Here is a 223283-nt window from a genome sequence, read left to right on the forward strand (position 1 = left end):
TCGACAATCTCCACGGGTGCCGTTTCGTTCCCGTGAATGCCGGCAGAAAGCAGCAGCGAAAGGTCATACTCCCCTGTCGGCGTCAGCTCAAGCACGCCCGGCCCCAGCCACCGCCAGTGGAACGAGGGGCCTTCCCCCTCTTGCAGCTCCGGCGTCTCTGCTGCCAGGGTCAGCGCCAGTAAATTCTCCATACCCTCTCCTTAGCGCTGGAACGGATAAACCGAACCCAGCTGCAGGATAGTCGATAATGCATCCAGCGCCTCGCGGCCTTCACGCAGCAGTTGCGGATCGACCAGATCGGCCTGAACCAGACGATCGCGATAGTAGCGGTCCACCCAGTCGTTGAGGGTGTTGAACAGCGCGTCGTTCATCATCACCCCCGGATTCACCGCCTGCAATTCGTCCGGCGTTAACACCACGCGCAGGCGCAGACAGGCCGGTCCCCCGCCGTTGGCCATACTTTCCCGCAGATCGAACACGCGGAGTTCATCAACAGGATTATCCGCCTGCACCAGCTCGCTGAGATAGCGCCAGACGCCCTGATGATTGCGGGACTCCTGGGGCAACACCAGCATCATGCTGCCGTCATCCCGGCTCAGCAGCTGGCTGTTGAAAAGGTAGGTTTCAACGGCATCCTGCACGCTAACCGCCCGCGTGGGTACCTGAATAGGCATAAATCCCGGCACGCGCTCGCGCAGCGTAGCCAGCAGCTTTTCCTGATGGACGAACGCCTGCTCGTGGCAGAACAGCACCTGACGGTTGGAAACGGCAATCACGTCGTTATGGAACACGCCCTGGTCGATCGTCTGCGGATTTTGCTGAGCAAAAATGACCTGGGACGGATTAACCTGGTTCAGCCGGGCAACCGCCTGGCTTGCGGCCAGGGTTTGCCTCGCCGGATAGCGAACCGGCGCGAGATGGCCGCCCTCCTCACGTCCGTAGATAAACAGCTGCAGCCCCGGATCGCCATAATCGCCGCCCAGACGGTTGTGGTTAGCCGCCCCTTCGTCGCCAAACATCGCGACCTGCGGCAGCGCCTGATGCACTTCAAAATGGGCGTCATGATTAAAGATGGCGCGCAGCACGCGCCAGGTGGTGTCCGCTTCGCTGGCGCGGTGAAATTTGTTGTTCAGGTTAGCGACGGTGAGATGCACTTTGCCGTCCAGCGTATCCGCCGACGGTGCGACGGTGGCGGCATTCGCCACCCACATCGAGGAGGCAGAGCTGGCCGCGGAAAGCAGGTGTGGCGTCTGTGTGCCCGCTTTTTCCACCACCTGCTCATCCGTGCCGCTAAAACCCAGCTGGCGCAGCACCGCCACGTTCGGGCGCTCCTGCGGCGGGATCACCGCCTGCGGGAAACCGGCATCGGACAGCGCCTTCATTTTCAGCAGCCCCTGCTTCGCCGCCAGCTTCGGGTTCGAAACCTGGAACCGGTGCCTGGTCGAGGCTTCATTCCCGAAGGAGAGCCCGGCATAGTGGTGCGTCAGCCCCACCAGCCCGTCGAAGTTAACCTCACGCGCTTTCATGGGCGTCTCCCTGGGTGAAATCCAGCCCCGGATTGAGCGTCTCCGGCAGCGTCAGCGACGGGGTTTCGAGGCTTGCCATCGGCCACGCGCAGTAATCAGCGGCATACCACGCGCTGGCGCGATGGTTGCCCGAGGCGCCTACGCCGCCAAACGGCGCGGTGCTCGCCGCCCCGGTCAGCGGTTTGTTCCAGTTCACGATCCCGGCGCGCGCTTCGAGCAGCAGCTGTTCGAACTTCTCGCGGTGCGGCGATATCAGGCCGCTCGACAGGCCGTATCGGGTATTGTTGGCCATCCCGATTGCCGCATCAAAATCGTCATAGCGCCAGACGCACAGCAGCGGGCCAAAGACCTCCTCGTCCGGCACGCCGTCGGCGCCGCTCATCTCAATAATCCCCGGCGTCAGTAACGACGTGCCGGGGGCTACCTGTTTCGGCTCCAGCAGGGTTTTCGCCCCGCGGTTGACGCGATCCTGCCAGGCCTTCAGCACGTTCTGCGCGGCCTGTTCGGAGATCAGCCCGCCAATAAACGGCTGCGGCTCGGCATCCCACCGGGCGGGCACCAGACGCGCGCTCACCTCAACCAGACGCTTCAGGAATGCATCCCCCTGCGCGCCGCGCCTGACCAGCAGACGACGCGCGCAGGTGCAGCGCTGCCCGGCGGTAATAAAGGCCGACTGGATAGTCAGGTGCACGGCGGCATCAATATCGTCCGGATCCTCGACGATCAGCGGGTTATTGCCGCCCATCTCAAGCGCCAGAATTTTTTCCGGCTGCCCCGCCAGCTGGCGATGGAGCTGATAGCCCGTTCCGGCACTGCCGGTGAACAGCAGGCCGTCAACGTCGCTCAGCGCGCTCAGCGCCTGACCGGTTTCACGCCCGCCCTGCACCAGATTCAGCACGCCCGGCGGCAGCCCGGCCTGCTCCCAGAGTTTCACCACCGCTTCGCCGGTTAACGGCGTTAACTCACTCGGCTTGAAGATGACGGTATTGCCCGCCAGCAGCGCGGGGACGATATGCCCGTTCGGCAGATGCCCGGGGAAGTTATACGGGCCAAACACCGCCAGCACCCCGTGCGGACGGTGGCGCAGCGTGGCGGCGCCGTCCGGCATCTCGGTATGCTGCTCGCCGGTGCGGGCGTGGTACGCCTTCACCGAAATTGCGATTTTGTTGATCATCGCCGTGACTTCGGTTGTCGCCTCCCAGCGCGGCTTGCTGGTTTCGGACGCGATAATGCGGGTCAGCCCGGCTTTATTGGCCTCCAGCAGCGCCGCAAATTTCTCAACCAGCGCCTGGCGCTCGGTGAAAGGCCGTTTCGCCCATGCCGGAAACGCGCGGCGTGCGGCGCGGCAGGCCTGCTCAACCTGTCCGGCGCTGGCGTCGTTTCCCTTCCAGAGCACCTCCCGACCCACCGGATTGGTTTTAATCCGCGCCTCGCCTTCGCCCGTTATCCAGTCGCCGTTAATCCATAATGTCATGCTGTTTTCTCCTCAGGGCAGAGTCGCACCAGGCGAACCGCGTCGCCGGCGTTACATTTCAGGGCATCCAGCTGCGCGGCGGTCAGTACCAGCCGCTCGCAGGTCGGGTTGGTTCGCACCAGCATGGCGCGGAAGTTGGCGTAATTCTCGTTCGATACCAGGCAGGCGGGCCACTCGCCCGGCGCGGGCTGGCCTTCAGAGACCTCAACCAGACGGCTCTTGCGGATGGCGCGCACGCGGTCGATGTCGCATTCCAGCGTGGGGCCGCCGTCGAAGATGTCGACGTAGTTACGGTAGCGAAACCCCTCTTTCTCCAGCACCGCTCGGGCCGGAGCGGTTTGCGGATGGACCTCGCCAATCACCGCCTGCGCCTCCGGCGTTAAGAAATGGGTATAAATAGGATGCTTCGGCATCAGCTCGGCGATAAACGCCTTCTGGCCGGTGCCGCACAGGTAGTCCGCACGGCTGAACTCCATGGAGAAGAAGCGTTCCCCCAGGCTCTCCCAGAACGGCGAGTAGCCTGTCTCGTCGATCACGCCGCGCATCTCGGCAACCACCTTTTCGTTGAAGCGGTCGCGAAAGGCGGCCATGAACATAAAGCGTGATTTGGAAAGCAGATAGCCGTTGCCCTCCTTGCGCCAGTCCGGATCGAGGAAAAGCGTGCAGAGCTCGCTGGCGCCGGTATGGTCATTGCAGAGAAAGAGCGTCGGCAGCGCGTTGTAGACGTTCAGCTCTTTCGAGGCGTGAACCATCGTGCCGACGCGGTAGTTGTACCAGGGATCGTTAAGCCCGACGGCCACCTCGATGGCGCAGATCCCCGCCACGGTTCCCGTGTCGGTATCTTCCAGTACGAACACATAGCCCTGTTCGCTCTTTGGCAACGTCCCCTGCCAGGTTTGCAGGGCGCGCTCAATGCGCGCCGACAGCGTTTTTTCATCGGCAGGCAGCGAGGTCAGCCCGCCGCCTGTCTTACCGGCAAGCTGCATAAGCCCGGCAAGATCGCCGTGCGCAACGGGACGGATAACCATCATGATGACACCCCGGCCTTCACCGCTTCGCAGGCCAGCGCAAAACGGTCCAGCCCGGTTCTTACCTCTTCCTCGCTGACGATCAGCGCAGGAGCAAAGCGCACCACGCTGGCACCGGCAATCAGCACCATCACGCCCTGTTTTGCCGCCTCCTGCGAAATCAGCTTCGCCTTGCCGGCAAACTCGGGGGCGAGTTCGCAGCCAATCAGCAGCCCCAGGCCGCGGATCTCTTTAAACAGGCCGGTCTTACTGTTTATGGCATTCAGACGCTCCACAAACCAGTCGTGACGCTGTTTAACACCCTTCAGCACTTCCGGGGTATTGATGATATCCAGAACCTGTCCGGCCACGGCCGTTGCCAGCGGGTTGCCGCCGTAGGTGGTGCCGTGCGTGCCCACGGTCATCACGCTGGCGAATTTTTCCGTGGTCAGCATCGCGCCGATCGGGAAGCCGCCGCCCAGCGCTTTGGCCGTCGACAGCACATCCGGGGTTACGCCATAGTGCATGTAGGCGTACAGCTCGCCGGTACGGCCCACGCCCGTCTGCACTTCGTCAAAAATCAGTACCGCGTTATGACGGTCGCACAGCTCGCGCAGCCCCTGAAGGAACGCCTGCTGCGCGGGCATGACGCCGCCCTCGCCCTGCATGGGCTCCACGATCACCGCGCAGGTGGCGTCGTCAATCAGCTCGTTGGCGGACTGCAAATCGTTGTACGCCGCGTGACGGATATCGGGCGGCAGCGGTGCAAAATCCTGCGAATACGAGGGCTGACCGCCCGCGCTGACGGTAAACAGCGTGCGGCCATGGAACGCGTTCCTGAACGCGACGATCCCGCTCTTGTGCGCGCCAAATTTATCGTGGGCATACTTACGCGCCAGCTTCAGCGCCGCTTCGTTAGCTTCCGCCCCGGAGTTACAGAAAAAGACTTTTTCTGCAAACGTGGCGTCGATCAGCTTCTTCGCCAGACGCAGCGCGGGCTCGTTGGTATACCCGTTGCCGGTGTGCCAGAACTTCGCCGCCTGATCGTTCAGCGCCTGACGCAGCGCCGGGTTCGCATGGCCCAGCGCATTTACCGCAATGCCACCCGCAAAGTCGATGTACTCCTTGCCCTGCTGATCCCACAGGCGCGAGCCTTCCCCACGTACCGGAATAAAAGCCGCCGGAGCGTATACCGGCATCATCCATTCATCGAAATTTTCACGCGTAATTGACAGAGACATAGCGACCTCATCCGGTAAATAAAAGGTTGTTTAAATGTTAAATAATTGAGTGTTTGCACTGTGAATGTAGATTGCAGCGTTCGTGCCAGCCAGCGATAAAAATGCATAAAAGGGAGGAGGTAACAGAATATCAACGGGTTAGAATATGGAGTTATTCACTGTTAATGCATAATAAGTGAATATTTTTACGGTAAGCGGCGCTTTGCGGCATGAAAACAAGAAAGAGTATGCAGAAGCCAAATATAATTCTGGAATTGTGATCGCTCGCGAAATTTATTGGTTATTTACGCCCTGTCAGAGAGCAACGCGCGTTGAAATGGTGCAAATATTGCACCACCGGCATTATCTGTCGCAGTAATTGGGCGAAGCGGATAACAGACGACGCAAATTCTGCTACCATCCTTCCACTATTCACCTTGCATTGGCAGCGACTATGAAATTTGTCTCTTTTAATATCAACGGCCTGCGTGCCCGCCCTCATCAGCTTCAAGCGATTGTTGAGCAACATCAGCCAGATGTGATCGGCCTGCAGGAGACAAAAGTTCACGACGATATGTTCCCTCTCGAAGAGGTAACAAAGCTGGGCTATAACGTCTTTTACCACGGACAGAAAGGCCACTACGGCGTTGCGCTACTGACTAAAGACACGCCGGTTTCGGTGCGTCGTGGCTTCCCGGGCGACGGGGAAGAGGCGCAGCGCCGCATCATCATGGCGGAAATTCCTTCCGCACTGGGCAACATTACCGTTATCAACGGCTATTTCCCGCAGGGTGAAAGCCGCGATCATGAAACCAAATTCCCGGCCAAGGCCAAGTTTTACCAGGACCTGCAAAACTACCTGGCAACCGAGCTTAAAAAAGAGAATCCGGTGCTGATCATGGGCGACATGAACATCAGCCCGACGGATCTGGATATCGGCATTGGCGAAGAGAACCGCAAGCGCTGGCTGCGCACCGGTAAATGCTCCTTCCTGCCGGAAGAGCGCGAGTGGATGGAGCGCCTGCTCGGCTGGGGTCTGGTGGATACCTTCCGTAATGCCAACCCGGAAACGCAGGACCGCTTCTCGTGGTTTGACTACCGCTCGAAAGGCTTCGATGACAACCGCGGCCTGCGCATCGATCTGCTTCTTGCCAGTTCGCCGCTGGCCGAGCGCTGCATCGAAACCGGAATCGACTATGACATCCGCAGCATGGAAAAGCCGTCCGACCATGCGCCCGTATGGGCAACGTTCAAGCTGTAACTTCCGGTGAACGTAAAAAAATCCATTCTCCTGTGCGCCCTTACGGGCGCATTTGTTTCGATCGTTGTTTTGCTTCCTCCGGGCACCCTCACCCTCGACGCGTTAAAAATGCACCAGCAAACGTTGCTCGATCGGGTGGAGCAGGCGCCCGTTCAGAGTGCGCTGTTCTATTTTGCGGTTTACGTCGCGGTCTCCGCGCTGTCGATACCCGGCGCGGCCCTTCTGACGCTGCTCGGCGGGGCGCTGTTCAGCCTGTGGGAGGCGGTGCTGCTGGTTTCATTTGCCTCAACGCTCGGCGCGACGCTTGCCATGCTCGCCAGCCGCTACCTGCTGCGCAACGGGGTTCAGCGGCGCTTTGCCGCCCAGATGCAAACGATCGATGCGGGAATGGCGCGCGACGGCGCGCGCTACCTTTTTGCCCTGCGCCTGATGCCGCTGTTCCCCTTTTTTCTGGTCAACCTGCTGATGGGGCTGACCAGGATTACGGTGCGTCGCTACTGGTGGGTAAGCCAGCTTGCCATGCTGCCCGCCACCGTCATCTATCTGAACGCGGGACGCGAGCTGGGGAAACTCGCCTCGCTGCGCGATATTCTGTCGCCGGGATTGCTGTTCGCCTTTACACTATTAGGGCTATTACCGCTGGTCACTCGCTGGCTGTTTTCCCGTTACAACCCTTCGAATAAAAAGTGAGGCATTATGCGCCGGGTGCGTTTTTGCGCGTTTCTGACTGGCCTGCTGCTGGCAACGTCTTCCGCTGCCGCAGAGGGCTGGCAGACCATTCAACAGCAGGCTAAAGGGCAGACCGTCTGGTTTAACGCCTGGGGCGGCGATGGGGCCGTTAACCGCTATCTCGACTGGGTAAGCGGCGAAATGAAAACGCACTACGCCATTAACCTTAAGATCGTTCATCTGGCCGATGCCGCCGACGCGGTCAAACGGATCCAGACGGAACGGGCCGCGGGACGCGGCAGCAACGGGTCGGTGGATCTGCTCTGGGTGAACGGCGAAAATTTCCGCACGCTGAAAGAGGCAAACCTGCTGCTCAGCGGCTGGGCGCAGACCCTGCCCAACTGGCGCTACGTCGATACCCGTAAGCCGGTGACGGAAGATTTTGCCGTCCCGACCGACGGGGCGGAATCACCGTGGGGCGGCGCGCAGCTGACCTTTATCGCCCGGAAAGCGAGCATGCCGACACCTTTGGCAGATCCGCAGGCGCTGCTGGCCTACGCGCAGCAGCACCCTGGCAAGGTGAGCTATCCGCGCCCGCCGGATTTTACCGGCACCGCGTTTCTTGAGCAGCTGCTTTTAACGCTGACCGCCCGCCCGGACGCGTTAAAAAAAGCGCCTGACGGCACCTTTGCCCAGGTCACCGCTATGCTGTGGGCCTACCTTGATACCCTGCATCCCCTGCTCTGGCGCGAAGGGAACGATTTTCCCGCCTCGCCCGCGCGCATGGATACCCTTCTCGCCAGCGGCAGCCTTAACCTGTCGCTAACCTTCAACCCCGCTCACGCGCGGCAAAAGGTGGCGAACGGTGAACTGCCTGCCGACAGCTACAGCTTCGGCTTTCGTCAGGGCATGCTCGGCAACGTCCATTTTGTCGCTATCCCGGCAAATGCCGGCGCGAGCGCGGGCGCAAAAGTCGTGGCGAACTTTCTGCTTTCACCGCAGGCGCAGATCCGCAAAGCCGATCCTGCCGTCTGGGGTGACCCGAGCGTGCTGGATGCCGACAGGCTGCCTGCGGATGAGGCAAAACGGCTTCGTCTATTTACGCCCGCTGGCACCCCTGACGTGCTTCCCGAACCGCACGCCGCCTGGGTTAACGCCCTGGATCAGGAATGGCTTCGCCGCTACGGTACCCGCTAGCCGGGCTGGCGTGGGCTGCTATGGCAGCCATCTATCTGCCGCTGCTTCCCGCCAGCGGAATGCTGCTCGCACCGGCGTTTTCCCCCGCCGGCTGGGCGGCGCTGTTTGCCGACCCGCAGCTGCCGCAGGCGCTGGCTGCCACGCTGGTTTCATCGCTTATCGCGACGCTGGGCTCTCTGTTTATCGCCCTGAGCCTGCTTGCGCTTCTCTGGCCGGGTGAAGGCTGGCAGCGCCTGACCGCCCGCCTGCCGTGGCTGTTAGCCGTACCGCACGTCGCCTTCGCCACCAGCGCACTGCTGCTGTTCGCCGAAGGGGGCGCGTTTTACCGGATGTGCACGCTCTGCTCGCCGCAGCTTGACCGCTACGGTATCGGGCTTGGGCTTACGCTCGCGGTCAAAGAGAGCGCGTTCGTCCTGTGGGCGCTGTACGCCGCGCTGCCTGAGAAGCGTCTCGCTCAGCAGAAGATTGTGCTGCATACCCTGGGCTACGGACGGATGCAGGCGCTCTGCTGGCTGATAATCCCGGCAATCGCCCCCGCGCTGGGCGCCGTGATGCTGGCGGTGCTCGCCTGGTCGCTTTCCGTGGTGGATGTGGCGATCGTGCTCGGGCCGGGCAATCCGCCCACGCTGGCGGTGCTGGCCTGGCAGTGGCTTACCCAGGGCGATGCGCAGCAGCAGATAAAGGGAACGTTGCTGTGCCTGGCGCTGCTCCTGCTGCTGGCCGCGCTGGCCGCGGCGGGATACGGCCTCAGGGCCGCATGGCGGCGCTCGCAGCCTGACGTCTCGGGGCGTCGTCGTGCTTCGCACAGCGCGTTGCCCGCGCGGACCCTTGGCGGATTACTGCCGCTGTGCGGCGCGCTTTGTGCCATTGTCCTGCTGATGCTGGCGGGTCGGGACGAGGTCGGCCCGGTCAGCGACAGCCTGTCGCTGGGGCTGCTGTCCAGCCTGCTTGCGCTGGCGCTCCTCTTTCTCTGGCTTGAGTGGGGACCGCCGCGCGGCGCGCGGTGGATCTGGCTGCCGCTTGCGCTTCCCGCACTGCCGCTTGTGTCCGGGCAGTATGCCGTTGCGCTGCGGCTGGGCATCGACGGTCAGTACGCCGCCGTGCTCTGGAGCCATTTGCTCTGGGTTATCCCGTGGATGCTTCTGGTGCTGCAGCCGGCCTGGCGCAGGCTCGATCCCCGCCTGATCCTGACCGCCAGAACGCTGGGATGGGAACAGGCGAAAATTTTCTGGTTAGTGAAATGCCCCCTGATGGTTCGTCCGGCCCTGCTGGCCTTTGCCACCGGATTTTCCGTGAGCATGGCGCAGTACATGCCCACCCTCTGGCTGGGGGCTGGACGCTTCGCCACGCTGACGACGGAGGCGGTTGCCCTCAGCAGCGGCGGCAGCGTTCCCGTTCTGGCGTCCCGGGCGCTGGGCCTGCTGCTGTTGACCAGCAGCGTATTCGCCCTTGCCGCGCTGATCTCGCGGCTCGCAGGCCGCTACCGACAAGGATTACGTTAATGCTGAACGTGAAAAATCTCACCATCTCCCCCCTGTTTCATGATGTGAACTTCAGCGTCCCGGCGGGTGAGATCGTGACGCTGATGGGGCCATCCGGCAGCGGCAAATCGACCCTTTTTTCCTGGATGGTGGGGGCATTGTCCGCTGATTTTAAGGCGCACGGCGAGCTGTGGCTGAACGATCGTCGCTGCGATACCCTCGCCGTGGAAGCGCGCGGGATCGGCATCCTGTTTCAGGATGCCCTGCTGTTTGACGCCTTCAGCGTTGGGCAAAACCTGATGCTGGCGCTGCCGGCGCGCGTCGCCGGGCGCGCACGTCGCCAGGCGGTAGAGCAGGCCCTGGCGTCAGCCGGGCTGGCAAACCACTACGCCAGCGATCCGGCCACCCTGTCGGGCGGCGAGCGCGCCCGGGTCAGCCTGCTGCGCGCCCTGCTCGCCGAGCCGCAGGCGCTGCTGCTCGACGAGCCGTTCAGCCGCCTTGATAAAGCGCTGCGCGCGTCATTTCGCGCCTGGGTATTTGAGGTGGCTCGCCAGCGCGCTATTCCGGTAGTGCTGGTCACGCACGATGAGGACGATATTCCCCCCGGCGGGCAGGTGATTGAAATTTCTCGCTGGCAATAATGTGCTAACGCAATGTTTTTGGCGGCAGGAGAGACGACAATGCCATCCCCTTTTGATGACGTCAGGTTTTTCGATGAAACGTGTTTCTCAACTGACCGCGCTGGCCCTGCTCTGCGGCCTCGCCTCACTCTCCTCCACGGCGGCTGATATGCCCCACGCCCTCACGCTGGCCCAGCTACAGGCACAGAACGGCGCGGTAATCGATACGCGTATCAGCGCGTTCTATAACGGCTGGCCGCAAACCCTGAGCGGAACGTCCGGACATGAGCCCGCCGCGCTTAATCTCTCCGCCAGCTGGCTTGGGACGATGAGCGATGACCAGCTCAGCGGCTGGACAACGCGGCATCGTCTTTCGCCGGACGCGCCAATTGCGCTCTATGGCAGCGATGAAGACAACCGGGCCGTCAAAGCGCGGCTGGAAAAAGCGGGCTTTAGCCGCATCACCACCCTGAGCGATGCCCTACAGCAGGCCGATCGCCTGCAGCGGCTGGCGCACTTCGAGCAGCTGATCTATCCGCAGTGGATCCACCGGCTACAGCAGGGCAAGCCGGTTACGGCAGCACCGGCAGGCGACTGGAAGGTGATTGAGGCCGGATGGGGCGCGCCAAAGCTGTATCTGCTGAGCCATATTCCCGGCGCGGGCTACATCGACACCAACGAAGTGGAAAGCGAGCCGCTGTGGAATAAAGTCTCTGACGAGGCGCTGAAAGTGATGCTGGCGAAGCACGGGATCCGTCACGATACCACCGTCATTCTGTACGGTCGTGACGTCTATGCCGCCGCGCGCGTGGCGCAGATTATGCTCTACGCGGGCGTGAAGGATGTGCGCATTCTGGACGGCGGCTGGAGGGCGTGGTCCGACGCAAACCTGCCCGTTGAACGCGGTACGCCTGCAAGCGTGAAGCCAGCCCCTGATTTTGGCGCGCCGATCCCGGGCCAGCCCCAGCTGATGGTGGATATGGATCGGGCCCGCGGGATGCTGCACCGTCAGGATGCGTCGCTGGTGAGTATTCGCTCCTGGCCGGAATTCACCGGCGAAACCAGCGGCTACAGCTATATCAAGCCGAAAGGTGAAATTGCCGGCGCGCGCTGGGGCCACGCGGGCAGCGACGCGACCCACATGGAAGACTTCCACAACCCGGACGGCACCATGCGCAGCGCCGACGATATCGCCGCCATGTGGAAAACGTGGAATATCCTGCCGGAACAGCACGTTGCGTTTTACTGTGGTACCGGCTGGCGCGCCTCTGAAGCCTTTATGTACGCCCGCGCCATGGGCTGGCAGAACGTCGCGGTCTATGACGGAGGCTGGTACGAATGGAGTAGCCATCCGCAAAACCCGGTCTCCCGCGGCGAGCGCGGCCCCGAGAGTTCACGCTAGCGGTTGAGCGATCTCAGCGTCGCGTAACCGCTCCAGACGCGCGTTGTGGTGGTCAGCCAGCACAGCGCGCCAAACGCCCAGGCAAACAGCGTGAAGTGCGCCGGAAACAGGCAGCACAGCACAAACAGCGCGATGGTCTCCGTCCCTTCCGTCAAACCTCCGATGTAATAAAACGACTTGTGCGCATAGCCTGGATTATCAATATCGTGTTTCGCGGCCAGCGCGGCGAAGGCGAGGAAGCTGCTGCCCGTGCCGATAAACGCGAACAGCAGCCAGGCGGCGGCCAGCGCATTTTCAGCCGGTGCAGCCAGCGCAAAGCCAAACGGCACCAGGGCGTAAAACAGGAAGTCGAGGGCGATATCAAGAAATCCTCCCGCGTCCGTCAGGCCGCGTCGACGCGCCAGCGCGCCGTCCAGCCCATCCAGCAGCCGGTTCAGCACAATGGCGACCAGCGCCGCCGGGTACCAGCCGAGCGCCAGAAAGGGCAACGCCAGCGCGCCTGCGGCAAACCCGACGAGCGTTAGCCCGTCGGGCGTGATAAACGGCTTATCCAGCGCGGCAGCCAGCTGGTTCAGCCAGGGCTTCAGCCGGGGATGCAGATGTTTATCCAGCATGCGGTTTTCCTTTAAACGTGGCGCACAGCCCCTGAGCCGGAATATCGAGTGCCGCATTGAAGCGGGCGGACAGGTTCTGAAACGCAATCAGGGCCGTCATTTCGGTGATAGCGTCCTGCGTAAAGTGGCGCTTTAGCTGGCTTTTGATGCTGTCATCGACACGAGGCGGCGTGGCGGTGACCGCTTCCGCAAAGGCCAGCGCGGCGCGCTCCTCCTCGCTGAACAGGGTAGACGTTTGCCAGTCGCTAACGGCCTGCACTTTATCCAGCGCCCCGCTCCGCTCGGCCAGACGCAGGCTGTTGGCATCGATACAAAATGCGCAGTGGCAAATCTGCGAGACGCGGGTCATCAGCAGCGATCGCAGCGCCGGGGACAAACGCGCCTGGCGCCGCTCCAGATAGCCGACAAACAGCGCCACCAGCCAGAAAAGACGCGGCATGCGCCCCCACCAGCGGGTGGGATTAAGCACCGCGCCAAAATGTTTTTTCTGCATGGCGGCAATGGGCTTGAGGCTGACGGGAAGGGATTCGATGGGGGCAACCCAGGCGGATGTCTCTTTCACCTGATTCTCCTGATGACTGGACTCTTTGAAAGGGGACGATAATATGTCGTTTTCCGCTATTAATTATTGACGAACATGCTGAAAACACTCGATGTTGTTGCGGCCATCCTCGAAAAAGAGGGCAAAATTTTACTGGCGCAGCGTCCAGCCCATGCCGATCAGCCCGGGATGTGGGAGTTTGCAGGGGGCAAGGTTGAAGCCGGAGAGACCCAGCCACAGGCGCTGATCCGCGAACTGCGTGAAGAACTCGGCATTGAGGCCGTACCCGCGCGGTACGTGGCAAGCCACCAGCGGGAGGTGTCGCAGCGTCTGATCCATCTCCACGCCTGGCACGTGCCCGACTTTAGCGGCGAGCTCAGGGCGCATTACCACTCGGCGCTGGTGTGGTGCACGCCGGAAGAGGCTTTCGCCTATGATTTAGCCCCGGCGGATATTCCGCTGCTTGAGGCGTTTATTCTTTTACGCGACGCCAGACCAGCGGGTTCGTACTGATGGTGCGCTCATCGCGCTGGCACTGCAGCAGCACGCCATCCGCCCTGACCACCGCGCCTTCTGAGTAGTTTTGATCCTGATAGATACAGCACTGATTGCACGGCTGGGCACGCTGGCCGCCGCTGCTAAAGACCTCCGGCGGCACGTTAACCTCGACATCCGGTCGAAAGCGGTCAGCCTGCGCGCCTGCGGATAACGTCAAACATATCGCGGTCATTGCGTAACGGTTCATAGACTTTATTTCCTTTGCATCGTTTATATCTATAACGGTAGATCGGGACGGGATCTTTAATTTATCGCATCATCGCTTTTGGTTATGACGCGCGCCTCGTCATTAATTTCCCTTTCGGGCTGCATTTCTGCTTGCCTCTCAAAGCGGTGCGGGTGGTATAGTCAAAAAAACGACACAAAACATCTACGCCACGCGCATAAAATATTATAAGAGGTTCTTATATCTATGGATCAGACACGCTCTCTGGAAAGCTTCCTTGCCCACGTTCAGCAGCGCGACCCGCACCAAAGCGAGTTTGCCCAGGCCGTTCGTGAAGTGATGACCACCCTGTGGCCCTTCCTTGAAGAAAATCCGCGTTACCGCCAGATGGCGCTGCTCGAACGCCTGGTGGAGCCCGAGCGCGTGATCCAGTTCCGCGTGGCATGGGTGGACGACCGCAATCAGGTGCAGGTGAACCGCGCGTGGCGCGTGCAGTTTAACTCCGCCATTGGGCCGTTTAAGGGCGGAATGCGCTTCCACCCTTCGGTGAACCTGTCGATCCTTAAATTCCTCGGCTTCGAGCAGACCTTCAAAAACGCGCTCACTACCCTGCCGATGGGCGGCGGAAAAGGCGGCAGTGATTTCGATCCGAAAGGTAAAAGCGAAGGTGAATTGATGCGCTTCTGCCAGGCGCTGGTTACCGAACTCTATCGCCACCTTGGCCCGGACACCGACGTACCTGCCGGAGATATCGGCGTGGGCGGGCGTGAAGTGGGCTTTATGGCCGGGATGATGAAAAAGCTTTCCAACAACAGCGCCTGCGTCTTTACCGGCAAAGGCCTGTCGTTTGGCGGCAGCCTGATTCGCCCTGAAGCGACGGGCTACGGCCTGGTCTATTTCACCGAAGCGATGCTCAAGCGTCACGGGCTGAGCTTTGAGGGGATGCGCGTGGCGGTCTCCGGCTCCGGCAACGTGGCTCAGTACGCTATCGAGAAAGCGATGGCGTTCGGCGCGCGCGTGGTTACCGCCTCCGACTCCAGCGGTACCGTGGTGGATGAAGCCGGCTTTACGGCAGAAAAACTGGCGCGCCTGTGCGACATTAAAGCCAGCCGCGACGGCCGCGTGGCAGATTATGCCCGCGAGTTTGGCCTGACCTATCTGGAAGGTAAACAGCCGTGGGGCGTGCCGGTGGATATCGCCCTGCCGTGCGCGACGCAAAACGAGCTGGACGTGGAGGCCGCCCGTACGTTGATTAGCAATGGCGTAAAAGCGGTAGCGGAAGGGGCGAACATGCCTACCACCATCGAAGCGACAGACCTGTTCCTCGACGCGGGCGTGCTGTTTGCGCCGGGCAAGGCGGCGAACGCGGGCGGCGTGGCAACGTCCGGCCTGGAAATGGCGCAGAACGCCGCAAGAATGGGCTGGAAGGCAGAGAAAGTGGATGCCCGCCTGCATCACATCATGCTTGATATTCACCATGCCTGCGTGGAGTACGGCGGCGAGGCCTCGCAGACCAACTACGTGCGCGGGGCGAACATTGCCGGGTTCGTGAAGGTGGCGGATGCAATGATTGGGCAGGGTGTGATTTAAGTTTTATCGTGCGGCCGGGGCCCCTCACCCCGGCCCTCTCCCACGGGGAGAGGGAAAAAACGGGCGTATCAGGCCGCGCTCTTTTTCTTTTTAAACGGTTTCTTCGCACCGCCGCCCGGCGCCACCATTCCCCTGAACCGCTTCACCGGCGTGCTGCGCGCCTGGTCAATCAGCTGGTAAAGCGTCCCGACCAGCGGCTGCATAAAGTCCTGGTAACGGCACTGCTTTTCGCTGATTTGCGTCAGCACCGACTCCCAGTGCGCCGTCATGTCCGGCCTTGCCGCAAGCTCAGGAAGGGAATGTATGAGCGCCCGGCCCGGTTCCGTTGAGTGGATGTAACGTCCCTTTTTCTCCAGGAAACCGCGCTTGAACAGCAGTTCGATGATCCCTGCTCGCGTCGCTTCCGTACCCAGCCCGTCGGTCGCGCGAAGGATCTTCTTCAGATCTTTGTCCTGCACAAAGCGGGCGATCCCGGTCATGGCGGACAGCAGCGTCGCGTCGGTGAAGTGACGCGGCGGCTGGGTCTGACGCTCTATCACTTCGCCCTTCTCACACAACAGCTCATCGTCTTTAGCCACCACCGGCAGCGGCGTGCCGTCGTTCTCCTCGTCACGCTCTTTGTTGCCAAGCAGGGTGCGCCAGCCCGCTTCCGCCAGAAAACGCGCTTTGGCAATAAATTTGCCTTTGGCGATGTCCAGCTCAATGACGCACTTGCGAAACACCGCGTCCGGGCAGAACTGCATCATGTACTGACGGGCAATCAGGTTATAGACCTTCGCTTCGTTGTCGGTCAGGTTGACGCTGCTGGCGCGCGCCGTCGGGATAATCGCGTGGTGGGCATCGACTTTTTTATCGTCCCAGCAGCGGTTATGGGTGTCCGGGTTAACGACCGGCTGAGGAAGCAGATCCGGCGCGTGCACGCCGATGGCGTTCATCACCGCGTGACGTCCGGCAAAATGTTCTTCCGGGAGATAGCGGCTGTCCGAACGCGGATAGGTGATAAGCTTATGGGTTTCGTAGAGCTTCTGGCAGATATCGAGCACGTTCTGCGCGCTGAGGCCAAATTTTTTGGCGGCCTCAATCTGTAACGCCGACAGGGAGAACGGCAGCGGCGCGGGTTCTGGTTCCCGTTTATCGTTATAGCTGGTGACGATAGCGGGCTGGCCGGTAATGCGGTTGACCACGTGCTCCGCCAACGGGCGATGCAGCAGGCGACCCTCTTCATCCTGATACGATTCACAGGCATCGCTCGGCTGCCAGACGGCGGTAAAGCGTTCGTCTTTCGGCGTGACGATATGCGCTTTAACCTCAAAGAAGTCTTTCGCGACGAAATTCTCGATCTCTTCGTCACGACGCACCACCAGGCCCAGCACCGGGGTCTGCACGCGGCCCACGGAGAGCACGCCCTGATAGCCCGCATTGCGCCCCAGGATCGTGTAGGCGCGGGTCATGTTGATCCCGTACAGCCAGTCGGCGCGCGCCCGCGCCAGCGCGGAGACGCACAGCGGAATAAACTCGCTGTTGGCGCGCAGGCGCGAAATCGCGCGCTCAACCGCCTGCGGGTTGAGGTCGTTGATCAGGCAGCGCTGCACCTGCTGGCGTTTTTCGGGTGCCAGCTCAAGATAGTCCAGCACCTCGTCCACCAGCAGCTGCCCTTCCCTGTCCGGGTCACCCGCGTGGACAACCTCCGTCGCCTCATGCAGAAAGCGCTTGATGACGTTGAGCTGTTTGGTGACGGAAGGTCGGGGTTGCAGGCGCCACTTTTCCGGGACAATCGGCAGATCGCTGAGGTTCCAGCGGGCATAGCGGCTGTCGTAGACATCCGGCTGCGCCTGCTCAAGCAGGTGGCCGATGCACCAGGTGACAACCTGCCCGTTACCGCATTCGATAAAGCCGTCGCCTTTGCGATGCGGCTTAGGCAGCACGTCGGCGATGGCGCGCGCCAGGCTCGGCTTTTCGGCAATAAACAACCGCATCGAATTAACGGATCTCAATCATCGGGCGGCCGCCGCGGGCGGTTACCAGCTCGCCGATCGCCGTCAGGGTAATGCCAAACTCGGCGGCCGTCGCCTGCACGTCAGCTTCCGCTTCCGGGGTGACCGCCAGCAGCAGGCCGCCGGAGGTTTGCGGATCGCACAGCAGGTTGCGCCATTCTTCAGGCATCTCGCCCATCAGGTGGCCGTAGCTGGCGAAGTTGCGCTGCGTACCGCCCGGCACCGCGCCCTGGGCAATGTACTCCTCCACGCCCGGCAGCTTCGGCACGTCCTGATACCAGATCTGCGCCTGCACGCCCGCCCCCTGGCACACTTCGGACAGGTGCCCGAGCAGACCAAAACCGGTCACGTCGGTCATTGCCTTCACGCCGTCGATACTCGCAAACGCCGCACCCGCGAGGTTCATCTGGCACATGACTTCTGTAGCCAGACCTTTGTGCTCGGGCTTCAGCAGGGATTTTTTCTCGGCGGTGGTCAGTACGCCAATGCCCAGCGGCTTGGTCAGGTACAGCTTACAGCCCGCCTGCGCGGTGCTGTTACGCTTCACGCGCTCGGTCGGCACTACGCCGGTGACGGCCAGGCCGAAGATCGGCTCAGGTGCATCGATAGAGTGACCACCTGCCAGGGCGATCCCCGCCTGCTGACAGGCAAAGCGTCCGCCTTCAATCACGTCGCGGGCGATTTCCGGCGGGATGGTGTTGATCGGCCAGCCCAGAATAGCGATCGCCATGATGGGCTTACCGCCCATCGCGAAGATATCGCTGATGGCGTTGGTGGCCGCAATGCGGCCGAAGTCGAACGGGTTGTCGACGATCGGCATAAAGAAATCGGTGGTGCTGATAATGCTGGTGCCGTTACCTAAGTCATAAACCGCTGCATCGTCACGCGTTTCGTTACCGACAAGCAGGTTCGGGTCGACAAACTTCGCCTGTTCACTGTGCAGGATGGTTTCCAGCACTTTTGGGGAAATTTTACAACCGCAACCGGCTCCGTGGCTGTATTGCGTTAAACGAATGGTTTGCTCGCTCATGGACATCTCCTGTCATTGCAATCGCGCTATGGTAGCGCTCATTCCATAAAGAGGTAAGTATGACTGTCTGAATTCTGCGGCGGATGCTCAGAATCCAGACAGTTTAGCGCGTGGGATTAAAAACGGCTGACGAAAGGCGTGGTGTCCGGCACGCTAATGGTGCTGGACGCTTTAAGCTGCGGGGTACCGAGATAGAGGAAACCGACAATTTTATCGTGCTCACCGCAGGAGAACCCTTCCCGCACGGCGGCGCTTTCGGTCAGCGGACCGGTACGCCAGATGCCGTTAAAGCCCTGCGCGACGGCGGCCATCTGCATCGCCATCACGGCGCAGCCGGCGGACATTTCCTGCTCCCAGACCGGCACCTTATGATCGGCCCTGCACTTCGCGACCACGGCAACGATCATCGGCGCGCGGAACGGCGCGTTGCGGGCTTTATCAATACCCTTTTCATCCTGACCGGCGGCTACAGCGCCCTGCTCCAGCAGCTGGCTGAAGCGATCGCGTCCTTCGCCTTCAATGATAAAGAAGTGCCACGGCTGTAAGGTGCCATGGTCCGGCGCACGCATTCCGGCAAGCAGAATGTTTTCCAGCTGCTCGCCGACCGGTGCCGGTTCAGCCAGGCGGGAAGCGCTACGACGGTTAACAAGCAGTTCTAGTGCGTCCATTGGTTAACTCCTTTCTTGAAATTTACTCACAAAATTAACACGACAGCAGAATTTGTTACAGCGTGGCAGGCGATTCCTGCTGACAAGTGGCGGTTGGGTCATTACGATAACCGCACATTACCGTCCCGTGGCGACGGAAACAGTCATTTTCTGGTTAGGGAGAATACATGCGAACCCTTTGGCGAATCTTTGCCGGTTTCTTTAAATGGACGTGGCGACTGCTCAACTTCGTCCGCAACCTGGTGATGAATATCTTCTTCATCTTCCTGGTACTGGTCTGCGCAGGTATCTGGATGCATCTCAGCAGCGCCAGCCAGTCGCAGAACTCGACGCGCGGCGCGCTGCTCCTCGATATCACCGGGGTAATTGTCGATAAGCCCTCCACCAGCAACCGTCTGGGCGTGATTGGCCGCCAGCTGTTCGGCGCAACGTCTGACCGCCTGCAGGAAAACTCCCTGTTTGATATCGTCGACACGATCCGTCAGGCCAAAGACGATCGCAACATTACCGGTATCGTGCTGGATCTGAAAGATTTTGCCGGTGCCGATCAGCCTTCGATGCAGTACATCGGTAAAGCGCTGCGCGAATTCCGCGACAGCGGTAAACCGGTGATTGCCGTCGGCGACAGCTACACCCAGGGGCAATATTATCTGGCGAGCTTTGCTAACAAAATCTGGCTCTCTCCGCAGGGCACGGTCGACCTGCATGGCTTTGCCACGAACGGTCTGTACTACAAATCGCTGCTCGACAAGCTGAAGGTCACCACCCACGTCTTCCGCGTCGGGACCTATAAGTCTGCCGTAGAGCCGTTTATCCGCGATGATATGTCCCCGGCGGCCCGTGAAGCGGACAGCCGCTGGATCGGCGAGCTGTGGCAGAACTACCTCGGCACCATTGCCGCTAACCGTCAGATGACCCCTGAACAGATCTTCCCGGGCGCGCGCGGCGTGCTGGACGGTCTGCGTAAGGTGGATGGCGATACGGCGAAATACGCGCTCGATAACAAGCTGGTCGATCGTCTGGGCTCCAGCGCCGAGATTGAAAAAGCGCTCACCAAACAGTTCGGCTGGAGCAAAGAAGACAAAAACTACAGCGCCATCAGCATGTATGACTACGCCGCGAAAAAACCGGACGACAGCGGCGACAGCGTTGCAGTGGTGTTTGCTAACGGTGCCATCATGGACGGTCAGGAAACGCCGGGGAACGTGGGCGGAGATACCACTGCCTCGCAGATCCGCGATGCCCGCCTCGATCCGAAAGTGAAGGCGATTGTCCTGCGCGTAAACAGTCCTGGCGGCAGCGTCAGCGCCTCAGAGGTGATCCGTGCGGAGCTGGCCGCCGCCCGCGCCGCGGGTAAACCGGTTGTTGTTTCCATGGGCGGCATGGCGGCGTCCGGGGGATACTGGATCTCAACGCCTGCTAACTACATCGTCGCTAACCCGAGCACCCTGACCGGCTCGATTGGCATCTTCGGGGTTATCAACACCGTTGAAAACAGCCTTGATTATCTTGGCGTTCATACCGATGGCGTTTCCACCTCACCGCTGGCCGACGTGTCCGTGACGAAATCGCTGCCGCCTGAGGTGTCAGAGATGATGCAGCTCAGCATTGAGAGCGGCTATAAGCGCTTTATCACGCTGGTTGCTGATTCCCGTAAAAAGACGCCAGATCAGATCGACCAGATTGCTCAGGGCCACGTCTGGACAGGCCAGGATGCAAAAAGCAACGGTCTGGTAGACAGCCTGGGCGACTTTGATGATGCGGTGAAGAAAGCGGCAGAGCTGGCCAAACTGAAGCAGTGGCACGTGGACTACTATCAGGACGAACCTACGTTCTTCGATATGATCGTGGACAGCATGTCCGGCTCCGTTCGCGCCATGCTGCCGGAAGCGCTTCAGGCTTACCTGCCAGCACCGGTCGCCACCGCAGCCAGCGCGATGAAAGCTGAGAGCGACAGGCTCGCGGCCTTCAACGATCCACAGAGTCGTTACGCGTTTTGCCTGACCTGCGCGAACGTCCGTTAAAACCCGTCCCCTCTTCCCGCGAAGAGGGGATTTTTTCTTTTGAAGAACAAGAACTCACTATCATGCAGAAGAAATCAATTTATGTCGCCTATACCGGCGGTACCATCGGTATGCAGCGCTCTGAAAACGGCTATATCCCGGTTTCCGGCCACCTGCAGCGCCAGCTGGCGCTGATGCCCGAATTCCATCGCCCGGAAATGCCGGACTTCACCATCCACGAATACGAGCCGCTGATGGACTCCTCCGACATGACGCCGGAAGACTGGCAGCATATTGCGGATGACATTAAAGCCCATTATGACCAGTACGACGGCTTCGTGATCCTGCACGGCACCGACACCATGGCGTTTACCGCCTCGGCGCTCTCCTTCATGCTGGAGAACCTGAGCAAGCCGGTCATCGTGACGGGCTCGCAGATCCCGCTGGCGGAACTGCGTTCAGACGGGCAGATCAACCTGCTTAACTCCCTGTACGTTGCGGCCAACTACCCGATCAACGAAGTGTCGCTGTTCTTCAACAACCGCCTTTACCGCGGCAACCGCACCACCAAAGCGCACGCCGACGGCTTTGACGCGTTTGCCTCACCGAACCTGCAGCCGCTGCTGGAAGCGGGTATCCATATCCGTCGTCTGGGCACGCCGCCTGCGCCAAACACCGCGGGCGAGCTGATTGTTCACCCGATCACCCCGCAGCCGATTGGCGTGGTGACGATTTATCCGGGCATCTCCGCCGACGTGGTGCGCAACTTCCTGCGCCAGCCGGTGAAGGCGCTGATCCTGCGTTCCTATGGCGTGGGTAACGCGCCGCAAAACGGTGAGTTCCTGAAGGAGCTACAGGAGGCAAGCGATCGCGGAATTGTGGTGGTCAACCTCACCCAGTGTATGTCCGGTAAGGTCAACATGGGCGGCTATGCCACCGGTAATGCCCTGGCGCACGCGGGCGTTATCAGCGGTTTCGATATGACCGTTGAGGCAACCCTGACTAAACTTCACTATTTACTGAGTCAGGATCTGGATATAGATTCCATTCGCCGCGCGATGATGCAAAACCTGCGCGGTGAGCTGACGCCGGACGAATAAGGAGTTCCCATGAAGCAACGCGCCCTGTTACTGGTCGATTTGCAAAATGATTTCTGTGCGGGCGGCGCGCTGGCCGTCGCCGAAGGTGACAGCACCGTGGACGTGGCAAACACGCTGATTGACTGGTGCAAAGCCCGCGGCGAAGCGGTGGTCGCAAGCCAGGACTGGCATCCGGCAAACCACGGCAGTTTTGCCAGCCAGCATAGCGTGGAGCCTTTCACTCAGGGCGAACTCGACGGGCTGGCGCAAACCTTCTGGCCGGATCACTGCGTTCAGCAAACGGAAGGTGCAGAGCTGCATCCGCTGCTGAACCAGAAGGCCATCGACGCGGTGTTCCATAAAGGCGAAGATCCGCTTATCGACAGCTACAGCGCGTTTTTTGATAACGGACATCGTCAGAAAACGGCGCTCGACGCCTGGCTGCGCCATCACGAAATCACCGAGCTGATCGTGCTGGGGCTGGCGACGGACTACTGCGTGAAGTTCACCGTGCTCGACGCGCTCCAGCTTGGCTACACGGTTAACGTCATTACCGACGGCTGTCGCGGGGTGAACCTTCAGCCGCAGGACAGCGCCCAGGCTTTTATGGACATGGCTGCCGAAGGCGCAACGCTTTATACGCTGGCCGACTGGCTGGAAACGCAGGCCTGATGCTTTTGCCGGGTGGCGCTTGCGCTTACCCGGCACTCCCCTTTCTATCTCCCATAAAGTGAACTCCCTCGCATCACCAGCGAAACGGTAATGGTATTCTTTTCAGGCTGTTTTTTCGCCACGCCTTTTCTGTGGCGTGGTTATTTTTGTTTAGTCAAAGAGGAACACCTATGAAACGTTTGCCCTTGCTGGCAGCTCTACCCCTGCTTTGCGCGTCGGTTGCTACTGCCGCACCTCTGATGTCCGTGGGCTACTTCAACGGCGGCGGTGACGTCACCGCAGGACCAGGCGGCGATATTAATAAACTCGATGTCCACCAGATAACCCACCTGAACTACTCGTTTGGTCTGGTCTATAACAGCGAGAAAGACGAAACCAACGCCGCGCTGAAAGATCCGACAAAGCTGCATCAAATCTGGTTATCCCCGAAGGTGGCGTCCGACCTGGCGCTGATCCCTCAGCTTCGTAAACAAAACCCTGACATTAAGATTCTGCTTTCCGTTGGCGGCTGGGGCGCGCGCGGCTTTTCTGGCGCGGCGGCGACGAAAGAGACCCGCGCGGTGTTTATTCGTTCCGCGCAGGAGATCGTCGATAAGTACGGCCTGGACGGTATCGATCTCGACTGGGAATTTCCGGTCAACGGCGCGTGGGGCCTGGTGGAAAGCTCACCTGCCGACCGGGATAACTTCACCGCGCTGCTAAAAGAGATGCGTGACGCGTTCGGCAAGAAAAAGCTGGTCACCATTGCGGTGGGCGCGAATGCGGAAAGTCCGAAAAGCTGGATTGACGTTAAGGCCATTGCGCCGCTGCTCGACTACATCAACCTGATGACCTACGACATGGCGTACGGCACGCAGTATTTTAACGCGAACCTGTATGACTCCAGCGACTGGCCGACCGTGGCGGCAGCAGATAAATACAGCGTCGATTTTGTGGTGAACAATTATCTGGCCGCTGGCCTGAAGCCGCAGCAGATGAACCTCGGGATTGGCTTCTACGGGCGCGTGCCAAAACGGTCCGTTGAGCCGGGCATTGACTGGAGCAAGCCCGATGCGCAAAAAAACCCGGTGACGCAGCCTTACTTCGGCCCTCGGGAGATCGCTTTGTTCCGCTCACTCGGTTATGACCTGACCAAAGACACCTACGTGAAATACAACGATATCGTTAAGAAGCTGCTGAACGACCCGCAAAAGCGCTTTACCGAACGCTGGGACGACCAGGCGAAGGTGCCGTGGCTTTCCGTGAAGGGTGCAGACGGGAAGGATCTGTTTGCCATCTCTTATGAGAATCCGCGTTCCGTTGCCATCAAAGCGGACTACATCAAAGAGAAAGGTCTGGCAGGCGCAATGTTCTGGGAGTACGGGGCCGACGACGAAAACCGGCTCGCGAAGCAGCTGGCAGCGTCATTGGGGATTAAGCACTAGCTGGATTGTGCCGGGTGGCGCGAGGGCTCACCCGGCCTGTTCAGGGGCGTTATTTGAACGTCGCAATCGGCCTGGGCGTGATGCCAAACTCTTCTTTCAGCTCGCGCTTGCTCTTCATCACCATCTGCCCTTTAGTGTCAATGGTCATATGCTGCGCGTCCGTATTGTTCCGCGCCTGCCACAGCATCACCAGCTGGAGGCTGTTCTCTTTTTGCTCCGGCGTAAGCGCTACCCCGTCCGGCCATTTTCCCAGCTCAACGGCCGTTACCAGACGCTGATAAACCTCCGGGGTCATTCCCGCAATCATGTCATCAATATTCACGATTTCTCCCTTACAAAGGAATAATTTGCTGAATCGTTTTTTCAACCTTTGGTCTGGTCGCCGTTTTCGTCATCGGTGAAGCTCATGGAGGCCGAATTTACGCAGAAACGTTCGCCCGTAGGCTGGGGACCATCCGGGAAGACGTGGCCCAGATGCGCATCACAGTTCCCGCAGCGAATTTCAGTGCGCACCATCCCGTGGGAAGAGTCCGTCAGGTAGCAGATCGCCTCGTCGCTGACGGGCTCGTAGAAGCTTGGCCAGCCGCAGCCAGAGTCATACTTGGTCTGGGAGTTAAACAGCGGTGCATCACACACCAGGCAGTGGTAGACGCCTTCCCGCTTATTGTGCAGTAAACGCCCGGTAAACGGCGGCTCTGTGCCGTGATTCTGCGTCACGTAAAACTGCATTTCCGTGAGGTTTTTTTTCAAATCGTCGGGGTTACGTTGGTTCGACATATGCTTACATCTCGCTGTTGAAACAGACATCTTTTAACCCAGATTCTAACAAAACATTAACACCCGCGCGTGCACTTTTGTTCTAAACTTATGTGTCGCGAAAAGGCGGTCAGGCAATTGTGATCTGTTTCACATTTTAATCCTGCGAGGCCTTTAAAATTCCGGGCGCAGCCCCCATGTGGTTGCTAGCTCAAAGGGAAAGTGAGGCGAGTCAGTCGCACAAACGTTAGTCACAGGATTGATTTGTCGCAATGATTGACACGATTCCGCTTGACGCTGCGTAAGGTTTTTGTAATTTTACAGGCAACCTTTTATTCACTAACAAATAGCTGGTGGAATATATGACTATCAAAGTAGGTATCAACGGTTTTGGCCGTATCGGCCGTATTGTTTTCCGTGCTGCTCAGAAACGTTCTGACATCGAAATCGTTGGTATCAACGATCTCCTGGACGCTGAATACATGGCGTACATGCTGAAGTACGACTCAACTCACGGTCGTTTCGACGGCACCGTTGAAGTGAAAGACGGCCACCTGGTTGTTAACGGCAAAACCATCCGCGTTACTGCTGAGAAAGACCCAGCTAACCTGAAATGGAACGAAATCGGTGTTGATGTTGTAGCTGAAGCTACCGGTATCTTCCTGACCGACGAAACTGCACGTAAACACATCACTGCGGGTGCGAAGAAAGTTGTTCTGACTGGTCCTTCCAAAGACAACACCCCAATGTTCGTTCGTGGTGCTAACTTCGAAACTTACGCTGGCCAGGACATCGTTTCCAACGCATCCTGCACCACCAACTGCCTGGCACCGCTGGCTAAAGTTATCAACGACAACTTCGGCATCATCGAAGGTCTGATGACTACCGTTCACGCTACCACCGCTACTCAGAAAACCGTTGATGGCCCGTCTCACAAAGACTGGCGCGGCGGCCGTGGCGCGGCTCAGAACATCATCCCATCCTCTACCGGTGCTGCTAAAGCAGTAGGTAAAGTACTGCCAGAACTGAATGGCAAACTGACTGGTATGGCGTTCCGCGTTCCAACTCCTAACGTATCCGTTGTTGACCTGACCGTTCGTCTGGAAAAAGCTGCTTCTTATGAAGAAATTAAGAAAGCAATCAAAGCTGCTTCCGAAGGCCCAATGAAAGGCGTTCTGGGTTACACCGAAGACGACGTTGTATCTACCGATTTCAACGGCGAAGTGTGCACTTCCGTGTTCGATGCTAAAGCAGGTATCGCACTGAATGACAACTTCGTGAAACTGGTTTCCTGGTACGACAACGAAACTGGCTACTCTAACAAAGTACTGGACCTGATCGCTCACATCTCCAAATAAGTTGAGATGAGTTCTTGATCCTAAAAGGCGACTTCGGTCGCCTTTTTTATTGTTTTTAGACAGAGGATTGCGTAATGATTAATAAAATATTTGCACTTCCGGTAGTCGAACAACTTACCCCTGTGCTCTCCCGCCGTCAGATTGACGGTGCCGACGTTATTGTCGTCGACCATCCGCGCGTGAAAACCTCCGTGGCGCTCAATGGCGCCCACCTGCTCTCCTGGAAACCAGAAGGCGAAGAAGAAGGTCTTTGGCTGAGCGAGGCCACCTCGTTTAAGAAAGGCGCGGCGATCCGCGGCGGCGTACCGATCTGCTGGCCATGGTTTGGCCCGTCCGCGCAGCAGGGTTTACCCTCTCACGGTTTCGCCCGTAACCAGCAGTGGACGCTGAAGGCGCACAACGACGATGACAACGGTGCGGTGCTGACCTTTGAACTACAGGCGAATGAGGAAACGCGCGCCCTGTGGCCGCACGAGTTCACCCTGTATGCCCGCTTCAAGCTGGGTAAAACCTGTGAGATTGAGCTGGAGGCGCACGGCGAGTTCGAAACCACCTCCGCGCTGCACACCTATTTCAACGTCGGTGATATCCAGGCGGTTAAGGTTAGCGGCCTTGGCGATACCTTTATCGACAAAGTGGATAACGCGAAAGAAGGCAAACTGGACGACGGCGTGCAGACCTTCCCGGACCGTACCGACCGCGTTTACTTGCACCCTGAAGCCTGCAGCATGATCCACGACAGCGCCCTGAACCGCGGAATCGAAGTGGTTCATCACCATCACAGCAACGTTGTGGGCTGGAACCCGGGCCCGGACCTTTCCGTCAGCATGGCGGATATTCCGGACGACGGTTACGAGACCTTTGTCTGCGTGGAAACGGCGTGCGTGACTGCCCCGCAGAAAACCAGCGAAGAAAAACCGTCCCGCTTAGGCCAGACGATTAAGATTGTGAAGCGTTGATTTTTCTGAAGCTTGAAAAAACAAACGGGGCGCAAGCGCCCCGTTTTAATGCATAGCATTCCGATCAGAACTTGTAGGTTACACCCACAGAGAAGATGCCCGCCCAGGACTTATCGACCATCGGGCTGTCTTTCACTTCATCGCTCAGACGGATATAACGACCGGTACCGTATACGTTCCAGTCACCTAGGAAGTTATAGGACGCGGTGAGTTCCAGGTACGGATCCCAGCCATCATCCGCGCTGTAGCTCTTCAGGCCACTGCGGCGAGACTCATCTTTAGAGACGCCATAGTAGTAGTCGTTGTAATTCTCGCTACTGTACTGCACGCCGATACCCGGCGTCAGGGTCACCGCGCCGTTGGTGTAGCGATAAAGCCATGCCAGATCCCAGATGAAGCCGTTGCTGTTATCCAGCGTATCGCCCGCCAGCGCAGTGCGCAGGAAGCCATACTCGGTGTTATGCACGTAAGAAAGCCCCGCCATCAGTGAGCTTCTGCGCTTGTCCAGCTGGCGAAGCGCATTGCTGTCGCTGTCGCCCGGCTTAAAGTGCGTTGGATCGTAGTACGCCATGATGGAGAGCTTATCTGCCGTGTCGTTCCACAGATAGTAACCGCCGCCCAGTCCACGGAACCAGAAGTTATCGCCTTCATAGGTGACAACGGGGACAGGATATACGTCGCGGTCATACTGTTTGTACGGGCTGTTAATCACGCCAGCACCCGCGCCAACCGTCCACTGGCCTTCAGCCTGTACGGTGCTCGCTGCGGTAGCGGCAAGGATGCCCAATGCCAGAAGTTTGAGTTTGGTCACAATCCATTCTTTCCTGTAGTCAAATAATCAGCGGAAGAAGTGTAACCGCCAATCCCGCACATCCCAAAATTTTTTGCGCGCTAATCAGTTTGATTAACCCGTTATTTTTCATTTTTCAGATGACAACCCGCTTTCATTTATGTGACCGATAAATGAAAAACCCACTTTCGCCTTATACGCGCAGTGGAAATTTTCGGATGAGTTATTGATATGTCATTGAAAGTAGATTTTATGCGTATGCAAGTTTTGCAATTGCCATCTACGCTTTAATTTAAGAAGAGGTTTTGCTGAACACCCTGCGGTTCTTAGCCTTCGACCTGGCACACAGGTTGCTGCTCTGGCAGTGAGGTGCGAGAAATTCTCTTCCGGGAGCCTCCACTACTCATACGAACGGCTCTTATCCTGTGCTAAAAAACGAAAGGACGGCATGCCATGAATATATTCGATCACTATCGCCAGCGCTACGAAGCTGCCAAGGACGAAGAGTTCACACTGCAGGAGTTTCTTACCATTTGTCGGCAAGATCGCAGTGCCTATGCCAATGCGGCAGAACGGCTATTGATGGCTATTGGTGAGCCAAACATGGTTGATACTGCCCTGGAGCCACGGCTTTCCCGTCTATTTTCGAATCGGGTAGTCGCCCGATATCCGGCGTTCGAAGAGTTCTATGGTATGGAAGATGCCATAGAGCAGATCGTCTCCTACCTGAAGCATGCCGCTCAGGGGCTGGAAGAGAAGAAACAGATCCTCTATCTGCTGGGCCCGGTTGGTGGCGGTAAATCCTCGCTGGCCGAACGGCTGAAGGCGCTGATGCAGCGCGTGCCGATCTATGTGCTGAGCGCCAACGGCGAGCGCAGCCCGGTAAATGACCATCCGCTGTGCCTGTTTAACCCGCAGGAAGATGCGCAGATTCTGGATAAAGAGTTTGGCATTCCGCATCGCTATCTCGGCACGATCATGTCGCCGTGGGCGGCGAAACGTCTGCACGAGTTTGGCGGGGATATCACCAAATTCCGCGTCGTCAAAGTCTGGCCGTCAATCCTTGAGCAGATCGCCATCGCCAAAACCGAACCCGGCGACGAGAACAACCAGGATATCTCGGCGCTGGTGGGTAAAGTCGATATCCGTAAGCTGGAGCATCACGCGCAAAACGACCCGGACGCCTACGGTTATTCCGGCGCGCTGTGCCGCGCCAACCAGGGGATAATGGAATTTGTCGAGATGTTCAAAGCGCCGATCAAGGTGTTGCATCCGCTGTTGACCGCTACCCAGGAAGGGAACTACAACGGGACGGAAGGTATCTCCGCCCTGCCGTTTAACGGCATCATTCTGGCGCACTCTAACGAATCAGAATGGGTCACCTTCCGCAATAACAAAAACAATGAGGCGTTCCTTGACCGCGTGTACATCGTCAAAGTGCCTTATTGCCTGCGGATCTCGGAAGAGATCAAGATTTACGAGAAACTGCTTAACCACAGCGAGCTGATGCATGCCCCCTGCGCGCCGGGAACGCTGGAAACGCTGTCGCGCTTCTCTATCCTGTCGCGTCTGAAAGAGCCGGAAAACTCCAGCATCTACTCCAAAATGCGCGTATATGACGGTGAAAGCCTGAAGGATACCGACCCGAAAGCGAAATCGTACCAGGAGTACCGCGATTACGCCGGGGTCGATGAAGGGATGAACGGCCTGTCGACGCGTTTTGCGTTTAAGATCCTCTCCCGCGTCTTCAACTTCGACCATGCGGAGGTAGCCGCTAACCCGGTTCATCTGTTCTACGTGCTGGAACAGCAAATCGAGCGCGAGCAGTTCCCGCAGGAGCAGGCTGAACGCTACCTTGAGTTCCTGAAAGGCTACCTGATCCCGAAATATGCCGAGTTCATCGGTAAAGAGATCCAGACCGCCTATCTGGAATCCTATTCAGAATACGGTCAGAACATCTTCGACCGCTACGTCACCTATGCTGACTTCTGGATCCAGGATCAGGAGTATCGCGACCCGGACACCGGCCAGCTGTTTGACCGTGAATCCCTGAACGCCGAGCTGGAAAAAATCGAGAAGCCGGCCGGGATCAGCAACCCGAAAGACTTCCGAAACGAGATTGTGAACTTTGTCCTGCGCGCCAGAGCGCATAACAACGGACGCAACCCGAACTGGACCAGCTACGAAAAACTGCGCACGGTCATTGAGAAGAAAATGTTCTCCAATACCGAAGAGCTGTTGCCGGTAATTTCGTTTAACGCCAAAACCTCAACCGACGAGCAGAAAAAGCACGACGATTTTGTCGACCGTATGATGGAGAAAGGTTACACCCGCAAGCAGGTACGCCTGCTCTGCGAATGGTATCTGCGCGTGCGTAAATCGTCTTAAAACAAGTGCCCGGTAGCGCTCGCGCATACCGGGCCGACAAATGCTAGTTGGCAAATGCAGTACGGGGGGTATATGACCTGGTTTATTGACCGGCGTCTTAACGGCAAAAACAAGAGCACGGTTAACCGCCAGCGCTTCTTGCGTCGTTATAAATCGCAAATTAAACAGTCGATCTCCGAGGCCATCAACAAACGCTCGGTGACCGACGTCGACAGCGGCGAATCCGTCTCCATCCCCAACGATGACATCAGCGAACCGATGTTTCATCAGGGGCGTGGCGGTCTGCGCCATCGCGTCCACCCAGGTAACGACCACTTCGTCCAGAACGACAGAATCGAGCGTCCGCAAGGCGGAGGTGGCGGTTCCGGAGGCGGTCAGGGCCAGGCCAGCCAGGACGGTGAGGGCCAGGACGAGTTCGTCTTCCAGATTTCTAAAGATGAATATCTTGACCTGCTGTTTGAAGATCTGGCCCTGCCGAATCTGAAAAAGAATCAGCACCGCCAGCTCAACGAATATAAAACGCACCGCGCGGGGTATACCGCAAACGGGGTGCCCGCCAACATCAGCGTCGTACGTTCGCTGCAAAACTCGCTGGCGCGACGCACGGCAATGACGGCAGGTAAGCGGCGCGAACTGCGCGAGCTGGAAACCAGCCTGAAAGTGGTGGAAAACACGGAACCGGCGCAGCTGCTGGAAGAGGAGCGCCTGCGTAAAGAGATTGCCGAACTGCGGGCGAAGATCGACCGCGTGCCGTTCATCGACACCTTCGACCTGCGATACAAAAACTACGAAAAACGTCCGGAGCCTTCCAGCCAGGCGGTGATGTTCTGCCTGATGGACGTGTCAGGCTCAATGGATCAGGCCACCAAGGATATGGCGAAGCGTTTTTATATCCTGCTCTATCTGTTCCTGAGCAGAACCTACAAGAACGTGGAGGTGGTCTACATTCGCCATCACACTCAGGCGAAAGAGGTGGACGAGCATGAGTTCTTTTACTCGCAGGAGACCGGCGGCACCATCGTATCGAGCGCCCTGAAGCTGATGGATGAGGTGGTGAAGGAGCGCTACGATCCGGCGCAGTGGAACATCTACGCCGCGCAGGCATCGGATGGCGATAACTGGGCGGATGACTCGCCGCTGTGTCATGAAATTCTGGCGAAGAAAATTCTGCCGGTGGTGCGTTACTACAGCTACATTGAAATTACCCGTCGCGCCCACCAGACGCTGTGGCGTGAATATGAGCATCTGCAGTCTATCTTCGATAACTTCGCGATGCAGCACATTCGTGACCAGGATGACATCTATCCGGTCTTCCGGGAACTGTTCCAGAAACAGTCATCCACCAGCAATGCGTGAATCAACGGCCAGCGAAAACCCGCTGGCCGTCTTCTTTCGACCCTCTCCTTCCCGTGCTAAGGTAGCAAGCTGCATAGTGGCAACTCACAGGTAAATTCGTTATGTCTGATGACGTTATTGGGATGACTACCCATCAGCAGCTAATCAGCTTATTAACCGAGCAGGGCGCGCGCTTTCGCGTGATCGAGCATGAGGCGGTCGGGAAATGCGAAGCGGTCAGTGAAGTTCGTGGAACCGCTCTCGGGCAGGGTGCAAAAGCGCTGGTCTGTAAGGTGAAAGGCAACGGCGTAAAAAAACACGTGCTTGCGATCCTCGCCGCCGATCTGCAGGCCGATTTAAGCCGGCTGGCGAGCCATTTCGGTGGGCTGAAAGCCTCACTCGCCAGCCCGGCTGAAGTGGATGCGCTGACCGGCTGCGTTTTCGGCGCCATTCCCCCCTTCAGCTTTCACCCGGATCTGACGCTGGTCGCCGACCCACTGCTGTTTGAACGCTTCGACGAGATCGCCTTTAACGCCGGCCTGCTGGAAAAGTCGGTGGTTATGGATACCCGGGACTATCTGCGTATTGCCCGCCCTGAACGGGTGACGTTCCGTAAAGGATAATTTATGCGGCTGGCTAAGGGTCAGCCGTTTTCCAGCAACAGCACGGATGCGATCAGAATAATGGCGATGACGAAAAACGATGAGGAGATAATCAGCGTTTCAACAAACATGGGATCGTTCATGATGCGCCCTGCTTTGCCCTGAATACCTCCTTTTTACCCCCGCCCGGTGACGGTTAAATGACGGTGATGCGTCAGCTACATGACGTTTTATAGGCTGAAACGATTCCTGGATAAATATCCTCCGCCGCGCAATGTCACTCTTTTAACGCTTTATTTGTTACCGGTATCACGAAAAGAAATTTACGTAACCCCGATGCCAGATCTCGCAATTGTTAACCTTTTCCCCGTGGTTAAACCTGTTTAACGGAGCACCTCAATAATAAACCTTACACTGGCAAGGTGATTACAATGACCGAGAAAATTACCCGTAAAGAAAAAATCAGTTATGGGTTAGGCGATATGGCAAGCCATATTGGGCTGGATAACGTTATTATTTTTCTGACGTTTTACTATACGGATGTGGTGGGATTACCCGCGGCGTTCGTGGGAACCATGTTTTTACTGGCACGAACGGCGGATGCCATTATTGACCCGGCGATGGGCTATATCGCAGACCGGACGCGCACCCGCTGGGGAAAATTTCGTCCGTGGATGCTGTGGCTGGCGCTGCCCTTTGGCGCAAGCTGCCTGCTAACCTACGCCGTACCGGAGTCGCTCGACCTGCACGGTAAAATGATTTTCGCCACCGTCAGCTACACCCTGATGATGCTGATGTATACCGCTATTAATATTCCCTACTGCTCGATGGGCGCGGTCATTACGCCCGACAACGATGCGCGAATTTCCCTGCAGTCCTGGCGCTTTTTCCTGGCCACGCTGGGCGGCGCGCTGTCGACATTCTTTATGATGCCGCTGGCGGAATTTTTGGGCGGCGACGATAAATTACTGGGCTATCGCTGGGCGATGGCCATAATGGCAACCGTCGCGGTAGTGATGTTCTGGATCTGCTTCGCCAACACGCGTGAACGTATTAACGCCCCCGCGACCCACAATAATTATCTTGCGGAGCTGCGGGATTTATTGCGTAACGACCAGTGGCGCGTGGTCGCCGTTCTGGTATTAACCAATATTGGCTTTGGCGTTATTCGCCTTGGCGCAATGATGTATTTCGTCACCTACTATCTCGGCAGCGCCAGCTATTTTATGTGGATGCTCGGCGCGCATATTCTTGGCAAAGCCGCGGGCAGCGCGCTGGCCAAACGCCTGACGCAAAACGTCAGCAAAGTACAGATGTTTGGCTACTGCTCCGTGCTGGCGGGCGTGTTCAGCATCGCCCTGTTCTTTGCGCCTAAGTCGGTGCTGATCCTGGTGCCCATGACGTTCATCGTCTCTACCCTTTACCAGGCCACCACCACGCTGATGTGGGTGATGATGGCAGACGTCGCCGACTACGGGGAATGGAAACAGGGCAAGCGCATGGACGGCGTGATCTTCTCCACCTTCCTCGCCGTGCTCAAGCTCGGTATGGCCATCAGCGGCGCGATTGTTGGCTGGACGCTGGGCTTAAGCGGCTATGTGGCGAATGCCCCGGAACAGACCACCACGGCCATGTACTGCATCATCGCCCTCTTCACCCTCGTGCCCGGCGTACTGTCGCTCTGCGCGTTCGCCACGCTGCGCTGGTACAGGCTCGACGACAGCACCATGAAATCCATCCATCTCGCCAAACACCCCATTTAACAGGACGCATTATCCATGAGTGAGCTGATTCAGCATTCCAACAGTATTGAATGGCGATTTGAACGCCAGACCCTGCGTATTGAACCCTGGGGGGAAAATAGCCTGCGCGTCAGGGCCACCTGCTCGCCCACGTTTGATGACGCCCTGCAGGCGCTGCTGCCCGCAGCACCTTGCCAGGCAGAGATTACCGCCGAAGCAGAAAGCCTGACGCTGCGTAACGGCAATATTACCGCGACGCTGAACCTGAAAGGCCAGCTGGCCTTCTACAACCAGCGCGGTGAACTGCTGCTGGAGGAGATGTGGCGCCAGCGCTCAACCGTCGGGATCGGCGCCAGCGAGAAGAGTCAGGATAAGTATGTCAGCGCCCTGAAGCTGGATGGCCGCGAGTTTAAGCCGCTGACGGGAGGGAAATACCAGCTCACCGTTCGCTTTGAGTCGCGGGCGGATGAACGCCTCTACGGCATGGGTCAGTATCAACAGCCGTGGCTGGATCTGAAAGGCTGTACGCTGGAGCTGGCGCAGCGCAATTCCCAGGCCAGCGTGCCCTTTATGCAGTCCAGCCTTGGCTACGGCCTGCTGTGGAACAATCCGGCGATTGGTGAAGTCAGTTTTGCGAAAAATCAGACGGAATGGCGCGCCCGCGTGACCGGCGAAATGGACTACTGGATCACAGCCGCCGACGCGGTGGCGGATATCACCCGCCAGTACGCGAAAGCCACCGGTACGCCACCGCCAGCCCCGGCGTTTATCAGTGGCCTGTGGCAGTGTAAATTGCGCTACCGCACGCAGCAGGAGGTGCTGGAGGTCGCCCGCGAGTATCGCCGCCGCAACCTGCCGCTGTCGGTTATGGTCATCGACTTTTTCCACTGGCCGAACCAGGGCACCTGGTGCTTCGATCCCGTGGACTGGCCCGATCCTGAAGCGATGGTCAACGAACTGCGTGAAATGGGCATTGCCCTGATGGTATCGGTGTGGCCAACGGTAGAAGCCCGCAGCCCGCTTTATCCGCTGATGAAGGCGAAGGGCTGGCTGGTCAGCAGCGAACGCGGCGTGCAGGTTAACCTCGATTTTATGGGCAATACCACGTTCTTTGACGCCACGCACCCCGAGGCGCGCAGATTCGTCTGGGACACGGTGAAGAAGAATTACTACGACCTGGGGATAAAGCTGTTCTGGCTCGACGAGGCGGAGCCGGAATACCGCGCCTATGATTTTGACAACTACCGCTATCACGCCGGCCCGGTGCTGGAGGTGGGCAACCGCTATCCGCGTGATTTTGCGCAGGGCTTTTACGATGGGCTACGGGCAAACGGTGAAACCGACATTGTTAACCTCGTACGCTGCGCCTGGGCAGGCAGCCAGCGCTACGGCGTGCTGGCGTGGTCGGGGGACGTTCACTCCTCGTTTCACGCCTTCCGCAATCAGCTCGCCGCCGGGCTGAATATGGGGCTGGCGGGGATCCCCTGGTGGACCACCGATATCGGCGGCTTCCAGGGAGGTAACGTTAACGATCCGGCGTTTCACGAACTACTGGTTCGCTGGTTCCAGTGGGCGGTGTTCACGCCGGTTCTGCGCATGCACGGCTACCGCGAGCCGCAGATCCAGCCACCGGAGCGCTACCGGGACGGCATTCCTCAGTGTAACAGCGGTTCGCCTAACGAGCTGTGGAGCTACGGTGAAGAGAATTACGCCATCATGCAGCACTGGCTTACCGTGCGTGAAACCCTGCGTCCGTATATTGACGCGCTGTATCAACAGGCGCATCAGCACGGCGACCCGCTTATGCGCCCGCTGTTCTGGCACTATCCGCAGGATAAGCAGAGCTGGGAGTGCGAAGATCAGTACCTGTTCGGCGAAGACCTTCTCGTGGCGCCGGTAATGCACGCCGGCCAGCGCGAGCGCGAGGTCTGGCTTCCGCCAGGCAATGGCTGGATCGCCCTGAACGGCGAGCGCTACCCTGGCGGTGAACATATCCGCGCCGCCGCCGCGCTCGAAACCATCCCGGTATTTATCCGTGAGGGCAGCCCGCTGGTGGACGATCTGGTGAACTGATTTCAGGCAAGCGCCCAAAAATAGACAATATTTTTCGTAAAGCCTGTTTGCTGCCGCGTTTGCGCGTAAAGTAAGCAGGCTTACTATTTTTGGCAAGGATCACCTCATGCTCGACCCTACTCTTCTCATCCTTCTGGCGCTGGCAGCGCTGGGTTTTGTCAGCCACAACACGACGGTGGCTATCTCCATTCTGGTGCTTATCATTGTTCGCGTCACGCCGTTAAACACCTTCTTCCCGTGGATAGAAAAACAGGGGCTTACCATCGGGATCATCATTTTAACCATCGGCGTGATGGCACCGATTGCCAGCGGTACGCTTCCGGCCTCAACGCTGCTCCACTCCTTTGTGAACTGGAAGTCGCTGGTGGCAATTGCGGTGGGTATTTTTGTCTCATGGCTTGGCGGACGCGGCGTGACCCTGATGAGCAGCCAGCCTTCTCTGGTAGCGGGTCTGCTGGTCGGCACCGTGCTGGGCGTGGCGCTGTTTCGCGGTGTGCCGGTTGGCCCGCTGATTGCCGCCGGGCTGGTTTCGCTGTTTATCGGGAAGTCGTAGTCAGGCTGGCAATATAGCGGGCAGGCGTCTGGCCCAGCCCTTTCTTAAACATGGTGATGAAGGCGGTGGTGGAGTCATACCCCAGCGCCTGCGCCACCTGCTGCACCGACCTGCCGCCGATAAGCAGCTGCAACGCGACGATCAGCTGGAGCTGGTGCCGCCAGCGGCGAAAGCTTAAGCCGGTCTCTTTCACCACCAGCCGCGCCAGATTGCGCTCGCTCATGGCAAAGCGGCTTGCCCACTGGGCGAGCGTCTGCCAGGCGGCTGGCTCGTTTGCCATGGTCTCACTCATCAGACGAATTTTCGGATGCGGAGAAACCGGCAGCTGTAAATGCTCTTGCGGCTGCAGGGGCAGTTCATCAAACAGGACGTCAACCAGCCGGGCGGTGGCGGGAAGATGCCGTTCATCCCAGGATCTGTCCGCCAGCGACAGCACCAGCTCCCGGACCAGGGGCGATATTTTGAGGGTGCAGGAGCGCGTCGGCAGCCCGAGCGCTCCGGGCTCAATAAACAGCAGGCAGAGCTGCGCGCCGGGCGTCGCCTTGTTGCTGTGCGGCGTTTGACCGGGGATCCACACCGCATACTGTGGCGGTACCATCAGCATCGCGTTCTGCACCTCGCAGGTGATCGCGCCACCCAGCGCCATTATCAGCTGCCCCTTGCGGTGCTGATGCAGCGGTATATGCTGTTCTTCCTCCACGACGCGAATGCGAAAGGCAACCGCCGCATCGTGCTGGCTGTCGGGATCGTAGCCATCGAGACCCAGTCCGTGCATAATTTTGTCCGATATTAGCGATAAACTGTCATTTTAGCCTGATTTCAACCACGACTTAAATCGGTATCGTATGCGCTCGCCTGAACGTAAGAGACAATGATGACTACTGCTATTCAACCTTCCGGGAAACAGGGTGCGCTGCTGATTGCCGGCATCCTGATGATTGCCACAACGCTGCGCGTCACGTTTACCGGCGTCGCCCCCCTGCTCGACACCATTCGCCAGGACTATGGCTTAAGTACTGCGCAAACCGGCCTGCTCACGACGCTGCCTCTGCTGGCCTTCGCCTTTATCTCGCCCCTTGCCGCAGGCGTCGCGCGAAAAATGGGCATGGAGCGCAGCCTCTTCGTTGCCCTGCTGCTGATTTGCATCGGGATTGGGGTGCGTTCACTGCCGTCAGCCTCGCTGCTGTTTACCGGTACCGCTATCGTCGGCTGCGGGATTGCGCTGGGCAACGTGCTGTTGCCCGGACTCATCAAACGCGATTTTCCGGGCCAGGTGGCGAAACTCACCGGGGCTTACTCGCTGACGATGGGGGCCGCCGCTGCCGCAGGATCGGCGCTGATCGTCCCGCTGTCGCTGGGAAGCGCAGGCTGGCACGGTGCGCTGCTGATGCTGATGTTCTTCCCGCTGATGGCGCTGCTCCTGTGGTTACCGCAGTGGCGCCACAGGCCTGCCGCCACCCTGACGGGCGCGGGCGCGTTGCACAATCGCGCCATCTGGCGCTCCGCCCTCGCCTGGCAGGTAACGCTTTTTCTGGGTATCAACTCGCTGATTTACTACGTCATTATCGGCTGGTTGCCCGCGATTCTGCTCAGCCACGGCTACAGCGAAACGCAGGCTGGCTCCATGCACGGGCTTCTCCAGCTGGCGACCGCTGTCCCCGGCCTCGCTATCCCGCTGATCCTGCATCGTCTTAACGATCAGCGCGGCATTGCGGGGGCTGTCGCCCTGATGTGCGCCGTGAGCGCGGCCGGATTCTGGTTTGCACCGACGCTGGCCGTCGTGTGGACGCTGGTGTTTGGCTTTGGATCTGGCGCCACCATGATCCTCGGCCTGACGTTCATCGGGCTGCGGGCCAGCTCGGCCCATCAGGCCGCCGCGCTCTCCGGTATGGCCCAGTCGATTGGCTATCTGCTGGCGGCCTGCGGTCCACCGCTGATGGGGAAAATTCACGACGCTGCCGGAGACTGGCACATTCCGCTGATCGCCTGCGCGCTGGCCGCGGTGGTGATGGCCCTCTGCGGCGTGCTTGCCGGGCGTGACCGGGAAATCACGCCCCGCTGACAGCCAGAGCAGACCTTCCGGTCTGCTTTATTAACCCTGCGCCGCCCGCAGCATGGCCTGCACCAGCACTACCGGGCGCCCTTGCAGCGCGGCGCGTTCATGCTGGAACAGGGTGATCACAAAGAAGGGATGAGTCACCAGCTCTGCCGCGCGGATCTCGCCCTGCTCGTCCCAGCCCGTCACGCGCATGTCGCCCCGCTCAAGTTCGAGGGCAAACTCAGGCGAGACGCCGTAGCTGCAGTGATAGCCTTCCTGAATTTCCGGCCTACCGTACGCTTTAGCAATCAGCGTGTTATTACGCAGCTCAATTGCATCGGTCTTTTCCACCAGCGAGCAGGCCAGGGGCGCAATCACCATCGTTCCTTCCGCGTCGGTTTCGGCGTGGGCCGCGTCGTGCCAGCCCAGCACGTTGCGGGCGTATTCAATCAGCGCATGCTGGAACCCGCCGCAGGTCCCGAGGAACGGAATGCCGTTTTCTCGGGCGTAACGCGCCGCGATAAACGCCGCCTCGGCTTTTTTATACGGGCTTGCCGGCACCAGCCAGATGGCGTCGTAACCGACCAGGTCTTCGGGGCTGGTGAGCTCTTGCGTGGCGATCCAGTCATAATCAGCGGTGAGCTCCAGCACCGCAGCGGCGTCGTCGATCGCCAGCGGAATCGCCTGGTGCGCAATAACATCGGAATTGTAATCACCAACCAGCGCAATGCGCAGCGTCGTTTTAACCGGGGAGAGTTCCATGAGGGATTCCTTATGCCAGAGGATTTTCAGATAACATAAGGAACCTCAGACTACCGATCTTTTGCAGTTATCACAATACCTTAAATTGGGTGGGTTAAAAGCTGGTGCTATAGTGTTCTCGCTAAACGTCTTACGGTATGAGGAGGAAGCGTGATTCAGTGTAAGCGCGTGTATGAGCAACCGCATTCAGAAGATGGTTACCGTATCCTGGTAGACAGGCTCTGGCCGAGGGGAATTAAAAAGACCGACCTCGCGTATGATGAGTGGTGCAAATCCCTGACGCCTTCCGGCGAACTGCGAAAAGCCTTCCACGGTGAAGCTATCGATTTCACCGCGTTCAGCGAAGCGTACCGAAAAGAGCTGGCGCAGCATGTGGACGAAGGAAAACGCGTCGCAGCCATTGCCCGCCAGCAGACGGTAACGCTACTCTATGGCGCAAAAGATACGCAGCAAAATCACGCCCGGGTGCTGGCGGACTGGCTGCGCAGCCTGTAATTACCCGATCGCCAGCTCATCGTGAACCTCAGGCATGGCGTCCGGGGTGAGCGGTATAAGATGCTCCGGGCGGACAAAGGCAAAGCCGTGCTGGTTATCAAACGCGAATACGTCACCGGTAACCAGCCACAGCGCACGCTCTGACGTGGCGGGTAGCTGCGTCATGACGCCGTTAACCGGGTTGACGAAACGCTGGCCAGGCTGACAAAGGCCAAACAGCTCAACGGATTTACCGATATTTCTACGGCCTGCCGCCGTACGCGCACCCACGATCATCGCCATGCTGCCCGGTTTTAACTGAAACATACTTCTTCTCGCAATCGTGCCGCCAGAAACTGGCTAAGAATAATCCTAAAGAGAAGTGTATCGCAGTTTTAATACCGCTGTCATCTGGTCGGTTGCGGGCGATCGCGACGGTAGAGCTCCCATTCATCGATCGCTTCTCCCCCAGGCAGCTTACATTTGGTGCGCACGCCCTGAGGGCTTTGTACGGGGATTTGCTCTCCCCCTTTCTCCAGGCAGTGCACTGAAGCCGGATTCGCCATACCGATAGCGTGCGGGGGCTTAGGCGCATCGGGCGGGGTTGGCTTTGTTGAACATGCGGCAAGGGGTAACGCCAGCGCCAGAAGAAGATATTTCATCATTACGATCCTTCAGGTGTTGTAAAAATCTCAGAGTAACGGCTCATCGTCGTTTTCTCCATGATTTCTCCATTAAACCTGCACTATTCACCCCTATAGTGGTACTCGTTCTCACACTGACCAGAGAACAACATTCCATAATCAAGATGTTTTGCCCCGATCTCCGCGTCGGGGCTTTTTTTGGCATCTCATCCCCGCGCCCTGAAGAATATATAAAATTTTTCATATTCATGTTTTACTATTACTGAAGTCTATATTTTCAGCATAACATGCAGTTACAGAGGTCTTCTGCATGGGAGTCGACCAGCCTAATGTCAGATATCATTCTTGCCCGCGTTTCGGAAACCCTCTCAACTGAGCAATCTCTCGACAGCCTGGTGCGACAGCTGCTGGAAATGCTGGAAATTGTGACGGATATGGAGTCAACCTACCTGACCAAAGTCGATATCGACGCGCGTTTGCAGCACATTCTCTATGCCCGTAACAGCAAGCAGATGCAGATCCCGGAAGGGTTCAGCGTGCCCTGGGACGAGACGCTGTGCAAGCGCGCCATCGACAGCGATACGTTGTTCAGCAACGAGGTGCCCGACCGCTGGCCGGAGTGCGTGGCAGCAAAAGCGCTGGGTATCACGACCTATATGAGCGTGCCCGTTCATCTTGCCGATGGTTCTCTGTACGGAACGCTATGCGCAGCCAGCACCGAAAAGAAACTGTTCAGCGATCGCGGCGAGCAGGTGATCCGACTCTTCGCCGGGTTAATTGCCCAGTACATCCAGAAAGAGTCGCTTGTGCTCCAGCTTCGCGAAGCAAACGCGGCGCTGATTGCCCACTCCTACACCGACGCCCTCACCGGCCTGCCGAACCGGCGCGCCATATTCGAAAACCTGACGACCCTGTTTTCGCTGGCGCGCCATCTTCAGCGCAACGTCACGATCGCCTTTATCGACCTTGATGATTTCAAGCGCATTAATGACCATTACGGGCATGAAGCGGGAGATCGGTTCCTTATTCAGGTCGGCGCGCGGCTGACGGACCAACAAACCCAGGACGAGATCATTGGCCGCCTCGGCGGCGATGAATTTCTGGTTGCCAGCCTGAGTAAAAGCGATGATGGCGATACCGGTTCAGAGATAAGCGCGATTAAGACCAGCCTCAACGATCGTATCGCGGGCGAATACGGGTTGGGGAATGTCACTATCAGATATCCGGGGGCAAGTATTGGCGTGATTATTGTCGATCCGCACAGCACCGATGAGGATAGCGCCCTGCGCACCGCTGACGTCGCGATGTATCAGGATAAAAAAGGAAAAAGCAAAACAGGCTTTGTCGCACTGGATTAAGCCCGTACACTCTACGGCCTTAAGCAAACAAAACGGGTGATGGTATGAGAATAGGGATCCTCTTTCCGGTTGTGATATTTATCACGGCAGTCGTCTTTTTGGGCTGGTTTTTCATTGGCGGATACGCCGCGCCGGGGGCATAAATGAGAAAAACGACCATCATCATGCTCATCGTGGCCATTGTGGTCGTCGCCGGTACGCAGATGGGCTGGTGGTAACGCTCAAAGTAAAAAGGCCGCCGTCAGGCAGCCTTTTTTTAACACAGGTCAGATTTAGCTTTTGATTTTTCTGTAGATAAACAGAACAACCAGCGCGCCAATCACCGCGACGACAAAGCTGCCGAAGTTGAAGCCATCAACTCTGCCAAATCCGAACAGGGTACTGATCCAGCCACCGACGACTGCACCCACAATCCCCAGAATGATCGTGACGATGAAACCGCCGCCATCTTTGCCCGGCATAATCCACTTCGCCAGGATACCCGCAATCAGCCCAAAGATAATCCAGGATAAAATTCCCATAGCTTTCCTCTCTGTATGGTTTTTGTCATTAAATCAACGACACAGAAAAGGATAGCACAGGATCTGAGAAAGGAAATTTGTGATAAGAATCACACGGTTCGTTTGAGCAAAATCTGAACAGTAAAAAATCGACGTTCCACATAAAACGTGGGGTTGCATCTTTTGTTGAGAAAGATTATCTTTCTCAATACTGAATAGTTGAGCAAAACAATCAGGTATTCAGTACGACATTGCTCACATTGCTTCCAGTATTTCTTGCCCACCTCTGAGTGGGCTTTTTTTTGCGCAAAACCACCAGAATTCAGCGTTTTTTCTGCATGCGTGAGACGCTATTCTCTACGGCTTCTTAACAGCACAATGGCTTTGATAACATGAACGTATCGAGCAAGTTTGTCATCTGCCTTAACCTTGTTTCTGCCAGTACGCTACTGTTACTGCTTTCAGCCCGGTATGCGTGGTTCTGAGAGGTTAAAGCCCGGCACGCCTGCGGGCTTTATCGTTGACCCCATGCGGGGTTCATTCTGCGATTTGTAGCTTTTATAGCCTGTGTTAAGATCCCGGCACTTAAGGACGTGGCGGGACAGCAGGAAAATGAAGAAGATCATTACCGTTGCTATCATCTCAACATTACTGGTCATCCTGTCCCTGTATGCTGTTAACGCCATCATCGTTGAGCAGCAAAAGAACCGGCAACTGGACGTTTCCCGGACGCTTTTGCACTATTCCGAAGACCTGACGCAAAATATTACCAGCACCCTCAAAAATACCTCTGCCCGGGGATGCGATAACGCAAGCCTGGACATATACCGAAAATTAAAAATCCAGAGCCCCCATATCGCCGACGTGGGGTTTATCGAAAAAGGTAAAATCGTCTGCACTGCGTTCTGGGGCAGGCTGGCAAACCCCGTCGCCCTGCCCTCCGAGCTTCATAACACCTTAAACGGATTCAGCCTCGCGCAATTTTCGCAGAAAGGGTTCTTTACGGGCAACGCGACCATTTTTAATCATCTTATTATTTTCACCTCACGTTCGGCTTACGACAAATTTACTCCCGTTACGGCGAACTACTCGCTTCGCACTTCCACCCGGGATTTCGACAGAACCTTTTTCACCGTCACGCCGTCCAGTGACGAACAGAGCCGAATTACGTCCCCGTTATTTACGCAGTCCGTCACGCAATGCAGCAGGCAATGGGATTTGTGCGTTACCGTCACCCACTACGACGCCGGGCTGGCCTCGCTGTCGGGCATCGTCATGGTGCTGCTTTGCCTGTTTTTATATTTTATCTGGGTCGCCCTGACGCTGTTTTCGTTTCGAATTTACGAAGACCGCCTTTCGCTGGAGCGCACGCTGGTCAAGGCGGTGAAAGCGAACACGATAAGCGTGCATTTTCAGCCCATTATCCGGGTTAGCGATAAAAAAATTGTCGGCGTAGAGGTTCTGTCGAGATGGCGGGATAACAATCATAAAGACGTCTCTCCTGAGCTATTCATTCCGCTAATCAAAAAGATTGGGCTGTATCCCTATTACTACACCAACATGATTAAAAAATCGCTGGCAGAAATTGCCCCGCTGGCCAATGAATATCAGCTGATGGTTTCAGTGAACGTTGGCAGAACGGAAATTGAAGACGGCAAATTCCTGGCTGTTTTACGTCGCGAATGTTTGCTGAACAACATTCCGTTATCGCTGATAAAGGTTGAGTTATCCGAGAATGGGGTCTCTACGTCGGCGATCCTTGAGGAATTTTGTGAAGAACTCAAGTCAGCGGGGGTGAAGATCTCTATCGACGATTTTGGCGTGCAAAACTCTAATCTTGCCAGGCTGACTAACCTGAAGTATGACGAGATCAAGGTCGATAAGTCGCTAGTGGATGGCATCAACGAAGATTACAAACAGGATATCCTGGCGATCTTTAGCGATGCGCTCGCTAAACTGCAAAAAACCCTTGTTTTTGAAGGGGTTGAGAGCGAAACGCAATATCAATTTATCGTCCAGAGATATCCCGATGCCCTGATACAAGGGTGGTATTTTTCAAAATCGCTGCCGCGGCAGGATCTGGCCCGCCTGCTGGCAAACCCGGCGCGATAGTGCGTTACTCATTACCCCACTGATTCAGGAACCTGGCGATATCGTCAATACGTTCTTCATCAATAGCCGCCTGGGCCGCCATCTCATGCTGCGCCTCTTCATCAATCTCTTCATTATTGTACAGACGGGTGAGCAGCATCTGGAAATAGCGTGCCAGCGGCGTGCGTTCCGCCTCATCCACCGGCTTCGCAGATTCTGTGGCATATTCATCGACAATGTCGTAAAACCTGAGCGGGATATCGTTGGTCATAGCGTTGTTTCCCTCTTTTATGCATAAAAAACGGGAACCTTCAGGCTCCCGTTCACGTTTAACCCAGCGAATGGATTACATGTTCGCGACGATCGCGTCGCCAAACTCTGAGCATTTCAGCAGCTTAGCGCCTTCAATACCTTCAACGATCCGGCCAGGGGCTTCGAACCATTCCATGTGACGCAGGAGTATTTCATCGGAAATTTGATTATTGATGGATAGAAAAAGAAACACAACAGATAAATTATAATTTTAATGCAACCCTGGCTCCTCACCAACCAATGATTTAGCGTAACCATCTTTGGGATTGTTTGGTACTTTTGAGGATTAAGTAATTATTCACTTTCTGGTATTGGCGTATCCCTATTTTCTCCCACGGCCTATACTTTCAGTTTGCTCTCTGGCTGCAGCCATTTGCATAAGCTTCCCGCAGCGTTGATAATGCGGGCGAACGCTGAGTGGGTATGAGAACCTTCTTTGTCGCAGTAAAGCCGTAATTTTGCTCTTTCAAACGCAACGGGGGACGTTGCTGCATATGATCTCCTGCTTAGCCGAAGCTATTGCTTCTGACGAGGCAGCTCGGTTAGCATTAGGATAAATTATCAATATTTCAAGATAAGGGGAAGAGCGTGATCAAATGGCTTAGGAAAGCAAACAGATCAAAAAATTATTATCTGAAAAGGACGAAATTAAAGCTTAAGCTTAGCCTCTTAAGTGAAATTACTGCTCGCGCTCGCTCTAAAAATATCGGTCATGATTTAGGCACAGATCATTTAGTAATCCCTTTCATCGCTAAGGGTATCGGAGATGCGGTTGTTATCGGGGGAGTGATTGATACTCTGGTGAAAAACGATTTCCAGGTCTCTGTTATTGCTGATAAAAAAACGCATTTTTTATTTAAGGAATGGACGACATTAGCAGGTTTGTATTTATATGAACCTCATAATAAAAAACCTTTGCTTAATGAACTGAAGAAAATAGGGCCCTTCGCGTTCATTGACTCGCATGAGATTACTCATTCAAATATTGATACATTCAATTTAATTAGACTTACCAAGCCTTTTAGAACAGTCGGCTTTACGGAAAAGTATCGAATTTATGATGAAGTCATCAATATTAAACATCCTCAGTCACACATAAGCACCAGGTATGTAGATTTACTTGAACGCTTAGGTATCTCGGTAACAGATTATGATTATTCTGTAATCATTCCTGAAAAAGATGCTGCAGCCGCCTGGAAATTCATGCAAAAAACCACCGATAAAAAGATAATTTCCTTTATTCCTTACGGTAGCGTTAGTGAACGTTTTTTCTCCGACTTACAAATTGAAGCTATAACGAACCATATTTCAAAATACAGTCATTCATATCACACGATCATCATCGGTGAACAACACAAAATTGCCGCTATCCCTGATTCAGAGAATGTTACAAAAAACACAGTTCCATCATTCTTTTCAGCTGCACAGATAATTAAAGATAGCGCGCTGATCATTTCGCCAGATACATCATTTGTACATGTCTCAAGAGCTTTTAACAAAAAAATTATATGCGTCTACCCCTTCAAGATTATCGGCGAATCTGCTGATAACGCCGATGTTTGGGGGCCAAATTATAAATCAGCAATACAGCTTAGATTGAAAGAACGCCGCGTTATGGATGCCGATGTTCGACCTATACTAAATATGATAGATGAACAATTGAAAGATATAACAAATTAAGGTTTCGTATAGATATAAATATAATATCGTGATCGAATTTTACTCAGTCTTCTCAGGTCTCTCTATGTTTATGGCCTGAGGCTCACTCACTCCTGGCAATTGCTTAAAGTTTGCAAATTTTTAAAAATATGCATGAATTGGTTATTTCATTCTGAGTAAAATTGAACAGCGCGCGTTTATTTCAATAACCGTTATAAGCTAAAAATAAAAAACGGGAACCCTCAGGCTCCCGTTCACGTTTAACCCAGCGAGTGGATTACATGTTCGCGATGATCGCGTCGCCAAACTCTGAGCATTTCAGCAGCTTAGCGCCTTCCATCAGACGTTCGAAGTCATAGGTAACGGTTTTGGCGTTGATCGCGCCTTCCATACCTTTGACGATCAGGTCTGCGGCTTCGAACCATTCCATATGACGCAGCATCATCTCTGCGGACAGGATGATAGAGCCCGGGTTCACTTTGTCCTGGCCCGCGTATTTAGGTGCAGTACCGTGGGTCGCTTCGAACAGCGCGCACTCGTCACCGATGTTCGCGCCAGGCGCGATACCGATACCGCCAACCTGCGCCGCCAGGGCGTCAGAGATGTAGTCACCGTTCAGGTTCATACAGGCGATGACGTCATATTCAGCAGGACGCAGCAGGATCTGCTGCAGGAACGCATCGGCAATCACATCTTTAATGACGATCTCTTTGCCGGTGTTCGGGTTCTTGATCTTCTGCCATGGGCCGCCGTCGATCGGTTCACCGCCGAACTCTTCGGTCGCCAGCTGGTAGCCCCAGTCTTTGAACGCGCCTTCGGTGAACTTCATGATGTTGCCTTTGTGAACCAGGGTCACAGAGTCACGGTCGTTGGTGATCGCGTATTCGATGGCTGCACGCACCAGACGCTTGGTCCCTTCTTCGGAGCACGGCTTGATACCGATACCGCAGTGCTCAGGGAAGCGGATTTTCTTCACGCCCATCTCTTCACGCAGGAATTTAATCACTTTTTCCGCATCAGCAGAGTCCGCTTTCCATTCGATACCGGCGTAAATGTCTTCTGAGTTTTCACGGAAGATAACCATGTCGGTCAGCTCAGGGTGCTTAACCGGGCTTGGGGTGCCCTGATAATAACGTACCGGGCGCAGGCACACGTACAGATCCAGCTCCTGACGCAGCGCCACGTTCAGGGAGCGAATGCCGCCGCCGACGGGGGTGGTCAGTGGGCCTTTGATAGCTACGCGATAGTCGCGGATCAGGTCCAGCGTTTCGGCTGGCAGCCAGACGTCCTGGCCATAAATTTGAGTCGATTTTTCACCGGTGTAAATTTCCATCCAGGAAATTTTACGCTCGCCTTTGTAGGCTTTCTCAACAGCGGCATCAACCACTTTCAGCATTGCCGGGGTAACGTCGACACCGATACCATCACCTTCGATGAACGGGATAATCGGGTTGTGAGGAACGTTAATCTTGCCGTTTTGCAGGGTGATCTTTTTACCTTCCGCCGGAACAACTACTTTGCTTTCCATTAACCTCTCCTTCGAGCGCTTCTGGTTGTTACTGATCTTATGTTAATAAATTGTAATGAGCCTTCCGATAGTACCTGATTGTCCGACGCCATGAAAGGTCTTCGTTATTAGGCTATAATGCGGCAATTGATAAAGCCTGAAAATACCATGAAGAAAACTTCTTTTAGAAAACACCGGGTTGAGCGATTCAGCTCACGACAAGCTACCAGAAGAACGCCAGAAACCCAGCCGACGCGGGTGATTCTGTTCAATAAACCCTACGATGTATTGCCGCAGTTCACCGACGAGGCCGGGCGCAGCACGCTGAAAGAGTACATCCCGGTTCAGGGCGTCTATGCAGCCGGGCGACTGGATCGCGACAGCGAGGGACTGTTGGTTTTAACCAACGATGGCGCCCTGCAGGCGAAGCTCACCCAGCCGGGCAAACGGACCGGGAAAATTTACTTTGTGCAGGTTGAAGGCGAGCCGGACGACGAGACGCTGGCAAAGCTGCGCAACGGCGTAACGTTAAACGACGGCCCCACCCTGCCCGCTGGTATTGAACGCGTGAATGAACCGGAGTGGCTGTGGCCGCGCAATCCCCCCATCCGTGAACGCAAATCCATACCCACCAGCTGGCTTAAGATCACCCTATATGAAGGCCGCAACCGTCAGGTTCGCCGCATGACCGCGCACGTGGGCTTCCCTACCCTTCGCCTGATTCGCTACGCCATGGGCAGCTACACGCTGGACTCGCTGGCAAACGGGGAATGGCGGGACGTTACCCCTAAGGAGAAATAATGTTCAAACCTCATGTTACGGTTGCCTGCGTGGTTCACGCTCAGGGAAAATTTCTGGTTGTAGAAGAGAGTATCAACGGCAAGGCGCTGTGGAATCAGCCTGCCGGGCATCTTGAAGCCAATGAAACCTTACTGCAGGCAGCAAAGCGCGAGCTGTGGGAGGAAACAGGCATCCGCGCCGAGCCGCAGCACTTCATTCGCATGCACCAGTGGATTGCGCCTGACCAAACCCCTTTCCTGCGCTTTTTATTCGCCGTTGAGCTTAACGAAACGTGCGCCACTGAACCGCACGATGACGATATCGACCGCTGCCTGTGGGTCACGGCAGACGAGATACTGAACGCGCCAAACCTGCGCTCGCCGCTGGTTGCGGAAAGCATTCGCTGCTGGCAATCTGCTGGCCGCCTGCCGCTGGATGTCATCGGCGCGTTTAACTGGCCGTTTACAGAGGGTGTCAACGGTGGGGGGGCGTGATAGAATACGCCGCCTTGAAGTTCAATGTCGTGAGTATTCCATGTCAGATAACAGCCAGAAAAAAGTGATCGTCGGCATGTCCGGCGGTGTCGACTCCTCCGTTTCCGCCTACCTGTTGCAGCAGCAGGGCTATAAGGTGGAGGGCCTGTTCATGAAGAACTGGGAGGAAGACGATGGCGAGGAATACTGCACTGCCGCTGCGGATCTCGCCGATGCGCAGGCCGTGTGCGACAAGCTCGGCATCGAACTGCACACCGTTAACTTTGCCGCAGAATACTGGGACAACGTCTTTGAACTCTTCCTCGAAGAGTACAAAGCAGGCCGCACGCCTAACCCGGACATTCTGTGCAACAAAGAGATCAAATTCAAAGCCTTCCTGGAATTCGCCGCTGAAGACCTGGGCGCGGATTACATCGCGACCGGCCACTACGTGCGTCGTGCAGACGTGAATGGCAAAAGCCAGCTGCTGCGCGGTCTGGACGGCAACAAAGATCAGAGCTACTTCCTCTATACGCTGAGCCACGAACAGATTGCCCAAAGCCTGTTCCCGGTCGGCGAGCTGGAAAAGCCGGAAGTACGTAAAATCGCTGAAGAGCTGGATCTGATCACCGCGAAGAAAAAAGACTCCACCGGTATCTGCTTTATCGGCGAGCGCAAGTTCCGCGAGTTCCTCGGCCGCTACCTGCCTGCACAGCCGGGTAAAATTGTTACCGTTGACGGCGACGAAATTGGCCAGCACCAGGGGCTGATGTACCACACCCTTGGCCAGCGTAAAGGTCTGGGTATTGGCGGCACGAAAGACGGCAGCGAAGACCCGTGGTACGTGGTCGACAAAGACGTCGAAAATAATATTCTGATTGTGGCCCAGGGTCATGACCACCCGCGCCTGATGTCCGTTGGCCTCGTCGCGCAGCAGCTGCACTGGGTCGATCGCGAGCCGCTGAAAGGCACGCTGCGCTGCACCGTGAAAACGCGCTACCGTCAGACGGATATTCCCTGCACCGTTACCGCGCTGGATGACGATCGCATTGACGTGCGTTTCGACGAACCGGTTTCCGCCGTTACCCCTGGCCAGTCAGCCGTCTTCTACAGCGGCGAAATTTGCCTCGGCGGTGGGATCATTGAACAGCGCCTGCCGCTGCCTGCTGTTTAAACCGATAGCACACATAAAGGAGACCGTGTGGCGAAGAACTATTACGACATCACCCTGGCGCTGGCGGGAATTTGCCAGTCTGCTCGTCTGGTGCAACAGCTGGCGCATCAGGGTCACTGCGACGCCGATGCCCTGCACGTTTCGCTCAACAGCGTTATCGATCTCAACCCGGGCTCTACGCTGGGTGTGTTCGGCGGCAGTGAAGCCAATCTTCGTCTCGGTCTTGAAACCCTGCTCGGCGTGCTCAACGCCAGCAGCCGTCAGGGGCTCAACGCGGAACTGACCCGCTACACCTTAAGCCTGATGGTGCTGGAACGTAAGCTGAACGCCGCAAAGGGCGCGATGAATACCCTGGGCGACCGCATCGCCGGGCTGCAGCGCCAGCTCGACCATTTCGACCTCCAGTCGGAAACCCTGCTGAGCGCAATGGCCGGTATTTACGTCGACGTAATAAGCCCGCTCGGCCCGCGTATTCAGGTCACCGGTTCACCCGCCGTACTGCAAAGCCCCCAGGTGCAGGCGAAGGTTCGCGCCTCGCTGCTAGCCGGCATTCGTGCTGCCGTGCTCTGGCACCAGGTTGGCGGCGGCCGCCTGCAATTAATGTTTTCTCGTAATCGCCTGACGACTCAGGCAAAACAAATTCTTGCTCATTGTTAACCTCCCGGAGTTGCGAATTATGGAATTATCCTCACTGACCGCCGTATCCCCTGTCGATGGACGCTACGGCGATAAAGTCAGCGCGCTGCGCGGGATCTTCAGCGAATATGGCCTGCTGAAGTTCCGTGTTCAGGTTGAAGTACGCTGGCTGCAAAAGCTGGCCGCCCAGGCAGCAATCAAGGAAGTTCCTGCTTTTGACGCAGAGGCAAACGATTACCTTGATAAAATCGTTGCCGAGTTTAGCGAAGAAGATGCCGCACGCATTAAAACCATTGAACGCACCACCAACCACGACGTAAAAGCGGTTGAGTACTTCCTGAAAGAGAAAGTCGAAAGCGTCCCTGCTCTGCATGCGGTTTCCGAATTTATTCACTTCGCCTGTACGTCTGAAGATATCAACAACCTGTCTCACGCGCTGATGCTCTCAACCGCGCGCCAGGAAGTGGTGCTGCCTTACTGGCGTAAAATCATTGACGCGGTAAAAGCGCTGTCCGTGGAGTACCGCGACATCCCGCTGCTCTCCCGTACTCACGGCCAGCCAGCGACCCCATCGACGATGGGTAAAGAGATGGCGAACGTGGCGTACCGCATGGAGCGGCAGTATCGTCAGCTGGAACAGGTTGAGATCCTCGGCAAAATCAACGGTGCGGTCGGTAACTATAACGCCCACATCGCCGCCTACCCTGAAGTTGACTGGCACCAGTTCAGCGAAGCGTTCGTGACCTCGCTGGGCATCCAGTGGAACCCGTACACCACCCAGATTGAGCCGCACGACTATATTGCCGAGCTGTTTGACTGCATCGCGCGCTTTAACACCATCCTGATCGACTTCGATCGTGACGTCTGGGGTTACATCGCGCTGAACCACTTTAAGCAGAAAACCATTGCCGGCGAAATCGGTTCGTCCACCATGCCGCACAAAGTGAACCCAATCGACTTCGAAAACTCCGAAGGCAACCTGGGCCTGGCGAACGCCGTGCTTCAGCATATGGCGAGCAAACTGCCGGTTTCCCGCTGGCAGCGCGACCTGACCGATTCTACGGTGCTGCGTAACCTGGGCGTGGGCATTGGCTACGCGCTGATCGCATATCAGTCCACCCTGAAAGGCGTGAGTAAACTGGAAGTGAACCGCGATCGCCTGCTGGACGAGCTGGATCACAACTGGGAAGTGCTGGCGGAGCCAATTCAGACCGTGATGCGCCGCTACGGCATCGAAAAACCGTACGAGAAGCTTAAGGAGCTGACCCGCGGCAAACGCGTTGACGCCGAAGGCATGAAGCAGTTTATCGACGGCCTGGCGTTGCCAGAAGAAGAAAAAGCGCGCCTGAAAGAGATGACCCCGGCGAACTACATTGGCCGCGCCGTCACCATGGTTGACGAGCTGAAGTAATCACCCTCCCCCTTTCCGGCCGGAAAGGGGGCTGCTTTTTGGTATCGCGCCATTCTTCCGGATGGCGGACGCTTTTAATATTCCGGCACCCTCACGCCTTGCAGTGGTTAAAGCAGAGTATTGGATTGATTGTTATTTTGCGGCGTGGAATAACTTTGCGGAATATACCGCTTCAGCCCGAACGGGCACAGTTTGAACTGGCAAGGTGCCTCAACCGAGCACGGCCGATCCATCTCCTGCCGATTCCCTGGGCATTCATTTTTCTTCCTGAACCCCATCCAGCCTATTGATGAAAAGGGCATTGCCTGCGCAATCCAGACCCGTCGGCGTCTGTCGTTAATCAGGATCCCTTCGTTTGAGGTAGTGATAATCTCACCTGCTCGAACGTAATAATCGCCCTTAAGCCATAAAATGTAATTCAGGCCATAGTGTGTTTCAACTTTGCAAAAGATAGTGCCGCTTTCCGGACTCGCAATAGTCTCAACAACCTTCCATTCCATAAGCCCCTCTTTACTCGATATTATGCCGGTTTGTTGTGTGAAAATGCTGCTTTTATGGTATCTGTTATGAAAATCTAATTTCGCACCATAAAATAAGTGTAGACACAGATTTATCGAATGAGAACATCCTTACAAAAAAAGGGGCAATATTTACAAAACTCATGAGCAGCTTACGCGTGTCACAGATAAGAAATCGGCTTGAAACATAAGATAAGAAGAATGAAAGGCTGTTTTCCGGGCGCTTGATTTACGGTCTGCCTTCTCGCTTCGCAAAGAGAAACGCACCTGAATGAAGGCCAGAGCAAAAATTGCCCGGGTGTCGCCGATCGGTTTGAACGTTTATGAACTCATAAAGTCTAATAAACATACTCAACCAAAGAAGGATCGTTATGACAGCATTTATGATCGCTACTGCCGTGGCAGTGGTTCTTGGGCTGATGATATTGAGCCTGGTTAAAATCGGCATCAGTACATCAAATAATCCCGATTAACTGCTTTAAGCTTTAGCCCGCTTAGCGTATGGAATCGCTGGATGGTTCTTTGTTGCCAGAGCCGCCAGGATACCTGTACTTATCAAACTCAACGCAAATAAAAAGGCCGCCTTTAGCAGCCTCTTTGAAAAATTATCCGTTCAATGGGCGGGTTCACTCGTTACATCCTCATTCGGGAGCAGGTAAAACGGTGCCTCCTGAGACAGATACTCCTGATAATCACCCCTCTGTAACAGCGACAGCTCTGCGCAAAGTTCCTGTTCGCCGTAGTCGACCCGCTTTGAAAACTGAAAGAAGAATTTCATCATACCGTTACTGTTCTCTGATGCGGCTCCCTTGTTGTGGTTGAGGGAGCCAAACGCCTATGCTTTTTTAGCGCTGTAAACTTCTTCACCAGCGAAGGAAGGTTCAGCCCAGAAGTTGATATTAAACTGAGCATCATCGGTCATCTCAATGCGATGCCAGTACTGTGGAGGGCTGGTTGCGAAGCTGCCAGCGTTTATTACCACTTTCACTTCCGGCTCTGTCGCCTCTTCATTCGCAAAGCCATAGTAGGTCACTGTCCCTTCCATAACGCAAAGCTGACCAAAGACTCCGGCAGCGGTATTGTGATGGCTGAGAAGAGCAGCTGGAACATTTTCCTTTGTAAAAAAGGGAGTGGAACGTTTGATCGTCCAATGGCTGGGAATTCTTTGATGGCTCATACATACCTCCTGCAATAAAGATGCATTTAAAATACACCTTATGATTTTCACTGTAAAGGCAATTGAGAATAAAAATCATTAACAGAAAATGCTTTTGGGACGCCCGGCAGCACGCTTACAGGATCGGGCAGACTTATAGGTGAAATTTTCATCGTATGCCGGAGGGATACCTGCCCTCTGCCCGTGGAAAAAGCTGCGCGCCTTCAACAGTCTATAAACAGATGGCTGTTTTCTCCGAAACGCGGAAGCTTAGGCTCGCAACTCGGTTAATATTACGCGCTCCGTATAAGAGCGTATTGAGGGTGAAGCCTGCCCCGGACGGCCAGTGCTAAACCTCTTCTGGTAGCAGCCCCAGATAAGGCACAAACGTTGCAGCAGATTGAATCCATGTGAAGGCCATGTCCAGTTAACATGCTGAATAATCAAACGCCTGCAGCGATGCGTTCAGGGGAGTGAAAACACTCATTTAATTTCATGACGCTGGTTTCAAACCCTGTAATCAGCGTTAAACTATTCATATTATTTATTAAGGGAGAAGCGATAATGCGCGTACTGGTTGTTGAAGATAACGCATTGCTACGCCATCACCTGAAGGTTCAGCTTCAGGAGATGGGCCATCAGGTGGACGATGCCGAAGATGCGAAAGAAGCCGATTATTATCTCAATGAACACCTGCCGGATATCGCCATTGTCGATTTAGGGTTGCCTGACGAAGACGGCCTGTCCCTTATCCGCCGCTGGCGCAGCCATGATATTTCTCTCCCGGTGCTGGTGCTGACTGCCCGTGAAGGCTGGCAGGACAAGGTTGAAGTGCTGAGCGCAGGCGCGGACGATTACGTTACCAAGCCGTTCCATATTGAAGAGGTGGCTGCGCGCATGCAGGCGCTGCTGCGCCGCAACAGCGGGCTGGCGTCGCAGGTGATCTCACTGCCGCCGTTCCAGGTGGATCTCTCCCGCCGCGAATTTTCAATTAACGATGAGGTCATTAAGCTGACCGCATTTGAATACACCATTATGGAAACGCTGATCCGAAACAGCGGGAAGGTGGTGAGCAAAGATTCCCTGATGCTTCAGCTTTATCCGGATGCCGAGCTGCGCGAAAGCCACACTATTGACGTGCTGATGGGCCGTTTACGTAAAAAAATTCAGGCGCAGTACCCGCATGAGGTGATCACCACCGTGCGCGGTCAGGGCTACCTGTTCGAATTACGCTGATGAAAGGAATTTTGCGCCACATTTTGCCCCTTTCGCTGCGGGTGCGTTTTCTGCTGGCTACCGCTGCCGTAGTGATGGTGCTGTCTCTCTCCTACGGGATGGTGGCTCTGGTCGGGTATAGCGTAAGCTTCGATAAAACCACCTTCCGCCTGTTACGCGGAGAAAGTAACCTGTTTTATACCCTGGCGAAATGGGAGAACAACCGGATCACCGTCGAGATGCCGGAAAACCTGAATCAGCAGAGTCCGACGCTGGCGCTGATCTACGATGAAAAGGGAAAATTGCTCTGGGCGCAGCGTAATGTCCCCTGGCTGAAAAAACGCATCCGGCCGGAATGGCTGAAAACCAACGGTTTTCATGAGATAGAAGCCGATCTCAACTCCACCAGCACCCTGCTGCATGACGATCGCGCGTTACAGAACAGGCTCAACGAGATCCGTGAAGAAGATGACGACACGGAGCTGACCCACTCGGTGGCCATCAACCTTTATCCCGCCACGGTGCACATGCCGCAGTTGACCATAGTGGTGGTAGACACGATACCGGTGGAGCTGAAACGCTCATATATGGTCTGGAACTGGTTCGTCTATGTTCTGGCCGCCAACCTGCTGCTGGTGATCCCCCTGCTGTGGGTCGCTGCGTGGTGGAGCTTGCGCCCGATTGAATCCCTGGCCAAAGAGGTGCGCGAGCTGGAGGAGCATCACCGCGAGAAGCTTAACCCGGAGACCACGCGCGAACTGACCAGCCTGGTGCGCAACCTCAACCGCCTGCTGAAAAGCGAGCGAGAACGCTACGACAAATATCGTACGACCCTCACCGACCTTACGCACAGCCTGAAAACGCCGCTGGCGGTGATGCAAAGCACCCTGCGCTCAATGCGCAGTTCAAAGATGAGCGTTGATGATGCCGAGCCGGTAATGCTGGAACAGATCAGCCGCATTTCACAACAGATAGGTTATTACCTGCACCGGGCAAGTATGCGCTCCGGAAGCGCCCTGCTGAGCCGGGAGCTGCACCCGGTTGCCCCGCTGCTGGATAACCTGACCTCCGCGCTGAACAAGGTATACCAGCGTAAAGGGGTCAATATCAGCCTCGATATTTCACCGGAAATTAGCTTTGTCGGTGAGAAGAATGACTTCATGGAGGTGATGGGCAACCTGCTTGATAACGCCTGTAAATACTGCCTGGAGTTTGTCGAGGTGTCCGCGCGCGTCACGGATAACGAACTGCATATTATCGTTGAGGACGACGGCCCCGGCATTCCCCGCAACAAACGTGAGGTGGTATTCGATCGCGGTCAACGCGCCGACACCCTGCGTCCGGGACAAGGGGTGGGTTTGTCCGTCGCCCGTGAAATTGTCGATCAGTACGATGGCAGGATCGAAACCGGCGAAAGTTTGCTGGGCGGCGCCCGAATGGAGGCCATTTTTGGCCGCCAGCTGCCTGTATCGAACGATAGTTAACCCGTTATGTGAAAAATACGCGGATCGCGCACCCAGGGTTCTGTGCTTCCGTTATAATCCGTCTCAGTAAGAGCCTGCGGAATACAAAAATATGGATTATCAATTAACGCTTAACTGGCCCGAATTTATTGAACGTTACTGGCAAAAGCGCCCGGTCGTTCTTAAGCGCGGGATCAGCAATTTTATCGACCCTATCTCCCCTGACGAGCTTGCCGGTCTGGCGATGGAAAACGAGGTGGACAGCCGTCTGGTAAGCCACCAGGACGGAAAATGGCAGGTCAGCCACGGTCCATTTGAAAGTTACGATCACCTTGGCGAGAGCAACTGGTCTTTACTGGTGCAGGCGGTTAACAACTGGCACGAACCTACCGCAGCCTTAATGCGTCCTTTCCGTGCCCTGCCAGACTGGCGAATGGACGATCTGATGATCTCCTTCTCCGTTCCGGGGGGCGGCGTTGGCCCGCATCTGGACCAGTACGACGTGTTTATCATTCAGGGCACCGGCCGCCGCCGCTGGCGCGTGGGCGAGAAAGTGCCGATGAAGCAGCACTGTCCGCACCCGGACCTGCTTCAGGTTGATCCCTTTGAAGGGATTATTGACGAGGAGCTTGAGCCGGGCGACATCCTCTATATCCCGCCAGGATTCCCGCATGAGGGTTATTCGCTGGAAAACTCGCTTAACTATTCTGTCGGCTTCCGCGCGCCAAGCGGCCGCGAGATGATCAGCGGATTCGCTGACTATGTGTTGCAGCGCGAGCTGGGCAGCCACCGTTACAGCGACCCGGACGTACCGGCGCGTGAGCACCCGGCAGATATTCTGCCAGAGGAGCTGGATAAGCTGCGCGGCATGATGCTGGACCTGATCAACGAACCGGAGCACTTCAGGCAGTGGTTTGGCGAGTTTATCAGCCAGTCGCGTCACGAGCTGGACGTGGCACCGCCGGAGCCGCCGTATCAGGCAGATGAAATTTACGATGCGCTCCAGCAGGGCGATAAGCTGGTGCGTCTGGGCGGGTTACGCGTCCTGCGCATTGGCGAAGAGGTTTTCGTGAACGGCGAGAAGCTCGACTCCCCGCACCGCCCGGCGCTGGAAGCCATTGCCAGCCACATGGTGTTAACCGCGGATACCTTCGGCGACGCGCTGGACGACCCTTCTTTCCTCGCCATGCTGGCCGCACTGGTAAACAGCGGCTACTGGTTTTTTGAAGACTAAGTCATGATTGTGCCGGGTAGCGCTTCGCTTACCCGGCAACGCCTCATCGCTTCGCGGTTAACTCTGCAATTCGCACAATCACCTGCACCGCTTTCTCCATCCCTTCCAGCGTCACGAACTCATGCTTGCCGTGGTAGTTATACCCTCCGGTAAACAGGTTCGGGCACGGCAGCCCCATAAACGACAGCTGTGAACCATCGGTGCCGCCGCGGATCGGTTTCAACACCGGTTCGATGTCGCAATCGCGCATCGCCTGCTGAGCGATATCAAGAATGTGCGGATGCGCCATCACCTTCTCGCGCATGTTGTAATAGCTGTCTTCGATAATCAGCTCAATATAGCAGTCCGGGTGCAGCCCCTTGCCGACCTTCTTCGCGATCTCCATCATCTTGCGCTTGCGCGCCTCAAAGGCTTTGCGGTCAAAATCGCGGACGATGTAGTGCATCTGCGCGCTGTCTACGGTTCCCTTGATGCTGGTCAGGTGATAAAAACCTTCATACCCTTCCGTCGTCTCCGGGCTCTCTTCGGCAGGGACTTCCGCATGAATGCGAGCGGCAAGCGACAGCGCATTGACCATCACCCCTTTCGCCGACCCCGGGTGCACGTTATTACCGACGATTTTGATGGTCACCGATGCCGCGTTGAAGTTCTCATACTCAAGTTCACCCACGCCGCCGCCATCAACGGTGTAGGCCCACCGGGCGTTGAAAGCCTCAACGTCAAAGTGTTTTGCCCCTTTACCCACTTCCTCATCCGGCGTGAAGGCCACGCGAATGTCGCCATGGGGAATATTTTTGCCCTTCAGCACCGCCAGCGCCGTCACGATCTCGGCGATGCCCGCTTTGTCATCGGCGCCCAGCAGGGTTTTGCCGTCGGTAGTGATTAACGTCTGCCCAAGCAGCTGATGCAGGACCGGGAACATCACCGGCGACAGCACTTCGTCGCCAATCCCCAGCGCAATATCTCCGCCGCGGTAGTTTTCAACGATCTGCGGGTTAACGTGTTTACCGCTAAAATCGGGTGAAGTATCGACATGGGAAATAAAGCCAATAGCCGGGATATCTCCGTCCACGTTCGCCGGCAGCGTTCCCATCACGGTCCCTTTTTCGCTCAGCGTGACGTTCACCAGCCCCATGGCCTCAAGCTGCTCTTTCAAAAGGTTTAGCAGCTTCCACTGGCCTTCAGTGCTGGGCACCTGTCGGACACCCGGTTTAGATTGGGTATCCAGCGAAACGTAATGTAAAAAACGCTCAAGTAGTTTATCCATGCAGTCACCCTCACTTTTTGTGACAACATTATCATTAAGCAGCAAAACGCAAATATTGCGTCAGGTCACTTTTATCCCGCAAACGAGAACTTTTTACGTTTATATCGTTCTGCGTTAATAAATGTAGCTTAGGAATAAGGGAGAAGGATTGGCGATTCAATGGGTTTGCCGTAGAATGTCCGCCCTCATTACGAGTCACCAAGGTGGTTACACACAAACCCCGCTTCAGTCTGCTGCCTGAGGCGTCTATATGGGACAGCGCGAAAATTGAATACACAACCCCGTTCCCTTTCACCACTGGTGCAACTGGAACGAATTCGTAAAAGTTTTGATGGCAAAGACGTCATTTCCGACCTCAACCTGACCATCAATGACGGTGAGTTTCTCACGCTGCTTGGCCCCTCCGGCTGCGGCAAAACCACCGTACTGCGCCTTATCGCCGGGCTGGAAAGCGTCGATAACGGCCATATCCATCTTGAGAACCAGGACATTACCCAGGTTCCTGCCGAAAACCGCCACGTCAACACCGTCTTTCAGAGCTATGCCCTGTTCCCGCACATGACCGTGTTTGAGAACGTGGCGTTTGGCCTGCGCATGCAAAAAACGCCCGCCAGCGAGATCCCGCCGCGCGTCACTGAGGCCCTGCGGATGGTGCAGCTGGAGGCGTTCGCCCAGCGCAAGCCGCATCAGCTTTCAGGCGGCCAGCAGCAGCGTGTGGCCATCGCCCGCGCCGTGGTCAATAAGCCGCGCCTGCTCCTGCTCGATGAGTCGCTCTCCGCGCTGGACTACAAGCTGCGCAAGCAGATGCAGAACGAGCTGAAGGCGCTTCAGCGCAAGCTCGGCATTACGTTCGTGTTTGTCACCCACGATCAGGAAGAGGCTCTGACCATGTCAGACCGTATCGTGGTGATGCGCGACGGTAAAATTGAACAGGACGGCACGCCGCGTGAAATTTACGAAGAGCCGAAAAACCTGTTCGTTGCCAGCTTTATTGGCGAAATCAATATCTTTAAGGCTACGGTGATTGAGCGCCTGGACGAACAGCGCGTTCGCGCGAACGTCGAGGGCCGCGAATGCAATATTACCGTCAACTTTGCCGTCGAAAAGGGACAAAAGCTCAACGTCCTGCTGCGCCCGGAAGATCTCCGCGTTGACGAGATCCACGATACGGCTGAAGTCGAAGGTCTGATCGGTTACGTTCGCGAACGCAACTATAAAGGGATGACCCTTGAATCCGTTGTGGAGCTGGAAAACGGTAAAATGGTAATGGTCAGCGAGTTCTTTAACGAGGACGATCCGGACTTTGACCATTCGCTGGATCAGAAAATGGTCATCAACTGGGTAGAAAGCTGGGAGGTTGTACTGGCTGATGAAGAACACGAGTAAGTTCCAGAATGTGGTGATTGCCACGATCGTCGGTTGGCTTGTGTTGTTTGTCTTTCTTCCCAACCTGATGATCATCGTGACCAGCTTCCTGACCCGCGACGACGCGAACTTCGTTGCGCTGGTCTTTACGCTGGACAACTACGCGCGCCTGCTCGATCCGCTCTATTTTGACGTGCTGCTGCACTCGCTCAATATAGCGCTGATTGCCACCGTTGCCTGCCTGGTGCTGGGGTATCCTTTCGCGTGGTTCCTGGCACGCCTGCCGCAGAAAGTGCGCCCGCTGCTGCTGTTTTTACTCATTGTGCCGTTCTGGACCAACTCGCTAATCCGCATCTACGGGCTGAAAATCTTCCTCAGCACGAAAGGCTATCTGAACGAGTTTCTGCTGTGGCTGGGGGTAATCGATACGCCGATCCGCATCATGTTCACGCCGGGCGCGGTGATCGTCGGGCTGGTTTATATCCTGCTGCCGTTTATGGTGATGCCGCTCTACTCCAGCATTGAAAAGCTCGATAAGCCGCTGCTGGAAGCGGCAAAAGACCTGGGCGCCAGCCGGCTGCAAACCTTTATCCGCATCATTATTCCGCTGACCATGCCGGGCATTATCGCCGGCTGCCTGCTGGTGATGTTACCTGCGATGGGTCTGTTCTACGTGTCGGACCTGATGGGCGGCGCGAAAAACCTGCTGATCGGCAACGTGATTAAGAGCCAGTTCCTGAACATCCGCGACTGGCCGTTCGGCTCGGCCACCAGCATTACGCTGACGGTGGTGATGGGGCTGATGCTGCTGGTCTACTGGCGTGCCTCGCGCCTGCTGAACAAGAAGGTGGAGCTGGAATGATCGGTCGACTGCTTCGCGGCGGTTTTATGACCGCCATTTATGCGTATCTCTATATTCCGATTATCATTTTAATCGTGAACTCGTTTAACAGCTCCCGCTTCGGGATTAACTGGCAAGGGTTTACCACCAAATGGTATGGCCTGCTGATGAACAATGACAGCCTGCTCCAGGCCGCGCAGCACTCGCTGACGATGGCGGTGTTTTCTGCCACCTTCGCCACGCTGATTGGCTCGCTGACCGCCGTGGCGCTGTACCGCTACCGTTTCCGCGGGAAGCCGTTCGTCAGCGGCATGCTGTTTGTGGTGATGATGTCCCCGGATATCGTGATGGCCATTTCACTACTGGTGCTGTTTATGCTGCTGGGCGTCCAGCTCGGCTTCTGGTCGCTGCTGTTCTCGCATATCACCTTCTGCCTGCCGTTCGTGGTGGTTACGGTCTATGCGCGTCTGAAAGGGTTCGATGTGCGAATGCTGGAAGCGGCGAAAGATCTCGGCGCCAGCGAGATGACGATTCTGCGCAAAATCATCCTGCCGCTGGCGATGCCTGCCGTGGCCGCCGGGTGGCTGCTCAGCTTTACCCTGTCGATGGACGATGTGGTGGTCTCCTCCTTCGTCACCGGGCCGAGCTATGAAATTCTGCCGTTAAAGATCTACTCAATGGTTAAGGTCGGTGTTTCACCCGAAGTGAACGCGCTGGCGACGATTCTGCTGGTGTTATCGCTGGTTCTGGTCATCGCCAGCCAGGTTATTGCTCGTGATAAAACAAAATCTCAGGGGACACAGAAATGAAAAAAATGCTCGCCGCCGCGGCACTGGTGCTCGGAATGGGTGCCGCGCATGCTGATGACAGCAAAACGCTCTATTTCTACAACTGGACCGAGTACGTGCCGCCGGGCCTGCTGGAACAGTTCACCAAAGAGACAGGCATCAAGGTGATCTATTCCACCTATGAGTCGAATGAAACCATGTACGCCAAGCTTAAAACCTACAAAGATGGCGCGTATGACCTGGTGGTGCCGTCGACCTATTTCGTCGACAAAATGCGCAAGGAAGGCATGATCCAGAAGATCGACAAAACGAAGCTAACCAATTTTTCAAACCTCGATCCGGAGATGCTTAACAAGCCGTTTGACCCGAATAACGACTACTCCATCCCGTATATCTGGGGCGCGACGGCAATTGGCGTTAACAGCGACGCCATCGATCCCAAAACGGTTTCAGGCTGGGCCGACCTGTGGAAACCGGAATACAAAAGCAGCCTGCTGTTAACCGACGATGCGCGCGAAGTGTTCCAGATCGCGCTGCGTAAACTTGGCTACTCCGGCAACACCACCGATCCAAAAGAGATCGAGGCGGCTTACAACGAGCTGAAAAAGCTGATGCCAAACGTGGCGGCGTTCAACTCGGACAACCCGGCCAACCCGTATATGGAAGGTGAGGTGAATCTGGGCATGGTCTGGAACGGCTCTGCGTTTGTGGCGCGTCAGGCCGGTACGCCGCTGGAAGTGGTCTGGCCGAAAGAAGGTGGGATCTTCTGGATGGACAGCCTCTCGATTCCGGCCAACGCGAAAAACGTCGATGGCGCGCTGAAGCTGATTAACTTCCTGCTGCGCCCTGACGTGGCAAAAGAGGTTGCGGAAACCATCGGTTACCCGACGCCAAACCTGGCCGCGCGCAAGCTGTTAAGCCCCGACGTTGCGAACGATAAATCGCTCTATCCGGATGCGGAAACCGTCAGCAAAGGGGAATGGCAGAACGACGTCGGTGACGCGAGCCGCCTTTATGAAGAGTATTACCAGAAGCTAAAGGCGGGTCGATAAACTCTAACGGGCGACGTACAGTCGCCCGTTACGCTTACAGCCCCTTCAGAAGTTTATCCACAAAGGCCGGCACCACTTCACTCGCCAGGCCGTAATGCTTCTCTTCAAACTCGCTTCCTACCTGGCTTGGCTCCAGATTGAGCTCCACCGTGTGGGCGCCCTGCAGTCGCGCTTCGTGCACAAATCCCGCGGCCGGATAGACATGCCCTGAGGTGCCGATAGCGATAAAGACGTCCGCCATCGCCAGCGCACTGTAGATATCGTCCATCCCCAGCGGCATTTCACCAAACCAGACCACGTGCGGACGCAGACGCGAAGGGAACTGGCAGCAGTGGCACCGGTCTTCGTCCAGCACGTCCTCTTTCCAGTCCAGCACCTGGCCGCTCCAGGCACAGCGCACCTTGAGCAGTTCGCCATGCATATGGATGATATTGTGGTTACCGGCTCTTTCATGAAGGTTGTCGATATTCTGCGTGACCAGCAGAAAACGATCCCCCAGCGCTTCCTCCAGCCTGGCCAGCGCCAGGTGCGCCGCGTTTGGCGCAATCTCCGGCTGCTGAAGCTGGCGGCGACGGGCGTTGTAAAACGCCTGTACCAGCGCCGGATCGCGGGCAAAGCCTTCCGGCGTCGCCACGTCTTCAACCCGATGCTCTTCCCACAGCCCGTCCGCTGCGCGGAAGGTCTGAATACCGGATTCAGCGGAGATCCCCGCCCCGGTTAACACCACCACTCTGGGTTTGTCCATCGCTTCTGGCATCATCCTGTCTCTGAAAAAGATCCGCTGACGCAGGCGTTCACGTAAGCGGCGTTTATTTTTGCGAAAACGGCTGAGTCGACCCTGGCGACGCGACAGCATAGTAACCTCGTAAACTAATCGGTGAGATGAAGGAATGCGGCTCCGCGCATGCCTCCTGCGTCCCCGTGTCGCGCACGCTCAATGCGCGGCACGCGGGCAACCGGCAATAAATGTCGGGGCAAACGCCCGGATAACCGTTCCGTAATCGCGGTAAAGTTTGACAGCCCTCCCCCGATCACCAGCAGGTCCGGGTCAACGATGGTCAGGATATTTCCCAGACACACCGCCAGCAGGTCGAGATAGCGTTCAACGTGCTCTCGCGCCTGCGCATCCCCTTGTTCCCACAAGGTAATAATTTGGGGGGCCTCACGTTTCTGATGATAGAAGTGTTCATACAGCCATGCAAACCCCCGTCCCGACAGATAGTTTTCAATGCAGCCGTGCTGGCCGCAGCCGCAGCGGGTAAGCGGGAAATCGCGCCCGACTACGTCCAGCGCGTCCACCGGGAGACGGATGTGGCCAAATTCGCCGGTGATGTAGCTGCGCCCGGTGATGGGTTTGCCGTTAATGACAATCCCCCCTCCGACGCCCGTACCGAGTATTAGCCCCATCACCAGCGGGTAGCGACGAAACTCGTCGTCCCAGGCTTCGGAGAGGGCAAAGCAGTTGGCATCGTTGTCTAAACGCACGTCGCGTTCAAGGAGGGCAGAGAGATCGGCGCGCAGCGGCTTGCCGCTGGCGGCGGGTACGTTGGCGGCATACAGCGTGCCGTCGTCGGTTTCGGGCATACCCGGAATACCAATGCCGACGCTGCCCTTTACGCCAAAGCGCTCATCCGCCTGCGCCACCAGCGCGGCGATGGCGGTTAAAAATTCATCGTAGCTATCGCGCGGCGTGGGCACGCGGGTTTCCCATTGGAGTTTGAGATCGTTATCAAACACGCCGAGCGCAATCTTGGTGCCGCCAATATCAAATCCGTAATACATGATGCATTCCTCTGCTTGATTCAGCGGCTAAAAGACCGCTAAACCATGACGAAATTACTGGCCACTTAATACCCTCGCCGGATCGATACGGCTTGCGCGACGCGCCGGATACCAGCTTGCCAGCAGACTCAGTAAAAGTGCCGTAACCAGCACATAAATAACGTCCAGCCAGTGCAGTTCAGACGGCAGGAAGTCAATAAAATAGATATCGCCCGACAGGAACTGATGGCCAATGAGCTTTTCAATCCCGTTGATAATCGGCGTCAGCTGGAGGGAAACCACCACGCCGATCGCTACGCCGCAGAGGCTGCCAAACAGCCCCGCCAGCAAACCGTACCAGACGAAGATGGCGCGGATAAGACCGTCTTTCGCCCCCAGGGTACGCAGCACGGCAATGTCGCCGCTCTTGTCCTTCACCGCCATGACCAGCGTTGAGACGATGTTAAAGCACGCCACACCAATCACCAGCACCATCGCCAGATACATAATTGCGCGGATCATCTGGATATCACGGTACATATAGCCGTAAGTGCCGATCCAGCTTTTGATGTAAACGTAGCTATTGGTCACGCTGCCGGCATCGCGCACCAGCGTGTTGGCGTTAAAGACGTCGTTAACCTTGATGGCAATACCCGTCACGCTGTCGGGCATATCGAGGTACTGCCGCGCATCTTCCAGCGGCACCATCGCAAAGCTATGGTCAAGCTGGCCGCTCAGCTGAAGAATGCCGGTGACGTGCAGACGTACGCGCTTAGGCTGCTGCAATTTGTGGTCAGCGCTGGCGTTCGGGATCATGATCGATACCCAGTCGCCCTGCTTCACCTTCAGCGCATCGGCAACGCCTTTGCCCATGATGATCTGCTGCTCGCCGGCCTTAAAGTTTGCCCATGCGCCATTTTGCACGTAGCGCGGCAGCGCGCTCAGGCGCGCTTCCTGACGCGGATTTACCCCTTTCACCTGAATGGCGCGCAGGTTCACCCCGCTCTCCACCAGCCCGGTAAAGTTAATGTAAGGAGCAGCCGCGGCAATGCCGGGCACGTTTTCCACTTTGTTAAGGGCATCGCTCCAGTCAGACCACGGCTGGTTAACCGGCTCAATTTCACCATGGGGCACAACGGCCAGAATGCGGTTATTCAGCTCACGCTCAAAGCCGTTCATGGCGCTCAGCCCGACGATCAGCACCGCCACGCCAAGGGCAATACCGATGGTAGAGATCACGGAGATAAGCGACACCATTCCGCTACGGCGACGACCGCGGCTGAAGCGTAACCCGATGAGTAACGATAACGGTGAAGCCATTACTCCGCTCCCATCAGGGTCAGTTCTGCATTCAGGTGGCCATCGCGCATTTCCAGCTGACGCCCCATCCGTTTAGCCAGCTGTAGATCGTGGGTTACCACCAGAAACGCGGTGCCCTGCGAGGCGTTCAGCTCGCCGAGAAGCTGGAAAATGCTGTCCGCGTTGCGCGCGTCGAGGTTACCGGTCGGTTCATCCGCCAGCACCAGCCGCGGATTATTGACCAGCGCGCGGGCAATCGCCACGCGCTGACGCTCGCCGCCGGAGAGCTCGGACGGGCGGTGATTACCGCGATGACCAAGCCCTACCGCTTTCAGCATGTCGCTGGCGCGGGCGTTGATCTCTGCCGGCTTCTTTTTACCAATCAGCAGCGGCATCGCCACGTTTTCCAGCGCGGTGAAGTCCGGCAGCAGATGGTGGAACTGGTAGATAAAGCCCAGCTCGCGGTTACGCAACTCGGCTTTCGCCGTAGAGGACATTTTGCTCAACGGCTGGCCGGAGAAGATCACATCACCTTCGGTTGGCGTGTCCAGCCCGCCCAGCAGGTGCAGCAGCGTACTTTTGCCGGAGCCGGAGCTGCCGACAATCGCCATCATTTCGCCTTCACCCACGCTAAAACTCACATTGTGCAGCACGTCGGTCTGCACGGTGCCTTCCTGATAGCGTTTGGACAGGTTGTCGCACTGCAACAGGATCTTATTCATAACGTAAAGCCTCAGCGGGTTGAGTGGCGGCAGCGCGCCAGGAAGGATAAAGCGTAGAAAGCAGCGCAACGGCCATCGCGGCCAGCGCAATACCGACCACCTGCAGCGGCTCGATAGCCACCGGCAGCGCCGCGCCATCAAGCAGCGCGCCGATAATCGGCATGAGGTTATTCAGCTGGCTGGCCAGCAGCGCGCCCAGCGCCGCGCCCAGCAGCGCGCCGATGATGCCGGCGCTGGCACCCTGGACCATAAACACCGCCATAATCTGGCGCGGCGTTAGCCCCTGGGTTTGCAGAATGGCGACTTCGCCCTGCTTCTCCATCACCATCAGACCCAGCGAGGTGATGATGTTAAAGGCGGCAACGGCCACGATCAGGCTCAGCAGCAGCCCCATCATGTTTTTCTCCATGCGCACGGCCTGGAACAGCTCGCCTTTACGCTCGCGCCAGTCCTGCCATTTTGCCCCTTCCGGCAGCGTCTGCTGGCTGAGGGTATCCACCTTCAGCGGCGCGTCCAGCCACAGGCGCCAGCCGGTGATATTGCCCGCCGGATAACGCATCAGACGCGAGGCGTCCTGAATGTTGACCAGCATCTGATAGCCGTCGACTTCGCTGTTCGCCGCAAAGGTGCCAATCACGTTGAACAGGCGCTGGCTCGGCAGGCGCCCCATCGGCGTAAACTGGCTGGCCGAGGGCACCATCACGCGCAGCCGATCGCCACGGTTGACGCCAAGCTGCCCGGCGAGCTGCTCGCCGAGGATCACGTTATATTTACCTGCCTGCAGGTCAGTTTGTTTCACATTAACCAGGAACGGCGTCAGCGGGTCTTTTTGTGCCGGATCGATACCCAGCATCACCCCCACCGCCACGCTGCGGGCGCTCTGCAGCACCACATCACCCGTCGTGAGCGGCGCAACGCGCGTGACGCCCTGTAACTTCGCCGCGCTTTCCGGCAGCTGCTGTGGGTTAACGGAACCGTTAGTCGAAGAGAGTACGGCCTGCGGCATCAGCCCCAGGATATTGTTTTGCAGCTCGCGCTCGAAGCCATTCATGACGGAAAGCACCGTCACCAGCGCCATTACGCCAAGCGTAATGCCGATGGTTGAAAGCCAGGAGACAAAGCGACCGAAGCGGTCCGCGGCGCGCCCACGCATGTAACGTAAGCCTATGAAGAGTGCGACAGGTTGATACATGAAATCCGTCTGTTTGCAGGTAGCAGACCCACGAGTATATAAGCGAATCCGCTGAGCGTAAATGACTGAAACCGTAAGATTTGGTAATCATTTTTCCGAAAAATTCAGATAAATCATCATGCTACTGGCTGAAGTTGCGCCAGCCAGCCTCCACCTTTTCTGAAAATCGTCCTGATACAGACTGTTACCCGTTACATCAGGTTTTCAATTTACAACAATCGGCCTTTCGTTTATGGCAAAAGGTCTTCACGCACGATGAAACAAAAAGCATTATGGATTAACCAGATAAAGGGGCTGTGCATCTGTCTGGTGGTGATTTACCACTCGGTGATCACCTTTTATCCGCACCTGAACGGCCTTCAGCACCCGTTATCGGGCCTGCTCGCCAAATGCTGGGTCTACTTTAACCTTTATCTTGCTCCGTTCCGTATGCCGGTATTTTTCTTTATCTCCGGCTATTTAATCCGTCGCTATATTGACGACGTGAACTGGCGGGACAGCCTCGACAAGCGGATCTGGAGCATTGTCTGGGTGCTGGCCCTGTGGGGCGTACTGCAATGGCAGGCGCTAACCCATCTGAATGCCTGGCTCGCGCCCGAGCGTGAGCTGGCCACATCCTCCAATGCGGCCTACGCCGATTCTGTCTCAGGGTTTGTGCTGGGCATGCTCACGGCCAGCACCAGCCTGTGGTATCTGTACGCTCTGGTGGTCTACTTTACCCTCTGTAAGCTGCTGAGCCGCTGGAAACTGCCGGTGTTAGGGCTTCTGGCGCTGGCAAGCGTCGCGATCAACTTCCTGCCGCTGCCGTGGTGGGGCATGAACAGCGTGGTGCGCAATATGGTCTACTACAGCATCGGCGCATGGTACGGCGCGCAGCTGATGGCGTGGATGAAAGGACTGAATCTGCGCCGCGGCTGGCTGGTGCTTATTGCATCCGGGGCGGTATCGGTGGTGCTTTGGTTCGCTAACGTCCCGCTGCCGCTCTCTTTGCTGTCGATCGTGGTTATCATGAAGCTCTTCTACAGCGTCGAGCAGCGTTATGCCGTTCACCCCAATAACCTGCTGAACGTCATTGGCTCAAACACCATCGCCATTTATACCACTCACCGTATTTTAATCGAGGCGTTTAGCCTGCTCCTGATTGGCGAAATGAACGCGGCGTACTGGCCGGTGTGGGCTGAGCTGGCGCTGATTCTGGTCTATCCGTTTGTCAGCCTCCTCGTCTGCACCCTCGCTGGGCTGGGGGTTCGCAAGCTATCCACCGCCCTCTTTGGCGATCTTTTCTTCTCCCCTCCCGCGCGTCTTACGCCACAGCCCGCCAGCCGCTAGCCTTCCCTGCCCCCATCCGGGGGCACTTTTCCTCTTGTGCGGTTACGATTTGCTTATGCAAAACGATCGAGGATAATAAAGACATTGCGTATCAGTGATATGCCCCAATACTGTTGGTATATCCCAAAGAGACTCTGACATAGCCATGCCTGAACACTATCGTTACTCCTTGCCTGTTAAAGCAGGTGACCAACGCCAGCTGGGCGAACTTACAGGCGCGGCCTGCGCCACGCTGGTGGCGGAAATTGCTGAACGGCATCCAGGGCCGGTGGTGCTGGTTGCCCCGGACATGCAAAACGCCCTGCGCCTGCACGACGAAATTCGTCAGTTCACCGACAGTCTGGTATTCAGCCTGGCCGACTGGGAAACGCTTCCCTATGACAGTTTCTCCCCGCACCAGGAGATAATCTCCTCGCGCCTGTCGACCCTGTATCAGCTCCCCACCATGCAGCGCGGCGTGCTGATTGTGCCGGTAAATACGCTGATGCAGCGCGTCTGTCCGCACAGCTATCTGCACGGCCATGCGCTGGTGATGAAAAAAGGCCAGCGCCTGTCGCGCGACGCCCTGCGCGTGCAGCTGGACGGTGCCGGTTACCGTCATGTCGATCAGGTTATGGAGCACGGGGAATACGCAACGCGCGGTGCGCTGCTGGATCTCTATCCGATGGGCAGCGACCAGCCGTATCGTCTGGATTTCTTCGATGATGAGATCGACAGCCTTCGCGTGTTCGACGCCGACACCCAGCGCACGCTGGAAGAGGTAGAATCTATTAACCTGCTGCCCGCCCATGAGTTCCCGACGGATAAAACCGCCATCGAACTGTTCCGCAGCCAGTGGCGCGACAGGTTCGACGTAAAGCGCGATGCCGAACATATCTATCAGCAGGTCAGCAAAGGGACTCTGCCTGCCGGGATTGAATACTGGCAGCCGCTGTTCTTTAACGAACCCTTGCCTGCGCTGTTCAGCTATTTCCCGGCGAATACGCTGATTGTGAATACCGGTGATATCGACGCCAGCGCCAGTCGCTTTGAAAGCGAGACCCGCGCGCGCTTTGAAAACCGGGGCGTAGACCCGATGCGTCCGCTGCTGCCGCCGGAAATGCTGTGGCTGCGCACCGACGAGCTGAACGCCGAGCTGAAACGCTGGCCGCGCATGCAGCTCAAAACCGATTCCCTTGCGGACAAGGCGGCGAATACCAATCTGGCGTTCAGAACGCTGCCCGATCTTTCCGTGCAGGCGCAGCAGAAAGCGCCGCTGGATAATCTGCGCAAGTTTCTTGAGTCCTTTACCGGACCGGTGGTGTTCTCCGTAGAGAGTGAAGGCCGTCGTGAAGCGCTGGGCGAGCTGCTGGGGCGCATTAAGATAGCGCCGAAGCGCATTCTTCGCCTGAGCGAAGCGACAGGAAATGGCCGTTACCTGATGATCGGGGCCGCCGAGCACGGATTCATTGATACGCTCAATAACCTGGCGCTGATTTGCGAAAGCGATCTACTGGGCGAGCGCGTGGCGCGCCGTCGTCAGGACAGCCGTCGCACCATCAACCCGGACACGCTGATCCGCAACCTGGCCGAGCTGCACCCCGGCCAGCCGATCGTTCACCTGGAGCACGGCGTGGGCCGCTATCAGGGGATGACCACCCTTGAAGCAGGCGGCATCAAAGGTGAATACCTGATGCTGACCTACGCAAACGACGCCAAACTGTACGTGCCGGTGTCGTCCCTGCACCTGATTAGCCGCTACGCCGGTGGCGCGGAAGAGAACGCGCCGCTGCACAAGCTGGGCGGCGACGCCTGGGCCCGCGCGCGGCAGAAGGCGGCGGAAAAAGTGCGCGACGTGGCCGCCGAGCTGCTGGACATTTACGCCCAGCGTGCGGCCAAAGAGGGCTATGCGTTTAAGCATGATAAAGAGCAGTACCAGCTGTTCTGCGACAGCTTCCCGTTTGAAACCACGCCGGACCAGGCTCAGGCCATCAACGCCGTGCTGAGCGACATGTGCCAGCCGCTGGCGATGGACCGGCTGGTGTGCGGCGACGTGGGCTTCGGTAAAACGGAGGTGGCGATGCGCGCCGCTTTTCTGGCCGTTGAGAACAACAAGCAGGTGGCCGTGCTGGTGCCCACCACCCTTCTTGCCCAGCAGCACTTTGACAACTTCCGCGACCGCTTCGCCAACTGGCCGGTACGTATTGAGATGCTGTCCCGTTTCCGCAGCGCCAAAGAGCAAACGCAGATCCTGGAGCAGGCCAGCGAAGGCAAAATCGATATTCTCATCGGCACCCACAAGCTGCTGCAAAGCGACGTGAAGTGGAAAGATTTAGGGCTTCTGATCGTCGATGAAGAGCACCGCTTCGGGGTGCGCCATAAAGAGCGCATCAAAGCGATGCGCGCCGACGTCGACATTCTGACCCTGACCGCAACGCCGATCCCGCGTACGCTTAACATGGCGATGAGCGGCATGCGCGATCTGTCGATTATTGCCACCCCACCGGCGCGCCGTCTGGCGGTGAAAACCTTCGTACGCGAGTACGACAATCTGGTGGTACGCGAGGCGATCCTGCGTGAAGTGCTGCGCGGTGGCCAGGTTTATTATCTCTATAACGATGTCGAAAATATCCAGAAAGCCGCCGACAGGCTGGCGGAGCTGGTGCCGGAAGCGCGCATCGCCATTGGTCACGGCCAGATGCGCGAGCGCGAGCTTGAGCGGGTGATGAATGATTTCCACCACCAGCGCTTCAACGTGCTGGTGTGTACCACCATTATTGAGACCGGCATCGATATTCCAACCGCGAACACGATTATTATCGAACGCGCGGATCACTTCGGTCTGGCCCAGCTGCACCAGCTGCGGGGGCGCGTCGGGCGTTCGCACCATCAGGCCTATGCGTGGCTGCTTACGCCGCATCCGAAGGCGATGACCACCGACGCGCAAAAGCGTCTGGAAGCTATCGCCTCGCTGGAAGATCTGGGCGCTGGCTTTGCGCTGGCGACGCATGACCTGGAGATCCGCGGCGCCGGTGAGCTGCTGGGTGAAGATCAGAGCGGCTCTATGGAAACCATCGGTTTCTCGCTGTACATGGAGCTGCTGGAAAATGCCGTCGACGCCCTTAAGGCCGGACGTGAACCGTCTCTGGAAGATCTCACCAGCCAGCAGACCGAAGTGGAGCTGCGCATGCCTTCCCTGCTGCCGGATGATTTCATTCCTGACGTGAACACTCGCCTGTCATTCTACAAACGCATTGCCAGCGCGAAAAGCGAAGGCGAGCTGGAAGAGATCAAAGTCGAGCTGATCGACCGTTTCGGCATACTGCCCGACCCGGCGCGCAACCTCCTTGATATTGCCCGACTGCGTCAGCAGGCGCAGAAGCTGGGGATCCGCAAGCTTGAAGGCAACGAAAAAGGCGGCGTGATTGAGTTTGCCGAGAAGAACCATGTCGATCCGATGTGGCTGATTGGCCTTCTGCAAAAACAGCCGCAGCATTTCCGACTAGATGGCCCGACGCGCCTGAAATTTACGCAGGATCTGACGGAACGTAAAACCCGCATGGACTGGGTGCGTAACTTTATGCGCCAGCTGGAAGAAAACGCCATCGCCTAAGCCGCTCCCCCGCCAGCGCCCGGCTGGTGGGGGACAATTTACAAACTCTTTGCACTTCGCCCGATCTTCCCGACTATACATTCGCCATAATTATCATTAACCCCTTATAAAACAATAACCTTATCATTTATATGGATTTTGATAATGATGACCTCTTCGCGTTTTACCCGCTGGCTAACCGTGTTTGCGCTGGCCGCAGCGGTTGCCGTTGCGCTCCCCGCCGGAGCCAATACCTGGCCACTTCCTCCTCCCGGCAGCAACGTGGTGGGGGAAAACCGCTTTCACGTGGTTGAAAACGATGGCGGTTCGCTTGAAGCCATTGCCAAAAAATATAACGTCGGGTTCCTGGCGCTGCTGCAGGCCAACCCGGGCGTTGACCCTTACGTTCCTCGTGCCGGCAGCGTGCTGACTATTCCGCTGCAAACCATACTGCCGGACGCGCCGCGTCAGGGGATTGTGATAAACCTCGCCGAGCTGCGTCTTTACTATTACCCGCCGGGGAAAAATGAAGTAACCGTCTACCCTATCGGCATCGGCCAGCTGGGGGGCGATACGCTCACGCCGACCATGGTGACCACCGTCTCCGACAAGCGCGCTAATCCAACCTGGACTCCGACGGCAAATATCCGCGCCCGCTATAAGGCGCAGGGTATCGATCTCCCTGCCGTGGTACCTGCGGGCCCGGATAACCCGATGGGGCACCATGCCATTCGCCTGGCGGCATACGGTGGAGTTTACCTGCTGCACGGAACAAATGCGGATTTCGGGATCGGGATGCGCGTCAGTTCCGGCTGTATTCGCCTGCGTGATAACGACATCAAAACGCTGTACAGCGTGATCTCACCGGGGACGAAAGTGAATATTATCAATACCCCGATTAAGGTGTCTGAAGAGCCGGGCGGCGTCCGTCTGGTAGAGATCCACCAGCCGTTATCGAAAAACATCAACGACGATCCGCAGACGCTGCCTATTAACCTGAATGCGGCGATGGTGAGCTTTAAAACGAATGCGAATACCGATGGCACGGTAATGGAGCGGGCGATGGAGGCACGTTCGGGTATGCCGACTGACGTCACGCGCCATCACGACGTCGCTCAGCAGTCGCTGTAATCAAGCCATAACGAAAAACGCCCTGCTTGTGCAGGGCGTTTTTTATTGCAGTGGCATAACGGAGGGTTGCGTTACGCTTATTTGTAGATAACTGCGGTACCGTGCAGGGTGTTAGGACCGGTCACGGAGGTGATGCGGAACGATTTTGCACCCATTGCGTCAGCTTTTTGCGCCAGCTGATCTTCCAGAGAGCCCAGGTTAGTCCCGGCAGTGGCGGAGATGGTACCGACTTTTTGCTGGTCTGCTGGAGTAGATTGCACTTCAACAGCAGCGAAGCTTGCGAAAGAGAGTGAACTCAGAACGGCGGCAGCGATGAGGGTTTTAACGTTTTTCATAATTTATACCTTTGGGCAGATGATGTAGTGGTCGTTAGCTATTTACTTAACGATCGATAGGTAAATGATAGGTGTGATCCAGGTCACACGTCAACCCATTTTTATAACGACCATTAAATTAATTTCATTTCCCTTATTTTTCATGAAGATAAAATTAAATTTTTTTTCAGAAATCACCGCTGGTGATAGCTGACGTTTATTTTTATAATGATTATTCAACAAAACAACTGAGGACCAACGGCACATGACAACCGACGTCACGAGTTGCGCAAAAAAAAGCCGTGGCCGACCAAAAGTGTTCGACAGGGATGCGGCGCTCGATAAGGCCATGACGCTCTTCTGGCAGCATGGGTATGAAGCCACCTCGCTTTCCGACCTGGTGGAAGCAACCGGCGCAAAAGCCCCTACCCTGTATGCAGAGTTCACCAACAAAGAGGGCCTGTTCCGGGCCGTTCTGGACAGATACATCTCGCGCTTCGCGGCAAAACACGAAGCGCAGCTGTTCTGTGAAGAGAAAACGGTAGAACAGGCGTTGCAGGATTATTTCTGCGCGGTCGCCACCTGCTTTACCAGTAAAGACACCCCGGCGGGCTGTTTTATGATCAACACTTCCGCCACCCTCGCGGCATCGTCAAAAGAGATAGCCAACACGGTTAAATCACGTCATGCGATGCAGGAGGAGACCCTAAGCACGTTTCTGGCACAGCGCCAGCAGCGCGGCGAAATACCGGCGCACTGCCGTCCGCAGGAGCTTGCCCGGTATCTGAGCTGTATTTTGCAGGGTATGTCGATCAGCGCCCGTGAAGGCGCGACGCTTGAAAAGTTACAGAGCATTACGCAGACAACGCTGCGCCTGTGGCCTGAGCTGCTGAAACTCTGAGGCAAAAAAAAAGCTCCTCAGCCTGAGCGCATGAGGAGCTAAGTTCAGAGAACATCTTTTTTACACTTTGTTATTCAGTATCAGCTGACCATTCCCGTCCAGTGGGATCTGCGTGCCGGGGTCTCTGTCCATGCGGATTTTGCCCTGCTGATCGCCAATTTTGTAGGTCACGTCGTAACCCAGCATTTTTTCCGATTTGTCATAAACGGTTTTGCAGCGCTGCTGCGTCGTGGTGTAGGTGTCATTTTCCTGCATGGCGCCCTGCACCTGATTACCGGCATAGCCACCGCCCAGCGCGCCGACAACCGTCGCCACGTCCTTACCGCGTCCACCGCCGAACTGATGACCAATCACCCCACCCGCGACCGCACCCAGCACGGAGCCGGCGATACGGTTTTCATCCTGAACCGGACGACGATGGGTAACAGAAACGTTACGGCACTCCTGACGAGGCGTTTTGATCGTCTCTTTAATGGGAGTAGCGGAAACAACCTGAGCGTACTGCGGGCCACGATCCAGAACGTTGAGACTGGCAACGGCAGCCACACCTAACGCAGCAGCGACGCCAATCCCTATACCCGCCAACATTGATTTATTCACGGGACTTCCTCCTTTGTTGCTATTGAGAGCAAGTTTGCAACGCGGCAAACGCTTCGCCAATAAGATAAAGGATCAAAAACAGGGAGGTTGATAAGGGATATATCGTCTTTAAGAGAACTCTTAGGCACTCAGCGGGAAATGAGCAGCATGATATGCTAAAAACTCCCTCCGGCGGGCCCGGAGGGAGAGAATAATTAGTGCAGCTTCAGACGCGGGCGGATCACGCGGTTGATTCGACCGACCAGCATCATCAAGCCGGTTTTGAAGTAGCCGTGCAGCGCTATCTGGTGCATACGGTACAGAGAAATGTACACGAAGCGTGCGATACGCCCTTCAACCATCATTGAGCCGCGCATCAGGTTGCCCATCAGGCTGCCCACGGTGGAGAAGTTTGAGAGCGATACCAGAGAGCCGTGGTCTTTGTAGACATAGGCTTTCATCGGTTTGCCTTTTATCTGCGCCAGGATGTTATGCAGCACGAGGCTTGCCATCTGGTGTGCAGCCTGAGCGCGCGGTGGCACAAAGCCGCCCTCCGGACGCGCGCAGGAGGCGCAGTCACCGATGGCGAAGATGTCCGGATCGCGCGTGGTTTGCAGCGTCGGCTCCGTTACCAGCTGGTTAATGCGGTTCGTCTCCAGCCCACCGATGTCCTTCATGAAATCAGGCGCTTTGATCCCCGCGGCCCATACCATCAGGTCGGCCTGGATGTATTCCCCGTCTTTGGTGTGCAGACCGCCCTCGTCCGCGCTGGTGACCATGGTCTGGGTCAGTACGCGCACGCCCAGTTTGGTCAGCTCGTTATGCGCAGCGCCGGAAATGCGCGGCGGCAGCGCAGGCAGAATACGCTCACCCGCTTCCACCAGCGTGACGTTCAGCGCTTCGTTGGTCAGTCCTTTGTAGCCATAGCTGTGAAGCTGCTTCACCGCGTTGTGCAGTTCGGCCGACAGTTCAACGCCCGTTGCGCCGCCGCCCACGATGGCGATATTAACCTTTCCGTTGGCACCCATGTTGCTGGTGTACTTCAGGAACAGGTTAAGCATCTCCTGATGGAAACGACGCGCCTGATGCGGGTTATCCAGGAAGATGCAGTGCTCTTTCACGCCCGGGGTGTTGAAGTCGTTAGAGGTGCTGCCCAGCGCCATCACCAGCGTGTCATAAGCCAGCTTGCGCTCGGGAACCAGCAGCTCGCCTTTGTCGTCGCGCAGCTCTGCCAGCGTAATGGTTTTGTTTTCACGGTTGATGTCTACCACAGAACCCAGCTGGAACTGGAAATGATGGTTACGCGCATGAGCCAGATAGCTCAGCGCATCAACGCCCTCATCCAGCGAACCGGTCGCCACTTCGTGCAGCAGCGGTTTCCACAGGTGGCTGTGGTTACGATCCACCAGCGTAATTTTGGCTTTCTTGCCGCGGCCCAGCTTTTTACCCAGCTGCGTCGCCAGCTCAAGCCCGCCAGCACCGCCGCCGACAATCACTATCTTTTTCAATGGCGTAGTCAACGTGACCCCCTCAAATTATTAACCAATTGTTAATTAAAAGTTATAGAAATAACCCTTAATTAACAACAGGTTACTGCGCTGAAACCATTCAGATTCATTGAGAATAGCACGTCAGGCGCATTGGTCATACCAAAATTGATATGTATCAAGTTTTGATGGTTTAAAAGTAGACAACTCTGACAAAAAAGAGGCCCGGCACGCTTTCACGTACCGGGCCTTTGTCAGGTTCAGGGAGGTCAGCCCAGCGTTTTGAAGGCTTTGATACGCTGCAGGTGCGGCGAAATGTTTTTGAACTTGTGGGTCTGCTCTTCGTCCCAGACAATTTCATAGTAATGATGCAGAAGGTCGGCGGCGCGGGAGCTGTCCAGCGCTTCATCGTTGCGGGAGAGGATCACCAGACAACGGTCGCGGTTCTTTTCACGGAAATTGCTCACGCACTTAGTCGCGATGTCGGCGTACTCTTCCGGGCGATCGATCTTGCCTTCCATGTTCTCGTTTGGGAACAGATTCGGGTTAAAAATGACCTGACGGATATCGCACAAAAAACCGATGCGCTCTGCCCAGTATCCACCAAGCCCGACGCCGCAGATCAGCGGTCGCTCGTCGATATTGAGCTGCAACATTTTGTCCACTTCCTTGAGCAGATGCTGCATGTCATGCTTCGGATGACGCGTGCTGTAACCGATCAGCCGGACATCCGGATCGATAAACTGCAGTTGCAGCACTTTCTCATGATTACCAGGACTGTTTGAGTCAAAACCGTGTAAATAGATGATCATCGTCTCACCACGCTACGCCTTCCGGGATGAATTAAAGGGCCGCTTTATGCGCCTGCCAGCGTTCGTTCAGGGCTTCAAGCTGGGCGTGGACCGTTTTCCAGCGCGCCGAGTCCATCAGCTCCTGACGGCTAAATGAACCTTTATGATACAATTGTGTAACACGCTCAGCATTGATCGGCGACAGGTTATCCAGCACGCTTACCGCACCCTTACGATTATTGCAGACGAGGATCATATCGCAACCCGCATCCAGTGAGGCCTGCCCACGTTCGGCATAGCTGCCCATGATTGCGGCCCCTTCCATGGATAAATCGTCAGAGAAAATCACGCCGTTGAAGCCCAGCTCCTGACGCAGCACGGTTTTCAGCCAGTGCGGAGAGCCGCTGGCCGGACGCGGATCGACCTCGTTGTAGATAACGTGCGCAGGCATGATGGCGTCCAGCCTGTTATCGGTGATCAGCGAGCGGAAAACGGACATATCCTTAGCGCGAATTTCCGCTTCCGGGCGCGGATCGTGCGGGGTTTCTTTATGGGAATCTGCCGTCACCGCGCCGTGACCCGGGAAGTGTTTACCGGTGGTTTTCATCCCCGCATCGTGCATGCCGTCAATGAAGCGCGTCGCCATTGCCAGCGCGATACGCGGATCTTCATGATAAGAACGCTCGCCGATTGCCGCGCTGATATGCCCCACGTCCAGCACCGGGGCGAAGCTGATATCGATATCCATGGCGATCATCTCGCTGGCCATCAGCCAGCCAGCGTCCTGCGCCAGCTTACCGCCCTCTTCGGTGCCCAGCAGCGCAGCAAAAGACTGCGCGGCGGGTAAGCGGGTAAACCCGTCGCGGAAGCGCTGCACGCGGCCGCCTTCCTGATCTACCGCCACCACAAGGTGATTGCGCGAAGCCGCACGGATCTGGCGAACCAGCTCGCGCAGCTGTTCCGGGTCATGATAGTTGCGGGTGAAAAGAATCAGCCCCCCCACCAGCGGGTGCGCCAGAATTTCGCGCTCTTCCGCGTCCAGCTCATACCCTTCAACATCCAACATTACTGGACCCACACCAACCTCTCTTATCCTTTCGTTTGTAACTGACGCCAGGCATCATCTGCCAGCGCCATAAATTGTTTGTCATTCGTCTGCTGGAAGCGCATTTCAAACCAGCCCGCCATCAGCATGAGCACCCACGGACGCCAGCGCGCAACCTGTCGCGCAAGCGTGAGCGCATTCATGCTCGCGTTGCGCGCATAGGCGCTTACCAGCCGCTCGCGCGATGGCGCATCGGGCATCCAGACTGCGGCAAGTTCGAGCGCCACGTCACCATCTCCGGCATATTCCCAGTCAATCAGCTTTTCACCTGCCGCGGTATGAACGATGTTTCCGGCGTGGATATCCATATGCAGCGGAGCCAGGCGTAGCGGCTGCGGCTCTCCCGCTTTGCGCAGCCGCTTAAGCTGCGCCAGCCACAATGGCGTGCGTCGTTCTGGCGCGGCCTGCTGCCAGTAGCGTTCAAGCAAGGGAAGCAACGTTACCCGCCAGCCCAGACGCGGCTGCCGGTGCAGATGATACAGCATGGCTGCCAGCGTGGGAGCGTCGGGCAACTCGCTTTTGATCTCACCCGCAATAAACGCCACCGCCATCCAGCCCCTGATAAAGAAATGGGGCTGGGGCGCAAGGTCTGCGGGCAGGCGCTTCAGGGCGCGGAACTGGCGACGAAAATGGAAGGCAGGCGCGGCGGCATCGTGATGCTGGCGTAACACCAGCCGATGCTCTCCGCGCGCAATAATGCAACTCGCGCCGCCAAGCCCGACGGGGGCCTGCGGCGCGATAACACGATACTGAGGGAAATAACGCGTCAGGACATCATTACGCGTGGGCTTACTGTTGCGTAACGGCACCTTTACCTGACCAGATAATTTCGCCGGTCTGAACCAGCATTAGCTGCATCTGCAGCGACGGGGTATTCACGTTACCGGTCGCGTTTGAATAAAGGACATACTGCGCGCCAACGTTGCGGGCGATGCCGATCGCTTTACTGCGCGACCCCAGGCTGTCCTGCGGCGACAGGCCAAGCTGCTGCTTCGCCACCGCCAGCTGCTGAGCCGAAACAAGCGTGAACTTACCGTTGTTCGCCAGCGCGTTACGCAGGGTATCCGTCGCTTCGCTCGCGTTCAGCGAACCGTTGGTGCGGTTATTCACGCTGTCCACCAGCAGCACGCTGCCAGGCGTCACGCCCTGCGCCTGCAGCATTTTGCCCACCATTGGCTGCATGGCGCCGTTCCAGTCATAGTGGCGCACGCGCGGCGTCGGCTGTGCGGTGTCGTCCGGATGTTCAATCGGGCCAGGCTGCGCCGGAATGGTCGGTACAGACGGCACGGTTGGCACAGGTTCCGCTGGCGTTGTTGGCTGTTCCGTTCCCGGTTTCGCCTGATCTACAGGTGCAGGTTCTTCAGTTCGCGTCACGCAACCGGCCAGAAAGAGTGCAAACGCACTCAGGAGCGCATAACGGCTCATTGTTTTAATCAAGGTTCACCCCTTACAAATAAAGATAAAGTCTCACCTTATGTGCACCCAGATAGCTGGCGCTGCCGTAGAGCGTGACCGACGATCTAGCCGGGATCGTCACGCTGCGCGGCGCTTCAAGCGGGTGCATCTCGAGACCTCTCACGTCATACCAGTAGAAGCGATAATGCACCGTCACTGGCTCCTGCCTTTCGTTATAGAGCGTAGAGGAGGCAGAAGACTGGATTTCGCTTATGGTCAGCGAAGGCTGCTCCGCCGTAATCCCCGCGGCAAGCACCGAGGACTCCATCACCAGCGTCTGTTCATCGCTGACCGGAATAGCAGGACGCGCGCTGCACCCTACCATTACCAGCGTCACGATCAGCGCTGCAATACGCCCAATTAACATATTAAAGACCTTTATGTGCCAGCATCGGTCCCAGTGGACGTCCACCCAGCAGATGCATATGAATATGATAGACTTCCTGCCCGCCATGGCGATTGCAGTTCATGATCAAACGGTATCCGTCTTCAGCAATCCCTTCCTGCTCGGCAATTTTCGCGGCAACCGTAAGCATACGGCCTAACGCCACTTCATGCTCGGTTTTAACGTCATTGACGGTCGGAATCAGAATATTAGGAATAATAAGGATGTGCGTCGGCGCCTGGGGTGAAATATCCCGGAAAGCCGTTACCAGTTCGTCCTGATAGACAATATCCGACGGAATTTCGCGGCGAATAATTTTACTGAAAATCGTTTCTTCAGCCATGACCTTTTCCTTATACGTTTAATCTGGCGTCGTGCGTCCGTTGTTAACACACATTGTCTGTTTAAGTGAGTGACACAACACAAGAGTATGAGCGAGTTTCTCCTGTCCTTTCAACCTTCTCCCGTGATTTCTTTCCTGATTGTCCTCCATCTGGCTGAAGAGCCATCGCTTTAGGACATTTCGCTTCTGAAACCTTATTTCAGTTCATCCCGAAACATCTGTTTACAGCGTTAATCACAATGCGTATATTTCGCATTTGCATTTTCATGCGCATTTTTAACATAGAAAACGACGTCAGCCCGTGCCAGCGGAGCTGTCGCGCACCACCTTCACCATTCATTAAGGGTTTGATAATGTCTTTCATTAATCACTCCAGGGATGGGCAACGTCAGCCTGTCGCAACACCTTCGTTGCTGGCAGCCTGCATTGCTATGGCATTGACGCCAACCGCCGCTTTCTCTGCTTCAACGGCTGAAGACACCGTTGTGGTAGACGGGGGTTTTGACAACACACAGGATCCTTCAGCAGGTCAGGACCGGGATTACAGCGTAAAAACCACCACCACCGGCACCAAACTGCTGCTGGTCCCCCGCGATATCCCGCAGTCCGTCAGCGTAATCAGCCAGCAGCGTATGGCTGACCAGAATCTGCAGTCTGTCGGGCAGGTACTGAGTAACACCACGGGCGTGACTGCGCAGGTGCAGGACAGCGACCGCACCGTGTTCTACTCCCGTGGATTCTTCGTCAGCAACTATGCCTATGACGACCTGCCGACCTCCATCAGCGAGGTGTGGAACTTTGGCGATACCGCCGCCGATACCGCGATTTACGATCGTATCGAAGTGGTCCGCGGCGCCACCGGCCTGATGTCCGGTACGGGCAACCCGGCGGCGTATGTCAACATGGTGCGTAAGCATGCGGACAGCGCGGAATTTAAGGGTAACGTCTCGGCCAGCTACGGCAGCTGGGACAAGCAGCGCTACGTGCTGGATCTCCAGTCTCCCCTGGTGGAGTCCGGTAAGGTACGGGGACGCCTGATCGCGGGCTATCAGGACAACGACAGCTTCGTGGATAATTACCACTACCGTAAAAAATTCCTCTACGGCGTGATGGATGCGGACGTCACCGACAGCACGACCCTCTCGGTGGGGTATGAGTATCAGGAGAGCCATACCGCCGACCCAACCTGGGGCGGACTGCCGACCTGGTACAGCGACGGAAGTAAGACCAACTACAATCGCAGCCAGACCGTTGCGCCTGACTGGGCCTATTCGGATAAAGACAGCACCCGCATCTTCGCTAACCTGACTCAGCGTTTCGATAACGGCTGGGAAGCGCACGTTAACGGCATGCACGCTGAAACCAACTTTGACTCCAAACTGATGTATATGTCCGGCTATCCGGATAAAGAGACCGGTGCGGGCATGGTGGGTTACGGCGGCTGGAACCGCGGGGAACGTAAACAGGATGCGGTTGACGCCTTCCTGCGCGGCGGCTTCGATCTCTTTGGCCGTCAGCACGAAATGATGTTCGGCGGCAGCTACAGCCGTCAGCGTAACCATTACGACAATACCATGCCGGATGCGCTTTACGGCATGGTTGACGTCGGCAACTTTAAGAACTGGAACGGGAACATCGCCGATCCGCAGTGGACGCCGTGGAAGCTCTACAGCAAGGACGATATTCGTCAGTCCTCCGCGTATACCTCCGCCCGTTTCTCGCTGGCCGATCCGCTGCACCTGATTCTGGGCGCGCGCTACACCAGCTACAACATTCGCTATAATCCGGCGGGTTCCCCGAACACCCGCCTGGAGAGCACCGAAGATGATGTTACCCCGTACGCGGGCCTGGTGTATGACATCAACGAAGACTGGTCGACCTACGTCAGCTATACCTCCATCTTCCAGCCGCAGGATAAACGCAACGCCAGCGGACGTTACCTCGACCCGACCACGGGCAAAAGCTATGAAGCCGGCGTGAAGGCAGACTGGTTTAATACTCGTCTCACCACCTCGCTGGCGATTTTCCGCATTGAGCAGGATAACGTTGCAAGCAATACGTATACCTACATGCCGAGCGGTGAGTCGATTTATCAATCGCTGGACGGCGTGGTCAGTAAAGGGGTTGAGTTCGAGCTGAACGGCGCCCTGACAGATAACTGGCAGCTGACGTTTGGCGCGACCCGCTACATCGCTGAAGACAAGAATGGCAACGCCGTCAGCTCCGATCAGCCGCGCACGACCATGAAGCTGTTCACCCGCTATCAGCTACCAATGCTGCCCGAGCTGACCGTGGGCGGTGGCGTAAACTGGCAGAACAAAGTGTGGACGGATGTCGAAGGCGGCCCGGCGGGACAATCCCGTGCAGAGCAAGGCAGCTATGGTCTGGTTAACCTGTTCAGCCGCTATCAGGTCACCAAAGACTTCGCTCTTCAGGCTAACGTCAATAACCTGTTCGACAAAGAGTACTACGACTACGTGGGCTCTTACGTGGTGTATGGCGCGCCGCTGAACTTCTCCGTGAGCGCGAGCTACGACTTCTGATTGTAAAGCCGGGCGGCGGCTGCGCCCTGCCCGGCCTGCATTTGCTTACCGGCACTATACCCGCCAATAAAAAAGGCAGCCATTCGGCTGCCTTAGTCTCCCCAGGTCACAGCTTAGTTGTTGCGGATGTACTCATCCATTTCGGTTTTCAGGTTATCGGATTTCGTACCGAAGATTGCCTGAACACCAGAGCCTGCAACAACCACGCCCGCTGCGCCCAGCTTTTTCAGACCCGGCTGGTCTACTTTCGCAACGTCGGCAACGCTCACACGCAGACGGGTGATACACGCGTCCAGGTTAGTGATGTTTTCTTTACCGCCGAAAGCAGCTACCAGCGCAGGTGCCATTTCGCTGGTCACACCGGCTTTGCTGTCCTCAGTTGCATCTTCACGACCCGGCGTTTTCAGATCCAGCGCTTTGATCAGCACGCGGAAGACGGTGTAGTACACCACCGCGTAGCCTGCACCCACGATTGGGAACAGCCACAGTTTGCTGCTGTTACCGGACAGAACGATGAAGTCGATCAGGCCGTGAGAGAAGGACGTACCGTCACGCATACCCAGCAGAATACAGATTGGGAATGCCAGACCTGCCAGTACCGCGTGGATGATGTACAGGATCGGCGCAACGAACATGAAGGAGAACTCGATCGGCTCGGTAATACCGGTCAGGAACGAGGTCAGCGCTGCGGAGATCATGATACCGCCCACTTTTGCACGGTTCTCTGGCTTAGCAGAGTGCCAGATAGCAATTGCCGCAGCCGGCAGACCGTACATTTTGAACAGGAAGCCGCCAGACAGTTTACCTGCGGTCGGGTCACCCGCCATGTAACGAGGGATATCACCGTGGAACACCTGACCTGCCGCGTTGGTGTATTCACCAATCTGCATCTGGAATGGAACGTTCCAGATGTGGTGCAGACCAAATGGTACCAGGCAGCGCTCAATGAAGCCGTAGATACCGAACGCCACTACCGGGTTCTGATAGGCAGCCCACTGAGAGAAGGTCTGGATAGCCGTACCGATTGGTGGCCAGATGAAGGACAGAACCACACCGGTGAAAATCGCTGCCAGACCAGAAATGATCGGAACGAAACGTTTACCCGCGAAGAAGCCCAGATACTCAGGCAGCTTGATACGATAGAAGCGGTTAAACATATACGCTGCAATCGCACCGGAGATGATACCACCGAGAACACCGGTATCTGCCAGGTGTTTAGCGGCAATCTCTTCAGCAGGTAAATGCAGAACCAGCGGCGCAACCACAGCCATGGTTTTCACCATGATGCCGTAGGCAACCACGGACGCCAGAGCGGATACACCGTCGTTATTGGTGAAGCCCAGAGCAACACCGATAGCGAAGATCAGCGGCATGTTAGCAAAAACAGAACCGCCTGCTTCTGCCATCACGTGGGAAACTACGGCTGGCAGCCAGCTGAAGTTAGCAGAACCGACGCCCAGCAGGATACCTGCGATAGGCAGTACGGATACTGGCAGCATCAGCGATTTACCGACCTTTTGCAGGTTAGCAAATGCATTCTTAAACATAATTGAGAGTGCTCCTGAGTATTTGTGCTTTTTTTACGCTTTCACGCATTGGCCCGGGGGGAGTACCGCGCCGTGGACAGGACATCTAAGCGCCCTTTATTTATTACACAGAGTAAAATAATTCCCTCTGAGTTTGTTTGACGGCTATCACGTTTCAGTTCAAGACGGCCAAAAAACTTGCAGATATTTACATAAAGCATGTCTGGATGTGTCTAAAAACGCCATCACCGCCCCGAATGAGGCGGTGAACTTTACTCGTTTTACCTATTAATTACGAGCCTAAAAAAAACAGGTGTATCAGACAGACTGCAGGCGGGCGGGGTCGATATGGAACAGGCTGGCGAAGTTTTCCGTCGTTACACGAGCCAGTTCGTCAATACTGACACCCTTCAGTACGGCCATGTACTCAGCGACATCTCGGGTCATCGCCGGCTGGTTCTCTTTACCCCGATGCGGCACGGGTGCCAGGTACGGGGAGTCGGTCTCCACCAGAATACGATCCAGCGGTACGTAACGCGCCGCATCACGCAGCTGCTCAGCATTACGGAACGTCACGATCCCCGAAAACGAGATATAAAAGCCCAAATCAAGCAGTTTACCCGCCGTTTCTCTGTCTTCTGTGAAACAGTGTAGTACGCCACCGCAATCCGTCACCTTTTCTTCCCGCAGGATCTCAAGCGTGTCGGCACGCGCGTCGCGGGTGTGAACGATAACGGGCTTGTTCAGCTCGCGGCCAATCCGGATATGGTTACGGAAAGATTCCTGCTGGCGGAGCTTAGTTTCCGGCGTGTAGAAATAGTCGAGACCGGTCTCGCCCATCGCCACTACGCCCTCTTCTGCGGCAAGACGGCGTAAATCTTCAACGTCATACGCGTCGTCCTGATTGAGCGGATGGACGCCGCAGGAGAAGACGACGTTTTCGCGCTCGCCAACCAGCTCACGCATTGAGCGGTAGCCCGGCAGCGTGGTCGCCACGGCCAGGCAAAATTTCACATCGCGCGCGGCGGCTTTCGCCAGCACATCGTCCACGTCTTTATGCAGGGATTGGTAATCGAGGCCATCAAGATGGCAGTGTGAGTCGACTAAAAACATAATGTCTCTCTCAGAGATGGGAAACCGGCGGTATGACGCCGGGTTGCAGGTAATGTTCGATACGCAGCAACTGGTCGGTCAGTAAAAGCTCGCGATTAAGACCGGTTACCGTCAAAAGTTGTTCACGACTCTGGCAGATATCGTGGAGGATAGCGCGCAGCGACTGTCCTGACAGACGATTCGCCAGCGTGTTAACCAGCGGCCAGACGTCGGGATTCGTCAAAAGCGTAGCCCCCTGCTGAATTTTAAGGGCATCGAGCAGCAGCGCGGCCAGCCAGTGCAGGCGCTCCGGGGCCGGATCGCCGTTCAGGGCGGGCAGCACGCTCAGCCAGTCATGGCTGTCCAGGGCAGATTCAATCGCACGACAAAGGGTTTCGCGCTGGGACCAGACTTCCGGCTGCAGTAGCGCCAGCGCAGCCGCAGGCGCGCCGCTGCACAGGCGCAACGCTGACAGCGCGGCGTCCTGTGACACCGTCACTTCACGTCCAAGCCAGGCGAGTGCCCACGATTCCTGGGGAACAGCCAGATGATGAAGACGACAGCGGCTGCGCAGCGTCGCCAGCAGGCGGCCCGGCTCGCGGCAGGAGAGGAAGAACCACGTTTTCTCAGGCGGCTCTTCCAGCGTTTTTAAAAGCGCATTGGCAGCGGCCTCCGTGAGCAGCTCGGCGTCCTTCAGCCACACCACCTTTGCCCCGCCCAGACGCGCGTGTTCATACAGCTTCTCGCCGACCTCACGCACCGCGTCTATCCCGAGCGTACTTTTGCCTTTTTCGGGTTCGAGGATGTAGTAATCCGGATGCGTGCCGGCCTGCATCAGCTGGCAGCCGCGGCACTTACCGCAGCTTTTATGCCCATCAGGCTGGTGGCACATCAGAAAGCGCGTAATGGCGTAAATCAACGCATCATCGCCCATTCCCGGCAGCGCCTGTATCAGTAACGCATGATGCCCCCGACCAACCTGATAGCTGCCGATCAGCTGTTCAAAGTGCGGGCGCAGCCATGGATACCATTTCATGCCCGCTGCTCCTGCACCCAGCGAGTGACCGTTTCCTGAATAGCACGGGTAACGTCGTCGAGGGATTGTGTCGCATCGATGGTGCGAATAGCGCTGTCCTGTCCGGCCAGCTCAAGGTAACGCGCGCGGGTGCGGTTAAAGAAGTCGTAAGACTCCTGCTCAATGCGATCCAGCTCGCCGCGCGCCCTGGCGCGCTTCAGGCCCACCTCAGGCGTGACGTCCAGATAGAGCGTCAGGTCCGGACGAAAATCGCCGAGCACCGCGTCGCGAAGCGTAGCCAGCATGGTACGATCGATACCGCGCCCCCCTCCCTGATACGCCTGGGTTGAGAGATCGTGACGATCGCCGATCACCCATTTTCCCTCTGCCAGCGCGGGTTTAATCACCGTCTCGACCAGCTGAACGCGCGCCGCATAAAACATCAGCACTTCCGCTTTGTCAGTGATAACCTCGTCGCCAACGGATTTGATATCCAGCACCAGGCTGCGCAGTTTTTCCGCCAGCTGCGTACCGCCCGGCTCGCGGGTGAAGACCATCTCGGCGACGCCAAGCGATTTAAGCGTATCAACCACCACGTTACGGGCGGTGGTTTTCCCCGCCCCTTCGAGTCCCTCAATGACAATGTATTTACTGCGCATTTTTTTCCTTAAGTGCCTTCAGATAGTCCTGAACAGAGCGATTGTGGCTGGCCAGGTTGGTATTGAACGTATGCCCCCCTTTTCCATCAGCCACAAAATAGAGATACGGTGTTTTTGCCGGGTGCGCCGCGGCGCGCAGTGAGGCTTCGCCCGGCGTCGCGATTGGTCCCGGCGGCAGGCCGCTAATGACGTAGGTATTATACGCCGTTGGCGTCTCCAGATCTTTTCTGGAAATCTTGCCGTTGTAGTTTTCGCCCATGCCGTAGATGACGGTAGGATCGGTTTGCAAACGCATACCGATGCGCAGGCGGTTTATAAACACCGAGGCGACCTGGTCGCGCTCGGCGGCAACGGCGGTCTCTTTCTCGATGATGGAGGCCATCGTCACGAACTGGTTTTGATCTTTATACGGCAGGCCCTCAGCGCGTCCTTCCCAGGCCGACTCTACCGCCGCAACCATTTTATTGTGCGCGCGCTTCAGAATCGCCACGTCCGTCGTGCCTGCCGTGTACATCCAGGTGTCGGGCCAGAACCAGCCTTCAACCCATTCAGGGTGCTCGAATTTTAGCGCGTCCGCCACGGTTTCATAGCGATCGTCTTTCAGCGTGTGCCTGATATAGGGCGCGTAACGCAGTTGTCTGAGGTAATCGCTCAGGCGCATCCCCTCGACAAAACGCAGCGGGAACTGGGCCTCTTTGCCGCTTTCCAGCAGTTGCAGCATTTCGCGCACGGTCATGCCCGGAGTGAAGCGATAGGTGCCCGCCTTAAAGTTCGAAAGTTCAGGCTCAACGCGCAGCAGCCACTGGAATACACGCGGACGATTGATAATTTTATCGCCATACAGCTGCTGGCCAAGCGCCTGACGCCCGGTCCCCGCTTTCAGGGTAAAAATCGTCTCATCTTTAATCAGGATCTTACTATCCGCCAGCTGGCGGACTTTCCACACTCCCGCTCCGCCAGCGATACCGAACGCAACGATGAGAAGGAGAACAACGCGTAACATTTTCTTCATGACTACCTGGTTTGCTCACATAACGGGGCCAGAAACTGGAACAGCTCGCGGGATGACCATGAAAGCGGGCCATAAGCGCGAACGGGGACAACGGGCATCAGCGCATTGCAGATAACGACTTCATCGGCGGACTGCAGCGCGTCTTCCTTTACGTTTACTTCGACAACGCTAAAACCGGCACGTGCCAGCTGCTGCAAACAAAACTGACGCATAATGCCGTTGACCCCGGCCTGTTCCAGTGAAGGCGTGAATACCTCACCGCCCTTCCGCCAGAGTAAATTAGCCGCACAGCATTCCGTAATGTACCCTTCGCTGTCAAGAACCAGCGCCTCGCCGGCATCCGTCTGTTCAAGATGAGTACGAATAAGCACCTGTTCAAGGCGGTTAAGGTGTTTTATTCCGGCAAGCATCGGGTTCCGCCCCAGCCGAACCGGGCTAAGCGTCAGGGTAACGCCCTCTTCGCGCCAGCGTTCATAATGGGAAGGGTAATCTGAAACGGAAAGGATCCGCGTTGGATGCTGACAGGCAGCGCCGCTATACCCCCGCCCACCGCTGCCGCGGCTGATAATCACTTTTACTACACCGCGTCTTTTACCTGACGCCAGCCGACGCATTTCACCTTCAAGGGTGTCCCACTGCGTGAAGGGGATCAGCAATGTCTCGCAGGCTTTTTGTAAGCGGCGGATATGGGCATCACGCAGGCACACTTCCCCGTCGAGAATACGCGCCGTGGTAAAACAGCCATCGCCAAACTGGATCGCCCTGTCGCCTGCCGGCAGCGTTTCTTGCTCAAGGCCATTGATTAAAAACATGGTGGCTCCTCATGCGTGGAGGCTCAGTCTGGCAGGATGTTAATAGCCGGACAAGGAGATTTCACCTAATAAAAAAGGCCCGGCAAGCGGACCTTTTTTATCGTCAGTGACTAAACAGGCTCAGACCTTTTTGAAGATCAGAGAACCGTTTGTCCCGCCGAAGCCGAAGGAGTTACACAGGGTGTACTCCATACCGCTAACCTGGCGCGCCTCGTGAGGAACGAAGTCCAGATCGCAACCTTCATCCGGGTTATCCAGGTTGATGGTTGGTGGTACAGCCTGATCGCGCAGCGCCAGGATAGAGTAGATTGACTCTACTGCACCCGCCGCACCCAACAGGTGACCGGTCATGGATTTCGTGGAGCTCACCATTACGCGGCTGGCAGATTCGCCGAAGATAGACTTAACAGCCTGAGCTTCTGCTTTATCGCCCGCAGGGGTAGACGTACCGTGGGCGTTAACGTAGCCAATCTGTGCCGGGGTAATGCCCGCGTCACGGATCGCGTTAGCCATTGCCAGCGCTGCACCCGCACCATTTTCTGGTGGCGACGTCATGTGGTAAGCATCGCTGCTCATACCAAAGCCAACAACTTCAGCATAAATTTTCGCGCCACGTTTTTTCGCATGTTCGTACTCTTCAAGTACGATCATGCCTGCACCGTCGCCCAGCACGAAACCATCGCGGTCTTTATCCCACGGACGGCTTGCCGCCTGAGGATTATCGTTACGGGTAGAGAGCGCACGCGCTGCGCCGAAGCCACCGACGCCCAGTGGGGTACTGGCTTTTTCAGCACCGCCCGCAACCATAGCATCTGCATCGCCGTACGCGATAATACGCGCGGCCTGGCCGATGTTATGCACGCCAGAGGTACAGGCTGTTGCGATTGAGATGCTTGGGCCACGCAGGCCGAACATAATGGTCAGGTGACCTGCCACCATGTTTACAATCGTAGACGGAACGAAGAATGGGCTGATTTTACGCGGGCCGCCATTCATCAGGGATGAGTGGTTTTCCTCAATCAGGCCAAGACCGCCAATCCCGGAGCCAATAGCAGCACCAATACGGGACGCGTTCTCTTCCGTAATCTCAAGGCCAGAATCCTGCATGGCCTGAACGCCAGCGACAATTCCATATTGAATGAAGGCATCCATCTTGCGCTGTTCTTTGCGCGAGATGATCTCTTCACAGTTAAAATCCTTTACTAAGCCAGCAAATTTCGTTGCATAGGCGCTAGTATCGAAATGGTCGATTAGGCTGATGCCGCTCTGACCGGCAAGGAGAGCTTTCCAGGTGGACTCTACGGTATTGCCGACAGGAGACAACATGCCAAGTCCGGTCACAACTACACGACGCTTAGACACGTTTGTCCTCCAGGGAGGGATAAAAAAAGAGATTCGTGGGACTACAAAAGATAAAACTCAGGCGGTCGAATGACCGCCTGGAGATGTTCACTTACGCCTGGTGACCGTTGATGTAATCAATGGCAGCCTGAACGGTGGTGATTTTCTCAGCTTCTTCGTCCGGAATCTCAGTATCAAACTCTTCTTCCAGAGCCATTACCAGCTCAACGGTGTCAAGAGAATCTGCGCCCAGGTCTTCAACAAAGGAAGCGGAGTTCACAACTTCTTCCTGCTTAACGCCCAGCTGTTCGCCGATAATTTTCTTAACGCGTTCTTCGATAGTGCTCATACTCTTAAATTTCCTATCAAAACTCGCTTTCGCGATGGTTTTCGTAGTGTATAAAATGTTGAAAAATTTGCAACTAAATCCCGGCAGGTCTTACCACGATTTTACGTTATTTTGAGGCCATTTGCCCAAATAACGCAAATATTTTCGATCGTGATTAAACCATGTACATCCCGCCGTTGACGTGGAGGGTTTCACCAGTGATGTAACCCGCTTCGTCAGAGGCTAAAAATGCAACCGCGCTGGCGATTTCTTTAGGGTCGCCAAGACGACCCGCCGGAACTGCCGCCAGCGTACCCGCACGCTGCTCATCCGTCAGCGCACGCGTCATGTCCGTTTCAATAAAGCCCGGAGCAACAACGTTTACAGTAATACCGCGGGACGCGACTTCACGCGCCAGCGACTTACTGAAACCGATCAGACCTGCTTTCGCCGCAGCGTAGTTAGCCTGACCAGCATTTCCCATGGTACCAACCACAGAACCTACAGTGATAATACGACCATGACGCTTTTTCATCATAGCGCGCATTACCGCTTTTGACAGACGGAATACAGATGACAGGTTGGTTTCGATAATATCGTTCCACTCATCATCTTTCATTCGCATCAGCAGGTTGTCGCGCGTAATCCCGGCATTATTGACCAGAATATCCACTTCGCCAAACTCTGCGCGAATATTTTCCAGAACAGATTCGATAGATGCTGGTTCAGTCACATTCAGCACCAGACCTTTACCGTTCGCACCCAAATACTCGCTGATGGCCTGCGCGCCGTTCTCGCTGGTCGCAGTCCCGATCACCGTCGCGCCGCGCGCAACCAGTGTTTCAGCAATAGCGCGCCCAATACCGCGGCTCGCGCCGGTCACCAGGGCAATTTTTCCTTCAAAACTCATGGTAGTCCTCTTTTATTGCGAGAGTGCCGCTTTCATTGCTTCCGGCTCATTAATCGCCGAGGCAGTCAGGGTGTCAACAATACGCTTGGTGAGACCGGTAAGCACCTTACCAGGCCCCACTTCATACAGATGTTCAACGCCCTGAGACGCCATATATTCAACGGTTTTGGTCCACTGAACCGGGCTGTAGAGCTGGCGAACCAGCGCGTTACGGATAGCCTCCGGCGCGGTTTCGCACTTCACGTCGACGTTATTCACAACGGAAATCGTCGGCGCGTTAAAGGTCATTTTTTCCAGCTCAACCGCCAGCTTATCGGCGGCTGGCTTCATCAGCGCGCAGTGTGACGGTACGCTCACCGGCAGCGGCAGCGCGCGTTTAGCGCCCGCGGCTTTACAGGCAGCGCCCGCACGCTCAACCGCTTCTTTATGGCCGGCGATAACCACCTGGCCCGGCGAGTTGAAGTTTACCGGAGAAACCACCTGACCTTCAGCAGATTCTTCACACGCTTTTGCAATAGAAGCATCATCAAGACCGATGATGGCAGACATGCCGCCCGTGCCTTCTGGCACCGCTTCCTGCATGAATTTTCCACGCAATTCAACCAGGCGCACCGCGTCAGCGAAGGCAATCACGCCTGCACAAACCAGCGCAGAGTATTCGCCCAGGCTGTGACCCGCCATCAGTGCAGGCGCTTTACCGCCCTGCTGCTGCCATACGCGCCACAGCGCGACGGATGCAGCCAGCAGCGCAGGCTGCGTCTGCCAGGTTTTGTTTAACTCTTCAGCGGGGCCCTGTTGGGTCAGCGCCCACAGATCATAACCCAGCGCATCAGAAGCTTCACGGAAAGTCTCTTCAATAACCGGATAGTTTGCTGCCATTTCAGACAACATCCCAACGGTTTGCGAGCCCTGTCCCGGGAACACAAAAGCAAATTGCGTCATTTTTTAATCCTTATCCTAGAAACGAACCAGCGCGGAACCCCAGGTGAACCCGCCACCAAAGGCTTCAAGCAAGACCAGTTGGCCCCGTTTAATTCGTCCATCGCGTACCGCTTCGTCAAATGCGCACGGTACCGATGCCGCAGAGGTATTGCCGTGGCGATCCAGCGTCACCACAACGTTATCCATTGACATGCCCAGCTTCTTCGCCGTCGCGCTGATGATACGCAGGTTAGCCTGATGCGGCACCAGCCAGTCGAGGGCGGAGCGATCGAGATTGTTCGCTTCCAGCGTTTCTTCAACGATATGGGCCAGTTCAGTCACGGCAACCTTGAACACCTCGTTACCCGCCATCGTCAGGTAAATTGAGCTGTCCGGGTTAACGCGATCGGCGTTAGGCAGCGTTAACAGCTCGCCGTAGCGACCGTCAGCATGAAGATGCGTGGAGATGATGCCCGGCTCGTCGGACTGCCCCAGCAGCACCGCGCCCGCACCGTCGCCAAAAATAATGATCGTCCCGCGATCGGCTGGATCGCAGGTACGCGCCAGCACGTCAGCACCGATTACCAGCGCATATTTGACGGCACCAGATTTTACGTACTGATCGGCGATGCTCAGCGCATAGGTGAAACCCGCACACGCTGCTGCCACATCAAATGCCGGGCAGCCTTTAATGCCGAGCATGTTCTGTACCTGACACGCTGCGCTTGGGAAGGCATGCGTGGCGGAGGTTGTCGCCACCACGATAAGCCCGATCTGATCTTTATCAATCCCGGCCATTTCAAGCGCACGCTGTGCAGCTTCGAAGCCCATGGTGGAGACAGTTTCGTCTGGCGCGGCGATACGGCGTTCACGGATACCTGTGCGCGTGACAATCCACTCGTCAGACGTATCTACCATTTTTTCAAGATCGGCGTTGGTACGCACTTGTGTTGGCAGGTAGCTGCCGGTACCTAAAATCTTCGTATACATGTACGCTCAGTCACTTTTAGCTAATACAGATCCCAGGCGAGCGGCAATTCTCTGAGGAACTTGTCGCTGCACCGCCTGCACTGCCTGTTCAATCGCGACGGTAAATGCTCGCTGATTGGCGGCGCCATGACTCTTAATCACGATGCCGCGCAATCCTAACAGACAGGCGCCATTATACTGGTCGGGGTTGAGGTGACTGAATCGCCGCGTCAGGCTTTTTTGTAACCAACGCTTTAATAAAATCAGCCACCAGGACCTTTTTTTACCTTCTCCCTGCGATTTCAGCAGAGAAAGGAACATTCTTACGACCCCTTCCATGGTCTTCAACGTTACGTTTCCGGTGAAGCCATCACACACTAATACATCCGTTTTGCCCGTCAGCAGCTCATTGGCTTCGAGATAACCAATATAGTTGATGGACGGAACCTGTTTGAGTATTTCCGCAGCGTCGCGGATACTGTCCAGGCCTTTGGTTTCTTCTTCACCAATGTTCAACAACGCAACGCGGGGATGCGTAATCCCGACCACGTCTTCTGCCAGCACCGACCCCATGACGGCAAACTGAGCCAGCATTGTACTATCACAATCCACGTTAGCGCCCAGATCGAGCACCACCGTTTTGCCCTTCTGCTGATGCGGTAACACCGTCACCAGCGCCGGACGCTCAATGCCCTCAATCGGCTTGAGCAATAATTTCGACAGGCCCATCAGCGCGCCGGTATTTCCCGCGCTGACGCAAGCCTGCGCTCGCCCTTCTTTCACCAGCTCCAGCGCAATTCGCATAGAGCTGCCGCGGCTATTGCGAATAGCCTGCGATGGCCGGGCATCACTGGCAATAACTGACTGCGCAGGGATAATCTGCAGACGCGAACGTTGTTCAAAGTCAGCTTTTGCGAGTAATGGCGTGATTGTGTCGGGATTACCGACTAAAAGAAGTGTGAGTTGCGAATTAGAATTCAGTGCCTGCAAAGCTGCAGGCACTGTCACGGTAGGGCCAAAATCTCCCCCCATGACATCTAACGCCAGGGTTAGACGTGTCAAGGTATCGTCGCAGCCTGGTTCGGTAAACTCCCCGTTTGCACGGGGAAGTTCCTCACTAAGCCTAATCACGCTGACGCGTGATTACTTAGTGATAACCTTGCGGCCGCGGTAGAAACCGTCAGCGGTGATGTGGTGACGCAGGTGTTTCTCACCAGAAGTCTTGTCTACAGACAGGCTGGTAACTGCAGTCAGTGCGTCATGGGAACGACGCATGCCACGTTTGGAACGGGTTGGTTTATTCTGTTGTACGGCCATGGACCTTACTCCTCAATTACTTACGCTTTAAGCTGGCTAATACGGCAAATGGGTTTGGTTTTTGCGCTTCATCAGGCAGTTCCCCAAAGACCATGTCCGCCTCGGACACTTCACAGTGTTCAGAATCATGCACCGGAACCACTGGCAAGGTGAGGATGATTTCATCTTCAACCAGAGCCAGAAGATCGATTTCACCGAATTCGTTAACCTCAATCGGCTCATACGCTTCCGGGAGTGCTTCAGCCTGTTCGTCAGAACGAACCGGACTAAAACAATACGTTGTGTGAACATGCTGTACAAACGGTTTCCCGCAACGCTGGCACTCGAGCGTTACCGTTACCTTCGCATCACCGGTTAAAACGGCGAGACGCTGGTTGTCGATAGCGAACGACATGGAGCATTCTACATCACTGTCCACACTGACTACGGATTCGGCAATACGCTCCGCCTGATCGGAAGAATAGATTCCTTCGTAATCGAGGCGTTTTTGAGCCGTACGAACCGGATCAAGAGTCAGGGGTAATTTTACCTTTTGCATAGGGCGCGCATATTAACTTTGTAACGTCATAGAGTCAAAGAAAAAGGCAACCAGAGCTGCCTTTTGCCAATTATTCGCACACATTGCGGCCTGTAGTTTAAAATGGCTGGCATCGATACGCTATATCTGGTGATAAAAATATGCCAAATCTCGTACTTGCTTCCACTTCACCCTATCGCCGAATGCTGCTGGAAAAGCTCGGGATCCCGTTTGAATGTGCGGCACCGGACGTTGATGAGACCCCACAACCCGGCGAGTCGCCGCGACATCTGGTAACCCGTCTTGCGCAGGAGAAAGCGCAGTCGCTTGCCGAACGTTACCCTGCACATCTGATTATAGGCTCCGATCAGGTTTGTGTGCTTGACGGTGAAATCACCGGTAAACCGCATACCGAAGAGAACGCCTGCAAGCAGTTGATGCGCGCACGCGGCAGTATTGTGACCTTTTATACGGGCCTGGCGCTCTATAACTCGGCCTCCGGCCACCTGCAAACCGAATGCGAGCCGTTCGACGTCCATTTTCGCCATCTCAGCGAGCAGGAGATTATGGATTACGTGCGCCGGGAGCGCCCGCTGAACTGCGCGGGGAGCTTTAAAAGTGAAGGTTTGGGGATTGCGCTATTCGATAAGCTGGACGGTCGAGACCCGAATACGCTGGTGGGGTTACCGCTGATTGCGCTATGCCAGATGTTAAGGCGAGAAGCGTGTAATCCGCTGACGGCGTAACCGTTGCGGCCTGATGCCCTCTCCCCAGGGAGAAGGTGCAAACATTAAAAACGGCAACGTCGTTGCCGTTTTACGTTTACCTTAGCCGCGCAGAACCTTCAGGCAGCGCTTCAGCTGCTCATCCAGCGGCGCTTCAATACGGATGATTTCACCGGTATTGGGATGGGTAAACTTCAGCGCAGCCGCATGCAGGAACAGACGAGACAGCCCCGTGCCCGCCAGCTGCTTGTCAAACTCGCGGTCACCGTAACGATCGTCAAAGGCAATAGGATGGCCTGCAAACTGGGTATGTACGCGGATCTGGTGGGTTCGCCCCGTCACCGGGCTACAGCGAACCAGCGTGGCAAATTCGTAGCGCTCTTCAACTTTGAAGCGCGTCTCGGACGGTTTCCCCTCCTGGTTCACGCGAACTATGCGCTCGCCGCTTTGCAGAATATTTTTCAGCAGCGGTGCCTGGACCACTTTCACATGGGACTGCCACTGGCCGCGCACCAGCGCCAGGTAATCCTTCTGCATCCCTTTTTCACGCAGCTGTTCATGCAGCGAACGCAGCGCGGAACGTTTTTTTGCCACCAGCAGTACGCCAGAGGTATCACGGTCAAGGCGGTGAACCAGCTCAAGGAAACGCGCTTCCGGGCGCAGGGCCCGCAGCCCTTCAATTACGCCAAAGCTCAGTCCACTTCCCCCGTGCACCGCGGTTCCTGAAGGTTTGTTCAGCACCAGGATGTGGTCGTCCTCATAAAGGATAACGTCACTCAGGGCCGCGACTTTTTGCAGCTTCGGCGAAACCGCCTCTTCTTCGCGCTCCGCAACGCGGACCGGTGGAATGCGCACTTCATCACCCGCTTCGAGCTTATATTCGGGCTTCACGCGCTTTTTGTTCACCCGCACCTCGCCCTTGCGCAGGATGCGGTAAATCATACTTTTTGGCACGCCTTTCAGCTGGGTGCGCAAAAAGTTATCGATACGTTGCCCCGCTTCGTCTTCGGCAATGGCAACCATTTTTACGGCTGGAGTCTCTGTTTTCATGGTTGGCGATTCTAAATATCGTCTGACATTAGCGCCACTCATTTTTCTATGCTTATATTTACTTTTATCCGGAATGCTCCCCTTTCGCGCAATCGATTTGGTGGTTATTAAACCAATCGCCTCGTTGAAGTGAAGAAACTGTGAGTAACCGGGTGATAATTGGTAAAAGTCATCTTGCTATAACCCGGCGAGCAGTGGAATAATGAATCCGTTTTCCGCGTTAAATCCGGGTTTTGTAAGGATGTCGACGGAATGACCAATTTTGTCTGACCGATCATCCACGCAGCAATGGCGTAAGACGTATTGATCTTTCAGGCAGTTAGCGGGCTGCGGGTTGCAGTACTTCCCGGTATAAGGATTGTTCTCTGGAGAGTTTTCCCAGGCAATTCCCCTGATAATTGCGCTGTGTTTCCGTATGAAACACGGGCAACCGACACTCTGCGCCTCTTAAGCGAGCGACAACCGTGAGGTTGGCGACGTGAATAGACACGAGGCCATCGGTTCATACCCCGGAAAGCGTCACCTTGCCCGCAGCTTTGTCGTCAATGTAAGAATAACGAGTAAGTTACGATGAAAAGAATGTTAATCAACGCAACTCAGCAAGAAGAGTTGCGTGTCGCCCTTGTGGATGGGCAGCGCCTGTACGATCTGGATATCGAAAGTCCTGGACACGAACAGAAAAAAGCGAACATTTACAAAGGTAAAATCACCCGCATTGAACCAAGCCTTGAGGCTGCATTTGTCGATTACGGTGCTGAGCGTCATGGTTTCCTTCCTCTTAAAGAAATCGCCCGCGAATATTTTCCTGCAAACTACAGCTCCCATGGCCGTCCGAACATTAAAGATGTTCTGCGTGAAGGTCAGGAAGTTATCGTTCAGATCGATAAAGAAGAGCGCGGCAACAAAGGTGCCGCACTGACCACCTTTATCAGTCTGGCAGGAAGCTATCTGGTACTGATGCCAAACAACCCGCGTGCGGGTGGTATCTCACGCCGTATCGAAGGTGATGACCGTACCGAGCTGAAAGAAGCGCTGGCAAGCCTTGAGCTGCCGGACGGCATGGGGCTTATCGTGCGCACCGCAGGCGTCGGCAAATCTGCCGAAGCATTGCAGTGGGACCTGAGCTTCCGCCTGAAGCACTGGGAAGCCATTAAGAAAGCGGCGGAAAGCCGCCCTGCTCCGTTCCTTATCCACCAGGAAAGCAACGTCATCGTGCGTGCCTTCCGCGATTACCTGCGTCAGGACATCGGGGAAATCCTGATTGATAACCCGAAAGTGCTTGAGCTGGCTCGCCAGCACATCGCCGCGCTGGGCCGTCCGGATTTCACCAGCAAAATCAAACTGTACACCGGTGAAATCCCGCTGTTCAGCCACTATCAAATTGAATCCCAGATCGAGTCGGCCTTCCAGCGTGAAGTGCGTCTGCCATCCGGCGGCTCTATCGTTATCGATACAACCGAAGCGCTGACCGCCATCGACATCAACTCCGCGCGTGCAACCCGCGGCGGCGATATCGAAGAGACCGCCTTCAACACCAACCTTGAAGCCGCTGATGAAATTGCCCGCCAGCTTCGCCTGCGCGACCTGGGCGGTCTGATCGTCATCGACTTCATCGACATGACCCCGGTTCGCCACCAGCGTGCGGTTGAAAACCGCCTGCGTGAAGCCGTTCGCCAGGATCGTGCGCGTATTCAGATCAGCCATATTTCCCGCTTTGGCCTGCTGGAGATGTCCCGCCAGCGCCTCAGCCCGTCACTCGGCGAATCCAGCCATCACGTCTGCCCACGCTGTTCCGGTACGGGTACCGTGCGTGACAACGAATCTCTCTCCCTCTCCATTCTGCGTCTGATTGAAGAAGAAGCGCTGAAGGAGAACACCAAAGAGGTTCACGCCATCGTTCCGGTGCCAATTGCTTCTTACCTGCTGAACGAAAAACGTGCGGCGGTAAGCGCAATCGAAGCGCGCCAGGGCGGCGTTCGCTGCATCATCGTGCCAAACGACGAGATGCAGACTCCGCACTATCACGTGCTGCGTGTCCGTAAAGGTGAAGAGACAAGCACCCTCAGCTACCTGCTGCCTAAGCTGCATGAAGAAGAGATGGCACTGCCATCCGATGAGGAGCCTGCCGAGCGTAAACTGCCCGAGCAGCCGGCTTTAGCGACCTTCATCATGCCTGAAGCCCCGCCGGAAGCGACGCTGGAAAAACCGGCAGCCAAACCGGCTGAGCAAAAAGCTGCCCCTGCCGCGCCAAAAGCGCAGCCTGAGCAGCCTGGTCTCCTGAGCCGCCTCTTCGGTGCGCTGAAGAAGATGTTCGCTGGCGAAGAAGCGCAACCTGAGCAGCCGAAAGAGGCACCGAAAGAAGCGAAGCCAGAGCGTCAGCAGGAACGCCGCAAGCGTCAGAACAATCGTCGCGACCGCAACGACCGCAATGAGCGCAATGAGCGTGGCGATCGTAATGAACGCCGTGACAATCGTTCCGACAACAACGAAGGCCGCGAGCAGCGCGAGGACAACCGTCGCAACCGTCGCGAGAAGCAACAGCAGAATGTTGAAGATCGTGAAATTCGCCAGCAGGCGGGCGACGAGTCCGAGAAGAGCAAACCGCGTGACGAGCAGCAGCCGCGCCGCGAGCGTAACCGTCGCCGTAACGACGAGAAGCGCCAGGCGCAGCAGGAAGTTAAAAGCCTGAACCGCGAAGCGCCTGTTGAACAGCAGGAAGCCGAGCAGGAAGAGCGCACGCAGGTTATGCCGCGTCGCAAGCAGCGCCAGCTCGCACAGAAGGTGCGCGTGGGCGAAGTTCAGGCTGAAGAAATCGCCGTTGTCGCGGTTGAAGCAGCGGACAGCGCAACCGGTACGCAGGTGGCGAAAGTCGATCTGCCTGCGGTGGTAGAAAATCAGGTTGAGCAGGACGAAAGCGGTGAAAACCGCGACAACGCGGGTATGCCGCGTCGCTCACGCCGTTCTCCGCGTCATCTGCGCGTTAGCGGCCAGCGTCGTCGTCGCTATCGTGACGAGCGTTACCCTACCCAGTCACCGATGCCGCTGACCGTGGCGTGTGCGTCGCCTGAAATGGCCTCCGGTAAGGTCTGGATCCGCTATCCGGTTGCTCGTCCGGAGCAGGCTGTTGAAGAACAGGCTGTGACCGAAGAGGTAATTGCACCGGTAGTAGCGGCAGAAGAAGTCGTGACTGAAGCGGCAACCGTGGTTGAACCTCAGGCTGTAGAAACGACAGAGCCTCAGGCTGTGGAAGTTGAAACTACCCATCCTGAAGTTATTGCTGCGCCGGTTGATGCCGCACCGCAGATTATTGCCGAAGAAGATGCCGTAGTGGCTGAAGAGGTAGCGGAGCACGCTGAGCCTGCACCAGCAGTGGAAGAAACCGCAGACGCTGCTGTCGAAACGGTTACCGAAGAGGTGGTTCAGGACGTCGAGATTCAGGTTGAGCCTGTTGTCGAAGAAGCGAAAGCGCCTGAAGTGAAGCCAGCTCCGGTTGAAGCTGTCGCCGCACCAGCGCCTGCGCACGTTGCAACGGCACCGATGACCCGCGCGCCGGCACCAGAGTATGTGCCTGAAGCGCCGCGCCATAGCGACTGGGTACGCCCGGAATTCAACTTCGAAGGTAAAGGTGCTGCCGGTGGCCATAGCGCAACGCATAAGGCTACTGCACCAGCTACCCGTCCGCAGTCCGTGGAATAACGCACGCTAAGTCAGAAAGCCGACCTCCGGGTCGGCTTTTTTTATGGCTGCTGCACGGGCTTTCTCATCCCCGTCAACTCCGGCATTATCTGGCGCATCATCTCAAGAAAGCGCCGCAGGCGCGCCGGATAATAACGAGACCACGGATAAACCAGATGTACCGGTAACGCCGCCGGTTGCCACTCCGGCAACAAATGCACCAGGCGCCCTTCCCGAATATCATCCTGAACCGTCCAGCTGGATACAACCGCCACGCCAAGCCCGGTTAGCGCCGTGTTGCGTGCCACGTACAGGCTGTCGGTGCTCAGGCGTGGCGTAATGGCTACCCGCGCCGGTACCGGGGAGGCATCATGGAAAAGCTCCACATGGCGCTGGTAAAAGGAGCTGATGGCAATCCAGGGAAGCTGCTGCAAATCTTCCGGCGTATTAACCGCCGGAAAGCGGGCCAGTAACTCCGGTGAAGCCACCACCGAGCGCGGCACTTCGGCCAGCAACACGGATACGGTTGCCGGATCGACCTCAGCGCCCACCCGGATAGCGCAGTCGAGATTGTCCCCGAGAAAATCAGCTGACCGATCGTTGAGCAGCCACTCAATGGAAAGTAGCGGATAGCGCTGCAAAAATTCGGTTAATGGTTTCAGAAGCTGATCCTGACCAAACGCGTGCGGTGCCCGCACCCGCAGCACCCCCACCGGTTCATCCTCCGACTGCCCCACCTCATCTTCCAGCGCCAGCCAGCTGTCAATGACCCGGCGCGCGTGCTGATAGCAGCGTTCGCCGTCATCGGTCAGCCGCATCGTGTGGGTGGTTCGCAGCATCAGGCGCACCCCAAGCATTGTCTCAAGCGACTGTAGTCGCCGGCTTACCGTGGCCTGGGTTGTCGCCAGCTGGCGCGCCGCGGCGGAAAGCGATCCTGCCTCAACGATACGTACAAACGTCCGCATCAGTTCCACCCTGTCTATACGCTCAGCTCTTTTCATATTCCAACGCACCATACGTCCAACGTATAAGCGTTTTACCACCGTGCCCGCTAGCGCCGCAAGGCGTAGTGAGAAAAAATAGCCCCACACGATGAATGAGGAACGTCATATGAACACAACAACTGCCGCCCGGGCCGTAAGCCGCTGGGTAATCTTAATGCTGGCGCTCGGGGCTGGCTTCAGCGTGGCATCCATCTATTATGCCCAGCCTCTGCTGCCGCTGATGGGCGCAGACCTGCACCTGAGCATCGAAGGAATGGGCATGGTGCCGACGCTTACGCAGGCGGGTTACGCCTTAGGGATCCTGTTCCTGTTACCGCTCGGCGATCGCCATGACCGCAGGACGTTAATTCTGATAAAAAGCGCGGCCCTGGCGCTGTTCCTGCTGGCCTGTAGCCTGACAGGACAGCTGCACTCCCTGCTGCTCGCCAGCCTGCTGATCGGCATGGCCGCCACCATGGCGCAGGACATCGTCCCCGCCGCGGCGATCCTGGCACCCGAAGGGAAGCAGGGAAAAACCGTCGGCACGGTGATGACCGGCCTGCTGTTGGGCATTCTGCTCTCCCGGACCGTAAGCGGCGTGGTGGGTGAAGCCTTTGGCTGGCGGGTGATGTACCAGCTGGCTGCCGCAAGCATTGCGTTTGTCGGTGTGGTGATGTGGGCCGTGCTTCCCCGCTTTGCCGTTCACTCCACGCTGAGCTATCCGGCCCTTCTGCGCTCTATGGAGCACCTCTGGCGTCGCTACCCGGCGCTGCGTCGGGCCGCACTGGCACAGGGTTTTCTGTCGATTGCCTTTAGCGCGTTCTGGTCGACGCTGGCGGTGATGCTGCTGGAACGTTATCACCTCGGCAGCGCCGTGGCGGGTGGGTTTGGTATTGCCGGAGCCGCCGGGGCGCTGGCCGCACCGCTGGCAGGAGGCCTGGCCGATAAGCTGGGTGCCGGTAAAGTAACCCAGCTGGGTGCCGCGCTGGTGACCGTCTCGTTTGCCCTGATGTTCCTGATGCCGGCGCTGGGCGTACATGGCCAGCTGATCCTAATAGCCCTTTCCGCTGTCGGTTTCGATCTCGGCTTGCAGTCCAGCCTCGTGGCGCACCAGAATCTGGTTTATAGCCTTGAGCCGCAGGCGCGTGGACGCCTTAACGCCCTGCTGTTTACCGTCGTCTTTATCGGGATGGCGCTGGGTTCGGCATTAGGCAGCAATATCTATACCCTGGCAGGCTGGTCTGGCGTGGTGGCGCTGGCAACCCTGTGCGGCGCGATTGCGCTGGTCATCAGGCTGGTAGAAAGCGCCCGGGTGACGTCTGCGCAGGCTGAAGGTGTATAAAAAAAAATGCCCAACCCCTGCGGGTTGGGCAGTCAAAACATACCCAGTTTCATGGCATGTTCCAAAAGGCGAGAGTCTTATCTGTTAAGCTGGAACAAAGACATACCCTGCATATCGCTAAAGGCCTTGTACGAGGCCTGCAGCGCCGCCTGCTGCATGGTGTAGGAGGAAATCGCAGCGTTCCAGTCCACGTCAACCAGGTCGCTCATCTGCTGAGTCTGCCCCAGCGCGCGCTCGTCACCCAGCGCATCCAGCTTGTCCAGCTCGTTCAGTTTGGTACCCAGGTCAGCGCGCACCGTCAGTATGTTGTCCAGCGAGTTGCTGAGGCCGCGGTTAGCTTTATCAATACTCTGCGTCAGGGCCTCGGCTTTTGCAGCATCACCCTCGATTGGGTCTTTCAGCGCGGCAATCGCCGTATCGAGAATTTTGAACAGGTTCGTTTCCTGCGTGCTGCCTGCGGGTTCCGGTTTGGCATTACTGGTAAAGCTGTCAAAGACTTCAGTGCCGGTATGGCCGATCTGCATCGTGCGAGCGGAATCAACCTGCTGAGAAATCCCGATATCGCCGCCGCTGTAATCGCCGTTAGCCTGATCGAACGGCGCTTTATCCGTTTTGTATCCGGCAAAAATATAGCGGCCGTTACCGTCAGTGCTGTTTGCCAGGTTCATCAGCTGATCGCGAATACCCTGCAAGTCGTTCGCCAGCGAGGCCCGGTCGCTATCGCTTAATGAACCGTTGCCGGCGTACACGATTTTCTCCTGCGCCGACTGAATCGCGCTATTCACCTGGCCGAGAACGCTCTCTTCGAGGGACACTTTCTGCGTGGCAAAGGTGCGCGCAAGGGCAAACTGGCTGTTCTGGGACTGCGCCTGAGAAAGTACCACCGCCTGGGATGCCGCAATCGGATCGTCAGACGGACGGTTTACGCGCTTACCGGTGGACATCTGCTCGCCAAAGCCTAACCAGCGGCTCTGGGAATCGGTGATGCCACGCATGTTCTGTTCGTACATCATTTGGGTGCTAATACGCATTTTTCACCTCGTCTTTAGCGAATATTGATTAACGCGTCAAAAAGCGTATTGGCCGTTTGCAGAACCTGAGCATTCGCCAGGTAATACTGCTGGTAGCGCTGCAGGTTGCCGTACTCTTCGTCGAGGTTAACCCCGGAGATAGACTGCTGCTGGTTGCTTAACTGCGTCACCACGTTGGCTTTCGTCTGGCTGCTGGTTTTCAGCGATGCCGTAGTGCTGCCTACGGTACTGACCAGCGCGGCATAGGCGTCGTTGAAGGTTTTGTTGCCGCCAACGACTTTGCTGTTTTGCAGATCCACCAGCGCCTTGCCGTTACGGTTATCGCTCTCGCCGCCGTCAGCGGCTTCCGCCATCGCCAGCTGGGATTCATCAGAGATAGCCACGCTCATGTTGACGATGCTGTTAACGACCGGCTTGACGATAAAGCTGTCTTTAGGGGCGGCGGTGCCGGAGACGTTCACCGTCAGGCCGTCAAAGGTCATCTTACCGCTGGCATCCGGCGTGGCCTTGAAGGAGGTTTTGTCAGCCAGACGCGTAACCGTCCAGTCGGTACCGTTAAACTCGAGCCTGTAATCGGTCGCCTGCACGTCCGAGCTTTTCGCCACGGTCGCCGTCACGCTCGCGCCGGGCAACGAGTTTTTGCTGTTGCTCACCACGGCAGGCGAGCCAATGTTAAACAGCGCTTTACCCTGATCGCCGTTGGCATCAAAGCCCTTTTCATGCTGGGTATTCATCGCATCGGCAAAGGCCAGCGCCAGCTGGTTGAGAGTATTACGCGCTTTATCCAGATCTTCCGAACGGAAGGTTAACAGGCCGCCCAGCGATCCGGTGTTCAGCGCTTTTTCAGGAATTTCAATTGCGCCCGCGACTTCATCAACATACGCCACCGCGATGCGGGTTGGGTCTGCGCTGGAGCTTACCGCTGCCAGCTGATTCGCCTTGCTGCCCTGAACCAGGCTATAGCCGTTGCCGAACGAAACGTTATAGGTACCGCTGTCCTGGACAGAGACCTCAACGCCGACAATCTTGTTCAGTTCGCTGACCAGCTGATCGCGCTGATCGAGCAGGTTGTTTGGCGATGCGCCAGCCCCCACGCCCGTCAGACGGGAAATCTGATCGTTGAGGTTGGCGATCTGCTGCGCGTAGTTGTTGATCTGATCGACGCTGGTCGCAATCGCGGTATTCACCTGCGAATCCTGATCGCGGAGGTACTGATCGTTAACCTTGAACTGGTTTACCAGCCCGTCCGCCTTGCCCAGCACCGTCTGACGGGCAGCCGGATCTTCGGCGTTGCTCACCAGGGTTTGCAGGCTTTTGAAGAAATCCTGCAGCGTGCTGGAAACGGAGTTGGTGGTATCCGAGAGCACGTCGTCAATCTTTGACATCTGCTGGTAGCGCGTGGTCAGCCCGCTGCTCTGGTTCTGCGCCGCGCGCAGCTGGTTGGTGATAAAGGCGTCATATTCACGCTGAACACCGGAGACATACACTCCGTTACCCACCCAGCCACCGCCGGTCAGGGTGCTGTTTGATGCCCCCAGGATGGTAGTCTGGCGGGTATAACCTGCCACGTTATAGCTTGAAATATTATTACTGACGGTATTGAGTGCCGACTGGGCAGCACTGAGGCCACTCATGGCGCTGTTAATCAAACTGGACATGGGGGTTCCTTTTATACGTTCAGACACGAGTCCTGATGAAGGTTATCGGCAACCTCCACCGGGACTTGAGAACTTTCAGAACAGATTTTCGAGATCGGCGCTATAGGCTTTGCTGACCTTCTCGGACATGGATTTCAGCTGCTGGATCATGCTGGTCAGCTTGCGGGCATAGTTAGGATCGGTGGCGTATCCGGCATTCTGCAACGCCTGTGCGCCCTGCTCCGGCGTGGCCGCCTGCGTTACGGCGGTGTAGCGCGGATTTCGGCTCAGCAGGCCGACATAATCCGACAAGGCTTCCAGATACGAGCTGTAGACGCGGAATTTGGCCTTCACCTTCACTGCCGTACCGTTTTCATATTCGGTGGTGGTGATTTCCGTGGTCGGCCCCTTCCAGCTTGAGGAGGCCTTCACGCCAAAGATGTTAAAGCTCGGCTCGCCGTTTTCCCTGCGGATTTGCCGCTGGCCCCAGCCGGACTCCAGCGCCGCCTGCGCCAGGATCAGGTGGTGCGGCACGCCGCTCTCCTCGCTGGCGAGACGGGCGGGCAGCGAAAGCTGCGCCAGGAAGTCTTTGCTGTCTCCGGAGAGGGGTTCGCCACGCGCCTCTGCCGGCTTCGGCATCGCCTTACGCACCATCTGCGTCAGCGCCTGATTCTGATAACTGGTCACCTTTTCCAGATCGAACTTCAGCGGCACCTGCTGTGGGGCTTCCTCTGGCGGAAGCCCCTGCGCCGCTGCGGTCTGCTTAACAATCATGTCCGCCAGGCCGAGCCCCTTACCGGCGGTCATCTGCTGGGCAATCTGCTGATCGTACATGCTGGTGTAAAGCCGCGTGGAGTCGCTGCTGAACATGCCGTCTTTCGGCAGCGTTTCACGCATGCTTTTCAGCATCATCTGCACGAACATGCCTTCCACCTGGCGGGCGACCGGGCGGATATTCGCCGCCGGATCCTGGCCTGCTTTGGTCTTCAGCTCGTTGAGCGACTGGGCATCCCAGGCGGCACTGGTCAACAGTTTGCTATCGGTCAGCATTTAGATGATTTCCAGTTTGGCGCGCAGACAGCCTGCGCTTTGCATGGATTGCAGGATGGACATCAGATCCATTGGCGTTGCACCCAGCGCGTTCAGGGCACGCACCACGCTGTTCAGGTTGGCGCTGGAGCGCACGCTCTGCAGCGAACCGCCGCTCTGACGTAAATCAATCTGCGTTTGCGGCGTCACCACGGTCTGGCCGCCGCCGAACGGCGTATCGGGCTGGCTGACGTTGGCGGAACGGTTAACCGTCACGGAGAGGTTACCCTGCGCTACGGCACAGCTGTCCAGCGTCACTTCACGGTTCATGACCACCGAGCCGGTACGGGAGTTGATGATCACTTTCGCGTCCTGAAGCGGTACGTTCACTTCCATATTCTGGATATCGGCCAGCATTCGCACCTGGTTACTGCTGCCTGTAGAGGTACGGATCTGCACGGTGCGGGCATCCAGCGCGGTGGCGCTGCCGTAGCCGCGGCTGCGGTTGATGGTGTCAGCGATCTGCTGCGCCATCGTGAAGTCTTCTGTATTCAGCTGCAGGTTAATGGTGTTGCCGGTGCCGAACTGGGTCGGCAGTTCGCGTTCGATGATCGCGCCGTTGGTAATGCGTCCACCGTTCAGCTGGTTCACCTGCACGCTGCTGCCGCCCGCCGACGCGCCTGCCCCGCCAACCAGAATATTGCCCTGCGCCAGGGCGTACACCTGGCTGTCGACGCCCTTCAGCGGGGTCATCAGCAGCGTGCCGCCGCGCAGGCTTTTGGCGTTACCCATAGACGAGACCACCACGTCAATGGTCTGTCCCTGGCGCGCAAAGGCCGGATAAGACGCGGTCACCATCACGGCCGCCACGTTTTTCAACTGCATATTGGTCCCGGCCGGTACGGTAATACCGAGCTGGGAGAGCATGTTGTTCAGGCTCTGGGTGGTGAACGGCGTCTGGGTCGTCTGGTCACCGGTACCGTCAAGCCCCACCACCAGGCCATAGCCAATCAGGGAGTTTTCACGCACGCCCTGGACGCTGGTGAGATCGCGAATGCGGTCGGCCTGCGCAACGGCTGCAACCAGCGACAGCGCCACGGCGAAGAGAAATTTATACATAGGTCACCTCGCTTACATCGGCGATAGGTTAAGGAAGAAGCGCTGCAGCCAGCCCATATTTTGCGCCTCGTTGATATAGCCGTTGCCGACGTATTCAATGCGCGCATCCGCCACCTGGGTGGACGGTACGGTGTTGGTGCCGCTGATGGTACGAGGGTTAACCACACCGGAGAAGCGAATGAATTCCGTGCCCTGGTTAATGGCGATCTGTTTTTCACCCACCACGTGCAGGTTGCCGTTCACCAGAACCTGGTCAACCGTTACCGTCAGCGTGCCGCTGAAGGTATTGCTGGCGTTCGCCCCGCCTTTACCGTTAAAGGTGTTGCCGCCAGAGGCTTCCACGTCCGCACGGGCGTTGCCGAACAGACCCTGCAGATAGCGCGGTACGGTGTCGAAGCCAAAATTGGTTTTGCCGTCGCGGCTGGCGTTCGCCGACGAGCTCTTGCTCGCGCTGACGTTTTCCTGCAGCACAATGGTCAGCGTATCGCCAACGTTACGCGGACGACGGTCTTCAAACAGCGGCTGATAGCCGTAGTTAATCGGCTGCGCGGTCTGGAAAATGGAGCCGTTCACCACCGGCGCGGGGCCGGGAACGGGTTGGGCGGTAGTCGCACCCTGTACCAATGGTTTAGACGGGATCCAGGCACACCCGCTGAGGGTGACGGCCAGAACTGTCAGTATCGGATAACGAAACGCCGCGTTTTTTTGCATTGCCTTCATCTTCGAAAACAGGGAGCCGGTGCGGCGTTTACCGCACCGGGCTACGCCTTAGAGTTGCGTCAGTTTTTGCAGCATCTGGTCGGTCGTCGACACTGCTTTACTGTTAATTTCATACGCGCGCTGAACCTGGATCATATTCACCAGCTCTTCCGCCACGTTGACGTTCGAGGTTTCTACATACCCCTGGTACAGCAGCCCCGCACCGTTCAGGCCCGGAGTACTTTCATTTGGCGTACCGGAGGATTGCGTTTCGGTGTAGAGGTTCTCGCCGATGCTTTCGAGGCCGGTATCGTTCATGAAGGTCGTCAGGTTGAGCTGGCCAACCTGAACCGGTGCCGCCTGGCCCTGCTGAGTCACGCTCACGATGCCGTCACGACCAATGGTAATGCTCAGGGCGTTCGCCGGAATGGTGATCGCAGGCTGAACCTGGAAACCGCCCGCCGTCACCAGCTGGCCGTTCTGATCCACCTGGAAGGAGCCATCGCGCGTGTAGGCAGAGGTGCCGTCCGGCAGCTGGACCTGGAAGAAGCCCTGGCCTTTAATAGCAACGTCTTTACTGTTGTTGGTCTGGGACAGGTTACCCTGGCTGTGCAGACGCTCGGTGGCAACCGGGCGCACGCCGGTACCGATTTGCAGACCGGACGGCAGCGTGGTTTGCTCGGATGACTGCGCCCCCGGCTGACGAATCGTTTGGTAAAGCAAATCTTCGAAAACCGCACGCTGGCGCTTGAAACCGTTGGTGCTGACGTTTGCCAGGTTGTTGGCAATCACATCCATGTTGGTTTGCTGGGCGTCCAGACCGGTTTTCGCGATCCATAAAGAACTGATCATAATGAGTCCTGTTAGCTGATAGCCAGAAGTTGGTTAGCCTTGCCCGCGTTTTCATTGACGCTGCTGATGATCTTCATCTGCATTTCAAAGCGACGGGCGCTGGCGATCATGTCGGTCATGGCTTCTACCGGTTTGACGTTACTGCCTTCCAGCACGCCGGACATCACGCGGATGGTCGGGTCGGCCTGTAACGTCGCACCGCGGGCGGCCTGGGCCGCCTGGGTCAGACGGAACATCCCGTCATCGCCACGCTGCACTTCATTGCCTTCCGCTTTCACCAGCTTGAGGCGACCAACGGGCGCAACGGTGTTGGCCGGGTCGCCCGGATTTAACGCCGAGATCGTCCCGTCTGCCGCAATGGTCAGCTCTGACCCTTCGGGCACCGTCAGCGGCCCCGCTTCGCCCATAACCGGATGACCCTGAATCGTCAGCTGTCCGGTGGCGCTCACCTGAATATTGCCGTTACGGGTATAACCTTCCCCGCCGTCAGGCGTCTGCACCGCCAGCCAGCCGTCCTGCTGAAGGGCAACGTCCAGCGGACGCGCGGTGTAATCCATCTGGCCCGGCGTCATGTCGGCGCCCGGCGTGGAGGCGGTCACCAGCGTACGCGTCGGTAGCGTCAGACCTTCTACCGGCACCGCGCGCAGGGCGTTAAGCTGGGCACGAAAGCCAGGCGTTGAGGCGTTCGCCAGGTTGCTGGCGGTAACAGCCTGCTGATTGAGCGTCTGGCTTGCCGCGCCCATCGCTGTATATATTGCGTGATCCATTGCGCTTTCCCGTCAGCTGCTTAACGCAGGTTAACCAGCGTGTTGAGGATCTGATCCTGGGTTTTGATGGTCTGCGCATTGGACTGGTAGTTACGTTGCGCGACGATCATGTTCACCAGCTCTTTACTCAGATCGACGTTGGAGGCTTCCAGCGCGCCGTTGGTCAGCGTGCCGAAGTTACCGGAACCCGCGGTACCCAGCAGGGCAACGCCGGAGGACTGGGTGGCAGACCAGACGTTATTTCCTTCGGACTTCAGACCTTCGTTGTTGGCGAAGTTTGCCAGCACGATCTGGCCCAGCACCTGGGTCTGTTCGTTTGAATAGTTACCCACAACGGTGCCGTCATCGTTAATCTGGTAGCTCACCAGATCGCCCGGCTTGTAGCCGTTCTGGTTAGTCGCCACGATGTTGTTCGCGCCGGTGTTTTGCTGCATGGAGTTAGCGAAGCTCATGGCAAACGTGGCCGGCGTTGCACCCGGAACGGTACCCGTCGTGATATTGACGTTTCCGCCGCCCGTCAGCACGCCGCTCTCGTTAAAGGTCAGCGTGGTCTCTTCCGTTATCGCGCCGCCCGCCACGCTGCCGTCCTGGGAAAAGACTTTCCACGAGTTGGCCGGCGTTGCGTTCTTAACGTAGAACAGGTTCATGTTGTGGGCATTACCCTGGCTGTCAAACACCGTCACGGTGCCTTTCTTGTTGTAAGAGTCAGGGTTGGCCGGGTCGAAGGCGACAGTTGGCGCGGTATCGGTGGAGTTCAGGTTGATCTGCTGAGAAGCCGTGGTGGTGGATTTCGCCGCCATCAGCGTCGTTGGAATGGAAATCGCCTGCGGGTTCGCACCGGTTTGCACCGTTGGCGGCGTACCCGCAACCGGATAACCGGTTAACTGAAGCCCCTGCATGTTCACCAGGTTACGGTTTTCGTCCAGCTTGAACTGGCCGTTACGGCTGTAGAACACGGAACCGTTAGCATCCACCATGCGGAAGAAACCGTTCTGGCTGATGGCAACGTCCAGACCGCGACCGGTGTTGGTGGTCGTGCCGTCGGTGAAGTCCTGGGTGATGCCCGCGACCTTCACGCCCAGGCCCACCTTAGAGCCTGCAAACATGTCTGCGAAAGACGCAGTACCGGATTTAAAACCATAGGTCGCGGAGTTGGCGATGTTGTTGCCAATGACGTCCAGGTTGGTGGCCGCAGCATTCAGGCCGCTGACCGCTTGAGAAAAGGCCATGACTTACTCCTGATAAGTATTAAGGCTTAGATAATCTGCCGAACTTCGTCGAGCGTGGTGGTACCGGAGGTACCCAAATCCAGTTTGTTACCGTCGCTACCCCGGATGACGCCCTGAACCAGCGCAAACTGCAGCGGCTGAGCCACCAGCTGGGTGGTACCGCTGCTGGCGCTAATCGCCACCTGATACGATCCGTTAGGCGCTTTGGTACCGTCGGTCAGGCTGCCGTCCCAGGTAAAGGTATGGACGCCCGCTTTCAGCTCGCCAATCTCAATCGTGCGCACCACGTTACCGCTGGCGTCTTTGATGGTGGCGGTGACCTTGTCTGCCGGCTGCTGCAACTCAACGCCAAACGGCGTGGTGGTGGTAGTGGACGTGCCATCGGTGGTGCTGGTGCCAGCCAGAATAGTGGTGCCCGGAATCATCACCCCGTGGCCGATCAGGTTGGCGGCCTGCAGGGACTGGCTGTTGTCGATTTGTCCGGAAACAGAGCCGAGCGTGGTGTTCAGCTTCTCGATGCCGCTGACGGTACTGATCTGCGCAAGCTGCGTGGTCAGTTCGTTGTTCTGCATCGGGTTGGTAGGATCCTGGTTCTTCAGCTGCGCCACCAGCAGGGTCAAAAAGCTGCTCTGTAAATCGGAGGCATTACTCCCCGTAAGGGAGCTGGAACCGGTGGCGCTTCTGGCGCTGTTGACGCCCGTATTTGTCGGGTCATTCACGTTTACGGCGATGGACATGCGTGTCTCCTTTACTGGCCGAGAGTGAGTGTTTTGAGCATCATGCTCTTCACGGTATTAAGCACTTCGACGTTTGCCTGGTAGCTGCGGGATGCGGACATGGAGTTCACCATCTCCCCGACCACATCCACGTTCGGCATTTTCACGTAACCGCTGGCATCCGCGAGCGGGTTGCCCGGCTCGTAAACCAGCTTGTCAGGTGCCTGGCTCTCAACCACCTCCGCCACCTTCACGCCGCCCGTTGCCGCACCCGGTGCGGCATTGACCTGAAAGACCACCTGCTTCGCGCGGTACGGCTGTCCGTCCGGCCCGGTTACGCTGTCGGCGTTGGCAAGGTTACTGGCGGCCACGTTCAGCCGCTGGGACTGCGCCGTTAGCGCCGAACCGGCGATATCAAAAATATTCAGCAAGGCCATTTACTAGTTGCCCCCCTGCAGGACGGTCATCATGCCTTTGATTTGTCCGCCGAGCAGCGTCAGGCCTGTCTGGTATTGCAGGCTGTTATCGGCAAACTGTGTACGCTCCCGGTCCATGTCGACGGTGTTACCGTCAAGCGAGGGCTGATCGGGAATACGGTAAAGCAGGTCGGTTGGTGGCGCGGTCATCGCCTGAGCGGGAATATGACGTGAAGACGTCAGGGCAAGTGCGACACCCATTCCTTCGGCACGTCCACGCTCCATCACTTTTTTGAGTTCACTGGAAAAATCAATATCGCGCGCCTGATACCCCGGGGTATCCGCGTTAGCGATATTGGCGGCTAAAATCTCCTGCCGCTGGGCGCGTAAGTTGAGCGCTTCCTGCTGAAAACGTAACGCGGCGTCGAGTTTATCGAGCATGTCTCCTCCGCTGATGGCAAAATTTCAGTTCACAGCTTAAATCTCAGGGCGTCTCCCTTATCGACGGAATAAGCGCAAAATGCGTCGCTATTTGTTGCGTTGATGCAAAACCGCTGCGGGTAGAATTTGGTTAATTCTGGAAATGGTGGGACATGCGATGCAGACTTTAAAACGTGGCCTGGCGGCAACCCTGCTGCTTGTAAGCCCCCTCGTGCAGGCTGGGGGCGTAGAAGAACAGCTCAACGCCTTCTTTGCACAGAAGCTGGCCGGTTTTAGCGATGACGTTCGCGTGACGGTGCGTACTCCATCCAATCTTTATCCAACCTGTGAGGCACCGTCGTTCAGCGTTACCGGCAGCACAAAGCTGTGGGGCAACGTGAACGTGCTGGCGCGCTGCGCCAATGAAAAGCGCTATTTACAGGTTGCGGTTCAGGCGACGGGCAATTATGTTGTCGCCGCGGTCCCCATTCCCAGAGGCAGCCTGTTGCAGCCAGAGAGCGTGACGCTGAAGCGAGGCAGGCTGGATCAGCTTCCGCCACGCACCATGCTCGATATTAACCAGGCGCAGGAGGCCGTCAGCCTGCGCGACGTCGCGCCGGGACAGGCGATACAGCTCTCTATGCTGCGCCAGGCGTGGCGGGTAAAAGCTGGTCAACAGGTGATGGTGGTTGCCAACGGAGAGGGCTTTAGCATCAACAGCGAGGGGAAGGCACTGAATAATGCCGCCGTGGCGCAAAACGCGCGGGTCAGAATGTCCTCAGGCCAGGTGGTCAGCGGCACCGTCGGTCCTGATGGGAATATTCTGATTAACCTGTAATCTTTTTAAAGATTTCGCGGCGACTGCCGATAAATATTCAACAAATGATGATGTCAGGCGCCAACGCCGCGAACCCTCGATGAGGACAACACTATGAGCATTGATCGTACATCAGCCCTGAAGCCGGTTAGCACTGTACAACCTCGCGAAACGAATGACACGCCAGCGCAGAAAACGCGTCTGGAAAAAACCTCGACGGCTAACAGCACCAGCGTCACCCTGAGCGATGCCCAGTCGAAGCTGATGCAGCCAGGCAGCAGCGATATCAACATGGAACGCGTTGAGGCCCTGAAAACGGCCATCCGTAACGGTGAACTGAAAATGGATACCAGCAAAATTGCTGATGCGCTGATTCAGGACGCCCAGAGTTTCCTGCAGAGTAACTAATCGTATGAGTCGACTGTCAGAAATACTGGATCAGATGACGGTGGTCCTGAACGACCTGAAAACCGTGATGGACGCAGAACAGCAGCACCTCTCTTCTGGTCAAATCAACGGCAGCGCGTTGCAACGCATTACTGAAGACAAAAGCTCGCTTCTGGCGACGCTGGATTATCTCGAAAAACAGCGTCGCGCTGAGCAGGATCAGAAACGCAGCGCCAATGACGAGATGAATGAACGCTGGCAGACCATTACAGAAAAAACCCAGCATCTGCGCGATCTCAACCAGCACAACGGCTGGCTGCTGGAAGGTCAGATTATCCGGAACCAGCAGGCGCTTGAGGTGTTAAAGCCCCATAAAGAGCCAGGGCTGTACGGTGCGGATGGCCAGGCAGCCACGGCACGTATTACGGGCGGGAAAAAGATTTCGATTTGACGCGATAGCGGCAGGTCATGAAGCGGGGAGCACCGTCCGGTGAACTCCCCTTTTGTCGTTTATACCGTGCGGCGGGTAAACTCTTTTACCTTGAAGCCGAGCACCGCCAGCGTGGCGAAGTAGGCCACCACGCCCACGGCCACCACGGCCATCAGGCGCATCAGACGGTAAGGCATGGTGCCCTGCGCCCAGTCGGGCATCACGTACAGCATGCCAGCCAGCGCTGCCGCCATCACCAGTACCGCGATCACCAGACGCAGCAGAAAACGTGCCCAGCCAGGCTGCGGCGTAAAGATATCCTGCTTGCGCAGCTGCCAGTACAGCAGCCCGGCGTTCAGGCAGGCTGCCAGGCCAATCGACAATGACAAACCCGCATGCTTCAGGGGACCGATAAACGCCAGGTTCATCAGCTGCGTCATAATCAGCGTCACAATGGCAATCTTAACCGGCGTTTTGATGTCCTGACGGGAGTAAAAGCCCGGCGCCAGCACCTTAACCACAATCAGCCCCATTAAGCCCACCGAGTAGGCGATAAGCGCCCGCTGCGTCATGGCCGCATCAAAAGCGGTGAACTTTCCGTACTGGAACAGCGATACCGTCAGCGGTTTCGCCAGGATCCCCAGCGCCACCGCGCTGGGCAACGCCAGCAGGAAACAGAGACGCAGACCCCAGTCCATCAGGCGGCAATATTCATCGTGATTGCCGCTGGCAAAACTTTTCGACAGCGACGGCAGCAGAATGGTACCCAGCGCCACGCCCAGCACGCCGGACGGAAACTCCATCAGGCGGTCAGCGTAGTACATCCAGGAGACCGAGCCAGAAACCAGGAAAGAGGCAAAGATGGTATTAATGATGAGCGAGATCTGGCTGACGGACACCCCGAGTATCGCCGGCCCCATCTGTTTGATAACCCGCATTGCGCCGGCATCTTTGAAATTAATGCGCGGCAGGACCAGCATGCCGATCTTTTTCAGGTGCGGAAGCTGGTAAGCAAGCTGCAGCACGCCGCCAACGGTCACGGCCCAGGCCAGCGCCAGCACCGGCGGGTTAAAATGCGGCGCGGCAAACAGGGCGAAGCCGATCATGCTGACGTTAAGGAACGTGGGGGCAAACGCCGGAACGGAGAAGCGGTTCCAGGTATTCAGGATCGCCCCCACCAGCGACGCCAGCGAAATCAGCAGAATATAGGGAAACGTGATACGCAGCAGCTGCGTGGTCAGGGCAAATTTATCCGCCGTGTCGGCAAAACCCGGCGCCGTCACCATGATCACCCAGGGGGCGGCCAGCATCCCCAGCACGGTAACGATCGCCAGCGCCAGCGTCAGCAGGCCGGAGACGTAGGCAACAAACACGCGGGTGGCATCTTCGCCCTGCTTGCTTTTATATTCCGCGAGGATCGGGACAAACGCCTGCGAGAACGCCCCTTCGGCAAAGATGCGGCGCAGCAGGTTCGGCAGCTTAAACGCGACGAAAAAGGCGTCAGTCGCCATTCCTGCGCCAAAAACCCTGGCCACAATGGCGTCGCGCGCAAAGCCAAGCACGCGAGAAAACATGGTCATCGAGCTGACGGCCGCCAGCGATTTTAATAAGTTCATTAACGTGAAGTTCCACAACCATACGGCAAAACGCCTGCAAAGCAGGCGTTGAAGAAGCGCTTAGTCTACCGCGATTTAAACGAATTACTATCGGCAGATGTTACAGCGGGTTATTCCGACATCGCTTCGCGCCAGAGTCGTTCTACGATGCGTTGCGCCAGAATCGCCTGCTCTCCGGACGTTTCAGGAACCGTCTGATTTTGCACGCAGGTGATGAAGTGACGCGCGCAGCCGACGAAGCCCCGCTGCTCCAGCGTGCTCTGCCAGCCGGGAACCGGTAACGTGACCACGCCCTTGCCCTTCTCTTCCCGCCACTCTCGCATATCGGTTACGTCATACAGCGCGCCATCCGTTACGGCCTGCACGGACTCGCGCTGGCTGCCCGCACGGCGGTGCATGCTGGTCGTCACCTGCAAATGCTCAACGGCAAAATGATGTTCGGCGTAAACCATCTCTCCCTGCTCGTTGGTGAGCAACGTGCCGCTTTGCAGCTGCGCATTGCCGTTGCTCAGCCACAGCGCCGTGTCCACCACGTGCAGATAGTCATCCAGCAGCGTGAAGCGCAGATCGTTCGGGCCAACGCTGTCGGTACGGTGCTTGTCCATTCGCAGCGAGGCAAAGGACCCGGACTGCGCCTTAAGCTGCTGGTAGAGAGGCGCGAAGCGGCGGTTGAAACCGACCATCAGCGTCAGGTTTTTACGCGCGGCCAGATCTATCAGCCTTTCAGCATCCTGCACGTTTTCCGCCAGCGGCTTATCCACGCAGACGTGAACGCCCGCGTTCAGCAACTCGCTCACGACCTGGTAATGCGTCGCGGTCGAAGTGTGTACAAATACCGCATCGCATTCTCGGGCCAAATCCTGCAGCGAACCCGCATAAGGGATGCGCCAGGTTTCGCAGATACGCTCTGCCTTTTCGCGAGTGGGCGACCACGCCCCCTGCAGCGTCCAGTCCGACGCTGCGCCTAAAACCGGCAGCCAGGCTTTTTGCGCAATCCCGCCAAGACCCACAACACCAATGCGTAATGTCGTCACGATTAATCTCCCAGATGAGCGAGTAAAGCATCCAGACGCTGCTTCAGCCCGGCAACTTCGTCCTCCAGCGCTTCCACGCGGGCAGCCAGGCTGTCGTTTGCCGCAGGCGTGCTGGCTCCAACGGCCAGCGCGGAAGTGTCCACGTCGCCGCTGAACAGATGCATATAGCGGCTTTCACGCTTGCCCGGCTCGCGGGCCAGGCGCACCACGTAAGGGCCGTCGTCACGGGAAGCCAGCCCGTCCAGCGTCTGTTCAACCTCCTGCATGTCACGAAACTCATGCATGCGGGAGGCGCGAGTGCGCAGCTCGCCCGGCGTCTGCGCCCCGCGCAGCAGCAGCGTGGCGATCGCCGCCACTTCTGCGGCGCTGAATTTTAGATCGCCAAATTCAGAATTGCAGAAGCGCTGTTCGTACTTGGTGACGCGATTACCGAAGCCGCTGACGGTGCGCAGATAATGGCGTTTCACCAGCTCGTCGAGCGTGTCCTGCACCTCGTGTTCGGCGAGGTTCATGACCGGCTCACGGTTCGTCTTTTGATTGCAGGCCATCGTAACGGCATTGACGGAAAGAGGATACTGTTCCGGCGTCGTGACCTGTTTTTCCAGCAGGCAGCCGATCACGCGCGCTTCGGTGCCATTTAAACGATATTTCATTTTTTCTCCTTAACGACCCGCGGTCCAGTCCTGCGTGGTGAGCGCGGTAAGAACATGGTCCCGCCACTCGCCGTCAATCAGCAGATAATCTTTGGCATAGCCCTCTTTTTCAAACCCCAGGCGGGCCAGCAGATCGCCGCTGCGCTTGTTGTGCGGCATGTAGTTCGCCATGATGCGATGAATATGTTGCGTACGCTGCATATAGCGAATCGCCGCCGTCAGCGCCTCAAACATAAGCCCCTGCCCCTGCCATTTCTGGCCAATGGAGTATCCGAGGTAGCAGGCATGAAACGATCCGCGCACTACGTTTGAAAAATTGGCGATACCAACGATCTCTTTCTCTTCCGGATCGAGAAGCGCGAAGTAAAACGCGCTTCCCTGCTTATGAAATTCCGCAATCATGCTGAGGCGCGCCTGCCAGCCGGAGGGGTAGCAGTGGCTCTCGTCCCGAACGGGTTCCCAGGGTTTTAAAAACTGGCGATTCTCGGCGTAATAATCCGCCAGACGCCAGGCATCACGCTCATGCACCAGACGAACGACCAGCCTGTCCGTTGTCAGACGCACTTTCGGCACATTACTGCGATAGCCAAACATCGATACCACTCCTTCCCGTCGCTTCTGCTCTGCCTGTTAGCTTTACTATACCTGCGCCCGTGCCTTCTGTGAAAACAGTGACATACCATTTTTATCGCTTTTTGCATTTTTCGATGAGAACTCTCTATCAAAGCACCTTTTTGATAAAAAAATATTGTCGCCTTCAGGTATGGGAAAAAGCCCGGCGACACCGCAGAATGTTAGCGTGCTCACCTTTTATTTTCCCTGGAGGGAAAATGTCCCGCGTATCACAGGCCAGGAGCCTGGGTAAATATTTCCTGCTCGTCGATAACATGCTGGTCGTGCTCGGCTTTTTTGTCGTTTTTCCGCTGATATCGATCCGCTTTGTCGATCAAATGGGCTGGGCGGCGCTGATGGTCGGTATAGCCCTGGGCTTGCGCCAGTTTGTTCAGCAGGGACTGGGCGTGTTCGGCGGCGCCATTGCCGATCGCTTTGGCGCAAAACCGATGATCGTCACCGGCATGCTGTTACGCGCGGCGGGCTTTGCCACCATGGCTATCGCCCATGAGCCCTGGCTGCTGTGGTTCTCCTGCTTCCTTTCCGGGATTGGCGGCACCCTTTTCGATCCACCGCGTACCGCGCTGGTGGTCAAGCTCATCCGTCCGCAGCACCGGGGAAGGTTCTTCTCAATTTTGATGATGCAGGACAGCGCGGGCGCCGTCGTGGGCGCTCTGCTGGGAAGCTGGCTGCTGCAATACGATTTCCGCCTGGTCTGCGCCACCGGTGCGGTCTTATTTATGCTCTGCGCCCTGTTTAACGGCCTGTATCTTCCGGCGTGGAAGCTGTCGACGGTCAAAGCGCCGGTGCGTGAAGGGCTTGACCGCGTGCTGAGCGATAAACGCTTCGTGACGTATGTTCTGACGCTCACCGGCTACTATATGCTCGCCGTGCAGGTCATGCTGATGCTGCCGATTATGGTTAATGATATTGCAGGCACGCCGGCGGCGGTGAAATGGATGTATGCCATTGAGGCCTGCCTGTCTCTGACCCTGCTTTACCCGATTGCCCGCTGGAGCGAGCGTCGTTTCCGGCTCGAGCACCGCCTGATGGCCGGGCTTTTGCTGATGACGCTGAGCATGATGCCCATCGGTCTGGTGAGCTCGCTTCAGCAGCTGTTTATGCTGATCTGCACGTTCTACATCGGCTCCATCATTGCCGAGCCGGCGCGTGAAACGCTGAGCGCGTCACTTGCCGACGCCCGTGCCCGCGGCAGCTACATGGGGTTCAGCCGCCTTGGGCTGGCCCTTGGCGGTGCGCTGGGCTACACCGGTGGCGGCTGGCTGTTCGATGCCGGAAAAGCGCTCCATCAGCCGGAGCTGCCGTGGGTAATGCTCGGCATGGTCGGCTTTATGACGCTCGTTGCCCTCTGGTGGCAGTTCAGCGATAAACGCAGCACGCGCGGCATGCTGGAGCCTGGCGCCTGACCTTCCGCGGGGACTGTTCTGCGCCCTTCACTATCGGTTTTTTCTGCTGGTTTCTGCGGGATCACCCTGACATACTGGCGTATCAGGACAGATGCGCCGATTTTATGTTGAGGAACGCCATGAAAAAGATCGTTATTGCCGCTGCGTTAATTGTCAGCGGGCTGCTGGTGGGATGTAACCAGCTTACGCAGTACACCGTCAGTGAGCAGGAAATTAATCAGGCGCTGGAAAAACATAATAACTTTTCAAAAGATATCGGCGTGCCCGGCCTTGCGGATGCGCATATCGTCCTGTCGAATCTCGCCAGCCAGATCGGGCGCGAAGAGCCAAACAAGGTTACCCTTTCCGGCGATGCCAGCCTGGACATGACCTCGCTCTTCGGCAATCAGAAAGCAGATATTAAACTGAAGCTCAAGGCGCTGCCGGTCTTCAATAAAGAGAAAGGGGCGATTTTCCTGCAGGAGATGGAAATCGTCGATGCGGTTGTGACGCCGGAGAAAATGAAACCGGTGCTGCAAACGCTGATGCCTTACCTTAACCAGTCGTTGCAGAACTACTTTAACCAGCAGCCTGCCTATGTCCTTAGCGAAGACAAGAGCAAAAGCGAGTCGCTGGCGAAAAAATATGCCAAAGGGATAGAGGTGAAACCGGGAGAGATTATCATACCGTTCACCGACTAACCGCACAGGGCGCTCAGGCGCCCTTTTTTTTTACGGAAAAGTGTGCAAACGAAAACGTTTACGCTTATGATTTGTGTCCGGCAAAAACAGCCATCTTATGACTGATCCCTTTCAAGCCGGAGCTTCCATGACTGTACAATCCCAGGTTCTCAAAATCCGCCGCCCTGACGACTGGCATATCCATCTGCGCGATGGCGATATGCTGAAAACCGTCGTGCCTTATACCAGCGAAATCTATGGCCGCGCGATTGTAATGCCCAACCTGGTTCCGCCAGTCACTACCGTCGATGCCGCTGTCGCCTACCGCCAGCGCATCCTTGACGCCGTTCCGGCCGGACACGATTTCACCCCGCTGATGACCTGCTACCTGACGGACTCTCTGGATCCGAATGAAGTCGAGCGCGGCTTTAACGAAGGCGTGTTCACCGCCGCTAAGCTCTACCCCGCCAATGCCACCACCAACTCCAGCCACGGGGTGACCAGCATCGACGCCATCATGCCCGTGCTGGAGCGTATGCAAAAGCTGGGAATGCCGCTGCTGGTGCACGGGGAAGTGACTCACGCAGAAATTGACATCTTCGATCGCGAAGCGCGTTTTATCGAAACGGTGATGGAGCCGCTGCGCCAGCGTCTTCCGGCACTGAAGGTGGTGTTTGAGCACATCACGACGAAAGATGCCGCGGAGTACGTCCGCGACGGTAACGAGCTGATCGCTGCCACCATCACCCCTCAGCACCTGATGTTTAACCGTAACCACATGCTGGTGGGCGGCGTGCGTCCACACCTGTACTGCCTGCCGATCCTCAAGCGTAATATCCACCAGCAGGCGCTGCGTGAGCTGGTCGCCAGCGGCTTCTCCCGCGCCTTCCTCGGCACCGACTCCGCCCCGCACGCCCGCCATCGTAAAGAGGCAAGCTGCGGCTGTGCGGGTTGCTTCAACGCGCCAACCGCGCTCGCAAGCTACGCAACCGTGTTTGAAGAGATGAATGCGTTAGCGCATTTTGAAGCGTTCTGCTCCCTCAACGGCCCGCGCTTCTATGGGCTGCCGGTCAATGACACCTTCATTGAACTGGAGCGTAAGGAAAGCCAGGTCGAAGAATCTATCGCGCTCACCGATGATACGCTGATCCCATTCCTGGCAGGTGAAACCGTAAGCTGGTCGGTCAAACGCTAAAAAAACCACGCCCCCTGTTGTCAAACCGCTTAGATGACTGTATAAATACACAGTACATTGCACAGGGGGCATTTATGCGTATTGAAGTCACGATTGCCAAAACCAACGTTCTGCCTGCTGGCGCGCTTGACGCCCTGGCGGGTGAGTTATCCCGACGTATTAACAGCACATTTCCTGAAAACGGTGGCGCCGTAACGGTACGTTATGCAACGGCAAACCATCTCTCCGTCATCGGCGGAGCGAAAGAAGACAAAGAACGCATCAGCGAAATTTTGCAGGAAACCTGGGAAAGCGCCGACGACTGGTTCATCACGGATTAAAATTTGCTCCCTCATTGTGTTTTTTTGCCGGGTCGCCCCGGCTTTTTTTCGTTTCGCTTCCCGAAAGTTCAAAATATTTCAGCATCTTCTTAGAAAATCGTGAACAAGATGGCGTTTTATTGTTCGAACAATCCTAAAAACCATAAAAATGTGTTGCTACCCATTTATTTTTTCCTGCGGAACCCTTATTAATTGGTATACTGAAAATGCTTCAGAAAAACATGCATTGAACCTCAAAGTCGTTGTCTTCTAACACGCATTAAGGGGGTTATAATGGAAAAGAATAGTGAAGTCATCCAGACCCATCCGCTTGTTGGCTGGGATATCAGCACCGTAGACAGCTACGACGCGCTGATGCTGCGTTTGCACTACCAGACCCCGAATCAGCTAAACCGTGACGAAGCTGAAGTTGGACAGACGCTGTGGCTTACAACAGACGTCGCCCGTCAGTTTATCTCTATTTTGGAAGCAGGCATTGCAAAAATAGAATCTGGCGACTATCAGGAAAATGAGTATAAACGGCATTAATCTCATGCCCGCATTTTCACTCCACAGGCACCCTCGCGGTGCCTTATTTATTTCGTTCTTGTATAAGCCCGCACAGTTAATTACTCTGCTAACAAAGCGTTAGTGAAGAGAAGCCTATGACTTACGATTTAATCATTATTGGAAGCGGCTCCGTAGGATCTGCCGCCGGCTATTACGCCACGCAGGCCGGCCTGAATGTGCTGATGATCGACGCGCACCTTCCCCCGCATTCAGAAGGAAGCCATCACGGCGATACCCGCCTGATCCGTCACGCTTATGGTGAGGGTGAACGTTACGTACCGCTTGTGCTTCGTGCGCAAACGCTGTGGGACGAGCTTGCCGCGCAGACCGAGGAGCGCATATTTGAGCGCACCGGGATTATCAATCTTGGGCCAGCCGACTCGGCGTTTCTGTCCACCCTCGAAGAGAGCGCAAAAGCTTTCCACCTGGACGTCGAGCGTCTGGACGCGAACGGCATAATGGCGCGCTGGCCGGAAATTTCCGTTCCTGACGATTACATTGGTTTGTTTGAGGCCAACTCTGGCGTACTGCACTGCGAAACGGCCATTAAAACCTGGATTGATTTAGCCGCCAGGGCGGGCTGCGCGCAGCTGTTTAATTGCCCGGTTACGGCCATCAGTCACCATGCCGGGGGTGCTACGGTCACCACACCTGACGGCGAGTATACTGCGACGCGCCTGCTGGTGAGTGCGGGAACGTGGGTAACGAAGCTGCTGCCGGACCTGCCCGTCCAGCCGGTACGCAAGGTCTTCTCCTGGTTCCAGTCTGATGGACGCTACAGCAGCCAGAATAAATTCCCGGCGTTCACCGGCGAGTTACCCAACGGCGATCAGTTCTACGGTTTCCCTTCCGAAAAAGACGCGCTCAAGATCGGCAAACACAACGGCGGACAAATCATCACCTCTCCTGAAGAGCGCAAGCCGTTCGGGGCTTATCCGCAGGATGGCTCCGAAGCCTTTATGTTCCTGCGCAACATCCTGCCGGGCGTGGGCGGCCTGCTGTATGGCGCGGCGTGCACCTATGACAATACGCCAGATGAAGACTTTATCATCGACACCCTGCCCGGACACGACAACACCCTGATCGTAACCGGGCTTAGCGGTCACGGGTTTAAATTTGCCTCGGTGTTGGGGGAAATCGCCGCCCAGTTCGCCCAGGGTATTTCGCCTCAGTTTGATCTGAAACCCTTCGCGCTCTCGCGCTTTGACCGATAATACCTCCCCAGGCTCCGAATAACCGGAGCCTGTTTAGCTACAGAGGCGTTATGCGCAGACTGGTAAATTACCTTATCAATAACATCCGCGAGCATTTCATGCTCTACCTTCTTCTCTGGTCGCTGCTGGCAATTATCGATGTCATTTATATTGTCTTCTTCTGAAAACCCTCGCTGACGTTTACTGACACTCCCTTAAGTTTATTTAACTTCCTTTTTTTTTAAAAATCAGCCCCTCAAATTTATTGAACGAAGCAATTGAAATACATTGCGGAAAAACATTCAAATTCGCTGAAATAAATTAAATAAAAATCATTATCCTTTTTTTTCAGTTGCATTATTTATTTATCACGTTCATTTTTACTGCTCGAACATCTGAAAACGGAAATTCATATGCAATGGCGAAACTCTTCCAGCCGCTACGGAATAATATCCATGTGTTTACACTGGCTATTTGCCCTTGCCGTCTATGCCATGTTTGGTCTCGGGCTGTGGATGGTGACGCTGAGCTATTATGACGGCTGGTATCACCAGGCTCCCGAGCTGCACAAAAGCATCGGGGTGCTGCTGATGATGGGGCTGGTTTTCCGTATCATCTGGCGGCATGTCTCTCCCCCGCCGCCGCCGCCCAAAAGCCACAGCCGATTCACCCGCATCGCTGCAGTTGGCGCACATATCGTACTTTATGCCCTGCTGTTGGCTATTCTTGTCAGCGGCTATCTCATTTCGACCGCAGACGGCAAGCCGATTAGCGTGTTTGGGCTTTTCGACGTCCCCGCCACGCTGGCCGATGCGGGTGCGCAGGCTGACACCGCCGGTGTGGTTCATCTGTGGCTGGCATGGAGCGTTGTGATCCTCTCAGTTCTGCATGGCCTCGCGGCTCTGAAACACCACTTTATTGATAAAGACGATACGCTTAAGCGCATGCTTGGCCGTTCGTCAGCTGACTCTGGAGCATAAAATGAAAAAACGCCTGTTGGGTATCGCATTAGGTTCACTGTTATTTACTGCCGGTTCGGCCGTTGCCGCTGACTATAAAATTGATAAAGAGGGCCAGCACGCCTTCGTCAATTTCCGCATTCAGCATCTGGGCTACAGCTGGTTATATGGCACGTTCAATGACTTCGACGGCACCTTTAGTTTTGACGAGAAAAATCCCGCTGCCGATAAGGTGAATGTCACCATCAATACCAACAGCGTTGATACTAACCACGCCGAGCGTGATAAGCATCTGCGCAGCGCCGAGTTCCTGAACGTGGCGAAATTCCCGCAGGCTACCTTCGCCTCGACAGACGTGAAGAAAGACGGGGACAAGCTCAATATTACCGGTAATCTGACGCTGAATGGCGTGACTAAACCAGTCACTCTTGAAGCGAAATTAATGGGACAGGGCGACGATCCGTGGGGCGGAAAACGTGCTGGCTTTGAAGCGGCAGGTAAAATTCATCTGAAGGACTTTAATATCACCACCGATTTAGGCCCGGCGTCGCAGGACGTGGAGCTGATTATTTCAGTGGAAGGCGTACAGCAGAAGTCGTAAAAACAGGCCCGGCCGGCAATCGCGCCGCCGGGCAGTTATTTATTCCGGGTCCGGAATACCCAGTTTCGTATTCAGTCGACCGCGGGATTTATTAAAGATCTTATTCCCGTTCTCGCGCCCTGCCCGACGGCGGCGCTGCTCCTCTTCCGGCAATACGCTCTCTTCGCTGCACAGCTCGCTACAGCAGCCGTTAAACTTTTCGGCGCAGGCCGGGCACTGAATAAACAGCAGGTGACACCCGTCGTTTTTGCAGTTGGTGTGCGTGTCGCAAGGCGTACCGCACTGGTGGCAGTGCGCAATCACATCTTCTGAAATGCGCTCGCCCATACGCTCATCGAACACAAAGTTTTTACCGATAAAACGCACCGGTAAGCCCTGTTCGCGGGCGCGACGGGCGTATTCGATGATCCCACCTTCAATGTGCCAGACCTTATTAAAGCCGTTGTGCTTCATCCAGGCGCTGGCTTTTTCGCAGCGTATCCCCCCGGTGCAGTACATAACGATCTTTTTGTCTTTATGCTCCTGCATCATCTCGACGGCTTTCGGCAGCTGTTCACGGAAGGTGTCGGCCGGAATTTCCATCGCGTTCTCGAAATGCCCCACTTCATACTCGTAGTGGTTACGCATATCGATGAATACCGCATCCGGATCGTCGAGCATGGCGTTTACTTCAGCGGCCTTGAGGTATTCCCCCACGTCACCGGCATTGAAGGTCGGATCGTCGATCCCGTCTGCGACAATACGTTCGCGCACTTTCATGCGCAGCACCCAGAAGGATTTTCCGTCATCGTCCAGCGCGACGTTCAGGCGCAGCCCGTCAAGCGCCGGATCAAACCCGTAAAGGCAATCACGGAACGCGCCGACTTTGCTTTCCGGCACGCTGATCTGGGCGTTGATACCCTCACGCGCCAGATAGACGCGGCCAAACACGTTCAGGCTGGTGAAAGCCTGGTAAAGCGCATCGCGGGTGGCCTGCGGATCGTTGATGGTGAAATATTTATAGAAAGAGATGGTCGTGCGCGGCTCGGTTTCGGCTAACATACGCGCTTTGAGCATCTCATTCGAAACGCGGTTGTGTAACACTGGCATGGTGTACAAGTCCTGCAATCGTCGGAGAGAAGTAAAAATCGGTCGGCATCATATAGCAAACAAAGACAATTTACATCCACACAATTTACGCTACATTTCAGTCAACCTGATTAAACAGACTTAACAGGTACGGTCATCCTGCATGTTTCGATGACAGACATTTTGGCTATGCCTTAAAAAATGAGACAATAGCTCCTCAGGACGTTAGAACACAGGACAGACATGACCCAGTTACCGAAATTTACTGCCGCGCTTTTGCATCCCCGCTATTGGTTAACATGGTCAGGCATTGGCTTGTTGTGGCTTATTGTACAACTTCCTTATCCCGTTCTCTTCCGGATGGGTAAAGGTCTGGGTCGCATTGCTCAACAGTTTATGAAGCGTCGCGCCAGGATCGCGTATCGCAACCTTGAGCTTTGCTTTCCTCAGATGAGCGAATCTGAGCGCCACGACATGGTGGTTAAAAACTTCGAATCTGTCGGCATGGGGCTGATGGAGACCGGTATGGCCTGGTTCTGGTCGGATAAACGCATGGCGCGCTGGACAGAGGTGGCCGGTACCGGTATGGATCCGGTGCATAATCTCCAGGCTAACCAGACCGGCGTTCTGCTGATTGGCGTCCATTTCCTGACGCTCGAAATTGGCGCGCGCATGTTCGGCATGCAGGCGCCGGGCATTGGCGTGTATCGTCCTAACGACAACCCGGTGATCGATTTGATCCAGACCAACGGCCGCATGCGCTCCAATAAAAGCATGATCGACCGTAAAGACCTGAAGGGGATGATCCGCGCCCTTAAATCAGGTGAAGTGGTCTGGTATGCCCCCGATCATGACTACGGCCCGCAATCCAGCGTGTTTGTTCCGTTCTTCGCGGTAGAGGACGCCGCTACCACTACCGGGACCTGGATGCTGGCGAGGATGTCGAAAGCGGCTATCGTGCCGTTTGTTCCGCGCCGCAAGCCGGACGGTTCGGGCTATCAGCTCATTATGCTGGAGCCGGAACTCGCGCCACCGCTGGATGACGCAGAAACCACCGCGCGGTGGATGAACGGCATCGTCGAGCAATGCATCATGCTTGCGCCGGAGCAGTACATGTGGCTGCATCGACGCTTCAAAACCCGCCCGGAGGGCGTCCCTTCCCGGTATTAAACAGCATGCGGCCTTCCGGGGCCGCATCGCGTTTTAGCTTTAAAAGCTCTCCCGCATTGCGACAATCATAACCCAGGCGCATAATTAGCAGGCTTATTACCTCACTGGTCACGGTGCCCTGCACCTCTTAATGCGGATAGTTATGTCCCCCTCAGATGCTCCCATAAACTGGAAACGTAACCTGACGGTTGCGTGGCTGGGTTGTTTTCTTACTGGCGCCGCCTTTAGCCTGGTGATGCCCTTCCTCCCCCTCTACGTTGAACAGCTGGGCGTCACCGGCCACGGCGCGCTGAACATGTGGTCGGGGCTGGTATTCAGCATTACGTTCCTGTTTTCCGCCATTGCATCGCCGTTCTGGGGCGGGCTTGCTGACCGTAAAGGCCGAAAAATCATGCTGCTGCGCTCGGCGCTCGGAATGGCCATTATCATGCTGCTGATGGGGGTGGCGCAGAACGTCTGGCAGTTCCTGATACTGCGCGCGCTCCTGGGCCTGCTCGGCGGGTTTATCCCGAATGCCAACGCCCTTATCGCCACTCAGATCCCGCGTCATAAAAGCGGCTGGGCGCTCGGCACGCTCTCCACCGGGGGAGTAAGCGGCGCGCTGCTTGGCCCGCTGGCAGGCGGGCTGCTGGCCGACCACTACGGTCTTCGGCCGGTCTTCTTCATTACCGCCAGCGTGCTGTTTCTCTGCTTCCTCTTGACGCTTATCTGCATCCGCGAGAACTTTACGCCCGTGGCCAAAAAAGAGATGCTGCGCGCCCGCGACGTGCTGGCCTCGCTAAAAAATCCAAAGCTGGTTCTGAGCCTGTTCGTCACCACCATGATTATCCAGGTGGCGACCGGCTCGATCGCCCCTATCCTCACGCTCTACGTGCGCGATCTGGCCGGAAACGTCAGCAGCATCGCGTTTATCAGCGGACTGATCGCCTCCGTTCCCGGCGTGGCCGCGTTACTGAGCGCGCCACGGCTCGGCAGGCTGGGCGATCGCATTGGCCCGGAAAAAATCCTGTTCTGCGCCCTGATCGTCTCCGTTCTGCTGCTGATCCCCATGTCGATGGTGAACTCACCGTGGCAGCTCGGCGTGTTGCGCTTCCTGCTGGGAGCAGCGGATGGTGCGTTGCTCCCGGCGGTGCAGACGCTGCTGGTCTATAACTCCACCAACCAGATTGCCGGACGTATTTTCAGCTACAACCAGTCGTTTCGCGATCTGGGTAACGTCACCGGGCCGCTGGTCGGGGCGGGGATTTCGGCCAGCTTCGGCTTCCGGGCCGTTTTCATCGTTACGGCTGGCGTCGTGCTGTTCAACGCGGTTTATTCGTGGCTCAGTTTATCCCGGGCGCTACGTCCGGCGCGGGAATAAGACACTATCGTGACGGCTAATTTTCGCATTCGTACTTGCAAAAGCAGATAATCAGCTATCCTTTCCCTGAATACCTTCACGAAAAACAGGGAGACACCAATGACCATGTACGCCACGCTGGAAGAAGCTATCGATGCCGCTCGCGAAGAATTCCTCGCCGATAACCCCGGCATTGAGGAAGAAGATGCTGACGTGCAACAGTTCAATATTCAGAAATACGTCCTTCAGGACGGCGATATTATGTGGCAGGCCGAGTTCTTTGCTGATGAGGGCGAAGACGGAGAATGTTTGCCGTTATTGAGTGGTGAAGGTGCGCAGGCCGTATTCGACGGCGACTATGACGAAATTGAGTTACGTCAGGAGTGGCTCGAAGAAAATACGCTGCATGAATGGGATGAAGGCGAGTTTCAGCTCGAACCGCCGCTGGATACGGAAGAAGGTCAGGCCGCAGCGGACGAATGGGACGAGCGATAAGTTACCGCTACTCGTACGGGCCGTGGCTGGCATCGATGGGCAGCAATAGCGTATCGAAAATCAGCGAAAACGGCAGATCGAGCACGGTGAGATAGCGCCATGCGGAATCGCGAACGTCCCACTGCACGCCGGGATAATACTGATTCCCGTGGCCCTGTCCGGGAATGGTGCGGCTGATAATGCTGCCGCAGCCGCTGAGCAGGCATGCCGTTATGATAACGATGAAGATTTTCATTGTTTAACCTCTAAAAAAATACCGGCGCTTAAGCCGGTATTTTATGTGGCGGGTAAAGAAGCGTTACTTCGCCTTCAGCGCAAGCGGATTCAGCTTCACGTCCTTATAGTAGTTCACCCACGAAGAGTATCTCTCCGGCGCGGACCACACGCGGTAGTGAAGCCTTGCCATCGTCACCGGATCGCTCAGCAGTACCAGACGACGGTCGCGGTTAAGCTTTTCTGGCGTCTCGTTCAGCGCCTGCTCAACGTGACGATCGCGGGCGATCTCCAGCACCTGGCTGGCACGGTGACGCGCGGTCGCCATTGCTGTCGCCAGCGCGTTAAATGACGGGTTAAACACGGCGTGCATAAAGCCATCATCGAGCGAGCGTTTGCGGTTCTGCTCCAGATAGGTATCGGTATCAACCAGCACCTGCGGCGGAGAATACTCTTCCGGGATCAGGAACAGCTTCCAGCGCTTGGTGCGCAGGCCCACCGTCGAACGGCTGGAGATCACCGACACAAACGGCGACAGGATCAGCGAGAAGACGATTGGCGCAAGCCAGAACAGGAAACGCAGATCCAGCCATGCCATACCGACCGCCCACACCAGGCCCAGCAGCAGCTGGGAGCCATGGCGCATAAACGCTTCGCTCCACGGCGTAGAGTCATCGTCACGCTGCGGCGAATTCCACACCACTTCCCATCCCAGGAACGCGCTCACCACGAATACCGTATGGAACAGCATGCGCACCGGTGCCAGCAGGACCGAGAACAGCACTTCCAGCAGCAGCGAGAGGGTAACGCGTAAGAAACCGCCGTACTCTTTCGAGCCTTTGCACCAGATCAGAATGATGCTGAGCAGCTTAGGCAGGAACAGCAGCACCATGGTCGAGGCAAACAGCGCAATCGCCAGTTCCGGTCGCCACTGCGGCCACACCGGGAACAGCTGGCGCGGTTGCAGGAAGTACTGCGGTTCCGTCAGGGCATGCACGACCTGCAGCGCGGTGGAGAGCGCCAGGAACATAAACCACAGCGGCGCCGACAGGTAGGACATCACGCCCGTCAGGAACACCGCGCGGTGAACAGGGTGCATCCCTTTCACCAGGAACAGGCGGAAGTTCATCAGGTTACCGTGACACCAGCGGCGGTCACGCTTGAGTTCATCCAGCAGGTTCGGCGGCAGCTCTTCATAGGAGCCCGGCAGATCGTAGGCAATCCAGACGCCCCACCCTGCGCGACGCATCAGCGCAGCTTCCACAAAGTCATGCGACAGAATGGACCCGGCAAACGACCCTTCACCCGGCAGCGGCGCCAGCGCACAGTGCTCGATGAACGGCTTCACGCGGATAATGGCGTTGTGGCCCCAGTAGTGAGATTCACCCAGCTGCCAGAAGTGCAGACCGGCGGTAAACAGCGGTCCGTAGACGCGGGTGGCAAACTGCTGGCAGCGCGCATACAGCGTGTCCATGCCGGACGCCTTAGGCGAGGACTGAATGATACCCGCGTTCGGGTTGGCTTCCATCAGACGGACCAGCCCGCTCAGGCAGTCGCCGCTCATCACGGAGTCCGCATCCAGCACGACCATGTAGCTGTACTGGTTACCCCAGCGACGGCAGAAGTCATCGATGTTCCCGCTCTTACGCTTCACGCGGCGGCGGCGGCGGCGGTAGAAAATCTGCCCTTCACCCTGCACTTCGGCAATCAGCTCCATCCAGGCCTTTTGCTCTGCCACGCAGATGTCCGGGTTGTAGCTGTCGCTCAGGATATAGACGTCGAAATGCGCCGCGTTACCGGTAGCCTTTACGGACTCCCAGGTCGCACGAAGCCCCGCGAATACGCGGTCAACGTCTTCGTTACAGATAGGCATAATCAGCGCGGTACGGTGCTCAGGATTGAGGGGTTCATCCCCGACCGTCGACGCGGAAATGCTGTATTTGTCACGCCCCATCAGCAGCTGCAGGAAGCCCATCAGCGCGGTCCAGAACCCGGCGGAGACCCAGCAGAACAGCACGGCGAACAGCAGGAGGATACCGCTCTGTAAGATATACGGCAGCAGCTGCATGAAGGAGACCCAGATATCCTGGCCAATCATGTCAGCAGGGTTAATCAACGCCCAGCCCTGGTACGGCAGAATAGATTTCATGTACCAGGTGGCGACGACGGTCTGCGCCAGCGTCAGCAGCAGCAGAATGTAGCGACGAATGGTTCCCACGGTACGCCACTTCTGCTCTGACGCCTGCTGCTCTTTGGTCAGACGTGACAGATAGCGCGGCGTAACGTCACGCCCGCGCAGGCGATCCCAGAAGCGACCCACCGGGTTGGTGCGCCACGGATCGGGGAACATGGAGGAACGCGTGGCCTTCGGCATTGCCTGCAGCTGGTCACGCCCTTCGTCATCCTTGATCAACTGCCCTTCCGCCAGCGAGTCCGGCCACGCCTGTTCCAGGCGTGCCTTCACTGACCCCAGCGGCGTGTCATCATCACGAGAAAACGGACGATGTTCGCCATCCAGCGCGGTGTGAACCGCGCGGATGTCGCTCGCAGGGAGTGCCGCTTTTTCAATGTCCGTCAGCGGCATGGCATCAATATATTCAGATGTATTATTCATTGGCAGGTAGCTGGTAGCTCCAGGTTTCACTCAGCGGCTTATCGTTACTGACCAGCGCGGCGCGCATTTCAGTGGTCTGTTTCGGATCCTTCACTTTCACGCGCAGGGTCAAACGCCACCCTTTGGTTACCGGGTTGTAGCGCACGGCATTTTCAACGATTTCACCGTTATCGCCAATGCTGGCCTGTGCCGTCACGGCAGTATCCGGCGCCAGTTTTTTCATATCCTGGCCGGTGAAGTCCACGATGAATGCCAGCGTACCGTCCGGCTGACGAATAAGGTTGGACTGCTTCACATCACCCGTTGAACGACGCGTCTGCATAACGTACGCGTTATCCGGTGCGTGAAGCTTGTCTTCGTCACGGCTGAAGGTGATCGCATATTTGAAGTTCATCTCTTTACCGGCTTCCGGCAGCTGATCCGGCGTCCAGTAAGCCACGATGTTGTCGTTCGTTTCATCGTTGGTTGGAATTTCAACCAGCTCGACCTTGCCTTTACCCCAGTCGCCCTTCGGCGTAACCCAGGCGCTCGGGCGCAGATCGTAGCGGTCATCAAGATCTTCAAAGCGGGAGAACTGACGGCCACGCTGCAGAAGACCAAAGCCCTGCGGGTTTTCCATCGCAAAGCTGCTGACGGCCAGATGTTTCGGGTTGTTCAGCGGACGCCAGATCCACTCGCCGTTACCGGCATGGATGGACAGGCCATTGGAGTCATGCAGCTCGGGACGGAAGTTGGTCGCCGGAGACGGCTGGTTCGGCCCGAACAGGAACATGCTGGTCAACGGCGCAACGCCCAGCTTGCCCACTTTATCGCGCAGGTAAACTTTAGACTGCACGTCCACTACCGTGTCACGCCCTGGCATAATCACGAAGCGATAAGCGCCAGTCGCACGAGGGGAGTCAAGGAGCGCATAGATGGTGAGACGTTTGTCGGTTGGTTTTGGACGTTCGATCCAGAACTCGCGGAAACGCGGAAACTCTTCACCTGATGGCAGCGCGGTATCAATGGCCAGGCCGCGCGCAGAAAGCCCGTACACCTGCCCCGCGCCGATTACGCGGAAGTAGCTGGCGCCAAGCATGCTGACGATTTCGTCGTTTTTATCTTTGCTGTTGATCGGGTAAAGCACCTTGAAGCCTGCGAAGCCGAGGTCTTTCACCGTATCTTTATCGTGTTGCACATTGCCAAAATTGAAATAATCCGGGCTGTACTTGATCTTGCGAACCGAAGTTGCCGTCACTTCATTGATGGCAACAGGCGTGTCGAAGTACATACCCTGATGATAAAATTCAAGCTTGAACGGGGTTTTAATATTGTTCCAGTACGCTTTATCGTGATTGAACTGGATCTGCTGATAGTCCGCGTATTTCATGTCGCGGAAAACGGAGGGCAGGTTACTTTTTGGCGCTTCATAGCTCTTGCCCGCCATCGATTTTGCCTGTTTTGCGACATCATCGATGTTAAAGGCCAGTGCAGATGAGGTATACAGAGACAACAGCACTGCAACACCCAACCAACGCATTTTCATTACTTGTGGTTTATGTTTCATAATAAGTAAGCACTTCCCCCTTTGTGTGCTTATATCGATCCGATCCATTTTAATGGAAACTCAGGCAATCCGACAACATTATCACTGCTTTGTTCAGCTCGCTGGCTCATGGAATAAGCAAATGAAAGAACCCGCTTTTCACTTTGCGTGCTTATCCTGGAGACAGGGTGTCGGTCTTGGTGTAGGGTTGGCTCCGAATGTAACCATTAAGAGCCTTATGGATAAGGCGAAAAGTCTGAGAATGCGCAACGCGATATGAGCACACCCCCTGTAGAACGTGAATATTTCCTCGACTCGATCCGCGCATGGCTGATGCTGTTGGGGATCCCTTTTCACATTTCACTGATTTATTCCAGCCATACCTGGCACGTGAACAGCCAGATGCCTTCGTGGTGGCTTACGCTGTTTAACGATTTTATTCACGCCTTCCGCATGCAGGTGTTTTTCGTTATTTCCGGCTATTTCTCCTACATGCTCTTTTTGCGCTATCCCCTGAAGCGATGGTGGAAGGTCCGCGTGGAGCGCGTTGGGATACCGATGTTGACGGCGATCCCCCTGTTAACGCTGCCGCAGTTTATTATGCTGCAGTACGTCAAAGGGAAGACGGAAAGCTGGCCGAATCTCTCTCTGTATGAAAAATACAACACCCTGGCCTGGGAGCTGATATCTCATCTCTGGTTCCTGCTGGTGCTGGTGGTGCTGACCACGGTAAGCCTCGCGATCTTCAGCTGGCTGCGCCAGCGGACGAGCACAGCATCCCGCACCTTCTTCTCCAGCATCACCCTGGGCAAGCTGTCGCTGCTGTTTTTTGCGCTGGGAATCGCTTATGCGGCCCTCAGGCGCACCCTTTTCATTGTCTACCCGCCCATTCTGAGCGACGGGCTGTTTAATTTTGTGGTGATGCAAACGCTGTTCTACATTCCCTTCTTCCTGATCGGGGCGCTGGCATTCATTCATCCGCGGCTTAAGGCGCTGTTTACTACCCCCTCCCCCTGGTGTGCCGTGGGTGCTGCTCTGGCCTTCGCGGCCTATTTGCTCAATCAGCGCTACGGCAGCGGGGACGCGTGGATGTACGAAACGGAAAGCGTGATAACCATGCTGATGGGCCTGTGGATGGTGAACGTGGTGTTCGCGCTCGGCCATCGCCTGCTGAATTTTAAATCCAGCCGCGTGACCTACTTCGTTAATGCTTCGCTGTTTATCTATCTGGTTCACCACCCGCTGACGCTGTTCTTCGGCGCTTACATCACGCCGCATATTGCGTCAAACGCGCTGGGCTTTTTCACCGGCCTCGTCTTTGTGGTTGGCATTGCCGTTGTGCTGTATGAAATCCACCTGCGGATCCCGCTATTGCGCTTCCTGTTCTCAGGAAAACCACAGGTTAAAGCAGGATAAAAAAACGGCGCCGCAAGGGCGCCGTTTTTGCCTCCCAGACATCAAAATGCCTGGCTGCGCTCGGTCAGCAGCCGTTGATACAGGTCGGCGGTCTCTTCATCGAAACAGACAAAAATGACTTTTTCCGGCATGGGCTTGAGGGAAAGGTAGTGATAAACGGTATTCACGGCGATGGCTGCAGCCGCCTCTTTTGGATAACCGTAAACGCCCGTGCTGATGGCCGGGAATGCCATCGTCTTATACCCGTTATCTGCCGCAAGCCGCAGGCAGTTGCGATACGCCTGCTCCAGAATTTCAGCCTCATGGCGATCTCCCCCGTGCCAGACGGGGCCCACGGTATGGATCACCGCTTTGGCCGGCAGATCGCCCGCCAGCGTAATAACAGCATGCCCCGGCGGGCACTCTCCCTGCTGCTGTCTTACGACCTTACACGCCTCAAGAAGCCGAGGTCCGGCGGCCCGGTGAATGGCACCATCCACGCCGCCCCCACCCAGCAGGGAAGAATTGGCAGCGTTGACGATCACGTCTACGTGCACCGTCGTGATATCGCCATGAACTACGTCGATTTGCGGTCTCATAAACACCCCCTACACCCCGCCTTTTTCATCAGTGTATCGCAGAGGGCGAAGGAGAAAAACCGTCGTACCAGAATCGGCGATTAACGGTAGTCCACCTGAACGACCGCGAGCGTTTTCTGTTCATTCAGGTATTTCATGGTGACGGCGGCCAGATTTGACCGAGATTGATGGCCGCTTAAAGCCTCGTCATAGCTGATGGTTTGCGTGTTGATATGGTTATTATCCGGGCAGGAAATGGAAAGCTGCCGATGCTGCTGAGGAGTGACGTCGCATGGATCGGCCACAATCGCGCCGCGAAAATGAATAATCCCTCCCTTTTCAATCGTGGCTGAATACGCCGGAGAAAAAAAGGCGGACAAGATCAGTCCCATACCGGAAATAATACACGCTGCGGATTTGATCATTATTTGTACTCCTCAATGAAATTCGTCCTTGAGGGGTAAAAACGCTCCGTTATGACCTATGAAGTATCACGTTACGGAACCAAATTGCGGGGTTCTTGATATCAGCATAGCTCACCTTCGCAGGTCCGCCACTTTTATAAATCATTGATTTCATGAATTATTAAAGCGTACTCATCGGCGCGGTCCACTGCTGGGATAAATGAAGCGATTTTCCATCGGTAACGGTGACAATTATTTTTACCGCATCCCCTGAACCCATATTTAAACGTATACGGGTTAAATCAATCGGCTGATTAGCGGGGATAAAAAGGGTATTTTTCTGCCGGGAGATACTTTTCCCAGCCGGCCCCTGGCGTACGGATAAAACGTCGACCCGGCAGCGGCAGGCGTCCACCAGAGTGACCCGCGGAATAATGGCGATCGTTTCGTCCTGCCGTGAGGTATTGAACGTTATCTGGCCTGAAAGCGCGGCCAGGAGAATGAGTGTGCTCATGAGGTCCTCACGAAAAAAAACAGGGCACACGCCCTGTTTTTAGCATGGAGCAGAATCAGTACTGATGCGCGGTGGCGTTGTTGCCGAAGCCAACCTGCTGCACGGTCACCGTTGAACCGGACGCGGTCTGGTCTACAGCCGCGCCGTTACCGCCGCCGAACTGTTTCACGCTGATAACCGAGTCTTTGCTGTTCCACTGGTCAATGGTTGCACTGTTACCAAAGCCTTTTTGCAGCAGATCGATGGAGCTGTCATCAGAGCCCTGCCCTACATCTGCGCCGTTACCGCCACCATGCTGGGTAATGGTCAGTTCAGAGTCTCTGGCATCCGTCTGCAGGGCCAGCGCGGAGTTACCGCCACCGTACTGGTAAATGCTCAGGGTTGAGTCAGGGCCATTATTGCCGCCTCCCCATCCACCGCCGTGGCCGCCGCCAAACTGTGGTACCGCACCTGCGAAAGCACTGCCAGAAACTACGATTGCTGCAATAACTGCCACTTTGAAAAGTTTCATGGTAAACCCCCATCGGATTGATTAAGCCGTCGCGGATGGCTAGCGTTGAATAACGCGAATAGCCATTTGCGACTGTCTCTGTACTACAACTGCTGTTTTCTGCGTACCGTACTGCGTTATATTCGCCCTGTTACCCGAGCCTTTCTGGATAATCATGGCGGTATTACCGAAAGCCCCCTGCTTGATACTCGCATCGTTGCCGTTACCGGACTGATCGATATAAGCAAGGTTATAAGCCCCTGACTGATCGACGTTCGCTCGGTTATTTCCCCCATCCTGAGAAATTACGGACAGTAATTTAGCACCGCCCTGGCGAACATCAGCATTATTCCCGGATCCCTGTTGACCAATAATGGCGGCCTGATTATATGAAGCTTTACTTAATTCATTAATCGCGAAGTTATATTCAGAAACGGCTAAATCTGAAGATCCTGCGATTACAAATCCAGGCGCACCCAGTAATGTAAACATCATAAGCAACGTTTTGTTTTTCATGCTGTCACCCTGGGCCTGGCTATAAAAGAAACGTTTACTCCGTCGTTAACGCGATTCGTTTTGTTAACGCCGCGTTACGAAAAACATTATGTCTGCCGGAAGTTATTTAATATCTCACCCGTGCTTATTATTTTTATATACCGCTTCACCTCAAAGTCGTAAATTTCGCCCCGGAAGCTGCCACGCACGTCAAATGCAGAAACAAGATACTCGCTTTGCCGTTGTACAACGAACAGGCGGACCGTCTAACTTTGGCTGGCCTCCTGCGCATGAAAAAGCACATCCTTTACGATCCGCGTGACGCGAAGCAAGTTTTCTTAAGAAAACCGTCCTGCTTAGAAAGGGCTTACTTTTTTTACGCTTCTCATACCCTCTGCCGGCTGGCCTGCGATAATACAAAGCAATAAACATCAGCCGGTTATAATAGTTTGCATGACGGATAAAATCTGTGCATCATTATTCACCTGTACAACTTTCACATTAACGTAAAATCAATATCTCTCGCGAAATACACATTTTAATATCCAGAGTTACATTCTGTTACAGGATTAACACTTGCTTTAAAGTTTGCAATAGCTAGATTGAAAACAGCAGCACGTTATTTGTTTTTAAATTTACCGCCTCCTCTGGAGGTGGTTTTTAACTACACACAGCAGTGCCACACCTGTCAGTACTTCTGGTTCCTCTTTCAATTACACGAGAGGGCAGCTGCCGGGTGTCATAAATAAAGTGGGGTTTCATCATGTTTAATGAAGTCCATAGCTTACCCGGTCATACGTTATTGTTGATCACCAAACCTTCTTTACAGGCTACAGCGTTGTTGCAGCACTTAAAGCAATGTCTTTCACTGAGCGGGAAACTGCATAATATTCAACGTTCTTTTGATGACATCGCGCCTGGCAGCATCATTTTACTCGATATGATGGAAGCGGATAAAAAACTAATCCATTACTGGCAGGATAATTTAAGCAGGAAAAACAATAATATCCGTTTGCTATTATTGAATACCCCTGATGAGTATCCCTTCCGCGAAATAGAGAGCTGGCCACATATCAACGGCGTATTTTACGTCACTGAAGAAGAGAACCGTGTCGTAGAGGGGTTGCAGAGCATATTGCGCGGAGAGTGTTATTTCTCGCAAAAGCTTGCCAGCTACCTGATTACCCACTCCGGCAATTATCGCTATAACAGTTCAGAATCCGCACTTCTGACGCACCGTGAGAAAGAGATCCTGAACAAACTGCGTATCGGTGCTTCAAATATTGAAATCGCCCGTTCGTTATTTATCAGCGAAAATACGGTTAAGACGCATCTTTATAATCTTTTCAAAAAGATAGCTGTTAAAAATCGCACGCAGGCGGTGTCGTGGGCAAACGATAACCTCAGGCGCTAATAGCATGAAAAGCACGCTGAACTGGATTGCCGCCGCAGGCTTCCTGTTTGCTGTCGGAAGCCTTCAGGCTGTTGAGGTTGAAGTTCCGGGGCTGTTAACCGACCACACCGTTACCTCTGTCGGACACGATTTTTATCGCGCCTTCAGCGATAAGTGGGAAAGCGACTACCCCGGTAATTTAACCATCAACGAGAGGCCCAGCGCGCGCTGGGGAAGCTGGATCACAATAACCGCTAATCAGGACGTTATTTACCAGACCTTTTTATTCCCAACGAAAAGAGACTTCGATCGAAACGTCGCTTTCGCGCTGGCACAAACAGAAGACGCTATTAACCGCCTGCAGTTAGACAAAGCTCTTTTGAGCACCGGCGATTTAGCAAAAGATGAGTTCTAGCAACGATACCTATTTCGGAGGCTGTTATGCGTCTCGCACACACGGTGATTTCGTTAATGCTCATTGCGCCATTAAGCTGGGCCGGAAATATGACCTTTCAGTTCCGCAACCCCAATTTTGGCGGCAACCCGAATAACGGGGCATTTATGCTTAATCAGGCTCAGGCTCAAAACTCGTATAAGGACCCCAGCTATGACGATGATTTCGGTATCGAGACCCCGTCTGCGCTGGATAACTTCACTCAGGCCATCCAGTCGCAAATACTGGGAGGCTTGTTAACCAATATTAATACCGGCAAACCCGGCCGCATGGTGACTAACGACTTTATCGTCGATATTGCCAATAAAGATGGGCAGCTTCAGTTAAATGTGACCGATCGTAAAACCGGAAGAACGTCGACAATCCAGGTTTCCGGCTTGCAGACCAGTTCAACTGATTTCTGAACACCTCCGAAATAAGGACAATCATCATGCAGCGCTTTTTTATTTTAGTTGCGGTGTGCTTATTAAGCGGTTGTTTAACTGCTCCGCCGAAAGAAGCCGCTAAGCCAACGTTAATGCCCCGCGCCCAGAGCTATCGCGACCTGACGCATCTGCCGGTGCCAACCGGGAAGATATTCGTCTCGGTGTATAACATTCAGGACGAAACGGGACAGTTCAAACCGTATCCGGCCAGCAACTTCTCGACGGCCGTCCCGCAGAGCGCAACCGCGATGCTGGTTACCGCCCTGAAAGATTCGCGCTGGTTTATTCCGCTGGAGCGTCAGGGACTGCAAAACCTGCTGAACGAACGAAAAATCATTCGTGCCGCTCAGGAGAATGGGACCGTCGGCGTCAATAACCGCATGCCGCTTCAGTCTCTCACCGCAGCCAATATCATGGTGGAAGGGTCGATTATCGGCTACGAAAGCAACGTGAAATCGGGAGGCGCAGGTGCGCGTTACTTTGGCATTGGAGCCGACACGCAGTATCAGCTGGATCAGATTGCCGTCAGCCTGCGCGTGGTTAACGTGAGTACGGGCGAAATTTTGTCCTCCGTAACCACCAGCAAAACGATACTCTCTTATGAGGTGCAGGCCGGGGTATTCCGCTTTATTGACTACCAGCGTTTGCTGGAGGGCGAAATTGGCTACACCGCCAACGAGCCGGTTATGCTGTGCCTGATGTCGGCCATCGAAACCGGGGTGATTTTCCTGATTAATGACGGTATCGATCGCGGCCTGTGGGATCTTCAGAATAAGAGTGACGTAAGAAATGCGGTACTGGTGAAGTACCGTGAGATGTCGGTGCCGCCGGAATCCTGATCGGCAGCGCTAAAAAAGGCGAGATATCACTCTCGCCTTTTTTTATTCACTTATCGCCGTAACGTTCTGGTGCTTTTCACGTCGGGCTGCAAGCCACAGACCGCTGTTCTTCATGGCATAGCCAAACAGTAATCCCAGCATTACCGAAGGTACCACCAGCTTCCACTCCCCCTGCCCGGCAAAGGTGGCGCAGGCGCCCATAAACGTGCCGGGCACGAAGGAGAGCAGCAGATGTTTTGCCTGAATGCACATCAGGAAGGCCACAACCCCGGTCATGACGTAACCCAGCATCTCGATATGCGGCGCCAGCGCGCTGCCCTTCATGATGACCATCGCCCAGACTACCCCGCTCAGCAGGGTGCAGCCCGAAATAAACAGCCCCTTCAGGCCACCCTGCGGGCAGGCGAAATAGGCCGTGCAGCCCAGGAAACCCGCCCAGCTCAACAAACCGAGAGACACCGCTACCCATCCCCAGATGCCGGAGAGGATGCCTGTCGTGAGTGCAATACAAAGTAATATATTCATGGTGCGCATCTTAGCAGATGCGCACCGGGGAAATGAGATCGGAAGCACATTACGTGCAAGTTGAAATGTATCGTTGCAGGATTTTTGTGACTTAAATCACTCTTCGTTCTCTTCTTCCAGCTCATCCCACATCGCAGCGATGGCATCGCGCGTCAGGGGTGCCAGCGTTCTCCAGAATGGCGAGGTGGCGTGAGCCTCAACTTTGCCAAGGAAAGTGCCGCACCACGGCAGCAGGTACGTGTCGAACAGGGTTTCAATCGCCTCATTCTCATCGTCCCCTGCGTTATCTTCAATCCACGAGGCCGCCAGCAGCAGCGTACCGATATGATCGGCTGGCATATCCGTCAGCGGCATACCGCGTTCTGAAAGAAATGCCCGCACCTCCGCCTCGGTTGCACCTTCCTGCCAGGCAGAACGATACGGCGAAACGCGACACTCTTCCCCCACGAACAGCGCGTTGTAATCGGTTGAAATCTGCTGCATGTCGCAGCTTTTTTGTAAACGTTCAAGCAAATCATCCTGCTCCAGCGGCCAATTCTGCGCCAGTTTACCTTCACGGATCAGGGTAAACAGCGGAACCAGCAGCGGGTCCTGCGGCTGGCGGTAATATAAGGTGCCCAGCACGCGGCAAAGGATGGAAAACTCATTCATGTTTCTGTTCCGTTATTAATTAAAGATCGGCAAATTCATCAATCGGTGCCATGCCGCGCGACTCAAGGAAGTCGAGCATACGCCGCGGCGTGACGTTCAGGATCCGTTCTTCCGGGAAGTTCACGTCCTGCAAAATTTTCAGGCACTCGCTGAAGTCACCCAGCGTGAAGGCGGTGTGTGAATCAGAGCCCAGCGCCACCATCCCACCCGCGTCACGCACGGCCGCCGCCACGGCGCGACAGTTTGCTTCACTGCCCTTGCGCGAGTGAACAAACGAGGAGTTATTAATTTCCAGCGCCACGCGGTGTTTTGCCGCCGCCTGCGCCACGGCCTCAATATCAATCGGGTATTTAGGGTTGCCCGGATGGCTGATAATGTGCACGTTGCCGCTGGCTATGGTGGCGATCATCGCCGCGGTATTGGTGTCTTTATCCTGCGGCGCAAAAACGGGCTCATGAAAACCGGCGAGGATCAGATCTAACGAGGTCAGCATCGGGCCGGTGCAGTCAATTTCACCGTCGATATTTTTGATATTCGCTTCAATGCCGCGCAGTATCCCGATGCCGTCTACCAGACGAGGCCAGATACGCATATTCACAAAATGCCAGTAGTGCGGCGCATCCGCCATATCCGGGCCGTGATCGGTTATCGCAAACAGCTTAATGCCCTTAAGCTTCGCCTGAGCGATATAATCATGGAGGTTGCTGTAAGCGTGGGTGCTGGCGACGGTATGCATATGCAGGTCAACGGGATACATCTTTCTCTCCTCTGCGTTTTTTCCAAAGGATAGCAGTTATCAGCGGCGAATATTAGCAAAAACCCGGCGAATGCCGGGTTTCTCTCAGTAGCCTCGCTGTCTGTCGACCTGTCCGGTCACCGCGTTGCCCTTCTCTATCTCGCTGATGGTATGCGAGATATACGCTACGGCCTCTGCCGGACGCGTCACGGCCGCAACATGTGGCGTCATCGCCACGCGGGGGTGAGCCCAGAGCGGGCTTTCCGCCGGCAGCGGTTCGCGGCTATAAACATCGAGCATTGCGCCTTTCAGCTTACCGCTGTCCAGCGCGTTCAGCAGATCGTCCTCTACAACGTGCACCCCGCGCGCCAGGTTCATCAGGTAGCTCTGGTCAGCCAGCTGGCTGAGGAGCGCACCGTTAATAATGCCAACCGTCTCCGCCGTATTTGGCAGCAGGTTAATGAGGACACGCGTCTGTTTCAGGAACGCGGGGAGTTCGTCCATGCCGGCAAAGCTCTCTACGCCCGGGTAATTCTTGCGGCTGCGGCTCCAGCAGCGCAGCGGGAAGCCCCACGGCGCGAGCGCTTCTGCCACTTTTGAGCCTAATACCCCTGCCCCGAGGATGCCGATGGTAAAATCTTCACGCTGATAGTCCGGGAGCGGTTCCCAGTGGGCCTTCTGCTTAAACGCCTGATAATCGTCGAAGCGGCGGAACCAGTGCAGCACCTGGCTCACGGCATATTCCTGCATCTGCTGGCCCATGCCGGTATCTTCCAGCCGGAACAGGGGAATATCCTCCGCCAGCATTTCCGGGTGTGCCTTCAGCTTACTTAAAATGGAATCCACGCCAGCGCCGAGGGCAAACACCGCCTTCAGCCTGCGCCCCTGAAGCATTTCAACCGGCGGATGCCAGACGAGGGCGTAGTCGGCATGTTCATTATCGCCCCGCTTCCACTCGCGAACGCGTGCGTCAGGCAGTGCAGCCGCGATCGCGTCAATCCAGTAAGCGGTATCAAAAGTGGGGTGATAGAAGATAATATCCATAGTCATTCCTGCCTTTTTTGCGCGGTTTTATTTTCATTTTCAACTGGATTGCCAGCATAACAAATTTAACGGGAAACCGCGTTGCTGATAAAAGAGGCGCTTTTCGCACATTTCGGAATCAGGTTGCCTGAAGTTTGTCTAAACGCGCTAAATTACTGAAAAAGTGAGTTGACGGCAGTACGGCTTTTCCTTACATTAGCGCCCGTCCCGACAACAACGGGATGACAATATGGTGAGGTGTCCGAGTGGCTGAAGGAGCACGCCTGGAAAGTGTGTATACGGCAACGTATCGGGGGTTCGAATCCCCCCCTCACCGCCATATTTAAAGAAGAGCTCGTACGAAAGTACGGGCTTTTTTTTCGCATATTGCACGCCTGTGGGGGGATGAGAATCCCCGACCGGGGTTCGACAACTGGCGCAGCCAGTTGGACAGACTGCGAGCGCAGCGAACAGGCTGCCCGCAGGGCGAGCGAAGCGAGTCAATCCCCCCTCACCGCCATATTTAAAGAAGAGCTCGCATGAAAATGCGGGCTTTTTTTTCGCATATTGCACGCCTGCGGGGGGGATGAGACCCCCCGACCGGGGTTCGACAACTGGCGACAGCCAGTTGGACAGACTGAGAGCGCAGCGAACAGGCTGCCCGCAGGGCGAGCAAAGCGAGTCAATCCCCCCCTCACCGCCATATTTAAAGAAGAGCTCGTACGAAAGTACGGGCTTTTTTTTCATATATTGCAAGCCTGTGGGGGGATGAGAATCCCCGACCGGGGTTCGACAACTGGCGCAGCCAGTTGGACAGACTGCGAGCGCAGCGAACAGGCTGCCCGCAGGGCGAGCGAAGCGAGTCAATCCTCCCCTCACCCTAACCCTCTCCCCAGAGGGGAGAGGGGATAGTTAGGTGCTCGCATTCAGTTGTCCCCCCTGGAACCGTTACTCCTCCACCATCCGGGCATATTCTTCCGTTAGAAAATCCACCAGCGTCCTGACCGACGGCAGTAAACCGCGCCGGGAAGGATATACTGCGTGAATCACTTCCCGTCTTGGCTCCCATGCGTTCAGCACCCGAACCAGTTCCCCTGACGCAAGCTGATCTTTCACCATCAAAATCGGCAGCTGCACCACGCCCACGCCCGCCATCGCCGCTTCCCGCAGCGCCAGCATGTCGGTCGTCACCAGGCGCGGCGTAAAGTGGACCTCTGCTTTCGCCCCCTCCGGCCCGCTCAGATCCCACTTATGCAGGTGCCTGCCGGCCCCCATACTTAACCCCGGCCATTTGCTGAGTTCAGAGGGCATCGACGGGCTACCCATCCGTTCAATCAGGGACGGTCCGGCAACCAGGCAGTGTCCCCTGTCAGCCAGCACCCTTAACACCAAATCGCTGTCGTCAAACGGACGCGGGCGAACGCGGATCGCCACATCCACTCCCTCACCGACCAGATCGACCCGGCGGTTGGTCGCTTCCAGCTGGAGGTTAATCCCCGGATAGCGTGCCATAAACGTTGCCAGCATTGGCCCCACGTGAACGTGCAGTAACGTCACCGGACAGGCGATCCTGACCATACCGCGCGGTTCAGCCTGTAAGGCAGCCACGGCCTCCTCCGCCGCTTCGGCCTCTACCAGCATCGCTTTACAGTGCTGATAAAACGTCTGCCCCACCTCAGTCACCGTAAACTGCCGCGTGGTGCGCTGTATCAACCGAACGCCGAGCCGCTCCTCGAGCTGCGCTATCCGGCGACTCAGTTTGGATTTAGGCTGATCCAGCGCTCGCCCTGCCGCCGCAAACCCACCATGGTCCACCACCTTCACGAACCACACGAAATCATTGAGATCCTGCATATGCCCCCATTGTTCCATTTGAAGAACAGTGAATGTCATTTTCGCTATCTACCGGGATATTAACCCTGAATATAAGCTAATTACATCAACAGAACATCAGGAGTTAATCATGAAAAACGTAACCGGCGTTTATACCGCACCTCGTCCGCACTGGGTCGGCGACGGTTTTCCCGTTCGTTCGATGTTTTCTTACCAGACGCATGGCGAAACGCTAAGCCCGTTTCTGCTGCTGGATTACGCCGGACCTCACGTCTTCCCGGCGGATGGCGTAAAACGCGGCGTGGGCGAGCATCCTCATCGCGGCTTTGAAACGGTCACCATCGTCTACGCCGGTGAGGTAGAGCATCGTGACTCCACCGGCATAGGCGGCGTAATTGGCCCGGGAGACGTGCAGTGGATGACGGCTGGCGCAGGCATTCTGCACGAGGAGTTCCACTCCGGCGCGTTCGCGCAGAAAGGCGGCGAACTGAAAATGATGCAGCTGTGGGTCAACCTGCCCGCCAAAGACAAGATGGCGACGCCGGGCTACCAGAGCATCACTCGGGCGGATATCCCGTCGGTTACCCTGCCGGATAACAGCGGAACGCTACGCGTCATCGCTGGCCGCTATGAAGATGTGACCGGCCCGGCTCATACCTTCTCGCCGCTGAACGTGTGGGATCTCTCGCTGAATCAGGGCAGCCATCTGACGCTCCATCAGCCAGAGGGCTGGAGCGCGGCGCTGGTTGTCGTTGAGGGCAGCGTGACGGTAAATGGCGCCACGCCGGCGGGTGAAGCGCAGCTGGTCGTGCTAAGCCAGAGCGGTGACAAGCTGCATCTCGAAGCCAGCAGCGACGCGAAGGTGCTGCTGATGGCCGGGGAGCCGCTGAATGAACCGATTGTCGGCTATGGCCCGTTTGTGATGAACAGTAAAACCGAAATCGCCGAGGCAATTCGCGATTTCAACTCCGGCCGCTTTGGCCAGATCTGAACGTAATAAAGGAGCGCATTATGTCTACCCCTGCAAACTTCAACGGTGCACGTCCCGTTATTGACGTAAATGATGCAGTCATGCTGCTTATCGATCACCAGAGCGGGCTGTTCCAGACCGTTGGCGACATGCCAATGCCCGAGCTGCGCGCCCGTGCGGCGGCGCTGGCAAAAATTGCCTCGCTGGCGAAGCTCCCGGTGATCACCACGGCGTCGGTGCCACAGGGACCAAACGGCCCGCTTATCCCGGAGATCCACGCCAACGCGCCGCACGCGCAGTACGTTGCGCGTAAGGGTGAGATCAACGCCTGGGATAACCCGGAGTTTGTGGCGGCGGTAAAAGCCACGGGGCGTAAAACGCTGATTATCGCGGGCACTATCACCAGCGTCTGCATGGCTTTTCCCTCTATCAGCGCGGTGGCGGATGGCTACAAAGTGTTTGCGGTAATAGATGCGTCTGGCACCTACAGCAGGATGGCCCAGGAGATCACTCTTGCCCGCGTGGTGCAGGCAGGCGTGGTGCCGATGGATACGGCAGCCGTTGCTTCCGAGATTCAGCGGACATGGAATCGTGAAGATGCGGCTGAATGGGCTGAGGTTTACACGCATATCTTCCCGGCCTACCAGCTGCTCATCGAAAGCTACGGCAAAGCGCAGGACGTGGTGAAAAACAGCGAAGTGCTCGATTCACAGCGTTAATCCTACGCTGTGCGGCAAAAGCTGATTAAGGCTTAACCGAACAGGCACGAATGCAGAAAATCTGCTTGACCGTTCTGGCGCAACTCCCTATAGTAGCGCCCCGTTGCCCCCCAAGCGGTCAGGCAGCAAAACAATATGGTGAGGTGTCCGAGTGGCTGAAGGAGCACGCCTGGAAAGTGTGTATACGGCAACGTATCGGGGGTTCGAATCCCCCCCTCACCGCCATATTTTAAGAAGAGCTCGTACGAAAGTACGGGCTTTTTTTTCGCATATAGCACGCCTGTGGGGGGGATGAGAACCCCCGACCGGGGTTCGACAACTGGCGACAGCCAGTTGGACAGACTGAGAGCGCAGCGAACAGGCTGCCCGCAGGGCGAGCGAAGCGAGTCAATCCCCCCCCGGTGCGAACTCAGCCGCCTCACTTATAAAAAAGCCCGTGCGTTGGCACGGGCTTTTTTATTTTAATCCTCAGCTATTCAACTTCCCTGCCGGCTGCTTTCCTTCAGGAGATGCGACCTGCCCAGGCTGAGCACCCCCCTCATCCCTGCGCTCCCCCAGCCAGTAATCCGCATTTTTGATCCCAAGCCGAACCGGATCAAACTGCGGATCAAGCCCCTGCGCGTTCTGGGTTTCATAATCCTTCAGGCTGGCAAAGGCTTTTTTATGCAGGAGGACAATGGCAATAATGTTGAGCCATGCCATCAGCCCTACCCCGATATCCCCTAATCCCCATGCCAGATCCGCGGTGCGGATTGTGCCATATACCGTGGACGCCATCAGACATAATTTAAGCAGGAATGTCAGCCACGGGCGGTGAATTTTACGGTTGATGTAGGCGATATTGGTTTCGGCGATATAGTAATAGGCAATGATGGTGGTGAAGGCAAAGAAGAACAGCGCGATAGCGACAAAGTAATTGCCAAAGCCCGGCATCATACTTTCCATCGCCGTCTGCACATAGCCGGGACCGGCCGCGACGCCCGAAATACCGGTATAAAGCGCCGCGCCGTCAACGCCCTGGACATTATACAGCCCGGTGATCAGCAGCATAAATCCGGTCGCGGAGCAGACAAACAGCGTATCGATATAAACGGAGAATGCCTGAACCAGCCCCTGCTTCACCGGATGGCTCACTGCCGCCGCCGAGGATGCATGCGGTCCGGTACCCTGCGCCGCCTCGTTGGAATATACGCCGCGCTTAACGCCCCACATAATAGCCTGGCCCAGGATTGCACCAAACCCCGCTTCGAGGCCGAAGGCACTTTTCCAGATCAGCAGAATAACGGAAGGCAGTTTTTCAATATTGATGGCGATAATAACGCAGGCAACAATAATATAGCCGAGTGCCATAAACGGAACCACCATGCTGCTAAAGCTGGCGATCCTTTTCACACCGCCGAAAATAATGAAGCTTAACAGCACAGCCAGCAATGCTGCCGTGACGTTTGGGTTAAGGCCGAAGGCAATATCCAGGCTGGCGGCAATGGAGTTTGCCTGAACGCCCGGCAGTAATAATCCGCAGGAGAAAATGGTGACGATAGCAAATAACCATGCGTACCACTTTACCCCCAGCCCTTTCTCAATATAAAAGGCGGGGCCACCACGATATTCACCGTTAATTTTTTCTTTATATACCTGCCCTAACGTGGACTCTACAAATGCAGAGCTGGCGCCCAAAAACGCCACTACCCACATCCAGAAAAGCGCGCCCGGCCCACCAAAGGTAATGGCGGTGGCCACACCGGCTATGTTCCCGGTACCCACGCGCCCCGCCAGCGTCATCGTCAGCGCCTGAAACGACGATACGCCGGCATCGGTAGCCCCACCCTGAAACATAAGGGTAATCATATGTTTTATATGGCGTAACTGCAGAAAACGACTACGCAGTGAAAAATAGAGGCCAACACCCAGACATAAAAAAATTAACGCCGGGCTCCAGATAACACCGTTAATTGCACTAACCAGTTCGTTCATGTATGACCCTCAGCGTGATGTGCCAGGGAAAATGCTCCCCTGGTGTATTTCTTCTTAGAATTGTGTTTGAACAAGTACGAAACATAGATAATTAACCAGAAGACACCAACTTAATTTTTACGCTTTAGCAATGTTCTGTGACAACATTCACGTTTAAATTTAGCGCAACAATTAGCACGATCATTATATTCACAGATATTTTGTGGGTATTATAAATACATATCACACTTCTGCGCTTTTTATAAAACCGACCTCCGCAAAATAATACGTAAACCCCGCCCCGTTCGACAGGAAATTAATATGAGCTAAGCGGAGAATTATATTATAAAGGGAATAAGCGAAGCTTCCCGGCATTATGCCGGGAAGGAATGGCTCAGAAAGTGAAATGATGAAGCTTTGCCTTAATCGGAATAAACTTCCAGCGTGCGTTGACACAGCGCCGAGCGGACGCAGTCCTCTTTGGTAAAGCGAACAACGCCTATCATTTCATCTTCCTCAAAACGTGACATGGCATCGCTGAGGCCGGACTTAACGCCCGACGGCAGGTCACACTGGGTAATATCGCCATTGACGATAACCGTCACGTTCTCCCCGAGGCGCGTTAAAAACATCTTCATTTGCGCAGCGGTCACGTTCTGAGCCTCGTCAAGAATAACGACCGCATTTTCAAATGTACGTCCGCGCATATAGGCGAACGGCGCGATTTCCACCTTGCCAATCTCTGGCCGCAGGCAGTACTGCATAAAGGAAGCGCCCAGCCGCTTCACCAGCACGTCATAGACGGGCCTGAAGTACGGGGCAAACTTCTCCGAAATATCGCCGGGCAGGAAGCCAAGATCTTCATCAGCCTGCAGTACCGGACGGGTCACGATGATCCGTTCCACGTCCTTATGAATCAGCGCCTCCGCCGCTTTGGCGGCGCTGATCCACGTTTTCCCGCATCCGGCTTCCCCGGTTGCAAAGATGAGCTGTTTACTCTCGATAGCATTCAGGTAGTGCGCCTGAGCTTCATTTCGCGCCACAATTGGCGATGCATCGCGGCTATCCCGCGCCATGCCAATGGATTCTACGCCGCTCATCTGCACAAGCGAGGTGACCGATTCTTCTTCACGCTGCTTATGGCTACGTGAATCCCGTCTCAGCACACGTTTTGCTTCACGACGAGCTTTGATCACTGCTTTTTGTCTTCCCATGGATAGCACCTTGAGTTGTTGGTATTCATCACACGCGCCAGCGTCGGCACGATTATGCGCACGAACATCAGAGGGTTGGCTTCCTTGTAAGCCATTGCTTGCATTACCGGATGACGATACAGAACGGCTACGCGCACCGCTATGCACGTCGGTAGAAACAGGTTTTTGAGGTGAAGGGGAGATTGTAGTGGTGAGGAAATCGCTGCCGGAGTCTGAGCCTCCGCGCCGGGTGCTGCGGTTGATGTGTTTACCTTGTCCAGTACAGGACGCAACCATTCGCGATCTCCATAGTGAGTAACATCACTGCCGGGAACTACCGCTGTCTTATCTTAAGTACATCAGGCTTTATCATAAACGCAACATTTATTTTACCTGAATGCAACTTTTCAGACTGCCCCTACATGGAAAATCAGTCTCATATAGAAATATTACAGAAATATAACAATAAGATAGTCTATGGAAAAAATAATGTCCCTGCGAACGGTCGCAGGGACGATTATCAGGCTTCAATCAGCCCTTGTGCGAGATACGCGTTCCCGTCGCGCGGGCCAGGCAGGGCAAAGAAATAGCCGCCACCGATGGGCTTAATATACTCCTCCAGCGCTTCGCCGTTCAGCCGCTTCTGTACGGTGAGAAACCCTTTCTCAAGATCGTGCTGATAGCAGACAAACAACAGCCCCATATCAAGCTGCCCGGAGTTGGTCACCCCCAGCGAATAGCTGTAGCCCCTGCGCTTCATCAGGCTGGACTGCGTCTCTCTGGTGCGCGGATTGGCGAGGCGAATGTGGCTGTCCAGCGCGATGACATCGCCATCCGGATCGCGGGCATAGTCAGGCTCATCGTGCTCACTCTTCATGCCCAGCGGTGCGCCGGTCTGCTTGTCGCGACCAAAGATAGTCTGCTGCTCCTTTAGCGGCGTGCGGTCCCAGAACTCCACGTGGAACTGAATGATACGGACAGCCTGATAGCTGCCGCCCACCGCCCAGGCCGGTTCGCCCTGGTCCGCCGTAACCCACACCACGCTGTCCATCAGCGCGCCATTGCTGCTGTCCGGGTTTGCGGTGCCGTCCCTGAAGCCCAGCAGGTTGACCGGCGTCTCTTTGCCTTTGCTGCGCGCCGCGTGGTCAGAGATAAACCCTTCCCGCTTCCAGCGCACGCTCAGCAGATCCGGAGCGTGCTTGATGATATCGCGCAGGGCGTGGATCACCGTGTCCTGGGTATTGGCGCAGATCTGCAACAGCAGATCGCCGTGGCACAGCGCCGCGTCAAGGGAATCATTCGGGAAACGCGTCATTTTTTGCAGCGCTTTCGGCTTCTGCTTCGCCAGCCCGTAACGGTCATCAAACAGCGATGCCCCTACCGAGACGGTGATGGTCAGGTTATCGGGCGCAATAAACGCGCCGAGAATACCGGAATCCATCGGCGGCAGGCGCGGATTGGGCGTTTCCGGCGCCGGGCCGCCCGCGGTAAGAAAGGCGATGCGCGCGGTCAGCAGCCTGAACAGGCGCTCAAGGTCGGCCCTATCGCTCGCCAGGGAATCAAACGCCACCAGCATCATGGAAGCCTGCTGCGGCGTCAGGATCCCCGCCTGGTGCTCGCCGTAAAACGGCTGCGTTTCCATACGCGCATCCGGCGACAGCGTGCCCGGCGCGCTTTGCGGTTTGGCCGCATGCGCCACGGGACAGCCCCCCGTCAGGGCAAGCGCGCCGCCCAGCGCCCCAGCCCCTTTCAGTAAACGACGGCGGGAAGGCTCCGCGACGTCGTACTCGTCATGCTTGTTCAACGCGCTTAGTCCAGCCCCAGCACGCCACGCAGCAGGGAGAGATCTTCCGCCAGCGTGGTAATTGGGCCTTTCAGCGCGTTACGATCGGCATCGGTCAGCTTATCGTACGTTTCAAACCCGTCTCTGGTGCGGTATTTCGCCAGGATAGCGTCCACTTTTTTGAAGTTGGCATCCACCTTCGCCAGCAGCTCGCCGTTCTCTTTTTGCAGCTGAGGACGCAGCAGATCGACAATTTTCTGCGCGCCGTCAACGTTCGCCTGGAAATCCCACAGGTCGGTGTGGCTGTAGCGATCTTCTTCCCCGCTGATTTTGCTCGCGGCGACTTCTTCTATCAGCCCCGCCGCGCCGCCAACCACCTTCGACGGCGGGAAGGCCAGCTCGCTGATGCGTTTTTGCAGCTCCAGCACGTCGGTGTTCAGCTGTTCGGCGTATTTCTCCATCACTTTGGTGGAGTTATCGCCAAACAGGGCTTTTTCCAGACGGTGGAAGCCGGTGAATTTCGGGTCGGCGGCCTTCTGCTCATAGTCGTCTTCACGGGCATCGATGCTGCCGTCAAGGTCAGAGAACAGCTCGGCAATCGGCTCGATGCGCTCGTAGTGCTGTCGGGTTGGCGCATACAGGGATTTTGCTTTTTCGATATCCCCCGCCTTCACCGCGTCGGTAAAGGCCTTGGTGCCCGCCGCCAGATCCGCCGTCTCTTTGGTAACGTAGGCTTTATAGGCGGTAATGGCGTCGCCCAGGCTCAGTAAGGCCGTGCCTTTGGCGGCGTCCGCCGTGGCTGCACCTTTAACAATCAGCTTGCCCTTAGGGTTAGTCAGCAGGCCGCAGGTCATTTCGTACTCACCCGGCTGGAGGCTGGCGGTCATCTTCTGGCTGAAGCCCGGCGCGATATTCTCACGCTCTTCCACCACCATCACGCCCTTCAGGATCTCCCACTCCAGCGCCTTCTGGCTGTGGTTCTGAATAATAAACTGGGTTTTGCCGCTGTTAACCGTGATGGTCATCGGTTCGCACTGCTTATCGGTTACGGTCACTTTAACCTGTGGAATATCCGCAGCCTGCGCCGCGAATGCGGACGCAATCAGCGCCGCCACACCAGCCCGTAACGTACTACGACGAAATTGAATTGCCATGGTCCTTCCCTTTTAAAGTATGTTGTAACTAACCGATACGCGTCAGGATGCGGTACGCGACGTCTGAGCGCCGGGGCGTGCTGGCATGAAAAACAGCACCAGCGCCGGAATGAGGTAGATAAAGTACATCGCCACTTCGCTGACGCTCGGCGTTTCCTGATAGCCGAAGATGCCTTCGAGCAGGGTGCCGGTCAGTGAATGGGTGGAGAGGACGTTGCTGAAATCGAACGCCACGTCCTGGAAGTGGTTCCACAGCCCCGCCTCGTGGAAGGCGCGGATCGCGCCTGCCGCCAGCCCGGCTGCTACCAGCAGGATAAAGAGGCTGGTCCACCTGAAGAACGCGCCGAGGTTCAGGCGAATGCCGCCCCAGTAAAGCAGGAAGCCCAGCACCACGGCGGAGGCAAGCCCCAGCACGGCGCCCAGCGGCGGCCAGATGCCAACGTCCTGCTGGAACGCCGCCAGCAGAAAGAACACGGACTCCAGGCCTTCACGCGCAACGGCAAAAAAGACCATCAGAATCAGCGCCCAGCCGTGGTTGCCGCTTTTTTGCAGCGCGTTATCCACCGCCTGCTCCAGCTGAACCTTCACGTTGCGCGAGACTTTGCGCATCCAGAACACCATCCAGGTGAGGATGAACACCGCAATCACGGCGACGATGCCCTCAAACAGCTCCTGCTCTTTCTGGGGAAACTCGCCGGTAGTTTCGTTGATGAGGATCCCGAGCCCCAGGCAGAGCGCCGCGGCGAGGAAAACGCCAACCCACATCGCGCCAATCCAGCGTCCACGCTGGGTACGCTTCAGGTAACTGGCGATAAGGCTGACGATCAGGGCCGCTTCAAGGCCTTCACGTAACATAATGAGAAAAGGAACAAACATGCAGACACCTTTAAATGTTTATCTCGGTCAACTCATGCAAAGAAAAGTAAATTCTTGTGATAGTGATTATCATTACGAAAACAAGAAAAACAAGCGAAATGTAGGGCGTTTTGATGACCAGATGTAAACGCATCGCCGGGTAATCATTCGCAGGGAAACCGTTTTGTTCAGAAGATATAACAAAAATGTTCGTTTACGGTTAACCGCCGCTATGGCTAAATGTCCGCCTCGAAAACCAACTGAAAAAAAACCATGTTTAAGATTGTCCATTTCCTGCTGGCGCTGGTGATTATTCTTGCGCTTGCCTGGCTGGTGAGTTTCGACCGCCGAAAAATTCGTATCCGCTTTGTTTTACAGCTGATCGTCATTGAAATCGCGCTGGCATTCTTTTTTCTGCACGCGGAAAGCGGCCTGTTCATTATTAAATACGTCTCCGGCTTCTTTGAATCGCTGCTGAAATTCGCTGCCGAAGGGACTAATTTTGTCTTTGGCGGGATGGGCGATAAAGGGCTGGCGTTCATTTTCCTTGGCGTGCTCTGCCCCATTATTTTTATCTCGGCCCTGATTGGTATTCTTCAGCACTGGCGCATTCTGCCGATCTTTATTCGGATCATCGGGACGCTGCTGTCAAAACTTAACGGCATGGGCAAGCTGGAGTCGTTTAATGCGGTGAGCTCGCTTATCCTCGGCCAGTCGGAAAATTTCATTGCCTACAAGGGCGTGCTGGGCGATCTCTCCTCTCGCCGCCTCTTTACCATGGCGGCAACGGCGATGTCGACGGTCTCCCTGTCGATCGTCGGCGCCTATATGACCATGCTCGACGCCAAATTTGTCGTCGCGGCGCTGATTCTGAATATGTTCAGCACCTTTATTATTCTCTCGGTTATTAACCCGGCGCGCCCGGAAGCCGAGCCGGATATCAAACTGGAAAAGCTGCATGAGTCTCAGAGCTTCTTCGAAATGCTGGGCGAGTATATTCTGGCAGGCTTTAAGGTAGCGATGATTATTCTGGCGATGCTGATTGGCTTTATCGCCCTTATCAGCGCCGTTAACGCCCTCTTCTCCAGCGTATTCGGCATGAGCTTCCAGCAGATTCTGGGCTACGTTTTCTATCCGCTGGCGTGGCTGGTCGGTATTCCGCTGAGCGATGCCTTAAGCGCGGGCAGTATTATGGCAACCAAGCTGGTGGCGAATGAATTTGTGGCGATGATTGAGCTGCAAAAAATTGCCCATCAGATGTCGCCGCGCGGGCTGGGTATTTTGTCGGTGTTCCTGGTGTCGTTTGCTAACTTCGCCTCTATCGGCATTGTTGCCGGGGCCATTAAGGGACTGAACGAGCAGCAGGGCAACGTGGTCTCGCGGTTTGGTTTACGCCTGGTGTACGGCGCGACGCTGGTGAGCCTGCTGTCGGCGAGCTTTGCGGGGCTGGTGCTGTAAGCGAAAACGGCGGCTGAGGCCGCCGTTTTTGATTCAGAACTGCACGCACGCCGGCAAATCGACCCGCATTACCGACTCCTGCGCGAAGCGGGATTTATAGATCCCGCGCAGCGCTTCAATATTCGTCTCGCTCTGGGCATCTTTTGCGTGGATCAGCATCAGCGCCTTGCTCGGCTCGCGGGCCACCTTCCCGTCGTTCCCCAGCCACTGCCCGCGCGCGCCCATCACCGTTAAGCCGTCGCGAAAGCGCGGCGTCACGTCCCGGTCAACGAACTGCTGCCACTCGCTGGCGGTGATTTGCGCCCCGGCCGGGCGATTCAGCCCGAAATAGAGCGTGGTCTGCTGCATCTGGTTTTCCGCCTTGCAGGTTTCAGCTGGCGCGCGCTGCGAGGGTGCATTACAGCCCGCCAGCATCACTAATGCTGCCACCATTAACCCTGTTTTCATCATCATTTATCATCTCGCACTGGTGAGCGGTCTATCCCCTCTCCCCTGTGGGGAGAGGGTCAGGGTGAGGGGGTATGTATTACTCAGCCTGAAGCTTAGCTGGCGGTGCAGAGTGATAGTGCGCGTCCGCTTCAGCAAAGCGTTTTTGCATCGCGGCAGACGGCGCTTTACCCAGCAGGCTGAATACCACAATCCCGATGCTGCCGAAGATGAAGCCCGGAATGATTTCATACAGCCCCAGCCACGCGAACTGTTTCCAGACGATGACGGTAACCGCGCCGATAATCATCCCCGCCAGCGCGCCGTTGCGGGTCATGCGTGACCACAGCACGGAGAACAGCACCACCGGACCAAACGCGGCGCCAAAGCCTGCCCAGGCGTAGCTTACCAGGCCCAGCACGCGGTTCTCCGGGTTCGCCGCCAGGGCGATGGCAATCAGCGCCACCAGCAGCACCATAAAGCGCCCTACCCATACCAGCTCTTTCTGGCTTGCGCCCTTGCGCAGGAAGGCCTTGTAAAGATCTTCCGTGATGGCGCTGGAGCACACCAGCAGCTGGCAGCTCAGGGTGGACATCACCGCCGCCAGGATGGCGGAGAGCAGAATACCGGCAATCCACGGGTTAAACAGGATCTGCGCCAGCTCGATGAACACGCGCTCGGCGTTCTGATTCACCGCGCCCGCCTGTGCCGGGTTGTTATTGAAGTAGGCAATGCCGAAGAAGCCGACCGCGCACGCGCCCGTCAGGCACAGGATCATCCACGTCATGCTGATGCGGCGCGCGTGAACGATGGTGTGGTGGGAATCCGCCGCCATAAAGCGCGCCAGAATGTGCGGCTGACCGAAGTAGCCCAGCCCCCAGCCCATCAGGGAGACGATGGCCACGAAGTTCAGCCCTTTCAGCATGTCGACGTTTTCGATGCTCTTCTGCTTGATGACTTCGAGCGATTCGCCAAAGCCGCCGACGGTGAAAATCACAATCACCGGGGTCAGGATCAGGGCGAAAATCATCAGGCTCGCCTGCACGGTATCGGTCCAGCTTACCGCCAGGAATCCGCCCACGAAGGTATAGAGGATAGTCGCGGCCGCACCGGCCCACAGCGCCGTTTCATAGCTCATGCCGAAGGTGCTTTCAAACAGACGCGCGCCCGCCACGATGCCGGAGGCACAGTAGATGGTGAAGAACAGCAGAATAACTACCGCGGAGATAATGCGCAGAACGCGGCTGTTATCTTCAAAGCGTCCGGTGAAGTAGTCCGGCAGCGTCAGGGCGTTGTTGTTGGCTTCGGTGTGCACGCGCAGACGGCCTGCCACTAGCTTCCAGTTGATCCACGCGCCGACGGTCAGGCCGATGGCGATCCAGCTTTCGGAGATGCCGGAGATGAAAATCGCGCCCGGCAGGCCCATCAGCAGCCAGCCGCTCATGTCGGATGCGCCCGCAGAAAGCGCGGTTACCATCGGGCCTAAGCTGCGCCCGCCCAGTATGTAGTCGTCAAAGTTTTTAGTGGAACGCCACGCCAAAAACCCTATCAGGATCATGCCAAAAATATAAACGAGAAATGTCACCAGCATCGGTGTGCTAATAGCCATTCAAATTCTCCAAAATGTCGAGCGACAGCCGTCCGGGCTGCCTTGTTATGTCATCACCGGAACGTAGTGATGTGTGTATGTGTTTCCGTTGGGCGCGCTATCCTGCCGTATACGCCTCCCACTGACAAACGATTTAACACTGCATTTACATGAATTTCATCCCTGGTTTTATACGTCTTTCCTATAGGTTGCACTCGCTCACGCTTTTACGGGTTGCACCTTTAAAAAGTGTTAAGCACCGCATAAAAACTGGGCCCGACAACATCGACCGGTGCGTTTTCTCAGCTAACTAATCGTTAACAATCCATTCATTTTCCAGCTTGCAGACCAGGTCACATTTAACACGGTTGCACAAAGTTGCAACATAGTGGATATTTCACGCTATCTACAGAACGCTATTACAGAACAACAGGAGTTTTGGCATGGGGATGACCACCATGGGGGTTAAGCTTGATGACGCGACCCGCGAACGGATTAAAAACGCGGCGACCCGCATTGACCGCACGCCGCACTGGTTAATCAAGCAGGCGATTTTTAACTATCTGGAAAGGCTGGAGAGCGAAGACGGTCTGCCGGAGCTGCCTGCCCTGCTGGCGGGCGCAGCGAACGAAAGCGAAGACGCCGCGACGGCTGTTGAAGAGAACCATCAGCCGTTCCTCGAATTTGCCGAGCAGATCCTGCCCCAGTCCGTCAGCCGCGCTGCCATTACCGGAGCCTACCGTCGAGCCGAAACCGATGCCGTGCCGATGCTGCTGGAGCAGGCCCGCCTGCCGGAAGCCATTGCCGCCCGGGCGCACAGCCTGGCGTACCAGCTGGCCGACAAGCTGCGTAACCAGAAAACCGCAAGCGGCCGCGCCGGGATGGTGCAGGGCCTGCTGCAGGAGTTCTCCCTCTCCTCACAGGAAGGCGTGGCGCTGATGTGCCTGGCCGAGGCGCTGCTGCGTATCCCCGATAAGGCTACCCGCGATGCGCTGATCCGCGACAAAATCAGCAACGGCAACTGGCACTCCCACATTGGCCGCAGCCCGTCGCTGTTCGTCAACGCCGCCACCTGGGGCCTGCTGTTTACCGGCAAGCTGGTCTCCACCCATAACGAAGCCAACCTGTCACGCTCCCTGAACCGCATCATCGGCAAGAGCGGCGAGCCGCTGATCCGCAAGGGCGTGGACATGGCGATGCGCCTGATGGGCGAGCAGTTCGTTACCGGAGAAACCATCGCCGAAGCGCTGGCTAACGCACGCAGGCTGGAAGACAAAGGCTTCCGCTACTCCTACGACATGCTGGGCGAAGCAGCGCTGACCGCCGCCGACGCGCAGGCCTATATGGTCTCCTATCAGCAGGCAATCCACGCCATCGGCAAAGCGTCCAACGGTCGCGGTATTTATGAAGGCCCCGGTATTTCCATTAAGCTTTCCGCCCTGCACCCGCGCTACAGCCGCGCGCAGTACGACCGGGTGATGGAAGAGCTGTACCCGCGCCTGAAGTCCCTGACCCTGCTGGCCCGCCAGTACGACATTGGCATTAACATCGACGCCGAAGAGGCCGACCGCCTGGAGATCTCCCTCGATCTGCTGGAAAAACTCTGCTTCGAGCCGGAGCTGGCCGGCTGGAACGGCATTGGCTTCGTTATCCAGGCCTACCAGAAGCGCTGCCCGTTCGTCATTGATTACCTGATTGACCTGGCCAGCCGCAGCCGTCGCCGCCTGATGATCCGTCTGGTGAAAGGCGCGTACTGGGACAGCGAAATCAAGCGCGCCCAGATGGAGGGCCTGGAAGGCTATCCGGTTTACACCCGCAAGGTCTACACCGACGTCTCCTATCTCGCCTGTGCGAAAAAGCTGCTCGGCGTGCCGAACCTGATTTATCCGCAGTTCGCCACCCACAACGCCCACACCCTGGCGGCGATCTACAGCCTGGCGGGACAGAACTACTATCCGGGACAGTACGAGTTCCAGTGCCTGCACGGCATGGGTGAACCGCTGTACGAGCAGGTGACCGGTAAAGTGGCCGACGGCAAGCTGAACCGCCCGTGCCGTATCTATGCTCCGGTAGGCACTCACGAAACCCTGCTCGCGTACCTGGTGCGTCGCCTGCTGGAAAACGGCGCGAACACCTCCTTCGTTAACCGCATCGCCGACACCACCCTGCCGCTGGACGAGCTGGTGGCCGATCCGGTGCAGGCGGTTGAAAAAATGGCGGCGCAGGAAGGCCAGATTGGCCTGCCGCATCCGAAGATTGCCCTGCCGCGCGAGCTGTATGGCGCAGGCCGCGTCAACTCGGCGGGCCTGGATCTGGCGAACGAACACCGTCTGGCGTCGCTCTCCTCTGCCCTGCTCAACAGCGCGCTGCAGAAATGGCAGGCCAAACCGATCCTTGAGCACTCCGTTGAGGACGGCGACATGCAGCCGGTGATCAACCCGGCCGAGCCGAAGGATATCGTCGGCTACGCGCGTGAAGCGACCGAAGCGGAAGTGGACCAGGCGCTGGAGAGCGCGGTAAACAACGCGCCAATCTGGTTTGCCACCCCGCCGCAGGAGCGCGCCGCGATTCTGGAGCGTGCCGCGGTGCTGATGGAAGATCAGATGCAGTCGCTCATCGGCATTCTGGTGCGCGAGGCGGGTAAAACCTTCAGCAACGCCATCGCCGAAGTGCGCGAAGCGGTCGACTTCCTCCACTACTACGCCGGTCAGGTGCGCGATGATTTCGACAACGAAACGCACCGCCCGCTCGGCCCGGTGGTCTGTATCAGCCCGTGGAACTTCCCGCTGGCGATCTTCACCGGCCAGATTGCCGCCGCGCTTGCCGCAGGCAACAGCGTGCTGGCAAAACCGGCGGAGCAAACGCCGCTGATTGCCGCGCAGGGCATCAATATCCTGCTGGAAGCGGGCGTGCCGGCGGGCGTGGTCCAGCTGCTGCCGGGCCGCGGTGAAACCGTCGGCGCCAGGCTGACGTCCGATAACCGGGTGCGCGGCGTGATGTTTACCGGCTCCACCGAGGTGGCCTCCCTGCTGCAGCGCAACATTGCTACCCGTCTGGATGCGCAGGGCCGTCCAACGCCGCTCATCGCCGAAACCGGCGGCATGAACGCCATGATCGTTGACTCCTCTGCCCTCACCGAGCAGGTGGTGGTTGACGTGCTGGCCTCCGCGTTCGACAGCGCCGGTCAGCGCTGCTCCGCCCTGCGCGTGCTGTGCCTGCAGGACGACGTGGCGGACCACACGCTGAAGATGCTGCGCGGCGCAATGGCCGAATGCCGCATGGGCAACCCGGGCCGTCTCACCACCGACATCGGGCCGGTGATCGACGCGGAAGCCAAAGCCAATATCGAAAACCATATTCAGACCATGCGCGCCAAGGGCCGTCCGGTGTTCCAGGCGGTGCGCGAGAACAGCGAAGATGCCCGCGAATGGCAGACCGGCACCTTCGTGCCGCCTACGCTGATTGAGCTGGCGAGCTTCGACGAGCTGAAAAAAGAGGTCTTTGGTCCGGTGCTGCACGTGGTGCGCTACAGCCGCAACAGCCTCAACGAGCTGATCGACCAGATCAACGCCTCCGGCTACGGCCTGACGCTCGGCGTGCATACGCGTATCGACGAAACCATCGCGCAGGTTACCGGCAACGCCAAAGTCGGCAACCTGTACGTCAACCGCAACATGGTCGGCGCGGTCGTGGGCGTGCAGCCGTTCGGCGGTGAAGGCCTCTCCGGCACCGGTCCGAAGGCAGGCGGCCCGCTCTACCTGTATCGCCTGCTGGCGAACCGCCCGGAAAACGCGCTGGGCGTGACGCTGGCGCGCCAGGACGCTGACTATCCGGTGGATGCGCAGGTGAAAGCCGTGCTGACCCAGCCGCTGGAGGCGCTCGTTAAGTGGGCAGAAAATCGCCCTGAACTGCGTGCCGTTGCTCAGCAGTACGGCGAGCTGGCGCAGGCCGGTACCCAGCGTCTGCTGCCGGGTCCAACCGGCGAGCGCAACACCTGGACGCTGATGCCGCGCGAGCGCGTGCTGTGCGTGGCGGATAACGAGCAGGACGCCCTGGTGCAGCTGGCTGCCGCGACGGCTACCGGCTGTGAGGTGCTGTGGCCGGAAGATGCCCTGCATCGCGATCTCGCTAAGCAGCTGCCGAAAGCGGTCTCGGCCCGCATTCGCTTTGCCAAGGCCGACGCGCTGCTGGCCCAGCCGTTTGACGCGGTGATCTACCACGGCGACTCCGACCAGCTGCGCGAACTGTGCGAGCAGGTCGCGGCCCGCAGCGGGGCGATTGTTTCGGTGCAGGGCTTTGCGCGCGGGGAAACCAACCTGCTGCTGGAGCGCCTGTATGTGGAACGTTCGCTCAGCGTCAATACCGCGGCGGCAGGCGGTAACGCCAGCCTGATGACAATCGGCTAACGCTGTGCTAATAAGGCTCCGGAGACGGAGCCTTATTTTATTGGGGAGAGTATGAAACGATTTCTTATCGCAGGGGCAGCCCTGCTGCTGAGCGCCAGCGCGCTGGCCGACGAGTGCGGCAACGCGACCACCCAGGCTGAACTAAACGCCTGTAGCGCGCAGCAGTACCAGGCCGCGGATAAAAAGCTTAACGAGACGTATCAGGCCGCCATCAAGCGCGCGGCAGCGCCCCAGCGCGACCTGCTTAAAAAGGCGCAGCAGGCGTGGATTACCCTGCGCGACGCGGACTGCGCGTTTATCGGCTCGGGTACGGAAGGCGGAAGCGTTCAGCCAATGATCGTGAGCCAGTGTCTGGCTGAGAAAACCGTAGAGCGCGAAGCGTTCCTCGCCTCGCTGATCCAGTGTGAAGAGGGCGACTTAAGCTGTCCCCTCACCCCGGCCCTCTCCCCATAGGGGCGAGGGAGAAAAGACAGCACAGAACAGTCCCCTCTCCCCTTGGGAGAGGGTGAGGGAAACTAGCGCACGCGGATCCCTTCGATAATCATCCGCTGCACGTTTTCGAGGGTGCTCTGGAAAAACGCCTCGTCCTGGAGCGTTTTTCCGGTTACCGCCTCAACCTGGGCCGCGAAGTCAGCGTAGTGCTGGGTTGAGGCCCAAATCATAAAGATCAGGTGCTGCGGATCGACGGGGGCCAGCTTGCCGCTGGCGACCCAACCGGCAATAATCGCCGATTTATCGTCCACCAGCTGCTTTAAATCTCCCGTCAGCTCGGCCTGCAGCAGCGGCGCGCCCTGCAGCATCTCCAGACAGAACAGCCGCGAGGCCTGCGGATAATCGCGCGATACCTCCAGCTTCAGGCGAATGTATTCCCCGATTGCCACCAGCGGAGCCAGCTCTTCGCGAAACGCCTTAAGCGGCGCAAGCCAGATATCCAGGATCTGCTGCATCACGGCCACGTACAGCGCCTCTTTCGACGGGTAGTAGTAGAGCAGATTGGTTTTGGACACCCCGGCCTGCTCCGCCACCTGTTCAAGGCGCGTGCCGTGAATGCCAAACTGCGAAAACGTCTCCAGCGCGGCGCTGAGGATCGCCTGCTTCTTGGCGCTCACCGCCTGCGAACGTTTACCGGGTGTTTTCACTGCGCCTTGCGTCATTTCCGCTCTCCATTTTCTTTTCTGCGCTCAGCATAGCAAAAGCCCCGTCTCGCCACGACCCTGTGCACCCCCATCGCGCATGAGTGCCTGTTTTGTGTGCAATGTTTTTGACCATTCAGTCCACATTTAACCGTATCAAACCATCAACCCGTGATTAACACATTAATAACATAGCCATTTTCAAAACTGGCACTCCCTTTGCAAAACCCACTCTACACCTGCGACGTAATGAAGAGAGGTTCGTGATGAAAATTGGCGTATTTGTACCGATCGGCAACAACGGCTGGCTTATCTCGACCACTGCCCCGCAGTACATGCCGAGCTTTGAGCTGAACAAAGCCATCGTGCAGAAGGCGGAGCACTACCATTTCGACTTTGCGCTCTCGATGATCAAGCTGCGCGGCTTCGGCGGCAAAACCGAATTCTGGGACCACAACCTGGAGTCCTTCACCCTGATGGCCGGGCTGGCCGCGGTGACCTCCCGCATCCAGATCTACGCCACCGCCGCCACGCTCACCCTGCCCCCGGCGATCGTGGCGCGCATGGCCTCCACCATCGACTCCATCTCCGGCGGACGCTTTGGCGTCAACCTGGTCACCGGCTGGCAAAAGCCGGAGTACGAGCAGATGGGCATCTGGCCGGGTGACGAGTATTTCTCGCGTCGCTACGACTACCTGACCGAATACGTGCAGGTGCTGCGCGACCTGTGGGGCACCGGCAAAAGCGACTTCAAGGGTGACTTCTTCACCATGAACGACTGCCGCGTTAGCCCGAAGCCGTCGGTGCCAATGAAGGTCATCTGCGCCGGTCAGAGCGACGCGGGGATGGAGTTCTCCGCAAAATACGCCGACTTCAACTTCTGCTTCGGTAAAGGCGTGAATACGCCTGCCGCCTTCGCCCCGACCGCCGCGCGGATGAAAGAGGCCGCCGACAAAACCGGGCGCGACGTGGGCTCTTACGTGCTGTTTATGGTCATTGCCGACGAAACCGACGACGCCGCCCGCGCCAAATGGGAGCGCTATAAGGACGGCGCGGACGAGGAGGCGCTGAGCTGGCTTACCGAGCAGAGCCAGAAGGATACCCGCTCCGGTTCGGACACCAACGTTCGCCAGATGGCCGACCCGACGTCAGCCGTCAACATCAACATGGGAACCCTGGTGGGCTCGTATGCCAGCGTCGCCAGAATGCTCGACGAGGTGGCCGCCGTACCCGGTGCGGAAGGCGTGCTGCTGACCTTCGATGATTTTCTCACCGGGGTGGAAACCTTCGGCGAGCGCATTCAGCCGCTGATGCAGTGCCGCGCCCACATTCCCGCCGTGACGAAGGAGGTGGCGTAATGACGACCCTTAACGCTCGCCCGGAAGCCATCACCTTTGCGCCAGCGCAGAGCGCGCTGATCGTGGTGGATATGCAAAACGCCTACGCCAGCCGGGGCGGTTATCTGGATCTGGCGGGGTTCGACGTTTCTTCCACCCGGCCGGTGATTGAGAACATCAAAACCGCCGTCGCGGCTGCCCGCGCGGCAGGCATGCTGATTATCTGGTTTCAGAACGGCTGGGACGACCAGTACGTGGAGGCCGGCGGCCCCGGCTCGCCCAACTTCCACAAGTCGAACGCCCTGATAACCATGCGCAAACGGCCAGAACTCCAGGGCAAGCTGCTGGCGAAAGGCGGCTGGGATTATCAGCTGGTGGATGAGCTGGTTCCCCAGGCGGGGGATATCGTGCTGCCGAAACCGCGCTACAGCGGCTTTTTCAACACGCCGCTCGACAGCCTGCTGCGCAGCCGGGGCATTCGTCACCTGGTCTTCACGGGCATTGCCACCAACGTCTGCGTGGAGTCGACCCTGCGCGACGGCTTTTTCCTCGAGTATTTCGGCGTGGTGCTGGAAGACGCCACCCATCAGGCCGGGCCGGATTTCGCGCAGAAAGCCGCCCTGTTCAATATCGAAACCTTTTTTGGCTGGGTGAGTAACGTCGCCGACTTCTGCGACGCGCTGGATCCGCCGCTGGCCCGTATCGCCTGAGGAGAACCGCTATGCCGAAATCCGTGATTATTCCGCCGGGCACCGGTACCCCGATTGCCCCGTTTGTCCCCGGCACGCTCGCCGACGGCGTGGTGTACGTTTCCGGCACGCTGCCGTTCGATAAAGACAACAGCGTGGTGTTCATCAACGACCCAAAGGCGCAAACCCGCCACGTGCTGGAGACCATCAAATCCGTGATCGAAACGGCGGGTGGCACCATGGAGGACGTGACCTTCAACAGCATCTTTATCACCGACTGGAAAAACTACGCCGCGATTAACGAGGTCTACGCGGAGTTTTTCCCGGGCGATAAGCCGGCGCGGTTTTGCATCCAGTGCGGGCTGGTGAAGCCCGAGGCGCTGGTTGAAATTGCCACCGTTGCGCACATCGCGAAGTGAGGCGGCCATGAAGCTTACCCTTTCACCGCCGCCCTTTGAGGGCGCGCCCGTGGTGGTGCTGATTGCCGGGCTCGGCGGCTGCGGAAGCTACTGGCTGCCCCAGCTCGCCGCGCTGGAGCAGGAGTATCAGGTGGTGTGCTACGACCAGCGGGGCACGGGGAATAACCCGGATACCCTGCCGGAAGGGTATACCCTCGCGCAGATGGCTGACGAGCTGGCGCAGGCGCTGGCCGCCGACGGCATCACCCGCTACTGCGCGGTCGGCCACGCGCTGGGGGCGCTGGTCGGCATGCAGCTGGCGCTCGACAGGCCTGATGCGCTCATCGCGCTGGTTTGCGTCAACGGCTGGCTCGCCCTCCACGACCATACCCGCCGCTGCTTTAGCGTTCGCGAACGTCTGCTGCACGCGGGCGGCGCGCGGGCGTGGGTAGAGGCGCAGCCGCTGTTTCTCTATCCCGCAGGCTGGATGGCCGCCCGCGCCCCGCGCCTGGAGGCCGAAGAGGCGCTGGCGCTGGCCCATTTTCAGGGCGAAGCCAACCTGTTGCGCAGGCTTAACGCGCTGAAACAGGCCGACTTCAGCCGCCACGCCGCACGCGTTCGCTGCCCGGTGCAGATTATCTGCTCCACCGACGATCTGCTGGTGCCGTCCGTCTGCTCAGCTGAACTGCGCGCCGCCCTACCGCATGCCCACAAAACGGCCATGCGTCAGGGCGGGCACGCCTGCAACGTCACCGAGCCGGACGCCTTTAACACCCTGCTGCTGAACGGGCTTGCCAGCCTGCTGCACAGCCCCGAACCCGCTTTATAAGGAGCTTTGATGAGCGAAGCCATTAGCCCTACCGCGCTGGAGACGCTGTTCACCGGCGCCCGCACCCACAACGGCTGGCTGGATATGCCGGTCAGCGACGAGACGCTGCGCGAAATCTACGACCTGATGAAGTGGGGGCCCACCTCCGCCAACTGTTCGCCGGCGCGCATCGTGTTTGTCCGCAGCCAGGAGGGTAAAGAGAAGCTGCGCCCGGCGCTCTCCAGCGGCAACCTGACGAAAACGCTTACCGCCCCCGTCACGGCGATTGTCGCCTGGGACGGCGAATTTTATGAGCGCCTGCCCGAGCTGTTCCCGCACGGTGATGCCAGAAGCTGGTTTACCACCAGCCCGGCGCACGCCGAAGAGACGGCCTTTCGCAACAGCTCGATGCAGGCCGCCTACCTGATTTTTGCCTGCCGCGCGCTCGGGCTCGACACCGGACCGATGTCCGGCTTTGACCGACAGAAAGTCGACGAGGCCTTTTTTACCGGCACGCTGCTTAAAAGCAACCTGCTGATCAACATCGGCTACGGCGACTCGCGCAGCGTTTACGGACGATTGCCGCGCCTGACCTTCGAAGACGCCTGCGGGCTGGCGTAAGGAAAACTATGATGACACCTGATAAGCAAACCTTTCGCGACGCGATGGCCTGCGTGGGCGCCGCGGTTAATATCATCACCACCGACGGCCCGGCGGGCAGGGCGGGCTTTACCGCCAGCGCGGTGTGCAGCGTCACCGATTCACCGCCCACCCTGCTGGTGTGCCTGAACCGCGGCGCGTCCGTCTGGCCCACCTTTAGCGAAAACCGCACCCTGTGCGTTAACACGCTGAGCGCAGGGCAGGAGCCGCTCTCCAACCTGTTTGGCGGTAAAACGCCGATGGAGGATCGGTTTGCCGCCGCCCGCTGGCAGACGGGAGATACCGGCTGCCCGCGTCTGGAGAATGCACTCGCCTCGTTTGACTGCCGCATCAGCCAGGTGGTCAGCGTGGGCACCCACGACATTCTGTTTTGCGACATTGCATCAATCGTTCGCCACCCCGCCCCGCAGGGGCTGGTGTGGTTTGACCGCGGCTACCACGCCCTTATGCGCCCCGCCTGTTAACCCGCCTTAAGGAGGCAGAACATGTTCGGATTTCCCCACTGGCAGTTGAAATCGACCTCCACTGAAGCAGGCGTGGTCGCGCCGGATGAAAGGCTCCCGCTCGGGCAGACGATGGTGATGGGCGTTCAGCACGCGGTTGCGATGTTTGGCGCTACGGTGCTGATGCCCATGCTGATGGGGCTGGATCCTAACCTCTCCATTTTGATGTCGGGTATCGGTACCCTGCTGTTCTTTTTTGTCACCGGCGGGCGCGTGCCCAGCTACCTTGGATCCAGCGCGGCGTTTGTTGGCGTGGTGATCGCCACCACCGGGTTTAACGGCCAGGGGATCAACCCCAACCTGAGCGTCGCCCTCGGCGGCATCATCGCCTGCGGGCTGGTCTATACCCTGATCGGTCTGGTGGTGATGAAGGTTGGTACGCGCTGGATAGAGCGGATGATGCCCCCCGTCGTGACCGGCGCGGTGGTGATGGCGATTGGTCTTAACCTCGCGCCGATTGCGGTGAAAAGCGTTTCCGGCTCGCCGTTTGAGAGCTGGATGGCGGTCATTACCGTGCTGTGCATCGGCGTGGTCGCGGTCTTTACCCGCGGGATGATCCAGCGGCTGCTGATCCTGGTCGGGCTGATTGTTGCCTGCCTGGCTTATGCTCTGCTGGCGAATGGTCTGGGGCTGGGCAAACCGGTAGATTTTACCCTGCTGCATCAGGCGGCCTGGTTCGGCCTGCCGCAGATAACGTCCCCCACCTTTAACGCCCAGGCGATGATGCTGATCGCGCCCGTGGCGGTAATTCTGGTCGCTGAGAACCTGGGCCACCTGAAGGCGGTTGCGGGGATGACCGGGCGCAATATGGATCCGTACATGGGGCGCGCGTTCGTCGGTGACGGGCTGGCGACCATGCTTTCCGGCTCGGTCGGCGGGAGCGGCGTCACCACCTACGCGGAAAATATCGGCGTTATGGCGGTGACCAAAGTCTACTCCACGCTGGTCTTCGTGGCGGCGGCAGCCATCGCGGTGCTGCTCGGCTTTTCACCAAAATTCGGCGCGCTTATCCATACCATCCCCTCCCCGGTGATTGGCGGCGCATCGATTGTGGTATTTGGCCTGATTGCCGTCGCCGGGGCGCGCATCTGGGTGCAGAACCACGTCGATCTGAGTCAGAACGGTAACCTCATCATGGTGGCGGTGACGCTGGTGCTGGGGGCGGGTGATTTCGCCCTGACGCTGGGCGGATTTACGGTTGGCGGGATCGGCACGGCGACCTTCGGCGCGATCCTGCTTAACGCCCTGCTTAGCCGACGCGACGTGGCCGTGCCGCAGGGTAAGGTTGTGCGTCAGGAGCCGTGACATTCTGTGTCGGGTAACGGCTATGCCTTACCCGACCAGTCCGTTACGTAAGTTCAGCAGAAGGTAACGCGATCATTCTTGCTCAAATAATCGTTCGATAGATTTTGTGGGAAAGAACAGAGCGTTGCTGTTTTCTCCCTTCAGCGGGATAAAACCCTGCTTCAGATAAAACCTTTGCGCCTGTTCATTCAGGGCATCCACAAATATTCCGTGTACACCCACGGCCTGCGATGCCAGATACACCACTCGCATAGCGTGTGCGACAAGGGTTGTTCCCCACTCGTTTCCCTGGAGTGCTTTATGTATGGCGAGACGTCCCAGCGTCACGCTGGGTACGTTGCTGTAAGGGATGCGACGCTGCTGAGTGCTGGACGGAAGCATCGTTTTTTCAAAGCAGCTTCCGGATAACGTGTAATAGCCCAGGACGTGTGGACGGTGGCGTTCTTTAAGCAGGTAGCCTCGTAAAATACGTCCGTTATGCTGACGCACCAGATGTTCTTTAAGAAAGGTGTTGAGCGAGGGTTCACCACAATCGAAATCCTCGAAATTATAATCGGTTCCCTCTGACAGCATTTCGATCGTGAGATTGACCACCACGCTTCACTCCATGTTACGAAGACGTTCTGCCGCTCGCTTCAGCCGTTCATTTGGCTCTGGCGGATTGTCGATGGCATCCATCACCGCATTCCATGATGCTTCGTTTAATACGAGACGCCGATGCTGTTCGATGACTTCTGCAGCGCGCTCCGACGCGCTGTTCACCATAAACTGGGTGATCGTTTGATTGGTCATCGCCGCCGCTTCTTCAATCATAGTTTTGTCTTCGTCCGTTAAGCGAAGATCGATACGCTGTTTTTTAAGTGCTGGCATGGTGTCTTTCATCGTGTACGGTATTCATCCGTACATATCGTAGGTAAAGCCGCGCTTTTTTTCAATCAAAACCTTACTCCACGGTCAAATCGCTGGCTTCAGTCCTACGCTTTTTGAGTTTGAGCTCGCTGACCAGCACCCCGGCAATAATAAACGCCCCGCCTAACAGCGCCAGCAGCGGCAGACGCTCGCCGGCGAGACGCCCGAAAATCCCGGCCCATACCGGCTCTCCGGTATAAATGACCGTCGCGCGGGTCGGAGATACGCTGCGCTGCGCCCAGTTCATGGTGACCTGAATGATGGCGCTGAAAATGCCCAGCCCCAGCGCCACCACGATAAGCCCGGTGGACATCGGCGGGACGGACTCCCCTGCCGGCACCATCGTCGCGAACGCCACCAGCGATGCGGTGGCAAGCTGCACGACCGTGACGCGCTTGACGTCCACCTTTCCCGCCCAGGCGCTAATCAGAATGATTTCCGCCGCAATGGCAACGGCGCCCACGAGGGTGATGATCTCGCCCGGCCCCAGCGCCAGCAGGTTATTTTCCGGCCCGGCTAACAGGATCAGACCGATAAACGCCAGCACGATGCCGATGCACGACATCAGGCCCGGTATTCTGCCCAGGCACAGCCACTGCAGCAGCGGCACCAGCGGCACGTACATGGCGGTGATGAAGGCCGATTTACTGCTGGAGATAGACTGGAGCCCCCACGTTTGCAGGCTGTAACCCATGGCGATTGCCACGCCAATAGCGACACCCGCCTTAAGCTCACGGAGGGTCAGCCCGCGCAGGGTTTTAAGGGATATAAGCGCCACGGCAATCGCCGCCGTTGCGAAGCGCAGCCCGACAAAGAAAAACGGATCGCTCATCGTGACCGCGTACTGAACAGCGAGAAACGTTCCGCCCCAGAACATGGTGATCAGAATAAGAATGGCTTCCTGAGGCTTAATGGAGAAGGTAAAACGAGAAGCGGACATGGGGCACCGGCACTAAGAATCAAACCTGTAGTGTGCGATGCATCAGACGACAGTTCAATGTAGCAGGCATAAAAAAACCGCCGGGAAACCCGGCGGCAGGGAGTCAACCCGGCGTACTACTTGTTGCTGCTGCCGTGGCTATTTTTACCCCCTTTTTTACCAGCCTCTGACGCGCGCTGAGGGTCATTTTTAAAGTTACCCCCGCTGGACTGGCCACCTTTACGACCTGCTTCTGATGCTCTTTCACGGTCTTCAGCGAAATTACCTGAACCACCACGATGGTTTGCCATCTCGAACCTCCAGAGTGTGAAACATTAGACATCATATTGCATTCAGTAAAAGAGGATTCTTTCACCTCGCGGCTCAAGGACAGTGCCTTTATCTGTGCCGCGTGAATTTAAGCTTAGTGTAATGCGGCCATCCGGCAAGCGAGAGGTAATATTCTGCAACATGATCTCAGCCTTTCGTATGAGATATCGCGCCGCTTATTCATAAGCCTTTCTTATCTTTTGAAAAATCTCCCCAGCCAAAGTTGTTTCATTTTGCTACAGCCAGCCTCAGGAAAAGATATTGTTATATATCAAATAAATGCCGTTCATTTTTGCAGTCTCGCCGTGATGTCATATCTTTAAAGTAACGCAGCGATTCGCTGTAAGAAAAACCAACGAGGAGTGATGCAAAATGGCAAAAGTTCTGGTGCTCTATTATTCCATGTATGGACACATTGAAACCATGGCTCACGCGGTAGCAGAAGGCGCAAACAGAGTAGACGGCGTTGAGGTTGTGGTAAAACGCGTACCGGAAACGATGCAGGCGGAAGCCTTCGCCAAGGCCGGCGGGAAGACGCAAAACGCCCCGGTGGCGACCCCGCAGGAGCTGGCGGAATACGATGCCATTATTTTTGGCACCCCTACCCGCTTCGGCAATATGTCTGGCCAGATGCGCACCTTCCTCGATCAAACCGGCGGGCTCTGGGCCTCGGGCGCGCTATACGGCAAGCTCGCCAGCGTATTCAGCTCGACCGGCACCGGCGGCGGCCAGGAGCAGACGATTACCTCAACCTGGACTACCCTTGCACATCATGGGATGGTGATTGTGCCCATTGGTTACGGCGCGCAGGAACTGTTCGATATTTCACAGGTACGTGGCGGAACGCCGTACGGTGCCACAACGATTGCCGGCGGCGACGGTTCGCGTCAGCCGAGCAATGAAGAACTCACGATCGCCCGCTATCAGGGTGAATACGTCGCGGGTCTCGCTAAAAAACTGAACGGCTAACCCAACAGGAGGACAAGTATGCCAACGCAAGAATCCAAGGCTCACCACGTGGGTGAATGGGCAAGTTTACGCAACACCTCTCCGGAGATTGCCGAAGCTATCTTTGAAGTCGCCAACTATGACGAAAAGCTGGCGGAGAAGATTTGGGAAGAAGGCAGTGATGAAGTGCTGGTTCGCGCCTTCGAGAAAACGGACAAAGACTCGCTCTTCTGGGGTGAGCAAACCATCGAACGTAAAAACGTCTGAACGTTCCCCCCGCCCCGGCGGGGGGTTTTCTTCTATTTCGCCGCGCTGTTCATTACCGCATTGAATTTATCGATCGGGCAGAAGCCGTTCGCATCCACCGGGCAACCCTTAAGCTCCAGCGTTACGCGCTGCGCGGGGGATTGCAGCGACAGCACGCTGGCGTTTCGCAGCTGGGCTGAACTCTGGTAGACATACTCAATTTTCATGAGCTCCCGACTGCTGTTTTTATCATGCCAGCGCTGGAAGACAATTTTGCCGCCGATCGGGGTGCGCTCCTGCTGGTCATGCAGCTGGTACGGCTTGAAGTCCAGCGCCGTCAGCAGCGAGGCGATATTGGAGTCATGCCCCACCAGCAGGGTAATTTTTGGCGCTTTTGCCTGTCCGGTCACCAGCGCATTATCGATGTACTTCACCAGCGGTTTAGCGACGTTTTGCGCGACGTCCGTCGAGGTAAAGAGCGAGTCCTGATAGCCATTTTTCAGCTTCGACAGCACGCGCCACTGCTGATCGGTTTTGATCTCGCCCCAGGCCACCCGATCTGCCGGGAAACCTTCGTAATACTGCAGGGTGAAGGCGTCTACCAGCGAGTTACCTACCTTCAGCGGCCCGGACACGCCCGGCTCCTTCTGGTAGTCGGCGCTGAAGGTATCTTTCGCCTCCGTCAGGGAGCAGACTTTTTTCTCCCTGCAGGACGGCGATTCGCTGTAGTTCGTCAGCTGTTCCAGCAGCCTGTAGCTTTCATCAAGCTGCATTTTCTGCCGCTCCGTCTCCATCGCCTTCAGCGCCTTCTCGCGAAACGCGGGGGAATCGTCGGTAATGACCGGATTGAAGTTAGGATCCATGGTGCCCATCTTTTCCTGATGATGCACGGGGACATCGCACCCCGGGAACGCGCCGGCGATAAAGAACTGCGCGGTCGCCACGGTGCGCTGCAGGCTGTTGGCGTAGGCATAAACGGTGTCCGCTGGCGGACATTCTCCCGTCTTCACCATCCCCTGCTCTGCCAGCCACTCGCGCATGTAGTGGCCCATATACACTTCCAGCACGCCACCCTTGGTGGTCAGCTGGCCGCCAGGGACGTCCCACTCCGGCCACTGCTTCGGCGTGGACTGTTCCAGCACGCTGCCGTTGTTGGCGAGCGGCGCGCGCAGGTTGTGACGGCTCATTATCAGCACCTGCTGTAGCTGATATCCCTCAGGCGTCTCCTGGGCCTGTGCGCCCGTCGTTACGGAAAGCGTGCCCGCCACGGCGACAGCAAGTAGTGCTCTTCTCATCCCTATTTCCTCACACGTTTTTATTGTTACGCGGAGTGTGACAGATCCGTGACGGTTTTTTCGGGAAGCATTTCTCAAACTGATGATTACCTGCCGAGACGATCGCCGTATTGTTCCACCCAGTCGGCCAGCGGGGAGAGGGCATTTTGCAGGGTTAGCCCCAGCCCGGTGATTTGATACTCCACGCGCGGCGGGATTTCCGGGTAGACCGTCCGCGTTACCAGCCCGCGCTGCTCAAACAGGCGCAGCTGTTTCGTCAGCTCTTTTTGGGTGATGGGGGCCGCCGCACGCAGCAGATCGCCAAAACGTACGGGGGAATTGATTACAATCAGACGGTAGAGGATCGGGATTGCCCATTTACCGGAAATCAGGTTTACAAACTGCGTCATCGGACAGGCATGCACCGCCGATTTTTTTTCACAACACGTATCCAGCATTTCAGCCATATCACACCTTTTGCCTCTTTAGTATCCAAATGGTACCTGGTTTCCTTTCGATACTAACGTTTCTATAGTGCTTTCTCCAGAGACATTTCAGGAGAAGAAAATGGGTCGTTTAGCAGATAAATATACGCTGATTACCGGCGGGACCAGCGGCATCGGTCTCGCCACCGCGCAGGCGTTTATTGCCGAAGGGGCGCGGGTTGCCGTTACCGGGCGCAACCCGGAAACCCTCGCCGAGGCAGAGCGCATCCTGGGCGATCACGCCTGGGTGATCCCGGCCGATGCGGGTGACGCTGCGGCGCAAAAAGCGCTGGCGGAGACGATTGCCGCCCGCTGGCCGCGGCTGGATGCGGTGTTTATTAACGCCGGTGACGTGACGCACGCGCCGCTGGAAGCCTGGCAGGAGGAGGCCTGGGATCGGCTGATGGGCATCAACCTGAAGGGACCGTTCTTTTTGATTCAGGCGCTGCTCCCGCTGCTCAGTAACCCGTCTTCGGTGATTTTGTGCGGCTCCGTAAGCGCGCGCATCGGCCTCCCTTCCAGCAGCGTCTATGCCGCGAGCAAGGCCGCCCTGCTGTCGCTGGCGCGTACGCTTTCGGCGGAACTGCTGCCGCGCGGGATCCGCGTGAACGGCCTGAGCCCTGGCCCGGTGGAAACCCCGGCGTTCACAAAAACGGGCTTAAGTGAAGAAACGCTCACCGCAATGGTCGGGGAAATCATTAAACTGGTTCCGCTGGGCAGAATGGGTACCACCACGGAGCTGGCGAAGGCGGCGCTCTATCTGGCGTCCGATGAGTCAAGCTACACCGTAGGCACCGAACTGCTGGTGGACGGCGGAATGGGAAGTCTGTAGGTCAAAAGGCGCTGATGCCGGTCACCACGCCGACATACAGCGCCGCCCACAGGCAGGCAGAAAGCAGGCTGACGGTGTAAACCTTCACCGCGCTCATTCTCAGCATGCCCGCCGCCAGCGGGACGATATAGCGCAGCACCGCCAGAAAGCGCGACGTAAAGAGCACCAGCACGCCGTTTTTCCGTAACCGGTGCTGCACGCGCAGAAATTTATCGGCATACCTGGCGGTAAAGCGCGCGACCCAGGGCGTATGCCCCATCAGCTGGCCAATATGGTAATTCAGCACCGATCCCACGGTGGCCCCCATCGCCACGGCAAGCCACGCCAGCCCGGGGTGCAGGCTCGACTGGCTAACGGCTATCCCCGCCAGCAGCATCACCGACGCGGGCGGCAGCACCGAGGAGATCAGCACCGTTGATTTACTCAACGCCATCACGACGAGCAGCGCAAACAGCTGCGCCGGATAGTGCGCAAAATGAATAAGCAGTGTGTCCAGCCATGCCATTTTACTCTCCTCGTCAACCATTTAATTCCCCATTAGAAATGAAAAAAGTTAAATAAAGCCTCAACGTCTTCTGGATATTATTCATTTAAACGATTCTTAAACATTATTAAAATTCTTCGGCAGCCATTTTAAATATGCGTATTATTCGTCACGTTTTACAACGATCTCGTTATGGCGAGGCTCCTGTACAAATACACGTTATCGCTCTGGTGGGTTCGAGAGAACCGGCACAGGGTAAAACAGGCACTGTCGAATCAAGGCTTTGTCAGTATAACTTCCCTTACGGGATACGGTGTACAGTGCTGAACCCAGGACGTGGGGATCTCCTCTTCGACATGCCCTGTCTTGCTCGCCCCTGAGAGATGTTATTATTCAAAGGGAATGTATTATGTCTTACGCTATTCACAACCAAAACCTGGCTTTTAACGACAGCGCAATTGCGCAATATATGAATACCGATTTTATTGTTATCGATATTTCATTATGCGTGGCGTTAGCGCGCGAGCAGTTTTTCGAAAAATTAAAGGACGATGATATTCCGTCGCATATTTTTATCGAAGATAATGGCCGCCTCGCCGGTTTAATTGCCGTACGCAAATTATTGCAGGCCACGGATACCGTGCAGCCGGTTAAGGGGCTGATGATATCGGAGTTTATTCAGCTCAAACCGGAAGACGAACGGGCAGACGTCGCCGGGGTGCTGGCGCACGCGGGTGCGGATGTGGTGCCGGTGGTAACCCACGGCAAGCTGGTGGGCTGTCTTACGGAACGTGAAATCGCCCATCTGCTGGAAGATGACGTCACAGAAGACGCTCAGCTTCAGGGGGCAACGCTGCCGCTGGAGAAGCCCTATCTGGAGACCAGCGCCTTCAGCCTGTGGAAGAAACGCTCCGTCTGGCTGCTGCTGCTGTTTGTCGCGGAAGCGTACACCAGCTCGGTGATCCAGCATTTTGAAGAGGCGCTGGAATCCGCCATCGCGCTGGCGTTCTTTATACCCTTGCTGATTGGCACCGGCGGGAACAGCGGCACCCAGATCACCTCCACGCTAGTGCGCGCCATGGCGCTGGGTGAAGTCCACCTGCGCGACGTTGGCCGCGTGCTGCGTAAAGAGATGAGCACCTCGCTGATGATTGCCGCCACGCTGGGCCTGGCGGGCTGCGTCCGCGCCTGGATGATGGGCATCGGGATGGAAATCACGCTGATCGTCAGCCTGACGCTGGTGTGCATTACGCTCTGGAGCGCGATTGTGTCGTCGGTGATCCCGATGGTGTTAAAACGCTGCAAAATCGACCCGGCGGTGGTCTCCGCGCCGTTTATTGCGACGCTGATCGACGGCACCGGGCTGATTATCTACTTTAAGATCGCGCAGTATACGCTGGGGCTGGAGTAACGCGGTTCGCCAGTTGCCCCACAGCCAGCGCAAACGCCTCGATTGCCAGCGCGACATCCTCAGCCATCACCGACTCTGCCGGATGGTGGCTGACGCCGCCCTTACAGCGCACGAACAGCATGCCCACCGGCCAGCGTTCCGCCAGCGCTATCGCGTCATGCCCTGCGCCGCTGGGAAGGGATAACGAGCAACCCTGTACCGATACGACGGCCCTCCCCAACGCGGTTTGTAGCCCCGCGTCGCACGGCGTGGCGGCGATGCGGTAAAACTCCTCGGCGCCGAAGTCCAGACCGCGACGTGCGGCTATCGTGCGCGCCTGCGCCAGCAGTTCAGTAAGCAGCGCGTCAAGCGGCGCATCCTGCGGACCGCGAATATCCAGCGAGAGTTCAACCTCACCGGGGATCACGTTCACCGCTCCCGGCAGGCAGCGCAGCGTCCCGACCGTTGCCACCAGATTGCCACCGTGGCTGTGGGTGGTTTTTTCAATCACTCCTGTCCACTCGGCGGCGGCGGCCAGCGCATCCTTACGGTGCGTCATCGGCACGGTGCCCGCGTGCCCGGCCTCGCCGGTAAAGCGGCAGTTCAGACGACGCGCGCCGTTAATGGCTTCCACCACCCCCAGCGCCAGCCCCTGCTGTTCAAGGCACGGGCCCTGTTCGATATGCAGCTCCAGGCAGGCGCTGAAATCCTCCCGATCGCGCGCGGCATGCGATACGCGGACAGGATCCAGCCCCGCCTGCACCATCGCCTGCGCCACGCTGATCCCGCTGGCGTCGCGCGCTTCCAGCCAGCCCGGCGGCCAGGTGCCCGTCAGGCCGCGGCTGCCCAGCAGCGTGATGCCGAAGCGGGTACCCTCTTCGTCGCAAAAGCCCACGATCTCGATCGCCTGCGCCAGGCGGATCCCCTGCTGATGCAGGCCGTCCACCACCTCAATGGCGGTAAGCACCCCGAGCATGCCGTCGTAGCGCCCGGCGTTGCGAACCGTGTCCAGATGCGAGCCGAGCAGCACCGCCTGCGCCCCTTCCTGCCGGCCTTCATAGCGACCGCAGATATTGCCCACGCTGTCCTGCCAGACGGCCATGCCCGCCTGGCTCATCCACTGCCCCACCAGCTGGTTGGCCTGCAGATGCTGTGCCGAAAGATACACCCTCGTGAGCGCATCCGGGGTTTCGCTGATGGCGGCCAGCGCGTCGGCGCGGGCCATCACCCGTTCTGCCGCCGGGCTCATTGCGGCGTCTCGCGGCGATAATGGTCCCACGCGGCCTGCATCGCGGCGCCCTGCGTGGTAGCGAACTTCAGGTAATTCAGCACCGACTCCAGCGCGCTCAGGGTGGTCATCACGCAGTCCTTGCGCGCGTTGTAGCCCATGGTGCCAATGCGCCACACCCTGCCGTGCAGCGGCCCGAAGGAGGTGCCGATTTCAATCCCGAAATCCTCCAGCATCAGCTTGCGCACCTGTTCGCCGTTAACCCCCTGCGGGATAACCACGCCCAGCACGTTGTTCATCCTGTGCTTCAGGTCGCCGAAGGTTTCCAGCCCCATCGCCTGAATGCCCTTCAGCAGCGCGTCGCCGTGCAGCTTATGGCGCGCGATGCCGTTATCCAGCCCTTCCTGGAGGATCAGACGCGCGCATTCCCGGGCGCCGAACAGCGCGGTGGTAGCCTCCGTGTGGTGGTTCAGCCGCTCCGGCCCCCAGTAGTCCATTACCATGCCGAGATCGAAGTAGTTGGAGTAGATCATCTCCTCGTCGCCGTCGCGGTGGGCGTCGGTACGAATGCCCTCCTCGACGCGCCTGCGCCGACGGATCGCCTCCTCCATCCGCGGGCTCAGCGTGATCGGCGACGTGCCGGACGGACCGCCAAGGCACTTCTGCATGCCAGCGGAGACGGCATCCAGCCCCCAGGCGTCGGTCTCCAGCGCGTTCCCGCCGAGCGACGCGGTGGCATCGGTGTAAAACAGCACGTCGTAGCGGCGGCAGATATCACCAAGCTCCGCGAGCGGCTGCAGCATGGTGGTGGAGGTGTCGCCCTGCACGGTCAGCAGCAGACGCGGACGGATGCGTTTAATGGCATCCTCCACCTGGTCCGGCGTGAACACTTCCCCCCACGGCACCTCGATGGTATGCACCTCCGCCCGGCAGCGGCGGGCAATCTCGCACAGCAGATGACCGAAGCGGCCAAACACCGGCACCAGCACCTTATCACCCGGGCGAATGGCGGAAACCAGAATCGCTTCAATCCCCGCGCGGGAGGTGCCGTCCACCAGCATCGTCCAGCGGTTGTCGGTGCGGAACACGCCGCGATAGAGCGCCATCACCTCGTTCATGTAGTGGGTCATGGCCGGATCGTACTGGCCTATCAGCTGGCTCGACATGGCGCGCAGCACGCGCGGGTCGGCGTTGATCGGCCCCGGCCCCATCAGCAGGCGCTGCGGCGGGTTGATTTGCGGAAAACGTGCGATATCCATGGTTAAGTCCTTATCAGTTGAGGCCGCGAACCGAGGAGATGAACTGCTTCAGTTCGGTGGTCTGCGGGTTGGCGAACAGCGTTTTGCTGTCGCCCTGCTCCCACACTTTCCCCTGGTGCATAAACACCACGCGGTCGCCCACTTCGCGGGCAAAATTCATTTCGTGCGTCACGAGGATCAGGGTCATCCCCTCGGCCGCCAGCTGCTCCAGCACCTTAAGCACTTCACCCACCAGTTCCGGATCCAGCGCGGAGGTGATCTCGTCACAGAGTAAGACTTTTGGCGACATCGCCAGCGCGCGGGCAATCGCCACCCGCTGCTGCTGGCCGCCGGAGAGGCTCGACGGGTAGTAATCCAGGCGATCGCCCAGCCCGACCTTCTCCAGCATCTGCTGCGCCAGCGCCCGGCAGTCGGCGGCGCTTTTCTTCAGCACACGCCGCGGGGCGAGCATCACGTTCTCCAGCGCCGTCATGTGCGGGAACAGGTTGAAGCTCTGGAACACCATCCCGACCGAGCGGCTGATTTCGCGCGCCTGGGAGTCCCGGTCGGTAATGGTCATGCCGCCCAGCTTGATGCTGCCGTCCTGATACCCTTCAAGGCCGTTGATGCAGCGCAGCAGCGTGCTTTTGCCGGAACCGCTGCGCCCGATAATGGAGATCACCTGGCCCATGTCGATATCCAGATCGACGCCCTTGAGCACGTGGTTGTCGCCGTAGTACTTCTGCACCTGATTAATGGTGATGAGAGGCATTGAATTTCGTCTCCAGATAGCGGCTGTAGCGGGACAGCGGATAGCACAGAATAAAGTAGCCCAGCGCCACCAGCGCAAAGACCTTGAACGGCTGGTAGGTTACGTTGGTCAGCATGGTGCCGGCCTTGGTCAGCTCGATAAAGCCGATAATCGACGCCAGCGCGGTGCCCTTGATCACCTGCACGGCGAAACCCACGGTTGGCGCGATGGCGATGCGCAGCGCCTGCGGCGCCACCACGCGAAACAGCGTCTGGCCGAAGGTCAGCCCCAGACAGCGCGAGGCTTCCCACTGCCCTTTCGGCAGGGCGCGAATGCTGCCAAACCAGATATCGAGCAAAAACGCGCTGGTGTAGAACGTGAGGGCCAGCGAGGCGGCCGTCCACGGCGAAACGTCAATGCCGAACAGCGCCACGCCGAAGAAGGCCAGGAACAGCTGCATCAGCAGCGGCGTGCCCTGAAACAGCTCAATATAGCCGCGGATGATGCGCTTCACCGTGCGCCCGCCCGACAGGCGCAGCAGCAGGAGCGGCAGCGTCACCGCCGCGCCGCCGAAAAACGCCACCAGCGACAGCAGCACCGTCCAGCGTCCGGCCAGCAGCAGGTTGCGAATAATGTCCCAGTCGGTAAAGGTGGTCATCATGCCTGCACCCCCAGCCATTTGCGTCCCGCCGCCATCATCAGCTGGCGCAGGGTAATCGACAGCGCTAAGTAAATGCCGGTTGTCACCAGATAGACCTCAAAGCTCAAAAACGTTCTGGACTGGATCAGGTTGGCGGCAAAGGTCAGCTCTTCATACGAGACCTGCGACACCACCGACGAGCCGAGCATCACGATAATGCACTGGCTCACCAGCGCCGGGTAAATGCGCTGCAGCGCGGGCGGCAGCACCACGCGAATAAAGGTCTGCAGGCGGGTCAGCCCCAGCACGCGTCCGGCTTCCCACTGCCCTTTGGGCGTCACCTGAATGCCCGCGCGGATAATCTCGGTGCTGTACGCGCCAAGGTTTACGATCATGGCCAGCAGCGCCGCCTCCCCCGCCGTCATCTTCAGACCCAGATTCGGCAGGCCGAAGACGATGAAGAACAGCTGCACCACGAACGGCGTGTTGCGGATGATCTCCACGTACGCGCCCCAGATCCGGCTGTACCACGTCGTGCGTCCGCTGCGGATCGCCGCGCCAAAAATGCCTGTCGCCAGCCCGCCGATGGTCGCCATCACCGTCAGCTGAATGGTGATCCACAGCCCCGCCAGCAGCTCCGGCCAGTAGGGCCAGAGCGCCGAAAAGTCGAGTTGCTCAGCCATAGCCTTATACGCCGAAGCTTGCCGGCAGCGGGGCCTTCAGCCACTGTTCAGACAGGCCGTTCAGGGTGCCGTTTTTAATGCCCTGCTCAATCAGCGCATCCACTCTGGCTTTCAGCGCCGGTTCGTTCTTCTTCAGGCCAATAAAGCACGGCGAGTCTTTCAGCATAAAGCTCGGCACCGGGGCTTTAGCCGCGTTCTGGCGCGAAATGGCCGCCACCACGAGGTTGCCTGTCGCCACGTACTGCACCTGGCCGGAGAGGTAAGCGGAGAGCGTGGTGTTGTTGTCTTCGTAACGCTTCACGCTGGCGTCCTTCGGCGCGAGGCTGGTGAGCACCATGTCCTCCACCGCCCCGCGCGTCACGCCGATGGTTTTTCCGCTCAGCGCGGCGGCATCCTTCAGCTCGGCCCCTTGCGGGCCAAACACCCCGAGGAAGAACGGCGCGTAGGCGCGGCTGAAATCGATCACCTTTTCGCGTTCCGGGTTTTTCCCGAGGCTGGAAATGACCAAATCCACCTTGTCGGTTTGCAGATACGGCACGCGGTTGGCGCTGGTTACCGGCACGAGCTGAAGCCTGAGCTTCATCTCTCTGGCGAGATAGCGCGCCATGTCGATATCGTAGCCCTGCGGCTGAAGATCGGTCCCGACCGAGCCAAACGGCGGGAAGTCCTGCGGGACGGCAACGCGAAGCGTGCCGCGCTTCTCGATATCCTGAAGCTGGTCAGCCTTCGCGGGCAGTTGTGCGAAGAGGCACGCGGCCCCGGCCAGTGCAATTAACAGTTTTTTCATGGTGCTTCCCCGTAACGTTAGCGTGAAACAAAAGATTCTTTGAATTTAATTTTGCAACTTATGTGCCAGATAAGGCGAAGCGGGGAATTTTCTTTTAAAGCCTGATAAAACGCGGGCGGGGCGAAAATGTTCTCCATTTTCGCCCCGCCCGGCTGCACCATTACAATGCAAAGCACCAGCCCGATGCCCCATTATCGCTGTTCGAGTTCGTCCAGCTGCTGGTAGAGGGAGGCAATCTCGTGAATGCGCGGGCGGCCTTTATCGAGGATCTCGTGCAGGAAGGCGTTCGCCAGCAGGCTGATCAGGCTGTTGACCGACGAGTAGCTGTCGTAGGCGGATACGCTGTCCAGCGGGGCGCAGAGCTGCCAGCTCGCCAGCGGAAACAGGCTGTGGGCCTGCGGCTCGCACATCAGCAGCACCGGAATGCCGCTGCGCTGAAGCTGCTGCATCAGCGGGCGAATAATGCGCGGACGACGGCGAAAGGCCATCATGACCACCAGATCGTCGGGCGTTAAATCCACCAGCTCCTCGCTCAGGCTCTGCCCCGGCTGCGGCAGCACCAGCACCTGGCCGCGCGCCTGCAGCAGCTGCTGGCGCAGGTGCAGCGCCGCGGGGTAGGCGTTACGCATGCCGATAATGATAATCCGGCGCGCCCTGACCATGCAGGCCATGGCGTCGGCAAACTGCTGCGCGTCCAGGGCATTGACCCACTGGGTCAGGTTCGCCATCTCCTGCTTATAGTGACGGGCCAGCAGCGTGTTTCCCTGCACCGCATCGCGGTTGTCGGCGAGCGGCATCCCGCTCTGGCGCAGGGTGCGCAGCTCGTCGCGCATCTCTTTATACTTCTCATAGCCCAGGCGCTTAAACAGCCGGCTCACCGTCGCTTTCGACACGCCGCTCAGCTGCGCCAGCTCGGCGCTGTTGTAGCTAATCAGGTCGTCAAAATGGTCAAAAATAAAATCCGCCACCCGCTGCTCCTGCGGCGATAGTGACGCATAGTGCGCTTTCAGTCGTTCATCAAGCTGTTCCATAACGCCTCTGTAACGTTTGTTTCATCCCACCTTTGCTATTCATTTAGCATGCCAGCTTCTGCGGCGAACGGCATGAAACTTTTTGTTCAGAACTGGAACAACTTTTGCAGCAACCTGTAACCTACAGGGTTATGAGGACACGCTATGCAAAGTAATGTCTCCACGCGCGGCATGGCCGTCGCGCCCCACCATCTTGCCAGCCAGAGCGCCCTGGGCGTGCTGCGCGAGGGCGGCAGCGCAATAGAGGCAATGGTGGCCGCCGCCGCGACCGTTGCCGTGGTGTATCCGCACATGAACGGGCTGGGCGGCGATGGCTTCTGGCTTATCGTTCCACCGCAGGGCGAACCGATCGCCGTTGACGCCAGCGGCGCGGCGGGGTCGCTGGCAACGCTTGCCGCCTACGACGGATTGCCACACATCCCCCACCGCGGCCCGCGGGCGGCGCTGACCGTCGCCGGCACGGTGAGCGGCTGGGACGAGGCGCTGACGATCTCGCAGGAGATGACCGGCAGGGCGCTGCCGCTGGCCCGCCTGCTGGCCGACGCCATTGACTACGCGCAGAACGGTACGCCGGTCACCGCGTCGCAGGCCCACGCCACGGCCAGTAAATACGACGAGCTTCACGACGTCCCCGGCTTCGCGGAGACCTGGCTGGTGAACGGCAAACCGCCGCAGGCCGGTAGCCGCTTCTGCCAACCCGCCCTGGCCTTAACCCTGAAGCGCCTGGTGGAGGACGGTCTCGACAGCTTCTATCGCGGCCCGCTGGCAGACACGCTGGCGCGCGGGATGGCGACGCTAGGCATGCCCGTCACGCGGGACGATCTGGCCGCGCACGTGGCCCGGCGAACCGCGCCGCTGAAACTGCAGCACCGGCTGGGAGAGATCTTTAATCTCGCCCCGCCGACGCAGGGGCTGGTCTCGCAGGCGATCCTCGGCATTACGGACCGGTTAGCGATGGCCGATGCCGACGACGCGATGACAATTCACCGCATCGCGGAAGCGACCAAGCTGGCCTTCGGCCTGCGCGATGCGCACATCACCGACCCGCGCGAGATGCAAACCGACGTTCAAAGTCTACTGACTCCCGCCGCCCTCCAGGAGCTTGCCGACAGGGTTGACGACGCCCGCGCGGCGCCGTGGGGCAACGGGAAAGGCCCAGGGGATACCGTGTGGATGGGGGTGATGGACGAGAGCGGCCTTGCCGTGTCGTTTATTCAGAGCATTTATCACGAGTTCGGCAGCGGCGTGGTGCTGCCCGACACCGGCATCGTCTGGCAGAACCGGGGGGCGTCCTTCAGCCTCAACCCGGAACACCTGCTGGCGCTCGCGCCGGGCAAACAGCCCTTCCATACCCTTAACCCGGCGGCGGCGCGCCTTAGCGACGGCCGCGTGATGGTTTACGGCTCGATGGGCGGCGACGGACAGCCGCAAACCCAGGCGACGATTTTTACCCGCTATGCCGTACAGGGCGTGCCGCTGCAGGAGTCGGTAAACCGTCCTCGCTGGCTGCTGGGCCGCACCTGGGGGCAAACTTCCGACAGCCTGAAGCTTGAAGGACGATTTACACCCGAGACGGTCACCCACCTGCAGGCGCTGGGGCATGAAGTGGAAATGTTCCCGGACTTTAGCGAAGCCATGGGCCACGCCGGGGCGATTGTGCGCCACCCTGACGGCCTGTTCGAAGGCGCATTTGACCCGCGCAGCAACGGCACCGCCGCCGGATTCTGAGGAGAGAGCAATGACGACACCACAACCCGACTGGCAGGCGTATCTTGCCCAAATGGAGTCCGTGCTCGGCGTCGAGCTGGACGATGCCCGCCGCGCCGCGCTGCGGGAACAGTTCAGCCGCATTGCCGCCATGGCCGCCCCGCTGATGGCGCTGCCGCTTGATGACCGTCTGGAGATCGCAGGAGTGTATAAAGCATGAGGCTACACGAGATGAGCATCGATGACGTTCAGCAGGCGCTGAGCGCGGGTAGCCTGAGCGCGCGCGAGATTGCCCGCCAGACGCTTGAGTTGGTTTCCCGACTTAACCCCATGATCAACGCCTGGACCAGCGTAACGGAAGCCCGCATGCTCGCGGAAGCCGACCGCATCGACGCCCTGCGTCGGGAAAAGCGCCCGCTGCCCCCGCTGGCCGGCGTGCCTTACGCGGTAAAAAACCTGTTTGACGTTGCCGGACACACCACCCTCGCAGGGGCTGAACTGTTCAGCCAGCGCCCCGCCGCCGCTGACGACTGCTTTGCGGTGCGCCAGCTGCGCGGCGCAGGGGCGTTATTGTCCGGCATGGTGAACATGGACGCTTATGCCTACGGCTTCACGACCGAAAACAGCCACTACGGCGCGACCCGCAACCCGCACGATCTGGCCCGCGTCGCCGGCGGTTCGTCCGGCGGTTCAGCCGCCGCCGTGGCCGCCGGGCTGGTGCACTTTTCGCTCGGCACCGACACCAACGGCTCGATTCGCGTTCCCGCCTCCCTGTGCGGCATCTATGGCCTGAAGCCTACCTTTGGCCGCCTGTCGCGCACCGGCAGCCATCCGTTTGTCGCGAGCCTGGATCATATCGGTCCCTTTGCCCGCCGCGTGTGCGACCTGGCGTCCGTGTATGACGCGCTGCAGGGGCGGGACAGCAGCGACGGTTTTCAGGCAGAGCGTTCGGGCGAACCGACGCGCCCCCTGCTTGAGCGCGGGCTTGACGGCCTGCGCTGCGCGGTGCTCGGCGGCTATTTCACCACCTGGTGCGACAATGATGCGCGCGACGCCGTGGCGCGGGCAGCGAAGGCGCTCGACGTGCAGGACGAGCTGCTGTTTCCGGAGGCCGAGCTTGCGCGCGCCGCGGCGTTTATCATCAGCGCCGCCGAAGGGGGAAACCAGTACCTCCCCGCCCTTCGCCGCGAGCCAGACCGCTTTGAGCCACACTCCCGCGAAAGGCTGCTGGCAGGGGCGATGATCCCCTCCGCCTGGTATATTCAGGCCCAGCGCTTTCGCGCCCTGGCACGCCAGGCGTTTAAAACGCTGTTCGCCCACGCCGACGTGCTGATTGCCCCGGCAACCCCGCGCAGCGCCACGTTCATTGGCGAGCAGACCATGGAGATTAACGGCCAGCCGCTGCCGATCCGCGCCAGTATGGGCATGCTGACCCAGCCGATCTCGTTTTTGGGCTTACCCGTCACCACCGTCCCGCTGCGTACCGCGCAGGGCGCGCCGATTGGCCTGCAGCTGATTGCCGCACCGTTTAACGAGCAGGCGTGCCTGCGCGTGGCGCGGGTGCTGGAAGAGAGCGGCATTACCGATGCCCGTGCGGCGGAGATAGCGGCATGATCAATCACGAAGACGTCAACCTGCCGTGGGTAGTCGCTGAGGTGACGGCCGCGTTTTACCGCTATGAAGAGGCGCTGGTGAGCAACAGCATTGCCGTGCTGGACGAATTGTTCTGGCACGACAAAAGCACGGTGCGTCTGGGGGCGGGTGAAAACCTGTACGGCATTGATGAGATCCGCGCCTTTCGCGCGGCGCGCCCCTCTGCCGGGCTGCAGCGAACGCTGCGTCACACCGTGATTACGACCTTCGGGGAAGATTATGCCGTATGCAGCACCGAGTTTACCCGCGAGGGAACGGAACGGATTGGCCGCCAGCAGCAGACGTGGGTACGGTTTGCCTGCGGATGGCGGATCGTGGCGGCGCAGGTGAGCTTGATGGCATAGTCGCAGGCCGGGTAAGGCGCAGCCGCCGCCCGGCAAAAAACGGCTCAATTATTTCTGAAACGGATGCACCTCCCGCCAGTGGTCGGCAATCTGCTGGCGGGTACAGATCCACACCCGATCGTGCTGCTGCACGTAGTCAAGAAACCGCTGCAGGGCGCGAAAACGTCCCGGCCGCCCCAGCAGGCGGCAGTGCATGCCGATGGACATCATCTTCGGCGCGCTTTCCCCCTCTTCGTACAGCACGTCAAAGCTGTCCTTCAGATAGGTATAAAACTGCTCCGCGGTATTAAACCCCTGTGCGGTGGCAAAGCGCATGTCGTTCGCATCCAGCGTGTAGGGCACAATCAGGTGCGGTTTACGGGTGCCGTCGGGACGCGCCACTTCCGTCCAGAAGGGGAGATCGTCGCCATAGTAGTCGCTGTCGTAGTCAAAGCCGCCGTGCTCCACCACCAGCTGACGCGTTCTGGGGCTGTCGCGCCCGGTGTACCAGCCCGTGGGCGGCTTGCCGAACAGGCCGGTCAGGACGTGTACCGCTTTCTGCAGGTGCTCACGCTCCTGGTGGATATCCATGTGCTGATAGTGGATCCAGCGCCAGCCGTGGCTGACCACGTCGTAATCCGCCGCCCCGATCGCCTCAACGATCTCCGGATGGCGCGCCAGCGCCATCGCCACGCCGAAGACCGTTAGCGGCAGGCCGCGCTTCTGAAATTCAGTGTGGATCCGCCAGAACCCGGCGCGGCTGCCGTATTCGTAGAGGGAGTCCATCGACATGTGCCTGTCCGGGTAGCTGGCCGCCCCGATAATGTCCGACAGGAACTGCTCTGACCCGGCATCGCCGTGCAGAACGTGGTTTTCCGCCCCTTCCTCATAGTTGAGCACAAACTGCACCGCGATCCGCGCCCGATCCGGCCACCGCGCGTGCGGCGGCTTACCCGCATAGCCGCGCAGATCCCGCGGATAATCCTGTTCAAAAAGCCCCATTGCCACCCCCAACACTTAAAATGGATCCAGCCCCTGAAAGGGCCCGCTTAACGCTTTTTTCTCCGGGAACGCCAGGTCCCCGTGCTTGCTGGTCGACAGCCCCAGCGCTACCAGCGATTCCACCATCTTCACCGCCGCGCTGACGCCGTCGATGACCGGCACGCGCAGCTCGCGCGTCAGCTCCCGGGCAAGCGTCGCCATGCCGCCGCAGCCCAGCACAATGGCGCCGCAGCCGTCCTCGTTCAGCGCCTGTATGCAGCGCGCGCGCACCTTCTCCTGCGCCAGCCCGCTGCCGTCTTCCAGGGCCAGCACCGGGAGGTCGATAGCGTGCAGCCCCGCGCAGCGATCGTAAAAGCCATACTGGTGCAGAAGATGGCGGGCAATAATCAGCGTGCGCGGCAGCGTGGTGACAACCGAAAAGCGCGTCGCGACCAGCGTCGCCGCGTGCATGGCGGCTTCGGCAATCCCGATCACCGGCCCCTGCGCCAGCTCGCGCGCCGCCAGCAGGCCCGGATCGCCAAAGCAGGCGATAACGTGACCGTCCACGCCCTGCTCCCTGCCTCTTTTGATCTGCTCCAGTACGCCCACGGCGGCGATGGCCTCATCAAAATGGCCCTCAATAGACGGCACGCCCGCACTGGGGCAGACCGCGAGAATTTCCGTGCCCGGTCCCGCTACCGCACGCGCCGCCGCGCCGATGGTTTCGGTCATTGCGGGGCTGGTGTTGGGGTTGATCACCTGAATACGAACGGATGGCATTACGACTCCTTGTGGCCGGCAAACAGCCGGGCAAAATCGGGAAGGCATTCGCCTGCCCGCTCAAAGCAAAGGCTGGCGACGATATGTTCAAAGTGGTGCATTAAGGCATCGCTTAAGGGCTGCAGCGCTTTCTGACGCAGCAGCGCCACGAGCTGTTCATGATCGTTGCAGCGGCAGCCCTGACGCCACGGCGCGCCCCAGGCGGCAATCGCCAGCGAGGTGCGCTGGCTCAGGCGGGTCACCATGTCAGTCAGCACCTGATTGCCGGAGATGGCCTGCAGCTGAATATGGAAGCTGGCGGAATGGCGGATCGCCGCCGGGCCGTCATAGGCCTCGTGCGCCTGCTGCTCCTGGCGAATAACGCCCTCCAGCGCGGCCAGATGCGACGCCCGGCAGCGCGCCAGCACGTCCGGCAGGTTAGCGACCTCAAGCAGCGCGCGGGTACGAAAGATCTGCCGCGCGTCTTCCACCGTCGGGCTGGCCACGTGTGCACCACGCCTGGGCGTCAGGGTGACCATTTGCACAGCGGCGAGTCGCTGCAGCACCTTGCGGATGCCCGTGCGGCTCACGCCAAAGACCTCCGCCAGCGCCTCTTCCGGCAATTTACTTCCCGGCAATAGCTGGTGTTCGACAATCGCCGTCATCAGCGCCTGAAAGATGTATTCATCTTTGTCCTGCAGCTCTGGCGCGGCCTGCAGGCCGTTCGCGTGGTTCATTACCTACTCCGGTTTTTTACTTTTTAACATCATTTCGTATACATAAAATTAATGTATTGAATACAAGATTTATGATTTTTGGCCTGGATCCTGCAACGCCGTCTGCACAACCACGTAACGGGTTTTCATTAACAGGAGCAGGATCCATGCCAAACAGTCAAAACGCGCAGCAGATTACGGCAGCTGATTCCGGTGCGGCATACAGCCCACGCCTTTGCAATGAGGATCTGGCACCGACGCGTGACCAGAACTGGAGCTGGTACAACATCTTTTCTTTCTGGATGTCCGACGTTCACAGCATGGGGGGTTACGTCGTGGCCGCGAGCTTCTTTACGCTCGGGCTGGCAAGCTGGCAGGTGTTGCTCTGCCTGCTGGTGGGGATCTGCATTGTGCAGCTGTGCGCCAACCTGGTGGCAAAACCGAGCCAGATGGCGGGCGTGCCGTATGCGGTGATCTGCCGCCAGGCGTTTGGCGTATTCGGGGCGAACATTCCGGCGGTGATCCGCGGGCTTATCGCTTTTGCGTGGTACGGCATTCAGACTTACCTGGCCGCAAACGCGCTGATGCTGGTGGCGCTGAAATTCTGGCCCTCCCTCGCTGCGCTGACGGCAGACGCCTTCCTTGGGCTTACGCATCTTGGCTGGATCTGCTTTGCCATCATGTGGGTTTTGCAGGCCTTGGTCTTCTGGCACGGTATGAACGCCATTAAGCGCTTCATTGATATCGCCGGTCCGGCGGTCTACGTGGTGATGCTGGCCCTGGCGGGCTGGATTGTATACAAGACCGGTTTTGACGGGATCTCCTTTACCCTCGCCAGCAAATCCCTGTCCGCGGGCGAGCAGGCCTGGCAGATGATCGCCGCGACGGCACTGGTGGTCTCCTACTTCTCCGGCCCGCTGCTCAACTTCGGTGATTTCTCCCGCTACGGGAAAAGCATGGGGGAGATCCGCCGCGGCAACCGCTGGGGCCTGCCGTTTAACTTCCTGCTGTTCTCCCTGGTCACCGTGGTGATTGTCTCCGGCACCCAGTCGCTGTTTGGGCGCATGATCACCGACCCGATTGAAACCGTCAGCCGCGTGGGGAACGATCTGGCGGTGGCCATCGGCCTGCTGACGATGATTGTCGCCACTATCGGGATTAACATCGTGGCGAACTTCGTTTCGCCAGCGTTTGACTTTTCTAACTGCTCGCCGCAGAAGATCAGCTTCCGCACCGGGGGCATGATCGCCGCCGTCGGCTCAATCCTGCTCACCCCGTGGAACCTGTTCAACTCTCCGGAGCTGATCCACTACACGCTGGACGTGCTTGGCGCGTTTATCGGCCCGCTGTTCGGTATTCTGATCGCCGATTTCTATCTGATTAAGCGCGGCAGGGTGTCGGTAGACGATCTGTTCGACGACACGCCAAAAGGCAAATACTGGTACCGTAACGGCTTCAATCCAAAAGCCATCGCTGCGCTGCTCCCCTCCGTGGGCGTGGGTCTGGTGATAAGCTTTATCCCGGCCCTGCACGAGGTGGCGAACTTTAGCTGGTTTATCGGCGTCTTCCTCGGCGGCGTGACCTATCGCTGGCTGGCCCGGAAGGATCGCGAGGGCGCGTCCGCCGCGCACTTCACCGCACGCGAGGCCGCGCGCGCTATCAGACAGGAGCCGTGATGGATTACCAGACTGCGTTACGCGGTGCATTTTTCGATATCGCTCAGGTCTGCGACAGCGCGGACCTGATTGCCGACCACGCGCGCTACCGGGAGGACGGGCTGCTGTTTATCCAGCAGGGAAAAATCGTAGCGCTGCTGGACTGGCACGAGGGCGAGAAGCATCTTGATCCGCACAAGGGCTATACCGACCTGCGCGGCAGGCTGCTGCTGCCCGGATTTGTTGATACCCACGTTCACTATCCGCAAACGGAGATGATCGGGGCATTCGGTGAACAGCTGCTGGAGTGGCTGACCACCTACACGTTTCCGGTGGAGAGCCAGTTTGCCGATGAGGCCTACTCAAAAGAAATTGCCGAATTTTTCATTAACCAGCTGGTAAGCAACGGGACCACCACCGCGCTGGTGTTCTGTACCCTGCACCCTGGCTCCGTCGACGCGCTGTTTACCGAGGCGCTGCGCCTGAACATGCGCCTCATCGCCGGAAAGGTGATGATGGACAGGCACGCGCCGGACTACCTGACCGAGACCGCTGACGCGAGCTATCAGCAGACGCGGGCGCTGATCCAGCGCTGGCAGAACCGCGGGCGGCTGGGGTATGCCATTACGCCGCGCTTTGCCCCCACCTCCTCTCCCGAGCTGCTCGCGGCGGTCAGGCTGCTCAGGGAAGAGTTTCCGGATACCTGGATGCAGACCCACCTGAGTGAAAATCCGCACGAAGTCGCCTGGGTGAGCGATCTCTGGCCCGAGCACGAGCGCTACCTGGACGTCTATCACCACTATGGCCTGACGGGCGAGCGCAGCGTGTTTGCGCACGGTATTCACCTGCACCACAGCGAATGGCAGTGCCTGCACGACACCGGCTCTGCCGTCGCGTTCTGCCCCACCTCTAACCTGTTTCTTGGCAGCGGGCTGTTTCGCCTGCCCGCCTGCTGGCAGCATAAGGTGCGGATGGGCATCGGCACCGACGTCGGGGCGGGAACCACCTTCAGCATGCTGCGCACCCTGGGGGAGGCCTATAAGGTCGGGCAGCTACAGAGCTATCGCCTGCGCGCCTGCGAGGCGTTTTATCACGCCACGCTGGGCGGGGCCCACGCGCTGCGGCTGGACGAGAAGATTGGCAGCTTCAGCCCCGGCAAAGAGGCAGACTTCATCGTTATTGACCCGGCGGTGACGCCGCTACAGCGCCTGCGCCACCGCCGCTGCCGGGATATTTATGAGCAGCTTTTTGTGCTGATGACCCTCGGCGACGAGCGCAACATCAGCGAAACCTGGGTCAACGGCGAACGGGTGTGGTCAGCTGCCCCGGTAGGTTGACCATCCGCCGGGCGCAATCACGAACGGCAGATGGAAGTGCTCGTCTGCCGCTTCCCCCGTCACAAAATCAATTTGCGCGCAGGGATAGAGCGTGCTGCGGCCGGTGCCGGTAAACCATTCACCGATGTCGGCCACCAGCCGGTAACGGCCAGCAGGCAGATCGGCAACAAATGCGGCAATGCGTCCCTGGGCGTTAGTGACCGCGGTCGCCAGCCGCTCCCCTTCCCGTTCAAGATGCACCGTTACGCCCTCTGCGGGCTTGCCTGTTGAAATATCGAGTATATGCGTGCTGAGCGTGCTCATTCGCCAATCGCTCCTTCCAGCCGTAGTAAGGTAATTTCCCGCAGCTGTTCGAGCGCAATCTCCAGTTCCTGCGCCTCGCTGTTTTCAAGCCGCGCGCGCAGGGCTTCTACTATTTCCCCGCTGGTTCGCCCTTTCGCGCGGATCAGAAAGACGCGTCCGAAGCGGGCTTCGTAGCGGGCATTTCCGTCCCGCAGGGCGTCGGCATGATGCTGCTCAACCGCCCCCTGCTCCTGGCGCGACAGCGCGGCCTCCGGCCCCGTTCCCGGCGGTGTTTCGCCGATGCGCGGATGCGCGCTCAGAGCCTGAGCCAGGGCCGCTTCATCCCACTTTTGCGCCAGCGCCTGCGCCGCGCTGAACAACGCTTGCTGGCTGGAATAGGGCCGTCCGCGAACCAGCGCGTCGGCCCAGGCAGGCAACGCCACGCACGCAGAGATCCGCGCCAGCGCCTCTTCGTAAGGCAAATGATTAAAGTCCTGTAGTGCGATCATGTTGGCTCCGTTGAAATCCTCGTCTACAGCCATTGCACAAATTACGCCACTCTTGCCGACGGCGTGAAACAGTCGATTCCGCCATCCTCAGCAGGAAACTATTGATTCATCCTAAGGCAAACCTCGCCCCAAAACGCACCTTAGCAGTGCAAACCCGCGCCCCACAACGCGCTTTTCGCCACGCTGCAGCCTGGTACGCAAATTGCTCACTCCTCTTACACCCTGCGAAAGGAGAGAAGCATGAAAGCGATTGTGATTGGGGCGGGCATCGGTGGGTTAAGCGCGGCCGTCGCGTTAAAAAACGCCGGAATAGACTGTACCGTCTTTGAAGCCGTAATGGAGATCCGCCCCGTGGGAGCGGCCATCTCCATCTGGCCCAACGGCGTGAAATGTATGCAGCACCTGGGTATGGGCGACATCATCGAGACGTACGGCGGGCCGATGCGCTTTATGGCCTATAAAGACTATCGTCGCGGCGACACGCTGACCCGGTTTAGCCTTGCACCGCTCGTCGAGCGTACCGGCGGGCGCCCCTGCCCCGTTTCACGGGCGGAGCTTCAGCGCGAAATGCTGGACTTCTGGGGACGCGACAGGGTGCAGTTCGGCAGGCGCGTCGAAGGCGTATGTGAAGATAAGGCTGGCGTGAGCGTCACCTTTACCGATGGCACCACGGCAACAGGCGATTTTCTGATTGCCGCCGACGGCAGCCACTCTGCGGTTCGTCCGTACGTGCTGGGATACGCCCCGGAGCGCCGCTACGCCGGGTACGTGAACTGGAACGGGCTGGTGAAGATTGATGAAGCCATTGCCCCGGCGCACCAGTGGACCACGTATGTCGGGGAAGGCAAACGCGTTTCGCTGATGCCCGTTTCCGGCGGGCGTTTCTACTTCTTTTTTGACGTGCCGCTTCCGGCAGGGCTGGCGGAAGATCGCGCGACCCTGCGCGGCGATCTCGCTCGCTACTTCCGGGGATGGGCACCGCCGGTGCAGAGGCTTATCGCCGCGCTCGACCCCGAAACCACCAACCGTATTGAGATCCACGACATTGAGCCGTTCGACAGCCTGGTGCGCGGCAGGGTTGCCCTTTTGGGTGATGCCGGACACAGCACCACGCCGGATATCGGCCAGGGGGGATGCGCCGCGATGGAGGATGCCGTGGTGCTGGGGGAGTGCCTGCGTGAAAACCGCCGCATCGAGCTTGCCCTGCGGCAGTACGAAGCGCTGCGCTGCGACAGGGTTCGCGATCTGGTGCTGAAGGCCCGCAAACGCTGCGACGTCACCCACGGGAAAGATATGGCGCTGACCGAGGCCTGGTATCGGGAGCTTAAAGAGGAGACCGGGGAGCGCATCATTAACGGTCTGTGCGACACCATTCAGGGCGGGCCATTAGGCTGAGCGAAAGAGGAGAAACCATGAGAAAAGAACCTGCACCGCCCGCACGCTGCACCTTTGAGCCCGGAGACTGGCTGCGCCTCGCGAAATGCTGGCATCCGGTTGCCCGCGCGTGCGACATCGGCCCGGCACCGGTAAAAGCCACGCTGCTGGATGAGCAGCTGGTGATTTATCGTATTAACGATCGCGTCGTGGTGGCCCGGGACGTGTGCCCGCACCGCGGCGTACCGCTGACGCTGGGCTTTCACGATGAGTACGGCATTATCTGTCCCTACCATGGCTTACGCTTTGGAGAAGAGGGTCGCTGCAACCGCATCCCTTCCAGCCCCGACCAGCCGGTTCCGGCGAAGCTGAACCTCATTAACTATGCGGTGGAGGAGCGCTTCGGCCTGATCTGGACCTGCCTGGACTTTGATCCGGACAATCCTGTTCCGCTACCCACCCTGCCGCACTGGGATGATGAGGGCTTTCAGCAGATCAACTGCCCGGCGTTTGAGGTGAATGGTTTCGCAGGCCGTCAGGTCGAGGGCTTCCTGGACGTCGCCCACTTCGCGTGGATCCACACCGACACCTTTGCCGATCCCGCTAATCAGCAGGTCCCCGCCTATCAGCCGCAGGAGACCTCCTTCGGCTTTGTTGCCGATTACTGGAGCTCCGTCAGCAATTATCCCGCCGGTTCACCTGTCCAGGCGCCGGAGGGTTTCCAGTGGCTGCGTCATTTTGAACTGCACCTGCCGTTTACCGCCACGCTGACCATCCATTTTCCCGGCGATGCAAGGCTGGCGATCATGAACGCCGCCTCGCCGGTATCATCGCGCGTGACGCGGATGTTTGCGCCGATTGCGCGCAACTTTGACCTGCATATTCCTGTAGAAGAGGTGCATGCCTTTAACCTGCGCATTTTCGAAGAGGATCGTCTGATGGTTGAAACCCAGCGTCCGGAAAGCCTGCCGCTGGATCTGACCCTTGAAGCCCATATTCCGGCGGATAAAAGCTCAATTGCCTACCGTCGGGGGCTAAAAAAGATGGGCTTTGGCGAGTTTTTCCTGGCATGACGGAGGCGGATATGTTGAACGTTATCGTTGACGGGCTGTGGCGCGAGGGGAATAAAAGCCTCGCCGTCAGGCTGGTGGCTGAAAACGGCGAAGCGCTGCCAGCGTGGCAGCCCGGCGCGCACGTTGATGTGCATCTGCCCTGCGGCGTGGTTCGCCAGTACTCCCTGACCGGAGCATGTGAAAACGCGAGCTATCTTATCTGCGTGGGCCGGGAAACCGCCTCGCGCGGCGGGTCGCGCTATGTACACGAGACGCTGCGCCCGGGGCAGACGTTAGCGATCTCCGCCCCGCGCAATCTGTTTCCGCTTACTCAGGCAGAGCGGGTTGTGCTGCTGGCAGCGGGGATTGGCATTACGCCGCTGTATGCGATGGCCCTGCATCTTAACGCTGCCGGAACGCCGTTTTCGCTGCACTATTACGTCAGTAACCGGGAAAGCGCGGCGTTTGCGCGCGAACTTTCGCGGTTGGGTGAGTGCACTATTCATACCGCCAGCCCGCGCTCCGCGCTGGCCGGGCATCTGCCGCTGCCCGCGCCGGGGTTACACGCCTGGGTTTGCGGACCGTCAGGCTTTATGGCGAAAGTGCGCGAGGTCGCGCGGTCGAAAGGCTGGCCTGACGAGGCGGTGCACAGCGAGGCGTTTCAGCCCCCGGCACCGCTTATAAGCGGTGAGGCGGGCGAGATCTTCACGGTCAAACTGGCCTCCACCGGCGAGCGCTGGCCGGTGCCCGCGGACAAGACCATCGCCCAGGTGTTGCAGGCGAACGGCGTAGACGTACCGCTGTCATGCGAAATGGGGATCTGCGGAGCGTGCCTGACGCCGGTGATCGACGGGGTGGTAGACCACAGGGATACCGTGCAGTCAGAGGCGGAAAAAAGCGCGCCTGGCCAGCAGGTGGCTCTCTGCTGTTCGCGAAGCCATTCAGGGGAGCTGGTGATTGCGCTGTAAAACGAAAAAACCCTGCGATATTGCTATCGCAGGGTTTTCGAATTTGGCGGAAGCGTAGAGATTCGAACTCTAGAACCCTTTCGGGTCGCCGGTTTTCAAGACCGGTGCCTTCAACCGCTCGGCCACGCTTCCAAAGTGAGGCGCACTATAAACATCTCTGAGCATGATGTAAAGCGTGAAATGGCATAAAGTTGCCCCTCCTTCGTCATTTTCTTGCCCCTCGCATACTTTTTCATCGCACCCTGGCTAAAATGTAAACATTTATTTTTACATTAATTACGCTTATCAGATTCACTATTTGTCATTTAGACTCTTTTTCATACGACATACATTACCGGTACATCGTACGGCAAGAGGTTTCCCTTTATATTATGCATTCTCGATTATGAGTATTTTATTTATCAGCGATAACTATTATCTGTGTAGCGGGGTTTTAAGCGCTCAGACAACCGTCCATTTCATTCGCGACGACGAGGATATTCACGACCTTATCGGAGTCGATCCTGAACTGAATTTTATCATTGCGATAGAACAAGATAACCTACGTAACGGGGTCATCAGGCAGGTCAAAAAAATTAAGAATAGTTATATCGTCCTGATGCATGAGATAGAAATGAACAGGGCCGTGAAAATAGATAATATTATCTATTCGTCAATGCATTTTAATATTCGCCCTTTTCAGCAGCTGATGCGTTTTTACAGAGCGCTCAGAATAAACGCATTTACGCGGCGAGAATATGACGTGCTGAAGCTTTTCAATCTTGAAAATCATGAAATTGCCAAAAGGCTTAAACTCTCCCAAAAAACAACCAGCACCTACCGCGTGAAGATTCTGGAAAAATTAAACATGCGCTCAAGAAACATTCTGGCGATGTCCCGCATGAAATCGGCGATTGTCGATCAGAAACTGTGAACCTTTCTCTGCCTCTGGATGCCTCAGGCTCCCGCACGTCAGCCTGAGTAAAGTTGCGCAGGGTGTTGCGCTCAATCACAACGCATGTATTATGTTATAACATAACATTTTGGGGTTGAGCTTTATGTTGTCAAAAACAGGGTTATTTCTTTCTGTATTACTCACCGTGACGCCTGCCGCTTTTGCCGCAACCGCCTACCCGCTGACGATTGAAAATTGCGGGGTAAAGCAGACCTATACGCATGCGCCGCAGCGCGTCGTTACCGTGGGCCAGCATGAAACGGAACTGTTGCTCGCGCTGGGGCTGGAAAGATCCGTCGCCGCAACGTCGGTCTGGTTTGGTCAGCTTCCGGACTCGCTGGCCGACGCCGGAAAAAAAATCCCCCGGCTTGCCGACAATTCGCCCTCCTTTGAAGCCGTCGTGGGGCAAAAACCGGAGCTCGTTCTCGCCCAGTACCACTGGCACATTGGCCCGCAGGGCGAGGTGGGAACACGCGAGCAGTTTGCGTCGCTGGGAATTAAGACGTGGATTTCCCCTGCCGACTGCACGGACAAAACGGTGACGGAAACCTCAAACGCCGACGGAGCGCGCAGCGCGCCGTTTTCACTGGCAGAAATAACGCGCGAAGTCACGGAACTGGCCGCCATCTTTGACGTTTCCGCGCGGGGCGAGCAGCTCAACCGCGCGCTGACGGCGCGTATTGAGAAAGCGCAGGCGCGCGTTTCAGCCAGGCCGCTCAAGGTCGTTTTCTGGTTTTCAAGCAGCCGCCTGAACGGCGATCCCTGGGTGGCGGGGAGCTACGGCGCGCCCGGCTGGATAAGCCGCACGCTGGGGTTAAAGAACGTTATCGACTCCCGCGACGAATGGCCCGCCGTCACCTGGGAACATATTGCCCAGGCGCAGCCGGACGTTATCGTCATCGCGCAGATGTCGCGCAGGCTCTACCCCGCCGATGACGTTGCGGTAAAGGAGGCCTTTTTACGACGCGATCCGGTAACCCGGACCATTCCCGCGGTCAGGAATAACCAGATTATCGTGGTGCCCGCCATGTCGTTAAACCCGTCGCTGCGTAACGTCGATGCGGTTGAGCTTATCAGCGACCGGCTTGCTTCATTCCGGGGCGAATAATGCGCCATTTCTCCTCTTCCCGCCGCCAGCAGGTGGCGCTTGCGGCAGGCGCCGTGGCGCTGCCGCTGATGCTGGTCTTTGCCGCGAGTATCGGCGATATGCCGGTATCGTATGCCGTTACCGGAAAAGCGATTCTGAACGGGCTGGGGCTGACGTCATATCACCTGCCCCAGCCGGAGGAAGGCATCGTCTGGCAGTACCGCATGAGCCGGGCGCTGATGGCCGCCTGCAGCGGCGGCGGTCTGGCGCTGTGCGGGCTGGTGCTCCAGTCGATACTGCGTAACCCCCTGGCTGAACCCTATCTGCTGGGCATTTCCGCAGGCGCCTCACTGGGGGCCGTCTGCGTGATGCTGCTCGGCATCGGCGGGAGCGTCATTGGCGTGAGCAGCGGCGCGTTTGTCGGCGCCTGTGCCGCTTTTGCGCTCATCATGCTGATAACCAACGGCATGAGCGAAAGCCCGTCGCGCATTTTGCTGGCAGGCATCGCGGGCACGCAGCTCTTCAACGCGATGACCGCGTACGTCGTCAGCACCTCCGCCAACGCCGAGCAGTCGCGCAGCGTTATGTTCTGGCTAATGGGCAGCCTGAGCGGCGTCCGCTGGCCTGACGCGCTGCTGGCGCTGGCCGTGACGGTGACGGGCCTGCTGGTGGTCTGCCTCTTTGCGCGGGCGCTGGACACCTTCACCTTTGGAGATGAGGTCTCCACTACCCTCGGGATCCCGGTGGCCGCCGTGCGTATTGCCCTGTTGCTGACCTGCGCGTTCGTCACCGCAACCCTGGTAAGCGCCATAGGCGCAGTGGGGTTTGTGGGGCTGGTCATTCCCCACGTGACGCGCATGCTAAGCGGTCCGGGCCATCGGCGCGCTATTCCGCTGACGTTTCTTATCGGCGCGCACTTTATGATCCTGGCCGATATCGTGTCACGCACGCTGATCGTGCACCAGGTTCTGCCCATCGGGGTGGTGACTGCGCTGGTGGGCGCGCCTGTCTTTGTGGCGCTGCTTTATCAAAACCGGAAGGAGCATTCATGAATATTTCCGTCTCCGGGTTAAGCGTAACCCGACAAGCACTGACGGTGCTTGAGAATATCAACCTCGACCTGCCGTCCGGACAGATTGTCGGCCTGCTAGGGCCTAACGGCTCGGGCAAATCAACGCTGCTACGCTGTCTTGCCGGGCTGTTTCCGCACCTCGGTGAACGCGTTGCGCTTAACGGCACGTCGCTTAGCGTAATGCCGTTAAAAACGCGCGCGCGGCACCTGGCATTCGTCCCGCAACATGCCGACGTCGAGGGAGAACTGACCGTAGAGGATATCGTGCGGCTGGGGCGAACGCCTTACCGGAAGGCGTTTCAAAGAAGCACGCGAGATGATGATGCGGCGGTTGAAGAGGCGATAAGCCTGATGCAGCTAGGCGGATTGCGCCAGCGGCGCTGGCAGCATTTGTCCGGCGGGGAACGTCAGCGAAGCCAGATAGCGCGTGCGCTGGCACAGCGGCCCCGGGTATTGCTGCTCGATGAGCCGACAAACCACCTGGACATTCAGCACCAGCTGGAGCTGATGCGGCTTATTTCGCGGCTGCCGCTCACGGTAGTGGTGGCCCTGCACGATCTTAATCTGGCGGCCAACTACTGTCAGCGGCTGATCCTTCTGAAGGCCGGGCGCGTATCGGCCACCGGCGCGCCCCCGGAGGTGCTCACCGCGGAGAACATCGAGAAAACCTGGTGCGTCAAGGCGAACGTCTACAGGGCAGACGCCGGGATCACGATCGGCTACAGCATGGGAGGGATGGCGTAGAACAGAAGCAAAAAACCCTGCGATATTGCTATCGCAGGGTTTTCGAATTTGGCGGAAGCGTAGAGATTCGAACTCTAGAACCCTTTCGGGTCGCCGGTTTTCAAGACCGGTGCCTTCAACCGCTCGGCCACGCTTCCTAAGTGAGGCGAACTATAAACACCTCACCGCGCGCTGTAAAGAGCACGCGCATTCGTTCGCTTTAAAAATAGCCAAATTGCGTTTAATCGGTTGAATAGACGACATATTGGCCATTTTGCCAGCATAAAATCCATCACCGAGGTTTAGTGCTTTTTGATGTACATATCTTTCGTGTAGTAATACCCGAGCTTGTCCGGGGTGAATCCCCCTACCCACGGCTTCACAAGGTGCGTGCGAACGTAGTGATAGACGGGGATCGCCGGCACGTCACGCCCCAGCAGATCCTCTGCCTGCTGATAAAACTTTCCGCGCTCTTGCGGCGTTTTTGATTTCGCCGCATTCGCCAGCGCCTGGTCGTACTCAGGATTGCTGTACTGCGTGGTGTTTTGGCTATCCCCGGTACGGAAGTTATTCAGGAAAGTGGAGGCGTCATCGTAATCGGCAATCCAGGCGTAGCGCACCGCGTCAAAATTATGGGTGTGCATGGTATCAAGCATGGTTTTCCACTCCTGATTTTGCAGCTTCGCCTCCACGCCGAGGTTCTTTTTCCACATCGAGCTGGCGGCAATGGCGATACGCTGGTGTGTTTCAGAGGTGTTATACAGCAGATTAAAACTCAGTGGATGGCTGGCGCTATATCCGGCCTCTTCGAGCAGTTTTTTCGCCTCGGCAATACGTTTGTCCCGCGGCCAGCTGGCGTAGTCCGGGTTCTGTAACTTAACGCCACCAATGTCCGGCTGACTGATAAGCCACGCCGGGCGCTGCCCCTGCCCCATCACTTTATCTGCAATGATGTCTTTATCGAGCGCCATATTGAGCGCCTTTCGCACGCGCGCATCGTTGAACGGCGCGCGGCTGGTGTTGAATTCATAATAGTAGGTGGCAAGCTGCGGGGAGACGTCCAGCTGGCTGCCCAGCGTTTTCTTAAGCCGGGCGAACTGGTTTACAGGCACCGTGTAGACAATATCGATTTCTCCCGCTTTATAGCGGTTCACATCAGCCGCCTCGGAGGAAACAGGCAGATATGTCACCCTGTTGATCACGGTATGGGCATTATCCCAGTAGCGCGGGTTACGCTCCGCCACAATGCGTTCGTTAACCACCCACGTCGACAGCTTATAGGCACCGCTGCTGACGATGTGTTCCGGTTTGGTCCATTTATCGCCGAAACGACCTACCAGGACCTTATCTATCGGCACCAGAGACGGGTGTGCCAGCATCGCAAGGAAGGCGGCATTCGGCTGCGTGAGCGTGACTTCCAGCGTGCTGTCATTGATGGCTTTTACCCCCAGCGACGCGGGCGCTTTTTTGCCTTCGGCGATATCGGTGCCGTTAACGATACGCATGCTGCCGGGATAGCTGGCATACGGTGAGGCGGTTTTCGGGTCTACCAGCCGCTGCCAGCTCCAGACGATATCTTCCGCGGTGATGGCGCTTCCATCGCTCCAGGTAATGCCCGGGCGCAGATGGAAGGTCCAGACGGTGTTATCTTTATTCTCCCATTTCTCCGCCAGGCGCGGCTGGATCTCCCCTGCCGGGGAGACGCTGACCAGCCCGTCGAATAAATCGCTGATAATATTGAATTCGACATCGCTTTCGACTTTATGCGGGTCGAGGGAAGCGGGTTCACTTCCGTTGTTCCTGACCAGCTCCTGCTTATCTGCCAGCTGGGTTCCTGCCGGTACGCTTGCGGCCCAGGCGGCCGTGCTGGCGCTCAGGATCCCCGCGGTTATCAGTGAGAGTGCAACGTGTGTGCGCGTTTGTGGTTTCATTTCCTTCGCCTTATTGTCTGTTTTTATGACGATCCGGAAATAACTCTTAGCGGCCTTAGTGAAATAACGCAATATTTTTCAGTAACCTATAAGAGGTTGATCTGAATACGTCAGGCAAACCGTGCTTCCTTCTGAAGAAATGGGCTTTATCAGAAGAAAAAACCGGCACAAACCCTAAGGGGCTGAGTAAAGATGGGTAAAACCACTTTGAGACTGCCGCGCCGTTTCCTATTCTTTCCGTTAATTACATCTGTCATAAGAGAGTGACTCATGGATCGTATAATTACTTCCTCACGCGACCGTACATCGCTACTCAGCACCCACAAGGTGCTGCGCAATACCTATTTTATGCTCAGCCTGACGCTGGCGTTTTCGGCCATTACCGCAACGGCCAGCACCGTGCTGATGCTGCCGTCTCCGGGCCTGATCCTGACGCTGGTGGGTATGTATGGTCTGATGTTCCTGACCTACAAAACCGCCGACAAACCGGTGGGTATTCTGTCCGCGTTCGCCTTTACTGGCTTCCTGGGGTACATCCTGGGGCCAATCCTGAACGCGTACCTGTCTGCCGGCATGGGTGATGTGATCGGTATGGCGCTGGGCGGTACCGCGCTGGTGTTCTTCTGCTGCTCGGCCTACGTGCTGACCACCCGTAAGGACATGTCCTTCCTCGGCGGCATGCTGATGGCGGGTATCGTGATTGTGCTGGTGGGTATGCTGGCAAACATCTTCCTGCAATTGCCTGCTCTGCACCTGGCAATCAGCGCGGTGTTTATCCTGATTTCATCTGGCGCCATCCTGTATGAAACCAGCAACATCATTCACGGCGGTGAGACGAACTATATCCGCGCGACCGTGAGCCTGTACGTGTCGCTGTACAACATCTTCGTCAGCCTGCTGAGCATCCTGGGCTTCGCCAGCCGCGATTAACTCACCGTGATGTGAAAAAAGCCCCGCTTATGCGGGGCTTTGTTTTTTTGGTAAACTGCTGCGGTATTTGACTAACGCGTGAATGATTATGTTGAGTTTTGAAGGCAAAGAGATCGAAACCGATAACGATGGTTATCTGAAAGAGAGCAGCCAGTGGAGTGAAGCGCTGGCGGAGAAAATTGCGGAAAACGAAGGGATTATCCTCTCCCCGGAACACTGGGAAGTGGTGCGTTTGGTGCGCGAGTTTTACCTTGAATTCAACACCTCTCCGGCCATCCGCATGCTGGTCAAAGCCATGGCGAACAAATTTGGCGAGGAGAAAGGCAACAGCCGCTATCTGTATCGCCTGTTCCCGAAAGGCCCGGCAAAACAGGCGACCAAAATTGCCGGCCTGCCAAAACCGGTAAAATGCATTTAATAGCGAATACTGAAGTCAGCGTATTCCCGGCCGGGTTGATGCGGTTCCGTTAAGACCTTATCAACCCGCGCGCTTCGCGGCCCGCCCGCTTTCAGCCACGCCACCAGCTTCTCTACCCTATCCGCCTCACCGCAGGCGACAACTTCCACGCTGCCGTCATCCATGTTACGGGCATACCCCGTAAGCCCGAGCTGAAGGGCTTCGCGCTGGGTGCTGTAGCGAAACCCAACGCCCTGCACGAGGCCGTGGACCCAGGCAATAGTGCAAACATTTGACATCATCCTTCTCCTTATCCGACTGGCGCGTTGCATTTCCTCACTGAAGTCGGGAAAATGGCGGCCATTTTCTTGAATCGACAGAATAGCAAATTATGAGCGTACGTTTAGTGTTAGCCAAAGGGCGCGAGAAGTCATTACTGCGCCGTCATCCCTGGGTCTTTTCCGGCGCGGTTGCCCGAATGGAAGGTAAAGCCAGCCTCGGTGAAACCATCGATATCGTTGACCATCAGGGGAAGTGGTTAGCGCGCGGCGCATACTCGCCGGCATCCCAGATCCGCGCCCGCGTCTGGACGTTCGATAAAGACGAAACCATCGACATCGACTTCTTTGTCCGCCGCCTGCAGCAGGCGCAGCAGTGGCGTGAGTGGCTGGCAAAGCGTGACGGGCTGGACAGCTACCGTCTGATCGCCGGTGAGTCCGACGGCCTGCCGGGCGTCACCATTGACCGCTTCGGCAACTTCCTGGTGCTGCAACTGTTGAGCGCCGGGGCGGAGTATCAGCGTGCCGCGCTGATTAGCGCGCTGCAAACGCTGTACCCGGACTGTGCTATTTACGACCGCAGCGACGTGGCGGTGCGTAAAAAAGAGGGCATGGAGCTGACGCAAGGCCCGGTAACCGGTGAACTGCCGCCTGCCCTGCTGCCTATCGAAGAACACGGCATGAAGCTGCTGGTGGATATCCAGGGCGGTCATAAGACCGGCTATTACCTCGATCAGCGCGACAGCCGTCTGGCAACCCGCCAGTATGTTGCCGATAAGCGCGTGCTGAACTGCTTCTCCTATACCGGCGGCTTCGCGGTCTCTGCCCTGATGGGCGGCTGTGCCCAGGTTGTCAGCGTCGACACCTCGCAGGAAGCGCTGGATGTGGCAAAGCAGAACGTCGAGCTGAACGGGCTGGACCAGAGCAAAGCGGAATTTGTTCGCGACGACGTATTCAAACTGCTGCGTAAATACCGCGACCAGGGCGAAAAATTTGACGTCATCGTGATGGATCCGCCGAAGTTCGTGGAGAATAAAAGTCAGCTGATGGGCGCCTGCCGTGGCTATAAAGATATTAACATGCTGGCGATCCAGCTGCTGAACCCGGGCGGCGTGCTGCTGACGTTCTCCTGCTCTGGCCTGATGACCACGGATTTATTCCAAAAAATCATCGCCGATGCCGCTATAGATGCTGGTCGTGATGTACAATTTATAGAGCAGTTCCGTCAGGCCGCCGATCACCCGGTGATCGCTACCTACCCGGAAGGGCTGTATCTGAAAGGGTTTGCCTGTCGCGTCATGTAACTTGAAATGAGAAATATTGCCCGCACATAGTGTGTATGTAATGTTTCCCGGGAGGTGACTATGATTGCCAGCAAATTCGGTATCGGCCAGCAGGTCCGCCACACCTTGCTTGGATATTTGGGGGTGGTCGTGGATATCGACCCGGAATATTCCCTTGATGAACCGTCAGCGGACGAGCTGGCGGTGAACGCAGAGCTTCGCGCCGCGCCCTGGTATCACGTGGTGATGGAGGGCGACGACGGTCAGCCCGTCCATACCTATCTTGCCGAAGCGCAGCTGAGCGGTGAACTGCAGGATGAGCATCCGGAACAACCCACTATGGACGAGCTTGCTCAGACCATCCGCAAACAGCTACAGGCACCGAGACTGCGAAATTAAAGGTGTAAAAAAGCCCGTAACCGGGCTTTTTTTATTTCGCGAGACCGAGACGGGGAATGTCGATCGCCGGACAGCGATCCATTACCACCTTCAGCCCCGCATCACGGGCTAATACTGCTGCCTGCTCGTTGATCACCCCCAGCTGCATCCACAGCGTTTTCGCCCCAATCGCAATCGCCTCCTGCGCTACGCCCCACGCGGCCTCCGAGTTGCGGAAAACGTCCACCATATCCACTTTCTCCGGCACTTCCGCGAGCGTCGCGTAGCCCTGCTGTCCCAGCAGCGTTTTACCCGCCACCTTCGGCGAGACAGGGATCACGTGATAGCCCTGATCCAGAAGGTATTTCATTACACGATAGCTCGGGCGATCGGGTTTGTCGCTCGCCCCGACCAGCGCGATAGTGCGCGTGGACGTCAGTATCTCGACAATGTCGTTCTCTTTCATACTCTTCCTCCTGGTTTTTTTCAAAGTGTACGCCAAAGCGGGCATCTCAACCACGCGCCCCATGCAGAAGCATGAGGGCAAAAGGGCAGAATATGTCTATATGTTAGTAAACGTGATAATCGAAAAATTTTGATACATTCTTGCAGAGGATGTTTTCTACGGGAGCCCGCTATGAAAACCGGCATTGCCTGGACCGCGATCGCGTTAATCATGCCGGTTTGCGTTTTCGCGACCAGCCTGAGACTTTCAGCCGATATTGACCTGCTGGTTCTGGACGGAAAAAAAGTTTCCAGCTCGCTGCTGCGCGGCGCGGACAGTATCGAGCTGGATAACGGGCCGCATCAGGTGGTATTGCGGGTGGAAAAGACAATCCGCCTCGCCGACGGTGAACAGCAGGTGTACATTTCGCCTCCGCTGGTTGTCAGCTTTAATACCCGGCGCATCAGCCAGGTTAATTTTCGTCTTCCTCGCCTTGAGACAGAAAAAGAGTCTCTGGCATTCGATGCCTCGCCGCGCGTTGAACTGGTGGATGGGAACGCAGTGCCGATCCCGGTGCAGCTGGATATTCTGGCGCTGACAAAAAGGCCAAAGGGAACAGACTATGAAGCGGATACCGGGATCTACAACAGGGCCAGCAGGCGCGCCTCCCTGCCCCAGTTTGCCGCGGTAATGGCGGATGACAGCGCCCTGCTTTCGGGCGTTTCAGAGCTGGATGAGCTTCCCCCTCAGTCGCAGACGCTTACCGAGCAGCGGCTCAGGTTCTGGTTCCAGAATGCCGATCCGGACACGCGCGCCCGTTTTCTGAAATGGGCGAAACGACAGCCGTCGTCATGAGCCACATTTTTTTGTCCTTTCTCTTGCAGCATCAGTCAGTTCCCGTCATCGTGTAGCGAGGTAACCTCACGGATATGATTATGGAACTGACAACACGCACACTGCCGTCGCGCAAGCACATTGCTCTGGTTGCGCACGATCACTGTAAACAAATGCTGCTTAACTGGGTTCGTCGCCATCAGCCTCTGTTACAGAATCATGCCCTTTCGGCTACGGGGACAACCGGCAACCTGATCCACCGCGAAACCGGCCTGGAAGTGAACGCCATGCTGAGCGGCCCGATGGGGGGCGATCAGCAGGTAGGCGCACAGATTTCGGAAGGAAAGATTGACGTGCTGATCTTCTTCTGGGACCCGCTGAACGCGGTTCCGCACGATCCGGACGTTAAGGCGCTGCTGCGTCTGGCGACGGTGTGGAACATTCCGGTAGCCACCAATCTTTCAACGGCAGATTTCATCATTGAGTCGCCTCAGTTTAACGCGCCGGTGGAGATCCTGATCCCGGACTATCCACGTTATCTCGCCGAGAGGCTGAAGTAGCCTTTTTTGCCCGGTAGCGCTGTGCGTGCCGGGCAAAAAAAGTTCTGTGCGGCTCATTACGGCTTTCTCGCCACCGGCACGTCAATGCTTTTCAGCACGTCGACAAACGCGGACGGTTCCTCTTTATCGAACAGCAGCCACACGCGATGGCGCGCGCGGGTTATCGCCACGTACAGCAGGCGCCGCTCCTCTGCGTCCGGAAAATCCTCTGGCACAGGCAGCAGCGCCTGCTCCATGACCGACTCGCGAGCCGGTGCCGGGAAACCGTCGCTCCCCCCCTTTAGCCCGACAACGATCGCGTAGTCGGCCTGCTGCCCTTTGCTGGCGTGAATGGTCATAAAATCGAGCTGAAGCTTTGGCCAGCGGGTCGCCGCCTTATCCAGCGCCGTCGGCCTGAGATGGTGGTAACGCGCCAGCACCAGAATGCGCTCGTCGGGCTTCGCATAGCCGCTCAGCTTATCCAGCAGCGCCTCCAGGCAATCGTCCGCCAGCAGCGTGACGGCTTTCTTATCCCCCGGCGTGAGGCTGTTGAGCGGTTTCGTCAGCTGGTGCGGATTCTGCTGAATAAACCGGTTGGCAATTTCGCCAATGCGCGAGTTAAAGCGGTAGGTGGTGTCGAGATCGCTGCGATCGCCCTCGCCAAAATAGTGGTGGAATGCCGTCGTGAGGGAAAGCTGTGCCCCGCTAAAGCGGTAGATGGCCTGCCAGTCATCCCCCACGGCAAACAGCGACGTGTGTTTATTCTGCGCCCGCAGCGCCGACAGCAGCGCCGCGCGCTGCGGTGAGATATCCTGAAACTCATCCACCAGGATGTGTTTCCACGGGCTGACGAAGCGTCCTTTCTCCAGAATGACGATGGCCTGATGGATCAGCCCGGAAAAATCGACCGCGTTTTCATCTTTCAGCGCGCTTTTCCAGGCTTTAAGCATCGGAGCCATCAGCTTGACCCGCTTAGAAAACAGGGCGCGGACTGGCTCCGGCGCGCTTTCAATCATCTCGGCCTGAGAGCCGCCGTGCATACGCATCAGGCTTACCCAGCGGTCGAGCCGTGAGCCCAGACGGCGCGCCAGCTTTTCATCCTGCCAGAAGCTGCCCTCCGGCACCTCCCAGTTCAGCTCCTCTTCTAGCCACTGACGCCAGCCTTTCGCCTGCGCCTTTTTCTCACTGCACTGCTGGCGCCAGGTTTTTATAAACAGCGCCTGACGGGCCTGCGCGTCGTTCTCCAGCTTGCTGACTACGGGCACCTTTTTACTGCCCTGCTGAATGATATGCAGGGCGAGGGAGTGGAAGGTGCGCGCCGAGATATCCTGAGTATGCAAACGCGCCTGGATGCGTTCATCCATCTCCTGCGCGGCCTGGCGGCCAAAGGCAAGCAGCAAAATCTGGTCGGCAACCGCCTCGCCCGTCGTCAGAAGCCAGCCCGCACGCGCCACCAGCACCGACGTTTTGCCGCTCCCGGCACCTGCCAGCACCAGCAGCGACTGCTCGCCGTTTACCACCGCACGCGCCTGGGCGGGGTTGAGGGGCGACGTCTCGACCGTACTGAAGAACCCGGCATAGCGCGCGAGCATTGCATCGGTCCAGGCCTGATTGTGCGCCAGACGGCTTTTCTCGATATCGCTCAGCCAGGCCTGACACTTACGCCAGGCGTCGCGGCAGTTATCAAACTCTTCAAGCCGGGCCACGGGTAAGGGTAATGCCGTCAGCGCCTCGGCGATCTTTTGCTGAAGCCCGGCGGTTTGCTGACGTGTCAGCCACTTCTGCTGGGTATGGCTGTGGTCTATATCGTCCAGCACCTGTTGCAGTACCTGTGCGGCAATCGCGCTCATCTCCTGGCTCCACTGCTGCCAGCGCGTGTTCAGATGGTGGTGGAAGCGTTGGGTTTCAGCCCACTCCGTCCCGTGCAGCCGTACCACCTTTTCAGCAGGCAGAACGAACTCCAGCTCGCCCCACACCAGCCCACGCTTGCAGTGAATAGCCAGAAGCTGATTAAACGGAATAAGGTATTCGTGGCGTTCACCGGAGACTTTGACGCCCGCATTGAGAAGGACAACCTTGTCGTACGGGTGCTGCGCCAGGCGTTTGCCCATTGAAGTTGCTTTCAGTTCCATATCCTGCCGGATCCACGAGGTAATAATTTGTCAGACAGTTTAACCGCCAGTTTTAAGGTGCTCCAGCCCAAAAAAACGTTACAATCAGCGGGCGTTAATCATATCGAAGGAAATGAGGGTTTATGCGTACCGTTCTGAATGTGTTGAATTTTGTCCTTGGCGGTTTTGCCACCACCCTTTCCTGGCTTTTTGCCACCCTGGTGAGCATCGTGCTCATCTTCACCCTGCCGCTGACGCGCTCCTGCTGGGAAATCACTAAGCTGTCCCTCGTTCCGTATGGCAATGAAGCCGTACACGTGGATGAGCTGGAGCCGGAACGAAAAAGTGCTCTGATGAACACCGGCGGCACGCTGCTGAATATTTTGTGGCTGATCTTCTTCGGCTGGTGGCTGTGTCTGATGCATATCTTCGCCGGTATTGCCCAGTGCATTACGATTATCGGCATTCCGGTTGGCATCGCTAATTTTAAAATTGCCACCATCGCCCTGTGGCCGGTAGGGCGCCGGGTTGTTCCGGTAGAAGTGGCGCAAGCCGCGCGTGAAGCCAATGCCCGTCGTCGTTTTCAGTAAATAAGGACAGGCCGCTCTCATGCTAAGCCCCCTGCTTCGTCGCTACACGTGGAACAGTAACTGGCTGTATAACGTCAGGATCTTTATCGCCCTCTGCGGCACCGTGGCTCTGCCGTGGTGGCTGAACGATGTGAAGCTCACCATCCCTCTCACGCTTGGGGTGGTGGCCGGCGCGCTTGCCGATCTCGATGACCGTCTGGCCGGACGCTTGCGTAACCTGGTTATCACGCTGGTCTGCTTCTTTATTGCTTCCGCGTCCGTGGAGCTGCTTTTCCCCTGGCCCTGGCTGTTCGCCCTCGGGCTGACGGTATCCACCAGCGGATTCATTTTGCTCGGCGGCCTCGGGCAACGCTATGCCACCATTGCGTTCGGCGCCCTGCTGATTGCCATTTACACCATGCTGGGCGTCTCCCTTTACGATCAGTGGTATCAGCAGCCCGTACTGCTGCTGTTGGGCGCTATCTGGTATAATCTGCTCACCTTAACCGGGCATCTTATATTTCCGGTTCGCGCCCTGCAGGACAACCTTGCCCGCAGTTACGAACAGCTGGCCCACTATCTGGAGCTGAAATCCCGGCTGTTCGATCCGGATATCGAAGAGGACAGCCAGGCGCCGCTGTACGATCTGGCGCTGGCAAATGGGCAACTGGTTGCCACGCTAAACCAGACGAAAGCCTCCCTGCTCACCCGCCTGCGCGGCGATCGAGGTCAGCGCGGCACCCGACGCACCCTGCACTATTACTTTGCCGCCCAGGATATTCACGAGCGTGCCAGCTCCTCGCATGTGCAGTATGCGGCCCTGCGCGAAAAGTTTCGCTACAGCGACGTGATGTTCCGCTTCCAGCGCCTGCTGTCGATGCAGTCACAGGCCTGCCAGCAGCTTGCCCGATCGATACTGCTGCGCACGCCCTATCAGCATGACCCACGCTTTGAGCGCGCGTTCAGTCATCTGGATGCGGCGCTCGATCGCGTGCAGGCCAGCGGCACGTCGCCGGAACAGTTCAAAGCCCTGGGCTTTTTGCTCAACAACCTGCGGGCCATTGATGCGCAGCTGGCCACCATTGAGTCTGAGCAGGCCATGGCGATACCGGGTAATGACGCGGAAAACCAGCTTGCCGACGACAGCCTGAATGGCTTTAGCGATATGTGGCTGCGCCTCAGCCGCCACTTTACGCCCGAATCGGCGCTCTTTCGCCATGCGGTGAGGATGTCGCTGGTGCTGTGCGTGGGCTATGCCTTTATTCAGATTACGGGGCTGCACCACGGGTACTGGATCCTGCTGACCAGCCTGTTCGTCTGCCAGCCGAACTACAACGCGACCCGCCATCGCCTCGCGCTGCGTATTGTCGGGACATTAGTCGGGGTCGCCATCGGGCTGCCGGTCCTCTATTTTGTGCCATCAGTAGAAGGGCAGCTGATCCTGATTGTTATCACCGGCGTCCTGTTCTTTGCCTTCCGGAACGTGCAGTACGCCCACGCCACCATGTTCATTACGCTGCTGGTTCTGCTCTGCTTCAATCTGCTGGGCGAAGGGTTTGAAGTTGCCCTCCCCCGCGTGATCGACACCCTGATTGGCTGCGCCATCGCCTGGGCGGCGGTGAGCTTTATCTGGCCTGACTGGCGTTTTCGTAACTTACCGCGCGTGTCCGACAGAGCCATGAACGCCAACTGCCGCTATCTGGATGCCATCCTTGAGCAGTACCATCAGGGCCGCGATAACCGTCTGGCCTATCGCATTGCCCGCCGCGACGCGCACAACACCGATGCCGAACTGGCTTCCGTCGTCTCGAATATGTCCACAGAGCCACGCGCCACGGCAGAGATGCGGGAAACGGCCTTCCGTCTGCTGTGCCTGAACCATACCTTCACCAGCTATATCTCCACGCTCGGCGCACACCGCGAGAGGCTGACGAACCCGGGTATCCTGGCGCTGCTGGATGACTCCGTCTGCTACGTTGATGACGCACTTCATCATCAGCCCGCGGATGAGCCACGGGTACACCAGGCGCTGGAGGAACTGTCGCAGCGTATCGCCCATCTTGACCCGGGGACCGACAACAAAGCGCCGCTGGTCCTACAGCAAATTGGCCTGCTTATCGCTTTGCTGCCGGAAATATGTCGACTGCGTCAGCAGATCGCTACCTGGCGGAACGATGCCCCTGCGACTCGGGCAGCGCATTAAACCACTCCGTAAGCTCCCGGCGGATATCCGCCGGGAGTGCCGCCTCATGCAATCCCTCTATAGCACCCTCAAGCGCAAACAATACCCGGATACTCAGCCCCTTATTTTTAGAGCGCATTTTCAGCCAGCTTGTCTTAGACCCCAGCTGCCGTAGCGTCTCTTCATTAGTAATGCCCGCCTCCATAAGCAGGACCTCAATCTGAAAGGTCAGGTTCGGCAGATCCTTCAGCCGGTTACGCTGATGGCGCTGGTAGCGCTCTCTCCTGGCGGCATCCAGCGCAAAAGAGGAGAGCTGAAGCAGTTTTTCCCTGTCTTGCCACAGGCCTTCATCCACGCGGTAGTAATTAAGCAGAACCGGACGTCCGCGTTTCATTAACGTCAGAAAAGAAGAGGCGTTTTTTACACAGTATTTTGCACTCTCCTCACAGGCGCGAAGGTAGAGTTCGCCGTCAGACACCATGGCAAATACCGCTTCATCCACGGCCAGGGTATAACCGCCAAACAGGGCACGATGACGAATTTCACCCAGCGGAGAGAGGTATTCCTGGGATTGATAAATCCGTTCATAAGATATCTTTTTCATGATAATTCCATTAAAAATCAAACATTAACCACGACATTTCTTACTAACGGATCCGTTAGCAGGAAAATAGGCAACTTATTGTCGTTGGGCAAGATGATTTTTTCAGGTTCACCGGGAATGGATGAAATTTGCGAGTTGCTTTCCGAAAATGAGGTTGATCTTTATGCATACAGGGGTTACTGTATATCCATACAGTAACTACAGGGCTGGAATGAACATGTACACTTCAGGCTATGCAAATCACTCAACACCTTCCTCTTCTGCCGCCGGCACTACTGCGCAGAATTCTAGCGGACGTGTATCGACAGGGCTTATCAGTGAAGTGGTTTACCGTGAAGACCAGCCGCTGTTAACACAACTTTTACTTTTGCCGCTGTTGCAGCAGCTCGGCCAACAGTCTCGCTGGCAGCTCTGGCTGACGCCTCAGCAAAAACTGAGCCGCGAGTGGGTGCAGTCCGCTGGCCTGCCGCTGGCGAAGGTGATGCAGATTAATCAGCTTTCTCCGTGTGATACGGTCGAGTCGATGGTTCGGGCATTACGTACCGGGAACTACAGCGTCGTGATTGGCTGGCTTCCTGAGGAACTGACGGAAGAGGAACATTTGCGTCTGACTGAAGCAGCAGAAGAAGGTAACGCAATGGGCTTTATTATGCGGCCGGTTCGTGCAGATTCTTATCGCAGAGGACAACTTTCTGGGCTAAAAATTCACTCAAATTTGTACCATTGAGTCATTTTAAGAGTTTTCCTGGAATTTTTTTCGACCTCATGATGCAAAAAAAGTTCAACGCGCCAAAACTGCGGCAAGGCTTGTCTGACGCGGTTCTCGTTAATTTTACTGCACAAAATTCGTTCAAAAAATGTTAAATATTGGGTATACGGACCTTTTTTTTTCATATGCCTGACGGACTTCACACTTGTAAGTTTTCAGCTACGTTGTAGACTTTACATCGCCAGGGGTGCTCGGCCTAAGCCGAAGATATCGGTAGGTTTATATTTGACCACGCCCCCCGGTGAAGGATTTAACCGTGATTTCTCTGACGGAGATATTCATGGCAAATTTTGGATGATAACGAGGCGCAAAAAATGAAAAAGACAGCTATCGCGATTGCAGTGGCACTGGCTGGCTTCGCTACCGTAGCGCAGGCCGCTCCGAAAGATAATACCTGGTATGCAGGTGGTAAACTGGGCTGGTCTCAGTTCCATGACACTGGTTGGTACAACAGCGACCTGAACAACGATGGCCCTACTCACGAGAGCCAGCTGGGTGCAGGTGCGTTCGGTGGCTATCAGGTTAACCCGTATGTTGGCTTTGAAATGGGTTACGACTGGTTAGGTCGTATGCCTTACAAAGGCGACAACGTAAATGGCGCTTTCAAAGCTCAAGGCGTACAGCTGACCGCTAAACTGGGTTACCCAGTAACTGACGATCTGGACGTGTACACCCGTCTGGGCGGCATGGTATGGCGTGCAGACTCCAGCAACAGCATCAATGGTGACGAGCACGACACTGGCGTTTCTCCAGTATTCGCTGGCGGCGTTGAGTGGGCAATGACCCGTGACATCGCTACCCGTCTGGAATACCAGTGGGTTAACAACATCGGTGACGGTGCTACCGTTGGCGTTCGTCCAGACAACGGCATGCTGAGCGTTGGTGTTTCTTACCGTTTCGGTCAGCAGGAAGATGCGCCAGTCGTAGCTCCAGCTCCGGCTCCAGCTCCAGAAGTACAGACCAAGCACTTCACTCTGAAGTCTGACGTTCTGTTCAACTTCAACAAAGCGTCCCTGAAACCAGAAGGTCAGCAGGCGCTGGATCAGCTGTACACCCAGCTGAGCAACCTGGATCCTAAAGACGGTTCTGTAGTGGTTCTGGGCTTCACCGACCGTATCGGTTCTGACGCTTACAACCAGGGTCTGTCTGAGAAACGTGCACAGTCTGTAGTTGATTACCTGGTATCTAAAGGTATCCCAGCTAACAAGATCTCCCCACGTGGTATGGGCGAATCTAACCCAGTTACCGGTTCTACCTGTGACAACGTGAAACCACGCGCTGCACTGATCGACTGCCTGGCACCAGATCGTCGCGTAGAGATCGAAGTTAAAGGTATCAAAGACGTTGTAACTCAGCCTGCGGCATAAGTTATCGTCTTATAAAAAAACCCCGCTATGCGGGGTTTTTTATTATCTGAACAAACGTAAAAACGTCATTTTTTACCCAGCAGTGCCTGCAAATCGTTTTTCAGCGTCGACATCTGGCTGGCATATTTTTCTTTGTGTTCGGCATCTTCAATCAGCTGCACCACCGTTTCTGACAAAGTTTTCCCGCGACGTTGTGCAAGCCCGGCCAGACGCTGCCAGACCATAAACTCCAGGTCGATGGATTTTTTACGGGTGTGCTGATGTTCAGCATTGAAGTGCCGCTTACGTCGCGCACGGATAGTTTGCTTCATCCGGTTCAACAGGGCCGGATTAATGTGTTTCTCAATCCAGCCGTTGACCTGTACCGGTTCGTTTTCGAGGGTCAGCAACATATCCACAGCTTCTTGTGCCGCGCTGGCTTCGATGTAGCAGGTGATCAGCTCCCCTTCACGGTGCTTTTTGACCAGGTACTTCCATTTCCAGCCGCTTTCGAGGTTTTCCAGTTGTTGATATTTCATTGCGATCTCAGTGTTACCGTGTAACTCTGTTCAGAATATCAGTTTTTTGGCAATCTGCTGAAAAGAAATCATATCCTGTGAAACACGACAGGCTAACTGCATGACGAAATCCCGAATCCTGATTGGGCAGAGTGCACCGCTTACGGTATACTCCACGGTTTTACATCTGACTAAAAAACATCAACTTTGACCATTACGAAACTTGCATGGCGTGACCTGGTTCCGGATACCGAGAGCTATCAGGAGCTGTTTGCACAGCCAGACCTCACAAAAGAACACGAATACATACTTAGCGAGACACAACCGCGTTTGCATTACGCGCTGGAGCAGATGGCGTCCCCCTGGGCGACATCTCCTTTCATGCTGCTCAAAGCCCCGGAAGAAGCCGAGTATCTGACGCTTCTCGGTGATGCCATGCGCCAGTTGCAGCCGAAAACGAACGCCGTTTTTGGCGGTCGCTATCATGTTGCCGGACGCGACGTCACGTTCGAACCGTCAACGCAGGCCGACGGGCTTTTCGCCGCAAAAGGCGAGGTGATTACCGCCAGCTGGGTGGAAGCCGAGCAGCTGTTTGGCTGCCTTCGTCAGTTTAATGGTGAAGTGTCGCTGCAGCCGGGGCTGGTACATCGCGCGAACGGCGGCGTGCTGCTGATTTCCCTTCGCACCCTGCTTGCACAGCCTCTGCTGTGGATGCGCCTGAAAACGGTAGTAACGCAGCAGCGTTTTGACTGGATTGGCTACGACGATTCGCGTCCGCTGCCTGTCTCCGTCCCGCCGATGCCGCTCTCGCTGACCGTTGTGCTGGCGGGTGACCGCGAATCTCTGGCTGATTTCCAGGAAATGGAGCCAGAACTCGCGGAACAGGCCGTATACAGTGAATACGAAGACAATATCCAGATTGCCGATGCCGATGACATGGCGCAGTGGTGCAGCTGGGTTATGGACGTGGCAGAACGTTTTGCCCTGCCCTCACCGGCCGACGACGCGTGGCCCGGCTTGATCCGCGAGGCTGTGCGCTACACCGGCGATCGGGAAACACTGCCGCTCTGTCCGCTCTGGATTGGCAAACAGCTGCGTGAAGTAGGCGTCATCAGCGGCAGCGGCGCGTTTAGCGGCGAGCAGTTTACCCAGATGCTGGCCCAGCGCGAATGGCGTGAAGGCTATCTTGCTGACCGTATGCAGGATGAAATTCTGCTGGAGCAAATTCTGGTGGAAACCGAAGGCGAACGTATCGGGCAGATTAACGCCTTGTCCGTTATCGAGTTCCCGGGGCACCCGCGCGCCTTTGGCGAGCCTTCCCGCATCAGCTGTGTTGTGCACGTTGGTGACGGCGAATTTACCGATATCGAACGCAAGGCCGAGCTGGGCGGAAACATTCATGCCAAAGGCATGATGATTATGCAGGCCTTCCTGATGTCTGAACTCCAGCTTGAGCAACAGATCCCCTTCTCTGCCTCTCTGACCTTTGAGCAGTCCTACAGTGAAGTCGACGGCGATAGCGCCTCCATGGCCGAGCTGTGCGCGCTGATCAGTGCCCTGGCAGAAGTGCCAATCAATCAGAACATCGCGATCACCGGCTCCGTGGATCAGTTTGGTCGTGCCCAGCCGGTCGGCGGACTGAATGAAAAAATTGAGGGTTTCTTTGCCATCTGCGAGCAGCGCGGTTTAAACGGCAAACAGGGCGTTATTATTCCAGCCCCTAACGCCCGTCATTTGAGCCTGAGCCAGGCGATTCTGGACGCGGTAGAGCAGGAACAATTCTTCATCTGGGCCATCGAAGGCGTTGAGGATGCACTACCCTTACTGACAAACCTGGTCTGGGATGGCGAAGGACAGAACACCCTGATGCAGACCATTCAGGAACGTATTGCTCAGGCGACACAGCAGGATGCTCGTCATCGTTATCCGTGGCCGTTACGCTGGTTAAGTTGGTTTAGTGCAAACTGATCGGACTTGTTCAGCGTACACGTGTTAGCTATCCTGCGTCCTTCACTAAAATAAGGCTTACTGAGAACATGGTAGATAAACGCGAATCCTATACTAAAGAAGACCTTCTTGCCTCTGGTCGCGGTGAACTGTTTGGCGCGAATGGCCCGCAGTTACCGGCCCCAAATATGCTGATGATGGACCGTGTCGTGAAAATGACCGAAACCGGCGGCAACTTTGATAAGGGTTACGTAGAAGCAGAACTCGATATCAACCCGGACCTGTGGTTCTTCGGTTGCCACTTTATTGGCGATCCGGTAATGCCTGGCTGCCTCGGCCTCGATGCAATGTGGCAGCTGGTTGGCTTCTATCTGGGCTGGCTTGGCGGTGAAGGCAAAGGCCGCGCGCTGGGCGTTGGCGAAGTGAAATTCACCGGTCAGGTTCTCCCTACCGCGAAGAAAGTCACCTACCGCATCCATTTCAAACGCATCGTTAACCGTCGTCTGATTATGGGCCTGGCGGATGGCGAAGTGCTGGTTGATGGTCGTCTGATCTATACCGCGAACGATCTGAAAGTGGGTCTGTTCCAGGATACCTCTGCTTTCTGATAGCGGCTTTTAGCCTCCTCCAGAAAGGCGAAACCTCCGCATTGCGGAGGTTTCTTTTTAAAGAGACGGTATCAGGCAAGTACTGCCCTGTCTCCGATGGCTTCTCGCCAGCCCCCTAACCATTGAGACCTTTGATTTAAGGCCTGGTAGGGACACATTTCTTTTGAACGTCCGGCGATGCCAGCCTGATAACCACGTTGATGAGCCCTTTCCAGGCGATCTCGTTTCTGTCTCTTCATGCCTCGTTTCCCTCATTCTTTTGTCTGGTGGAAAGAAAACAGTGGTTGCAATATGTGCAAGCACAGTTAACGAATACCCCGAATCAGCCTCAGCGTCAACGTTCAAAATTCATACGGGTGTCATATTTGTGAGCTATGCGGAAGATCGTTTGTACAAAAAATGTGATGCGGCACAAGTAACAGCCTGAAGCCAAAACGAAAAAAAAGCCGCAATCAGCGACAAGCTGAGAGCGGCTTACGACTATGAATTTTACTTATGGCAGCCGGGAAATCTCTCTGGCAATGGCGGCCGATTCCTGCGCCCATCCCTGTGCGAGCACTTTCACCATCTCGTCATATCCATCTTTTTGCTGCTTCAGCTCAAGATGGAAAGGACGTTTGATCAGCTGTCCCTGATGGTTCAGCAGCCACTCCCCGCTGATGACAACGGCACCGTCATAGCGGCCGTGGAAGCCCGTTACGTTAACATTCAGCGTGTCCTGATCGCTTCCCAAAGGCTGTGAGGCCACGACCCAGCCGGGGAGCTGACCGCTCAGATTTGCCACCAGCGTATTGCGTAACTGCTGATCCAGCGGGCTGGCCCACAGGTTATTGCTGGCGATCACGTACTGCACGTCGCTGGTCTGGTAGACCACCCCGTTGCCAGCCAGATAATCCGGCACCGCAACCTGCTCGACCCACAGCAGCCGGCTGCCCTGCGAGGCGATGCTTTGAGCGCCCGGCTGCGCGCCCATGGGCAGCTGATAGTAGCTTTTGTTATCACTTCCCGAGCTACAGGCCGTTAATACCAGCGCGCCCACGATAGTTAGCCATTTTTTCATTGTTTCGCCCTCTTAGGCTCAGGATCCTTTTTATCTTTCGCTTCAAACACCAGCGCGTTGCTCTTCTCGTTGAGCGTTTTCAACACTGGCTGGAGCTCGCGTAAGACCTGGTCAAGACGCTGCATGTCCGCCACCATTTTGTTGTAGGCCGCTGAACCAGGCTGGAAGCCCTGCATACTGCGGTTCAGTTCGCGCAACGTTTTCTGCATATCCTGCGGCAGCTGCTGCATGGACTGGTTGGCGGTGAGCTTGTTGATATTATCCAGCGTGGTTTGCAGACGTCGCATCGTCGCCTGGCTCTGTTGCAGCGATCCCGTTGCAGCCTCAAGCATTGGATTCAGCGGCAGATTGTTAATCTTATCCAACGTTTCCATCAGGCGCTGCTGGATCTGCGCCAGGCCACTGCTCACCGTAGGGATAATTTTATAACCGCCAAATTCGCGGATCCCCGTCATTGGTGGCGCTTTTGGATAGAAGTCCATATCGACATACAGCGCCCCCGTCACCAGGTTACCGGTTTTCAGCGAGCCGCGCAGACCGCGGTTCATCAGGTCGGTGATGTGCTCGCCGATATCCTGATCCTGACCAATCTGGTTAATCAAACGTTCAGGCTCAATGCGGATCAGCACCGGAATACGGTAATCATCATCAAGCATCTGCTTAAGACCCGGAACAAAGTAAGGCACCTGTCCCACTGTCCCCAGACGGATACCGCGGAACTCGACCGGCGCTCCCGGCTGCAGGCCGCGCACCGAATCCTTAAAGAACATCAGATAGTCGATGTGATCGGTATAGAGCGCATCCTGAATGCTTTTCTGATCGTCAAACAGCCTGAAGGCGGTTTTCTCCGCCACCGGCTGTCCGAGATCCAAACCTTCCGGTACGTCAAAGCTGACGCCCCCGCCAAACAGGGTGGTGAGTGACCCCATCTCTACGCGCATCCCCGCCGAAGTCAGATCGACCGCGATCCCGCTGTCTTTCCAGAAGCGCACGTTGCTGGTCACCAGGCGGTCGTTCGGCGCATTGATGAAAAGCTGATAGCTGATGGTCCGCTTTTGCGGATCGAACGTACTGGTCTCAACCGAACCGACGCGGTAGCCGCGGAACAGCACAGGATCGCCCGGCGAAAGCTGGCCCGCTTTTTTACTGTCCAGAATGACGCGGATCCCCTTAGCGTCCGGCGGCGCAAGCGGCGGAGAGTCCAGCAGCTCATAGCTCGCGGGCTGGATACCCTTGTTGCCAGGCTGAAGCTCAATGTAAGCCCCTGACAGGAGCGTTCCTAACCCGCTGATCCCTTCACGGCCGACCTGAGGTTTAACCACCCAAAAGACGGAATCTTCATGCAGCAGTTTTTCCATGCCGGCATTCAGGCGAGCCTTAATTTCTACATGGGTTAAGTCATCCGTCAGGGTCGCACTTTCGACCACGCCCACATCCACGCTGCGGCTTTTGATGGTGGTTTTACCGCCCTCAATGCCTTCTGCATTGGTGGTGATTAGCGTGACTTCCGGGCCCTGATGGCTGTAATGATAAAACAGGATCCATGCGCCGATCAGCGCGGTCACGATGGGGAATATCCACACCGGCGACCAGTTTCTGACCTTCTGCACTTTAGCCTCTCCACTCTTATTTTCCATGCTCTTACTCTTCCTCATGGCTTGTCTCGGGCTCACGATCCCACGATAAACGAGGGTCGAAGGTCATGGCCGCAAACATGGTCATAATGACGACCAACGCAAACATCAGCGCTCCCATCGCGGGATAAATACTCATCAGCCCGCCCATGCGCACCAGCGCAGAGAGAACCGCTATCACAAACACGTCAATCATCGACCAGCGGCCAACAAATTCCACAACCTCATAAATCAGGTGCATACGTTCACTGTCGCGCTTTCCGTGCCCTTTCGCATCCCAGCAAAGCCAGGCAATCGCAATCATCTTTAAGGTCGGCACCATAATGCTGGCGATGAAAATCACCCCCGCAACCGGGTACGACCCTTCCCCCCACAGCAAAATAACCCCGGCCAGGATGGTCGAAGGCATTTTGTCGCCGAGCAGGTCGGTGATCATGATCGGCAGGATATTGGCGGGCAGATAAAGCATGATGGAGGTCACCAGCAGCGCCATCGTCCATTGCAGGCTATTTTTACGCCGCACGTACCCCTTTGTTTCACAGCGCGGACACACCTCAACCTCTGCGGGCAGGATGGCGGTGCAGCAGGAGCAGGAGCGAAGCCCCTGACGAATGCCCGGCACGCCCACCTTAACCGTCTGCGACAGCGCCGGCGCCGGGGCGATATCGTCCCAGGCCCAGCGTCGGTCTACGCACTGAAAGGCGCGCAGCTGCAGCACGCAGTACAGGCACCAGGGTATAAAGCTGCTGCCAATTCCCACGTCGCCGTAGGCCATCAGCTTCACGAAGCTGACCAGTACCCCCGCCAGAAAGATCTCCGCCATCCCCCAGCTTTTCAGCTGGAACAAAACGCGCGCGAGTTTGATTTTGAGGGAGAGCGGCATCCTGACGCGGTTAACCAGCAGCAGGATGACGACCAGGCAAAAGGCCGGAACTATCTGCACGAACAGCAGGAAGAAGGTGCCGAGGCTGGCGTAGTCCTCCGAGAACATGACGTTCGGGATTTCCAGTAAATCTATCTGGCTGGTCATCCCTCCCACCTTCATGTAGATGAAAGGGAAGAGATTGGAGAGCAGCAGCATGAACAACGCTGCCAGCGCATAAGCGGTAGGACGCTGCCTGGGCGCGTCCCACTCGGTTGTCAGCGTCGCCCCACAG

At 57.1% G+C, this 223283-nt stretch carries 227 protein-coding genes, 4 tRNA genes, 2 other RNA genes, 4 pseudogenes and 1 riboswitch (1 of these 238 running past the window's edge); of the genes and pseudogenes, 113 read left to right on the forward strand and 124 right to left on the reverse strand.

Going from position 1 to position 223283, the window contains the following annotated elements; translation table 11 throughout:
- The 5 genes and pseudogenes from MOQ06_RS19210 to MOQ06_RS19230 form a co-directional block, all read right to left on the reverse strand.
- A pseudogene (locus MOQ06_RS19210) lies at window positions 1-191 on the reverse strand (succinylglutamate desuccinylase); the annotation flags it as partial.
- A gap of 9 nt (window positions 192-200) precedes the next feature.
- A complete protein-coding gene (gene astB, locus MOQ06_RS19215; RefSeq protein ID WP_242174461.1) occupies window positions 201-1526 on the reverse strand; it encodes an N-succinylarginine dihydrolase in 1326 nt (441 codons plus the stop codon).
- Window positions 1513-3000 (reverse strand): succinylglutamate-semialdehyde dehydrogenase, encoded by a 1488-nt coding sequence (astD, locus tag MOQ06_RS19220; RefSeq protein ID WP_242174463.1) that lies wholly within the window; start codon window positions 2998-3000, stop codon window positions 1513-1515. The genes astB and astD overlap by 14 nt, the downstream gene beginning before the upstream one ends.
- The gene (astA, locus tag MOQ06_RS19225; protein ID WP_176610578.1) at window positions 2997-4031 is read right to left on the reverse strand and encodes an arginine N-succinyltransferase; all 1035 of its coding nucleotides are present in this window, start codon (window positions 4029-4031) and stop codon (window positions 2997-2999) included. Before astA ends, astD begins: the two co-directional genes overlap by 4 nt.
- Window positions 4028-5248 (reverse strand): aspartate aminotransferase family protein, encoded by a 1221-nt coding sequence (locus MOQ06_RS19230; RefSeq protein ID WP_242174465.1) that lies wholly within the window; start codon window positions 5246-5248, stop codon window positions 4028-4030. The genes astA and MOQ06_RS19230 overlap by 4 nt, the downstream gene beginning before the upstream one ends.
- Window positions 5249-5681: 433 nt before the next feature.
- Between MOQ06_RS19230 and xthA the strand changes: the two genes are divergently transcribed.
- The 6 genes from xthA to MOQ06_RS19260 all read left to right on the forward strand — a co-directional run bounded on the left by xthA (window position 5682) and on the right by MOQ06_RS19260 (window position 11857).
- A complete protein-coding gene (gene xthA, locus MOQ06_RS19235) occupies window positions 5682-6488 on the forward strand; it encodes an exodeoxyribonuclease III (protein ID WP_242174467.1) in 807 nt (268 codons plus the stop codon).
- A gap of 6 nt (window positions 6489-6494) precedes the next feature.
- Complete coding sequence (locus MOQ06_RS19240; protein WP_148419105.1) at window positions 6495-7178, forward strand: TVP38/TMEM64 family protein; 684 nt, start codon at window positions 6495-6497, stop codon at window positions 7176-7178.
- 6 nt (window positions 7179-7184) lie between these two features.
- Window positions 7185-8354 carry an ABC transporter substrate-binding protein gene (locus MOQ06_RS19245; protein WP_242174469.1) on the forward strand — a complete coding sequence of 390 codons (1170 nt, stop codon included), beginning with the start codon at window positions 7185-7187 and terminating at the stop codon, window positions 8352-8354.
- Complete coding sequence (locus tag MOQ06_RS19250; protein WP_242174470.1) at window positions 8327-9856, forward strand: thiamine ABC transporter permease; 1530 nt, start codon at window positions 8327-8329, stop codon at window positions 9854-9856. Before MOQ06_RS19245 ends, MOQ06_RS19250 begins: the two co-directional genes overlap by 28 nt.
- Complete coding sequence (locus tag MOQ06_RS19255; protein ID WP_176610583.1) at window positions 9856-10476, forward strand: ATP-binding cassette domain-containing protein; 621 nt, start codon at window positions 9856-9858, stop codon at window positions 10474-10476. Before MOQ06_RS19250 ends, MOQ06_RS19255 begins: the two co-directional genes overlap by 1 nt.
- Window positions 10477-10549: 73 nt before the next feature.
- Window positions 10550-11857, forward strand: a complete 1308-nt coding sequence (locus MOQ06_RS19260; protein ID WP_242174472.1) for a sulfurtransferase — start codon at window positions 10550-10552, stop codon at window positions 11855-11857.
- On the opposite strand, the gene MOQ06_RS19265 is transcribed toward MOQ06_RS19260, so the two are convergent.
- Together MOQ06_RS19265 and MOQ06_RS19270 are read right to left on the reverse strand one after the other, a co-directional pair.
- Complete coding sequence (locus MOQ06_RS19265; RefSeq protein WP_242174475.1) at window positions 11854-12471, reverse strand: CDP-alcohol phosphatidyltransferase family protein; 618 nt, start codon at window positions 12469-12471, stop codon at window positions 11854-11856. The two genes, MOQ06_RS19260 and MOQ06_RS19265, sit on opposite strands and share 4 nt — an antisense overlap.
- Window positions 12461-13033 (reverse strand): carboxymuconolactone decarboxylase family protein, encoded by a 573-nt coding sequence (locus MOQ06_RS19270; RefSeq protein ID WP_242174477.1) that lies wholly within the window; start codon window positions 13031-13033, stop codon window positions 12461-12463. Before MOQ06_RS19270 ends, MOQ06_RS19265 begins: the two co-directional genes overlap by 11 nt.
- A 75-nt stretch (window positions 13034-13108) precedes the next feature.
- On the opposite strand from MOQ06_RS19270, the gene MOQ06_RS19275 reads away from it, so the two are divergent.
- Window positions 13109-13525, forward strand: a complete 417-nt coding sequence (locus MOQ06_RS19275; protein ID WP_274857156.1) for a pyrimidine (deoxy)nucleoside triphosphate diphosphatase — start codon at window positions 13109-13111, stop codon at window positions 13523-13525.
- Here MOQ06_RS19275 and MOQ06_RS19280 read toward each other — a convergent pair.
- Entirely contained in the window at window positions 13485-13757 is a 273-nt protein-coding gene (locus MOQ06_RS19280) for a YnjH family protein (RefSeq protein WP_242174478.1), read from the reverse strand. The genes MOQ06_RS19275 and MOQ06_RS19280 overlap by 41 nt on opposite strands.
- Before the next feature lie 225 nt (window positions 13758-13982).
- Here MOQ06_RS19280 and gdhA point away from each other — a divergent pair, with 225 nt between their 5' ends.
- Window positions 13983-15326, forward strand: a complete 1344-nt coding sequence (gene gdhA / locus MOQ06_RS19285) for an NADP-specific glutamate dehydrogenase (protein ID WP_242174479.1) — start codon at window positions 13983-13985, stop codon at window positions 15324-15326.
- 68 nt (window positions 15327-15394) lie between these two features.
- Here the strand turns inward: gdhA and MOQ06_RS19290 are convergent, their stop codons facing one another.
- The 3 genes from MOQ06_RS19290 to MOQ06_RS19300 all read right to left on the reverse strand — a co-directional run bounded on the left by MOQ06_RS19290 (window position 15395) and on the right by MOQ06_RS19300 (window position 19018).
- Complete coding sequence (locus MOQ06_RS19290; protein ID WP_242174480.1) at window positions 15395-17302, reverse strand: DNA topoisomerase III; 1908 nt, start codon at window positions 17300-17302, stop codon at window positions 15395-15397.
- A 4-nt stretch (window positions 17303-17306) separates the two neighbouring features.
- Window positions 17307-18350 (reverse strand): selenide, water dikinase SelD, encoded by a 1044-nt coding sequence (gene selD / locus MOQ06_RS19295; protein ID WP_148419127.1) that lies wholly within the window; start codon window positions 18348-18350, stop codon window positions 17307-17309.
- A 116-nt stretch (window positions 18351-18466) separates the two neighbouring features.
- Window positions 18467-19018: an NAD(P)H nitroreductase gene (locus MOQ06_RS19300; RefSeq protein ID WP_242174482.1), complete on the reverse strand. Its 552-nt coding sequence runs from the start codon at window positions 19016-19018 to the stop codon at window positions 18467-18469.
- Between the two features lie 167 nt (window positions 19019-19185).
- On the opposite strand from MOQ06_RS19300, the gene sppA reads away from it, so the two are divergent.
- From sppA to MOQ06_RS19320, 4 genes are all read left to right on the forward strand, one after another.
- Entirely contained in the window at window positions 19186-21042 is a 1857-nt protein-coding gene (sppA, locus tag MOQ06_RS19305) for a signal peptide peptidase SppA (RefSeq protein WP_242174484.1), read from the forward strand.
- A 62-nt stretch (window positions 21043-21104) separates the two neighbouring features.
- Window positions 21105-22121, forward strand: a complete 1017-nt coding sequence (ansA, locus tag MOQ06_RS19310) for an asparaginase (RefSeq protein ID WP_032673734.1) — start codon at window positions 21105-21107, stop codon at window positions 22119-22121.
- Between the two features lie 9 nt (window positions 22122-22130).
- Window positions 22131-22772, forward strand: a complete 642-nt coding sequence (gene pncA, locus MOQ06_RS19315) for a bifunctional nicotinamidase/pyrazinamidase (RefSeq protein ID WP_242174485.1) — start codon at window positions 22131-22133, stop codon at window positions 22770-22772.
- Window positions 22773-22942: 170 nt separating this feature from the next.
- Window positions 22943-24196, forward strand: a complete 1254-nt coding sequence (locus tag MOQ06_RS19320) for a glycoside hydrolase family 18 protein (RefSeq protein ID WP_242174486.1) — start codon at window positions 22943-22945, stop codon at window positions 24194-24196.
- A 49-nt stretch (window positions 24197-24245) separates the two neighbouring features.
- Here MOQ06_RS19320 and MOQ06_RS19325 read toward each other — a convergent pair whose 3' ends face one another.
- On the reverse strand, window positions 24246-24518 hold the full coding sequence (locus MOQ06_RS19325) for a YeaC family protein (RefSeq protein WP_242174487.1): 273 nt from the start codon (window positions 24516-24518) through the stop codon (window positions 24246-24248).
- Between the two features lie 41 nt (window positions 24519-24559).
- Window positions 24560-24973, reverse strand: coding sequence for a peptide-methionine (R)-S-oxide reductase MsrB (gene msrB, locus MOQ06_RS19330; RefSeq protein ID WP_242174488.1), 414 nt, complete (start codon window positions 24971-24973; stop codon window positions 24560-24562).
- Between the two features lie 341 nt (window positions 24974-25314).
- Between msrB and gapA the strand changes: the two genes are divergently transcribed.
- A complete protein-coding gene (gene gapA / locus MOQ06_RS19335) occupies window positions 25315-26310 on the forward strand; it encodes a glyceraldehyde-3-phosphate dehydrogenase (protein WP_006809136.1) in 996 nt (331 codons plus the stop codon).
- Between the two features lie 74 nt (window positions 26311-26384).
- Window positions 26385-27269: a D-hexose-6-phosphate mutarotase gene (locus tag MOQ06_RS19340; RefSeq protein ID WP_242174489.1), complete on the forward strand. Its 885-nt coding sequence runs from the start codon at window positions 26385-26387 to the stop codon at window positions 27267-27269.
- A gap of 64 nt (window positions 27270-27333) precedes the next feature.
- On the opposite strand, the gene MOQ06_RS19345 is transcribed toward MOQ06_RS19340, so the two are convergent.
- Window positions 27334-28080 (reverse strand): MipA/OmpV family protein, encoded by a 747-nt coding sequence (locus tag MOQ06_RS19345; protein ID WP_148419143.1) that lies wholly within the window; start codon window positions 28078-28080, stop codon window positions 27334-27336.
- Window positions 28081-28512: 432 nt separating this feature from the next.
- Between MOQ06_RS19345 and yeaG the strand changes: the two genes are divergently transcribed.
- From yeaG to MOQ06_RS19360, 3 genes are all read left to right on the forward strand, one after another.
- Entirely contained in the window at window positions 28513-30447 is a 1935-nt protein-coding gene (gene yeaG / locus MOQ06_RS19350) for a protein kinase YeaG (RefSeq protein ID WP_063449019.1), read from the forward strand.
- Between the two features lie 72 nt (window positions 30448-30519).
- Window positions 30520-31803, forward strand: a complete 1284-nt coding sequence (locus MOQ06_RS19355; protein WP_242174491.1) for a YeaH/YhbH family protein — start codon at window positions 30520-30522, stop codon at window positions 31801-31803.
- 101 nt (window positions 31804-31904) lie between these two features.
- Window positions 31905-32405 (forward strand): YbaK/prolyl-tRNA synthetase associated domain-containing protein, encoded by a 501-nt coding sequence (locus MOQ06_RS19360; protein WP_242174493.1) that lies wholly within the window; start codon window positions 31905-31907, stop codon window positions 32403-32405.
- Window positions 32406-32425: 20 nt separating this feature from the next.
- On the opposite strand, the gene yoaI is transcribed toward MOQ06_RS19360, so the two are convergent.
- On the reverse strand, window positions 32426-32527 hold the full coding sequence (gene yoaI, locus MOQ06_RS19365; protein WP_227009728.1) for a small membrane protein YoaI: 102 nt from the start codon (window positions 32525-32527) through the stop codon (window positions 32426-32428).
- 288 nt (window positions 32528-32815) lie between these two features.
- On the opposite strand from yoaI, the gene MOQ06_RS19370 reads away from it, so the two are divergent.
- The 3 genes from MOQ06_RS19370 (at window position 32816) to MOQ06_RS19380 (ending at window position 36752) form a co-directional block, all read left to right on the forward strand.
- Window positions 32816-34147 (forward strand): glycoside-pentoside-hexuronide (GPH):cation symporter, encoded by a 1332-nt coding sequence (locus tag MOQ06_RS19370; protein ID WP_176610598.1) that lies wholly within the window; start codon window positions 32816-32818, stop codon window positions 34145-34147.
- A 15-nt stretch (window positions 34148-34162) separates the two neighbouring features.
- On the forward strand, window positions 34163-36199 hold the full coding sequence (locus MOQ06_RS19375) for a TIM-barrel domain-containing protein (protein ID WP_242174495.1): 2037 nt from the start codon (window positions 34163-34165) through the stop codon (window positions 36197-36199).
- A 106-nt stretch (window positions 36200-36305) separates the two neighbouring features.
- Window positions 36306-36752, forward strand: a complete 447-nt coding sequence (locus MOQ06_RS19380; protein ID WP_242174497.1) for a DUF441 domain-containing protein — start codon at window positions 36306-36308, stop codon at window positions 36750-36752.
- Here MOQ06_RS19380 and MOQ06_RS19385 read toward each other — a convergent pair.
- Window positions 36736-37527: a helix-turn-helix transcriptional regulator gene (locus tag MOQ06_RS19385; RefSeq protein WP_277932320.1), complete on the reverse strand. Its 792-nt coding sequence runs from the start codon at window positions 37525-37527 to the stop codon at window positions 36736-36738. The two genes, MOQ06_RS19380 and MOQ06_RS19385, sit on opposite strands and share 17 nt — an antisense overlap.
- 99 nt (window positions 37528-37626) lie before the next feature.
- Between MOQ06_RS19385 and MOQ06_RS19390 the strand changes: the two genes are divergently transcribed.
- Complete coding sequence (locus MOQ06_RS19390) at window positions 37627-38814, forward strand: CynX/NimT family MFS transporter (protein ID WP_242174878.1); 1188 nt, start codon at window positions 37627-37629, stop codon at window positions 38812-38814.
- Window positions 38815-38844: 30 nt separating this feature from the next.
- Here the strand turns inward: MOQ06_RS19390 and MOQ06_RS19395 are convergent, their stop codons facing one another.
- Window positions 38845-39552, reverse strand: coding sequence for a CTP synthase (locus MOQ06_RS19395; RefSeq protein ID WP_242174498.1), 708 nt, complete (start codon window positions 39550-39552; stop codon window positions 38845-38847).
- A gap of 150 nt (window positions 39553-39702) precedes the next feature.
- Between MOQ06_RS19395 and MOQ06_RS19400 the strand changes: the two genes are divergently transcribed.
- Window positions 39703-40047 (forward strand): DUF488 domain-containing protein, encoded by a 345-nt coding sequence (locus MOQ06_RS19400; protein ID WP_242174499.1) that lies wholly within the window; start codon window positions 39703-39705, stop codon window positions 40045-40047.
- On the opposite strand, the gene MOQ06_RS19405 is transcribed toward MOQ06_RS19400, so the two are convergent.
- On the reverse strand, window positions 40048-40353 hold the full coding sequence (locus MOQ06_RS19405) for a hypothetical protein (RefSeq protein ID WP_148419160.1): 306 nt from the start codon (window positions 40351-40353) through the stop codon (window positions 40048-40050).
- A gap of 80 nt (window positions 40354-40433) precedes the next feature.
- The gene (locus tag MOQ06_RS19410; protein ID WP_176611230.1) at window positions 40434-40688 is read right to left on the reverse strand and encodes a DUF333 domain-containing protein; all 255 of its coding nucleotides are present in this window, start codon (window positions 40686-40688) and stop codon (window positions 40434-40436) included.
- A 311-nt stretch (window positions 40689-40999) separates the two neighbouring features.
- Between MOQ06_RS19410 and MOQ06_RS19415 the strand changes: the two genes are divergently transcribed.
- Together MOQ06_RS19415 and MOQ06_RS19420 are read left to right on the forward strand one after the other, a co-directional pair.
- Window positions 41000-42028 carry a sensor domain-containing diguanylate cyclase gene (locus tag MOQ06_RS19415; RefSeq protein WP_193356275.1) on the forward strand — a complete coding sequence of 343 codons (1029 nt, stop codon included), beginning with the start codon at window positions 41000-41002 and terminating at the stop codon, window positions 42026-42028.
- Between the two features lie 44 nt (window positions 42029-42072).
- A complete protein-coding gene (locus tag MOQ06_RS19420) occupies window positions 42073-42171 on the forward strand; it encodes a YoaK family small membrane protein (protein WP_032673531.1) in 99 nt (32 codons plus the stop codon).
- Between the two features lie 129 nt (window positions 42172-42300).
- On the opposite strand, the gene MOQ06_RS19425 is transcribed toward MOQ06_RS19420, so the two are convergent.
- Window positions 42301-42549, reverse strand: a complete 249-nt coding sequence (locus MOQ06_RS19425) for a GlsB/YeaQ/YmgE family stress response membrane protein (protein ID WP_003857896.1) — start codon at window positions 42547-42549, stop codon at window positions 42301-42303.
- 371 nt (window positions 42550-42920) lie between these two features.
- Here MOQ06_RS19425 and yncL point away from each other — a divergent pair, with 371 nt between their 5' ends.
- Window positions 42921-43013, forward strand: coding sequence for a stress response membrane protein YncL (gene yncL, locus MOQ06_RS19430; RefSeq protein WP_148419165.1), 93 nt, complete (start codon window positions 42921-42923; stop codon window positions 43011-43013).
- Window positions 43014-43140: 127 nt separating this feature from the next.
- Window positions 43141-44640, forward strand: coding sequence for a cyclic diguanylate phosphodiesterase (locus tag MOQ06_RS19435; protein WP_242174500.1), 1500 nt, complete (start codon window positions 43141-43143; stop codon window positions 44638-44640).
- Window positions 44641-44644: 4 nt separating this feature from the next.
- Here the strand turns inward: MOQ06_RS19435 and MOQ06_RS19440 are convergent, their stop codons facing one another.
- Both MOQ06_RS19440 and MOQ06_RS19445 read right to left on the reverse strand, forming a co-directional pair.
- Window positions 44645-44890: a DUF2543 family protein gene (locus MOQ06_RS19440; protein WP_148419168.1), complete on the reverse strand. Its 246-nt coding sequence runs from the start codon at window positions 44888-44890 to the stop codon at window positions 44645-44647.
- Window positions 44891-44965: 75 nt separating this feature from the next.
- Window positions 44966-45094 (reverse strand): annotated as a pseudogene (locus tag MOQ06_RS19445) (NADP-dependent isocitrate dehydrogenase); the annotation flags it as partial.
- 425 nt (window positions 45095-45519) lie between these two features.
- Here MOQ06_RS19445 and MOQ06_RS19450 point away from each other — a divergent pair.
- The gene (locus MOQ06_RS19450; RefSeq protein ID WP_242174501.1) at window positions 45520-46611 is read left to right on the forward strand and encodes a glycosyltransferase family 9 protein; all 1092 of its coding nucleotides are present in this window, start codon (window positions 45520-45522) and stop codon (window positions 46609-46611) included.
- 256 nt (window positions 46612-46867) lie between these two features.
- Here MOQ06_RS19450 and icd read toward each other — a convergent pair whose 3' ends face one another.
- Complete coding sequence (gene icd / locus MOQ06_RS19455; protein ID WP_148421697.1) at window positions 46868-48118, reverse strand: NADP-dependent isocitrate dehydrogenase; 1251 nt, start codon at window positions 48116-48118, stop codon at window positions 46868-46870.
- A gap of 117 nt (window positions 48119-48235) precedes the next feature.
- Here icd and rluE point away from each other — a divergent pair, with 117 nt between their 5' ends.
- From rluE to purB, 5 genes are read left to right on the forward strand one after another with little or no spacing between them, the layout of a single operon-like run.
- A complete protein-coding gene (gene rluE, locus MOQ06_RS19460; protein WP_148421698.1) occupies window positions 48236-48898 on the forward strand; it encodes a 23S rRNA pseudouridine(2457) synthase RluE in 663 nt (220 codons plus the stop codon).
- Window positions 48898-49371, forward strand: coding sequence for an NUDIX hydrolase (locus MOQ06_RS19465; protein ID WP_176610606.1), 474 nt, complete (start codon window positions 48898-48900; stop codon window positions 49369-49371). Before rluE ends, MOQ06_RS19465 begins: the two co-directional genes overlap by 1 nt.
- A 40-nt stretch (window positions 49372-49411) precedes the next feature.
- Complete coding sequence (gene mnmA / locus MOQ06_RS19470; protein WP_148421700.1) at window positions 49412-50524, forward strand: tRNA 2-thiouridine(34) synthase MnmA; 1113 nt, start codon at window positions 49412-49414, stop codon at window positions 50522-50524.
- 27 nt (window positions 50525-50551) lie between these two features.
- The gene (hflD, locus tag MOQ06_RS19475) at window positions 50552-51181 is read left to right on the forward strand and encodes a high frequency lysogenization protein HflD (RefSeq protein WP_148421701.1); all 630 of its coding nucleotides are present in this window, start codon (window positions 50552-50554) and stop codon (window positions 51179-51181) included.
- 19 nt (window positions 51182-51200) lie between these two features.
- The gene (purB, locus tag MOQ06_RS19480) at window positions 51201-52571 is read left to right on the forward strand and encodes an adenylosuccinate lyase (protein ID WP_242174502.1); all 1371 of its coding nucleotides are present in this window, start codon (window positions 51201-51203) and stop codon (window positions 52569-52571) included.
- Between the two features lie 107 nt (window positions 52572-52678).
- Here the strand turns inward: purB and MOQ06_RS19485 are convergent, their stop codons facing one another.
- Window positions 52679-53071, reverse strand: coding sequence for a hypothetical protein (locus tag MOQ06_RS19485; RefSeq protein ID WP_242174503.1), 393 nt, complete (start codon window positions 53069-53071; stop codon window positions 52679-52681).
- 853 nt (window positions 53072-53924) lie between these two features.
- On the reverse strand, window positions 53925-54266 hold the full coding sequence (locus MOQ06_RS19490; protein WP_176610610.1) for a DUF1971 domain-containing protein: 342 nt from the start codon (window positions 54264-54266) through the stop codon (window positions 53925-53927).
- A 543-nt stretch (window positions 54267-54809) separates the two neighbouring features.
- Here MOQ06_RS19490 and phoP point away from each other — a divergent pair.
- The 3 genes from phoP to MOQ06_RS19505 all read left to right on the forward strand — a co-directional run bounded on the left by phoP (window position 54810) and on the right by MOQ06_RS19505 (window position 58157).
- Window positions 54810-55481 (forward strand): two-component system response regulator PhoP, encoded by a 672-nt coding sequence (gene phoP / locus MOQ06_RS19495; protein ID WP_148421705.1) that lies wholly within the window; start codon window positions 54810-54812, stop codon window positions 55479-55481.
- Window positions 55481-56944 carry a two-component system sensor histidine kinase PhoQ gene (phoQ, locus tag MOQ06_RS19500; protein WP_193356283.1) on the forward strand — a complete coding sequence of 488 codons (1464 nt, stop codon included), beginning with the start codon at window positions 55481-55483 and terminating at the stop codon, window positions 56942-56944. Before phoP ends, phoQ begins: the two co-directional genes overlap by 1 nt.
- A gap of 91 nt (window positions 56945-57035) precedes the next feature.
- The gene (locus MOQ06_RS19505) at window positions 57036-58157 is read left to right on the forward strand and encodes a cupin domain-containing protein (protein WP_242174504.1); all 1122 of its coding nucleotides are present in this window, start codon (window positions 57036-57038) and stop codon (window positions 58155-58157) included.
- A gap of 43 nt (window positions 58158-58200) precedes the next feature.
- Here MOQ06_RS19505 and pepT read toward each other — a convergent pair whose 3' ends face one another.
- On the reverse strand, window positions 58201-59424 hold the full coding sequence (pepT, locus tag MOQ06_RS19510) for a peptidase T (protein WP_242174506.1): 1224 nt from the start codon (window positions 59422-59424) through the stop codon (window positions 58201-58203).
- Between the two features lie 237 nt (window positions 59425-59661).
- On the opposite strand from pepT, the gene potA reads away from it, so the two are divergent.
- The 4 genes from potA to potD are packed head-to-tail and all read left to right on the forward strand — an operon-like array spanning window position 59662 to window position 63470.
- Window positions 59662-60810, forward strand: a complete 1149-nt coding sequence (gene potA / locus MOQ06_RS19515) for a spermidine/putrescine ABC transporter ATP-binding protein PotA (RefSeq protein WP_242174879.1) — start codon at window positions 59662-59664, stop codon at window positions 60808-60810.
- Entirely contained in the window at window positions 60794-61651 is an 858-nt protein-coding gene (gene potB / locus MOQ06_RS19520; RefSeq protein WP_242174508.1) for a spermidine/putrescine ABC transporter permease PotB, read from the forward strand. The genes potA and potB overlap by 17 nt, the downstream gene beginning before the upstream one ends.
- Window positions 61648-62439 (forward strand): spermidine/putrescine ABC transporter permease PotC, encoded by a 792-nt coding sequence (potC, locus tag MOQ06_RS19525; protein WP_015570805.1) that lies wholly within the window; start codon window positions 61648-61650, stop codon window positions 62437-62439. Before potB ends, potC begins: the two co-directional genes overlap by 4 nt.
- Window positions 62436-63470, forward strand: a complete 1035-nt coding sequence (gene potD / locus MOQ06_RS19530) for a spermidine/putrescine ABC transporter substrate-binding protein PotD (RefSeq protein WP_148421711.1) — start codon at window positions 62436-62438, stop codon at window positions 63468-63470. Before potC ends, potD begins: the two co-directional genes overlap by 4 nt.
- Window positions 63471-63504: 34 nt before the next feature.
- Here potD and cobB read toward each other — a convergent pair whose 3' ends face one another.
- The 5 genes from cobB to lolC are packed head-to-tail and all read right to left on the reverse strand — an operon-like array spanning window position 63505 to window position 68444.
- Window positions 63505-64326, reverse strand: coding sequence for a Sir2 family NAD+-dependent deacetylase (gene cobB / locus MOQ06_RS19535; RefSeq protein WP_148421712.1), 822 nt, complete (start codon window positions 64324-64326; stop codon window positions 63505-63507).
- Between the two features lie 14 nt (window positions 64327-64340).
- Window positions 64341-65252: an N-acetylglucosamine kinase gene (gene nagK, locus MOQ06_RS19540; protein ID WP_193356284.1), complete on the reverse strand. Its 912-nt coding sequence runs from the start codon at window positions 65250-65252 to the stop codon at window positions 64341-64343.
- Window positions 65253-65306: 54 nt separating this feature from the next.
- Complete coding sequence (lolE, locus tag MOQ06_RS19545) at window positions 65307-66551, reverse strand: lipoprotein-releasing ABC transporter permease subunit LolE (protein WP_148421714.1); 1245 nt, start codon at window positions 66549-66551, stop codon at window positions 65307-65309.
- Window positions 66551-67252, reverse strand: a complete 702-nt coding sequence (gene lolD, locus MOQ06_RS19550) for a lipoprotein-releasing ABC transporter ATP-binding protein LolD (protein ID WP_148421715.1) — start codon at window positions 67250-67252, stop codon at window positions 66551-66553. Before lolD ends, lolE begins: the two co-directional genes overlap by 1 nt.
- Window positions 67245-68444, reverse strand: coding sequence for a lipoprotein-releasing ABC transporter permease subunit LolC (lolC, locus tag MOQ06_RS19555; protein WP_242174510.1), 1200 nt, complete (start codon window positions 68442-68444; stop codon window positions 67245-67247). The genes lolD and lolC overlap by 8 nt, the downstream gene beginning before the upstream one ends.
- Before the next feature lie 255 nt (window positions 68445-68699).
- On the opposite strand from lolC, the gene MOQ06_RS19560 reads away from it, so the two are divergent.
- The 3 genes from MOQ06_RS19560 to MOQ06_RS19570 all read left to right on the forward strand — a co-directional run bounded on the left by MOQ06_RS19560 (window position 68700) and on the right by MOQ06_RS19570 (window position 74475).
- Window positions 68700-69773 (forward strand): acyltransferase family protein, encoded by a 1074-nt coding sequence (locus MOQ06_RS19560; protein ID WP_242174512.1) that lies wholly within the window; start codon window positions 68700-68702, stop codon window positions 69771-69773.
- Between the two features lie 145 nt (window positions 69774-69918).
- Window positions 69919-73365, forward strand: coding sequence for a transcription-repair coupling factor (gene mfd, locus MOQ06_RS19565; RefSeq protein WP_242174513.1), 3447 nt, complete (start codon window positions 69919-69921; stop codon window positions 73363-73365).
- Window positions 73366-73509: 144 nt separating this feature from the next.
- The gene (locus MOQ06_RS19570) at window positions 73510-74475 is read left to right on the forward strand and encodes a L,D-transpeptidase family protein (RefSeq protein ID WP_242174514.1); all 966 of its coding nucleotides are present in this window, start codon (window positions 73510-73512) and stop codon (window positions 74473-74475) included.
- A gap of 77 nt (window positions 74476-74552) precedes the next feature.
- Here MOQ06_RS19570 and bhsA read toward each other — a convergent pair whose 3' ends face one another.
- Window positions 74553-74810: a multiple stress resistance protein BhsA gene (bhsA, locus tag MOQ06_RS19575; protein WP_176610618.1), complete on the reverse strand. Its 258-nt coding sequence runs from the start codon at window positions 74808-74810 to the stop codon at window positions 74553-74555.
- A 244-nt stretch (window positions 74811-75054) separates the two neighbouring features.
- On the opposite strand from bhsA, the gene comR reads away from it, so the two are divergent.
- On the forward strand, window positions 75055-75690 hold the full coding sequence (comR, locus tag MOQ06_RS19580) for a TetR family copper-responsive transcriptional repressor ComR (protein ID WP_148421720.1): 636 nt from the start codon (window positions 75055-75057) through the stop codon (window positions 75688-75690).
- A gap of 60 nt (window positions 75691-75750) precedes the next feature.
- Here the strand turns inward: comR and MOQ06_RS19585 are convergent, their stop codons facing one another.
- The 8 genes from MOQ06_RS19585 to hinT all read right to left on the reverse strand — a co-directional run bounded on the left by MOQ06_RS19585 (window position 75751) and on the right by hinT (window position 81835).
- Window positions 75751-76290, reverse strand: coding sequence for a glycine zipper 2TM domain-containing protein (locus tag MOQ06_RS19585; RefSeq protein WP_148421721.1), 540 nt, complete (start codon window positions 76288-76290; stop codon window positions 75751-75753).
- Window positions 76291-76484: 194 nt separating this feature from the next.
- Window positions 76485-77789, reverse strand: coding sequence for an NAD(P)/FAD-dependent oxidoreductase (locus tag MOQ06_RS19590; protein ID WP_148421722.1), 1305 nt, complete (start codon window positions 77787-77789; stop codon window positions 76485-76487).
- 236 nt (window positions 77790-78025) lie between these two features.
- The gene (gene ycfP, locus MOQ06_RS19595; protein WP_148421723.1) at window positions 78026-78568 is read right to left on the reverse strand and encodes an alpha/beta hydrolase YcfP; all 543 of its coding nucleotides are present in this window, start codon (window positions 78566-78568) and stop codon (window positions 78026-78028) included.
- A 31-nt stretch (window positions 78569-78599) separates the two neighbouring features.
- Window positions 78600-79625 (reverse strand): beta-N-acetylhexosaminidase, encoded by a 1026-nt coding sequence (nagZ, locus tag MOQ06_RS19600; protein ID WP_242174515.1) that lies wholly within the window; start codon window positions 79623-79625, stop codon window positions 78600-78602.
- Window positions 79626-79636: 11 nt separating this feature from the next.
- The gene (gene thiK, locus MOQ06_RS19605) at window positions 79637-80461 is read right to left on the reverse strand and encodes a thiamine kinase (RefSeq protein WP_242174516.1); all 825 of its coding nucleotides are present in this window, start codon (window positions 80459-80461) and stop codon (window positions 79637-79639) included.
- Window positions 80442-81089: a penicillin-binding protein activator LpoB gene (lpoB, locus tag MOQ06_RS19610; RefSeq protein WP_148421726.1), complete on the reverse strand. Its 648-nt coding sequence runs from the start codon at window positions 81087-81089 to the stop codon at window positions 80442-80444. Before lpoB ends, thiK begins: the two co-directional genes overlap by 20 nt.
- A 10-nt stretch (window positions 81090-81099) precedes the next feature.
- Window positions 81100-81474, reverse strand: coding sequence for a YcfL family protein (locus MOQ06_RS19615; protein WP_242174517.1), 375 nt, complete (start codon window positions 81472-81474; stop codon window positions 81100-81102).
- Window position 81475: 1 nt separating this feature from the next.
- The gene (gene hinT, locus MOQ06_RS19620) at window positions 81476-81835 is read right to left on the reverse strand and encodes a purine nucleoside phosphoramidase (protein WP_006809243.1); all 360 of its coding nucleotides are present in this window, start codon (window positions 81833-81835) and stop codon (window positions 81476-81478) included.
- 353 nt (window positions 81836-82188) lie between these two features.
- On the opposite strand from hinT, the gene fhuE reads away from it, so the two are divergent.
- On the forward strand, window positions 82189-84378 hold the full coding sequence (fhuE, locus tag MOQ06_RS19625) for a ferric-rhodotorulic acid/ferric-coprogen receptor FhuE (protein WP_242174518.1): 2190 nt from the start codon (window positions 82189-82191) through the stop codon (window positions 84376-84378).
- Between the two features lie 113 nt (window positions 84379-84491).
- On the opposite strand, the gene ptsG is transcribed toward fhuE, so the two are convergent.
- The 14 genes from ptsG to yceD all read right to left on the reverse strand — a co-directional run bounded on the left by ptsG (window position 84492) and on the right by yceD (window position 96818).
- Window positions 84492-85925: a PTS glucose transporter subunit IIBC gene (gene ptsG, locus MOQ06_RS19630; protein ID WP_006809245.1), complete on the reverse strand. Its 1434-nt coding sequence runs from the start codon at window positions 85923-85925 to the stop codon at window positions 84492-84494.
- A gap of 297 nt (window positions 85926-86222) precedes the next feature.
- Complete coding sequence (locus MOQ06_RS19635; protein ID WP_193356291.1) at window positions 86223-87017, reverse strand: metal-dependent hydrolase; 795 nt, start codon at window positions 87015-87017, stop codon at window positions 86223-86225.
- 10 nt (window positions 87018-87027) lie between these two features.
- Entirely contained in the window at window positions 87028-88032 is a 1005-nt protein-coding gene (gene holB, locus MOQ06_RS19640) for a DNA polymerase III subunit delta' (protein ID WP_242174519.1), read from the reverse strand.
- Entirely contained in the window at window positions 88029-88670 is a 642-nt protein-coding gene (gene tmk / locus MOQ06_RS19645; protein WP_176610625.1) for a dTMP kinase, read from the reverse strand. The genes holB and tmk overlap by 4 nt, the downstream gene beginning before the upstream one ends.
- Entirely contained in the window at window positions 88660-89682 is a 1023-nt protein-coding gene (gene yceG / locus MOQ06_RS19650) for a cell division protein YceG (RefSeq protein ID WP_242174520.1), read from the reverse strand. The genes tmk and yceG overlap by 11 nt, the downstream gene beginning before the upstream one ends.
- A gap of 2 nt (window positions 89683-89684) precedes the next feature.
- Window positions 89685-90494, reverse strand: coding sequence for an aminodeoxychorismate lyase (pabC, locus tag MOQ06_RS19655; RefSeq protein WP_242174522.1), 810 nt, complete (start codon window positions 90492-90494; stop codon window positions 89685-89687).
- 120 nt (window positions 90495-90614) lie between these two features.
- Window positions 90615-91856: a beta-ketoacyl-ACP synthase II gene (gene fabF / locus MOQ06_RS19660; RefSeq protein WP_148421735.1), complete on the reverse strand. Its 1242-nt coding sequence runs from the start codon at window positions 91854-91856 to the stop codon at window positions 90615-90617.
- Window positions 91857-91947: 91 nt separating this feature from the next.
- A complete protein-coding gene (gene acpP, locus MOQ06_RS19665; protein WP_003857954.1) occupies window positions 91948-92184 on the reverse strand; it encodes an acyl carrier protein in 237 nt (78 codons plus the stop codon).
- Window positions 92185-92338: 154 nt separating this feature from the next.
- Window positions 92339-93073, reverse strand: a complete 735-nt coding sequence (fabG, locus tag MOQ06_RS19670) for a 3-oxoacyl-ACP reductase FabG (protein ID WP_148421736.1) — start codon at window positions 93071-93073, stop codon at window positions 92339-92341.
- Window positions 93074-93085: 12 nt separating this feature from the next.
- Window positions 93086-94015, reverse strand: coding sequence for an ACP S-malonyltransferase (gene fabD, locus MOQ06_RS19675; RefSeq protein WP_148421737.1), 930 nt, complete (start codon window positions 94013-94015; stop codon window positions 93086-93088).
- A 15-nt stretch (window positions 94016-94030) separates the two neighbouring features.
- Complete coding sequence (locus tag MOQ06_RS19680; RefSeq protein WP_148421738.1) at window positions 94031-94984, reverse strand: beta-ketoacyl-ACP synthase III; 954 nt, start codon at window positions 94982-94984, stop codon at window positions 94031-94033.
- Window positions 94985-94990: 6 nt separating this feature from the next.
- Window positions 94991-96025, reverse strand: coding sequence for a phosphate acyltransferase PlsX (gene plsX, locus MOQ06_RS19685; protein ID WP_209007149.1), 1035 nt, complete (start codon window positions 96023-96025; stop codon window positions 94991-94993).
- Between the two features lie 81 nt (window positions 96026-96106).
- Window positions 96107-96280 carry a 50S ribosomal protein L32 gene (gene rpmF / locus MOQ06_RS19690; protein WP_003857964.1) on the reverse strand — a complete coding sequence of 58 codons (174 nt, stop codon included), beginning with the start codon at window positions 96278-96280 and terminating at the stop codon, window positions 96107-96109.
- Between the two features lie 16 nt (window positions 96281-96296).
- The gene (gene yceD, locus MOQ06_RS19695; RefSeq protein ID WP_006174678.1) at window positions 96297-96818 is read right to left on the reverse strand and encodes a 23S rRNA accumulation protein YceD; all 522 of its coding nucleotides are present in this window, start codon (window positions 96816-96818) and stop codon (window positions 96297-96299) included.
- A 140-nt stretch (window positions 96819-96958) separates the two neighbouring features.
- On the opposite strand from yceD, the gene MOQ06_RS19700 reads away from it, so the two are divergent.
- Window positions 96959-97543 (forward strand): nucleoside triphosphate pyrophosphatase, encoded by a 585-nt coding sequence (locus MOQ06_RS19700; RefSeq protein ID WP_193356297.1) that lies wholly within the window; start codon window positions 96959-96961, stop codon window positions 97541-97543.
- Between the two features lie 81 nt (window positions 97544-97624).
- On the opposite strand, the gene rluC is transcribed toward MOQ06_RS19700, so the two are convergent.
- The gene (rluC, locus tag MOQ06_RS19705) at window positions 97625-98572 is read right to left on the reverse strand and encodes a 23S rRNA pseudouridine(955/2504/2580) synthase RluC (RefSeq protein WP_176678637.1); all 948 of its coding nucleotides are present in this window, start codon (window positions 98570-98572) and stop codon (window positions 97625-97627) included.
- Between the two features lie 570 nt (window positions 98573-99142).
- Here rluC and rne point away from each other — a divergent pair.
- Window positions 99143-102268, forward strand: coding sequence for a ribonuclease E (gene rne, locus MOQ06_RS19710; RefSeq protein WP_242174524.1), 3126 nt, complete (start codon window positions 99143-99145; stop codon window positions 102266-102268).
- 41 nt (window positions 102269-102309) lie between these two features.
- On the opposite strand, the gene MOQ06_RS19715 is transcribed toward rne, so the two are convergent.
- On the reverse strand, window positions 102310-103263 hold the full coding sequence (locus tag MOQ06_RS19715) for a LysR family transcriptional regulator (RefSeq protein WP_242174525.1): 954 nt from the start codon (window positions 103261-103263) through the stop codon (window positions 102310-102312).
- 94 nt (window positions 103264-103357) lie between these two features.
- Between MOQ06_RS19715 and MOQ06_RS19720 the strand changes: the two genes are divergently transcribed.
- Window positions 103358-104572, forward strand: a complete 1215-nt coding sequence (locus MOQ06_RS19720) for an MFS transporter (protein ID WP_148421744.1) — start codon at window positions 103358-103360, stop codon at window positions 104570-104572.
- 77 nt (window positions 104573-104649) lie between these two features.
- Here the strand turns inward: MOQ06_RS19720 and flgL are convergent, their stop codons facing one another.
- The 11 genes from flgL to flgB form a co-directional block, all read right to left on the reverse strand.
- Window positions 104650-105603 (reverse strand): flagellar hook-associated protein FlgL, encoded by a 954-nt coding sequence (gene flgL, locus MOQ06_RS19725; protein ID WP_242174527.1) that lies wholly within the window; start codon window positions 105601-105603, stop codon window positions 104650-104652.
- Between the two features lie 14 nt (window positions 105604-105617).
- Window positions 105618-107261 carry a flagellar hook-associated protein FlgK gene (flgK, locus tag MOQ06_RS19730; RefSeq protein ID WP_193356300.1) on the reverse strand — a complete coding sequence of 548 codons (1644 nt, stop codon included), beginning with the start codon at window positions 107259-107261 and terminating at the stop codon, window positions 105618-105620.
- 75 nt (window positions 107262-107336) lie between these two features.
- Entirely contained in the window at window positions 107337-108290 is a 954-nt protein-coding gene (gene flgJ, locus MOQ06_RS19735; RefSeq protein WP_148421747.1) for a flagellar assembly peptidoglycan hydrolase FlgJ, read from the reverse strand.
- Window positions 108291-109388: a flagellar basal body P-ring protein FlgI gene (locus MOQ06_RS19740; protein WP_193356301.1), complete on the reverse strand. Its 1098-nt coding sequence runs from the start codon at window positions 109386-109388 to the stop codon at window positions 108291-108293. It lies immediately after the preceding gene.
- 12 nt (window positions 109389-109400) lie between these two features.
- Window positions 109401-110099 carry a flagellar basal body L-ring protein FlgH gene (flgH, locus tag MOQ06_RS19745; RefSeq protein WP_003857987.1) on the reverse strand — a complete coding sequence of 233 codons (699 nt, stop codon included), beginning with the start codon at window positions 110097-110099 and terminating at the stop codon, window positions 109401-109403.
- A gap of 57 nt (window positions 110100-110156) precedes the next feature.
- Window positions 110157-110939, reverse strand: a complete 783-nt coding sequence (gene flgG, locus MOQ06_RS19750) for a flagellar basal-body rod protein FlgG (RefSeq protein WP_000625853.1) — start codon at window positions 110937-110939, stop codon at window positions 110157-110159.
- An 11-nt stretch (window positions 110940-110950) separates the two neighbouring features.
- Window positions 110951-111706 carry a flagellar basal body rod protein FlgF gene (locus MOQ06_RS19755; RefSeq protein ID WP_148421749.1) on the reverse strand — a complete coding sequence of 252 codons (756 nt, stop codon included), beginning with the start codon at window positions 111704-111706 and terminating at the stop codon, window positions 110951-110953.
- Between the two features lie 20 nt (window positions 111707-111726).
- Window positions 111727-112935: a flagellar hook protein FlgE gene (flgE, locus tag MOQ06_RS19760; RefSeq protein WP_148421750.1), complete on the reverse strand. Its 1209-nt coding sequence runs from the start codon at window positions 112933-112935 to the stop codon at window positions 111727-111729.
- Between the two features lie 26 nt (window positions 112936-112961).
- Window positions 112962-113672 carry a flagellar hook assembly protein FlgD gene (gene flgD / locus MOQ06_RS19765; RefSeq protein WP_148421751.1) on the reverse strand — a complete coding sequence of 237 codons (711 nt, stop codon included), beginning with the start codon at window positions 113670-113672 and terminating at the stop codon, window positions 112962-112964.
- Between the two features lie 11 nt (window positions 113673-113683).
- Window positions 113684-114088: a flagellar basal body rod protein FlgC gene (gene flgC / locus MOQ06_RS19770; protein WP_148421752.1), complete on the reverse strand. Its 405-nt coding sequence runs from the start codon at window positions 114086-114088 to the stop codon at window positions 113684-113686.
- A 3-nt stretch (window positions 114089-114091) separates the two neighbouring features.
- Window positions 114092-114508, reverse strand: coding sequence for a flagellar basal body rod protein FlgB (flgB, locus tag MOQ06_RS19775; RefSeq protein WP_242174529.1), 417 nt, complete (start codon window positions 114506-114508; stop codon window positions 114092-114094).
- A 157-nt stretch (window positions 114509-114665) separates the two neighbouring features.
- Here flgB and flgA point away from each other — a divergent pair, with 157 nt between their 5' ends.
- The 3 genes from flgA (at window position 114666) to flgN (ending at window position 116142) form a co-directional block, all read left to right on the forward strand.
- A complete protein-coding gene (gene flgA / locus MOQ06_RS19780; RefSeq protein ID WP_148421754.1) occupies window positions 114666-115325 on the forward strand; it encodes a flagellar basal body P-ring formation chaperone FlgA in 660 nt (219 codons plus the stop codon).
- Window positions 115326-115418: 93 nt separating this feature from the next.
- Window positions 115419-115712 carry a flagellar biosynthesis anti-sigma factor FlgM gene (flgM, locus tag MOQ06_RS19785; protein WP_148421755.1) on the forward strand — a complete coding sequence of 98 codons (294 nt, stop codon included), beginning with the start codon at window positions 115419-115421 and terminating at the stop codon, window positions 115710-115712.
- Between the two features lie 4 nt (window positions 115713-115716).
- Window positions 115717-116142 carry a flagella biosynthesis chaperone FlgN gene (flgN, locus tag MOQ06_RS19790; RefSeq protein WP_176610636.1) on the forward strand — a complete coding sequence of 142 codons (426 nt, stop codon included), beginning with the start codon at window positions 115717-115719 and terminating at the stop codon, window positions 116140-116142.
- 59 nt (window positions 116143-116201) lie between these two features.
- Here the strand turns inward: flgN and murJ are convergent, their stop codons facing one another.
- The 4 genes from murJ to rimJ all read right to left on the reverse strand — a co-directional run bounded on the left by murJ (window position 116202) and on the right by rimJ (window position 120018).
- Window positions 116202-117737 carry a murein biosynthesis integral membrane protein MurJ gene (murJ, locus tag MOQ06_RS19795; protein WP_148421757.1) on the reverse strand — a complete coding sequence of 512 codons (1536 nt, stop codon included), beginning with the start codon at window positions 117735-117737 and terminating at the stop codon, window positions 116202-116204.
- A gap of 110 nt (window positions 117738-117847) precedes the next feature.
- The gene (locus MOQ06_RS19800; protein ID WP_148421758.1) at window positions 117848-118771 is read right to left on the reverse strand and encodes a Gfo/Idh/MocA family oxidoreductase; all 924 of its coding nucleotides are present in this window, start codon (window positions 118769-118771) and stop codon (window positions 117848-117850) included.
- A 2-nt stretch (window positions 118772-118773) separates the two neighbouring features.
- Window positions 118774-119424, reverse strand: a complete 651-nt coding sequence (locus MOQ06_RS19805) for a YceH family protein (protein ID WP_176610637.1) — start codon at window positions 119422-119424, stop codon at window positions 118774-118776.
- Window positions 119425-119433: 9 nt separating this feature from the next.
- A complete protein-coding gene (gene rimJ / locus MOQ06_RS19810; protein ID WP_047353553.1) occupies window positions 119434-120018 on the reverse strand; it encodes a ribosomal protein S5-alanine N-acetyltransferase in 585 nt (194 codons plus the stop codon).
- 236 nt (window positions 120019-120254) lie between these two features.
- On the opposite strand from rimJ, the gene mdtH reads away from it, so the two are divergent.
- The 9 genes from mdtH to MOQ06_RS19855 all read left to right on the forward strand — a co-directional run bounded on the left by mdtH (window position 120255) and on the right by MOQ06_RS19855 (window position 126939).
- The gene (gene mdtH / locus MOQ06_RS19815; protein WP_148421760.1) at window positions 120255-121463 is read left to right on the forward strand and encodes a multidrug efflux MFS transporter MdtH; all 1209 of its coding nucleotides are present in this window, start codon (window positions 120255-120257) and stop codon (window positions 121461-121463) included.
- Between the two features lie 119 nt (window positions 121464-121582).
- Window positions 121583-122143 carry a lipoprotein gene (locus tag MOQ06_RS19820; protein ID WP_242174532.1) on the forward strand — a complete coding sequence of 187 codons (561 nt, stop codon included), beginning with the start codon at window positions 121583-121585 and terminating at the stop codon, window positions 122141-122143.
- Between the two features lie 127 nt (window positions 122144-122270).
- Entirely contained in the window at window positions 122271-123317 is a 1047-nt protein-coding gene (pyrC, locus tag MOQ06_RS19825) for a dihydroorotase (protein WP_176610639.1), read from the forward strand.
- Window positions 123318-123391: 74 nt separating this feature from the next.
- Window positions 123392-123637, forward strand: coding sequence for a DNA damage-inducible protein I (gene dinI, locus MOQ06_RS19830; protein ID WP_176610640.1), 246 nt, complete (start codon window positions 123392-123394; stop codon window positions 123635-123637).
- 273 nt (window positions 123638-123910) lie between these two features.
- Window positions 123911-124165 carry a biofilm formation regulator BssS gene (gene bssS / locus MOQ06_RS19835; protein WP_003858012.1) on the forward strand — a complete coding sequence of 85 codons (255 nt, stop codon included), beginning with the start codon at window positions 123911-123913 and terminating at the stop codon, window positions 124163-124165.
- Between the two features lie 116 nt (window positions 124166-124281).
- Entirely contained in the window at window positions 124282-125400 is a 1119-nt protein-coding gene (solA, locus tag MOQ06_RS19840; RefSeq protein ID WP_242174534.1) for an N-methyl-L-tryptophan oxidase, read from the forward strand.
- Between the two features lie 50 nt (window positions 125401-125450).
- Entirely contained in the window at window positions 125451-125564 is a 114-nt protein-coding gene (locus MOQ06_RS19845; RefSeq protein ID WP_148421764.1) for a DUF2770 family protein, read from the forward strand.
- 228 nt (window positions 125565-125792) lie between these two features.
- Window positions 125793-126359 (forward strand): cytochrome b, encoded by a 567-nt coding sequence (locus MOQ06_RS19850; RefSeq protein ID WP_242174537.1) that lies wholly within the window; start codon window positions 125793-125795, stop codon window positions 126357-126359.
- Between the two features lies 1 nt (window position 126360).
- On the forward strand, window positions 126361-126939 hold the full coding sequence (locus tag MOQ06_RS19855) for a YceI family protein (RefSeq protein ID WP_148421766.1): 579 nt from the start codon (window positions 126361-126363) through the stop codon (window positions 126937-126939).
- A gap of 39 nt (window positions 126940-126978) precedes the next feature.
- On the opposite strand, the gene MOQ06_RS19860 is transcribed toward MOQ06_RS19855, so the two are convergent.
- A complete protein-coding gene (locus MOQ06_RS19860; RefSeq protein WP_148421767.1) occupies window positions 126979-128028 on the reverse strand; it encodes a rhodanese-related sulfurtransferase in 1050 nt (349 codons plus the stop codon).
- Window positions 128029-128250: 222 nt separating this feature from the next.
- Here MOQ06_RS19860 and MOQ06_RS19865 point away from each other — a divergent pair, with 222 nt between their 5' ends.
- From MOQ06_RS19865 to MOQ06_RS19875, 3 genes are all read left to right on the forward strand, one after another.
- Entirely contained in the window at window positions 128251-129177 is a 927-nt protein-coding gene (locus MOQ06_RS19865) for a Kdo(2)-lipid IV(A) acyltransferase (RefSeq protein ID WP_148421768.1), read from the forward strand.
- Window positions 129178-129319: 142 nt separating this feature from the next.
- Entirely contained in the window at window positions 129320-130537 is a 1218-nt protein-coding gene (gene mdtG / locus MOQ06_RS19870; protein ID WP_242174539.1) for a multidrug efflux MFS transporter MdtG, read from the forward strand.
- A gap of 99 nt (window positions 130538-130636) precedes the next feature.
- Window positions 130637-131011: a MysB family protein gene (locus MOQ06_RS19875; RefSeq protein ID WP_148421770.1), complete on the forward strand. Its 375-nt coding sequence runs from the start codon at window positions 130637-130639 to the stop codon at window positions 131009-131011.
- A 7-nt stretch (window positions 131012-131018) separates the two neighbouring features.
- Here the strand turns inward: MOQ06_RS19875 and MOQ06_RS19880 are convergent, their stop codons facing one another.
- The 3 genes from MOQ06_RS19880 to mdoG all read right to left on the reverse strand — a co-directional run bounded on the left by MOQ06_RS19880 (window position 131019) and on the right by mdoG (window position 135384).
- Complete coding sequence (locus MOQ06_RS19880) at window positions 131019-131246, reverse strand: YceK/YidQ family lipoprotein (RefSeq protein ID WP_148421771.1); 228 nt, start codon at window positions 131244-131246, stop codon at window positions 131019-131021.
- Window positions 131247-131309: 63 nt separating this feature from the next.
- Complete coding sequence (mdoH, locus tag MOQ06_RS19885) at window positions 131310-133838, reverse strand: glucans biosynthesis glucosyltransferase MdoH (RefSeq protein WP_176610646.1); 2529 nt, start codon at window positions 133836-133838, stop codon at window positions 131310-131312.
- Window positions 133831-135384: a glucans biosynthesis protein MdoG gene (gene mdoG, locus MOQ06_RS19890; protein ID WP_242174541.1), complete on the reverse strand. Its 1554-nt coding sequence runs from the start codon at window positions 135382-135384 to the stop codon at window positions 133831-133833. The genes mdoH and mdoG overlap by 8 nt, the downstream gene beginning before the upstream one ends.
- 255 nt (window positions 135385-135639) lie before the next feature.
- On the opposite strand from mdoG, the gene mdoC reads away from it, so the two are divergent.
- Complete coding sequence (mdoC, locus tag MOQ06_RS19895; protein ID WP_242174542.1) at window positions 135640-136779, forward strand: glucans biosynthesis protein MdoC; 1140 nt, start codon at window positions 135640-135642, stop codon at window positions 136777-136779.
- A 41-nt stretch (window positions 136780-136820) separates the two neighbouring features.
- Here the strand turns inward: mdoC and ymdB are convergent, their stop codons facing one another.
- The 5 genes from ymdB to csgB form a co-directional block, all read right to left on the reverse strand.
- Complete coding sequence (gene ymdB / locus MOQ06_RS19900; protein WP_176610648.1) at window positions 136821-137357, reverse strand: O-acetyl-ADP-ribose deacetylase; 537 nt, start codon at window positions 137355-137357, stop codon at window positions 136821-136823.
- Between the two features lie 80 nt (window positions 137358-137437).
- Window positions 137438-137761 (reverse strand): type 1 fimbrial protein, encoded by a 324-nt coding sequence (locus MOQ06_RS19905; RefSeq protein ID WP_148421776.1) that lies wholly within the window; start codon window positions 137759-137761, stop codon window positions 137438-137440.
- Between the two features lie 160 nt (window positions 137762-137921).
- Window positions 137922-138254 (reverse strand): curli assembly chaperone CsgC, encoded by a 333-nt coding sequence (gene csgC / locus MOQ06_RS19910; RefSeq protein ID WP_242174543.1) that lies wholly within the window; start codon window positions 138252-138254, stop codon window positions 137922-137924.
- A gap of 55 nt (window positions 138255-138309) precedes the next feature.
- On the reverse strand, window positions 138310-138765 hold the full coding sequence (gene csgA, locus MOQ06_RS19915) for a curli major subunit CsgA (RefSeq protein WP_148421778.1): 456 nt from the start codon (window positions 138763-138765) through the stop codon (window positions 138310-138312).
- Between the two features lie 39 nt (window positions 138766-138804).
- A complete protein-coding gene (csgB, locus tag MOQ06_RS19920) occupies window positions 138805-139260 on the reverse strand; it encodes a curli minor subunit CsgB (protein WP_242174544.1) in 456 nt (151 codons plus the stop codon).
- Window positions 139261-140002: 742 nt separating this feature from the next.
- On the opposite strand from csgB, the gene csgD reads away from it, so the two are divergent.
- The 4 genes from csgD to csgG are packed head-to-tail and all read left to right on the forward strand — an operon-like array spanning window position 140003 to window position 142350.
- Window positions 140003-140653 carry a biofilm master transcriptional regulator CsgD gene (gene csgD / locus MOQ06_RS19925; RefSeq protein ID WP_176610651.1) on the forward strand — a complete coding sequence of 217 codons (651 nt, stop codon included), beginning with the start codon at window positions 140003-140005 and terminating at the stop codon, window positions 140651-140653.
- 4 nt (window positions 140654-140657) lie between these two features.
- The gene (csgE, locus tag MOQ06_RS19930) at window positions 140658-141047 is read left to right on the forward strand and encodes a curli production assembly/transport protein CsgE (protein WP_148421781.1); all 390 of its coding nucleotides are present in this window, start codon (window positions 140658-140660) and stop codon (window positions 141045-141047) included.
- Window positions 141048-141073: 26 nt separating this feature from the next.
- Entirely contained in the window at window positions 141074-141490 is a 417-nt protein-coding gene (gene csgF / locus MOQ06_RS19935) for a curli production assembly/transport protein CsgF (protein WP_006809295.1), read from the forward strand.
- 26 nt (window positions 141491-141516) lie between these two features.
- Window positions 141517-142350, forward strand: a complete 834-nt coding sequence (gene csgG / locus MOQ06_RS19940; RefSeq protein WP_148421783.1) for a curli production assembly/transport protein CsgG — start codon at window positions 141517-141519, stop codon at window positions 142348-142350.
- Window positions 142351-142392: 42 nt separating this feature from the next.
- Here csgG and MOQ06_RS19945 read toward each other — a convergent pair whose 3' ends face one another.
- From MOQ06_RS19945 to ghrA, 4 genes are all read right to left on the reverse strand, one after another.
- A complete protein-coding gene (locus MOQ06_RS19945; RefSeq protein ID WP_242174545.1) occupies window positions 142393-142875 on the reverse strand; it encodes a DUF1097 domain-containing protein in 483 nt (160 codons plus the stop codon).
- A 96-nt stretch (window positions 142876-142971) separates the two neighbouring features.
- Window positions 142972-143526 (reverse strand): molecular chaperone, encoded by a 555-nt coding sequence (locus MOQ06_RS19950; RefSeq protein WP_148421787.1) that lies wholly within the window; start codon window positions 143524-143526, stop codon window positions 142972-142974.
- A gap of 19 nt (window positions 143527-143545) precedes the next feature.
- Window positions 143546-144283 (reverse strand): phosphatase, encoded by a 738-nt coding sequence (locus tag MOQ06_RS19955; protein ID WP_193356314.1) that lies wholly within the window; start codon window positions 144281-144283, stop codon window positions 143546-143548.
- An 84-nt stretch (window positions 144284-144367) separates the two neighbouring features.
- Window positions 144368-145306, reverse strand: a complete 939-nt coding sequence (gene ghrA, locus MOQ06_RS19960; protein WP_242174546.1) for a glyoxylate/hydroxypyruvate reductase GhrA — start codon at window positions 145304-145306, stop codon at window positions 144368-144370.
- A gap of 231 nt (window positions 145307-145537) precedes the next feature.
- On the opposite strand from ghrA, the gene MOQ06_RS19965 reads away from it, so the two are divergent.
- The 3 genes from MOQ06_RS19965 (at window position 145538) to MOQ06_RS19975 (ending at window position 145988) form a co-directional block, all read left to right on the forward strand.
- A tRNA-Ser gene (locus MOQ06_RS19965) sits at window positions 145538-145625 on the forward strand.
- 44 nt (window positions 145626-145669) lie between these two features.
- A non-coding RNA gene (locus tag MOQ06_RS19970) (RtT sRNA) lies at window positions 145670-145805 on the forward strand.
- A gap of 45 nt (window positions 145806-145850) precedes the next feature.
- A non-coding RNA gene (locus MOQ06_RS19975) (RtT sRNA) lies at window positions 145851-145988 on the forward strand.
- 245 nt (window positions 145989-146233) lie between these two features.
- Here the strand turns inward: MOQ06_RS19975 and MOQ06_RS19980 are convergent.
- Entirely contained in the window at window positions 146234-147139 is a 906-nt protein-coding gene (locus MOQ06_RS19980) for a LysR family transcriptional regulator (protein WP_242174547.1), read from the reverse strand.
- 109 nt (window positions 147140-147248) lie between these two features.
- Here MOQ06_RS19980 and MOQ06_RS19985 point away from each other — a divergent pair, with 109 nt between their 5' ends.
- From MOQ06_RS19985 to MOQ06_RS19995, 3 genes are all read left to right on the forward strand, one after another.
- A complete protein-coding gene (locus MOQ06_RS19985; RefSeq protein WP_242174550.1) occupies window positions 147249-148109 on the forward strand; it encodes a pirin family protein in 861 nt (286 codons plus the stop codon).
- A 20-nt stretch (window positions 148110-148129) separates the two neighbouring features.
- The gene (locus MOQ06_RS19990) at window positions 148130-148807 is read left to right on the forward strand and encodes an isochorismatase family protein (RefSeq protein WP_242174552.1); all 678 of its coding nucleotides are present in this window, start codon (window positions 148130-148132) and stop codon (window positions 148805-148807) included.
- Between the two features lie 137 nt (window positions 148808-148944).
- Window positions 148945-149032 (forward strand) — tRNA-Ser (locus MOQ06_RS19995).
- A 243-nt stretch (window positions 149033-149275) separates the two neighbouring features.
- Here MOQ06_RS19995 and MOQ06_RS20000 read toward each other — a convergent pair.
- The 5 genes from MOQ06_RS20000 to efeU all read right to left on the reverse strand — a co-directional run bounded on the left by MOQ06_RS20000 (window position 149276) and on the right by efeU (window position 155766).
- The gene (locus MOQ06_RS20000; protein ID WP_242174553.1) at window positions 149276-150781 is read right to left on the reverse strand and encodes an alanine/glycine:cation symporter family protein; all 1506 of its coding nucleotides are present in this window, start codon (window positions 150779-150781) and stop codon (window positions 149276-149278) included.
- Window positions 150782-151182: 401 nt separating this feature from the next.
- On the reverse strand, window positions 151183-151974 hold the full coding sequence (phoH, locus tag MOQ06_RS20005) for a phosphate starvation-inducible protein PhoH (protein ID WP_017384762.1): 792 nt from the start codon (window positions 151972-151974) through the stop codon (window positions 151183-151185).
- 499 nt (window positions 151975-152473) lie between these two features.
- Window positions 152474-153757, reverse strand: coding sequence for an iron uptake transporter deferrochelatase/peroxidase subunit (gene efeB / locus MOQ06_RS20010; RefSeq protein ID WP_242174554.1), 1284 nt, complete (start codon window positions 153755-153757; stop codon window positions 152474-152476).
- Between the two features lie 5 nt (window positions 153758-153762).
- Window positions 153763-154890, reverse strand: coding sequence for an iron uptake system protein EfeO (efeO, locus tag MOQ06_RS20015; protein WP_242174555.1), 1128 nt, complete (start codon window positions 154888-154890; stop codon window positions 153763-153765).
- Window positions 154891-154932: 42 nt separating this feature from the next.
- Window positions 154933-155766, reverse strand: coding sequence for an iron uptake transporter permease EfeU (efeU, locus tag MOQ06_RS20020; RefSeq protein WP_242174556.1), 834 nt, complete (start codon window positions 155764-155766; stop codon window positions 154933-154935).
- On the opposite strand from efeU, the gene MOQ06_RS22535 reads away from it, so the two are divergent.
- A complete protein-coding gene (locus tag MOQ06_RS22535; RefSeq protein WP_277932324.1) occupies window positions 155765-155893 on the forward strand; it encodes a hypothetical protein in 129 nt (42 codons plus the stop codon). The genes efeU and MOQ06_RS22535 overlap by 2 nt on opposite strands.
- Window positions 155894-156018: 125 nt before the next feature.
- Window positions 156019-157203, forward strand: coding sequence for a nucleoside transporter C-terminal domain-containing protein (locus MOQ06_RS20025; protein ID WP_148421803.1), 1185 nt, complete (start codon window positions 156019-156021; stop codon window positions 157201-157203).
- 33 nt (window positions 157204-157236) lie between these two features.
- On the opposite strand, the gene MOQ06_RS20030 is transcribed toward MOQ06_RS20025, so the two are convergent.
- The gene (locus tag MOQ06_RS20030; RefSeq protein ID WP_242174557.1) at window positions 157237-157656 is read right to left on the reverse strand and encodes a DUF3574 domain-containing protein; all 420 of its coding nucleotides are present in this window, start codon (window positions 157654-157656) and stop codon (window positions 157237-157239) included.
- 73 nt (window positions 157657-157729) lie between these two features.
- Window positions 157730-159238 (reverse strand): sodium/proline symporter PutP, encoded by a 1509-nt coding sequence (putP, locus tag MOQ06_RS20035; protein WP_242174558.1) that lies wholly within the window; start codon window positions 159236-159238, stop codon window positions 157730-157732.
- A 422-nt stretch (window positions 159239-159660) separates the two neighbouring features.
- Here putP and putA point away from each other — a divergent pair, with 422 nt between their 5' ends.
- Both putA and MOQ06_RS20045 read left to right on the forward strand, forming a co-directional pair.
- Window positions 159661-163623, forward strand: coding sequence for a trifunctional transcriptional regulator/proline dehydrogenase/L-glutamate gamma-semialdehyde dehydrogenase (gene putA, locus MOQ06_RS20040; protein ID WP_242174559.1), 3963 nt, complete (start codon window positions 159661-159663; stop codon window positions 163621-163623).
- 51 nt (window positions 163624-163674) lie between these two features.
- A complete protein-coding gene (locus tag MOQ06_RS20045) occupies window positions 163675-164076 on the forward strand; it encodes a lysozyme inhibitor LprI family protein (RefSeq protein WP_242174560.1) in 402 nt (133 codons plus the stop codon).
- A gap of 62 nt (window positions 164077-164138) precedes the next feature.
- On the opposite strand, the gene rutR is transcribed toward MOQ06_RS20045, so the two are convergent.
- Complete coding sequence (gene rutR, locus MOQ06_RS20050) at window positions 164139-164777, reverse strand: HTH-type transcriptional regulator RutR (RefSeq protein WP_148420876.1); 639 nt, start codon at window positions 164775-164777, stop codon at window positions 164139-164141.
- A 245-nt stretch (window positions 164778-165022) separates the two neighbouring features.
- On the opposite strand from rutR, the gene rutA reads away from it, so the two are divergent.
- Genes rutA through rutG form a run of 7 tightly spaced genes read left to right on the forward strand, consistent with a single transcriptional unit; the run spans window position 165023 to window position 170456 of the window.
- Complete coding sequence (gene rutA, locus MOQ06_RS20055; RefSeq protein ID WP_242174561.1) at window positions 165023-166114, forward strand: pyrimidine utilization protein A; 1092 nt, start codon at window positions 165023-165025, stop codon at window positions 166112-166114.
- Window positions 166114-166803: a pyrimidine utilization protein B gene (gene rutB, locus MOQ06_RS20060; protein ID WP_242174562.1), complete on the forward strand. Its 690-nt coding sequence runs from the start codon at window positions 166114-166116 to the stop codon at window positions 166801-166803. The genes rutA and rutB overlap by 1 nt, the downstream gene beginning before the upstream one ends.
- A gap of 11 nt (window positions 166804-166814) precedes the next feature.
- Window positions 166815-167201 carry a pyrimidine utilization protein C gene (gene rutC, locus MOQ06_RS20065; protein ID WP_148420882.1) on the forward strand — a complete coding sequence of 129 codons (387 nt, stop codon included), beginning with the start codon at window positions 166815-166817 and terminating at the stop codon, window positions 167199-167201.
- Window positions 167202-167208: 7 nt separating this feature from the next.
- Window positions 167209-168009: a pyrimidine utilization protein D gene (gene rutD / locus MOQ06_RS20070; protein WP_242174563.1), complete on the forward strand. Its 801-nt coding sequence runs from the start codon at window positions 167209-167211 to the stop codon at window positions 168007-168009.
- Window positions 168010-168018: 9 nt separating this feature from the next.
- A complete protein-coding gene (locus MOQ06_RS20075; protein WP_242174564.1) occupies window positions 168019-168609 on the forward strand; it encodes a malonic semialdehyde reductase in 591 nt (196 codons plus the stop codon).
- A gap of 8 nt (window positions 168610-168617) precedes the next feature.
- Window positions 168618-169112 (forward strand): NADH-dependent FMN reductase RutF, encoded by a 495-nt coding sequence (rutF, locus tag MOQ06_RS20080; RefSeq protein ID WP_176610670.1) that lies wholly within the window; start codon window positions 168618-168620, stop codon window positions 169110-169112.
- A gap of 21 nt (window positions 169113-169133) precedes the next feature.
- The gene (gene rutG, locus MOQ06_RS20085; RefSeq protein ID WP_242174565.1) at window positions 169134-170456 is read left to right on the forward strand and encodes a pyrimidine utilization transport protein G; all 1323 of its coding nucleotides are present in this window, start codon (window positions 169134-169136) and stop codon (window positions 170454-170456) included.
- Between the two features lie 72 nt (window positions 170457-170528).
- On the opposite strand, the gene MOQ06_RS20090 is transcribed toward rutG, so the two are convergent.
- The 4 genes from MOQ06_RS20090 to MOQ06_RS20105 all read right to left on the reverse strand — a co-directional run bounded on the left by MOQ06_RS20090 (window position 170529) and on the right by MOQ06_RS20105 (window position 172595).
- Entirely contained in the window at window positions 170529-171053 is a 525-nt protein-coding gene (locus MOQ06_RS20090) for a GNAT family N-acetyltransferase (protein WP_176610672.1), read from the reverse strand.
- 3 nt (window positions 171054-171056) lie between these two features.
- A complete protein-coding gene (locus tag MOQ06_RS20095) occupies window positions 171057-171326 on the reverse strand; it encodes a DUF1778 domain-containing protein (RefSeq protein ID WP_148421116.1) in 270 nt (89 codons plus the stop codon).
- A gap of 73 nt (window positions 171327-171399) precedes the next feature.
- Entirely contained in the window at window positions 171400-172305 is a 906-nt protein-coding gene (locus tag MOQ06_RS20100; protein ID WP_242174566.1) for a DMT family transporter, read from the reverse strand.
- Window positions 172306-172421: 116 nt separating this feature from the next.
- Complete coding sequence (locus MOQ06_RS20105; RefSeq protein WP_032639520.1) at window positions 172422-172595, reverse strand: general stress protein; 174 nt, start codon at window positions 172593-172595, stop codon at window positions 172422-172424.
- Window positions 172596-172986: 391 nt separating this feature from the next.
- On the opposite strand from MOQ06_RS20105, the gene wrbA reads away from it, so the two are divergent.
- Window positions 172987-173583 carry an NAD(P)H:quinone oxidoreductase gene (gene wrbA / locus MOQ06_RS20110; protein ID WP_176610674.1) on the forward strand — a complete coding sequence of 199 codons (597 nt, stop codon included), beginning with the start codon at window positions 172987-172989 and terminating at the stop codon, window positions 173581-173583.
- A gap of 18 nt (window positions 173584-173601) precedes the next feature.
- Window positions 173602-173829, forward strand: coding sequence for a YccJ family protein (locus tag MOQ06_RS20115; protein WP_148420895.1), 228 nt, complete (start codon window positions 173602-173604; stop codon window positions 173827-173829).
- 32 nt (window positions 173830-173861) lie between these two features.
- On the opposite strand, the gene agp is transcribed toward MOQ06_RS20115, so the two are convergent.
- Complete coding sequence (gene agp, locus MOQ06_RS20120; RefSeq protein ID WP_242174568.1) at window positions 173862-175103, reverse strand: bifunctional glucose-1-phosphatase/inositol phosphatase; 1242 nt, start codon at window positions 175101-175103, stop codon at window positions 173862-173864.
- Window positions 175104-175189: 86 nt separating this feature from the next.
- Window positions 175190-175549, reverse strand: coding sequence for a helix-turn-helix domain-containing protein (locus tag MOQ06_RS20125; RefSeq protein ID WP_193356337.1), 360 nt, complete (start codon window positions 175547-175549; stop codon window positions 175190-175192).
- Between the two features lie 100 nt (window positions 175550-175649).
- Between MOQ06_RS20125 and MOQ06_RS20130 the strand changes: the two genes are divergently transcribed.
- Window positions 175650-176399, forward strand: coding sequence for an SDR family oxidoreductase (locus MOQ06_RS20130; RefSeq protein WP_242174570.1), 750 nt, complete (start codon window positions 175650-175652; stop codon window positions 176397-176399).
- A gap of 1 nt (window position 176400) precedes the next feature.
- Here the strand turns inward: MOQ06_RS20130 and MOQ06_RS20135 are convergent, their stop codons facing one another.
- The gene (locus tag MOQ06_RS20135) at window positions 176401-176904 is read right to left on the reverse strand and encodes a VTT domain-containing protein (RefSeq protein ID WP_242174571.1); all 504 of its coding nucleotides are present in this window, start codon (window positions 176902-176904) and stop codon (window positions 176401-176403) included.
- Between the two features lie 158 nt (window positions 176905-177062).
- Window positions 177063-177232, forward strand: a riboswitch (M-box (ykoK) riboswitch).
- Between the two features lie 60 nt (window positions 177233-177292).
- Here MOQ06_RS20135 and MOQ06_RS20140 point away from each other — a divergent pair.
- Entirely contained in the window at window positions 177293-178294 is a 1002-nt protein-coding gene (locus tag MOQ06_RS20140; RefSeq protein WP_176610679.1) for a magnesium transporter, read from the forward strand.
- Here the strand turns inward: MOQ06_RS20140 and hpxK are convergent.
- From hpxK to hpxU, 7 genes are all read right to left on the reverse strand, one after another.
- A complete protein-coding gene (hpxK, locus tag MOQ06_RS20145) occupies window positions 178260-179522 on the reverse strand; it encodes an allantoate amidohydrolase (RefSeq protein ID WP_242174572.1) in 1263 nt (420 codons plus the stop codon). The two genes, MOQ06_RS20140 and hpxK, sit on opposite strands and share 35 nt — an antisense overlap.
- Entirely contained in the window at window positions 179519-180760 is a 1242-nt protein-coding gene (locus tag MOQ06_RS20150) for an alanine--glyoxylate aminotransferase family protein (RefSeq protein WP_242174573.1), read from the reverse strand. Before MOQ06_RS20150 ends, hpxK begins: the two co-directional genes overlap by 4 nt.
- Window positions 180761-180773: 13 nt before the next feature.
- Window positions 180774-181511 carry an amino acid ABC transporter ATP-binding protein gene (locus MOQ06_RS20155; protein WP_148420907.1) on the reverse strand — a complete coding sequence of 246 codons (738 nt, stop codon included), beginning with the start codon at window positions 181509-181511 and terminating at the stop codon, window positions 180774-180776.
- Complete coding sequence (locus MOQ06_RS20160; protein WP_176678703.1) at window positions 181492-182148, reverse strand: amino acid ABC transporter permease; 657 nt, start codon at window positions 182146-182148, stop codon at window positions 181492-181494. The genes MOQ06_RS20155 and MOQ06_RS20160 overlap by 20 nt, the downstream gene beginning before the upstream one ends.
- A complete protein-coding gene (locus tag MOQ06_RS20165; protein ID WP_242174574.1) occupies window positions 182148-182813 on the reverse strand; it encodes an amino acid ABC transporter permease in 666 nt (221 codons plus the stop codon). The genes MOQ06_RS20160 and MOQ06_RS20165 overlap by 1 nt, the downstream gene beginning before the upstream one ends.
- Before the next feature lie 4 nt (window positions 182814-182817).
- Window positions 182818-183600 carry a transporter substrate-binding domain-containing protein gene (locus MOQ06_RS20170; protein WP_242174575.1) on the reverse strand — a complete coding sequence of 261 codons (783 nt, stop codon included), beginning with the start codon at window positions 183598-183600 and terminating at the stop codon, window positions 182818-182820.
- Between the two features lie 191 nt (window positions 183601-183791).
- Entirely contained in the window at window positions 183792-184631 is an 840-nt protein-coding gene (gene hpxU / locus MOQ06_RS20175) for a MurR/RpiR family transcriptional regulator HpxU (RefSeq protein ID WP_193356343.1), read from the reverse strand.
- Between the two features lie 144 nt (window positions 184632-184775).
- Here hpxU and hpxW point away from each other — a divergent pair, with 144 nt between their 5' ends.
- Genes hpxW through hpxZ form a run of 4 tightly spaced genes read left to right on the forward strand, consistent with a single transcriptional unit; the run spans window position 184776 to window position 188335 of the window.
- Complete coding sequence (hpxW, locus tag MOQ06_RS20180) at window positions 184776-186359, forward strand: oxamate amidohydrolase (protein ID WP_242174576.1); 1584 nt, start codon at window positions 184776-184778, stop codon at window positions 186357-186359.
- Between the two features lie 10 nt (window positions 186360-186369).
- A complete protein-coding gene (gene hpxX, locus MOQ06_RS20185) occupies window positions 186370-186558 on the forward strand; it encodes an oxalurate catabolism protein HpxX (RefSeq protein ID WP_176610685.1) in 189 nt (62 codons plus the stop codon).
- Complete coding sequence (locus MOQ06_RS20190) at window positions 186555-187952, forward strand: AtzE family amidohydrolase (protein ID WP_242174577.1); 1398 nt, start codon at window positions 186555-186557, stop codon at window positions 187950-187952. Before hpxX ends, MOQ06_RS20190 begins: the two co-directional genes overlap by 4 nt.
- Window positions 187949-188335, forward strand: coding sequence for an oxalurate catabolism protein HpxZ (hpxZ, locus tag MOQ06_RS20195; protein WP_148420920.1), 387 nt, complete (start codon window positions 187949-187951; stop codon window positions 188333-188335). Before MOQ06_RS20190 ends, hpxZ begins: the two co-directional genes overlap by 4 nt.
- A gap of 48 nt (window positions 188336-188383) precedes the next feature.
- Here hpxZ and puuE read toward each other — a convergent pair.
- From puuE to MOQ06_RS20210, 3 genes and pseudogenes are all read right to left on the reverse strand, one after another.
- Window positions 188384-189235 (reverse strand): annotated as a pseudogene (gene puuE, locus MOQ06_RS20200) (allantoinase PuuE); the annotation flags it as partial.
- Window positions 189201-190075: pseudogene (gene hpxA, locus MOQ06_RS20205) on the reverse strand (allantoin racemase). The pseudogenes puuE and hpxA, both read right to left, overlap by 35 nt.
- Window positions 190075-190791: a GntR family transcriptional regulator gene (locus tag MOQ06_RS20210; RefSeq protein ID WP_242174579.1), complete on the reverse strand. Its 717-nt coding sequence runs from the start codon at window positions 190789-190791 to the stop codon at window positions 190075-190077. Before MOQ06_RS20210 ends, hpxA begins: the two are co-directional and overlap by 1 nt.
- Window positions 190792-190937: 146 nt before the next feature.
- Here MOQ06_RS20210 and MOQ06_RS20215 point away from each other — a divergent pair, with 146 nt between their 5' ends.
- Window positions 190938-192446, forward strand: a complete 1509-nt coding sequence (locus MOQ06_RS20215; RefSeq protein ID WP_148420928.1) for an NCS1 family nucleobase:cation symporter-1 — start codon at window positions 190938-190940, stop codon at window positions 192444-192446.
- On the forward strand, window positions 192443-193762 hold the full coding sequence (gene guaD / locus MOQ06_RS20220) for a guanine deaminase (protein WP_242174581.1): 1320 nt from the start codon (window positions 192443-192445) through the stop codon (window positions 193760-193762). The genes MOQ06_RS20215 and guaD overlap by 4 nt, the downstream gene beginning before the upstream one ends.
- Here guaD and uraH read toward each other — a convergent pair.
- Both uraH and uraD read right to left on the reverse strand, forming a co-directional pair.
- Window positions 193742-194065, reverse strand: a complete 324-nt coding sequence (uraH, locus tag MOQ06_RS20225) for a hydroxyisourate hydrolase (protein ID WP_242174582.1) — start codon at window positions 194063-194065, stop codon at window positions 193742-193744. The two genes, guaD and uraH, sit on opposite strands and share 21 nt — an antisense overlap.
- Window positions 194062-194553: a 2-oxo-4-hydroxy-4-carboxy-5-ureidoimidazoline decarboxylase gene (gene uraD, locus MOQ06_RS20230; protein WP_242174583.1), complete on the reverse strand. Its 492-nt coding sequence runs from the start codon at window positions 194551-194553 to the stop codon at window positions 194062-194064. The genes uraH and uraD overlap by 4 nt, the downstream gene beginning before the upstream one ends.
- A gap of 240 nt (window positions 194554-194793) precedes the next feature.
- Between uraD and hpxO the strand changes: the two genes are divergently transcribed.
- The 3 genes from hpxO to MOQ06_RS20245 are packed head-to-tail and all read left to right on the forward strand — an operon-like array spanning window position 194794 to window position 197947.
- Window positions 194794-195948 (forward strand): FAD-dependent urate hydroxylase HpxO, encoded by a 1155-nt coding sequence (gene hpxO / locus MOQ06_RS20235; RefSeq protein ID WP_242174584.1) that lies wholly within the window; start codon window positions 194794-194796, stop codon window positions 195946-195948.
- A gap of 17 nt (window positions 195949-195965) precedes the next feature.
- On the forward strand, window positions 195966-197000 hold the full coding sequence (gene hpxD / locus MOQ06_RS20240; protein WP_148420937.1) for a molybdenum cofactor-independent xanthine hydroxylase subunit HpxD: 1035 nt from the start codon (window positions 195966-195968) through the stop codon (window positions 196998-197000).
- Window positions 197001-197011: 11 nt separating this feature from the next.
- On the forward strand, window positions 197012-197947 hold the full coding sequence (locus tag MOQ06_RS20245) for a PDR/VanB family oxidoreductase (protein WP_242174585.1): 936 nt from the start codon (window positions 197012-197014) through the stop codon (window positions 197945-197947).
- Between the two features lie 44 nt (window positions 197948-197991).
- Here MOQ06_RS20245 and MOQ06_RS20250 read toward each other — a convergent pair.
- Window positions 197992-198079 (reverse strand) — tRNA-Ser (locus tag MOQ06_RS20250).
- Between the two features lie 253 nt (window positions 198080-198332).
- Between MOQ06_RS20250 and MOQ06_RS20255 the strand changes: the two genes are divergently transcribed.
- The 4 genes from MOQ06_RS20255 (at window position 198333) to MOQ06_RS20270 (ending at window position 201784) form a co-directional block, all read left to right on the forward strand.
- Complete coding sequence (locus MOQ06_RS20255) at window positions 198333-198860, forward strand: LuxR C-terminal-related transcriptional regulator (RefSeq protein ID WP_242174587.1); 528 nt, start codon at window positions 198333-198335, stop codon at window positions 198858-198860.
- Between the two features lie 124 nt (window positions 198861-198984).
- Window positions 198985-199989, forward strand: a complete 1005-nt coding sequence (locus tag MOQ06_RS20260) for an ABC transporter substrate-binding protein (protein ID WP_242174590.1) — start codon at window positions 198985-198987, stop codon at window positions 199987-199989.
- Window positions 199989-201020 carry an iron ABC transporter permease gene (locus tag MOQ06_RS20265; RefSeq protein ID WP_242174593.1) on the forward strand — a complete coding sequence of 344 codons (1032 nt, stop codon included), beginning with the start codon at window positions 199989-199991 and terminating at the stop codon, window positions 201018-201020. Before MOQ06_RS20260 ends, MOQ06_RS20265 begins: the two co-directional genes overlap by 1 nt.
- On the forward strand, window positions 201017-201784 hold the full coding sequence (locus tag MOQ06_RS20270; protein ID WP_242174596.1) for an ABC transporter ATP-binding protein: 768 nt from the start codon (window positions 201017-201019) through the stop codon (window positions 201782-201784). Before MOQ06_RS20265 ends, MOQ06_RS20270 begins: the two co-directional genes overlap by 4 nt.
- 49 nt (window positions 201785-201833) lie before the next feature.
- On the opposite strand, the gene MOQ06_RS20275 is transcribed toward MOQ06_RS20270, so the two are convergent.
- Window positions 201834-201921: transfer RNA gene (locus MOQ06_RS20275), tRNA-Ser, on the reverse strand.
- A gap of 144 nt (window positions 201922-202065) precedes the next feature.
- A complete protein-coding gene (locus MOQ06_RS20280; RefSeq protein ID WP_242174598.1) occupies window positions 202066-203694 on the reverse strand; it encodes an ABC transporter substrate-binding protein in 1629 nt (542 codons plus the stop codon).
- A gap of 270 nt (window positions 203695-203964) precedes the next feature.
- Here MOQ06_RS20280 and yccA point away from each other — a divergent pair, with 270 nt between their 5' ends.
- Complete coding sequence (yccA, locus tag MOQ06_RS20285) at window positions 203965-204624, forward strand: FtsH protease modulator YccA (RefSeq protein ID WP_003858127.1); 660 nt, start codon at window positions 203965-203967, stop codon at window positions 204622-204624.
- A gap of 88 nt (window positions 204625-204712) precedes the next feature.
- Window positions 204713-205042, forward strand: a complete 330-nt coding sequence (tusE, locus tag MOQ06_RS20290; RefSeq protein WP_242174601.1) for a sulfurtransferase TusE — start codon at window positions 204713-204715, stop codon at window positions 205040-205042.
- Here the strand turns inward: tusE and yccX are convergent.
- Window positions 205039-205320, reverse strand: a complete 282-nt coding sequence (yccX, locus tag MOQ06_RS20295) for an acylphosphatase (RefSeq protein WP_003858131.1) — start codon at window positions 205318-205320, stop codon at window positions 205039-205041. The genes tusE and yccX overlap by 4 nt on opposite strands.
- A 92-nt stretch (window positions 205321-205412) precedes the next feature.
- Here yccX and rlmI point away from each other — a divergent pair, with 92 nt between their 5' ends.
- Window positions 205413-206603, forward strand: coding sequence for a 23S rRNA (cytosine(1962)-C(5))-methyltransferase RlmI (rlmI, locus tag MOQ06_RS20300; RefSeq protein ID WP_242174602.1), 1191 nt, complete (start codon window positions 205413-205415; stop codon window positions 206601-206603).
- A 60-nt stretch (window positions 206604-206663) separates the two neighbouring features.
- Entirely contained in the window at window positions 206664-206981 is a 318-nt protein-coding gene (gene hspQ, locus MOQ06_RS20305) for a heat shock protein HspQ (RefSeq protein WP_148420968.1), read from the forward strand.
- 31 nt (window positions 206982-207012) lie between these two features.
- Here hspQ and MOQ06_RS20310 read toward each other — a convergent pair whose 3' ends face one another.
- Window positions 207013-207426, reverse strand: coding sequence for a CoA-binding protein (locus MOQ06_RS20310; protein WP_148420970.1), 414 nt, complete (start codon window positions 207424-207426; stop codon window positions 207013-207015).
- A gap of 171 nt (window positions 207427-207597) precedes the next feature.
- On the opposite strand from MOQ06_RS20310, the gene MOQ06_RS20315 reads away from it, so the two are divergent.
- Both MOQ06_RS20315 and mgsA read left to right on the forward strand, forming a co-directional pair.
- The gene (locus tag MOQ06_RS20315) at window positions 207598-208260 is read left to right on the forward strand and encodes a DUF2057 family protein (RefSeq protein WP_148420972.1); all 663 of its coding nucleotides are present in this window, start codon (window positions 207598-207600) and stop codon (window positions 208258-208260) included.
- An 80-nt stretch (window positions 208261-208340) separates the two neighbouring features.
- On the forward strand, window positions 208341-208799 hold the full coding sequence (mgsA, locus tag MOQ06_RS20320; RefSeq protein ID WP_176610704.1) for a methylglyoxal synthase: 459 nt from the start codon (window positions 208341-208343) through the stop codon (window positions 208797-208799).
- 56 nt (window positions 208800-208855) lie between these two features.
- Here mgsA and helD read toward each other — a convergent pair whose 3' ends face one another.
- Entirely contained in the window at window positions 208856-210910 is a 2055-nt protein-coding gene (gene helD / locus MOQ06_RS20325; protein ID WP_242174603.1) for a DNA helicase IV, read from the reverse strand.
- 122 nt (window positions 210911-211032) lie between these two features.
- Between helD and MOQ06_RS20330 the strand changes: the two genes are divergently transcribed.
- Both MOQ06_RS20330 and yccS read left to right on the forward strand, forming a co-directional pair.
- A complete protein-coding gene (locus tag MOQ06_RS20330; protein ID WP_148420978.1) occupies window positions 211033-211479 on the forward strand; it encodes a YccF domain-containing protein in 447 nt (148 codons plus the stop codon).
- 19 nt (window positions 211480-211498) lie between these two features.
- Window positions 211499-213661 (forward strand): YccS family putative transporter, encoded by a 2163-nt coding sequence (gene yccS, locus MOQ06_RS20335; RefSeq protein WP_242174604.1) that lies wholly within the window; start codon window positions 211499-211501, stop codon window positions 213659-213661.
- On the opposite strand, the gene MOQ06_RS20340 is transcribed toward yccS, so the two are convergent.
- A complete protein-coding gene (locus MOQ06_RS20340) occupies window positions 213618-214244 on the reverse strand; it encodes a TfoX/Sxy family DNA transformation protein (protein ID WP_148420982.1) in 627 nt (208 codons plus the stop codon). The genes yccS and MOQ06_RS20340 overlap by 44 nt on opposite strands.
- Window positions 214245-214461: 217 nt before the next feature.
- On the opposite strand from MOQ06_RS20340, the gene sulA reads away from it, so the two are divergent.
- Together sulA and ompA are read left to right on the forward strand one after the other, a co-directional pair.
- On the forward strand, window positions 214462-214971 hold the full coding sequence (sulA, locus tag MOQ06_RS20345) for an SOS-induced cell division inhibitor SulA (protein ID WP_176610707.1): 510 nt from the start codon (window positions 214462-214464) through the stop codon (window positions 214969-214971).
- A 356-nt stretch (window positions 214972-215327) separates the two neighbouring features.
- A complete protein-coding gene (ompA, locus tag MOQ06_RS20350; RefSeq protein ID WP_242174605.1) occupies window positions 215328-216380 on the forward strand; it encodes a porin OmpA in 1053 nt (350 codons plus the stop codon).
- Window positions 216381-216445: 65 nt separating this feature from the next.
- Here the strand turns inward: ompA and matP are convergent, their stop codons facing one another.
- A complete protein-coding gene (gene matP / locus MOQ06_RS20355; RefSeq protein ID WP_006809347.1) occupies window positions 216446-216898 on the reverse strand; it encodes a macrodomain Ter protein MatP in 453 nt (150 codons plus the stop codon).
- A 186-nt stretch (window positions 216899-217084) separates the two neighbouring features.
- On the opposite strand from matP, the gene MOQ06_RS20360 reads away from it, so the two are divergent.
- Both MOQ06_RS20360 and fabA read left to right on the forward strand, forming a co-directional pair.
- On the forward strand, window positions 217085-218845 hold the full coding sequence (locus MOQ06_RS20360) for a Lon protease family protein (RefSeq protein ID WP_242174606.1): 1761 nt from the start codon (window positions 217085-217087) through the stop codon (window positions 218843-218845).
- Window positions 218846-218913: 68 nt separating this feature from the next.
- Window positions 218914-219432, forward strand: coding sequence for a bifunctional 3-hydroxydecanoyl-ACP dehydratase/trans-2-decenoyl-ACP isomerase (gene fabA, locus MOQ06_RS20365; RefSeq protein ID WP_148420990.1), 519 nt, complete (start codon window positions 218914-218916; stop codon window positions 219430-219432).
- Window positions 219433-219503: 71 nt separating this feature from the next.
- On the opposite strand, the gene rmf is transcribed toward fabA, so the two are convergent.
- The 4 genes from rmf to pqiA form a co-directional block, all read right to left on the reverse strand.
- On the reverse strand, window positions 219504-219671 hold the full coding sequence (gene rmf, locus MOQ06_RS20370) for a ribosome modulation factor (protein WP_003858162.1): 168 nt from the start codon (window positions 219669-219671) through the stop codon (window positions 219504-219506).
- Between the two features lie 254 nt (window positions 219672-219925).
- Window positions 219926-220492, reverse strand: a complete 567-nt coding sequence (pqiC, locus tag MOQ06_RS20375; protein WP_148420992.1) for a membrane integrity-associated transporter subunit PqiC — start codon at window positions 220490-220492, stop codon at window positions 219926-219928.
- On the reverse strand, window positions 220489-222129 hold the full coding sequence (gene pqiB, locus MOQ06_RS20380) for an intermembrane transport protein PqiB (RefSeq protein WP_148420994.1): 1641 nt from the start codon (window positions 222127-222129) through the stop codon (window positions 220489-220491). The genes pqiC and pqiB overlap by 4 nt, the downstream gene beginning before the upstream one ends.
- A gap of 4 nt (window positions 222130-222133) precedes the next feature.
- Window positions 222134-223283, reverse strand: partial view of a membrane integrity-associated transporter subunit PqiA gene (gene pqiA / locus MOQ06_RS20385; protein ID WP_242174607.1) — the 3' portion only. 104 nt of this gene lie beyond the right edge of the window; the window shows 1150 of its 1254 coding nt (coding positions 105-1254); its start codon lies beyond the right edge, outside the window; its stop codon occupies window positions 222134-222136.

It is taken from the genome of Enterobacter sp. I4, from assembly GCF_022669095.1.
In the GTDB taxonomy this organism is placed as follows: domain Bacteria; phylum Pseudomonadota; class Gammaproteobacteria; order Enterobacterales; family Enterobacteriaceae; genus Enterobacter; species Enterobacter pasteurii.

Excerpts from the sequence above, each read along its gene's own strand:
- astB (WP_242174461.1), bottom strand. The coding sequence starts at position 1,526 with ATGAAAGCGCGTGAGGTTAACTTCGACGGGCTGGTGGGGCTGACGCAC.
- astD (WP_242174463.1), bottom strand. The coding sequence starts at position 3,000 with ATGACATTATGGATTAACGGCGACTGGATAACGGGCGAAGGCGAGGCG.
- astA (WP_176610578.1), bottom strand. The coding sequence starts at position 4,031 with ATGATGGTTATCCGTCCCGTTGCGCACGGCGATCTTGCCGGGCTTATG.
- MOQ06_RS19230 (WP_242174465.1), bottom strand. The coding sequence starts at position 5,248 with ATGTCTCTGTCAATTACGCGTGAAAATTTCGATGAATGGATGATGCCG.
- xthA (WP_242174467.1), top strand. The coding sequence starts at position 5,682 with ATGAAATTTGTCTCTTTTAATATCAACGGCCTGCGTGCCCGCCCTCAT.
- MOQ06_RS19245 (WP_242174469.1), top strand. The coding sequence starts at position 7,185 with ATGCGCCGGGTGCGTTTTTGCGCGTTTCTGACTGGCCTGCTGCTGGCA.
- MOQ06_RS19250 (WP_242174470.1), top strand. The coding sequence starts at position 8,327 with ATGGCTTCGCCGCTACGGTACCCGCTAGCCGGGCTGGCGTGGGCTGCT.
- MOQ06_RS19255 (WP_176610583.1), top strand. The coding sequence starts at position 9,856 with ATGCTGAACGTGAAAAATCTCACCATCTCCCCCCTGTTTCATGATGTG.
- MOQ06_RS19260 (WP_242174472.1), top strand. The coding sequence starts at position 10,550 with ATGAAACGTGTTTCTCAACTGACCGCGCTGGCCCTGCTCTGCGGCCTC.
- MOQ06_RS19265 (WP_242174475.1), bottom strand. The coding sequence starts at position 12,471 with ATGCTGGATAAACATCTGCATCCCCGGCTGAAGCCCTGGCTGAACCAG.
- MOQ06_RS19275 (WP_274857156.1), top strand. The coding sequence starts at position 13,109 with ATGCTGAAAACACTCGATGTTGTTGCGGCCATCCTCGAAAAAGAGGGC.
- MOQ06_RS19280 (WP_242174478.1), bottom strand. The coding sequence starts at position 13,757 with ATGAACCGTTACGCAATGACCGCGATATGTTTGACGTTATCCGCAGGC.
- gdhA (WP_242174479.1), top strand. The coding sequence starts at position 13,983 with ATGGATCAGACACGCTCTCTGGAAAGCTTCCTTGCCCACGTTCAGCAG.
- MOQ06_RS19290 (WP_242174480.1), bottom strand. The coding sequence starts at position 17,302 with ATGCGGTTGTTTATTGCCGAAAAGCCGAGCCTGGCGCGCGCCATCGCC.
- selD (WP_148419127.1), bottom strand. The coding sequence starts at position 18,350 with ATGAGCGAGCAAACCATTCGTTTAACGCAATACAGCCACGGAGCCGGT.
- MOQ06_RS19300 (WP_242174482.1), bottom strand. The coding sequence starts at position 19,018 with ATGGACGCACTAGAACTGCTTGTTAACCGTCGTAGCGCTTCCCGCCTG.
- sppA (WP_242174484.1), top strand. The coding sequence starts at position 19,186 with ATGCGAACCCTTTGGCGAATCTTTGCCGGTTTCTTTAAATGGACGTGG.
- ansA (WP_032673734.1), top strand. The coding sequence starts at position 21,105 with ATGCAGAAGAAATCAATTTATGTCGCCTATACCGGCGGTACCATCGGT.
- pncA (WP_242174485.1), top strand. The coding sequence starts at position 22,131 with ATGAAGCAACGCGCCCTGTTACTGGTCGATTTGCAAAATGATTTCTGT.
- MOQ06_RS19320 (WP_242174486.1), top strand. The coding sequence starts at position 22,943 with ATGAAACGTTTGCCCTTGCTGGCAGCTCTACCCCTGCTTTGCGCGTCG.
- msrB (WP_242174488.1), bottom strand. The coding sequence starts at position 24,973 with ATGTCGAACCAACGTAACCCCGACGATTTGAAAAAAAACCTCACGGAA.
- gapA (WP_006809136.1), top strand. The coding sequence starts at position 25,315 with ATGACTATCAAAGTAGGTATCAACGGTTTTGGCCGTATCGGCCGTATT.
- MOQ06_RS19340 (WP_242174489.1), top strand. The coding sequence starts at position 26,385 with ATGATTAATAAAATATTTGCACTTCCGGTAGTCGAACAACTTACCCCT.
- yeaG (WP_063449019.1), top strand. The coding sequence starts at position 28,513 with ATGAATATATTCGATCACTATCGCCAGCGCTACGAAGCTGCCAAGGAC.
- MOQ06_RS19355 (WP_242174491.1), top strand. The coding sequence starts at position 30,520 with ATGACCTGGTTTATTGACCGGCGTCTTAACGGCAAAAACAAGAGCACG.
- MOQ06_RS19360 (WP_242174493.1), top strand. The coding sequence starts at position 31,905 with ATGTCTGATGACGTTATTGGGATGACTACCCATCAGCAGCTAATCAGC.
- yoaI (WP_227009728.1), bottom strand. The coding sequence starts at position 32,527 with ATGAACGATCCCATGTTTGTTGAAACGCTGATTATCTCCTCATCGTTT.
- MOQ06_RS19370 (WP_176610598.1), top strand. The coding sequence starts at position 32,816 with ATGACCGAGAAAATTACCCGTAAAGAAAAAATCAGTTATGGGTTAGGC.
- MOQ06_RS19375 (WP_242174495.1), top strand. The coding sequence starts at position 34,163 with ATGAGTGAGCTGATTCAGCATTCCAACAGTATTGAATGGCGATTTGAA.
- MOQ06_RS19380 (WP_242174497.1), top strand. The coding sequence starts at position 36,306 with ATGCTCGACCCTACTCTTCTCATCCTTCTGGCGCTGGCAGCGCTGGGT.
- MOQ06_RS19385 (WP_277932320.1), bottom strand. The coding sequence starts at position 37,527 with ATGCACGGACTGGGTCTCGATGGCTACGATCCCGACAGCCAGCACGAT.
- MOQ06_RS19390 (WP_242174878.1), top strand. The coding sequence starts at position 37,627 with ATGACTACTGCTATTCAACCTTCCGGGAAACAGGGTGCGCTGCTGATT.
- MOQ06_RS19395 (WP_242174498.1), bottom strand. The coding sequence starts at position 39,552 with ATGGAACTCTCCCCGGTTAAAACGACGCTGCGCATTGCGCTGGTTGGT.
- MOQ06_RS19405 (WP_148419160.1), bottom strand. The coding sequence starts at position 40,353 with ATGTTTCAGTTAAAACCGGGCAGCATGGCGATGATCGTGGGTGCGCGT.
- MOQ06_RS19410 (WP_176611230.1), bottom strand. The coding sequence starts at position 40,688 with ATGAAATATCTTCTTCTGGCGCTGGCGTTACCCCTTGCCGCATGTTCA.
- MOQ06_RS19415 (WP_193356275.1), top strand. The coding sequence starts at position 41,000 with ATGTCAGATATCATTCTTGCCCGCGTTTCGGAAACCCTCTCAACTGAG.
- MOQ06_RS19420 (WP_032673531.1), top strand. The coding sequence starts at position 42,073 with ATGAGAATAGGGATCCTCTTTCCGGTTGTGATATTTATCACGGCAGTC.
- MOQ06_RS19425 (WP_003857896.1), bottom strand. The coding sequence starts at position 42,549 with ATGGGAATTTTATCCTGGATTATCTTTGGGCTGATTGCGGGTATCCTG.
- yncL (WP_148419165.1), top strand. The coding sequence starts at position 42,921 with ATGAACGTATCGAGCAAGTTTGTCATCTGCCTTAACCTTGTTTCTGCC.
- MOQ06_RS19435 (WP_242174500.1), top strand. The coding sequence starts at position 43,141 with ATGAAGAAGATCATTACCGTTGCTATCATCTCAACATTACTGGTCATC.
- MOQ06_RS19440 (WP_148419168.1), bottom strand. The coding sequence starts at position 44,890 with ATGACCAACGATATCCCGCTCAGGTTTTACGACATTGTCGATGAATAT.
- icd (WP_148421697.1), bottom strand. The coding sequence starts at position 48,118 with ATGGAAAGCAAAGTAGTTGTTCCGGCGGAAGGTAAAAAGATCACCCTG.
- rluE (WP_148421698.1), top strand. The coding sequence starts at position 48,236 with ATGCGGCAATTGATAAAGCCTGAAAATACCATGAAGAAAACTTCTTTT.
- MOQ06_RS19465 (WP_176610606.1), top strand. The coding sequence starts at position 48,898 with ATGTTCAAACCTCATGTTACGGTTGCCTGCGTGGTTCACGCTCAGGGA.
- mnmA (WP_148421700.1), top strand. The coding sequence starts at position 49,412 with ATGTCAGATAACAGCCAGAAAAAAGTGATCGTCGGCATGTCCGGCGGT.
- purB (WP_242174502.1), top strand. The coding sequence starts at position 51,201 with ATGGAATTATCCTCACTGACCGCCGTATCCCCTGTCGATGGACGCTAC.
- MOQ06_RS19485 (WP_242174503.1), bottom strand. The coding sequence starts at position 53,071 with ATGGAATGGAAGGTTGTTGAGACTATTGCGAGTCCGGAAAGCGGCACT.
- MOQ06_RS19490 (WP_176610610.1), bottom strand. The coding sequence starts at position 54,266 with ATGAGCCATCAAAGAATTCCCAGCCATTGGACGATCAAACGTTCCACT.
- phoP (WP_148421705.1), top strand. The coding sequence starts at position 54,810 with ATGCGCGTACTGGTTGTTGAAGATAACGCATTGCTACGCCATCACCTG.
- phoQ (WP_193356283.1), top strand. The coding sequence starts at position 55,481 with ATGAAAGGAATTTTGCGCCACATTTTGCCCCTTTCGCTGCGGGTGCGT.
- MOQ06_RS19505 (WP_242174504.1), top strand. The coding sequence starts at position 57,036 with ATGGATTATCAATTAACGCTTAACTGGCCCGAATTTATTGAACGTTAC.
- pepT (WP_242174506.1), bottom strand. The coding sequence starts at position 59,424 with ATGGATAAACTACTTGAGCGTTTTTTACATTACGTTTCGCTGGATACC.
- potB (WP_242174508.1), top strand. The coding sequence starts at position 60,794 with ATGAAGAACACGAGTAAGTTCCAGAATGTGGTGATTGCCACGATCGTC.
- potC (WP_015570805.1), top strand. The coding sequence starts at position 61,648 with ATGATCGGTCGACTGCTTCGCGGCGGTTTTATGACCGCCATTTATGCG.
- potD (WP_148421711.1), top strand. The coding sequence starts at position 62,436 with ATGAAAAAAATGCTCGCCGCCGCGGCACTGGTGCTCGGAATGGGTGCC.
- cobB (WP_148421712.1), bottom strand. The coding sequence starts at position 64,326 with ATGCTGTCGCGTCGCCAGGGTCGACTCAGCCGTTTTCGCAAAAATAAA.
- nagK (WP_193356284.1), bottom strand. The coding sequence starts at position 65,252 with ATGTATTACGGATTTGATATTGGCGGCACCAAGATTGCGCTCGGCGTG.
- lolE (WP_148421714.1), bottom strand. The coding sequence starts at position 66,551 with ATGGCTTCACCGTTATCGTTACTCATCGGGTTACGCTTCAGCCGCGGT.
- lolD (WP_148421715.1), bottom strand. The coding sequence starts at position 67,252 with ATGAATAAGATCCTGTTGCAGTGCGACAACCTGTCCAAACGCTATCAG.
- lolC (WP_242174510.1), bottom strand. The coding sequence starts at position 68,444 with ATGTATCAACCTGTCGCACTCTTCATAGGCTTACGTTACATGCGTGGG.
- MOQ06_RS19560 (WP_242174512.1), top strand. The coding sequence starts at position 68,700 with ATGAAACAAAAAGCATTATGGATTAACCAGATAAAGGGGCTGTGCATC.
- mfd (WP_242174513.1), top strand. The coding sequence starts at position 69,919 with ATGCCTGAACACTATCGTTACTCCTTGCCTGTTAAAGCAGGTGACCAA.
- MOQ06_RS19570 (WP_242174514.1), top strand. The coding sequence starts at position 73,510 with ATGATGACCTCTTCGCGTTTTACCCGCTGGCTAACCGTGTTTGCGCTG.
- bhsA (WP_176610618.1), bottom strand. The coding sequence starts at position 74,810 with ATGAAAAACGTTAAAACCCTCATCGCTGCCGCCGTTCTGAGTTCACTC.
- comR (WP_148421720.1), top strand. The coding sequence starts at position 75,055 with ATGACAACCGACGTCACGAGTTGCGCAAAAAAAAGCCGTGGCCGACCA.
- ycfP (WP_148421723.1), bottom strand. The coding sequence starts at position 78,568 with ATGATCATCTATTTACACGGTTTTGACTCAAACAGTCCTGGTAATCAT.
- MOQ06_RS19615 (WP_242174517.1), bottom strand. The coding sequence starts at position 81,474 with ATGTTAATTGGGCGTATTGCAGCGCTGATCGTGACGCTGGTAATGGTA.
- hinT (WP_006809243.1), bottom strand. The coding sequence starts at position 81,835 with ATGGCTGAAGAAACGATTTTCAGTAAAATTATTCGCCGCGAAATTCCG.
- fhuE (WP_242174518.1), top strand. The coding sequence starts at position 82,189 with ATGTCTTTCATTAATCACTCCAGGGATGGGCAACGTCAGCCTGTCGCA.
- ptsG (WP_006809245.1), bottom strand. The coding sequence starts at position 85,925 with ATGTTTAAGAATGCATTTGCTAACCTGCAAAAGGTCGGTAAATCGCTG.
- MOQ06_RS19635 (WP_193356291.1), bottom strand. The coding sequence starts at position 87,017 with ATGTTTTTAGTCGACTCACACTGCCATCTTGATGGCCTCGATTACCAA.
- holB (WP_242174519.1), bottom strand. The coding sequence starts at position 88,032 with ATGAAATGGTATCCATGGCTGCGCCCGCACTTTGAACAGCTGATCGGC.
- tmk (WP_176610625.1), bottom strand. The coding sequence starts at position 88,670 with ATGCGCAGTAAATACATTGTCATTGAGGGACTCGAAGGGGCGGGGAAA.
- yceG (WP_242174520.1), bottom strand. The coding sequence starts at position 89,682 with ATGAAGAAAATGTTACGCGTTGTTCTCCTTCTCATCGTTGCGTTCGGT.
- pabC (WP_242174522.1), bottom strand. The coding sequence starts at position 90,494 with ATGTTTTTAATCAATGGCCTTGAGCAAGAAACGCTGCCGGCAGGCGAC.
- acpP (WP_003857954.1), bottom strand. The coding sequence starts at position 92,184 with ATGAGCACTATCGAAGAACGCGTTAAGAAAATTATCGGCGAACAGCTG.
- fabG (WP_148421736.1), bottom strand. The coding sequence starts at position 93,073 with ATGAGTTTTGAAGGAAAAATTGCCCTGGTGACCGGCGCGAGCCGCGGT.
- fabD (WP_148421737.1), bottom strand. The coding sequence starts at position 94,015 with ATGACGCAATTTGCTTTTGTGTTCCCGGGACAGGGCTCGCAAACCGTT.
- MOQ06_RS19680 (WP_148421738.1), bottom strand. The coding sequence starts at position 94,984 with ATGTATACGAAGATTTTAGGTACCGGCAGCTACCTGCCAACACAAGTG.
- rpmF (WP_003857964.1), bottom strand. The coding sequence starts at position 96,280 with ATGGCCGTACAACAGAATAAACCAACCCGTTCCAAACGTGGCATGCGT.
- yceD (WP_006174678.1), bottom strand. The coding sequence starts at position 96,818 with ATGCAAAAGGTAAAATTACCCCTGACTCTTGATCCGGTTCGTACGGCT.
- MOQ06_RS19700 (WP_193356297.1), top strand. The coding sequence starts at position 96,959 with ATGCCAAATCTCGTACTTGCTTCCACTTCACCCTATCGCCGAATGCTG.
- rluC (WP_176678637.1), bottom strand. The coding sequence starts at position 98,572 with ATGAAAACAGAGACTCCAGCCGTAAAAATGGTTGCCATTGCCGAAGAC.
- rne (WP_242174524.1), top strand. The coding sequence starts at position 99,143 with ATGAAAAGAATGTTAATCAACGCAACTCAGCAAGAAGAGTTGCGTGTC.
- MOQ06_RS19715 (WP_242174525.1), bottom strand. The coding sequence starts at position 103,263 with ATGGTGCGTTGGAATATGAAAAGAGCTGAGCGTATAGACAGGGTGGAA.
- MOQ06_RS19720 (WP_148421744.1), top strand. The coding sequence starts at position 103,358 with ATGAACACAACAACTGCCGCCCGGGCCGTAAGCCGCTGGGTAATCTTA.
- flgL (WP_242174527.1), bottom strand. The coding sequence starts at position 105,603 with ATGCGTATTAGCACCCAAATGATGTACGAACAGAACATGCGTGGCATC.
- flgK (WP_193356300.1), bottom strand. The coding sequence starts at position 107,261 with ATGTCCAGTTTGATTAACAGCGCCATGAGTGGCCTCAGTGCTGCCCAG.
- flgJ (WP_148421747.1), bottom strand. The coding sequence starts at position 108,290 with ATGCTGACCGATAGCAAACTGTTGACCAGTGCCGCCTGGGATGCCCAG.
- MOQ06_RS19740 (WP_193356301.1), bottom strand. The coding sequence starts at position 109,388 with ATGTATAAATTTCTCTTCGCCGTGGCGCTGTCGCTGGTTGCAGCCGTT.
- flgH (WP_003857987.1), bottom strand. The coding sequence starts at position 110,099 with ATGCAAAAAAACGCGGCGTTTCGTTATCCGATACTGACAGTTCTGGCC.
- flgG (WP_000625853.1), bottom strand. The coding sequence starts at position 110,939 with ATGATCAGTTCTTTATGGATCGCGAAAACCGGTCTGGACGCCCAGCAA.
- MOQ06_RS19755 (WP_148421749.1), bottom strand. The coding sequence starts at position 111,706 with ATGGATCACGCAATATATACAGCGATGGGCGCGGCAAGCCAGACGCTC.
- flgE (WP_148421750.1), bottom strand. The coding sequence starts at position 112,935 with ATGGCCTTTTCTCAAGCGGTCAGCGGCCTGAATGCTGCGGCCACCAAC.
- flgD (WP_148421751.1), bottom strand. The coding sequence starts at position 113,672 with ATGTCCATCGCCGTAAACGTGAATGACCCGACAAATACGGGCGTCAAC.
- flgC (WP_148421752.1), bottom strand. The coding sequence starts at position 114,088 with ATGGCCTTGCTGAATATTTTTGATATCGCCGGTTCGGCGCTAACGGCG.
- flgB (WP_242174529.1), bottom strand. The coding sequence starts at position 114,508 with ATGCTCGATAAACTCGACGCCGCGTTACGTTTTCAGCAGGAAGCGCTC.
- flgA (WP_148421754.1), top strand. The coding sequence starts at position 114,666 with ATGCAGACTTTAAAACGTGGCCTGGCGGCAACCCTGCTGCTTGTAAGC.
- flgM (WP_148421755.1), top strand. The coding sequence starts at position 115,419 with ATGAGCATTGATCGTACATCAGCCCTGAAGCCGGTTAGCACTGTACAA.
- flgN (WP_176610636.1), top strand. The coding sequence starts at position 115,717 with ATGAGTCGACTGTCAGAAATACTGGATCAGATGACGGTGGTCCTGAAC.
- murJ (WP_148421757.1), bottom strand. The coding sequence starts at position 117,737 with ATGAACTTATTAAAATCGCTGGCGGCCGTCAGCTCGATGACCATGTTT.
- MOQ06_RS19805 (WP_176610637.1), bottom strand. The coding sequence starts at position 119,424 with ATGAAATATCGTTTAAATGGCACCGAAGCGCGCGTGATCGGCTGCCTG.
- rimJ (WP_047353553.1), bottom strand. The coding sequence starts at position 120,018 with ATGTTTGGCTATCGCAGTAATGTGCCGAAAGTGCGTCTGACAACGGAC.
- mdtH (WP_148421760.1), top strand. The coding sequence starts at position 120,255 with ATGTCCCGCGTATCACAGGCCAGGAGCCTGGGTAAATATTTCCTGCTC.
- MOQ06_RS19820 (WP_242174532.1), top strand. The coding sequence starts at position 121,583 with ATGAAAAAGATCGTTATTGCCGCTGCGTTAATTGTCAGCGGGCTGCTG.
- pyrC (WP_176610639.1), top strand. The coding sequence starts at position 122,271 with ATGACTGTACAATCCCAGGTTCTCAAAATCCGCCGCCCTGACGACTGG.
- dinI (WP_176610640.1), top strand. The coding sequence starts at position 123,392 with ATGCGTATTGAAGTCACGATTGCCAAAACCAACGTTCTGCCTGCTGGC.
- bssS (WP_003858012.1), top strand. The coding sequence starts at position 123,911 with ATGGAAAAGAATAGTGAAGTCATCCAGACCCATCCGCTTGTTGGCTGG.
- solA (WP_242174534.1), top strand. The coding sequence starts at position 124,282 with ATGACTTACGATTTAATCATTATTGGAAGCGGCTCCGTAGGATCTGCC.
- MOQ06_RS19845 (WP_148421764.1), top strand. The coding sequence starts at position 125,451 with ATGCGCAGACTGGTAAATTACCTTATCAATAACATCCGCGAGCATTTC.
- MOQ06_RS19850 (WP_242174537.1), top strand. The coding sequence starts at position 125,793 with ATGCAATGGCGAAACTCTTCCAGCCGCTACGGAATAATATCCATGTGT.
- MOQ06_RS19855 (WP_148421766.1), top strand. The coding sequence starts at position 126,361 with ATGAAAAAACGCCTGTTGGGTATCGCATTAGGTTCACTGTTATTTACT.
- MOQ06_RS19860 (WP_148421767.1), bottom strand. The coding sequence starts at position 128,028 with ATGCCAGTGTTACACAACCGCGTTTCGAATGAGATGCTCAAAGCGCGT.
- MOQ06_RS19865 (WP_148421768.1), top strand. The coding sequence starts at position 128,251 with ATGACCCAGTTACCGAAATTTACTGCCGCGCTTTTGCATCCCCGCTAT.
- mdtG (WP_242174539.1), top strand. The coding sequence starts at position 129,320 with ATGTCCCCCTCAGATGCTCCCATAAACTGGAAACGTAACCTGACGGTT.
- MOQ06_RS19875 (WP_148421770.1), top strand. The coding sequence starts at position 130,637 with ATGACCATGTACGCCACGCTGGAAGAAGCTATCGATGCCGCTCGCGAA.
- MOQ06_RS19880 (WP_148421771.1), bottom strand. The coding sequence starts at position 131,246 with ATGAAAATCTTCATCGTTATCATAACGGCATGCCTGCTCAGCGGCTGC.
- mdoH (WP_176610646.1), bottom strand. The coding sequence starts at position 133,838 with ATGAATAATACATCTGAATATATTGATGCCATGCCGCTGACGGACATT.
- mdoG (WP_242174541.1), bottom strand. The coding sequence starts at position 135,384 with ATGAAACATAAACCACAAGTAATGAAAATGCGTTGGTTGGGTGTTGCA.
- mdoC (WP_242174542.1), top strand. The coding sequence starts at position 135,640 with ATGAGCACACCCCCTGTAGAACGTGAATATTTCCTCGACTCGATCCGC.
- ymdB (WP_176610648.1), bottom strand. The coding sequence starts at position 137,357 with ATGAGACCGCAAATCGACGTAGTTCATGGCGATATCACGACGGTGCAC.
- MOQ06_RS19905 (WP_148421776.1), bottom strand. The coding sequence starts at position 137,761 with ATGATCAAATCCGCAGCGTGTATTATTTCCGGTATGGGACTGATCTTG.
- csgC (WP_242174543.1), bottom strand. The coding sequence starts at position 138,254 with ATGAGCACACTCATTCTCCTGGCCGCGCTTTCAGGCCAGATAACGTTC.
- csgA (WP_148421778.1), bottom strand. The coding sequence starts at position 138,765 with ATGAAACTTTTCAAAGTGGCAGTTATTGCAGCAATCGTAGTTTCTGGC.
- csgB (WP_242174544.1), bottom strand. The coding sequence starts at position 139,260 with ATGAAAAACAAAACGTTGCTTATGATGTTTACATTACTGGGTGCGCCT.
- csgD (WP_176610651.1), top strand. The coding sequence starts at position 140,003 with ATGTTTAATGAAGTCCATAGCTTACCCGGTCATACGTTATTGTTGATC.
- csgE (WP_148421781.1), top strand. The coding sequence starts at position 140,658 with ATGAAAAGCACGCTGAACTGGATTGCCGCCGCAGGCTTCCTGTTTGCT.
- csgF (WP_006809295.1), top strand. The coding sequence starts at position 141,074 with ATGCGTCTCGCACACACGGTGATTTCGTTAATGCTCATTGCGCCATTA.
- csgG (WP_148421783.1), top strand. The coding sequence starts at position 141,517 with ATGCAGCGCTTTTTTATTTTAGTTGCGGTGTGCTTATTAAGCGGTTGT.
- MOQ06_RS19945 (WP_242174545.1), bottom strand. The coding sequence starts at position 142,875 with ATGAATATATTACTTTGTATTGCACTCACGACAGGCATCCTCTCCGGC.
- MOQ06_RS19950 (WP_148421787.1), bottom strand. The coding sequence starts at position 143,526 with ATGAATGAGTTTTCCATCCTTTGCCGCGTGCTGGGCACCTTATATTAC.
- MOQ06_RS19955 (WP_193356314.1), bottom strand. The coding sequence starts at position 144,283 with ATGTATCCCGTTGACCTGCATATGCATACCGTCGCCAGCACCCACGCT.
- ghrA (WP_242174546.1), bottom strand. The coding sequence starts at position 145,306 with ATGGATATTATCTTCTATCACCCCACTTTTGATACCGCTTACTGGATT.
- MOQ06_RS19980 (WP_242174547.1), bottom strand. The coding sequence starts at position 147,139 with ATGCAGGATCTCAATGATTTCGTGTGGTTCGTGAAGGTGGTGGACCAT.
- MOQ06_RS19985 (WP_242174550.1), top strand. The coding sequence starts at position 147,249 with ATGAAAAACGTAACCGGCGTTTATACCGCACCTCGTCCGCACTGGGTC.
- MOQ06_RS19990 (WP_242174552.1), top strand. The coding sequence starts at position 148,130 with ATGTCTACCCCTGCAAACTTCAACGGTGCACGTCCCGTTATTGACGTA.
- MOQ06_RS20000 (WP_242174553.1), bottom strand. The coding sequence starts at position 150,781 with ATGAACGAACTGGTTAGTGCAATTAACGGTGTTATCTGGAGCCCGGCG.
- phoH (WP_017384762.1), bottom strand. The coding sequence starts at position 151,974 with ATGGGAAGACAAAAAGCAGTGATCAAAGCTCGTCGTGAAGCAAAACGT.
- efeO (WP_242174555.1), bottom strand. The coding sequence starts at position 154,890 with ATGGCAATTCAATTTCGTCGTAGTACGTTACGGGCTGGTGTGGCGGCG.
- MOQ06_RS22535 (WP_277932324.1), top strand. The coding sequence starts at position 155,765 with ATGCAGACACCTTTAAATGTTTATCTCGGTCAACTCATGCAAAGAAAA.
- efeU (WP_242174556.1), bottom strand. The coding sequence starts at position 155,766 with ATGTTTGTTCCTTTTCTCATTATGTTACGTGAAGGCCTTGAAGCGGCC.
- MOQ06_RS20025 (WP_148421803.1), top strand. The coding sequence starts at position 156,019 with ATGTTTAAGATTGTCCATTTCCTGCTGGCGCTGGTGATTATTCTTGCG.
- MOQ06_RS20030 (WP_242174557.1), bottom strand. The coding sequence starts at position 157,656 with ATGATGATGAAAACAGGGTTAATGGTGGCAGCATTAGTGATGCTGGCG.
- putP (WP_242174558.1), bottom strand. The coding sequence starts at position 159,238 with ATGGCTATTAGCACACCGATGCTGGTGACATTTCTCGTTTATATTTTT.
- putA (WP_242174559.1), top strand. The coding sequence starts at position 159,661 with ATGGGGATGACCACCATGGGGGTTAAGCTTGATGACGCGACCCGCGAA.
- MOQ06_RS20045 (WP_242174560.1), top strand. The coding sequence starts at position 163,675 with ATGAAACGATTTCTTATCGCAGGGGCAGCCCTGCTGCTGAGCGCCAGC.
- rutR (WP_148420876.1), bottom strand. The coding sequence starts at position 164,777 with ATGACGCAAGGCGCAGTGAAAACACCCGGTAAACGTTCGCAGGCGGTG.
- rutA (WP_242174561.1), top strand. The coding sequence starts at position 165,023 with ATGAAAATTGGCGTATTTGTACCGATCGGCAACAACGGCTGGCTTATC.
- rutB (WP_242174562.1), top strand. The coding sequence starts at position 166,114 with ATGACGACCCTTAACGCTCGCCCGGAAGCCATCACCTTTGCGCCAGCG.
- rutC (WP_148420882.1), top strand. The coding sequence starts at position 166,815 with ATGCCGAAATCCGTGATTATTCCGCCGGGCACCGGTACCCCGATTGCC.
- rutD (WP_242174563.1), top strand. The coding sequence starts at position 167,209 with ATGAAGCTTACCCTTTCACCGCCGCCCTTTGAGGGCGCGCCCGTGGTG.
- MOQ06_RS20075 (WP_242174564.1), top strand. The coding sequence starts at position 168,019 with ATGAGCGAAGCCATTAGCCCTACCGCGCTGGAGACGCTGTTCACCGGC.
- rutF (WP_176610670.1), top strand. The coding sequence starts at position 168,618 with ATGATGACACCTGATAAGCAAACCTTTCGCGACGCGATGGCCTGCGTG.
- rutG (WP_242174565.1), top strand. The coding sequence starts at position 169,134 with ATGTTCGGATTTCCCCACTGGCAGTTGAAATCGACCTCCACTGAAGCA.
- MOQ06_RS20095 (WP_148421116.1), bottom strand. The coding sequence starts at position 171,326 with ATGCCAGCACTTAAAAAACAGCGTATCGATCTTCGCTTAACGGACGAA.
- MOQ06_RS20100 (WP_242174566.1), bottom strand. The coding sequence starts at position 172,305 with ATGTCCGCTTCTCGTTTTACCTTCTCCATTAAGCCTCAGGAAGCCATT.
- MOQ06_RS20105 (WP_032639520.1), bottom strand. The coding sequence starts at position 172,595 with ATGGCAAACCATCGTGGTGGTTCAGGTAATTTCGCTGAAGACCGTGAA.
- wrbA (WP_176610674.1), top strand. The coding sequence starts at position 172,987 with ATGGCAAAAGTTCTGGTGCTCTATTATTCCATGTATGGACACATTGAA.
- MOQ06_RS20115 (WP_148420895.1), top strand. The coding sequence starts at position 173,602 with ATGCCAACGCAAGAATCCAAGGCTCACCACGTGGGTGAATGGGCAAGT.
- agp (WP_242174568.1), bottom strand. The coding sequence starts at position 175,103 with ATGAGAAGAGCACTACTTGCTGTCGCCGTGGCGGGCACGCTTTCCGTA.
- MOQ06_RS20125 (WP_193356337.1), bottom strand. The coding sequence starts at position 175,549 with ATGGCTGAAATGCTGGATACGTGTTGTGAAAAAAAATCGGCGGTGCAT.
- MOQ06_RS20130 (WP_242174570.1), top strand. The coding sequence starts at position 175,650 with ATGGGTCGTTTAGCAGATAAATATACGCTGATTACCGGCGGGACCAGC.
- MOQ06_RS20135 (WP_242174571.1), bottom strand. The coding sequence starts at position 176,904 with ATGGCATGGCTGGACACACTGCTTATTCATTTTGCGCACTATCCGGCG.
- MOQ06_RS20140 (WP_176610679.1), top strand. The coding sequence starts at position 177,293 with ATGTCTTACGCTATTCACAACCAAAACCTGGCTTTTAACGACAGCGCA.
- hpxK (WP_242174572.1), bottom strand. The coding sequence starts at position 179,522 with ATGAGCCCGGCGGCAGAACGGGTGATGGCCCGCGCCGACGCGCTGGCC.
- MOQ06_RS20150 (WP_242174573.1), bottom strand. The coding sequence starts at position 180,760 with ATGGATATCGCACGTTTTCCGCAAATCAACCCGCCGCAGCGCCTGCTG.
- MOQ06_RS20155 (WP_148420907.1), bottom strand. The coding sequence starts at position 181,511 with ATGCCTCTCATCACCATTAATCAGGTGCAGAAGTACTACGGCGACAAC.
- MOQ06_RS20160 (WP_176678703.1), bottom strand. The coding sequence starts at position 182,148 with ATGACCACCTTTACCGACTGGGACATTATTCGCAACCTGCTGCTGGCC.
- MOQ06_RS20165 (WP_242174574.1), bottom strand. The coding sequence starts at position 182,813 with ATGGCTGAGCAACTCGACTTTTCGGCGCTCTGGCCCTACTGGCCGGAG.
- MOQ06_RS20170 (WP_242174575.1), bottom strand. The coding sequence starts at position 183,600 with ATGAAAAAACTGTTAATTGCACTGGCCGGGGCCGCGTGCCTCTTCGCA.
- hpxU (WP_193356343.1), bottom strand. The coding sequence starts at position 184,631 with ATGGAACAGCTTGATGAACGACTGAAAGCGCACTATGCGTCACTATCG.
- hpxW (WP_242174576.1), top strand. The coding sequence starts at position 184,776 with ATGCAAAGTAATGTCTCCACGCGCGGCATGGCCGTCGCGCCCCACCAT.
- hpxX (WP_176610685.1), top strand. The coding sequence starts at position 186,370 with ATGACGACACCACAACCCGACTGGCAGGCGTATCTTGCCCAAATGGAG.
- MOQ06_RS20190 (WP_242174577.1), top strand. The coding sequence starts at position 186,555 with ATGAGGCTACACGAGATGAGCATCGATGACGTTCAGCAGGCGCTGAGC.
- hpxZ (WP_148420920.1), top strand. The coding sequence starts at position 187,949 with ATGATCAATCACGAAGACGTCAACCTGCCGTGGGTAGTCGCTGAGGTG.
- MOQ06_RS20210 (WP_242174579.1), bottom strand. The coding sequence starts at position 190,791 with ATGAACCACGCGAACGGCCTGCAGGCCGCGCCAGAGCTGCAGGACAAA.
- MOQ06_RS20215 (WP_148420928.1), top strand. The coding sequence starts at position 190,938 with ATGCCAAACAGTCAAAACGCGCAGCAGATTACGGCAGCTGATTCCGGT.
- uraH (WP_242174582.1), bottom strand. The coding sequence starts at position 194,065 with ATGAGCACGCTCAGCACGCATATACTCGATATTTCAACAGGCAAGCCC.
- uraD (WP_242174583.1), bottom strand. The coding sequence starts at position 194,553 with ATGATCGCACTACAGGACTTTAATCATTTGCCTTACGAAGAGGCGCTG.
- hpxO (WP_242174584.1), top strand. The coding sequence starts at position 194,794 with ATGAAAGCGATTGTGATTGGGGCGGGCATCGGTGGGTTAAGCGCGGCC.
- hpxD (WP_148420937.1), top strand. The coding sequence starts at position 195,966 with ATGAGAAAAGAACCTGCACCGCCCGCACGCTGCACCTTTGAGCCCGGA.
- MOQ06_RS20245 (WP_242174585.1), top strand. The coding sequence starts at position 197,012 with ATGTTGAACGTTATCGTTGACGGGCTGTGGCGCGAGGGGAATAAAAGC.
- MOQ06_RS20255 (WP_242174587.1), top strand. The coding sequence starts at position 198,333 with ATGAGTATTTTATTTATCAGCGATAACTATTATCTGTGTAGCGGGGTT.
- MOQ06_RS20260 (WP_242174590.1), top strand. The coding sequence starts at position 198,985 with ATGTTGTCAAAAACAGGGTTATTTCTTTCTGTATTACTCACCGTGACG.
- MOQ06_RS20265 (WP_242174593.1), top strand. The coding sequence starts at position 199,989 with ATGCGCCATTTCTCCTCTTCCCGCCGCCAGCAGGTGGCGCTTGCGGCA.
- MOQ06_RS20270 (WP_242174596.1), top strand. The coding sequence starts at position 201,017 with ATGAATATTTCCGTCTCCGGGTTAAGCGTAACCCGACAAGCACTGACG.
- MOQ06_RS20280 (WP_242174598.1), bottom strand. The coding sequence starts at position 203,694 with ATGAAACCACAAACGCGCACACACGTTGCACTCTCACTGATAACCGCG.
- yccA (WP_003858127.1), top strand. The coding sequence starts at position 203,965 with ATGGATCGTATAATTACTTCCTCACGCGACCGTACATCGCTACTCAGC.
- tusE (WP_242174601.1), top strand. The coding sequence starts at position 204,713 with ATGTTGAGTTTTGAAGGCAAAGAGATCGAAACCGATAACGATGGTTAT.
- yccX (WP_003858131.1), bottom strand. The coding sequence starts at position 205,320 with ATGTCAAATGTTTGCACTATTGCCTGGGTCCACGGCCTCGTGCAGGGC.
- rlmI (WP_242174602.1), top strand. The coding sequence starts at position 205,413 with ATGAGCGTACGTTTAGTGTTAGCCAAAGGGCGCGAGAAGTCATTACTG.
- hspQ (WP_148420968.1), top strand. The coding sequence starts at position 206,664 with ATGATTGCCAGCAAATTCGGTATCGGCCAGCAGGTCCGCCACACCTTG.
- MOQ06_RS20310 (WP_148420970.1), bottom strand. The coding sequence starts at position 207,426 with ATGAAAGAGAACGACATTGTCGAGATACTGACGTCCACGCGCACTATC.
- MOQ06_RS20315 (WP_148420972.1), top strand. The coding sequence starts at position 207,598 with ATGAAAACCGGCATTGCCTGGACCGCGATCGCGTTAATCATGCCGGTT.
- mgsA (WP_176610704.1), top strand. The coding sequence starts at position 208,341 with ATGGAACTGACAACACGCACACTGCCGTCGCGCAAGCACATTGCTCTG.
- helD (WP_242174603.1), bottom strand. The coding sequence starts at position 210,910 with ATGGAACTGAAAGCAACTTCAATGGGCAAACGCCTGGCGCAGCACCCG.
- MOQ06_RS20330 (WP_148420978.1), top strand. The coding sequence starts at position 211,033 with ATGCGTACCGTTCTGAATGTGTTGAATTTTGTCCTTGGCGGTTTTGCC.
- yccS (WP_242174604.1), top strand. The coding sequence starts at position 211,499 with ATGCTAAGCCCCCTGCTTCGTCGCTACACGTGGAACAGTAACTGGCTG.
- MOQ06_RS20340 (WP_148420982.1), bottom strand. The coding sequence starts at position 214,244 with ATGAAAAAGATATCTTATGAACGGATTTATCAATCCCAGGAATACCTC.
- sulA (WP_176610707.1), top strand. The coding sequence starts at position 214,462 with ATGTACACTTCAGGCTATGCAAATCACTCAACACCTTCCTCTTCTGCC.
- ompA (WP_242174605.1), top strand. The coding sequence starts at position 215,328 with ATGAAAAAGACAGCTATCGCGATTGCAGTGGCACTGGCTGGCTTCGCT.
- matP (WP_006809347.1), bottom strand. The coding sequence starts at position 216,898 with ATGAAATATCAACAACTGGAAAACCTCGAAAGCGGCTGGAAATGGAAG.
- fabA (WP_148420990.1), top strand. The coding sequence starts at position 218,914 with ATGGTAGATAAACGCGAATCCTATACTAAAGAAGACCTTCTTGCCTCT.
- rmf (WP_003858162.1), bottom strand. The coding sequence starts at position 219,671 with ATGAAGAGACAGAAACGAGATCGCCTGGAAAGGGCTCATCAACGTGGT.
- pqiC (WP_148420992.1), bottom strand. The coding sequence starts at position 220,492 with ATGAAAAAATGGCTAACTATCGTGGGCGCGCTGGTATTAACGGCCTGT.
- pqiB (WP_148420994.1), bottom strand. The coding sequence starts at position 222,129 with ATGGAAAATAAGAGTGGAGAGGCTAAAGTGCAGAAGGTCAGAAACTGG.